Source organism: Desulfosporosinus meridiei DSM 13257 (assembly GCF_000231385.2).
Classification (GTDB): Bacteria; Bacillota; Desulfitobacteriia; order Desulfitobacteriales; family Desulfitobacteriaceae; genus Desulfosporosinus; species Desulfosporosinus meridiei.
The window spans coordinates 3,822,834-4,053,519 of the sequence record NC_018515.1; the positions used below are offsets into that span (position 1 = coordinate 3,822,834).

Annotated in this window: 220 protein-coding genes, 3 riboswitches and 1 other annotated feature (2 of these 224 only partly in view); of the genes, 19 read left to right on the forward strand and 201 right to left on the reverse strand. The window is 42.5% G+C overall.

Annotation, left to right across the window (positions count from 1 at the left end):
* The 9 genes from infB to kamA all read right to left on the reverse strand — a co-directional run.
* Positions 1 to 774 carry the start of a translation initiation factor IF-2 gene (gene infB, locus DESMER_RS17605; protein WP_014904413.1) on the reverse strand. It extends 2,124 nt beyond the left edge of the window, so the window shows 774 of its 2,898 coding nt (coding positions 1–774); its start codon is at positions 772 to 774; the stop codon falls past the left edge of the window.
* Between the two features lie 44 nt (positions 775 to 818).
* Entirely contained in the window at positions 819 to 1,115 is a 297-nt protein-coding gene (locus DESMER_RS17610; protein ID WP_014904414.1) for a L7Ae/L30e/S12e/Gadd45 family ribosomal protein, read from the reverse strand.
* The gene (gene rnpM / locus DESMER_RS17615; protein ID WP_014904415.1) at positions 1,112 to 1,375 is read right to left on the reverse strand and encodes an RNase P modulator RnpM; all 264 of its coding nucleotides are present in this window, start codon (positions 1,373 to 1,375) and stop codon (positions 1,112 to 1,114) included. Before rnpM ends, DESMER_RS17610 begins: the two co-directional genes overlap by 4 nt.
* A gap of 4 nt (positions 1,376 to 1,379) precedes the next feature.
* Positions 1,380 to 2,729 carry a transcription termination factor NusA gene (nusA, locus tag DESMER_RS17620; protein WP_014904416.1) on the reverse strand — a complete coding sequence of 450 codons (1,350 nt, stop codon included), beginning with the start codon at positions 2,727 to 2,729 and terminating at the stop codon, positions 1,380 to 1,382.
* 37 nt (positions 2,730 to 2,766) lie between these two features.
* A complete protein-coding gene (locus tag DESMER_RS17625; protein WP_014904417.1) occupies positions 2,767 to 3,225 on the reverse strand; it encodes a ribosome maturation factor RimP in 459 nt (152 codons plus the stop codon).
* Positions 3,226 to 3,481: 256 nt separating this feature from the next.
* Entirely contained in the window at positions 3,482 to 4,570 is a 1,089-nt protein-coding gene (locus DESMER_RS17630; RefSeq protein ID WP_014904418.1) for a GIY-YIG nuclease family protein, read from the reverse strand.
* A gap of 92 nt (positions 4,571 to 4,662) precedes the next feature.
* Complete coding sequence (locus DESMER_RS17635; protein WP_014904419.1) at positions 4,663 to 5,082, reverse strand: universal stress protein; 420 nt, start codon at positions 5,080 to 5,082, stop codon at positions 4,663 to 4,665.
* Positions 5,083 to 5,090: 8 nt separating this feature from the next.
* Positions 5,091 to 5,918 (reverse strand): putative beta-lysine N-acetyltransferase, encoded by an 828-nt coding sequence (gene ablB, locus DESMER_RS17640; protein ID WP_014904420.1) that lies wholly within the window; start codon positions 5,916 to 5,918, stop codon positions 5,091 to 5,093.
* Complete coding sequence (gene kamA / locus DESMER_RS17645; protein ID WP_014904421.1) at positions 5,911 to 7,188, reverse strand: lysine 2,3-aminomutase; 1,278 nt, start codon at positions 7,186 to 7,188, stop codon at positions 5,911 to 5,913. The genes ablB and kamA overlap by 8 nt, the downstream gene beginning before the upstream one ends.
* A gap of 354 nt (positions 7,189 to 7,542) precedes the next feature.
* Here kamA and DESMER_RS17650 point away from each other — a divergent pair, with 354 nt between their 5' ends.
* The 3 genes from DESMER_RS17650 (at position 7,543) to DESMER_RS17660 (ending at position 9,887) form a co-directional block, all read left to right on the forward strand.
* Positions 7,543 to 8,331, forward strand: coding sequence for an ABC transporter substrate-binding protein (locus DESMER_RS17650; protein ID WP_014904422.1), 789 nt, complete (start codon positions 7,543 to 7,545; stop codon positions 8,329 to 8,331).
* Between the two features lie 129 nt (positions 8,332 to 8,460).
* Complete coding sequence (locus tag DESMER_RS17655; protein WP_014904423.1) at positions 8,461 to 9,129, forward strand: amino acid ABC transporter permease; 669 nt, start codon at positions 8,461 to 8,463, stop codon at positions 9,127 to 9,129.
* Positions 9,130 to 9,161: 32 nt separating this feature from the next.
* The gene (locus DESMER_RS17660) at positions 9,162 to 9,887 is read left to right on the forward strand and encodes an amino acid ABC transporter ATP-binding protein (protein WP_042334723.1); all 726 of its coding nucleotides are present in this window, start codon (positions 9,162 to 9,164) and stop codon (positions 9,885 to 9,887) included.
* Positions 9,888 to 10,077: 190 nt separating this feature from the next.
* Here DESMER_RS17660 and DESMER_RS17665 read toward each other — a convergent pair whose 3' ends face one another.
* The 21 genes from DESMER_RS17665 to ku all read right to left on the reverse strand — a co-directional run bounded on the left by DESMER_RS17665 (position 10,078) and on the right by ku (position 33,784).
* Positions 10,078 to 11,457, reverse strand: coding sequence for an alanine/glycine:cation symporter family protein (locus tag DESMER_RS17665; protein ID WP_014904425.1), 1,380 nt, complete (start codon positions 11,455 to 11,457; stop codon positions 10,078 to 10,080).
* 158 nt (positions 11,458 to 11,615) lie between these two features.
* Positions 11,616 to 11,708, reverse strand: a riboswitch (glycine riboswitch).
* 287 nt (positions 11,709 to 11,995) lie between these two features.
* Positions 11,996 to 13,723, reverse strand: a complete 1,728-nt coding sequence (locus tag DESMER_RS17670) for a proline--tRNA ligase (RefSeq protein WP_014904426.1) — start codon at positions 13,721 to 13,723, stop codon at positions 11,996 to 11,998.
* Between the two features lie 67 nt (positions 13,724 to 13,790).
* Positions 13,791 to 14,873 (reverse strand): flavodoxin-dependent (E)-4-hydroxy-3-methylbut-2-enyl-diphosphate synthase, encoded by a 1,083-nt coding sequence (gene ispG, locus DESMER_RS17675; RefSeq protein WP_014904427.1) that lies wholly within the window; start codon positions 14,871 to 14,873, stop codon positions 13,791 to 13,793.
* 37 nt (positions 14,874 to 14,910) lie between these two features.
* On the reverse strand, positions 14,911 to 15,981 hold the full coding sequence (gene rseP, locus DESMER_RS17680; RefSeq protein WP_014904428.1) for an RIP metalloprotease RseP: 1,071 nt from the start codon (positions 15,979 to 15,981) through the stop codon (positions 14,911 to 14,913).
* Between the two features lie 141 nt (positions 15,982 to 16,122).
* The gene (locus tag DESMER_RS17685; protein WP_014904429.1) at positions 16,123 to 17,271 is read right to left on the reverse strand and encodes a 1-deoxy-D-xylulose-5-phosphate reductoisomerase; all 1,149 of its coding nucleotides are present in this window, start codon (positions 17,269 to 17,271) and stop codon (positions 16,123 to 16,125) included.
* 61 nt (positions 17,272 to 17,332) lie between these two features.
* Positions 17,333 to 18,436, reverse strand: coding sequence for a sporulation integral membrane protein YtvI (gene ytvI / locus DESMER_RS17690; RefSeq protein WP_014904430.1), 1,104 nt, complete (start codon positions 18,434 to 18,436; stop codon positions 17,333 to 17,335).
* Positions 18,437 to 18,446: 10 nt separating this feature from the next.
* Positions 18,447 to 19,229 (reverse strand): phosphatidate cytidylyltransferase, encoded by a 783-nt coding sequence (locus DESMER_RS17695; protein ID WP_014904431.1) that lies wholly within the window; start codon positions 19,227 to 19,229, stop codon positions 18,447 to 18,449.
* Positions 19,230 to 19,238: 9 nt separating this feature from the next.
* Positions 19,239 to 20,003, reverse strand: a complete 765-nt coding sequence (gene uppS, locus DESMER_RS17700) for an undecaprenyl pyrophosphate synthase (protein ID WP_042333946.1) — start codon at positions 20,001 to 20,003, stop codon at positions 19,239 to 19,241.
* A gap of 387 nt (positions 20,004 to 20,390) precedes the next feature.
* On the reverse strand, positions 20,391 to 20,948 hold the full coding sequence (gene frr / locus DESMER_RS17705) for a ribosome recycling factor (RefSeq protein WP_014904434.1): 558 nt from the start codon (positions 20,946 to 20,948) through the stop codon (positions 20,391 to 20,393).
* Entirely contained in the window at positions 20,945 to 21,670 is a 726-nt protein-coding gene (gene pyrH / locus DESMER_RS17710; protein ID WP_014904435.1) for a UMP kinase, read from the reverse strand. Before pyrH ends, frr begins: the two co-directional genes overlap by 4 nt.
* A 99-nt stretch (positions 21,671 to 21,769) precedes the next feature.
* A complete protein-coding gene (tsf, locus tag DESMER_RS17715; protein WP_014904436.1) occupies positions 21,770 to 22,423 on the reverse strand; it encodes a translation elongation factor Ts in 654 nt (217 codons plus the stop codon).
* 227 nt (positions 22,424 to 22,650) lie between these two features.
* A complete protein-coding gene (gene rpsB, locus DESMER_RS17720; protein ID WP_014904437.1) occupies positions 22,651 to 23,376 on the reverse strand; it encodes a 30S ribosomal protein S2 in 726 nt (241 codons plus the stop codon).
* A 186-nt stretch (positions 23,377 to 23,562) separates the two neighbouring features.
* Positions 23,563 to 24,030: a hypothetical protein gene (locus DESMER_RS17725; RefSeq protein WP_014904438.1), complete on the reverse strand. Its 468-nt coding sequence runs from the start codon at positions 24,028 to 24,030 to the stop codon at positions 23,563 to 23,565.
* 48 nt (positions 24,031 to 24,078) lie between these two features.
* Positions 24,079 to 24,873, reverse strand: a complete 795-nt coding sequence (gene codY / locus DESMER_RS17730) for a GTP-sensing pleiotropic transcriptional regulator CodY (RefSeq protein ID WP_014904439.1) — start codon at positions 24,871 to 24,873, stop codon at positions 24,079 to 24,081.
* A gap of 44 nt (positions 24,874 to 24,917) precedes the next feature.
* Positions 24,918 to 26,303: an ATP-dependent protease ATPase subunit HslU gene (gene hslU, locus DESMER_RS17735; RefSeq protein WP_014904440.1), complete on the reverse strand. Its 1,386-nt coding sequence runs from the start codon at positions 26,301 to 26,303 to the stop codon at positions 24,918 to 24,920.
* A gap of 11 nt (positions 26,304 to 26,314) precedes the next feature.
* Positions 26,315 to 26,845 carry an ATP-dependent protease subunit HslV gene (hslV, locus tag DESMER_RS17740; protein WP_014904441.1) on the reverse strand — a complete coding sequence of 177 codons (531 nt, stop codon included), beginning with the start codon at positions 26,843 to 26,845 and terminating at the stop codon, positions 26,315 to 26,317.
* Between the two features lie 89 nt (positions 26,846 to 26,934).
* The gene (gene xerC, locus DESMER_RS17745) at positions 26,935 to 27,846 is read right to left on the reverse strand and encodes a tyrosine recombinase XerC (RefSeq protein WP_014904442.1); all 912 of its coding nucleotides are present in this window, start codon (positions 27,844 to 27,846) and stop codon (positions 26,935 to 26,937) included.
* Positions 27,847 to 27,848: 2 nt separating this feature from the next.
* A complete protein-coding gene (gene trmFO, locus DESMER_RS17750; protein WP_014904443.1) occupies positions 27,849 to 29,168 on the reverse strand; it encodes a methylenetetrahydrofolate--tRNA-(uracil(54)-C(5))-methyltransferase (FADH(2)-oxidizing) TrmFO in 1,320 nt (439 codons plus the stop codon).
* A gap of 22 nt (positions 29,169 to 29,190) precedes the next feature.
* Positions 29,191 to 31,290, reverse strand: coding sequence for a type I DNA topoisomerase (gene topA, locus DESMER_RS17755; protein ID WP_014904444.1), 2,100 nt, complete (start codon positions 31,288 to 31,290; stop codon positions 29,191 to 29,193).
* A 206-nt stretch (positions 31,291 to 31,496) separates the two neighbouring features.
* A complete protein-coding gene (dprA, locus tag DESMER_RS17760) occupies positions 31,497 to 32,627 on the reverse strand; it encodes a DNA-processing protein DprA (RefSeq protein WP_014904445.1) in 1,131 nt (376 codons plus the stop codon).
* A 218-nt stretch (positions 32,628 to 32,845) separates the two neighbouring features.
* Positions 32,846 to 33,784: a non-homologous end joining protein Ku gene (gene ku, locus DESMER_RS17765; protein ID WP_014904446.1), complete on the reverse strand. Its 939-nt coding sequence runs from the start codon at positions 33,782 to 33,784 to the stop codon at positions 32,846 to 32,848.
* 125 nt (positions 33,785 to 33,909) lie between these two features.
* On the opposite strand from ku, the gene DESMER_RS17770 reads away from it, so the two are divergent.
* Positions 33,910 to 34,413, forward strand: coding sequence for a DinB family protein (locus DESMER_RS17770; protein WP_014904447.1), 504 nt, complete (start codon positions 33,910 to 33,912; stop codon positions 34,411 to 34,413).
* 95 nt (positions 34,414 to 34,508) lie between these two features.
* Here the strand turns inward: DESMER_RS17770 and DESMER_RS17775 are convergent, their stop codons facing one another.
* Together DESMER_RS17775 and DESMER_RS17780 are read right to left on the reverse strand one after the other, a co-directional pair.
* A complete protein-coding gene (locus DESMER_RS17775) occupies positions 34,509 to 35,114 on the reverse strand; it encodes a DUF3786 domain-containing protein (protein ID WP_014904448.1) in 606 nt (201 codons plus the stop codon).
* A 136-nt stretch (positions 35,115 to 35,250) separates the two neighbouring features.
* Entirely contained in the window at positions 35,251 to 36,078 is an 828-nt protein-coding gene (locus DESMER_RS17780) for a TIM barrel protein (protein ID WP_014904449.1), read from the reverse strand.
* 248 nt (positions 36,079 to 36,326) lie between these two features.
* Here DESMER_RS17780 and DESMER_RS17785 point away from each other — a divergent pair, with 248 nt between their 5' ends.
* On the forward strand, positions 36,327 to 36,512 hold the full coding sequence (locus DESMER_RS17785) for an alpha/beta-type small acid-soluble spore protein (protein WP_014904450.1): 186 nt from the start codon (positions 36,327 to 36,329) through the stop codon (positions 36,510 to 36,512).
* Between the two features lie 50 nt (positions 36,513 to 36,562).
* Here the strand turns inward: DESMER_RS17785 and DESMER_RS17790 are convergent, their stop codons facing one another.
* The 4 genes from DESMER_RS17790 to DESMER_RS17805 all read right to left on the reverse strand — a co-directional run bounded on the left by DESMER_RS17790 (position 36,563) and on the right by DESMER_RS17805 (position 42,369).
* Entirely contained in the window at positions 36,563 to 36,997 is a 435-nt protein-coding gene (locus DESMER_RS17790) for an Hsp20/alpha crystallin family protein (RefSeq protein ID WP_014904451.1), read from the reverse strand.
* 155 nt (positions 36,998 to 37,152) lie between these two features.
* Positions 37,153 to 37,578, reverse strand: coding sequence for a hypothetical protein (locus DESMER_RS17795; RefSeq protein ID WP_014904452.1), 426 nt, complete (start codon positions 37,576 to 37,578; stop codon positions 37,153 to 37,155).
* A 228-nt stretch (positions 37,579 to 37,806) separates the two neighbouring features.
* Positions 37,807 to 40,425 (reverse strand): PocR ligand-binding domain-containing protein, encoded by a 2,619-nt coding sequence (locus DESMER_RS17800; RefSeq protein WP_014904453.1) that lies wholly within the window; start codon positions 40,423 to 40,425, stop codon positions 37,807 to 37,809.
* Between the two features lie 384 nt (positions 40,426 to 40,809).
* The gene (locus DESMER_RS17805) at positions 40,810 to 42,369 is read right to left on the reverse strand and encodes a YifB family Mg chelatase-like AAA ATPase (RefSeq protein WP_014904454.1); all 1,560 of its coding nucleotides are present in this window, start codon (positions 42,367 to 42,369) and stop codon (positions 40,810 to 40,812) included.
* A gap of 319 nt (positions 42,370 to 42,688) precedes the next feature.
* Between DESMER_RS17805 and DESMER_RS17810 the strand changes: the two genes are divergently transcribed.
* A complete protein-coding gene (locus DESMER_RS17810; RefSeq protein ID WP_014904455.1) occupies positions 42,689 to 44,116 on the forward strand; it encodes an IS1182 family transposase in 1,428 nt (475 codons plus the stop codon).
* Between the two features lie 166 nt (positions 44,117 to 44,282).
* On the opposite strand, the gene DESMER_RS17815 is transcribed toward DESMER_RS17810, so the two are convergent.
* The 44 genes from DESMER_RS17815 to DESMER_RS18025 form a co-directional block, all read right to left on the reverse strand.
* Positions 44,283 to 46,100: a HAMP domain-containing sensor histidine kinase gene (locus DESMER_RS17815; protein ID WP_014904456.1), complete on the reverse strand. Its 1,818-nt coding sequence runs from the start codon at positions 46,098 to 46,100 to the stop codon at positions 44,283 to 44,285.
* Positions 46,101 to 46,790 (reverse strand): response regulator transcription factor, encoded by a 690-nt coding sequence (locus DESMER_RS17820; protein WP_014904457.1) that lies wholly within the window; start codon positions 46,788 to 46,790, stop codon positions 46,101 to 46,103. It lies immediately after the preceding gene.
* Positions 46,791 to 46,887: 97 nt separating this feature from the next.
* Positions 46,888 to 47,241 (reverse strand): YraN family protein, encoded by a 354-nt coding sequence (locus tag DESMER_RS17825; protein WP_014904458.1) that lies wholly within the window; start codon positions 47,239 to 47,241, stop codon positions 46,888 to 46,890.
* 215 nt (positions 47,242 to 47,456) lie between these two features.
* A complete protein-coding gene (locus tag DESMER_RS17830; RefSeq protein WP_014904459.1) occupies positions 47,457 to 48,893 on the reverse strand; it encodes an NADH-quinone oxidoreductase subunit N in 1,437 nt (478 codons plus the stop codon).
* Positions 48,893 to 50,440 carry a complex I subunit 4 family protein gene (locus DESMER_RS17835; protein ID WP_014904460.1) on the reverse strand — a complete coding sequence of 516 codons (1,548 nt, stop codon included), beginning with the start codon at positions 50,438 to 50,440 and terminating at the stop codon, positions 48,893 to 48,895. Before DESMER_RS17835 ends, DESMER_RS17830 begins: the two co-directional genes overlap by 1 nt.
* Positions 50,440 to 52,386: an NADH-quinone oxidoreductase subunit L gene (nuoL, locus tag DESMER_RS17840; RefSeq protein WP_014904461.1), complete on the reverse strand. Its 1,947-nt coding sequence runs from the start codon at positions 52,384 to 52,386 to the stop codon at positions 50,440 to 50,442. The genes DESMER_RS17835 and nuoL overlap by 1 nt, the downstream gene beginning before the upstream one ends.
* 21 nt (positions 52,387 to 52,407) lie before the next feature.
* Positions 52,408 to 52,749, reverse strand: a complete 342-nt coding sequence (nuoK, locus tag DESMER_RS17845) for an NADH-quinone oxidoreductase subunit NuoK (RefSeq protein WP_014904462.1) — start codon at positions 52,747 to 52,749, stop codon at positions 52,408 to 52,410.
* Positions 52,746 to 53,249: an NADH-quinone oxidoreductase subunit J family protein gene (locus DESMER_RS17850; protein WP_014904463.1), complete on the reverse strand. Its 504-nt coding sequence runs from the start codon at positions 53,247 to 53,249 to the stop codon at positions 52,746 to 52,748. Before DESMER_RS17850 ends, nuoK begins: the two co-directional genes overlap by 4 nt.
* A 2-nt stretch (positions 53,250 to 53,251) precedes the next feature.
* Positions 53,252 to 53,653 carry a NuoI/complex I 23 kDa subunit family protein gene (locus DESMER_RS17855; protein WP_014904464.1) on the reverse strand — a complete coding sequence of 134 codons (402 nt, stop codon included), beginning with the start codon at positions 53,651 to 53,653 and terminating at the stop codon, positions 53,252 to 53,254.
* A 4-nt stretch (positions 53,654 to 53,657) separates the two neighbouring features.
* The gene (gene nuoH / locus DESMER_RS17860) at positions 53,658 to 54,704 is read right to left on the reverse strand and encodes an NADH-quinone oxidoreductase subunit NuoH (RefSeq protein WP_427854287.1); all 1,047 of its coding nucleotides are present in this window, start codon (positions 54,702 to 54,704) and stop codon (positions 53,658 to 53,660) included.
* A 46-nt stretch (positions 54,705 to 54,750) separates the two neighbouring features.
* Positions 54,751 to 55,854, reverse strand: coding sequence for an NADH-quinone oxidoreductase subunit D (locus tag DESMER_RS17865; protein WP_014904466.1), 1,104 nt, complete (start codon positions 55,852 to 55,854; stop codon positions 54,751 to 54,753).
* Positions 55,855 to 55,865: 11 nt separating this feature from the next.
* Entirely contained in the window at positions 55,866 to 56,354 is a 489-nt protein-coding gene (locus DESMER_RS17870; RefSeq protein WP_014904467.1) for an NADH-quinone oxidoreductase subunit C, read from the reverse strand.
* On the reverse strand, positions 56,344 to 56,865 hold the full coding sequence (locus tag DESMER_RS17875; protein WP_014904468.1) for an NADH-quinone oxidoreductase subunit B: 522 nt from the start codon (positions 56,863 to 56,865) through the stop codon (positions 56,344 to 56,346). Before DESMER_RS17875 ends, DESMER_RS17870 begins: the two co-directional genes overlap by 11 nt.
* The gene (locus DESMER_RS17880; RefSeq protein WP_014904469.1) at positions 56,856 to 57,215 is read right to left on the reverse strand and encodes an NADH-quinone oxidoreductase subunit A; all 360 of its coding nucleotides are present in this window, start codon (positions 57,213 to 57,215) and stop codon (positions 56,856 to 56,858) included. The genes DESMER_RS17875 and DESMER_RS17880 overlap by 10 nt, the downstream gene beginning before the upstream one ends.
* A 192-nt stretch (positions 57,216 to 57,407) precedes the next feature.
* Positions 57,408 to 58,190 (reverse strand): ribonuclease HII, encoded by a 783-nt coding sequence (locus DESMER_RS17885; protein WP_014904470.1) that lies wholly within the window; start codon positions 58,188 to 58,190, stop codon positions 57,408 to 57,410.
* Between the two features lie 113 nt (positions 58,191 to 58,303).
* Positions 58,304 to 59,131 carry a ribosome biogenesis GTPase YlqF gene (gene ylqF, locus DESMER_RS17890; protein ID WP_014904471.1) on the reverse strand — a complete coding sequence of 276 codons (828 nt, stop codon included), beginning with the start codon at positions 59,129 to 59,131 and terminating at the stop codon, positions 58,304 to 58,306.
* A 43-nt stretch (positions 59,132 to 59,174) separates the two neighbouring features.
* A complete protein-coding gene (gene lepB / locus DESMER_RS17895; protein ID WP_014904472.1) occupies positions 59,175 to 59,699 on the reverse strand; it encodes a signal peptidase I in 525 nt (174 codons plus the stop codon).
* 313 nt (positions 59,700 to 60,012) lie between these two features.
* Entirely contained in the window at positions 60,013 to 60,360 is a 348-nt protein-coding gene (gene rplS / locus DESMER_RS17900; protein ID WP_014904473.1) for a 50S ribosomal protein L19, read from the reverse strand.
* Positions 60,361 to 60,492: 132 nt separating this feature from the next.
* Complete coding sequence (locus DESMER_RS17905) at positions 60,493 to 61,050, reverse strand: RNA methyltransferase (RefSeq protein WP_014904474.1); 558 nt, start codon at positions 61,048 to 61,050, stop codon at positions 60,493 to 60,495.
* A 50-nt stretch (positions 61,051 to 61,100) separates the two neighbouring features.
* Entirely contained in the window at positions 61,101 to 61,913 is an 813-nt protein-coding gene (trmD, locus tag DESMER_RS17910; RefSeq protein WP_014904475.1) for a tRNA (guanosine(37)-N1)-methyltransferase TrmD, read from the reverse strand.
* A gap of 67 nt (positions 61,914 to 61,980) precedes the next feature.
* Complete coding sequence (gene rimM, locus DESMER_RS17915) at positions 61,981 to 62,478, reverse strand: ribosome maturation factor RimM (RefSeq protein WP_042333955.1); 498 nt, start codon at positions 62,476 to 62,478, stop codon at positions 61,981 to 61,983.
* A gap of 67 nt (positions 62,479 to 62,545) precedes the next feature.
* The gene (locus DESMER_RS17920) at positions 62,546 to 62,776 is read right to left on the reverse strand and encodes a KH domain-containing protein (RefSeq protein ID WP_014904477.1); all 231 of its coding nucleotides are present in this window, start codon (positions 62,774 to 62,776) and stop codon (positions 62,546 to 62,548) included.
* 25 nt (positions 62,777 to 62,801) lie between these two features.
* Positions 62,802 to 63,068 carry a 30S ribosomal protein S16 gene (gene rpsP, locus DESMER_RS17925; protein WP_014904478.1) on the reverse strand — a complete coding sequence of 89 codons (267 nt, stop codon included), beginning with the start codon at positions 63,066 to 63,068 and terminating at the stop codon, positions 62,802 to 62,804.
* A 208-nt stretch (positions 63,069 to 63,276) separates the two neighbouring features.
* Positions 63,277 to 64,635 carry a signal recognition particle protein gene (gene ffh, locus DESMER_RS17930; protein WP_014904479.1) on the reverse strand — a complete coding sequence of 453 codons (1,359 nt, stop codon included), beginning with the start codon at positions 64,633 to 64,635 and terminating at the stop codon, positions 63,277 to 63,279.
* An 89-nt stretch (positions 64,636 to 64,724) separates the two neighbouring features.
* A complete protein-coding gene (locus DESMER_RS17935) occupies positions 64,725 to 65,093 on the reverse strand; it encodes a putative DNA-binding protein (RefSeq protein WP_014904480.1) in 369 nt (122 codons plus the stop codon).
* A gap of 72 nt (positions 65,094 to 65,165) precedes the next feature.
* A complete protein-coding gene (locus DESMER_RS17940) occupies positions 65,166 to 66,470 on the reverse strand; it encodes an amidohydrolase (RefSeq protein WP_014904481.1) in 1,305 nt (434 codons plus the stop codon).
* A gap of 68 nt (positions 66,471 to 66,538) precedes the next feature.
* Positions 66,539 to 67,576, reverse strand: a complete 1,038-nt coding sequence (gene mtnA / locus DESMER_RS17945; RefSeq protein WP_014904482.1) for an S-methyl-5-thioribose-1-phosphate isomerase — start codon at positions 67,574 to 67,576, stop codon at positions 66,539 to 66,541.
* 15 nt (positions 67,577 to 67,591) lie between these two features.
* Entirely contained in the window at positions 67,592 to 68,374 is a 783-nt protein-coding gene (mtnP, locus tag DESMER_RS17950; protein ID WP_042333958.1) for an S-methyl-5'-thioadenosine phosphorylase, read from the reverse strand.
* Entirely contained in the window at positions 68,374 to 69,309 is a 936-nt protein-coding gene (gene ftsY, locus DESMER_RS17955; protein ID WP_014904484.1) for a signal recognition particle-docking protein FtsY, read from the reverse strand. Before ftsY ends, mtnP begins: the two co-directional genes overlap by 1 nt.
* A gap of 607 nt (positions 69,310 to 69,916) precedes the next feature.
* The gene (gene smc / locus DESMER_RS17960) at positions 69,917 to 73,513 is read right to left on the reverse strand and encodes a chromosome segregation protein SMC (protein WP_014904485.1); all 3,597 of its coding nucleotides are present in this window, start codon (positions 73,511 to 73,513) and stop codon (positions 69,917 to 69,919) included.
* The gene (gene rnc / locus DESMER_RS17965) at positions 73,506 to 74,291 is read right to left on the reverse strand and encodes a ribonuclease III (RefSeq protein WP_014904486.1); all 786 of its coding nucleotides are present in this window, start codon (positions 74,289 to 74,291) and stop codon (positions 73,506 to 73,508) included. The genes smc and rnc overlap by 8 nt, the downstream gene beginning before the upstream one ends.
* Positions 74,292 to 74,293: 2 nt before the next feature.
* Positions 74,294 to 75,550, reverse strand: a complete 1,257-nt coding sequence (fabF, locus tag DESMER_RS17970) for a beta-ketoacyl-ACP synthase II (RefSeq protein ID WP_174278184.1) — start codon at positions 75,548 to 75,550, stop codon at positions 74,294 to 74,296.
* Positions 75,547 to 76,500 (reverse strand): NAD(P)H-dependent flavin oxidoreductase, encoded by a 954-nt coding sequence (locus tag DESMER_RS17975; protein WP_014904488.1) that lies wholly within the window; start codon positions 76,498 to 76,500, stop codon positions 75,547 to 75,549. The genes fabF and DESMER_RS17975 overlap by 4 nt, the downstream gene beginning before the upstream one ends.
* A gap of 299 nt (positions 76,501 to 76,799) precedes the next feature.
* The gene (acpP, locus tag DESMER_RS17980; RefSeq protein WP_014904489.1) at positions 76,800 to 77,027 is read right to left on the reverse strand and encodes an acyl carrier protein; all 228 of its coding nucleotides are present in this window, start codon (positions 77,025 to 77,027) and stop codon (positions 76,800 to 76,802) included.
* Between the two features lie 40 nt (positions 77,028 to 77,067).
* Positions 77,068 to 77,811 (reverse strand): 3-oxoacyl-[acyl-carrier-protein] reductase, encoded by a 744-nt coding sequence (gene fabG, locus DESMER_RS17985; protein WP_014904490.1) that lies wholly within the window; start codon positions 77,809 to 77,811, stop codon positions 77,068 to 77,070.
* A gap of 1 nt (position 77,812) precedes the next feature.
* Positions 77,813 to 78,751 carry an ACP S-malonyltransferase gene (gene fabD, locus DESMER_RS17990; protein WP_014904491.1) on the reverse strand — a complete coding sequence of 313 codons (939 nt, stop codon included), beginning with the start codon at positions 78,749 to 78,751 and terminating at the stop codon, positions 77,813 to 77,815.
* A gap of 3 nt (positions 78,752 to 78,754) precedes the next feature.
* Positions 78,755 to 79,711 carry an enoyl-[acyl-carrier-protein] reductase FabK gene (gene fabK / locus DESMER_RS17995; RefSeq protein WP_014904492.1) on the reverse strand — a complete coding sequence of 319 codons (957 nt, stop codon included), beginning with the start codon at positions 79,709 to 79,711 and terminating at the stop codon, positions 78,755 to 78,757.
* Complete coding sequence (locus tag DESMER_RS18000; RefSeq protein WP_014904493.1) at positions 79,708 to 80,709, reverse strand: beta-ketoacyl-ACP synthase III; 1,002 nt, start codon at positions 80,707 to 80,709, stop codon at positions 79,708 to 79,710. Before DESMER_RS18000 ends, fabK begins: the two co-directional genes overlap by 4 nt.
* Positions 80,710 to 80,746: 37 nt before the next feature.
* The gene (gene plsX / locus DESMER_RS18005; protein ID WP_014904494.1) at positions 80,747 to 81,730 is read right to left on the reverse strand and encodes a phosphate acyltransferase PlsX; all 984 of its coding nucleotides are present in this window, start codon (positions 81,728 to 81,730) and stop codon (positions 80,747 to 80,749) included.
* A complete protein-coding gene (gene fapR, locus DESMER_RS18010; RefSeq protein WP_014904495.1) occupies positions 81,731 to 82,315 on the reverse strand; it encodes a transcription factor FapR in 585 nt (194 codons plus the stop codon).
* A gap of 187 nt (positions 82,316 to 82,502) precedes the next feature.
* The gene (gene rpmF, locus DESMER_RS23250; protein WP_014904496.1) at positions 82,503 to 82,682 is read right to left on the reverse strand and encodes a 50S ribosomal protein L32; all 180 of its coding nucleotides are present in this window, start codon (positions 82,680 to 82,682) and stop codon (positions 82,503 to 82,505) included.
* Positions 82,683 to 82,714: 32 nt separating this feature from the next.
* Positions 82,715 to 83,224, reverse strand: a complete 510-nt coding sequence (locus tag DESMER_RS18015; protein WP_034598606.1) for a YceD family protein — start codon at positions 83,222 to 83,224, stop codon at positions 82,715 to 82,717.
* Positions 83,225 to 83,312: 88 nt separating this feature from the next.
* Positions 83,313 to 84,506, reverse strand: a complete 1,194-nt coding sequence (locus DESMER_RS18020; protein WP_014904498.1) for an acetate/propionate family kinase — start codon at positions 84,504 to 84,506, stop codon at positions 83,313 to 83,315.
* 167 nt (positions 84,507 to 84,673) lie between these two features.
* Positions 84,674 to 85,438: a patatin-like phospholipase family protein gene (locus tag DESMER_RS18025; protein ID WP_014904499.1), complete on the reverse strand. Its 765-nt coding sequence runs from the start codon at positions 85,436 to 85,438 to the stop codon at positions 84,674 to 84,676.
* Positions 85,439 to 85,509: 71 nt separating this feature from the next.
* Between DESMER_RS18025 and ylbJ the strand changes: the two genes are divergently transcribed.
* A complete protein-coding gene (ylbJ, locus tag DESMER_RS18030; protein WP_014904500.1) occupies positions 85,510 to 86,658 on the forward strand; it encodes a sporulation integral membrane protein YlbJ in 1,149 nt (382 codons plus the stop codon).
* A gap of 154 nt (positions 86,659 to 86,812) precedes the next feature.
* Here the strand turns inward: ylbJ and DESMER_RS18035 are convergent, their stop codons facing one another.
* Positions 86,813 to 87,307 carry an ATP synthase subunit B family protein gene (locus tag DESMER_RS18035; protein ID WP_042334736.1) on the reverse strand — a complete coding sequence of 165 codons (495 nt, stop codon included), beginning with the start codon at positions 87,305 to 87,307 and terminating at the stop codon, positions 86,813 to 86,815.
* Positions 87,308 to 87,323: 16 nt separating this feature from the next.
* Positions 87,324 to 87,875, reverse strand: coding sequence for a 16S rRNA (guanine(966)-N(2))-methyltransferase RsmD (gene rsmD / locus DESMER_RS18040; protein WP_014904502.1), 552 nt, complete (start codon positions 87,873 to 87,875; stop codon positions 87,324 to 87,326).
* Between the two features lie 341 nt (positions 87,876 to 88,216).
* Between rsmD and gpr the strand changes: the two genes are divergently transcribed.
* Entirely contained in the window at positions 88,217 to 89,203 is a 987-nt protein-coding gene (gene gpr / locus DESMER_RS18045) for a GPR endopeptidase (protein ID WP_014904503.1), read from the forward strand.
* 134 nt (positions 89,204 to 89,337) lie between these two features.
* Here gpr and DESMER_RS18050 read toward each other — a convergent pair whose 3' ends face one another.
* The 6 genes from DESMER_RS18050 to DESMER_RS18075 all read right to left on the reverse strand — a co-directional run bounded on the left by DESMER_RS18050 (position 89,338) and on the right by DESMER_RS18075 (position 96,060).
* Complete coding sequence (locus DESMER_RS18050; RefSeq protein WP_034598600.1) at positions 89,338 to 89,466, reverse strand: small, acid-soluble spore protein, alpha/beta type; 129 nt, start codon at positions 89,464 to 89,466, stop codon at positions 89,338 to 89,340.
* A 179-nt stretch (positions 89,467 to 89,645) separates the two neighbouring features.
* Positions 89,646 to 92,210, reverse strand: a complete 2,565-nt coding sequence (recG, locus tag DESMER_RS18055; protein WP_014904504.1) for an ATP-dependent DNA helicase RecG — start codon at positions 92,208 to 92,210, stop codon at positions 89,646 to 89,648.
* Positions 92,207 to 93,070, reverse strand: coding sequence for an L-serine ammonia-lyase, iron-sulfur-dependent, subunit alpha (sdaAA, locus tag DESMER_RS18060; protein WP_014904505.1), 864 nt, complete (start codon positions 93,068 to 93,070; stop codon positions 92,207 to 92,209). The genes recG and sdaAA overlap by 4 nt, the downstream gene beginning before the upstream one ends.
* Positions 93,071 to 93,180: 110 nt before the next feature.
* On the reverse strand, positions 93,181 to 93,849 hold the full coding sequence (gene sdaAB / locus DESMER_RS18065) for an L-serine ammonia-lyase, iron-sulfur-dependent subunit beta (protein WP_014904506.1): 669 nt from the start codon (positions 93,847 to 93,849) through the stop codon (positions 93,181 to 93,183).
* Between the two features lie 109 nt (positions 93,850 to 93,958).
* Positions 93,959 to 95,623 carry a DAK2 domain-containing protein gene (locus tag DESMER_RS18070; protein ID WP_042334738.1) on the reverse strand — a complete coding sequence of 555 codons (1,665 nt, stop codon included), beginning with the start codon at positions 95,621 to 95,623 and terminating at the stop codon, positions 93,959 to 93,961.
* An 80-nt stretch (positions 95,624 to 95,703) separates the two neighbouring features.
* Entirely contained in the window at positions 95,704 to 96,060 is a 357-nt protein-coding gene (locus tag DESMER_RS18075) for an Asp23/Gls24 family envelope stress response protein (RefSeq protein WP_014904508.1), read from the reverse strand.
* A 277-nt stretch (positions 96,061 to 96,337) separates the two neighbouring features.
* Here DESMER_RS18075 and rpmB point away from each other — a divergent pair, with 277 nt between their 5' ends.
* Entirely contained in the window at positions 96,338 to 96,526 is a 189-nt protein-coding gene (gene rpmB, locus DESMER_RS18080; protein ID WP_014904509.1) for a 50S ribosomal protein L28, read from the forward strand.
* Between the two features lie 549 nt (positions 96,527 to 97,075).
* Here rpmB and hslO read toward each other — a convergent pair.
* The 16 genes from hslO to priA all read right to left on the reverse strand — a co-directional run bounded on the left by hslO (position 97,076) and on the right by priA (position 114,358).
* The gene (gene hslO, locus DESMER_RS18085) at positions 97,076 to 97,951 is read right to left on the reverse strand and encodes an Hsp33 family molecular chaperone HslO (protein WP_014904510.1); all 876 of its coding nucleotides are present in this window, start codon (positions 97,949 to 97,951) and stop codon (positions 97,076 to 97,078) included.
* A gap of 619 nt (positions 97,952 to 98,570) precedes the next feature.
* Positions 98,571 to 99,218, reverse strand: coding sequence for a thiamine diphosphokinase (locus DESMER_RS18095; protein ID WP_042334740.1), 648 nt, complete (start codon positions 99,216 to 99,218; stop codon positions 98,571 to 98,573).
* A 10-nt stretch (positions 99,219 to 99,228) separates the two neighbouring features.
* On the reverse strand, positions 99,229 to 99,888 hold the full coding sequence (gene rpe / locus DESMER_RS18100; RefSeq protein WP_014904513.1) for a ribulose-phosphate 3-epimerase: 660 nt from the start codon (positions 99,886 to 99,888) through the stop codon (positions 99,229 to 99,231).
* A gap of 1 nt (position 99,889) precedes the next feature.
* Entirely contained in the window at positions 99,890 to 100,780 is an 891-nt protein-coding gene (gene rsgA, locus DESMER_RS18105; protein WP_014904514.1) for a ribosome small subunit-dependent GTPase A, read from the reverse strand.
* A gap of 2 nt (positions 100,781 to 100,782) precedes the next feature.
* Positions 100,783 to 102,567 carry a Stk1 family PASTA domain-containing Ser/Thr kinase gene (pknB, locus tag DESMER_RS18110; protein WP_014904515.1) on the reverse strand — a complete coding sequence of 595 codons (1,785 nt, stop codon included), beginning with the start codon at positions 102,565 to 102,567 and terminating at the stop codon, positions 100,783 to 100,785.
* Positions 102,564 to 104,003 carry a peptidoglycan D,D-transpeptidase FtsI family protein gene (locus DESMER_RS18115; RefSeq protein ID WP_014904516.1) on the reverse strand — a complete coding sequence of 480 codons (1,440 nt, stop codon included), beginning with the start codon at positions 104,001 to 104,003 and terminating at the stop codon, positions 102,564 to 102,566. The genes pknB and DESMER_RS18115 overlap by 4 nt, the downstream gene beginning before the upstream one ends.
* The gene (locus tag DESMER_RS18120; protein WP_014904517.1) at positions 104,003 to 105,286 is read right to left on the reverse strand and encodes an FtsW/RodA/SpoVE family cell cycle protein; all 1,284 of its coding nucleotides are present in this window, start codon (positions 105,284 to 105,286) and stop codon (positions 104,003 to 104,005) included. The genes DESMER_RS18115 and DESMER_RS18120 overlap by 1 nt, the downstream gene beginning before the upstream one ends.
* Positions 105,287 to 105,290: 4 nt before the next feature.
* Positions 105,291 to 106,010: a Stp1/IreP family PP2C-type Ser/Thr phosphatase gene (locus tag DESMER_RS18125; RefSeq protein WP_014904518.1), complete on the reverse strand. Its 720-nt coding sequence runs from the start codon at positions 106,008 to 106,010 to the stop codon at positions 105,291 to 105,293.
* A complete protein-coding gene (locus DESMER_RS18130; RefSeq protein ID WP_014904519.1) occupies positions 105,991 to 106,440 on the reverse strand; it encodes an FHA domain-containing protein in 450 nt (149 codons plus the stop codon). Before DESMER_RS18130 ends, DESMER_RS18125 begins: the two co-directional genes overlap by 20 nt.
* A 52-nt stretch (positions 106,441 to 106,492) precedes the next feature.
* Positions 106,493 to 107,311 carry an FHA domain-containing protein gene (locus DESMER_RS18135; protein ID WP_014904520.1) on the reverse strand — a complete coding sequence of 273 codons (819 nt, stop codon included), beginning with the start codon at positions 107,309 to 107,311 and terminating at the stop codon, positions 106,493 to 106,495.
* On the reverse strand, positions 107,308 to 108,381 hold the full coding sequence (gene rlmN, locus DESMER_RS18140) for a dual-specificity RNA methyltransferase RlmN (RefSeq protein WP_085931668.1): 1,074 nt from the start codon (positions 108,379 to 108,381) through the stop codon (positions 107,308 to 107,310). The genes DESMER_RS18135 and rlmN overlap by 4 nt, the downstream gene beginning before the upstream one ends.
* Positions 108,382 to 108,430: 49 nt before the next feature.
* On the reverse strand, positions 108,431 to 109,795 hold the full coding sequence (rsmB, locus tag DESMER_RS18145) for a 16S rRNA (cytosine(967)-C(5))-methyltransferase RsmB (protein WP_014904522.1): 1,365 nt from the start codon (positions 109,793 to 109,795) through the stop codon (positions 108,431 to 108,433).
* Positions 109,788 to 110,477, reverse strand: coding sequence for a zinc metallopeptidase (locus DESMER_RS18150; RefSeq protein ID WP_014904523.1), 690 nt, complete (start codon positions 110,475 to 110,477; stop codon positions 109,788 to 109,790). The genes rsmB and DESMER_RS18150 overlap by 8 nt, the downstream gene beginning before the upstream one ends.
* Positions 110,478 to 110,518: 41 nt before the next feature.
* Complete coding sequence (gene fmt / locus DESMER_RS18155; protein ID WP_014904524.1) at positions 110,519 to 111,490, reverse strand: methionyl-tRNA formyltransferase; 972 nt, start codon at positions 111,488 to 111,490, stop codon at positions 110,519 to 110,521.
* A 52-nt stretch (positions 111,491 to 111,542) separates the two neighbouring features.
* Entirely contained in the window at positions 111,543 to 111,995 is a 453-nt protein-coding gene (def, locus tag DESMER_RS18160; RefSeq protein WP_014904525.1) for a peptide deformylase, read from the reverse strand.
* 83 nt (positions 111,996 to 112,078) lie between these two features.
* Positions 112,079 to 114,358, reverse strand: a complete 2,280-nt coding sequence (gene priA / locus DESMER_RS18165) for a replication restart helicase PriA (RefSeq protein WP_014904526.1) — start codon at positions 114,356 to 114,358, stop codon at positions 112,079 to 112,081.
* Between the two features lie 343 nt (positions 114,359 to 114,701).
* Between priA and DESMER_RS18170 the strand changes: the two genes are divergently transcribed.
* Positions 114,702 to 115,931, forward strand: coding sequence for a solute carrier family 23 protein (locus tag DESMER_RS18170; protein WP_014904527.1), 1,230 nt, complete (start codon positions 114,702 to 114,704; stop codon positions 115,929 to 115,931).
* A gap of 108 nt (positions 115,932 to 116,039) precedes the next feature.
* Here DESMER_RS18170 and DESMER_RS18175 read toward each other — a convergent pair whose 3' ends face one another.
* Together DESMER_RS18175 and DESMER_RS18180 are read right to left on the reverse strand one after the other, a co-directional pair.
* Entirely contained in the window at positions 116,040 to 116,441 is a 402-nt protein-coding gene (locus DESMER_RS18175) for an amino acid-binding protein (protein WP_014904528.1), read from the reverse strand.
* Positions 116,441 to 117,736, reverse strand: a complete 1,296-nt coding sequence (locus tag DESMER_RS18180) for a phenylacetate--CoA ligase family protein (RefSeq protein ID WP_014904529.1) — start codon at positions 117,734 to 117,736, stop codon at positions 116,441 to 116,443. The genes DESMER_RS18175 and DESMER_RS18180 overlap by 1 nt, the downstream gene beginning before the upstream one ends.
* Before the next feature lie 237 nt (positions 117,737 to 117,973).
* Here DESMER_RS18180 and DESMER_RS18185 point away from each other — a divergent pair, with 237 nt between their 5' ends.
* Genes DESMER_RS18185 through DESMER_RS18200 form a run of 4 tightly spaced genes read left to right on the forward strand, consistent with a single transcriptional unit; the run spans position 117,974 to position 120,723 of the window.
* Complete coding sequence (locus DESMER_RS18185; protein ID WP_042334742.1) at positions 117,974 to 118,378, forward strand: GntR family transcriptional regulator; 405 nt, start codon at positions 117,974 to 117,976, stop codon at positions 118,376 to 118,378.
* Positions 118,375 to 119,277, forward strand: a complete 903-nt coding sequence (locus DESMER_RS18190) for an ATP-binding cassette domain-containing protein (protein ID WP_014904531.1) — start codon at positions 118,375 to 118,377, stop codon at positions 119,275 to 119,277. Before DESMER_RS18185 ends, DESMER_RS18190 begins: the two co-directional genes overlap by 4 nt.
* Positions 119,258 to 119,992: a hypothetical protein gene (locus tag DESMER_RS18195; RefSeq protein WP_014904532.1), complete on the forward strand. Its 735-nt coding sequence runs from the start codon at positions 119,258 to 119,260 to the stop codon at positions 119,990 to 119,992. The genes DESMER_RS18190 and DESMER_RS18195 overlap by 20 nt, the downstream gene beginning before the upstream one ends.
* On the forward strand, positions 119,989 to 120,723 hold the full coding sequence (locus DESMER_RS18200; protein ID WP_014904533.1) for a hypothetical protein: 735 nt from the start codon (positions 119,989 to 119,991) through the stop codon (positions 120,721 to 120,723). Before DESMER_RS18195 ends, DESMER_RS18200 begins: the two co-directional genes overlap by 4 nt.
* A gap of 125 nt (positions 120,724 to 120,848) precedes the next feature.
* On the opposite strand, the gene metK is transcribed toward DESMER_RS18200, so the two are convergent.
* From metK to atoS, 11 genes are all read right to left on the reverse strand, one after another.
* The gene (metK, locus tag DESMER_RS18205) at positions 120,849 to 122,042 is read right to left on the reverse strand and encodes a methionine adenosyltransferase (RefSeq protein WP_014904534.1); all 1,194 of its coding nucleotides are present in this window, start codon (positions 122,040 to 122,042) and stop codon (positions 120,849 to 120,851) included.
* A gap of 16 nt (positions 122,043 to 122,058) precedes the next feature.
* Positions 122,059 to 123,252: a bifunctional phosphopantothenoylcysteine decarboxylase/phosphopantothenate--cysteine ligase CoaBC gene (gene coaBC, locus DESMER_RS18210; RefSeq protein ID WP_014904535.1), complete on the reverse strand. Its 1,194-nt coding sequence runs from the start codon at positions 123,250 to 123,252 to the stop codon at positions 122,059 to 122,061.
* Positions 123,246 to 123,458, reverse strand: coding sequence for a DNA-directed RNA polymerase subunit omega (gene rpoZ / locus DESMER_RS18215; protein ID WP_014904536.1), 213 nt, complete (start codon positions 123,456 to 123,458; stop codon positions 123,246 to 123,248). Before rpoZ ends, coaBC begins: the two co-directional genes overlap by 7 nt.
* The gene (gmk, locus tag DESMER_RS18220) at positions 123,459 to 124,064 is read right to left on the reverse strand and encodes a guanylate kinase (protein WP_042333966.1); all 606 of its coding nucleotides are present in this window, start codon (positions 124,062 to 124,064) and stop codon (positions 123,459 to 123,461) included. It lies immediately after the preceding gene.
* A 10-nt stretch (positions 124,065 to 124,074) separates the two neighbouring features.
* Positions 124,075 to 124,350 (reverse strand): extracellular matrix/biofilm regulator RemA, encoded by a 276-nt coding sequence (gene remA, locus DESMER_RS18225; RefSeq protein ID WP_014904538.1) that lies wholly within the window; start codon positions 124,348 to 124,350, stop codon positions 124,075 to 124,077.
* A 13-nt stretch (positions 124,351 to 124,363) separates the two neighbouring features.
* On the reverse strand, positions 124,364 to 125,242 hold the full coding sequence (locus DESMER_RS18230; protein ID WP_014904539.1) for a YicC/YloC family endoribonuclease: 879 nt from the start codon (positions 125,240 to 125,242) through the stop codon (positions 124,364 to 124,366).
* A 271-nt stretch (positions 125,243 to 125,513) separates the two neighbouring features.
* A complete protein-coding gene (locus DESMER_RS18235) occupies positions 125,514 to 126,329 on the reverse strand; it encodes a TIGR02186 family protein (RefSeq protein WP_014904540.1) in 816 nt (271 codons plus the stop codon).
* On the reverse strand, positions 126,329 to 127,246 hold the full coding sequence (locus DESMER_RS18240) for a sulfite exporter TauE/SafE family protein (protein ID WP_014904541.1): 918 nt from the start codon (positions 127,244 to 127,246) through the stop codon (positions 126,329 to 126,331). Before DESMER_RS18240 ends, DESMER_RS18235 begins: the two co-directional genes overlap by 1 nt.
* Positions 127,246 to 127,632 (reverse strand): hypothetical protein, encoded by a 387-nt coding sequence (locus DESMER_RS18245; RefSeq protein WP_014904542.1) that lies wholly within the window; start codon positions 127,630 to 127,632, stop codon positions 127,246 to 127,248. The genes DESMER_RS18240 and DESMER_RS18245 overlap by 1 nt, the downstream gene beginning before the upstream one ends.
* A 347-nt stretch (positions 127,633 to 127,979) precedes the next feature.
* Positions 127,980 to 129,356, reverse strand: coding sequence for a sigma-54-dependent transcriptional regulator (locus DESMER_RS18250; RefSeq protein ID WP_014904543.1), 1,377 nt, complete (start codon positions 129,354 to 129,356; stop codon positions 127,980 to 127,982).
* A gap of 5 nt (positions 129,357 to 129,361) precedes the next feature.
* Complete coding sequence (gene atoS, locus DESMER_RS18255; RefSeq protein WP_014904544.1) at positions 129,362 to 131,185, reverse strand: two-component system sensor histidine kinase AtoS; 1,824 nt, start codon at positions 131,183 to 131,185, stop codon at positions 129,362 to 129,364.
* Positions 131,186 to 131,380: 195 nt separating this feature from the next.
* Here atoS and DESMER_RS18260 point away from each other — a divergent pair, with 195 nt between their 5' ends.
* Both DESMER_RS18260 and DESMER_RS18265 read left to right on the forward strand, forming a co-directional pair.
* A complete protein-coding gene (locus DESMER_RS18260; RefSeq protein WP_014904545.1) occupies positions 131,381 to 131,851 on the forward strand; it encodes a hypothetical protein in 471 nt (156 codons plus the stop codon).
* Between the two features lie 19 nt (positions 131,852 to 131,870).
* Entirely contained in the window at positions 131,871 to 132,476 is a 606-nt protein-coding gene (locus DESMER_RS18265; protein ID WP_014904546.1) for a CBS domain-containing protein, read from the forward strand.
* Positions 132,477 to 132,576: 100 nt separating this feature from the next.
* On the opposite strand, the gene dapF is transcribed toward DESMER_RS18265, so the two are convergent.
* Both dapF and DESMER_RS18275 read right to left on the reverse strand, forming a co-directional pair.
* On the reverse strand, positions 132,577 to 133,422 hold the full coding sequence (dapF, locus tag DESMER_RS18270; protein ID WP_014904547.1) for a diaminopimelate epimerase: 846 nt from the start codon (positions 133,420 to 133,422) through the stop codon (positions 132,577 to 132,579).
* A gap of 496 nt (positions 133,423 to 133,918) precedes the next feature.
* Positions 133,919 to 136,657 (reverse strand): calcium-transporting P-type ATPase, PMR1-type, encoded by a 2,739-nt coding sequence (locus tag DESMER_RS18275; RefSeq protein WP_014904548.1) that lies wholly within the window; start codon positions 136,655 to 136,657, stop codon positions 133,919 to 133,921.
* A 190-nt stretch (positions 136,658 to 136,847) separates the two neighbouring features.
* On the opposite strand from DESMER_RS18275, the gene DESMER_RS18280 reads away from it, so the two are divergent.
* On the forward strand, positions 136,848 to 138,683 hold the full coding sequence (locus tag DESMER_RS18280) for an Rqc2 family fibronectin-binding protein (RefSeq protein WP_014904549.1): 1,836 nt from the start codon (positions 136,848 to 136,850) through the stop codon (positions 138,681 to 138,683).
* Positions 138,684 to 138,841: 158 nt separating this feature from the next.
* On the opposite strand, the gene DESMER_RS18285 is transcribed toward DESMER_RS18280, so the two are convergent.
* From DESMER_RS18285 to DESMER_RS18465, 36 genes are all read right to left on the reverse strand, one after another.
* Entirely contained in the window at positions 138,842 to 139,525 is a 684-nt protein-coding gene (locus DESMER_RS18285; protein WP_014904550.1) for a DUF1287 domain-containing protein, read from the reverse strand.
* A gap of 259 nt (positions 139,526 to 139,784) precedes the next feature.
* Complete coding sequence (locus DESMER_RS18290) at positions 139,785 to 141,266, reverse strand: alkaline phosphatase family protein (protein WP_014904551.1); 1,482 nt, start codon at positions 141,264 to 141,266, stop codon at positions 139,785 to 139,787.
* Between the two features lie 443 nt (positions 141,267 to 141,709).
* Entirely contained in the window at positions 141,710 to 142,312 is a 603-nt protein-coding gene (gene pyrE, locus DESMER_RS18295; RefSeq protein ID WP_014904552.1) for an orotate phosphoribosyltransferase, read from the reverse strand.
* A 55-nt stretch (positions 142,313 to 142,367) separates the two neighbouring features.
* Positions 142,368 to 143,102, reverse strand: a complete 735-nt coding sequence (gene pyrF, locus DESMER_RS18300; RefSeq protein ID WP_014904553.1) for an orotidine-5'-phosphate decarboxylase — start codon at positions 143,100 to 143,102, stop codon at positions 142,368 to 142,370.
* Positions 143,103 to 143,118: 16 nt separating this feature from the next.
* Positions 143,119 to 144,036, reverse strand: coding sequence for a dihydroorotate dehydrogenase (locus DESMER_RS18305; protein ID WP_014904554.1), 918 nt, complete (start codon positions 144,034 to 144,036; stop codon positions 143,119 to 143,121).
* Positions 144,023 to 144,850 carry a dihydroorotate dehydrogenase electron transfer subunit gene (locus DESMER_RS18310; RefSeq protein WP_014904555.1) on the reverse strand — a complete coding sequence of 276 codons (828 nt, stop codon included), beginning with the start codon at positions 144,848 to 144,850 and terminating at the stop codon, positions 144,023 to 144,025. The genes DESMER_RS18305 and DESMER_RS18310 overlap by 14 nt, the downstream gene beginning before the upstream one ends.
* 130 nt (positions 144,851 to 144,980) lie before the next feature.
* Positions 144,981 to 148,154, reverse strand: coding sequence for a carbamoyl-phosphate synthase large subunit (gene carB, locus DESMER_RS18315; RefSeq protein ID WP_014904556.1), 3,174 nt, complete (start codon positions 148,152 to 148,154; stop codon positions 144,981 to 144,983).
* A gap of 2 nt (positions 148,155 to 148,156) precedes the next feature.
* Complete coding sequence (gene carA, locus DESMER_RS18320; RefSeq protein ID WP_014904557.1) at positions 148,157 to 149,263, reverse strand: glutamine-hydrolyzing carbamoyl-phosphate synthase small subunit; 1,107 nt, start codon at positions 149,261 to 149,263, stop codon at positions 148,157 to 148,159.
* A gap of 39 nt (positions 149,264 to 149,302) precedes the next feature.
* Positions 149,303 to 150,613: a dihydroorotase gene (locus DESMER_RS18325; protein WP_014904558.1), complete on the reverse strand. Its 1,311-nt coding sequence runs from the start codon at positions 150,611 to 150,613 to the stop codon at positions 149,303 to 149,305.
* Positions 150,600 to 151,535, reverse strand: a complete 936-nt coding sequence (locus DESMER_RS18330) for an aspartate carbamoyltransferase catalytic subunit (protein ID WP_014904559.1) — start codon at positions 151,533 to 151,535, stop codon at positions 150,600 to 150,602. The genes DESMER_RS18325 and DESMER_RS18330 overlap by 14 nt, the downstream gene beginning before the upstream one ends.
* A gap of 376 nt (positions 151,536 to 151,911) precedes the next feature.
* The gene (pyrR, locus tag DESMER_RS18340) at positions 151,912 to 152,475 is read right to left on the reverse strand and encodes a bifunctional pyr operon transcriptional regulator/uracil phosphoribosyltransferase PyrR (RefSeq protein ID WP_014904560.1); all 564 of its coding nucleotides are present in this window, start codon (positions 152,473 to 152,475) and stop codon (positions 151,912 to 151,914) included.
* 259 nt (positions 152,476 to 152,734) lie between these two features.
* Complete coding sequence (locus tag DESMER_RS18345; RefSeq protein WP_014904561.1) at positions 152,735 to 153,706, reverse strand: RluA family pseudouridine synthase; 972 nt, start codon at positions 153,704 to 153,706, stop codon at positions 152,735 to 152,737.
* 51 nt (positions 153,707 to 153,757) lie between these two features.
* Positions 153,758 to 154,231 (reverse strand): signal peptidase II, encoded by a 474-nt coding sequence (gene lspA / locus DESMER_RS18350; protein WP_014904562.1) that lies wholly within the window; start codon positions 154,229 to 154,231, stop codon positions 153,758 to 153,760.
* Between the two features lie 61 nt (positions 154,232 to 154,292).
* Positions 154,293 to 154,967: a TraR/DksA C4-type zinc finger protein gene (locus tag DESMER_RS18355; protein WP_014904563.1), complete on the reverse strand. Its 675-nt coding sequence runs from the start codon at positions 154,965 to 154,967 to the stop codon at positions 154,293 to 154,295.
* A gap of 24 nt (positions 154,968 to 154,991) precedes the next feature.
* Positions 154,992 to 155,342: a DUF5665 domain-containing protein gene (locus DESMER_RS18360; protein WP_014904564.1), complete on the reverse strand. Its 351-nt coding sequence runs from the start codon at positions 155,340 to 155,342 to the stop codon at positions 154,992 to 154,994.
* Between the two features lie 238 nt (positions 155,343 to 155,580).
* Entirely contained in the window at positions 155,581 to 156,159 is a 579-nt protein-coding gene (pduL, locus tag DESMER_RS18365) for a phosphate propanoyltransferase (RefSeq protein ID WP_014904565.1), read from the reverse strand.
* A gap of 207 nt (positions 156,160 to 156,366) precedes the next feature.
* The gene (locus DESMER_RS18370) at positions 156,367 to 157,098 is read right to left on the reverse strand and encodes a 2-phosphosulfolactate phosphatase (RefSeq protein WP_014904566.1); all 732 of its coding nucleotides are present in this window, start codon (positions 157,096 to 157,098) and stop codon (positions 156,367 to 156,369) included.
* 200 nt (positions 157,099 to 157,298) lie between these two features.
* Positions 157,299 to 158,762, reverse strand: a complete 1,464-nt coding sequence (gene gcvPB / locus DESMER_RS18375) for an aminomethyl-transferring glycine dehydrogenase subunit GcvPB (protein WP_014904567.1) — start codon at positions 158,760 to 158,762, stop codon at positions 157,299 to 157,301.
* A complete protein-coding gene (gene gcvPA / locus DESMER_RS18380; RefSeq protein ID WP_014904568.1) occupies positions 158,759 to 160,099 on the reverse strand; it encodes an aminomethyl-transferring glycine dehydrogenase subunit GcvPA in 1,341 nt (446 codons plus the stop codon). The genes gcvPB and gcvPA overlap by 4 nt, the downstream gene beginning before the upstream one ends.
* 1 nt (position 160,100) lies before the next feature.
* Positions 160,101 to 160,487, reverse strand: coding sequence for a glycine cleavage system protein GcvH (gcvH, locus tag DESMER_RS18385; RefSeq protein WP_014904569.1), 387 nt, complete (start codon positions 160,485 to 160,487; stop codon positions 160,101 to 160,103).
* Between the two features lie 178 nt (positions 160,488 to 160,665).
* Positions 160,666 to 161,778 carry a glycine cleavage system aminomethyltransferase GcvT gene (gene gcvT / locus DESMER_RS18390; RefSeq protein WP_014904570.1) on the reverse strand — a complete coding sequence of 371 codons (1,113 nt, stop codon included), beginning with the start codon at positions 161,776 to 161,778 and terminating at the stop codon, positions 160,666 to 160,668.
* A gap of 174 nt (positions 161,779 to 161,952) precedes the next feature.
* Positions 161,953 to 162,028, reverse strand: a riboswitch (glycine riboswitch).
* A 3-nt stretch (positions 162,029 to 162,031) separates the two neighbouring features.
* A riboswitch (glycine riboswitch) is annotated at positions 162,032 to 162,137 on the reverse strand.
* Between the two features lie 39 nt (positions 162,138 to 162,176).
* Positions 162,177 to 164,963 carry an isoleucine--tRNA ligase gene (ileS, locus tag DESMER_RS18395; RefSeq protein WP_014904571.1) on the reverse strand — a complete coding sequence of 929 codons (2,787 nt, stop codon included), beginning with the start codon at positions 164,961 to 164,963 and terminating at the stop codon, positions 162,177 to 162,179.
* A 112-nt stretch (positions 164,964 to 165,075) separates the two neighbouring features.
* Positions 165,076 to 165,279 (reverse strand) — a binding site (T-box leader).
* 39 nt (positions 165,280 to 165,318) lie between these two features.
* On the reverse strand, positions 165,319 to 165,792 hold the full coding sequence (locus DESMER_RS18400; RefSeq protein WP_014904572.1) for a hypothetical protein: 474 nt from the start codon (positions 165,790 to 165,792) through the stop codon (positions 165,319 to 165,321).
* An 86-nt stretch (positions 165,793 to 165,878) separates the two neighbouring features.
* Positions 165,879 to 166,340, reverse strand: a complete 462-nt coding sequence (locus DESMER_RS18405) for a DivIVA domain-containing protein (RefSeq protein WP_014904573.1) — start codon at positions 166,338 to 166,340, stop codon at positions 165,879 to 165,881.
* Positions 166,341 to 166,351: 11 nt separating this feature from the next.
* Positions 166,352 to 167,149, reverse strand: a complete 798-nt coding sequence (locus tag DESMER_RS18410; RefSeq protein ID WP_014904574.1) for a YlmH/Sll1252 family protein — start codon at positions 167,147 to 167,149, stop codon at positions 166,352 to 166,354.
* Position 167,150: 1 nt separating this feature from the next.
* Positions 167,151 to 167,387: a YggT family protein gene (locus DESMER_RS18415; protein WP_143015488.1), complete on the reverse strand. Its 237-nt coding sequence runs from the start codon at positions 167,385 to 167,387 to the stop codon at positions 167,151 to 167,153.
* Between the two features lie 31 nt (positions 167,388 to 167,418).
* On the reverse strand, positions 167,419 to 167,874 hold the full coding sequence (locus DESMER_RS18420; RefSeq protein ID WP_014904576.1) for a cell division protein SepF: 456 nt from the start codon (positions 167,872 to 167,874) through the stop codon (positions 167,419 to 167,421).
* 24 nt (positions 167,875 to 167,898) lie between these two features.
* Complete coding sequence (locus DESMER_RS18425; RefSeq protein ID WP_014904577.1) at positions 167,899 to 168,597, reverse strand: YggS family pyridoxal phosphate-dependent enzyme; 699 nt, start codon at positions 168,595 to 168,597, stop codon at positions 167,899 to 167,901.
* Positions 168,598 to 168,666: 69 nt separating this feature from the next.
* Positions 168,667 to 169,599: a biotin/lipoyl attachment domain-containing protein gene (locus DESMER_RS18430; protein ID WP_014904578.1), complete on the reverse strand. Its 933-nt coding sequence runs from the start codon at positions 169,597 to 169,599 to the stop codon at positions 168,667 to 168,669.
* Positions 169,600 to 169,645: 46 nt separating this feature from the next.
* On the reverse strand, positions 169,646 to 171,019 hold the full coding sequence (locus DESMER_RS18435) for a sensor histidine kinase (protein ID WP_014904579.1): 1,374 nt from the start codon (positions 171,017 to 171,019) through the stop codon (positions 169,646 to 169,648).
* Between the two features lie 7 nt (positions 171,020 to 171,026).
* A complete protein-coding gene (locus DESMER_RS18440) occupies positions 171,027 to 171,713 on the reverse strand; it encodes a response regulator transcription factor (protein WP_014904580.1) in 687 nt (228 codons plus the stop codon).
* A 35-nt stretch (positions 171,714 to 171,748) separates the two neighbouring features.
* Positions 171,749 to 172,564 carry a peptidoglycan editing factor PgeF gene (gene pgeF, locus DESMER_RS18445; protein ID WP_014904581.1) on the reverse strand — a complete coding sequence of 272 codons (816 nt, stop codon included), beginning with the start codon at positions 172,562 to 172,564 and terminating at the stop codon, positions 171,749 to 171,751.
* 203 nt (positions 172,565 to 172,767) lie between these two features.
* On the reverse strand, positions 172,768 to 173,043 hold the full coding sequence (locus DESMER_RS18450; RefSeq protein WP_014904582.1) for a YlmC/YmxH family sporulation protein: 276 nt from the start codon (positions 173,041 to 173,043) through the stop codon (positions 172,768 to 172,770).
* Between the two features lie 186 nt (positions 173,044 to 173,229).
* Positions 173,230 to 174,003: an RNA polymerase sporulation sigma factor SigG gene (gene sigG / locus DESMER_RS18455; protein ID WP_014904583.1), complete on the reverse strand. Its 774-nt coding sequence runs from the start codon at positions 174,001 to 174,003 to the stop codon at positions 173,230 to 173,232.
* Between the two features lie 57 nt (positions 174,004 to 174,060).
* Positions 174,061 to 174,738: an RNA polymerase sporulation sigma factor SigE gene (gene sigE / locus DESMER_RS18460; RefSeq protein ID WP_242831122.1), complete on the reverse strand. Its 678-nt coding sequence runs from the start codon at positions 174,736 to 174,738 to the stop codon at positions 174,061 to 174,063.
* 48 nt (positions 174,739 to 174,786) lie between these two features.
* On the reverse strand, positions 174,787 to 175,713 hold the full coding sequence (locus DESMER_RS18465) for a sigma-E processing peptidase SpoIIGA (RefSeq protein ID WP_014904585.1): 927 nt from the start codon (positions 175,711 to 175,713) through the stop codon (positions 174,787 to 174,789).
* Between the two features lie 509 nt (positions 175,714 to 176,222).
* On the opposite strand from DESMER_RS18465, the gene DESMER_RS18470 reads away from it, so the two are divergent.
* Entirely contained in the window at positions 176,223 to 177,842 is a 1,620-nt protein-coding gene (locus tag DESMER_RS18470) for a methyl-accepting chemotaxis protein (protein WP_014904586.1), read from the forward strand.
* Between the two features lie 71 nt (positions 177,843 to 177,913).
* Here the strand turns inward: DESMER_RS18470 and ftsZ are convergent, their stop codons facing one another.
* From ftsZ to DESMER_RS18640, 34 genes are all read right to left on the reverse strand, one after another.
* A complete protein-coding gene (gene ftsZ / locus DESMER_RS18475; RefSeq protein ID WP_014904587.1) occupies positions 177,914 to 178,975 on the reverse strand; it encodes a cell division protein FtsZ in 1,062 nt (353 codons plus the stop codon).
* A gap of 358 nt (positions 178,976 to 179,333) precedes the next feature.
* Entirely contained in the window at positions 179,334 to 179,663 is a 330-nt protein-coding gene (locus tag DESMER_RS18480; RefSeq protein WP_014904588.1) for a small basic family protein, read from the reverse strand.
* Positions 179,664 to 179,681: 18 nt separating this feature from the next.
* Entirely contained in the window at positions 179,682 to 180,407 is a 726-nt protein-coding gene (locus tag DESMER_RS18485; RefSeq protein WP_014904589.1) for a cell division protein FtsQ/DivIB, read from the reverse strand.
* 77 nt (positions 180,408 to 180,484) lie between these two features.
* Entirely contained in the window at positions 180,485 to 181,771 is a 1,287-nt protein-coding gene (gene murA, locus DESMER_RS18490) for a UDP-N-acetylglucosamine 1-carboxyvinyltransferase (RefSeq protein WP_042334757.1), read from the reverse strand.
* Between the two features lie 62 nt (positions 181,772 to 181,833).
* A complete protein-coding gene (murB, locus tag DESMER_RS18495) occupies positions 181,834 to 182,739 on the reverse strand; it encodes a UDP-N-acetylmuramate dehydrogenase (RefSeq protein ID WP_014904591.1) in 906 nt (301 codons plus the stop codon).
* Positions 182,687 to 183,526 (reverse strand): hypothetical protein, encoded by an 840-nt coding sequence (locus DESMER_RS18500; protein WP_014904592.1) that lies wholly within the window; start codon positions 183,524 to 183,526, stop codon positions 182,687 to 182,689. The genes murB and DESMER_RS18500 overlap by 53 nt, the downstream gene beginning before the upstream one ends.
* A gap of 460 nt (positions 183,527 to 183,986) precedes the next feature.
* On the reverse strand, positions 183,987 to 185,096 hold the full coding sequence (gene murG, locus DESMER_RS18505) for an undecaprenyldiphospho-muramoylpentapeptide beta-N-acetylglucosaminyltransferase (protein ID WP_042334762.1): 1,110 nt from the start codon (positions 185,094 to 185,096) through the stop codon (positions 183,987 to 183,989).
* Positions 185,097 to 185,274: 178 nt separating this feature from the next.
* Positions 185,275 to 186,369: a stage V sporulation protein E gene (gene spoVE / locus DESMER_RS18510; RefSeq protein WP_014904594.1), complete on the reverse strand. Its 1,095-nt coding sequence runs from the start codon at positions 186,367 to 186,369 to the stop codon at positions 185,275 to 185,277.
* 15 nt (positions 186,370 to 186,384) lie between these two features.
* Positions 186,385 to 187,761 (reverse strand): UDP-N-acetylmuramoyl-L-alanine--D-glutamate ligase, encoded by a 1,377-nt coding sequence (murD, locus tag DESMER_RS18515; protein WP_014904595.1) that lies wholly within the window; start codon positions 187,759 to 187,761, stop codon positions 186,385 to 186,387.
* A 31-nt stretch (positions 187,762 to 187,792) separates the two neighbouring features.
* A complete protein-coding gene (locus DESMER_RS18520; RefSeq protein WP_014904596.1) occupies positions 187,793 to 188,140 on the reverse strand; it encodes a PAS domain-containing protein in 348 nt (115 codons plus the stop codon).
* A gap of 143 nt (positions 188,141 to 188,283) precedes the next feature.
* Entirely contained in the window at positions 188,284 to 189,285 is a 1,002-nt protein-coding gene (gene mraY, locus DESMER_RS18525) for a phospho-N-acetylmuramoyl-pentapeptide-transferase (RefSeq protein WP_014904597.1), read from the reverse strand.
* Between the two features lie 21 nt (positions 189,286 to 189,306).
* A complete protein-coding gene (locus DESMER_RS18530; protein WP_014904598.1) occupies positions 189,307 to 190,719 on the reverse strand; it encodes a UDP-N-acetylmuramoyl-tripeptide--D-alanyl-D-alanine ligase in 1,413 nt (470 codons plus the stop codon).
* On the reverse strand, positions 190,712 to 192,190 hold the full coding sequence (locus DESMER_RS18535; RefSeq protein ID WP_014904599.1) for a UDP-N-acetylmuramoyl-L-alanyl-D-glutamate--2,6-diaminopimelate ligase: 1,479 nt from the start codon (positions 192,188 to 192,190) through the stop codon (positions 190,712 to 190,714). Before DESMER_RS18535 ends, DESMER_RS18530 begins: the two co-directional genes overlap by 8 nt.
* A 98-nt stretch (positions 192,191 to 192,288) precedes the next feature.
* Positions 192,289 to 194,343 (reverse strand): penicillin-binding transpeptidase domain-containing protein, encoded by a 2,055-nt coding sequence (locus tag DESMER_RS18540; RefSeq protein WP_014904600.1) that lies wholly within the window; start codon positions 194,341 to 194,343, stop codon positions 192,289 to 192,291.
* A gap of 52 nt (positions 194,344 to 194,395) precedes the next feature.
* The gene (locus DESMER_RS18545; RefSeq protein ID WP_014904601.1) at positions 194,396 to 194,875 is read right to left on the reverse strand and encodes a hypothetical protein; all 480 of its coding nucleotides are present in this window, start codon (positions 194,873 to 194,875) and stop codon (positions 194,396 to 194,398) included.
* A gap of 29 nt (positions 194,876 to 194,904) precedes the next feature.
* Positions 194,905 to 195,837, reverse strand: coding sequence for a 16S rRNA (cytosine(1402)-N(4))-methyltransferase RsmH (gene rsmH, locus DESMER_RS18550; protein WP_014904602.1), 933 nt, complete (start codon positions 195,835 to 195,837; stop codon positions 194,905 to 194,907).
* Positions 195,838 to 195,853: 16 nt separating this feature from the next.
* A complete protein-coding gene (gene mraZ, locus DESMER_RS18555; protein ID WP_174278167.1) occupies positions 195,854 to 196,285 on the reverse strand; it encodes a division/cell wall cluster transcriptional repressor MraZ in 432 nt (143 codons plus the stop codon).
* 393 nt (positions 196,286 to 196,678) lie between these two features.
* Positions 196,679 to 198,061: a dihydrolipoyl dehydrogenase gene (gene lpdA, locus DESMER_RS18560; RefSeq protein WP_014904604.1), complete on the reverse strand. Its 1,383-nt coding sequence runs from the start codon at positions 198,059 to 198,061 to the stop codon at positions 196,679 to 196,681.
* A gap of 256 nt (positions 198,062 to 198,317) precedes the next feature.
* On the reverse strand, positions 198,318 to 198,941 hold the full coding sequence (locus DESMER_RS23680; protein ID WP_014904605.1) for a LysM peptidoglycan-binding domain-containing protein: 624 nt from the start codon (positions 198,939 to 198,941) through the stop codon (positions 198,318 to 198,320).
* Positions 198,942 to 199,349: 408 nt separating this feature from the next.
* A complete protein-coding gene (locus tag DESMER_RS18575) occupies positions 199,350 to 199,547 on the reverse strand; it encodes a DUF1858 domain-containing protein (RefSeq protein ID WP_014904606.1) in 198 nt (65 codons plus the stop codon).
* 147 nt (positions 199,548 to 199,694) lie between these two features.
* Positions 199,695 to 200,771 carry a methionine synthase gene (locus tag DESMER_RS18580; RefSeq protein WP_014904607.1) on the reverse strand — a complete coding sequence of 359 codons (1,077 nt, stop codon included), beginning with the start codon at positions 200,769 to 200,771 and terminating at the stop codon, positions 199,695 to 199,697.
* A gap of 74 nt (positions 200,772 to 200,845) precedes the next feature.
* Positions 200,846 to 203,014, reverse strand: a complete 2,169-nt coding sequence (locus DESMER_RS18585) for a glycoside hydrolase family 2 protein (RefSeq protein ID WP_014904608.1) — start codon at positions 203,012 to 203,014, stop codon at positions 200,846 to 200,848.
* Between the two features lie 160 nt (positions 203,015 to 203,174).
* On the reverse strand, positions 203,175 to 203,603 hold the full coding sequence (locus DESMER_RS18590; RefSeq protein ID WP_014904609.1) for a Fur family transcriptional regulator: 429 nt from the start codon (positions 203,601 to 203,603) through the stop codon (positions 203,175 to 203,177).
* A gap of 285 nt (positions 203,604 to 203,888) precedes the next feature.
* Positions 203,889 to 204,059 (reverse strand): DUF362 domain-containing protein, encoded by a 171-nt coding sequence (locus DESMER_RS23255; RefSeq protein WP_007786544.1) that lies wholly within the window; start codon positions 204,057 to 204,059, stop codon positions 203,889 to 203,891.
* Between the two features lie 362 nt (positions 204,060 to 204,421).
* Positions 204,422 to 205,777: a vWA domain-containing protein gene (locus DESMER_RS18595; protein ID WP_014904611.1), complete on the reverse strand. Its 1,356-nt coding sequence runs from the start codon at positions 205,775 to 205,777 to the stop codon at positions 204,422 to 204,424.
* The gene (locus DESMER_RS18600) at positions 205,752 to 206,675 is read right to left on the reverse strand and encodes an AAA family ATPase (protein WP_014904612.1); all 924 of its coding nucleotides are present in this window, start codon (positions 206,673 to 206,675) and stop codon (positions 205,752 to 205,754) included. Before DESMER_RS18600 ends, DESMER_RS18595 begins: the two co-directional genes overlap by 26 nt.
* 143 nt (positions 206,676 to 206,818) lie before the next feature.
* Positions 206,819 to 207,952 (reverse strand): N-acetyl-alpha-D-glucosaminyl L-malate synthase BshA, encoded by a 1,134-nt coding sequence (gene bshA, locus DESMER_RS18605; protein WP_014904613.1) that lies wholly within the window; start codon positions 207,950 to 207,952, stop codon positions 206,819 to 206,821.
* A gap of 72 nt (positions 207,953 to 208,024) precedes the next feature.
* Positions 208,025 to 208,384 carry a YlbF/YmcA family competence regulator gene (locus DESMER_RS18610; RefSeq protein ID WP_014904614.1) on the reverse strand — a complete coding sequence of 120 codons (360 nt, stop codon included), beginning with the start codon at positions 208,382 to 208,384 and terminating at the stop codon, positions 208,025 to 208,027.
* Between the two features lie 194 nt (positions 208,385 to 208,578).
* Positions 208,579 to 209,268 carry a hypothetical protein gene (locus DESMER_RS18615; RefSeq protein ID WP_014904615.1) on the reverse strand — a complete coding sequence of 230 codons (690 nt, stop codon included), beginning with the start codon at positions 209,266 to 209,268 and terminating at the stop codon, positions 208,579 to 208,581.
* A 74-nt stretch (positions 209,269 to 209,342) separates the two neighbouring features.
* Positions 209,343 to 209,831 (reverse strand): hypothetical protein, encoded by a 489-nt coding sequence (locus tag DESMER_RS18620; RefSeq protein WP_014904616.1) that lies wholly within the window; start codon positions 209,829 to 209,831, stop codon positions 209,343 to 209,345.
* 16 nt (positions 209,832 to 209,847) lie between these two features.
* Positions 209,848 to 210,609, reverse strand: a complete 762-nt coding sequence (locus DESMER_RS18625; RefSeq protein WP_014904617.1) for a histidinol-phosphatase HisJ family protein — start codon at positions 210,607 to 210,609, stop codon at positions 209,848 to 209,850.
* Between the two features lie 20 nt (positions 210,610 to 210,629).
* Positions 210,630 to 211,949: a metallopeptidase TldD-related protein gene (locus DESMER_RS18630; RefSeq protein ID WP_014904618.1), complete on the reverse strand. Its 1,320-nt coding sequence runs from the start codon at positions 211,947 to 211,949 to the stop codon at positions 210,630 to 210,632.
* A complete protein-coding gene (locus tag DESMER_RS18635) occupies positions 211,946 to 213,439 on the reverse strand; it encodes a TldD/PmbA family protein (protein ID WP_014904619.1) in 1,494 nt (497 codons plus the stop codon). Before DESMER_RS18635 ends, DESMER_RS18630 begins: the two co-directional genes overlap by 4 nt.
* A 388-nt stretch (positions 213,440 to 213,827) precedes the next feature.
* Positions 213,828 to 214,325 (reverse strand): GNAT family N-acetyltransferase, encoded by a 498-nt coding sequence (locus DESMER_RS18640; RefSeq protein ID WP_014904620.1) that lies wholly within the window; start codon positions 214,323 to 214,325, stop codon positions 213,828 to 213,830.
* 240 nt (positions 214,326 to 214,565) lie between these two features.
* Between DESMER_RS18640 and DESMER_RS18645 the strand changes: the two genes are divergently transcribed.
* The gene (locus DESMER_RS18645) at positions 214,566 to 215,489 is read left to right on the forward strand and encodes a Na/Pi cotransporter family protein (protein ID WP_014904621.1); all 924 of its coding nucleotides are present in this window, start codon (positions 214,566 to 214,568) and stop codon (positions 215,487 to 215,489) included.
* A gap of 255 nt (positions 215,490 to 215,744) precedes the next feature.
* On the opposite strand, the gene mobB is transcribed toward DESMER_RS18645, so the two are convergent.
* From mobB to DESMER_RS18715, 12 genes are all read right to left on the reverse strand, one after another.
* On the reverse strand, positions 215,745 to 216,272 hold the full coding sequence (mobB, locus tag DESMER_RS18650) for a molybdopterin-guanine dinucleotide biosynthesis protein B (RefSeq protein ID WP_014904622.1): 528 nt from the start codon (positions 216,270 to 216,272) through the stop codon (positions 215,745 to 215,747).
* A gap of 13 nt (positions 216,273 to 216,285) precedes the next feature.
* Positions 216,286 to 217,491: a molybdopterin molybdotransferase MoeA gene (locus tag DESMER_RS18655; RefSeq protein WP_014904623.1), complete on the reverse strand. Its 1,206-nt coding sequence runs from the start codon at positions 217,489 to 217,491 to the stop codon at positions 216,286 to 216,288.
* Positions 217,492 to 217,655: 164 nt separating this feature from the next.
* Complete coding sequence (locus tag DESMER_RS18660) at positions 217,656 to 219,587, reverse strand: FapA family protein (protein WP_014904624.1); 1,932 nt, start codon at positions 219,585 to 219,587, stop codon at positions 217,656 to 217,658.
* Positions 219,588 to 219,767: 180 nt separating this feature from the next.
* The gene (locus DESMER_RS18665) at positions 219,768 to 220,799 is read right to left on the reverse strand and encodes an LCP family protein (protein WP_014904625.1); all 1,032 of its coding nucleotides are present in this window, start codon (positions 220,797 to 220,799) and stop codon (positions 219,768 to 219,770) included.
* Positions 220,800 to 220,968: 169 nt separating this feature from the next.
* A complete protein-coding gene (bshC, locus tag DESMER_RS18670) occupies positions 220,969 to 222,543 on the reverse strand; it encodes a bacillithiol biosynthesis cysteine-adding enzyme BshC (protein ID WP_014904626.1) in 1,575 nt (524 codons plus the stop codon).
* A gap of 41 nt (positions 222,544 to 222,584) precedes the next feature.
* Positions 222,585 to 223,667: a selenide, water dikinase SelD gene (selD, locus tag DESMER_RS18675; protein ID WP_083856513.1), complete on the reverse strand. Its 1,083-nt coding sequence runs from the start codon at positions 223,665 to 223,667 to the stop codon at positions 222,585 to 222,587.
* A 99-nt stretch (positions 223,668 to 223,766) separates the two neighbouring features.
* Complete coding sequence (gene selA, locus DESMER_RS18680; RefSeq protein ID WP_014904628.1) at positions 223,767 to 225,182, reverse strand: L-seryl-tRNA(Sec) selenium transferase; 1,416 nt, start codon at positions 225,180 to 225,182, stop codon at positions 223,767 to 223,769.
* A 577-nt stretch (positions 225,183 to 225,759) separates the two neighbouring features.
* Entirely contained in the window at positions 225,760 to 226,353 is a 594-nt protein-coding gene (locus DESMER_RS18685; RefSeq protein ID WP_014904629.1) for an adaptor protein MecA, read from the reverse strand.
* Between the two features lie 280 nt (positions 226,354 to 226,633).
* Entirely contained in the window at positions 226,634 to 227,080 is a 447-nt protein-coding gene (locus DESMER_RS18690) for a hypothetical protein (RefSeq protein ID WP_014904630.1), read from the reverse strand.
* 259 nt (positions 227,081 to 227,339) lie between these two features.
* Positions 227,340 to 229,625, reverse strand: a complete 2,286-nt coding sequence (locus DESMER_RS22660; protein ID WP_014904631.1) for an Ig-like domain-containing protein — start codon at positions 229,623 to 229,625, stop codon at positions 227,340 to 227,342.
* A gap of 217 nt (positions 229,626 to 229,842) precedes the next feature.
* A complete protein-coding gene (locus DESMER_RS18710) occupies positions 229,843 to 230,496 on the reverse strand; it encodes a lytic transglycosylase domain-containing protein (RefSeq protein ID WP_014904632.1) in 654 nt (217 codons plus the stop codon).
* Positions 230,497 to 230,623: 127 nt separating this feature from the next.
* A protein-coding gene (locus DESMER_RS18715) for a flagellar hook-basal body protein (protein ID WP_014904633.1) crosses the window boundary here: on the reverse strand, positions 230,624 to 230,686 show its end. The gene runs 675 nt beyond the window's last position; the window shows 63 of its 738 coding nt (coding positions 676–738); its start codon lies beyond the right edge, outside the window; the stop codon is at positions 230,624 to 230,626.

A 230,686-nucleotide genomic window follows, 5' to 3' on the forward strand; every position in this document is an offset into this window, starting at 1 on the left:
TGGACGAGGTCCTTGCTGCTGTCCTTGATATCCCGGACGAGGTCCTTGCGGTTGTCCCTGATACCCTGGACGGGGTCCTTGCTGCTGGCCTTGATATCCCGGACGAGGTCCTTGCGGCTGGCCTTGATATCCCGGACGAGGACCTTGCGGTTGTCCTTGATATCCCGGACGAGGACCTTGCGGCTGGCCTTGATATCCCGGACGAGGTCCTTGCGGCTGGCCTTGATATCCCGGACGAGGTCCTTGCGGTTGTCCTTGATATCCCGGACGAGGGCCTTGTGGTTGACCTTGGTACCCTGGTCGCGGACCTTGAGGTTGACCTTGGTACCCTGGTCGCGAACCTTGTGGCTGACCCTGACTCCCTGAACGTGGACCTTGTGGCTGACCTTGATATCCAGGTCGAGGACCTTGTGGCTGTCCTTGATTTCCTTGCCTTGGGGCTTGTGGACGCCCTTCGGCTCCCGGACGTCGTCCTCCCTCAATTTCTGGGCGAGCACTTTGAGGCTGCCTTTCCATTGCTGAACGGGGATCTTTCAGCTCTCCATCTTGTACTGATTCAGTTGTCATTGGTCTTGTTTCTTCAGTATTTTTGTGTTCAGAATGCTCCAAATTTGTCTCCTTTCCTTTCAGTTGGTTCCTTAAGCGATCTGCGTCTTTTTGATCGACCGTACTTAAATGATTTTTTACATCAGTTCCCATAGCCACGAGTCTTGTCATCACTTCTTTACTACTAAAATTTAATTCTTTTGCTAATTCATGAACACGAATACTCATTTAACCACCCCCACATAATCGGCTCCCACATTACGCTCCAAGCATCAGCTCCTTGCTAGTAATATAGCCTTAGCAAACCCTTGATCCAAAATAAGCACTGCTGAACGCGGCGAAAGTCCTATAGAACATCCCAGCTCTAATTTTGTACCAGTGATTAACACCGGTAGTCTTATATCTTTAGCCCATTGAGTATACTTTTTTTGTGCTCCGTGGGCATCTTCCGCAATAATTAAGAGAAACCCTTTTCGTTTTTTAAGCATGGCCTCAATTTGAGCGTCTCCGGAAGCGATTTTTCCAGCTCGTCGTGCAATTCCTACTAATGATTCTATACGTGTATTCAAGAGGATATTTTCCCTTCTAGATTCGCGAAAACTGCAGGGTCCACGTCGACTCCAAAAGCTTTACGAAAACGGCGCTCCTTAACAGCGGCTTGAAAACAGACTGAGTTTGGACAAAGGTAAGCACCACGGCCATTCCGTTTTCCGGTTGGATCTAATTCTACAACCCCCTCCGGAGTTCTCACGACTCGCAAAAGCTCTTTCTTAGGCTTCATTTCTTGGCACCCCAAGCACATCCGCATCGGGACTTTTCGTGTCTTCATTCCCTCACCCCTTCCCTTTGGGTTTTTCGAGAAGCTCATCTGGGTCAAGCAATGTATCCAGATCCTCGGGAAGATCTTCTAATACTAAAGAATCATCCTCATTTGAAAGAAGTTCTTCTTCATATGTTTCAACGTAATTGTCTTCATCTACTTTTGGCTTAGGATCCCTATTTATTATATCCTCTTGATACTCTTGTTCTTCCTGATATTCTTGATAATTATCGGAATCTACGTACTCATCATATTCTGAGTACTCTTCATATTCATCGAACTCGGCGTAAGTATCATACTCTTGCTGCCCTTGAGGAATGATATTGTGGGCAATTGCTTGTGACTCACTCTTTATATCAATTTTCCAACCAGTAAGCTTAGCCGCCAAACGTGCATTTTGCCCTTCTTTACCAATTGCTAATGAAAGCTGATAATCCGGGACTACTACAACAGCAACTTTTTCATTGAGTTTTGGATAGACTTGTAAAACTTTTGCGGGTGATAAGGCATTAGCCACAAATTCTTGAGGATCGATTGAGAAATTTACAATATCAATCTTTTCACCTTTCAATTCTGTGACAATGGTCTGCACACGTACTCCCTTAGGGCCAACACATGCCCCTACAGGATCAACATTTTGGTCACGTGAATGAACCGCGATTTTGGAACGCGCTCCAGCTTCACGTGAGACTCCTTTTATTTCAACAATTCCATCATGAATTTCTGGAACTTCAAGCTCAAACAGACGTTTTATCAACCCCGGATGTGTCCGTGAAAGCATTATTTGAGGTCCCTTTGTCGTTTTTTTCACCTCTACAACATAGGTTTTAATGCGCTCAAACGACTGATATTCCTCCCCAGGTATTTGTTCCTGAGCAGGAAGTACAGCTTCCACCTTTCCTAAATCAACAATGACGTTTTTTTGCTCATAGCGTTGGACAACTCCGGTAACAATATCCCCTTCACGATTGACAAATTCATCATAGATCATACCGCGTTCTGCTTCTCTTATGCGTTGAACGACGACCTGCTTCGCTGTTTGAGCTGCAATTCGGCCAAATTCACGAGGGGTTACTTCGTATTCAACAATGTCTTCTAGTTGGTAATTAGGATCGAGATTACGAGCCTCTGCCAAACCAACCTGAGTCCGAGGATCCTCCACGATATCTGTAACGGTTTTTCGGGCATAAACTTTAAACTCACCGGTTAAACGATCAATCAGAACTCGCACATTTTGCAATGATCCGAAATTCTTCTTGTATGCGGAAATCAGTGCCGCCTCAATTGCCTCAAATAGAATTTCTGCAGAAATTCCCCGTCCTTTTTCTAATTCATGAAGGGCCTCGATGAACTCCATATTCATTTTTAAATTTTCCTCCTTATTCTGTTGTGCTTAGAAATCAAAAATCCAGTGCCAAATGGGCTTTCTTAACTAAATTGTATGGAATGGCAATATGCTCATCATTGTATTCTAAAACGATCTCATCATTGATTAGTCCAATAAGATTTCCAGAAAACTTTTTAAACCCCTTAAAGGGTGATGTTGTATGAACCATAACCATACTTCCCCGAAAACGAACAAAGTCCTCTTCCTTTTTAAGAGGACGTTCCAGTCCAGGAGAAGACACTTCCAGCATATAGGCTTGAGGGATAGGATTCTTCTGATCAAGCATTTCACTCACAACGTGACTGATAGCTGAACAATCGTCCATGTCCACACCGCCTTCTTTATCTATATAAAGACGCAGATACCAATGCGCACCTTCTTTTAAGTATTCTACATCGACCAATTCCAGGCCCTTTTCTTTTATTAAAGGTTCAACCATAGACCCAATTTGTTTTTCTATTGCCTCACTCATATGAATTCTCTCCTTTAAACGCAACGTATGGACATTTTCCTATAGTCTTACGAAGATGTCCTTAAGTTATACCAACGTTACGAATTGGACAAACGAAGGAGCGGGTTTGAACCCACTCCTTACCATCAAGACTACAAATTTCCTTATATTAATATAGCATATTAGTCATGACTGTGCAACCTGCTGCTAAATTCGAATCATTTAAATTACCCTTTTTTTGCAAAAAAATACTATAAGATGTCCTTGAAACGGCAGCTTAATTTATTCTTTGAGTGATCTGGTCAATTATCTTCTGGACGGTGGTATCCAAAGCTTTTTCACTTTTCAATTTGGAAACTGGAATAGAAAATGTAAGAATTCGTTTCCTATTCTTTTTAAGATAAGAGAAAATTATTTGAGCCTCATGAATATCTCTATCAGTCAGTTTGCAATCTTCTTGGAGTTCTGTTGTAAGGTACCCCTTTCTGATTATTTGCACAAAGGATTGCATCATTTCTGCTTTATCTATTTGGGTACTAATAACTTTTCCGCTAAGAAGCAGGTACCCTTTAATCATAAATAATTTGACCTGTGATCTGTCCATAAACTCTATTGCTAAGATATTTCTATTCTTACTTGACTGGTTAACCAGGCGCTGCTTATTAATAACATGGCTAAGCCCTTTGTAATACTCTCTATATTCGGACGCTTTTTCAAATTTAAGATTCTCTATAGCAGTGTCGATCTTGTTCGCTAGATCCTGAATGGTTGTTTGATCCTTTCCGCTTAAAAGCTGCTGAATTCTTTCAATGTGCATCCAGTATTCTTCAGTTTTTACCTGCCCTGTGCAAACACCTAGGCACGAACCTAATTGCATAAAGAGGCAACCGTTATTTCTCTTGACTAATTTCGGGGTAAGACATTTTCTCAAGGGATAAAAGTCATTTAAATACGCTATTACATTCTCCACCCCGTGAGAACTGGTAAATGGACCATAGTATGATCCGCCATTATCCAGGATTTCGTTAGTTATTGTCACCTGAGGGTATTGTTCATCGGCAATTCTTAAGTAAATATACTTTTTGGTATTCTTCATCTGACTGTTATATAGGGGTTTGAGTTCTTTAATTAAACGACACTCTTCAATGAAGGCATCTAATTCCGTATCAGTAATTTGATAATGAAATGAATGAATGTGTTTTATCATATCAGCGACCTTCGGATCCCTATCCTTTTGGTCATAGAAATACTGAGACACCCTGCTTTTCAAATTTTTAGCCTTACCGACATAAATAATATTTCCCAATGAATCGTACATCATATAGACCCCTGGGCTTTGAGGAAGTTGCTTGAGTTTTTCTTTCAAAATAATTCTCTCCAAAGCTTATTTCCAATGTACTTGTAGTATATCACATGACTTTGGAGCATTAGTAATGATCATAACCTTTCTTGCTATGGTTATTTTACTACAAGAACTGGACAAGTCGCATATTTAATGACTGAATAGCTTATACTTCTAAATCCAGCTAACAGACAAAATAGTTTATTATCTATTACAATAAGATCTGCTCTTTCCTCTGCCGCCATTTTAATGATTAAAGTGGTCGGATCACCCGTTGCAGCTCTTTTATCAACAGCGTCAGGCGGAATACCCATACCCGCTATTATATCCTTTAGGATATCTAGGGCATTACTATTTTCTAAAGGTACATACTTTCTTAGAGGCCCTAACCCAAAATTCAAGTAAAGAGGAATGATGGGGTTTATATAAACAACAATGGGCCTAGAGCCAGTTTGTTGGGCTAACTTTATTGCATGGATTAAGGCATTTTTGGAATGTCCAGCGGAATCCACTGGAACTACAATTCTATAGTACATAATCTGCCCTATTTAATCCAAAGATTCATATCTTCAAAAGAACCAGCAATATCGCAGTTGTTTATTAAACGACCTTGAAATCTGTATCCTAGTTTGTGAAATACTCTGTTCATCCCATAAGACTGTGCTCGTGCAAGAGTAAATAGGTTTAACGTTTGATGCTTTAGTACCTCATTTTCTAAAATGCCCAATAAACGTTCTGTTAGGGAATTTCCTCTATACTCTTCTAACGTTGCGCAATCCGTCATCTCGCAACGATTGAATTCTTTGTCCGGATATGCAGCGGCAACACTTATTAGCTTCTTTTCAATAAACGCCCCAGCAAAAATATTACCATCTTTTATTAAGGCTCTAATATATTGAGGGTCTTCCACAGGAGAGGGATAACTTTCAAAAACCCGGGTTAATAGTTCAGATATTTGTTCTCCAAAGGATTGATTTAAGAGTTTCAACCTTATTCCTTCGGATAAACTTGACAGACGTCGAATAGGTTCAGTCCGAACACTATCAACAATATCGTTTTCGGTCTGTAATTTGTCGGAAACCGCCCTAGCAGGATTTACATAATAGGCCAAGCTAATAGCAAACTCCTCAAAGTTATCTCTGAAAAGACTTCCTTCCGTACGAAAGCCGAATCCTAGAAATTCCGGTACATCAGCTGGTAAGGCCCAAAGCCATATTTTTTCCAGCTTCTTATCGACCGCTAATTCAATCAGTTCTCTGCTGAAGAAAGCTGGTTTTATTCCTCGTAAATAGCCGTTAACAACCAGCCGTTTATTCCTTTCATCCACGATAATATGACTTGAGGAACTTACCAAGCTCATCATATTAAGCATTTGTGCCACCTCCACCGGAAACCTTTTTTCTTCTCTGCTCTCTGCTATTCTCTTGAGGCGTAAGGCTAATCCTTTCGCCCTTTAGAAGCTTAACCAAGCCAATCTTGTGATTTTTCTTACTGATACAGGAGTCAGCACACGTCTTGCAACGGCTTTCTTTGTCATCAGGTTCCTGGTATACACTAATGACCCCTTCATAATTGCGTAAAATCACTTTGTCATTGGATTGAGAAATCAAGTAGTTGGGCTGTAGGGGAATTTTTCCTCCACCTCCCGGTGCATCAACAACAAATGTTGGGACTGCGAAACCAGAGGTATGTCCCCTAAGCATTTCTATGATTTCTATGCCGGTACTGACAGAGGTACGGAAATGTTCGATACCACAAGATAAATCGCACTGATACAAATAATAAGGTCTAACTCGGTATTTGACCAGTTCATGAACCAGCTTTTTCATAACTACTGGACAATCGTTGATCCCCTTAAGTAAAACCGATTGGTTTCCAAGGGGTATACCAGAATTAGCTAGTTTGTTGAGAGCATTTCGTGCTTCAAGAGTAAGCTCTTGAGGGTGATTAAAGTGTGTGTTGATCCAAATCGGTTGGTATCTCTGCAAAACTTCGATGAGATGATCTGTAATGCGCATAGGAAGTACTACCGGAGTTCTCGTTCCAATCCTGATAATTTCAACATGGGGAATAGAACGAAGATTAGAAAGTATATAGTCTAAACGCTCATCCGACAATGTAAAGGGATCTCCTCCTGATATTAAAACATCTCGAATTTGTGTGTTGGAACGGATATATTCAAGGGCAAGCTTGAAGCGATTTAATGGTAAAGCCTTATCCGTTTGCCCTGCCATTCTTCTTCTGGTGCAATGTCTGCAGTACATTGAGCATTGATCTGTTACCAAGAGTAATACTCTGTCAGGATAACGGTGTGTCAATCCCGGTACAGGAGAATCGGCTTCTTCATGTAACGGGTCTTCTAAATCACAGGAGGACTTATTTAATTCAAGAATTGACGGAATTGCTTGTTTTCTGATAGGGCAGGTTGGGTTCTGTGGATTCATAAGTGAAAAGTAGTATGGAGTAATTGCCATACGAAAATTTTCCAGACACTTCCCAATTTGATCAGCCTCCTCTGCCGGAAGAGACATAGATTTAAGTAATTCTTTATGACTCGTAATTCGATTAGACATTTGCCAATTCCAATCATTCCATTGGCTGTCATTAATATTAGGCCATATCGTTTCCCGTTGCTTATTCATTCTTCTACCTCCTCGTCTGGTTACCTGAAAGTTAATACAGGATAGCGCAGGCTTCGGTTTACACAAAGAAATTGAGCGCCAAAAATACAAACAACTGACAACTTTCTATATAAGAATAAGTTGTTGGTAAATAATTGTCAACTAAAAGTTTTGTAGAATTATAGGTGCTTTAAAATATACAATTATTGGTCATAGTATGGTATACTATAACCACTAACAACTTAATATTTATTTACAAGTTGTTAGAATATCAACCTAAAATTTGCTCAGTCTTAATCGGAGGTGGTTCTATTGCTCTTATAGAAAGCGGGAATACATGATCCTTATCAAATAGGTATATAGGAGGTAGAAAGAATGAAAAAGTATAGAGGGCTTGTCCTTTTAACACTAGCATTGCTGGTGATCACTGGCTGTGGTACATCAAAAAGTAATTCTGAACCAACCCCTACAGCAACCTTAGATCGGATTAAGGCTGATGGAAAAATAACCTTTGCTATGAGCGGCCAGTATCCCCCTTTTAATTATTTTAATGAGCAAAATAAGCTTACAGGTTTTGATGTGGAAATAGGACAGGAGATTGCTAAAAGAATTAATGTAAATTCAGATCCCATCGCAACCGAATGGGATGGGATTATTGCCGGATTAACAACAAGCAAATTTGATATGATTTTGGGAAGTATGGCCATTACAGACGAGCGACTTGAGAAGGTAAATTTTAGCACACCTTATTACCGATCAGGTGCTCAAGTTATTGTGCCCTCGGACTCGAACATCAGTGGAGCCGCTGATCTCAAGGGCAAAAAGGTTGGGGTTGTGCTTGGTACTACATTTGAAACGAAAGCACGGGAATTGGGTGCCACTGTAAATACCTACAAAGGAGACCCAGACGCCTTTAACGATATGCTTAATGGTAGACTCGATGCCGTGATTACAGACAAAATTGTAGGTCTAAATGCGATTAAGAAAAATAATTATCCGTATAAACTGGTAGGAGATTTGTTATATGTTGAAAAAATGGGGATAGCGATTCGTAAAGATAGTCCAAAATTGCTTGAAGCCGTAAATAACGCCCTCACAGAAATGATGGATGATGGAACCTATAAACAGATTAGTGAAAAGTATTTCAATCAGGATATCCGTTAAAATACTTAGATCTTAAAGTGGTTTATATACTGGCACCAATTTTAAGTGATAACCACATATAAATAGAAGCCTGAGACTAGGCATATTCGGCAAAGGGGTGCGCATTGAGCATACTGGAGGTAATTGGTTATGAATCTCGATTTTAGTGTCATCATTAAATATCTTCCCTTTTTATTGCAAGGAGCAGGTTTAACTATAGAACTCGCAGTACTGGGAATTGCTTTCGGTATCTTTATTGGCATAATTGCAGCACTTTTAAAGATATCCCATACTCCTCTGCGATATGTTGCTCACTTTTACATTTGGTTGGTTCGAGGAACCCCTTTGCTGGTTCAGCTATTTCTCATTTATTTTGGTTTGCCGCAACTTGGAATTACCTTAAGTGCTTTTGCTTCTTCGGTATTAGGACTGGGAATTAACAGTGGAGCTTATCTAGCAGAGGTCTTTCGGGGTGGAATAGAAGCAATTCCTAAAGGACAAACTGAAGCTTCTTTATCACTTGGAATGGGAAAATTTTTGACTATGCGCAGAATTATCTTTCCACAAGCCTTGCGAATTTCAATTCCCTCATTAGGCAATCAGTTTATCATCTCTCTTAAAGATTCATCGCTATGTTCCGTAATCACTATGTCGGAACTTCTTCAAACTTCGCAACGTTTTGCCAGTGTTACTTTTGGTTCTTTGGAGTTCTACACTACCGCTGCTCTCCTCTATTTGTTGATGACAACTGTTATTTCAGCAGTATTACGCAGCCTAGAATGGAGATTATCTAAAGAAAATAGGACAAGGGCGTGTTGATAATGGAATTAACAAAAATAAATGAAAAGTCAATGATCAATGTAAACTGTTTAGTCAAAGACTTCGGTAATCATAGGGTTATTAACGGCATTAATGCTACAGTGTCTCCGGGTGAGGTTGTTGTACTGATCGGAGCAAGTGGTTCGGGAAAAAGTACTTTTCTGCGCTGTTTAAATGGGCTTGAGGCCTTAACTTCGGGTGAAATATTGATTGATAGCGTCCCGTTGGAGAGGAACTCCAAAAGTCTTAAGGAGATTCGGCGTCAAGTAGGAATGGTGTTCCAGCAGTTCAATCTGTTTCCCCACCTAACGGTCTTGGAAAATATCATTGAAGCACCTATTCATGTACTTAATCGACCAAAGAGCAAAGCAATCAAAGATGCCCAGGAGTTACTTTCTAAGGTCGGACTTTTCGATAAACAGAACTGTTACCCTGGGACATTGTCTGGTGGCCAGGGTCAAAGAGTTGCCATTGCGCGAGCACTAGCAATGCAGCCAAAAATAATGCTTTTTGATGAGCCTACCTCAGCCCTTGATCCTGAGTTGGTGGGGGAAGTTCTTTCTGTTATGAAGCAGTTAGCCGAAGATGGAATGACTATGGTTGTCGTAACCCACGAAATGGGGTTTGCCAAAGAAGTCGCGGACAGGGTAATTTTCATTGACGAAGGCCGGATCGTAGAGGAAGGCTCACCTACTCAGATTTTCGGAAACCCTCAAGAAACACGCACTCAAACTTTCCTTGGTAGGTTGAGTCATTAACTACTCGACCTGTTTTATACTACAACATATCAAGTGGTTGCAACATTAGTCGACTACCTGATTTAATAGTATCTGTAGCTACTCCCCCTTGTGTGAGGGCTTTTCTAAATATATTGCTCTAAGTGCACCAATTCAAAAAACGACCTTTCAGGTCGTTTTTTGAAAAATATTTTAAGTTTCCTAAAGTATGCTATTTTTTTATAACCGGAATGGGATCCTTTGAAACCTCGTCTAAATTATCCTCCCACAGATACTTTTTTGTTTCTGAGACGATAACTCCACTTAAGAGCAACAGGGAAACGAGGTTTGGTATAGCCATTAATGCGTTCATAGCATCTGCCATATCCCAGACCAGTTGAAGAGTCATTATGGACCCCAGGAATACAGCAAGTACCCAGACCCCGCGGTATGGCATAATTGCAGCTTTTCCGAACAAGTATTCAATCGCTCTTTCTCCATAATATGACCACCCGAGAATGGTTGAAAACACGAAAGTTAAAAGTCCAACTGTTAAGACAATGGGGCCAACTACGGGTATTTGAGCAAAGGCAATTTTCGTTAGCGCGGCACCTTTTAATCCTTCTGTAGCAGCAGGATTGCTCATAATGCTGCTCACTACAACGATACCAGTCATTGCACAGACCACAACAGTATCCCAGAAGGTTCCGGTTGCTGAGACCAAAGCTTGGCGAACTGGATTTCTAGTTTGAGCCGCTGCTGCCACAATGGGGGCAGACCCTAATCCTGACTCATTGGAGAACAGCCCTCGGGCAATACCGTAGCGTGCTGCCATCATAATCGACGCTCCAATAAAGCCACCGCCCGCTGCTTGAGGAGTGAAGGCGGATTTAAAAATCAGGCTGATTGCTGGTATTACGAATGAAGAATTTAGAACTAAAATAATAATACAACCAATTACATAGAATATTGCCATGAATGGCACGAGCATTTCACACACTCGGGCAATGGACTTAACCCCCCCAATAATAACAAAGCCGGTGAGAGCAGCCATTACACCACCAGTGATATATGGCGAAATATTAAAGCTCTCATTAACCATAGCGGCAATGGAATTAGCTTGGACCGTATTTCCAATTCCAAAAGCCGCGATGGCTGTAAAAATACAAAATAAGACCGCCAGCCACTTTTGACCCAAACCATTTTCCAAAGCATACATAGGTCCACCAAGCATTGTCCCATCTGAGGTCTTAACTCTATACTTTACCGATAACAGAGCCTCAGAGTACTTAGTAGCAATACCAAAGACTCCCGTTAGCCAGCACCATAGAACAGCGCCTGGGCCTCCCAGAGCTACGGCAGTAGAAACCCCTACGATATTACCCGTACCTATTGTTGCTGCTAATGCTGTGGTGAGTGCCCCGAACTGGCTTACATCTCCCTCAGAAGACGTATCTTTCGTTAAGGAAAGCTTAATGGCTTTAATAATGTGTTTTTGGATGAAGCGAGTACGAAAGGTTAGAAATAAGTGCGTACCGAAAAGTAAGATGAGCATTGGGGGACCCCAGAGGTAATCGTTTAGCCAGATGATAGCGTTGTGAAATGATTCCATGTCGTTTTTCCTCCTCCGTTAATATAATACCTTTGTGGATTGCTGCTAATGCGCTCCATCTATATATAAAAAGAGCCAAATCTTGCGATTTGACTCTGGATTTAAGTAGTAAATAGTACAAGTTTATGGAGAGATCACAAATGTGTCTGACCATTAAACTTCAATACTCTGTCCTTTTGCCTGAGAGATTAGCAAAGCATTTTGCGTTGCCCCTTCGGCGCCCATTAATGGATCTCTCCAGAGTCCTGTCAATTTGCGGTCCTGCTTAAATTTAAGCTCCTGAAAGTACAACCTCTTCGGCAGGCAAATTTGCCTATCTCCCGTAAATATCATCCAGTAATTATTTAGTTAAGTTTTTAGTGAGCTAACTTATATTATAATTTTAATTTAGAAATTATTCAATGATTTGCCAAAAAATTTATAAGGATTTAGCAAGTCAATCTACCCTGACTATAACGCATCTTAAATAGGGCAGATTAACTTAATTTAAAAGTTTTTCTAACTTCTATGCTTCACACACGGGATGCTCCCGTAAGCTTTAGTTATATTGTAGAGCTTTTTCAATTCTTGTTTTTACCTGTTGTGAGAGATCCTCAACCCGCACGAGGTGAGTATCACCAGATTTTCGTTCTTTGAGTTCAACTTGACCATTGGCCAAGGTTTTACTTCCTAAAGTTACCCTTATTGGATAACCTACTAAATCTGCATCCTTAAATTTCACGCCGGCACGTTCATCTCGATCATCCAGAATGACTTCGACTCTTAAATCTTTTAACTCTTGATAAAGTTTCTCAGCAGTTTCAACAACCAAGGAATCCTTATTACTGGTTGGTATAATTATACAATGGTATGGAGCAATTGGCATTGGCCAAATAATTCCGTTTTCGTCGTGGTTTTGTTCAATGGCTGCGGCAATTGTTCTGCTTACCCCAACGCCGTAACAACCCATCACACAGCTTTTTTCGACTCCGTTCTCATCTAAAAAGTTCGCACCAAGTGCTTTGCTGTATTTGGTTCCAAGCTTGAATACTTGACCAACTTCAATTCCTCTGGCCTCTTTAAGTGGAGCTCCACATTTAAGACAGGCTTCACCCTGTTCCACCATTCTTAAATCAAGAACCTCGTCTATACGGATATCTTTGCCGGGTACAACATCTACATAGTGATGATCCGGTTTATTCGCTCCACAGACCCCTTTCTTCATCAGGGGAACTTCTTGATCAGCAACTACCAAAAGTCCATCAGGTGCTCCGACTGGCCCTACAGACCCAGGTTCACACCCCAAAGTCTGCTGAACTAACTCAGATGAGGCAAGTTGAAGGGACACAAATCCACCTAAAGCGTTATTCAGTTTTATTTCATTGAGCGTGCGATCCCCACGTATTAACACCAAAAAGATTCTATCATCCCCTTGGTAGAGCAACGACTTTATGGTGGAACTCTTCGGTACTGCCAAAAACTCACTGAGGTCTTCAATGGTCTTTACTCCCGGTGTAGACACTAACTTACTCTTTCCTTCCGGAAATGCATCGTCAATTACCTGAGGGCGACACTCAGATTTCTCCATATTAGCTGCATAATCACACCCTGAACAATGAACGACGGCATTCTCTCCGGAATCAGCAAGAACCATAAATTCATGGGTTCCCCCTGTACCTCCAATGGCACCAGCATCTGCTTCAACAGGACGGAAAGTTAAACCACAGCGGGAAAAAATTCTACAATAAGCGTCATACATTTTTTTATAACTTTCATGGAGTCCAGCCTCGTCACGGTCAAAGGAATAGAGGTCTTTCATAACAAATTCACGGCCACGCATTAATCCAAAGCGAGGACGCCGCTCGTCCCGATATTTATTTTGTATTTGATAAAGAAGCATTGGGAGCTGTTTATAAGACCGAATTTCCCCCCGAACTAGGTCTGTGATAATTTCTTCGTGGGTTGGACCTAGACAGAACTCACGATTATGACGATCTTTTAGCCGAAATAACTCTGCACCATAAACATCCCAACGACCACTTTCTTTCCATAGTTCAGCCGGTTGCATAATTGGCATAAGGACTTCCTGTCCGCCTTTGGCATCCATTTCCTCTCTGACAATAGCTTCAATCTTTTTTAAGACTTTTAATCCTAAAGGCAAATAAGTGTAAAATCCGGAGGCCGACTTGCGAATTAAGCCTGCCCGGAGCATTAACTGATGGCTGATAACTTCTGCTTCAGCAGGTACTTCCCGAAGTGTAGGATTTAATAATTGACTGACGAGCATTGTGTCCATTCCCTTCTATATCATCTATTTATTTTTGTAAGTAAGTATGATAGCTAATTCACTGAGGCTATCGTTTCTGGTGTTCTTTAACATACTCTTCAATTTCGTGAAGCAAGGCTGCCAGTAACTCATGTTCTGGAAGGCGAGCAACTATCTCCCCCTTGCGAAATAAAAGCCCCATACCCTTTCCACCGGCAATCCCGTAATCGGCTTCACGAGCCTCGCCAGGCCCGTTGACTGCGCACCCCATAACCGCTACCTTTAACGGCTTGTCCAGGGGGGGAAGTTGAGCTAGCCGTTCCTCGACTTGCTCTGCCAATCCGGCCAGATCAACTTGAGTTCGACCACAGGTTGGGCAACTGATTAACTCTACACTACGCTGCCGCAAGCCTAAGGTATGTAAGATTTCTAAAGCCACGGGGATTTCTCGTACGGGATCACCGGTTAATGATACCCGAATGGTATCCCCTATGCCTTCGGCTAAAAGAGTACCAATTCCTATTGCCGATTTCACTACCCCGGAACTTACCGTCCCGGCTTCTGTAACCCCTAAATGCAAAGGATACTCGGTAACTTCGTGGATCTTTCGATAGGCTTCAAGCATTAAAGGAACAGAGGATGCTTTTAGAGAGACCTTAATTTTATCATATCCCTCGTCTTCCAGAAGACGAATATGTCCTAAAGCACTTTCGACCATTCCCTCGGCAGTAGGCCCCCCGTACTTTTCCAGGAGTTCCTTTTCTAACGAGCCGGCGTTAACTCCGATCCGAATAGGGATTTGCCGTTCCTTAACTGCCCTAACAACCTCTTGCACCTTCCAGCGGGCTCCAATATTCCCCGGATTCAACCTTAGGCCATGAACCCCTTGCTCAACTGCTTGAATAGCCAAACGGTAATCGAAATGTATGTCAGCGATTACAGGGAGTGAGCTATCAACTGCAATTATCTTTAAGGCCTCACCCGCATCCTGATCTAGAACTGCCAGTCGCACAATCTCACACCCAGCTTTCGCTAAAGAATGAATCTGGGCAAGTGTGCTGACAGTGTCTCTGGTATCCGTATTAGTCATAGATTGTATAACGATCGGAGCCCCTCCGCCTACTTTTATAGATCCAACCTGCACAGCTTTGGTGCTTTTTCTGTGAATCATGAATTCCGTTCCCCCTGTATATCAATCAAGGCAAGATCTAACCTGCTTTAACAAACAAGCGCAAAACATCTTTATAAGTTACAGCCAGCATTAAACCCATAAGCAAGACAAAGCCCACCAAATGGATCATATTTTCCTTTTCAGGATTAAGAGGTTTGCCTCTCAAACCTTCAATTAAAAGAAAAACCAGTCTGCTTCCATCAAGTGCCGGTATAGGAAAAAGGTTAATGAGACCTAGTTGAATACTCAAAACACCTGTTAACCCTAATAAATTAGAGAAACCTTCTTTAGCACCCTCTCCAATAACCTGGGCTATCATCACCGGGCCACCCACGTCTGCAGGAATTTTTCCAGTGATCATTTGTACTAAGGTTACAACGATCAGCTTAGTAAAATCAACGGATCGTTCAATTCCGACTCTTGTTGCCTCGATGATTGAGGCGTGAACATAAGTAACTTCAGGTGCGATCCCTATCATTCCGTGCCCTGTCTGAGCATCCTTTTCGGTCTTTACAGAAACAGTATGACGTTGCTGATCGGCACCTCTCTGGATAGTAAGGTTTATCACTTGCTCTGGTTTAGAATGAATTACTTCAGTTAAACGTGTCCAGTCTGGCGTTGGGTCTTGATTGACAGCAATAATTCTATCCCCAGCAAGGAGGCCAGATGCTGCAGCCGGCTTATCTTTGAGTAATGAGCCAATCGTGTTAGTATTGCTCTGAGCCGGAATCCCCATGTAAGCAAAAACACTGACAAACATAACAATTGCCAATACAAAATTCATAATAGGACCGGCAGCTATTACCGCCATGCGTTGCCATATAGGCTTGTTCATGAAACTTCTGGCGTCTTTGTTTGAGGCAATTACTGCTTGACCATTATCATTGATTTCCGGATCCATACCATGAAGTTTGACAAACCCCCCAAGAGGAACAATCCGTAGAGAATAAAGTGTTTCTTTCCCCTGATAACCCACGATTTTCGGACCAAAACCAAAGCTAAACTCAATTACCTTAACTCCAATCCACTTTGCGACAATATAGTGTCCAAATTCGTGAATCATGACCATGCTTCCAAAGACAAAAACAATGGCTAGTGTCGTTAACACTTTAACCCCCCCTTATCGATATTCGCGGCTCCATATCAGAACCTGGTTCGTAATTCGTGGATCGAAAGGTTTATAATTTGCTTCCACTGAATGATATTTATGTGCCAAGATTTAATTTAGAAATTGTGTGTTGTTAATCTTTTAGAACCCAGAAATTAATTCTTCGGCCCGTTGACGAGCCCAATTATCTGCATCGAGTATACTTCCCAGATCCAGATTATCTAAAACATAATGTTCCGAGCAGACTTTTTTAACGATATTTATAATTGCCGGATAAGAAACCTTCTTTTGGAGAAATGCTAAAACTACAACCTCATTAGCCGCATTCATTACAGCTGGGAGAGTTCCCCCTCGTCGACCAACTTGATACGCTAAAGCCAGGGCCGGAAAGGCTTCAAAATCCGGCTCATGGAATGTCAAGGTTTTCCCCCGAAGATTAAGTCGCTCAAAGGGATTTTTCCATCGTGTTGGGTAACTTAAAGCATATTGAATTGGCAATCGCATATCCGGCCTGCCTAACTGAGCTAGTACGGAACCATCCTGATATTCGACCATAGAGTGGATTACACTCTGTGGATGAATGAGAACTTCTATTGCATCATACTCCAAGGCAAACAAATGATGGGCCTCAATGACTTCCAATCCTTTATTCATCATTGTTGAAGAATCAATAGTAATTTTTGCACCCATTTCCCAGTTTGGATGGCAAAGTGCTTTCTCCAAAGTAACAGTGTCTAACTTTTCCTTTGTCCACCCAAAGAAAGGACCTCCCGAAGCCGTCAAAATAATTTTTTCGATTGTTTCAGGACTTTCTTCTAAACACTGAAATATGGCTGAATGCTCACTGTCCACAGGTAGTATTTTACAGCCGTTTTTTTCAGCCGCGGACATTACCAAATCTCCGCCGGCCACTAAGGTCTCTTTATTGGCAAGGGCAATAGTTTTTCCTGCTGCAATTGCAGATAGCGTAGGTTCCAACCCTACTCTGCCTGATAGGGCGGTAACAACTATATCGACTTTCTCAGCAACAACAGAATTAATTATTCCTTCCATTCCTTGAGCCACTTTGATTGGTAAATCTCTCAACCGACCGCGTAGATCACTGGCAGCAGGTTCATCCATCATTACTACAACTTCAGGTTGAAACAGCCGAGCCTGTTCTTCCATAAGCCGGACATTTTTATCGGCTGCCAAGGCGTAAATTTTAAGGCGTCCTTCGGCATGACTGACAACATCTAATGTTTGCCGCCCTATCGACCCTGTAGACCCTAAGATTGTCAGTGTTTTCAAGACGAATCATCTCTTCCTGCTTATAGCTTATTATATTAATAGAAATTATATCTACAAACTTTTAGTTTTTTGGAGGCCCGAACACACCAACTCTTCGCACAGCTTCATAACATATTACAAAAGCAGGCCCAACAATAAGACCAAACCCTCCTATCAATTGAAGCCCTACATACATTGAAATAAGCGTGGGTAAGGGGTGAATCCCAATTCCTTTAGATAAAATCTTTGGTTCTAAAAATTGTCGTATAGTGACTGTTACAATCCACATAACTAAGAGCTTTACCCCTTCTCCCAAAGATCCCATAATAAATAGTCCAATTATCCAGGGGACGAAGAGGATTCCTGTACCCACAACAGGCACAATGTCCAAAATGCCAGCAGTTACCCCTAAAGTTACTGCATAACGATTTCCCATGATTAGTAGTCCTGCAATTGTAGAGAGGGCCGTTACCGAAACTAAAATTGCCTGCGACCTTAAATATCCCACAACAGCGGCTCCCAGATCAGTGCTAATTGCTTGAGCACTTACATGCCATCGTCGTGGAAACAAGTTAGATATAAATCTTCTTACTTCCGGATAACTTGAGCTGATTAGTAATGTGGCAACAATAGAGACCACTAATATTATGAATACTCTAGGCAATGCAGTTAAAAACGACAACAAAAGTGAACTGGCAGACTTTGCCCAAGCCTGTAGTGTAGAAGCTAACGATTGAGTCGCTGAAAACAAAGTATCTTGTATTTGAGGATTAACCTCTACAAACCTTTCAGCTGTCTCCACTTGCTTGGAGACCAAATCTACCAGATAGCCATAATTAGGTAAACTGATAGCTAACTCAGACAACTCTGTATAGAGGCGTGCAACAATTATAAAAACAAAAAGACTTAATCCTGCAACTGCAATAAGTAAAGAAAGTATTGCTGCATAAGGTCTTCTAATTCTTACTGCCCTCATTAACCTAACTAGAAGGGGTTCAAGTAAAAAAGCAATGATCAGGGCAATAATGAAGGGTAGAAATGCGCTAAATAACTCGCTAACAACTCCAAAAAAAATCGGTAAGAAATCATGGAAAAAGTATGTAAAAAGTTTTAGGAGGACAAGCAGACTTGTTACTATTGCCAACCTATTGATATTTGCCCATAGAGGGTGTTTTTGAATACTCATTACTTTCACCTCATGACAGCAGTATTATTCCATAGTATACCAACGGTAAGGCAAATATAAGACTATCAAAACGATCTAAAATCCCCCCATGCCCAGGTATAAGGTTCCCTGAATCTTTAACTCCTGCACTGCGTTTTAATGCTGATTCAAATAGATCTCCAATTTGAGCACTAATTCCAATTATTACGCCTATGACAATATAGTTATGCCAAGGTGCTCCTCCGATTATGTGCCAGCTGACAAGGGCTATTATGATACTGAAGACTAAGCCTCCGATGGAACCTTCTATAGTCTTCTTAGGACTTACATTAGGAGCTAAAAGATGCTGACCAAATTGTCTCCCTATAAGATATGCACCGGTATCTGTAGCCCATACCAAAAAAATCGTAAGCATTGTCCACTCGATTCCTCGCGGAAGTTGCCGAAGTAAGTAGAGGTGAGACAGCATGACTACTGCATAAAGAACAGCTAATAAATTAAAATTTGCTTCCGTGAGCTGCGTCTTAGGATATGTTAAGGCAAGGCGTCCCAGGCAAATAAGAAACCAAAATATAAGGGCCGCCATTATCCATTCTTCCCTACCAATGAATAAACTAGTCAGCCACACAGCAGTGGCTGTAGAAGTTTGTATATACCAAGGGGCTACTCCCATCTGAACACCAATTTGTAAAAATTCTCGCAAGGCCAGGAATGTCAATACAGCTATCAAAAATGCTGTATAAGATCCCCCCAAATATATTAAACCCAGTAATAGTGGCGCACCGATAAGTGCACTCATGGTTCGTTTAAACATGTGTTTTCCTCAATCTGTATGTATTCCACCAAAGCGGCGATCCCGTTGTTGGTACGCTTTAATTGCATTAAGTAATGACTTTTCCCCGAAATCGGGCCAAAGCTCCTCGGTAACTACAATTTCAGTATACGCTAACTGCCAGAGCAAGAAATTGCTTAGCCTCATCTCTCCTGAAGTCCGAATCATTAAATCAGGATCAGGCAAACCCTTTGTAAAAAGTGCATCACTAATGCATTTTTCATTAATGTCTTCTATTTTCTGTTTCTGATTTAAAACTTCGTTGCTTATTTTTTTGACAGCATCTATGATTTCTGATCGTCCACCATAGTTTAAGGCAATATTAAGTATAAGGCCCGTATTATTTTGAGTACGTTTAATTGAGTTTTCTAACTCCTTCTGCGCTTCCGAAGGCAGAGCTGAAATACCCCCTATAGCCCGAATAACAACATTATTATGATGAAGTTCTTGCAGTTCTTTTCTTAAGTATTCTGTAAGAAGAGTCATAAGAACACCAACTTCATCCTTTGGCCTACTCCAATTTTCCGTAGAAAATGCATAGACGGTCAAAACCTTAATTCCTAAGTTGGAACAGGTCTTCACAATCTTTCGTAAAGCCTCGACTCCCGCCCGATGTCCCATTGACCGGGGAAGCCCACGCTTTTTAGCCCACCGCCCATTCCCATCCATGATTATGGCAACATGGCGAGGAAGACGTTCGAGCGCAATCTGATCGAGAGAATTCTCTTTATTTTGTTTCCAAGCCTTGAGCCACATCATTTACACCCCTATTTCGATATTCGTTGTTAGTGGTTCGATGTTTGTGTCATATTTGTCCTCTTAAAGCGATTCATTTTGTATGCCCTTAGTACTCACATCGACACATAGTTCTTGGGCCGTTCTTCGAAGCCACTCGAACTACAAACCCGTATTAAGAGTAAGACCCCCTTAAATCTTAGGGGGTCAATGTCTGTCTGATCGAGAAATTTTCATGTGCTAATACGAAATCCAAATGGTCACAAAACTCTCTGACCCGAACAACTCGGTAGATTCCCCACGATTCTATATTACCATGGGGACGTGTGATTTGGAAAGCGTAAGGTTTAGATAAGCGCTCAATTTCGGGTTTAACCTCATTCCAATCTCGACCGAGCCAAGTCTGACTCATACTTCTACGATTTCACTTTCTTTTGTTTCCATGACTCGATCTATCTCTTTAATAATTTTATCGGTTATTTTCTGCACTTCATCCTGTGCGCGTTTAACCTCATCTTCAGAGACTTCATGATCCTTCTCTAACTTTTTCAACTGATCATTAACATCCCTGCGCACATTCCGTACTGCAACCCGCGCTTCTTCCGCCTTCTTTTTAACGGTCTTGACTAATTCCGTTCTCCTCTCGGCAGTCAGTTGAGGTATCATAAGGCGTATAACATTTCCATCGCTGGACGGATTAAGGCCCAAGTCTGATTTCATAATTCCCTTTTCAATTGCCGGTAAAACCGTTCTGTCCCACGGCTGAATCAGAAGCATTCTTGCTTCAGGAGTTGAAATATTGGCAAGTTGATTAATCGGTGTAGGGGCACCATAATATTCGACCATTACCTTATCCAAGACACTTGGGTTGGCCCGACCTGCTCGTATTGTTGTGTATTCCCTGCGCAATGCATCAACTCCCTTGTGCATTCGCTCGTTAGCGTCTTTAATGACCTCAGAAATCATTGACTATCCCTCCCAACATATGTTCCAATCGATTCACCCATCAGAACTCGACGAATATTACCTTGTTTGGTTAGGTCAAAAACAATTACCGGTATATTATTATCCATGCATAATGATGTAGCCGTGGAATCCATTACCCCAAGACCTCTACTAAGTACATCTAAATAGCTCAATTTATCAAATCTTTGAGCATTTGGATTTGTCATCGGATCAGAATCATAAACTCCATCAACTCGTTTAGCCATTAAGATTACTTCAGCTTCAATCTCCGCAGCTCTTAAGGCTGCAGTAGTATCCGTTGAGAAGTAAGGGTTACCAGTCCCAGCTGCAAAAATCACAATCCGCCCTTTTTCCAGATGTCGGATGGCTCGCCGGCGAATATATGGTTCAGCGACTTGTCGCATTTCTATAGCGGATAGAACCCGGGTATCTGATCCTGCTTTTTCCAGAGCGTCCTGTAAAGCCAAGGCGTTCATCACTGTTGCCAGCATACCCATGTAATCAGCTTGAGAGCGATCCATTCCTTGTGCGCTACCCGTAATACCACGCCATAAGTTTCCTCCACCAACAACTAGGCTGACTTCAACCCCCATGTCTCGGATTTCAGCGACTTGCTCCGCTACGGAAACCAGCATATCATGTTGAAGGCCAAATCCTTGATTCCCTGCCAGCGCTTCCCCGCTTATCTTAAGGACAACTCGTTTATACCGTGGTTTTTCCATGGATTAACCTCCACCATTCTATTTCTATTCTTTTGTATGCATTTTGGATATTTCAAAAAGAGAACACCAGGGTGTTCTCTAGATTGCTGATTATGTCAATTATCGATTTAACTCTTTCATTACCTCAGCTGCGAAGTCATCTTGTCGTTTTTCGATACCTGCACCCAACTCGTAACGAGTGAAGCGACGAATGACAATACGCTCACCGATCTTAGCTGTCTTATCTAGAACCAGATCCTTAATGCTCTTATCTGGATCTTTGACAAAAGCTTGTTCTAATAAACATACTTCTTTATAGAACTTTTCAATTCGGCCTTCTACCATTTTTTCAATAATTTTTTCCGGTTTACCTTCATTAAGAGCTTGGGCCTTCAAAATATCTCTTTCATGTTGGAGTACATCTGCCGGAACTTCTTCCTTGTTTAGATATTGTGGGTTTGCAGCTGCAATATGCATGCCTATATCACGAACCAAGGTCTTAAATTCGTCCCCGCGAGCCACAAAATCCGTCTCACAGTTCACTTCTAACAGTACACCGATCCGTCCGCCACCATGAATATAGGCTTCAATTAATCCTTCTGCCGCAACACGTGCACCCTTCTTCGCTGCTGCAGCAAGTCCTTTTTCACGGAGATAATCACAAGCCTTCTCCAATTCACAACCACATTCTATCAGTGCCTTTTTACAATCCATCATGCCTGCACCGGTACGTTCTCTGAGTTCTTTAACTAGAGCTGCAGTTACTTCCGCCATTGTTTTAACCTCCTATTTTCGAGGCGTAAAACGCGAGATGCGAGGGACGATCATCGATTTCATCTCGACACTCGATGTTTAACGCCAACTATATTATATGTGTTTTCTACAAACCAAACGTTTTAAGTATTTATGGTATATCAAATAAAGTTGTAAGTAATATCAAACATGCGAGGTTCGAACTTCGAACTTCGAACTTCGAACCTCGCATTTCAATAATACTTGACTTACGCCTCAGCAGCTTCCCCAGCTTCTTCAGCTTCTTCTTCATTACCTTGTTGTCCTTCAATAATAGCATCAGCCATTTTAGCTGTTAACAGCTTGACTGCACGAATTGCATCATCATTTGCTGGAATAACAACATCAATCTCATCCGGGTCACAGTTGGTATCAACTATTGCTACAATAGGAATATTCAAACGGCGTGCTTCTGCAACAGCAATACGCTCTTTACGAGGATCTACAATAAACAGAGCATCCGGGAGTTTTTTCATGTTTTTGATTCCACCCAAGAAGCGCTCCAATTTTTCCATCTCGTGACGCAGTGCTGAAACTTCCTTTTTCGTAAGCACTTCAAAAACACCTTCTGCCTCCATACGCTCTAAAACACGCAAACGATCTACACGTTTTTGAATAGTTTGGAAGTTAGTCAGCATTCCACCGAGCCATCGCTCATTAACAAAGTACATTCCACAACGAGCAGCTTCTTCTTTAACTGACTCTTGTGCTTGTTTCTTGGTACCTACAAACAGCATGGTACCGCCTTCAGTGGCAAGATTCCGTACAAAGTTATAAGCCTCATCAACTTTTTTTACTGTCTTTTGCAGGTCAATAATGTAGATTCCATTGCGCTCAGTAAAAATATAACGTGCCATCTTCGGATTCCAGCGACGAGTTTGGTGTCCAAAGTGAACACCCGCTTCCAGTAATTGTTTCATTGAAATTACAGCCATTTTAAATACCTACTCTCTTTTTGTTTTGTCCACCGCAGGTTCATCTCAAAGTACCCCTTGCCTCCCGACAAGGAACTGATACTTTCATCCCACTGCGTGTGTCATTAAATCACACTGCTACTAGCTTAACATATTCCCTTTTCCATTGCAACGAAATATCTATATAATGTTTTGGTGTTGTCTAAGTTAGCAGGCAGCATGTCTGGAAAGATTTGACCGGATATCATATTTCTGAATAAAGATCTCCAAATCACTCATAAGTTCAGGAAAGGGGAAATAGAATTCGCTCACATAATATAAGTCCTGGCCTGTCCGTATCTGAGCGATTTCTTGACCTTTATCATCAAAATAAAAGGCAACTCGTCTAATATCTTGTGGCTCCAAAACACGTTCTCCAAGTAAGGATTGAAAGATAATTTGCCCCTTATCAATAATAACATGTTTACTCTTTCCAAATACCCACAAGGTTATAATAACGAGTACTGCAACAGCATAGATTCCAATCAGCACTCGAAGCTCTAAAGGAGGCAACTTACTAAAAGCGTGTATACCCCCAATAATCAAGGGATATAGAATAAGAAACACAAGGCCCGGTACAATAAGGGGCTTCAGTTGGTAAACATAATCATGTTGTTCCTCATCATGTTCTTCCATCGTAACACCTCCTAAACAATACTGGCTGGTGTAGATTGCTGTGGAACTTTACTTCATGTGCTTAGTGTGTTTTTCCAATTCATCAAGTAAGTAATCGTTAAGAACGCGAATATAAGTTCCTTTCATCCCTAAAGATTTTGACTCGATGACCCCGGCAGACTCAAATTTTCTCAGAGCGTTAACAATTACGGAACGAGTGATTCCTACACGATCAGCAATTTTGCTGGCAACCAAAAGACCTTCTCCGCCTCCTAATTCGGCAAAGATATGCTCAACTGCTTCTAGTTCAGAGTACGACAAGGTTCCTACTGCGATTTGGACAGCAGCTTTTTTACGCGCCTCTTCTTCAGCACGTTCTGCCTTCACACGTAAAATTTCCATACCGACGACAGTTGCTCCATATTCAGCAAGCACTAAATCATCTTCATTAAACTCCACATCATACTTAGCAAGTACTAGGGTTCCAACTCGCTCTCCTCCACCTAAAATAGGTACAGTGGTGGTCAATTTATTAGTGAAACCGCAGGATTCAGTGCTATTAAAAATACAGCCATTAGCAACTTGAGTAGTATTTGTCGTAGTTCCGGTAATCTTCATTAACCCTTCATTGTAACTTTCCGGAAATCGCTCGCTGTGAACAACAATGTCTTCCATGATTCCGCAAGCAAAACCATCCATAAAGCTGTAACCAAGGATCTTTCCGCGTCGCCCTACAATGTAACAGTTCGCCGTTACAGCCTGCCTTAATACTTTGGCCATTTCCTCAAAATCTACAGGATTACCAGCTGCCCTCTGAATTAATTTATTTATAGTTCTTGTTTTTTCTAATAATGTCGTTTCCATGTTAATAAATCCCCCTTTAACTTTAAGTTCTCCGTTTGTCAAATTTACAAAATATAACGGGCTAGGTCTTGGTTTTTAATGACATCGCCTAAGCGATGTTCCACATACTCCTTGTTGATAGTTACCGTATAATCTTCAGGGAGTTCCGAAGCCTCAAAGGATAATTCTTCCAGAACTTTTTCGACAATCGTATGGAGTCGTCGAGCCCCAATATTTTCTGTGGTTGAATTAACTTTGTAGGCAACTTCTGCTAATTCATCAATAGCATTCTCTGTAAAATCAACGTTTATCCCTTCAGTTCTCAATAAAGCACTGTATTGCTTAATAAGTGATGATTGAGGCTCTGTAAGAATTCTTTTGAAATCTGCTACACTTAAGGATTCAAGTTCCACCCGAATCGGAAATCTCCCTTGCAGCTCAGGAATTAAATCTGAAGGCTTACTTACATGAAAGGCCCCTGCAGCAATAAACAAGATGTGGTCTGTCTTAACCGGACCATATTTTGAGACAACAGTCGATCCTTCAACGATTGGGAGAATGTCACGTTGAACTCCGCCTCTAGAAACATCTGCTCCACTTGTACCTTCACGTCCGGCAATTTTATCGATCTCATCTAAGAACACAATTCCTTCTTGTTCAGTTCTACGAATTGCTTCCTGCACAGCTTCATCTTGATCAATTAAATTTTGGGCTTCTTCCTGAATCAAAATCTTTCGCGCTTCGCGAACGTTAACTTTTCTTTTCTTATGACGCTTGGGGAGCATCCCGGACATCATATCCTGGATATTGAGCCCCATCTCCATCATGTTATTGTTGCCTAACATATCCGACAGAGGCGTACTTTCCTCAACCGTAATATCAATAACTTTCTCTTCAAGCTCCCCACGCAGTAAGTGTTCTTTAACAAGCTTCCGTTCTTTTTCAATTTCAGGAGTCACTTGAGGTTCCTTTTCCTGGTTCGATGCCTGACCAAATAACATTTGAAAGGGGTTGCTGGATGTACTCTCGGCGCGTTTTTCCGGAACAAGTAATTCGAGCAAGCGTTTTTCGGCATTAACCGCTGCCTGAGCCTGTACTTGTTCCATTCGCTCGGCCTTGACCATGCGTAAGGATATTTCAACTAAATCTCTGATGATTGATTCAACATCCCGGCCCACATAGCCAACTTCGGTAAATTTTGTTGCCTCAATTTTTATAAAGGGGGCTCTGACGAGCCTAGCTAACCGTCTGGCTATCTCTGTTTTACCAACGCCTGTTGGACCAATCATCAAAATGTTTTTGGGTATAACTTCTTCTTGCAAATCTTCCGGCAAACAAGAGCGTCGGTAACGATTCCGCAAAGCAACGGCAACAGCTCGTTTTGCTGCATTCTGTCCGATAATATACTGATCCAATTCTAAGACAATTTGACGCGGAGTCAAGTGTTCCATAGTCACACCCCCTATAACTCTTCGACGATTATTTGATCATTGGTATAAACACATATTGACGCAGCTACTAGCATTGCTTCTTTTACAATAACAGATGTTGGTAGATCCGAATGTTTAGCTAAGGCACGCGCCGCTGCCAGCGCATAGTTTCCACCTGACCCAATAGCTGCGATTCCATCATCTGGTTCAATCACTTCACCTGAACCGGATACAATTAAAAGATTTTGGGAATCGGCAACAAGTAATAAGGCTTCAAGATTCCTCAGCATTTTATCCATTCGCCATTCCTTCGCTAACTCTACAGCTGATCGCTGTAGGTTTCCATGATACTCTTCGAGTTTTTGCTCAAACTTATCAAAAAGAGTAAACGCATCCGCAACGGATCCGGCAAACCCTGCAATGACTTTCCCATGAAATAAGCGACGAACTTTGCGGGCCGTATGTTTCATAATGGTCGCTTGCCCCATAGTTACTTGACCATCACCCGCTATAGCTACTTGTTCCCCTTTCTTCACAGCGACAATAGTTGTTGCATGAAACATAATCAACCCCCCTTAAATCAAGTTTACTAGGGCAATTTCAGCATGTCAAGTTGAATTGTAGGTAATTTACATTTTTTTGAGAAAACTTATCATTTCTCGTCGTTTATAGAGAGTTTTGCTCGAGGATGAGCTTGACTAAAAACCTCTTTAAGCCGTTCCCGAGTTAGATGAGTATATATTTGAGTGGAAGAAAGCTTCTTATGTCCTAATAGCTCTTGGACACTTCTTAAATCCGCTCCTCCATCTAACAAATGAGTAGCAAAAGAATGACGCAGCATATGAGGGTGGACATGTTGTTCAAGGCTAATCTTAGCAACCAGTTTATCTAAAATCCTACGAACCGATCTCTCTGAAAGACGCGTTCCTTGATAATTCAGCAACAGTGCTTTATTGTGATCTGCACGCATCTTCAGATAGGCTCTTATGGCTTGAATAGCGTAGTTTGTAACCGGCACCACCCGCTCCTTATTCCCCTTGCCAAGCACTCGTATCAGGCCGCTGTCCAAATCCAAACTGTCTCGATCAAGACTAATCAACTCACTCACTCTAAGCCCTGAACCGTAAAGAAGCTCAAGAATCACTTTATCTCGACAGCCTAAAAGATTCGACTCATCCGGAGCCCCAAGCAGCCCTCCAATCTGATCTGTATATAGGAAATGCGGGAGTTTTCGTCCGAGCTTCGGACTTGCCACCCGCCGTACCGGATTATCTTTTAGGATGCCCTTGTAGCATAAAAATTTAAAGAATGACCGCAGAGCTGCCAGTTTTCGAGCCATGCTCTTTCTTGCTAATCCATGTTCTGACAGGATACCAAGAAAACTACGAACAGTATAGATATCGATCTGATCCACGGTGAGTGCTTCAGGTTCTTGTCCCAAGTCAGACGCCGCAAAATTGAAGAACTGGTTTAAATCGGTCTGATAAGCAACAATCGTATGCTCTGAACGATTTTGAGAGTTTTGGTAGCCTATAAACAAACTTAATGCTTGATCGATAAGCATTCCTACCTCCCCATATCCTCTCTAAGGCAAAATTCCTCTATGGCAGCCAGGGCTCGTTCAGCAATCCTAGTATTCTTTTCCCGCTTATCTCTTATCCTCTGAGACAAAGGCGGGAGTAAGCCGAAATTTATGTTCATCGGTTGAAAACTTTGACTCGGGGATCCTTCTAAATGGCGGGCTAATCCCCCTATAGCCGTTTCAGGAGGAAAAACCAAGGTCTCCATCCCATTGAGCCTCCTCCATACATTAAGTCCTGCCAGAAGCCCGCTGGCTGCAGATTCGACATACCCTTCGACTCCTGTCATTTGACCGGCAAAGAAGAGCTCGGGGTTAAGACGTAAGCTAAAGTCAGCCTTTAGAACTTTCGGAGCATTCAAGAATGTATTACGGTGCATTACTCCATAACGTACAAACTCGGCCTTTTCTAAGCCTGGAATTAAAGCAAATACTCGCTTTTGTTCTCCCCATTTTAGATGAGTTTGAAACCCTACCAAATTAAATAAAGTTCCCGCCTGATTTTCTTTACGAAGTTGCACTACAGCATATGATCTTTTTCCGGTTCTCTTGTCGACCAAACCTACTGGCTTTAAGGGACCAAATGTAAGTGTCTGTGGTCCACGCTTGGCCATCACCTCAATAGGCAGACAACCTTCAAAGACCTTGCCTTGTTCAAATCCCTTAACTTCCGACATCTCAGCTTCAACTAAGGCCTGATAAAAGGACTCATACTCCTCCTTACTCATTGGACAATTCAAGTAATCTGCTTCTCCTTTATCATACCGGGAAGCATAAAAGGCTTTCTCTAGATCAATCGATTCCAAGGTAACTATTGGAGCAGCCGCATCATAGAAGGATAATGCATTCTCACCGGTTGTCCTTAATATATCCTCTGCTAAATCATCTGAGGTTAATGGACCGCTAGCGACTATTGTAATTCCTGTTAACGGTAGCTTATGCACTTCTCTACGATGAATACTCACATTGGGATGTTGTTCTAATCTTTTTGTAACTTCACTTGAAAACAGTTCCCGATCGACAGCTAAGGCACCGCCAGCGGGAACCGCATTATGATCTGCCGCACTCATGATCAAAGATCCTAAACGGCGCATTTCTTCTTTTAATAATCCGACGGCATTCTCAATAGCAGCGCCTCTAAGGGAATTGCTGCAAACAAGCTCAGCAAACCCACCTGTTTGATGAGCAGGTGGCATTTTAGTCGGACGCATTTCAAACAATTCAACCTGAACACCGCGCTCGGCAAGCTGCCAAGCAGCCTCTGAACCTGCTAGACCTGCTCCGATAACAGTTATTGACTTTTGCATGTAATTTATTCGCTCCTAAAGTTTAATTAGATTCACTTTCCTCAATTACTTTTGTGTGTCGACATTCCGGATTTGTACAAACGTGCTTCTTTTGTCGTTTTGTTGATTTTATAACCATCAGTTGCTGACACTCTGGGCAAGGGTCAGGAGCAGGCATTTCCCAAGAAACAAAGTCACATTCCGGATAGCCGAGACACCCGTAAAACTTACGCCCCTTCTTGGAACGGCGAACCACAAGAGGTTTGGAACAAGTGGGACAGTTGGCCCCCACCTCTTCGAACAGAGGTTTAGTATTCCGGCAGTCAGGAAAGCCTGGGCAAGCTAAGAATTTACCATAACGCCCCATTTTTATGACCATATTGCGGCCACAGCTTTCACATATTTCTTCTGAAACCTGATCCTCAATCTTTACCTTGCCAATTTTCTCATCTGCCTCGGCCAGGGTTATCGAAAAAGGAACATAATAGTCTTGAACCACAGCCTTCCATGAGGCCTTGCCTTCTTCGATAAGATCAAGCCGCTCTTCTAAATTCGCTGTAAACTCCAGATTCAAGATGTCTGGGAAATGCTCTTTGAGTAAAGTAATGACGATATCACCCAGTTCTGTAAGCAGCAGCTGTTTTTCCTCTTTAAGAACATAGCCCCTTGTTTGAATGGTCTCAATGGTTGGGGCATAGGTACTTGGTCTTCCGATCCCCTCTTCCTCCATCTTTCGAACAAGAGATGCCTCAGTGTATCGTGGAGGTGGTTCGGTAAAATGCTGTTTCTCTTGAAGTTTAATGACCTGCAATTTTTCTCCTGGCGTAACTAAAAGAGTCAAAGCGCTTTGTTCGTCCTCTGTCGATTCAGCATCATCATTGCCTTCTTCATAGATCGCTAAAAAACCCGGGAATCGAACACTGGAGGCATTTGCTCTAAATAAATAATCATCCACTTGGGATTCCACAGTCAAGGTATCAATAATGGCCACACTCATCTGACTTGCCATAAAGCGCTCCCAGATTAAACGATACAATCTCAATTGATCACGGGACAAAATCCCCTTTAACAAATCAGGAGTTCGCAAAGGGAGAGTCGGTCTGATTGCCTCATGGGCTTCTTGAGACCTCCCTTTATTAGCAAACTGACGTGGTTCCGGCGGATAATACTCATTACCGTAGTTAGCCAGAACCCATTCCTTAGCCTCCTCCTGAGCAACTTCTGCAATCTTAACTGAGTCTGTACGCATGTATGTAATTAAACCGACGGTACCTTCTTTGCCGAGATCAAGCCCCTCATACAACTGTTGAGCCAACATCATGGTGCGCTTTGGTGAAAACCCTAATTTCCGGTGAGCTTCCTGCTGCAAACTACTTGTAGTAAAGGGTGGCGCAGGAAGTCTCTTTTTCTCTTTAGTACGCACATCAGAAACTTCAAACACTTTTCCAGCTAAATCTGCTAAAACAGTGTCCATTTCTGTTCTGCTGGAAATAGTTATTTTCTTGCCGGATTTTTTCATAAGTTTAGCGAAGAATTTTCCTCCGGCAGATTGAAGGTTCGCATTTAAACTCCAATACTCTTCCGATACAAATGCTTGTATTTCTTCTTCTCGGTCATCAATTAAACGGACTGCGACAGATTGAACCCGTCCGGCACTTAGTCCTTTCTTAATTTTCCGCCAGAGTAATGGACTTAGTTGATATCCCACCAAACGGTCTAATACCCGTCGCGCTTGTTGAGCATCCACTCGATCCTGATCAATTTGACGGGAATGTTTGATAGCAGATTGAATAGCTTGTTTAGTAATTTCGTGGAATTCAATCCGATTTTTATCCTCTTTGTTAAGTCCTAGTAAATGGGATAAATGCCAGGCTATTGCTTCTCCTTCTCGATCCGGGTCAGAGGCTAAAAAAACCTTGTCCGCTCCTTTAGCAGCGGCACGTAATTCCTTAATCAGATCTCCTCGTCCGCGAATGGCAATGTATTTTGGTTCAAAATCATTTTCTAAATCCACACCTAATTGACTTTTCGGCAAGTCTCGTAAATGTCCCATTGAAGCTTTAACTGTATACCTGCTTCCTAGAAATTTGCTGATGGACTTTGCCTTAGCGGGAGACTCCACTATTACAAGCGTTTTTGACATTATTTCACCTCTATAACATAAAGAAAACTCTTTGGAGGTTCGAATTCCGATACACCGAGAATCGAACTTGAATGTTTTCTTTCAGAAAACAGTAATAACCTAATTGCTTTCTTATATACACTTATATCCAGAATAGTTTATTCTCAGTACTTAAGAATAAAAATCATAAAACTAAGCCCTATCTTAACGCCTTTTTGGTAGTATGTCTAGCGTTCTCTAGCTAATACATAATGTTGTCCCGGTAATTGAGTCACTTTTCCCCCTAATTGTAGTTCTAATAAGGCCAAAGAGATCGCCGATACCGTGAGGCTAGAATTCATAGTAAGTTGGTCAATATGTATTGGTACATCACTTAATTGACTTAAAAGAGACTCATAATCTAATTCCTCTTTTGCAAGACCAGAGCCCTCTTTACTTGTGCCTGAAGGCCCTCTAAGCAACGAACTATATCCTTCATGGTTTGACCATATAGGCAGTTCGTTGCAAATATCATCAATACCTTCAACAATTTTGGCTCCTTGACGAAGCAAATGATGAGACCCCCGACTTACCTCGCTAAAAATCGGTCCCGGAACCGCAAATACTTCTCGCCCTTGTTCTAGGGCAAAATCAACGGTTATTAAGGCACCGCTTTTTTCCGCTGCCTCTACAACCACAACTCCTCGAGAAGAACCACTGATCAAGCGATTACGGGCAGGAAAATGTACAGCATTAGGTGGGGAGCCCGGTACAAATTCACTAATTAATGCTCCATTTTTCAGTATTTCATCAGCAAGTCCTTTGTTTTCTTGAGGATATATTTTGTCAAGGCCACAACCGAGGAAGGCCCAGGTTACTCCATCCGCTTGCAGGCTCCCTTGGTGGGCAGCAGTATCAATTCCTCGTGCGAGGCCGCTGATAACAATGATTCCTTTGGCAGCAGCATCCCGAGCAAGCATCTTAGCAACTGCTTTTCCATAAGGAGTTGCCTTTCGAGAGCCTACAATGGCCAGCCCATCCCCATCCCCTTTTAATTGCCCACGATAATACAATAGAGGAGGCGCATCCGATAACTCAGCTAACAAAGAAGGGTATTCCTTCTCATCTGGAGTTATTATCTTGATTCCCTGTCTTATCAGCGCATCCCCTACCTTTTGAGGATCAATTATTTGTCTGGCTTTTAGTAATTCCTTAATCCACTTTTCCTGATTAAATATATGAAGATATTCCTGCGTGGAAGCTTCCCAAGCTTTGACTGCACTGCCAAAGCAGGCAATAAGCTGACGTAAGTGCTGGCTTCCCAGACCCTTAACTGTCCGAAATGCCGCCCTAACTATTTTTTCTCGTTCCATCCCCATACCCGCGCCTCCTCCTTAGCCTCCTCTTCGGGACAATAGGCTACTTCTCCTGCGCAGAATATTGTTGCATTTTCAGCTTTTATGCAAAATAGCGTAAGATCTCGGGGAAATCATTGGTTTTAGTCATAATTAAACTTAATCCTCATTTTTTTCAACATATATGAAAGTGATCTACCGTTAGGGGTTGAAACGGCAACCCTATTAATTGAAACCATTCCCTATGCTTCCTTTGCTCGTCGCGAAGTTCTTTTTCGAGGCGTCAATGTGGATTTTGGTTTGTTTATAATTTTATCTTGTGAATTGTCTGCATGTCTTTTCTCAAGGCCATCACCATCGTTAACTGAATTAATTAAATTTATTGTTTCATTGGGTTTTATTGGCTGTGATTGGCTTTTTTCGCTTTCGGTTAAAGCAATGCTAGCTTTGAGAGCTTCCATTAAATCGACAACTTTTCCACCTTTGCTAGGGGTTTCTACTTGATAAGTTTCACCAGTGACCTTGCTTTCTATTAAGCTAACCATTTGCTCATGTAATTCGTCATGATATTTTTCGGGGTCAAAGGGGCGAGCCAGATTCTCTATCAATTGCCTAGCCATAGTTAGTTCTGCTTCAGTTGGAACCACACGATCCCAAACTACATCCATGTGACGAATTTCTTGCGGGTAATACATGGTTTCCATTACCAGGCCGTTTTCAAACACACGCAAACAAGCTAGATGTTGTTTAGAGCGCATTGTTACCCTCGCTAAGGCAACTTTTCCACTTTCCTCCATGGATTGACACAGCAACCGATAAGCTTTTAAAGCAGTTTCTTCGGGGGAAAGATAATATGATTTTTGATAATATATCGGATCAATCTCCGGAAGATTAATAAAATCAAGAATGTCAATGGATCTGCTCATAGGTTGTTCTAAAGAAGTAAGCTCCTCGTCGTCTAACACAACATATCGATCTTTTTCATATTCAAATCCCTTAACTAAGTCGTCTGACCCAACCTCTAAATCACAAACAGGACATTTTTTGATTTGACGAATGCGGTTTTTACACTCTTTATGCAGATAATTAAACTTAAGATCTCGTGCTTCCGTGGCAGCATGCATTTTCACTGGGACATTAACTAAGCCAAAACTAATGGAGCCTTTCCATAATGTATGCATTTAACATTCCTCCCTGTTTTATTGTGATCTGTAAAGGAGGTAATAATGCATTGTGTTAGATTGACCTGGCAGGTGATCAGCTGGTAATATTAAGATTAATTTAAAGTTCTAGGAGGACTATGCATATGTTTACTTCTTTAGCAACATTTATTCTCAGCTGGGAAAAGGAATCGGAATCTACCCAAAAACTATTAGACTGTTTAACTGACAAATCCCTTGGACAATCTATAACAGTTAATGATCGCACTTTAGGTCGCATTGCTTGGCATATTGTAACAACAATTCCTGAGATGCTCGCAAAGACCGGTTTGGAATTTGAGGGTATTCAAGAAGATGCCCCCGTGCCAAAGGATGCAAAAACAATTGCTCAAACGTACACTGACGTTAATAAGACAATGCTTGCTGAAATAAAAAGACGTTGGAATGATCAAACTCTTTCAGAAAAGCGAGATATGTATGGAGAATCCTGGACAATCGGTACCACATTAAGTGTCCTTATTAATCACCAAATCCATCATCGTGGGCAGATGACTGTTCTTATGCGTCAGGCAGGAATCAAAGTTCCCGGGATTATGGGCCCGTCTCGTGAAGAGTGGTCTCAATTCGGTATGGAGCCTCCTTCGGTATAAATAGTCGAAAAATCTTTGCTCTTATATTAAGGCCCAAGCAAATTGAAGTTTGCCTGGGCCTTAATATACAAGCTCTTGTAACACGAAATTATCCTTTATAACCTTGCCTTGATCCGCTTAAAGCCAAAGACAACCGTACTGGCTAAGACTGCAAAATCCTCAGTTGGCAAAACAGTTGGTGCAGACGCATCAAAAAGGATGTTTCCTGAGGCAGGAAATTCCTCATCTGCTCTCCAAAGGATCAACGCTATCGGAACGCGGGGAAATACCTTATATGTAATTCCTACGTCTCCCAATCCATTGGCTTGCCCTCCTAAGTACTTCGCTACTGCAAGGAGGCCCTCCGGGTCAGACCCAAAAATTCTTACCAGTGGGTCTATAGCCCTTCCGGTAAATGGTTTAATATAAATAGCTCCTCCGGGTAATTCCTTGTAAGAAATAAATGAACCTACTTCAAAGGGTTCACTAAGATTAGAAACGTAGTGCAGAATTAATATTTGAGTTGCTATCGGAAGTTCTCCGTCTGAAACCTGTATCGGCTTAAAAGTACCCTTCGGATAGTCTAATTCAAAATGCTGGCCTAAAAAATCTATCAGTAAAGAATTGTCTTTTATTGGATAGCCTGAACAGCGGGACATTTCTTCCAAAGAACAAGACTGAAACTTATTTAGGGCTACCTCATGAGCTGCAGAGTAATTCATTCAATCTCCTCCTACTCGTTCCTCTTTAAACCAAGATATCATTTTCTTTTCTTTAAATTGTAGTGACTAATCAGCTAAAGCTGAACATCCTCTCTATAGATACTGAGGGGTTCTATCAAATACATTTTTCTGATTTCTATTGTGCCGTGTATACCTTTTGTAATAAGAGTGCATCCTCCTCCAAATTGGGGCTTTCGCAGATTGCCAACCCATCCACACCAAAGCTATGACAGGCTTTGATAAGTTCCTCATACCGGCAATCAGATTCCCTTAGGGGAAGATGGCGTTTTTCACCCTTTAATCCATATTCAATCCCGGAAATGTGAAAATGAACATTCTTCACCCACCGATCCCCTAAACTCTCGGCGGTTACATCCAAGATCTCACAAAATTCGTCGTAGGAATTGTACCGGCCATTTGTCCGGGCATGAAGATGTCCAAAGTCAATACAAGGTAAAACTCCAGGTACTTCTTGAGCTATCAAAATACTTTCTTGCAGATCCCCAAATTGCGTCCCTTTTCCTGTAGTTTCTGGACGAAGGATGACCTCATTACCCTCTGCATCAAGGGTTTCTCGCACGAGAGATAGTTCACGAACTACTCGCGCTAAGACTATCTCAGATGAATTATCGTGATTGAAAGCAGGATGAAATACTACACTACGCACACCTAAAATTTTTGCAATTCGTCCAGTTTGTAAAATACGATCTCGGCTTGCCGAAATTTTCTCAGGTTCGCGAGAGTTTAGATTAATATAGTAAGGAGCATGACAACTTAAAGCAATATTGTTTTCTTGGGCAATCATACCAACTTTTCTTGCTTTCTCTTCCCCCATTCGTACTCCCTGGACAAACTCTAACTCTAAGGCGTCGAGATTTAACTCTCGTATGCGACGCACCCCTCCTTCACTGGAACGATCTTTCGAAGAGAGCGGGACACCTGCTGTTCCAAATAATAATGGCAAAAAGGTTCACTCCATTACTGTTTTTTCTAAACATTATATCCTTTTTCTTCTAAAAAGCCAATGAACCTAAGAAGAGTACCTATTGTTCAAGCCCAATTATTTTAAATTTCAATCCCCTAATTATTGCTCAATTTCCAATAATAGTTGATATGTTAACTACATACTGTTTTGAAATATTGTTATACTAATAGTACTTTCATCATAAATGTTGAAAGAAACTGACCCCACTTTGAAAGGAGGATTCCCTTATGTCAAGACGTCGTAGCAGTATTATGTCTGATGCTTTAAAAGAACAGATTTCTCAAGAGTTAGGTTTTGCGGGAACCCTTCACCAAGAAGGATTTGGCGGTGTTTCTTCAAGGGATTGCGGCAATATGGTGAAGATGGCTATTGAAATGGCAGAACGTAATCTGCCCGGAAAAAGCATGACGTAATATTTTTAGAGCCGAGCAATTTAATGCTCGGCTCTAACTCTGAACCTAGACTAATGAAAATCTACTTCTATGTTACGTGCTGCCGGGTGAGCATCTTTTAAAAAACTCAGTTTTAATACTCCGTTTTTATAACTGGCATGAGCACCATCAGTTTTAACCATAGCGGGAAGTGTCAACAATCTTGAAAATTTTCCAAAATGCCTTTCCGAATGTCGAGAAATACTTTCTTCATCGCCATCATAAGTAGATTTTCTAACCTCTCCCTGAATTGTTAATCGATTTTCATCTAACGTAATATTAAGATCCTCCGGTTTTTCAATTCCAGGAATTTCTGCAACTACAATAACTTTATGTTGGGTTTCTTCAACATCTATGCGATACAAACCTTCTGTAAATAGTTCCTTTCCTTGCTTCAAAAATCGATCCATCTCATTCCAAAAAGGATCCGACAAACTAAATGGTTCGTTGGGAATCAACGACGACATATCACTCACCTCTTGTTTTTAGCCTTAGGATACACTTTTTTAACCCTGATTATCCTTGCCAGATAGAGAGATTTATGATAACTGTTACCTTCATAAATTATAAAAGGTGAAGCAACCTACTTAAAAAGCAGTTTGCAACACCTCCTCTTCTTTACTTAACTGATGACTTTCCCTGAAATATTAGCTGGCCCAATAAGTGTTATTGTCCCTTGAGAAGTCTGCAGGTTACGAGCGAATAGTTGATAGACATGATGCCCTGCAGCAACATTAGTTAGGACGGCTTGAAATGTGCTTAAATTCTCCAGAGGCGTATCTGCTCCATCTTCTATTGATTCCTGATTGATTGAGGCAACGACTAGACCATCTTGTAGAATGGTAAGAGCAATTATTGGCTGATCTGGTTCCAGGGGATTGACATTAGTGACGATCCAACCAACCGATGTCAGCAGTTCGACAAAATTTGTGGATTGCGAGACAAATAGTCCAAACTGTAAAATTAATTGGTCAAATCCGTCGAGTACGACCGCAGAAGTATAAGCTTCATTCGTTAGAATACTTCTGTTGTAATTTAAGAGGGCCATTTCTATAATCCTCCCTAAATATATTTATAGAGAATTTTTGTTAGTTCGCTTATTCTCTATTCAATGGTAATATATGTAATTTAGAGAAGGTTGGACATTATTATAATTAATTTTGATGAATTTCCCGCTTATTTTCGTATCGTACACCATTCAAGCAAATAGCAACAAAACATAAAGATATCTATCCAAGAAATAAGTTTCTAAGAATAGATACCTTTTGATCATCGTTTAACGTAATTTCATGGCAAATATTTGGGCTAGTTCAGGATCAAACTGTGTCCCCGAATTTTTAAGTATCTCTTGTAAGGCTGCTTCCTCACTTAAAGCTATTCGGTAGGGGCGTTCACTTACCATTGCATCATAACTGTCGGCCAGAGCAATGATTCTTGATACTTTAGGAATTTCTTCACCTTTTAACCCTTTCGGATAACCCTTACCATCCCACCGCTCATGATGAGCCAAAATACCTTCGGCTAATTCTAACATTTCATAGGATGTACTCAATATTCTAAAACCGATATCAGGATGCCTCTTAATTTGTTCCCACTCATTCTTAGTAAGCTTTTCGGGTTTATTGAGGATATGTTCTTCAATGGCGATTTTCCCTATATCATGTAATAAGCCTATAACTTTTAGACCACTTACTTCGATTTCAGGTAATCCTATTGCTTTTCCAATATCTTGACATATTTGACTTACTCTTTTTGAGTGTTGTTCCTCCCGAGGGTTCTTTTCATGTAAGGTATTAATGATGGTATTAATCGTATTTCCTCTCATGCCTTCATTCTCAATAATTTTATTTTTGTACATCGAATCTTCAGCACTCTTAAGAACTTTAATTATACTCTCATCCGATTTTGTTTTTGTATCCCATCCAAATGAAATACTGACACGTATTGAGTTTACTTGTACATTGGCATATTTTTCTCTTATTCTCGTTACAACTCTTTCCGCGTCTTCCATCGTTGTTTTTGGCAAAAGGATAACAAATTCGTCTCCACCCCAGCGGGCGACAATATCATCTGCTCTGCACGCCCGCTGAATAGCCTTAGCTGCTTTTACCAGAAGTTCATCCCCTTTATCGTGTCCAAATGCATCATTTAAGATCTTAAGTCCATTCACATCCCCTACAATTATTGAAATTGGAATGTTACGCTCTGTATCTAAACGTTTAATTTCTTCTTCATAGAATCTTCGATTATAAAGACCAGTCAAAGGATCATGATAGCTCAAATAGCGGTTTTCATCTTCCTTTTTCTTGCGATCTGTGATATCTCTCACGATACTGAGAAGAACTCTTTTTTCTCCTAAGTAGGTACCTTGTGAACTTACTTCAACATTAATCGGAGTTCCATCTTTTAAGTAATGAATTGCGTCAAAAATAATTCCCTCGCTATCCGCCAAAGCCATTTGATCAACAATATTTGAGGCATCAATACGCCTTAAATCAAATATTTTTAAGTTCAGGAGTTCGGAATATGTATAGCCATAGATCCTAACCGCGGCATCATTAGCTTCGAGAATATTTCCTTCCTTATCGATAAACAGCATTGCATCATTAGCCTTTTCGGCTAAAACCTGATACTTTTTAACTCTCTCATTTAACTGCTTCCACTCTGTAGTATCAATTCCTATTCCTGCAAAATATTGTTTGCCATTGATAACTACAGTACTTGCTGTAAAGTACATAGGAATTTTTATACCGTCCTTTGTTTGTAAGTTGGCTTCAGCGGTTCCAAAGCCATTCTTCGAAACCATTCCGATTCCCTTTAAAACAGCACTCTTGCTCTTCTCGTCTCCTTCGTACCAATCTAATAAACTCTTATGAGCTAACTCTGCAGAGGTATACCCCGTCATCTCCTCATGCTTCTTATTCCATCGAATTAGCCTTTGATTATCATCGTAAAGAAAAATCATTCCTTGAGCACTGTCAAATAAGGCATCGGTGAAAACTCTTTCTTGATTCAATTCATTTTCAGCTCTTATCTTCTCAATTATCTCCTCTTCAAGCATTGCATTGATATCCTGCAGTTGGTTTGTTCGCTCAATCACCTTGTTTTCAAGGTCTTCATTTAATAGCCTAATTTCCAGTTCAGCCCTTTGCCGTTTAGCGATTTCTTCTTCAAGCATTGCATTAATCTCTTCAAGTTCGGCATTTGTTTCTTCTAATACAGCATTTGTTTCTTCCAGCATAGCATTGCTGTCTTGCAACTCTATATTAAGCTCTTCGAGCCGTGTAGTTCTTCTTTTTACTTTTAGTTCAAGTTCCGTATTCAACTCTTTCATTTCTAATTCTGTATTAATTTTACTGGCGATTTCATGCTCTAAGGAAACTCCTTTGAGAGCATATTTGGAAAGCATTTGAGCATTTAGGTACAGGTAATTACAAATATTTACAAACTGGGATTTGCTCATACGCTTTACTTTCCCTAATTCTTTTTCATAAACATCTCGCTTAATTCCTATTAAATCTGCATAATTATTTTGGTTTATATTAAACTCGTCATCAACGATTTGACCGATCAGCCAGTTAGCAATGTGTTTACCACCAACAATGATACTTGCTCCTCCATCAAGCAATCCTCCGCTTAAACATCGTTTGATATTCGGCCCTTCCTCATTAGGACTTCCAATGATCGAATCCGAGATAAGGCAATTTCTAAAACCTATTTCAGTCTTTCTTATTTCGTTACATAAACCACAAAAGCCACTGGGTTCGGTAATGGGGGTTCCATCAGGTTCCGTTATGAGTGAAGCTACACCCATCGCATCCGAAAAAAGATCCTGCAGTTTCTGAATTTCAGATAGATCGAAGAAGTCTGTGAATTTGTATTCCATGGTTTTCATTCATTTCACCAACCTTGCAAATAAAATGCCACTAGCGTTTGACAAATCACCTTCGCCTGGGCTCAGGATCTTTGGTCATTCCTCTTAGAAATTATTATAATTTAACATTGGCATGATAAGTTATACTTTCTAATAAAGACTTTCATTTTGTAATTTAATTATTTAATTAGTTCAACAAATCTGTCTTTTTTCCTCTTATCTTTGACAACATATTTCTACAATAATTCGTTGTATACATTAAAATTTCGACAATTATTCACTAGTATTGTAAATCAAAGTGTCAGACGCTTGTTAATATGCACGAACATAAAGAGGACGCAGTTCAAAACTCTACAACGTCCTCTTTGATCTTTCTACCAATTTATCCATAACAATTTCTAATGACTATGACATTCGTTTATCCAAAGAACGCAATTGTATTGACTCAGCTAAATGCTCTGGAAGAATCTCTCTCATGCCAGCTAGGTCAGCAATCGTACGCGCAACTTTTAAAATCCTGTCATGTGCGCGACCACTAAGATGTTGAGCATCAAAAATCCTCTGCAAAAGTGACTCACCAATCAAAGTTAGTTGAGTGTGATCTTTAGTCTCTTTGCCCGTCATTTCTGCATTGGTTTTTACCGATCCGAGGCGACTCCATTGAAGCTGGCGGGCTGCCATTACTCGCTTCCTGACCACTTGAGAAGATTCTTTGTTATTGCTAGTTCTCAACTCCGAAAAACTAAGTCTGGGAACTTCAATATGTATGTCAAATCGATCTAAAAGCGGTCCTGAAATTCTACCTCTATAGTTTTGTATTTGAAAAGGCGTACACTGGCAGACTTTCCCCTGATCGCCATAATAACCACACGGACAAGGATTCATGCTGGCTATAACACTTACATGAGCTGGATAGGTAATACTTCCTGATTGCCGAGTAATTGTTAATTCCCGATCTTCCAAAGGTTGCCGGAGGCACTCTAAAACTTCACGTGAGAACTCCGGTAGTTCATCTAAAAACAATACGCCATGATTTGCCAAGCTAAGCTCACCGGGGCGTAACTTGCGACCTCCTCCAATCATACCAGCTTTGGTAACTGTATGATGAGGATTCCTAAATGGTCGTTTTCGCACTAGTGAACCATTAGTATTTAACAACCCACAAACACTGTAAAGCTGTGTAACCTCAATACTCTCTTGCTCATTTAATTGGGGAAGTATCCCTGAGTAAGCTTTTGCCAATAGAGTCTTGCCTGATCCTGGTGGTCCAATGAGAATTGTATTATGACCACCCGCCGCAGCTATCTCCAAGGCACGTTTAACATGGTGTTGTCCATGAATATCAGACCAATCTATTTGTTTGTCGGTATATCCTTCAGTTTGATTCAACTGACCAACTGGTTCATCGTCGAAGTTGCTCTTGTTTTCAAGAGCCATAACTATTTTCGACAGTGTGGAAGAGCTATGTGTTTTGATTGCACTTACCAGACGTGCTTCAGCTAAATTATCGGGGGGAATTATTAATGCTAACCCTTCTGAAATCCTCACTTCATCAGATTCTGACTGGGAATTCTCTTGATTTAGAGTAATGGCCATAGTCAAGACACCGGGTACAGGACGGAGAGTTCCTTCTAAGGATAATTCGCCGGAAAAAACATAATGATTTACTGAAGGACATAAGCACTGTTGGGTTGCAGCTAGAATTCCAATCGCTATCGGGAGATCGAGTCCTGAGCCTTCTTTTCGTAAATCGGCAGGAGCCAAATTGACGGTTACCCGCTGAAATGGAAATTGATAGCCTGAGTTACGGATAGCAGACCGAACTCGATCTCTAGCCTCTCTAACAGCTGTATTTGGCAGACCCACAATATCAAAACACGGAAGACCATTCGCTACGTCAACTTCAACACGTATTAAATGAGCTTGTAAACCAAGAACCGTCATCCCATAAACAGCAGCAAACATACGGAATTCCTCCTTGTATAAATAAATTCGTGATTATTCTGTTTTTTCCTTCCATACTCAATTATTAGTTATGTAATGAACTTCAAACAACGATATAGAATACTATAAAAAATATAGCTATCTAATAATGAGAGTCCTCAGACATGCATTATTAGATAGCTATATTTTTATGAACAGTAGCAATTGGACACTGATAGAGGCTTAATTATAGGAACATATAAACCTCATCCAGAGCATGTCAAAATCGTAAACGTGGGTCTGTTGACAAAGTAAACAGTATTACCCACCGAAATGGTATAATGTAGTAGGGTGATGTTTGATGATGACTGAGCAAAAGAAAAAGCAAAACCGGATGCTTTGCGTACTTATGGAAGACCTTGTCCCGAAAGGGCATTTTCTAAGGAAACTGGACGCGGCGATCGATTTCAGTTTTGTCTATGAAATCATGAGGCCGTTGTACAGCGATCTTGGAAGACCGTCAATTGATCCGGTCGTTTTGGTGAAGATGCTTTTAATTGGCTACTTGTACGGGATAGATTCCGAACGGAAGCTTGAGGAAGAAGTCACAGTTAACAACGCCTATCGCTGGTTTCTTGGCCTTGACTTAGAGGATAAAGTTCCGGATCACTCCATCTTCTCCCAGAACCGCCGACGTAGATTCAAAGACTCAGAGGTGTTTCAGGAGATATTTCATAAGGTCGTTAAAGAATGTGCCGAGGCAGGACTCATAGGCGGTGAATGTGTGGTCATGGATTCCACTCATATCAAGGCCAACGCCGCTAACGGCAACTCTGAAACGATGCTTCTCATGGAAGGGCCGGATGACTACTGGCAAAAGCTCAATGACGAACATGGTCAAAAGATCCGGCAAAAAAGAGAAGACGCCGACATGAGCGTAAAAATAAAAAAAAAGTCCGTCTCCGATCCTGAAGCCGGATGGATGCATAGACACCCCAAGCCAGCAGGCTTTCACTATTTATGCCATCAAAGCTCGGACATCCAGTATGGTATCGTAACCGACGTGCATGTCACCCCTGGTGATGTGACAGACGCGCCCTATTGTGTTAAACGGATAGCATCTCAGAAGCAAAAACTAAAGATTGCCTACCGCTTTGCCGGATTGGACAGCGGCTATGATACAGTAGCAGTCCATCACGAGTTACATGAGCTTGGTATGAGGGGGTATATCCATCTGAATACCGGCCATAATGCCAATTGGCGCAAAGAAAGAGGGCTGTTTAGTATTGACGACTTCAACTATGATGCAATAAATGACCGTTATATCTGTCCAAACGGCTGCACGCTGCGTTATATCGGCGTGAGAAAAGTACGATATAGAGTCGGCAAAAACTACGTATCCCAGTCAAAAGACTGTAAATGCTGTGCCAAGAAAAGCCGCTGTATTACCGGAAAAGCCGGTTACAAGGAAGTCCGACGTGATTTTTATCAAGAGGATCAGGAACGTAACCACGCTTTAATCGGTACTGCCCTATACCGCTATGTGATGCGAAAGCGGCAGGTGATCTGTGAAGGGAATTTTGCTCTTCAAAAGCGATGTCACAATCTAAGGTTCACTCGCAAGCGAGGCATTGAGAAAGTTCGAGAGCAATGCCTCTTTTCGGCGATGGCACTGAACCTGAAACGATTGGTGAAATACGGGACAGCGCCGTTAAGGCCGGCTGTCTCGTCTCTATTTTATAGTCTGAATTATGCTCTGCAAATGAATCTCCCGTTAAGAACTTGTTGATAGGTATATAGATTTAAATTTATCCCAGTTTGTCAACAGACCCACGTTTCCGATTTTGGGATATGCTTAATTGCCTTTAGACGGGCAGTTCTCGGACAGCTCTGTCTTTTTCGTGAATGTCCTAGAACATTATCATAAGACTGCACCTTTTAACCGATACATTCAATCATAACCGCGGAAGAGAAATCCAAAAGGCAGTCCCTTTTCCCATGTCACTTTCCACGCGGACGTTTCCCCCATGGGCTTCAACGATTTGGCGAACGATAGCCAAACCTAACCCCATACCTCCATCCTTTCTAGTCCTGGCTTTATTGACCCTAAAGAAACGATCGAAAATGTAGGGCAAAGCTTCTTTAGGGATCCCTTCCCCTTCATCTTGGACTACCAAGCGCACTTCATTTTGCTCTTCCACCATAAAAACTCTAACCGTTTTCCCGCAGGGGGTATGACTTAATGCATTATCTAAAAGATTGATAAAAACTTGTAAGAGACGATCCTGATCTGCATACAGTTCTCCAAATCCTTTGGAAACTTTTAGTTTGACACCCAATTCTTGTGCTCTGCCTTGAAAACGATGATCCAGTTCTAACATAAAGTTCTCCATGTTTATGGCCGTCGGCTGCATAACCTGTCCCCGTTCAAGCCAGTTAATTTCTTGTAACTCCTGGACTAAACGAGCCAATCGTTTAGCTTCTTCAAGAACGAGGTCAATATATTCTTCACTTTGATCTTTTGGGATCACTTCGTCTTGGATCGCTTCCAAATAACCTTGAATTAAATGCAGCGGTGTCCTTAGTTCATGTGTAACGCTAGCTAAAAACTCGCGCCGGTTTTTTTCTGCCCTTAGGGAAGCTGTGACATCTCTAAGCACTGCAACATGCCCCCGAATTCCTTCATTTTCGGACATCGGAGCCATTACAATCTGCAGCACTTGAATTCCTATTGTAACTACTTCGAAATTTTCAGTTTGATTCTCACGTACAGCCATAGCCTGAAGAATGGTTACGATCTGAGTTTTGCGTTCCTGAACTACTATCTCATTTTCTTGCCATAAAGCCTTAGCTGAATCATTCGCATAGAGTATTGAGCCGTCTATACTCAACATTACGACAGCATCACTAATACTTTCCACGATTCCCTGAAGTAAGTTCTTCTCTTGTGAAAGCCATGCCATATGATTTTTTAGGCTCTCTCCCATCCAATTCAAGGCCTCTGCTAGCTCCCCGATTTCATCTTTACTCGTCACACCTTGAATAGGCAAAAAATCCCCTTTAGCCATTCTAGACGCTCCTCGCTGCATTAAACCGAGGGGACGTGTAACATGCTGAGCAAAAATCAAACTAACCACAGTAGCTAAGAATACAGCTATTAAGGACGCATAGAGAATTAAGCGTCTAAAAGTTGCAATGCTCTCTTGAATGGGGATGGGAGAACTCCCCAATAGTACGACTCCTTTAACGGGGTTTAGGCCTACAGGGGTGGCAGCTAGCAACATAGCTTGGGCACCACCATTGATAGGCAAAGCCTTGATCGAGATTGTTTGACCGGACAGCACCTGGGCTAAGTTGTCCTCGGTAAAGAAATCTGACGGTCGTAAATCTCTAGACAACCCATTCAGAGATCCTCCCAACAAACTCTTAGGATACCATTCTATAGTGTTTTGTGAACCTTTCTGGGAAATTGATCCTGCCAACACGATAATATTTCCTTGAGGGTCAAGGAGAACTAATTGAGTCCCGGATGTTAGCTTAAGAGATTCTAACAGATTAAGCCTGCCACTCCAGTTTGGGACGGAAGCCAGCTGTGCTGATATTTCTACAGCTTCTGAGCGCAGGGAATTTAACTTTTGCTGAAGATAAAAATCTCCAAATAACCAAGTGAGGGTGAACCCTAATCCACCTAATACAGCTAAAATTAATAGCGTCATAGCAAACCACAGTTTTATGGAAATCGACCATGAATGGTGCCTTCTCGTAATCATCATTTAATGAACCTGATCAGGATCAAATTTATATCCTACACCCCATACAGTCACTATCATCCTTTTAACACTTGGATGGTTAAGTTTCTCTCTAAGTTTTTTGACATGTGTATCAACGGTTCGGGCATCCCCATAAAAATCATATCCCCAGACTGTCTCCATAAGCTGCTCCCGGGAGAAAACCCGACCTTTATTCTTGGCTAAGAAATATAGCAAGTCAAATTCTAAAGGGGTCAAATTAATAACCTCCTCACCAATGGACACACGATGCCTCTCTTTGTCGATGCAAAGTAAACCTGCAGTTATCTCCGAGGACACAGGCTGGAGTTGTCCCCTAGAACGTCGTAAGAGAGCCTTGACTCTGGCCACTAATTCCTTAGTACTAAAAGGCTTGACAAGATAATCATCCGCCCCAAGTTCAAGACCAAGAACTCTGTCAAATTCTTCTCCTCTCGCTGTCAACATAATAATGGGAAGTGCAGAGCTTTCTCGAACCTCACGACAAACACGCCATCCGTCTATATCAGGCATCATAAGGTCTACGATCAAAAGTGAATAATGACCCGCCCGAAATTTTTCCAGCGCAATCCGGCCGTCCTCCGCTTCATCGACGGTAAAACCTTCGCGCTCAAGATATAACCTAACTAAGCTTCTAATTTTTTCTTCATCATCTACGATTAAAATCGGATCCAATTTGCTACTCCCCTTTGGTTTAACCGATTGTAGTTCATTACCCTACTTGAATCAAGTTTAACATGTATCCGTGAATTTTGTGTGATAAAACTATGTATTATATCGATTTAATCCAATTAATCGCTGGCTTATCTCCAATCCAACGAATAGCAATCACATCGAATCTTATAGATGGCCAGTTAGGGTAGCCTTGCTGAAGCAAATAGTAAGATGCTACAGTCTGTAAGCGTTGAACTTTTCCTGGAGTAATACTCTCTTCACCCCACCCTCGAAACGACGATCGGCGAGTTCGAACTTCTATAAATACTAGTACTTCTCCATCACGGGCAATTATATCCATCTCCCCTTTTGGACATCGATAATTTCGAGCAAGTATACTTAAGCCAGATTCGATCACGAAACGAGAAGCAAACTCTTCGCCGGATTTCCCTAGAGATTGTTTACTTTCCACCAAGAAAAGCTCCTTTCCCAACGCCTGCGGCTCATTAGATCCAACATTTGGTAGTTTCGCTTGAAAATATCAGATAGGTCATTTTACGAATTGGCCTATTTGATATTTCCCCTTTCTGCCATCATGTTAGCTGTAAAGGTATACCTAATCGCTTGCAAAAGAGATTCTCAGTATAATACTGAGAATCTCTTTTGTGTTTAGAATAATTTCTTTAATTAGAATAGGCTTTGAGCTGCAGCAATTGCCATTTTAGCAAGAGGAGTAGGGTAAAGACCGATGGCAATTGTTATCAGCATAGTGAAGACCATCGTAAACTTCATCGCTCCATGCACTGGAACATCCGGCAAGCCGTCCCCTTCAGCAAGGAACATTACTTTGACAACCGAGAGATAATAGTACACAGAGATCATGCTCATAACGAAGCCGATATATGCAATGGCTACATTCCCTTGATCCATAGCAGCTGAGAAGAGGTAGAATTTCCCTACGAAGCCGGCAAGAGGTGGAATCCCCGCTAAGGATAGCAGGGAGGCTGTCATGACAACAGTTGCCAATGGAGAACGATGCCAGAAACCAGCCAAATCCTTGATCTCACTGCTGCCTTGTTTCTCAGCCACAAGAGTTGCTACTGCAAAGGCACCCATATTGGCAAAGACATAAATCATCGCATAGAATATAACACCTTTGATTCCTGAGACTCCGCCAGCAATAATACCAACCATCAGATAACCAGCCTGGGCAATACTGGAAAAGGCTAGTAAGCGTTTGATGTTGGTTTGAGGAATAGCAATTAAGTTACCAACAATCATTGTAATTGCAGCCAGAACGAATATAAGTGTTTGTCCAGTGGCGGAAAAGGTTTGACTGTTCATTGTTAGCAGGTAGACACGAATCAGCACTGCAAAAGCGGCTGCTTTCGAGGCAATAGCCAGGAAGGCTGTGACTGGTGTCGGGGCACCTTCATAAATATCCGGCGACCATAGGTGGAAGGGAACAAGAGAGATTTTGAAGCCCAAACCTGCTAATATGAAAACCGTAGCCAAGAGAGAAGCAGGGGTTAGGTTTCCACTAAGCTTACTGGCAATCTCCGACAGTTCCGTGGATCCCGTTAAACCATAAATGAGACTGATCCCGTAGAGCAGTATCGCTGATGAAGTTGCACCGAGAATGAGGTACTTGACACCAGCTTCGGAGGAACGTGCATCCTCCGCCAAATATGCCACGAGGATGTAGAAGGAAATGGTCATTAGCTCTAGACCTACATACATGGTAATCAGTTCCCCTGCTCCGGCCATGAGCATCATGCCTAAAGTCGCCATCAAAAGCAAGGAATAGAATTCACCACGATGTTTGGGTAATTTCTGCACATACCCTCCTGAAGAGAGTACCACGAGAAGTGCAGCAGCTAAGAAGAGGATTTTGAAGTAGACAGCGAACTGATCGTGCATATAAAGCCCGCCTAAAAACGCTGCTTCCGGTCCATAGAAGAAGTCATACAGGGTATAGCCAAGTACCCCCATTAAGGAGAAGACAGTAAGGGGCATCATGCCTTTACGGGCGCCGGCAGGAATCAGCAGTCCAATGGCCAACAAACTCAAAGATAGCACGGCCAGCGCAATTTCAGGCGTAAGCACTGTAGTAATATCGAACATTAGAACAACCCTCCAATCTTCGCCTGACTCACCGTCTCAAGTACCTTGGCAAGGCCTGAAGAGGTAACTCCGCTATCGATCATACCCAGTAGAACATTCGGGAATATTCCAGCAAAGAAGATCACGAACCCGAATATTACTAGCGGAACTAGTTCCGGGCCTCGAATGTCTGTCAAATGATCCCACTCCGCACGGCGTGGCCCAAAGAGTACGTTAGCAATCGTACGTAAGATGTATACGGCGGTAAAGATAATCCCTGCAATACCCAGGATAGCGTGTACGGGTAGAACGTTAATAGCTCCCATGAAAATTGTAAACTCTGTAATGAAATTTACAGTTCCCGGTAATCCCAGGGAGGCCATACCAGCAATCATGAACCCAATTGCTAAGCGTGGCATCTGATGAGCAAGCCCACCCAGATCTGCAATATTACGAGTATGCGTCTTCTCGTAGATGAACCCAATCATAGAAAAGAACAGTGCTGCCATAACACCATGGGCAAACATCATGCCCACTGCTCCTGTTGCTGCTGTGGGGTTCAAGGCTGCAACAGCGATGATAACGTATCCCATATGGCTCACGGATGAATATCCGACAACATACTTGAGATCCTTTTGAGCTAAAGCAATGAAGGCCGCATACAGTACGCTGATTACAGCCAAGGTTGCAATATAAGGTGCCCAAAAGCTTGCTCCGACAGGAAGGACATAAATCCCTAAACGGATTAAACCATAGCCCCCAATTTTCTTCAGAACGCCAGCGTGAATCATACTGACAGCAGTAGGTGCTCCGGCATAACCGTCAGGTGACCAGGAGTGAAAAGGAAACATGGAGATTAGTGATCCAAAACCAACAATCATTAAAGCAAAAGCAACTTTTTGGAAAGCCGGACTGTAGAGGTCTTGCCTAGCTGACAGTAGATCAAACATAAAGGTTGGATTACCGTTAGCCCCAGCTGCCAGGTAAAGAGCCACCATTCCCACAAGCAGAAAGGCGGATCCAATTAACAAGTAAATGGTTAACTTCATGGCAGCGTATTCCTTAGTAACCCGCTTCGTACTTCCCCAAATGATAACCATGATATAAATTGGGATAACCACGATTTCATAGAAAAGGAAGAAGATAAACAGGTCGCGGGCAATGAAAGTTCCCATTACTCCGGCAATAAGAATAAGCAACAGCACGAAAAATTCTTTAACACGCTTATCGATATTCCAAGAAGCGTAGATGGAAGCGAAACCAATGAGGTTGGTTAAAAGAAGCATAGGCAAGCTTAAACCGTCAACCCCTAAGGCCAAGTTCACACCTAGATCCGGAACCCAGGGAATGGTTAGGGTGTACTGCATTCCACCCGGCTCCCATTGATAGTTTAAGAAAGCGTAAAGAGAGAGGACTAAGGATACTAGCATGCCCATGGCCGCAATAATTTTGATCGTCTTTGTTTCTTCCTTGGGTAGGAAAACAATCAACAGCATTGCCGCTAATGGAGCTAGCAGAGTGAAGGGCAGAAGCATTGACATCGAACTCACTGTTGGTAAAGCAGTCATTATTTCACACCTCCTAGCGTCGCTAAGGGGTTAAGCGCCGACAGTTGACCTTCCCCAAAGGCGAAGACCATGAATATGATTACTACTGCAAAGAAGAACACCATAGCGTAGGTTTGTAGTTGTCCGGTATTTGTCCGACGAAGGACTTTACCACTGCCGCGGGTAATTAGGGCAAGTCCATTAACAACTCCATCAACGATATAGATATCAAACCAGTACAGGATCTTAGCCAGACCATCCATGATGTGATGAATCAACCAGAGATATAACTCATCGACATAATATTTGTTTTTAAGCAATTTATAGATTCCAGAGTACTGAGCAGCCACTTTCTCAGCCGAAATAGCCTTTTTGACATAGGTTGCATAAGCTAAGCCGATCCCGAGAAACCCTGCGATAACAGAAATTCCAGCTAAGCCCCAAGCTATTGCCTCATGCTCGAATTCACCATAATGGATATAGTATCCGAAGTTATGCTCCGGTAAAGCCACAAATCCACCAAAAACGCTGAAGAATGCGAGAATCATCAGAGGAATCGTCATGCTCCAAGGGGATTCGTGAGGATGATTTTCTTTCTTCTCCGGCCCCATAAAGACCACAAAGAATAATCTGCTCATATAAAAAGCGGTTAAGAAAGCTGTGAACAGACCTACTCCATAGATAATCGGATGACCATTATGCAGTGCATGAGCCAAAATTTCATCCTTGGACCAGAATCCTGCAAAAGGTGGGACTCCAGAAATAGCTAAAACCCCTATGAAAAAGGTCGTACCAGTGATAGGCATCTTTTTCCAAAGTCCGCCCATTTCCCAAATATCCTGTTTGTGGTGCATAGCATAAATAACGGAACCGGCACCTAAGAACATTAAGGCCTTAAAGAAGGCATGGGTCATCAGGTGAAACATAGATGCTGTCAGGGAACCTACACCCAAGGCAAACATCATATAGCCCAGCTGACTTAAGGTTGAATAGGCTAATATGCGTTTAATGTCATCTTGAGCAATTGCAATCGATGCGGCAAAAATCGCCGTGAAAGCACCCAAACCTGCTATGAACTGCAAAGCCATAGGGTCTGCATGATCAAAGAGGAAAAACATCCGTGCTACTAAATAAACACCCGCAACAACCATGGTTGCAGCATGGATCAAGGCACTAACCGGTGTCGGGCCTTCCATAGCATCGGGAAGCCAAACATGAAGGGGGAATTGTCCTGACTTCCCAACCGGACCCATAAAGACTAGAAAAGCCATGACAGTTACATACCCGGCTGTTCCAATGACTGCAACATCTTGGATATTTGTGTTCATCGCTACCGAAAGTGCAACAAAATCAAGGGTGCCAAACTTTACATAGAGGAAAAGCATCCCTAAAAGCAAACCGAAATCTCCAACCCGGGTTGTAATGAAGGCCTTTTTTGCGGCTTCCCGTGCGGAAACTTTAAAGAACCAGAAACCTATCAGCAAGTAGGAACAGAGTCCCACTAGTTCCCAGAAAATAAAGAGCTGCAAGAGATTGGTGGCCAGCACCATTCCCAGCATAGAGGATGCAAACAAGGATTGGTATGCATAGTAACGTGAAAAGCCTTCATCTCCATGCATATAACCCAGTGAATAGATCTGAACCATAGATGCTACCAAGGTTACAACAAACAACATCATGGCGCTTAGAGGATCGACGATAGTTCCAAAATCGATCTGTAACCCCACAATATTTAGCCAATTCACATTTACGATCGCAGGATGTTCCACAATTTTCTCACCCAACTGAATCACACCTAGGCCAATAGCAACGGCCAGGCTCAATGAGGAGAGAATAGCGAGAATTGATATTGTGGAAGATAGTCTTTTGGATCGTTTCGTGACAAAGGCGATGATTAGGAACGACAAGAAGGGCAAAAAAGGAATTAACCACGCCCACTGAAAGAGATCATGCATTTCCTTGAACACCTACCTTCTCCATAGTCTCTCTTACCACTTCAACCAGTTCAAATCGTCTACGTCAGTCGATTGCCGGTTGCGATAAATAGTAATAATCAATGCCAATCCTACGGCAACTTCAGCAGCTGCAACAACAATTACAAATAGTGCTGCTACGTGTCCTGTCAGCAAATAGTTAACACCAATCTTTTCGTTCCAAATAAATCGATTGAAGGCAATAAAATTGATATTAACAGCATTTAGCATCAGCTCAATGGACATGAGAACAGCAATAATATTTCTCTTGGCAAATACTCCGTACAGTCCGATACAAAAGAGCATAGCCCCAACCAAGAGGTAGGTCGAAAGCCCAACACTAAAATTTCCTATCATTTGCTCTCGTTCACTCCCTTCGCCAAGATCACAGCACCCACTAAAGCTACTGTAAGCAGTACGGCGGCTGCTTCAAAAGGAATCATATACCGAGTGAGCAAGAGGAGTGAAAAGTCCTCAGCGGATCCGCCGCTGGTCCAGGGTGCGGCCAAAACTCTCCAATCCGCATTCGTAAAAACTACTAACCCAATAACAACAAAGAGCAAGCCAGAAACCAAAGCTCCTGCAAACCAACTCTTGTTTTCAGTATTGCTCTCACAGATATCTCCACGTAAAGTCAACATCACTGCGAAGATGACCATCAAAGATACTGCTGCTGTGTAGATCAACAACTGAACAGCTGCCAGAAAATCAGCATTCATCAGGATATAAAGCACAGCTACTCCAGAAAAAGATAGAGCAAGATAAAGCGCGCTGTGCACTATGTTCTTGGAGGTGACAACCATCCAAGCCGCTGCAATCGATAGGATTGCAAAGATAAAGAAAACGATAGTGCCCATGCTCACTCCACCTTTCCTTTTCGCTCGGCGCGCTTAATCATATCCCATTGCATCTCTTCCGGCTCATATATTGCGTTTTCAAATTCTTGAGTCACTTTTAAAGCCTTAGTCGGACAAACTTCAGCACACATACCACAGAACAAGCAACGACCTACGTCCATATGATAGGTCTTAAGAACTTTCTTATTGGCTTCATTCTTCTCGCTGGTCAATTTGATAACTGAGTTAGGGCAAGCCATAGCGCACATATTGCAGGAAATGCACTTATCCTTTTCAAGCCCCATGGAACTACGCACCCGAATCGGAAGATTAGGCTTTTCCTCCGGGTAGAACTCAGTGATATTCGGACCGACCATGCGTTTGAAGGTGATGCCTAAACCTTGTAGTAAACCTTTACCAAACACTGTGTCACCCTCCCATCACGAATCGATAGATGTAAATCCCCAGACCCGTTAACAAAATGTTTACTATTGAAAGCGGTAACAAAACCTTCCAAGCTAAATGCATCAAATGGTCAATACGAATTCTTGGGAAGGTCCAGCGAACCCACATCATGATGAAAATCATAACTCCAACTTTCATAAAGAACCAAACATAACCGGGTAAGAAACCGGGACCTTGCCAACCGCCTAAAAAGACTGTCGCAGCAAGTGCTGACATGGCTGTCATGTTTCCGTATTCACCAAGGAAGAATAATCCCCAACGGAGTCCGGTGTACTCAGTAAATGGACCGGCAACTACCTCCTGATCCGCTTCTACCAGGTCAAAGGGTGCTCTATTGAGCTCCGCCAAGCCAGCTATCATAAAAATAACAAAGGCTATAGGTTGAAGGACAATAAAAGGAATCGTACCCTGTGCTTCTACGATAACCCCTAAATTAAAGGACTGAGTGATCATAACGACCCCTAGTAAAGAGAAAAGCAAAGGGATTTCATAACTGATCATTTGAGCTACTGCCCTCATACCCCCTAATAAGGAGTATTTGTTGTTGGAGCCCCAACCAGCCATTAAGAAACATAGGGTTGAAATGGAGGAGATAGCTACAAAATAGAAAATTCCTAAATCAATATCGATTGGCGCCATTCCTCTTCCATAAGGTATAACTGCCAGGGTCATCATCGGGAGGCAAAAGATAATCATTGGTGCAATCTTAAAGATAAACTTATCGGCCCCTGCCGGGGTAACATCTTCTTTACCCATGAGTTTTAATGCATCAGCTATAGTTTGAAACCATCCCCGCGGACCGAGACGATTGGGCCCTGGCCTTTGTGAAGTCCAACCTGCTACTTTACGTTCAAGTAAAATCAAAATTAAAGCAGCTAAGACAACAATAATAACCACAATGATAAAATTAATTACATTCATGGTTAAATTAGCCCAAACTGAGTGGGGATCCGCAAAAAGACCACGGATGAACTCCGCAATAATCAAAAACAGATTATTTAGAGTCTCCATCAGGTATTTTAGAGTCTCCATCTTATTCTCCCCTCATCGCAATTTACTACTTATCAACTTCACCCAATACAGCATCCAGGGTGGCAAAAATAGCGACAACATCTTGAATTTTCCATCCTTTAGCTACTATCGGGAGCATCTGTAAGTTAATGAATGTAGCGGGTCTGATACGAAGTCGTGAAGGTTTGGTCGTTCCATCACTGACGATATAGAATCCTAGTTCCCCTTTAGGGTTTTCTACACGATGATATACTTCCCCAACAGGAGGTTTGATAACCTTAGGAACCTTGGCCATGATTGGACCGCCTGGGATATCACGCACTGCTTGCTTAATAATTTTTATACTTTCCACTATCTCATCCATCCGAATTATGGTACGATCATAACTATCGCACCCTGTCCGAACCGGAACCTTAAAGTCAAACCGATCATAGATACTGTAAGGTTCTGCTTTTCGCACATCAAAATCAACACCCGAGGCTCGTAATACCGGACCGGTAATTGAAAGGTTTTCAGCCATTTCCTTCGTCAAGATACCAACATTCTTTAAGCGCCCCATGGCAATTTCATTCCCGAAAAAGATGCCATAGTATTCTTCCAGCATTTCTGGGGAGTCATCCAGGAAAGATTGTAGCGCAGGCCAAAATTCTTCCGGTGGCTCTGCACTCATTCCACCAATTCGCATAATATTGACGGTCAAGCGACTTCCGGCAGTCATTTCGTACATATCACAAATTCGTTCACGATCACGGAAAGCATAAGACCAAGCCGACCAACCCGCCATGTCAAGTGCAGTACTCGCAATACATACTTGATGGCTGGCGATTCTGGCAAGTTCACCAAAGATAATTCGCAGGTATTCCGCTCGTTCCGGAATTTCAACCCCCATGAGCTTTTCAACAGCTTGTACGTAAGCCCAGTTATTATGTGGAGAGGCCAAGTAATCCAAGCGATCCGTATATGGAATAAACTGAGAATAGGTACGACTTTCAGCTAGTTTTTCCATTCCCCGATGCAAATACCCGAGTTTCGGATCAATATGAGTTACGGTTTCTCCTTCTAAATGGACCACCATGCGGAACAAACCGTGCATACTCGGGTGCTGGGGGCCCATGTTTAATACAAGTTCTTGTGTTTTATCAATGGACATGACCTTACCCCCTATTCCCCTTCTATTCGTGTACGCACTATATTTCGAACCTCAATTGGTTCAGTCACGTAGTCTTTACGCAGAGGATATCCTTCGAAATCATCCCACATATAAATTCGTTTTAAATTGGGATGACCTTTGAACTTTATGCCAAACATGTCATAAGCTTCTCGTTCCAGATAATTGGCCCCCTCCCAAACACGAGTTGCAGAATCAATCACTGGATTTTCACGATCCACTATCGCCTTTACGCGTAAGAGCTGTGGACCATGGAGACTTGATAACTGGTAGACAACTTCAAAATGATCGCCACAGTCAACTCCACATAAGTCGTGCAGAAAATCACATGGAACAAAGGGGAATTCTTTAGCCCCCTTTAATACTTCAATGATATAGGGCGCTTGGACTTTTAACACAAGTACCCCAAGACTTTCTTCGACCACACCATTAACCCGAGCGGCAAGTTCGTCTACATATCGGTTTAATTTTTTATTTTCCATGTCTCATTAACCTCACCTTAGCGGGATTTGAAACTTTATATTGAAGTTGCAAAAGCCCATAAATTAAGGATTCCGGCCTCGGAGGGCACCCGGGAATGTAAACATCTACCGGTAAAAACTTATCAACGCCTGCCAACATTGAGTAGGAATCTACAAAAGGTCCCCCTGCATTTGCACAGCTTCCCATAGCAATGACCCATTTTGGCTCAGGCATCTGATCATAGATTCGTCTTAATAGTGGAGCCATCTTGCGCGTACAGGTTCCCGCTACAATCATAAGATCCGCTTGACGTGGTGAAGCACGGAAAACCTCATATCCAAAGCGTGAAATATCATACCGAGGTCCGCCAGTTGCCATCATTTCAATAGCACAGCAAGCCAAGCCCAAAGTAACCGGCCAGAAGGAATGGCCTCTTGCCCAGTTCAAGGCCTTGTCTATAGTTGTAACTAATACGTTTTTTTCCATTAATGTTTCTTCTTCACGAAGACGTTTCTCAGAGACTACATCCACTCTAGAGCACCTTCCTTCCATGCATACCAGAAACCAACTAAGAGGATTACAATAAAGATGAACATTTCTACAAAGGCAAATGTCCCCAGTTTTTGGAATGTTAAGGCCCAAGGATATAAGAAAATCGTTTCTACACTAAAAGCTGCAAAAACTAAGGCGTACATAAAATAATTGCTCTTAAACCCGAGCCACGTTTTTCCGATGGTCTCATTACCACATTCATAAGTCGTTAACTTTTCTTTATGTGGTTTATTAGGTGCCAGCAGTTTCGGCATAATCATCATAATTATCGAAACTGCAATCGCTCCTACCAGAAACACACCTACCCCAGCGAAATTATTATCAGGCATTTACTTCCCTCCCTTCATAAAAATTTCCGATTGCATGCTTCTATTAGCTAAGGATATTGTGCCACAACCATGGAATTAGGTCAATTTAACAGTATTTTCTTTTCTTTCATTAATTTCTTTAATTTCTTTTGTTTCTTTTCTTTCTTTTCCATTTTTTTAGTTTCTTTTCTTAACTTTCCTAACTTTCTTTTCTTAGCTAATAGAAGTTTCCTGTTTCACCGGAGCAAAGCTTTTGCGGTGAAGCGGACAGGGCCCCAAGCGCTTTAGAACCTGCATGTGGTCGCTGGTGCCATATCCTTTGTTTTTTGAAAAGGAGTATTCTGGATAGAGAGAATGGAGTTGAACCATTAACCGATCACGCGTCACTTTCGCTAAGATTGAAGCCGCGGCAATTGAAGCACTTATGCGGTCTCCACCTATGAGCGGAAGCTGGGGAATTTGCACGTCTGTAAGGTTCAATGCATCTATTAGTAAATGATGAGGGCGAATTGTTAAACCTTCGATAGAGCGTTTCATCGCTAATTTTGTTGCCTGTAATATGTTTAAAGCGTCAATCTCAGCTGGTTCAGCGCTTCCGACAGCATAATCAATCGCCTGTTTTTGAATTTGAATAAAGAGCTTTTCACGTTTACTTTCTGTTAGCATTTTGGAGTCATTCAGTCCGGGCAGTTCAAACTTTGCCGGGAGTATACAAGCTCCGGCAACAACCGGGCCGGCGAGGGGCCCACGGCCAGCCTCATCCACACCTGCTAACAACAAATAACCTTGCTTCCATAGTTTTTTCTCTTCAACGAGCAATTGCTGTATACGAGCTTGTTCTAGTTCTTGAACTTGCTGGAACTTAAGTAGTTTTTCAGCAAGCTTTTGAACCCCTTGACGCGGGTCGTTCTTACAAGCACATATCATACGAGGGGAAGGATCCTTATAGAGTGCTTCTTGAACTTCCCGAATATTCATTTGGGATAACGGTTCCACACTTTTCTCCTCTTCTCTCCCTAAAAATTCAGTTCGACATGCAGAGACATTTCCCTTTATTTAGGTATCAGTCTTCAATATACACATAATAATCTGAATATTTTGCAATAGTACTAATTCAGATGATCCATGGTTATTGATCCCAGTTGTCCCATACGTAGATCTCTTAAAAAAATTCGGGCAGCCTTAAGAGTATCGACACGCCCACCATGAATCAAGCATCCGCGTTTACGTCCTATACTTTCTAACGTAACCTCCGGTTCTGAGATTTTGTACCGGGCTAATGAATCAGGGGAATATTGATTGAACCACTCAATAACCCAAGTTGATAATTCCTCAATATCAAACACATCATCTTTTATTGCTCCGAGAGCGGCCAGTTTTCGGCCCACCTCCAGATCGTCAAATTTTGGCCAGAGCATTCCCGGTGTGTCTAATAACTCTACTCGTTCGTGAATCCTTACCCATTGGTTTCCTCTTGTAACACCGGGTTTATTACCAACTTTTGCTTGAGCTCCACCTGTCAACTGATTAATTAAAGATGACTTTCCAATATTAGGAATTCCGACAATCATTACTCGTATCATCTGTTGACGAATACCCTTTTCAGCTTGTCTTGCTTGCTTAGCAAGAACCATCCGTTCTAATTCCGGTACAATCTGTTTGATACCGACCCCCGAGGTTGCACTCACAGCATAAACCGGGCCTGATTCTTTTAAGTACTTAACCCATTTCGATGTCCAATTAGGATTTGCTAAATCAGCTTTATTCAATAGTAAGAGTCTCGCTTTACTGCCAAGCAATTTATGCAGCATCGGGTTACGACTACTTACCGGTATTCGAGCGTCGGCTAGTTCTAAAACAACATCCACCCACTTTAGCTGTTCAGTCAAAAGCCGTCTCGTTTTAGCCATATGTCCTGGAAACCATTGAATACTCATTTAAATCCTCTTCATTCCTCTACAAACTTTATAGTCTATTTAATTAAATCGCTTTAGATATAAATCTAAAACGATTTAATGGATAGTATACTAACCAAGCCTTACCCAAAAGATATTCTTTAGGAAGGAGGCCCCATTCTCTTGAATCTTCACTCTCCCGACGATTATCTCCCAAGACAAAGACTTTACCCTCTGGCACTACCTCTGGGCCATAGGGTGGATAATCCCCTGGCTTAACATATGGCTCAGGAATATCTTTCCCATTTACAAAAACTTTATTATCTCGTAGTTCTACCGTTTCGCCTTCTGCAGCAATAACCCTTTTAACAAAGGTTCTCTTTATATCCTTAGGAAAAGCAAAGACAACAACATCTCCACGAGTTGGTGCCCAAAAACGATATGACAAACGATTAACTAGGATATGATCCCCCGGGGCCATACCCGGCTCCATGGAAGGGGATGGAATTAAATATGGTTGAAATACCCACAAACGAAGTCCCCCACCGATTAAAACTAGTGCGCCAATGATTCCTAGCAGCCATTTTGCATTTGATCTTTTATTTTCCATTTTAACGCTCCCCTCTTGAACTACTCTTTAGTATTAACAAGATTCTTCGGAGCATACACAATGAAAGATAAAAATCGTTTATAACCTGTTCCCGGGCAGATACTATAAGCTCTAGCGCTAGAAAGAACTATATGTAATGGGAATTATATTAGTATTAGAAAACTTGGCAGGCACCCACGAATACATTGTATTCGCACGTATTAGCCTTTCTTGCAGACACGGTCTTCGCACGGGTTAAACCTTCTTGCAGTATATAGCGAAAGTTTCTGCCCTGAAAAAAAAAAGAGCCAGATTGCTCCAGCTCATTTTTTCCCTAGCCGATACGACGGTCGCGAATCCGAGCCGCCTTACCTGAAAGACCACGTAGATAGTTAAGCTTAGCCCGGCGAACAATACCTCGTCGAGCCACCTCGATTTTTTCCAAGCGAGGTGAATGCAAAGGGAAAGTTCGTTCTACCCCGACTCCAGCGAAGACACGTCGAACTGTAAAAGTTTCACGAATGCCGCCATTTTTCATTGCAATGACAACCCCTTCGAAAACCTGGATACGTTCACGAGTTCCCTCAACAATACGGACATGTACACGAACTGTATCACCCGGCCGGAAGTTAGGAAGATCCTTTTTCATTTGTTCTTCTTCAATCATGCGAATATAATCCATTAAAAACCCCCCCTTCCTTGCCTAGATGTTCATACACTGATTTTCAGCCAGCGGACCATCTATTATCAGACCTATTTATTTTATCACAACAAATTATGATATGCAATAAATTTCGATTCGATAGTGTTGTTTTCAATGACCGCGTAACCGATCTAAGATAATTGAAACTGCAGAACGTACGGATAAGTGATTGTAATCTGTCGGTCCATAAATCGGCTCCAAGATACGATCCATCTTTTCAACATCCTCTTTAAGCAGTCCCCAACCCGTTCCAAATAATAGCAGAATGGGAGTCTCGTTATTCTCTATGTCCTCTCGAAGCTCAGAATAAGCAATAGTATTGGCATATTTTCTAGCATCCGTTGCAACCTTTATGGGCCCAACTCCATGTTCTGCTTCGATCTCTTCATAGACTTGAGCCAGATCAACTGCAATCTTCACTCGAGAGAATGCTTCCTGACGATCGGGATTGTACTCTGCTCCATATCCTTCTTGCCAGAAACCCATAATACGTTTGGCTAAAGCACGCTGAGCTTCTGCAGGATGAACTACATAATATCGTTTTATACCATAAGTCGTTGAGCATCTGGCTATATCATGTAAATCTAAATTAGTAATTGATGTAGCAACTGTCTCCATGTTTTTATTGTAGACAGGATAATGGACTAAAGCCAAGTAGACATCTGACATATATAAAAAATCACTCCTAACGAACTACTGAAACAGAGAAAAACTCTCGTCTATTTGTTCCTATTTGAAGATCGCCTCTGTCGCTTTGGTGGAGGGGAAAGGTGCTGCCATTTCGTACGCCATCTGGCAAATTCCTCGTGTTCCAGGGTAAGTTCCTCTAATAATGAATAATCTTCCAGGCTAAACTCCAGGTTCTTGATTAGATCTGGGCGTCTTAAAAACGTTCGCCTGAGTGACTCTTTTCTCCTCCAGCGCATTATCTGGGCATGATGGCCGGACAACAAAATCTCCGGCACCTTACGTCCTTCAAAGTCCGCCGGACGAGTATACTGAGGGTATTCCAACAACCCTATACTGTGCGAATCTTCCTCAGCAGATACCTCTTCTCCTAGAACACCAGGAATGAGCCTCACTACGGCATCAATCATTACCATGGCAGCTAGCTCTCCTCCTGTTAAAACATAGTCCCCTAAGGACACTTCCTCATCCGCTAACTCTCGAATGCGTTCATCAAATCCTTCGTAATGCCCACACATAAATACAAGCTCTTGATGTGCAGACCACTCTTCAGCTTTCTTTTGATGAAACACATGTCCCTGAGGAGACATAAGAATTAACTTCCGATCATGACTAACCTGAGGCAAATCTCTTATAGCTGCAAAAATCGGTTCAGGCTTTAAGAGCATTCCCGCTCCCCCTCCATAGGGAACATCATCAACATTTTTATGCTTACTAACTGCATAATCACGAAAGTTAACCAAGTTAATCTCTACTAAACCAGCTTCTTGAGCGCGTTTTAGAATACTTTCATTTAAAGGAACAAACATTTCGGGAAATAGGGTTAAAATTGTTATTTTAATCATATGTAGGATATCCTCCAGCAAAGTCATGGCTCAATATGTCGTTTGCAATTCTTGCGATTCGAACTCCTTAATCTCGAAGCCCTGGTGGAAGAATAACATCCATGCGCCGTCCAGAGACGTCAACATTCTTTACAACACTTTTAAGAGCTGGAATGCATAGTTCTCCTTTAACCCCTTTAACAACATAAACATCGTTTGCACCAGTTTCCAAAACTTGGCTGAGCGTTCCCAGCAATATATCTTCTTCATAAACCTGCATTCCCTCAAGCTCAAAATAATACCATCCCTCTTTAAGAGGAAGTACTTCTGAGCGATCAATACGAACTTCCCATCCTCGGTATTTTTCCGCTTGATCCGCAGTAGCTATTCCCTCAACCGCCAGCAATACAAACTCCATTTGTAAACGGGCTTCGATAACTTTAAAGCGTTGATTGGTCGTACCGCTCCGCAAAATAACTTCCTGCAGTTTAAGAAATCGTTTAGCGTTATTAGTCAACGGATAGACCCTCAACTCCCCGCTAATTCCATGCGGACGCAACACTTCCCCAATCAGTACTTCATCCATAATCCCAGCCCCTTTCAGGTGATAGATAGGTTTAAAACGTTGAGAAGGGCACAAGCCCTTCTCAACGTTATTGATCAATGTCCATATGAACTCGGCGCCCATCTTTAACGGCAGCCGCTTTAACCAGCGTACGAATAGCGTTCGCGATCTTCCCTTGTTTCCCAATCACTTTCCCCATGTCATCAGGTGCGACTGTGAGCTGTAAATGCACACTCTTTTCAGTCTCCGTTTGAACGACGAGAACTTGATCTGTCTGATCCACCAACGCTTTCGCGAGGATTTCTACAAGTTCCTTCACAGGAACCACCCCCCAAACTCTACACTTAGTTCTTGGACTCGTGGAATTTGGTTAAGATACCAGCTTGACTCAGCAAAGACTTTGCAGTATTTGAAGGCTGAGCTCCAGTTGATAACCATTTCATAGCCTTTTCCTCATCAATGTTCAGAACTACAGGGCTTTTTGTTGGATCGTAATATCCAATTTGTTCAATGAAACGACCATCACGGGGAGCTTTAGCATCAGCAATTACCATACGGTAGAAAGGATTCTTTTTAGCACCCATGCGGCACAGACGAATTTTTGTAGCCATGTTTTTCACCTCCTCCAGTTCGAGGTTCGAAGTTCGAAGTTCGAGGTTCGAATGTTTGTCATTCTATATCTCACATCGCCCATTTACCCCTAGATTAGTTAACTAGACTTTAAGACAGAGTATTTAACTCGATTAAAGTAAGTTTATTATATAAACAACGCTAGATTATAGCGTGTGTCCATCGAATTTGAGGTCCGAAGGCCCCCCCTTATACCGTCGGAAACGGAAATTTCGGTTTCTTACCCTTCTTGCCCTTTTTTCCGCCCCCAAGCATACCCATGCCGCCACCTGAGAATTGCTTCATCATCTTTTGCATTTGTTCAAACTGCTTTAAGAGACGTCCTACGTCTTGAACTGAAGTTCCGCTTCCTTTAGCGATTCTTTTTTTACGTGAATCTTTTATAATGGCTGGCTTCCGACGTTCTTCTGTCGTCATCGACCGGATAATAGCTTCAATATGTGCAGTGTCTTTTTCATCTATATTAACATCTTTTAACTGTTTCCCTACTCCGGGAATCATTTCTAAGATTGAGGAAAGAGGGCCCATTTTTTTCATCTGCTGCATCTGATCAAGAAAATCGTCAAGGGTAAATTCCTGTTTGCGCAGCTTTTGTTCCATTTCTTTGGCCTTTTTCTCATCAAAAGATTCCTGAGCCTTCTCAATTAAAGTAAGAACATCGCCCATTCCCAGAATTCTAGAAGCCATACGATCAGGATGGAAAGCTTCAAGGGCATCCATCTTTTCCCCGAGGCCAATAAATTTAATGGTACACCCAGTCACTGCTTTGATCGAAAGAGCTGCGCCCCCACGAGTATCTCCATCTAACTTTGTGAGAATTACACCATCAAGCCCTAAGTCTCCGTGGAAGGACTCCGCGACATTAACCGCATCTTGTCCTGTCATAGCATCTACAACCAGCAAGATTTCGTGAGGTTTGACAGACCCTTTAATATCCCGCAGCTCGCCCATCAATTCCTCGTTAATGTGCAAACGTCCGGCTGTATCAATTATGACCACATCTTGTCCATTCTGATTGGCATGGGTAATACTTGCTTTAGCAATATCTCTCGGATTTTCCTCTCCCATAGAAAAAACCGGCACATTCAGTTGAGCTCCTAGAACCTGCAACTGTTTGATCGCGGCTGGACGGTAGATATCACATGCAACAAGCAGAGGATGTTTCCCTTGTTTCTTAAGCATGTTGGCCAACTTAGCAGCGTGAGTGGTTTTTCCCGCTCCTTGAAGACCAACCAACATAATCACTGTAGGAGGCTTTGAGGCAATCAAGATTTTACCGGATGCCCCTCCCATAAGGTCGATCATTTCTTCATGAACAACTTTAATAACATGTTGTGCCGGTGAAAGAGATTCTAGGACTTCTTGACCAATTGATCGTTCCTTTACTTTGGCAACAAAGTCCTTAACAACTTTAAAGTTAACATCCGCCTCCAATAAGGCAACGCGAACTTCACGCATAGCCTCGTTGACATCTGCTTCCTTTAACTTGCCCTTTCCTTTAAGCCTCTTAAATGTTTCTTGGAGTTTTTCGCTTAGTCCTTGAAACATGCCTGTCCTCGCTTTCGATTTGATCCACTTACAAATATCTCTACATAGCCTGTGTTTAATTATAAGGCTTTGTCTTTTAGCTTCTGCTATTAGATCGCTGAGATCTTGACAAAAACATCTTCAATCATCATCCGGATTTTAAGGTGTCGCTCATAGGCTTCCTGACAGGAAAAATCCTGTTCTTTTAGCTCTTCCAAAACACTCTGAACTTCAAGGAGCTTCTCCCGTTCAGTCCAAAACCTCTGGACGAGCCCTAGTTTATCCTCGTATTCTGTGAGGATCCTTTCAGTACGTTTGAGCAAATCATGTATAGCCTGACGGCTTATATTTTCAACTTCAGCAATCTCAGTCAACGAAAGGTCTTGCTGATAGTGAAGGTCCCAGACATTTCTTTGCTTATCTGTTAGCAACGGGCCATAAAAATCAACTAAGAGAGCCCTTTTGGCGAGTTTCTCCATGGCAACCCCCTGTAAAGCGTTTTTACTTTACAACGGAATATTAGACTAAATTCTTTTCTTTGTCAAGTGTTATTACTTAACATTCAATTCCAGCTCTATTCGCTTTGCTCTCATCTCTGCTTCTTGACAAATTTTACTTAAATCCAAGGTTAATAGTTTACGCTCTTCCATCAGTAACTTTCCATCTACCATCACCGTTCGGACATCACCGGCATGGGCCGAATAAACTAAGTGGGCGGGAATCGAAAAACGCGGATAAAAATGCGCTTGATCCATATCGATTGTGATCAAATCCGCCTTAAATCCCGGAGCTAATACTCCAACATTTTCAAATCCTAAAGTTTGCGCACCACCAACTGTTGCCATTTCCAGAACCTCATAAGCGGGAAGTGCCGTTGGATTAACCTTAAGTTTTTGCTGGAAGGATGCTGAGCGCATTTCTCCAAATAGATCAAGATTGTTATTACTTGATGCACCGTCCGTCCCAAGACCTACGACAACTCCCTGGGATCGCAGTTCAGTAATAGGTGCTGTTCCACTGCTCAACTTCATATTACTTTCCGCATTATGAGCTACGCAGACGTTTTGGCGATGAAGTATTTCAATATCTTGTTGAGTTAAATGCACACAATGGGCGGCCACGACGTGCCCACCAAATAACCCAAGTTCATCCAGCCATTGGACGGGGGTTTTCCCATATTGTTCTTTCAGTATGTTAACTTCATCTTGAGTCTCTGCTACATGAATATGAATCCCTACATTTAATCGGTCGGCTTCCGCTTTAACCTTCTTCAGATACTCTGCCGAGCAAGTATATGGGGCATGAGGCCCAAACATGATGCTCAGTCTGCCATTACCAGTTCCGTGATATTGGCGAACCAGTTCGATATTTTCTTGTAAGGCATTCTCCCCGTTGGGCCCATTACCGATTAGTCCTCGCGAAAGAACAGCACGAGTTCCCGCCTGAAGGACTGCCTCTGCAACTTTATCCATTGAGGCATACATATCCAGCATCGTCGTAGTTCCGGAGCGGATCATTTCACAAAGCGCCAATAAAGTACCCCAGTAAATGTCCTCATCCGTCAACTTATCCTCGAAAGGCCACACCTTCTCATTTAACCAAGGCATTAGCGGCAGGTCATCTGCATAGCCCCTGAGTAGCGTCATGGCGGCATGAGTATGTGTGTTAATTAAGCCGGGCATAACCACGTCATTTGGCAGCTCCAAAATCCGATCAGGTACAAACCCCTCTGGAGATGAGCCTTTCTCACCTACTGAAACTATTAGATCATCTTCTATACAAATCTCTCCTTGAGGAAAGAAGGTGTCCGCTCCGGTCATGGGTAAGATCATAGCACGAATTAGAATTTTAGACATTATCTTCCGTCCCCTTACAGCCATATTTAAAGATTAACGGCGTAGACTAAGGGATTACTCCCATTAATTTAAGATCGAACCATTAATTTAAGGAGATTAACTGAATAAGGCGCTGTTACCATTCCCTTTTCGGTAATTATTCCTGTAATGTATTTCGCAGGAGTAACATCGAAGGCTGGATTAAAGACTTTCACTTCTTCAGGTGCTACCGATACCCCAAAACACTCTCTAACTTCATTTGCCGGCCGTTCTTCAATGGGAATTTCCTGACCATTGGCTACTTTCAAATCTATCGTAGATGTTGGTGCTGCCACATAAAAAGGTATTCCATGAGCATTTGCCAAAACAGCTACAGAATAAGTACCAATCTTGTTTGCTGTGTCCCCGTTAGCAGCAATTCGGTCAGCACCTACAATCACAAGGTCAATCTTCCCCTGTTGCATCAAATAGCCTGCCATATTATCCGTAATAAGTGTTACAGGAATTTTTTCTTCTAAGAGTTCTAAGGCAGTTAAACGCGCTCCTTGCAAGAGAGGTCGTGTTTCGTCTGCATAAACATGAATCATTTTACCCGCCAGATGCGCACTTCGGATGACCCCCAGAGCAGTTCCATACTCTACGGTAGCCAAAGCTCCAGCATTACAATGAGTGAGGATATTTGCTTTATCAGGTACTATCTCATTACCGACTTCCCCTATCAGTCGATTCATTCGACGATCATCTTCAGCTATTCGGTTAGCTTCTTCTGTAAGAACTCGGCGCACATCGTCTAAGTCATCCATATCCCAACATTCACGCAATCTATCTTCCATTCGCCTTAGTGCCCAAAATAGGTTAACCGCCGTCGGACGAGTTTCTGCCAATCTGGACTGTACCTTTTCCATAAAGCTAGGCAAACCATCTCTATCTCCTTGGTACTCTAACGCTCCTAATACAAAACCATACGCAACAGCAGCCCCAATTGCCGGCGCACCACGTACTTCCATATTTTCAATAGCTTCAGCTACACTCTCATAAGACACTGCATCCCGATAAAGGATTTCTACTGGAAGCTTGCTTTGATCTAATATGCGCAAAGCATTCCCTAGCCATTCAATCGATTTCAACGTCCCACCACCTCTCTAAAATTTACCGACTTCGGCATTTGCCGAGGCACATAGACATTTCTGACTAGGTGTCAATAACTCAAAGGTTGCTTGAATGAGCTGTGCAACATCTATCTCTAATTTCTTAATACTCTCCATAACCTCAGAATGGCTTAAGGGATGATCAGCAATCCCTGCTGCTTCATTGGTAACCATTCCAATGGAGGCGTAACACATCCCAAGTTCCCGAGCTAAAACAACTTCAGGAACACTTGTCATTCCGACAAGGTCAGCTCCAAGATATTGAAACATCCGAATCTCGGCTGGAGTCTCAAAACGGGGGCCTTCTGTACAAACATAACATGCTCCGTTCTTAACCACAAGTCCCAGATGTTCTGAAGCATTAATAATTATTTGCCGAACAGCGGCGCAATAGGGGTCGGTCATATCCACATGGAGAACACCGTCTGTTCCTCCTTCGTAGAAGGTCTGGGGGCGACTCTTTGTGAAATCAAGAAACTGATCCAGCAAAACCAAATCGCCCAAACGATAATTAGAAGACAGGGAACCTACTGCAGCAGTTGCTATTATTTTACGTACTCCAAGCTCTCGCAGGGCCCAAATATTACCTCTATAATTCACAAGGTGAGGAGGTGTTGCATGATTTTGCCCATGGCGACTCATAAAAACTAACTCACGATTAGTATCTTTTCCGATAGTAGCTTCTACCGTTCCGTAGGGAGTTTTGACAGAGATAACACGTTGTTCCTTCAAGGCAAAGTGGTCAAGCCCTGTTCCCCCAATAAGAGCAAAATCTATCAGAATCTCTCCCCCTCATCATTTTTTCCAAAAAGTGCAGCAGCAAAATCCTCAGGATCAAAGGGACGCAAATCTTCCATTCCTTCCCCAATTCCAATCCATTTCACAGGAATACGAGTTTCCCCTTGAATTCCTAACACTACTCCCCCTTTCGCAGTCCCATCTAGCTTAGTCAGGACTATTCCCGTAACTCCCGCTACTTCCTGAAATAGCTTTGCTTGCTGCAAAGCGTTTTGTCCTGTCGTGGCATCCAATACTAATAACACCTCATGCGGAGCCCCAGGAATTTCTCGTTCCATAACCCTTTTGACCTTCCGCAATTCTTCCATCAAGTTCACTTTATTATGAAGACGTCCAGCAGTATCTACAATTACAACATCAACACTGCGGGACTTAGCTGCTTGTACAGCGTCATAAGCAACTGCCGCAGGATCAGCACCTTCACGTTGCTTGATAATCTCTACTCCGGCTCTCTCGCCCCAAACCTCCAATTGATCAATGGCAGCTGCCCGAAAAGTATCCCCAGCGGCCAACAAAACACGCTTGCCATCCTGTTTTAACCAATTAGCAAGCTTACCGATTGTGGTAGTTTTGCCAACCCCATTGACCCCAACAACAAGAATAATACTTGGCCCTTGCTTAGCGAAAGTAATGCTTGATTTCTCTCCCAATAATTCCGAGATTAATTCTTGAAGCACAGCAGTCAGCTCATTAGGATCTGAAATTTTACGCTGTTTAACTTCCTTACGTAACCGTTCGACCAATTCGAAAGAAGTGTTAACACCCACATCTGAGCGAATTAACACCTCTTCCAGTTCTTCATATAACTCTTCATCAATTTTCTTACGCCCAGTGAAAACCTCTTCAACCTTTTCCACGAAATTCTGTCTTGTTTTAGTAAGACCTTCTTTAAGCTTTGCAAAAAAACCTGCCATGGTTTAATCCTCCCTGTGGTTGGTGATTCGATAATTCGAACGTGATTGTAGGGCATTCATTAGGTCGTCCAGCGTTTAGCATTCCTCGTATTTATATTCTCATTATAACCAGAGTAATACAAGCACAATGTTACAATAAGTTTACCCACTATTCAAATTGCCACCCTAATATGTAAATGAACATGCATTTAGACGTAATTGAAAGGTACACCGGATTTCCGTGAAAACTATCTTCTGACTCATACATGCCACCCAGACCCCAAGGGAAGGCGCACATGAAATGTGCCTTCTCCCCAGCAAACGTCCCCCCGTTCCTAGACCCAGGACGCAGTGTCACACGAGCGCGACGTCTTTACGTAAGCAGCTAAGCAACCTTCCGTTCAATCGACCCCAGACACGGGGCAGTGTACAAGGATGTACACTGCCCCCAGCGAGCCAAGGATGGCTCATCTGGGACGATAGTCTCCGGTGGAGATTATCGCCGTAGGCGGTTTCTCCGAAACAATCGCTATCGTCGAAGGATGAACCCCGCTCCCCAAAGCCAAGAGCTTGAACGGTTAGTTTGCTCTGCGTCGTAAGCACCGAGCGCTGTGTCACACAAGTCCGGCTATGCGCTCTCCGGCCTCTCTCCTCGTCCATCAAGCTTAACAGAAAGTAACTTCGAAACCCCAGATTCCTCCATGGTTATCCCGTATAAGACATCCGCCGATTCCATAGTTCCTTTACGGTGTGATACAACAATAAACTGAGTTGAATGTGATAGCCGGTGAATATATTGGGCAAATCTCTGAACATTAGCATCGTCCAGTGAAGCTTCAATCTCATCTAGAATACAAAAAGGACTGGGTTTTACTCTTAGAAGAGCAAATAGAATTGCGATTGCAGTTAAGGCCCTCTCTCCCCCCGATAACAGGGACAGAAGCTGCGGCTTTTTACCCGGAGGCTGAGCGATAATCTCAACACCTGTTTCCAGGATAAGTTCCGGATCTACTAATTGAAGTTCGGCATGACCGCCGTCGAAGAGTTCCTTAAACACCTCTTGGAAGGCCTCATTCACAGCCTTAAAGCTTTCAGTAAAGCGTTCACTCATAGTTTTATCAAGCTCAGAAATTAATTGCCGTAATGTTTGATTGGCTTCTATTAAGTCTTCTTGCTGAGCCAACATAAATTCTCTCCGTTTAAGGATTTTAGGGTATTCTTCAATAGCAGCCTGATTTATCGGGCCTAATTCCTCAATTTGTCGTTTTATTTCCTGAACCCTTTTCCATAAAACCGTCCTATCTTCATCTGTTTGATACAGCATTCCCTCTTCCCAAGTCAGAGAAAATTCCTCGGATAAGCGATTTAGAGCAGATTCGCATTCAGTTTCCCAACGAACGACTCGGATTTCATGGGCGTGAAGACGCTGTTCAAGAGTGCGGGCCTCTTGCCGAATACTATGAAGCTCCTGATCCAATTCTAGGACTCTGCTCGACAACCCTTCTCTGGCCTGTCTGGATTGCATTAGCTCATACTGCTGAGTCTCCTGGGCTTTAGTATGGTCAACCAGTTGTTGGCTGAGGGATTCTAACTCCTGCTCAACACTCCGACGAGTTTGCTCGATATCGGCTTTTCTCTGTTTTTTCTCTGCCAGGTTCAGCTCACTTTCACGAACCCCTTTACGTTCTTGGGAAAGCTGATCCATACATTGGGTCAGCTCTTGCTCCCATTTAGCCAGCTGGACCTTTTCTTGGGTAAGCTTCTCGGCATAGGTTTCAATCTCTTCTGCTACGATCTTAGCTTCAGATTCTCTGCGGTTATATGCCTCGCGCAAATCAGCCGAAGTTCTTTCCGCAGTCTCCATGCTTTCGGTTAAACTGTTTAAGCGTATGGTTAGTTCATCCTTCTGGGTTAGAGCTTCCTTGTGTCGCTGCCTTAATCCCAATAAATCCCCGGCTAATCGACGTAATTGACTTAACACGTTTTCGTGCTGGGCCCTAAGCTTCACCTGCAGTTCTTGTTCATTCCTAAGTTTCAGGCCCAAGGACTCCAGAATCTCCTGTTGTTCCCTCAGGCGCTGATCATTAGCAAGACATTCACGCTCTTTCTGAGTTAAGTCTTTCTCCATTTTCCCCAGAGATATGCGCAGAGTCTCAATTTCCCTAGAGCGGCCGAGCAAATTTCCACCTTTACGCTGAATACTTCCCCCACTCAGAGAACCACCAGGATATACCTGATCTCCCTCAACGGTCACTATCCGAAGTTTATAGCCAGAGGCTCGTGCAATCCTAGTTGCTGCCTCCATATCTGTTACGACAACAATCCGTCCAAGCAGGAACTCCATGGCTGGCAGGTATGAATTGTTATACGTAATTAAATCTACTGCGAGACCGATATACCCCTCGTCCTGGGCAACAACCTTACTCACAGACATCCGATTTCCTTGAATGACATCAAGAGGAAGAAAGGTCACTCGTCCCAATTGATGGGCTTTTAAATAGGCAATAGCTCTTTTTGCAGACTGTTCATTCTCAGCGATAACATTTTGCATCCCTGCTCCGAGAGCAGTTTCTACAGCAAGTTCATATTTCTCCTCAACAGTGATCAGGTCAGCAACCGTCCCGCATAGACCCTGGCAATCCTTTAATCCCTTTTTCTTGGCTAGCATCACCTCACGGACCCCTCTCTGATAGCCTTCAAGGGAATCCTCTAAGGATTGCAAGGCATGCAGTCTGGCCTTAGCTTGATCACTAAGAGTTCTCTGTTTCTGTAGATCTTTTGCTCTTTCAATACCTAAAGCTTTAAGCCTATTTAATTCCGCCCTATGCTCTGCCTCTTCTTTTCCAGTAGCTCGAGCTTGGATTATAAGTTGATTGAGTTCTCTTTCCTGGTCAGCGCTTGTTGCAAGCAGAGCTTCATTTTCTTGGTTCTTTAACTCTTGCTCTTGTTCTATGCGATAAATATCCTGCTCCAGTGAAGCAAGTGTATGGCGAGTCCCTGTCAATTCATTTGAACAATTCGCTTGCTCAGTTAAAGCTTGGAAGAGGTCTGCTTTTAATCCTTCGATATCCTTGGCTAAGGTATTTTCTCTAATACCTGATAACTTCTGTTCCTGATCTACTACTTTGCGCTGAGTTTCTTCAACAGTATGATTTAACACGGCTTGTTTCGCAACTAGTGTTTTAATCCGTTCCTGTAAAAGCTTAACCCTTTCTTCATCCCCACGGATCTCTTGAGTCAACCTATCTGTTTGCTCGTCAAAATAATTAAACCGCTCTTTGCGGAGGTTCTGGTCATATTTTAGAGAATTCAAGGCTTGTTCTGACTGAAAAACTCGCTCTTGCTTTTGCTGAAGTAGAGTGTCTAAGCCTTGCAGTTCATCCTTGAGTTGTAAACTTTGAGCTTCTTTCAGACCTACTGTTGCTTGGGCTTCCAAAGCACTGGCCTGAAGATTGCCAAAATCTTGACTAGCTTTTAATAGTTTCTGTTTGACCTCAGAGATGTCTTGAACAACCCCAAGAATTTCAAGACGTTTTTGCTCTTGCATCAAGGCAAGGCTCTGTTCGGCCACTTGGGCTTGGGCAGCCAGAGGAGTCAGTTGTCCCTCAATTTCTTGTACGATATCATTAATACGTTCGAGGTTCAAGGTCGTTGCATCCAGACGCTTTAAAGCCTCACGTTTTCGCGAACGATACTTAGTAATCCCCGCCGCCTCTTCGATTAATGATCGACGTTCTTCTGATTTGAGGGTTAAGATTTCCTCAACCCGCCCCTGCCCAATGATCGAAAACCCTTCTTTTCCGGCTCCCGTATCCATAAAGAGTTCTTGGATATCTTTAAGACGACAAATAGCCTTATTAATAAGATATTGCCCTTCTCCATCACGATAGACTCTGCGGGTAATTGTTACCTCTCGAAAGTCCAACGGAAATATTCCAGTCGTATTATCAAAAATCAGGGATACCTCTGCCATTCCAACTGGTCGGCGCTGCGTACTTCCTGAAAAAATAACATCTTCCATTTTTGATCCGCGCAGGCTTTTGGCACTTTGTTCCCCTAAAACCCAACGAACTGCATCTGCAACATTACTTTTTCCGCTCCCGTTTGGACCGACGATAACGCTTAATCCCTGACCGAGCTCTAATTTAACAGCATCAGCGAACGACTTAAATCCCTGAATATGAATCCCCTTTAAGAAAACAGGGAAATTCTCAGGTTTAGTCATCGTTCTCACTCCCCCAAAGGTCTAAGACTTGCTTCGCGGCATGTTGTTCCGCTTCCTTTTTCGTCCGGCCTGTACCTTTCCCCATTAAATCCCCTTCCACAAAAACACCCGCTGTAAAGCACTTATTATGATCCGGCCCTTCTTCCAAAAGAATCTGATAGCTGACCTCTTTTTCGTCCCGTTGAGCTTTTTCCTGCAACACGGTTTTGTAGTCTCCATAATTTCCTTTGGCCACTTCTTCAATAGCCGGTTTAAGTAACTCTAGAATTACTCTCCTAGCTTCCTGAAAACCGTATTGAAGATAAATTGCTCCAATCACCGCTTCCCAAGCATCTGCTAAAATTGATGGCCGTTCTCGCCCACCTGAAACCAGTTCTCCCTTACCTAATAACAACTCTTGCCCTAACTCAATCTCATGTGCCTTGCGTGCTAAGGTGGTTTCATTAACCACAGCAGCCCTCATTTTCGTAAGCTCTCCTTCTGGACGATCCGGATAACTTAAGTATAAGTACTCTGCTATGATAAAATCTAAGATAGCGTCTCCTAAAAACTCAAGGCGCTGATTGTTTTCTCTGCCAAACTGCGGATTTTCAAATACATAGGAAGGATAAGTTAAAGCAGTGGTAAACAACCGATTAGGAGGAATACCTAATTCTAAGCGTTTAGCTAACTTAACTCCAGGTTCAAGCTTAAGAGATGTCAAGGCGAATTTTTTTCGCCCTGACCTCCCTCCTGCTTTCTTTGAATTATCTCCTATGCTTGATTTCTTTTCAACCATGCTTAGATCTCCTTGTCTTTAGGCAATTTCTGGAGAACGATGGTGGCATTATGTCCACCAAAACCTAATGAATTGGACATCGCTACATTTACATCATGCTGACGGGAACAATTAGGAACATAATCCAAGTCACATTCGAGATCAGGTTCACCGTAGTTCGTTGTAGGCGGAATTGCTCCTCGTTCAATGGCCAATGCACATATGACCGCTTCAATAGCACCTGCAGCCCCCATTAAGTGCCCAGTCATAGATTTTGTCGAGCTAATAGCTAGTTTTCTGGCATGCTCTCCAAAAAGACTTTTAATGGCAACAGTTTCCGTTACATCATTTGGCCCGGTACCCGTTCCATGAGCATTAATATAATCGACTTCTTCTGTACTTATTCCTGCATCTTTTAACGCTGAACCCATAGAACGAATAGCTCCGCCGCCGCCGGGAACCGGGGTTGTAATATGATACGCATCCGAAGTACTGGAATATCCCGCTAATTCAGCATAGATATGAGCTCCCCGTGCTTTAGCATGCTCTAAGGATTCAAGTACTAATACACCTGCCCCTTCACCCATGACAAAACCGCTCCGACGTTTATCGAAAGGACGGCAAGCTTGATCGAAAAACTCCGTTTCAGTCGACATTGCCTTCATTGAGCAAAAACCGGCAAAAGCCAATTTAGTAATCGGTGCCTCCGTCCCTCCACAAAGCACAACATCAGCTTCCCCACGTTGGATTAACCTCAAAGCTTCGCCAATTGCATTTGTAGCAGATGCACAAGCCGTAACAATCGTCAAACTAGAGCCTTGCAAGCCAAACTCAATCGATATATGCCCTGCAGCCATATTGCCAATAAGCATTGGGACAAAAAACGGGCTGACCCGACTACTTCCTTTGCTCATCAACACCTCTTTTTGATCTTCAAAGGATGTTACCCCACCTATTCCGCAGCCCATAACTGTTCCTATGCGTTCTTTGTCTTCCTTGTCCAAATCCAGTTTAGCATCTTGAATAGCCATCTTTGCAGCCGCTATGGCAAATTGGGCAAAGCGATCCATATGACGACTTTCCTTTTTACTAACCCAATCAGTCGGCTCGAAGTCTTTGACCTCCGCGGCGACCTTCGTTGGTAAATCCGATGTATCAAAACGTGTCAATAGGCCAATTCCGGATTTCCCGTCCATCAAATTGTTCCAAAATTTATCCAATTCATTTCCTAAAGGAGAGATTACACCCATTCCCGTAATAACTGCACGCTGCACACTTATACCTCCTTAAAAGTGAGTATTCCTTTTTTTATATCTTCGAAAATCTCGTGTACAGACAAAACCTCATTAATTTTGTGGACTCTAGCGCCCGAAAAGATAAGGCCCTGCTGAACATCTCCCTGTTGTGCCATAATTAAGCGATCCATAATACAAAAGTTCCCTTCACAACTCTTGAGACAACCTTTGCAGTCTGTTGGAGCAACATCCACATCACTGTCAAGGGCCAAAGTAAAGGGATTTTTAATTCCCCGCCCAGGCAGCCCTACAGGGCTGTGAATAAATACAATATCCTTTTGAGTTGCCTTTAGCATTTCTGATTTCCAAGCCAGCGCCGCACTGCTCTCTTCACTGAGTGCAAAACGGGTTCCCATTTGTACCCCGGCCGCCCCCTTCTTTAACATTTCCGCTACACCTTGCCCATCGATAACGCCCCCTGCGCCAATAACAGGAATATCCACCGCCTCAATGACTTCCGGAAGAATGTCATGGATGGAACGGTCTGTTCCCAGATGTCCACCAGCCTCTACACCTTCTACAACAACAGCTGCAGCCCCTAGCTTTTGAGATAACTTAGCAAGTTTTGCTGAGGACACAATAGGCACAACCGGAATGCCTTTTTCTTTACCCCAAGTAAACATATCCCGGGAAAAACCTGCTCCCGAAACCAATAAATCTATTTTTTCTTCAAAGGAAGCCTGGACTAATTGGGCAAATTCACGAACTGCAAACATAATGTTTACTCCGATTATTCCCTTCGTGCGTTTCCTTGCTTCACGTATTTCCGCCTTAAGCTCCTCTACAGACAGACCACTGCCTGCAATTATCCCTATCCCTCCCTCTTCAGCTACCGCTGCAGCGAGAGGAGCCATTGATATTTTCACGGCCATTCCTCCTTGGATAACAGGAATCTTAGCCACTAAATTTCCAATACGAAGATCGGGTATTTTCACAATCTTTCCCCCTGTTCAAGTTCTACCCTAAGTAAACGATTTCTTTTGAGCAACAAAATTTTAATTATATATTTAAACCCCCGACTCGATATTCGATATTCGCGGTTCGAAGTACGAATATTAAAGTTTGAATATCTAGACCAAGTATTACTCCTAAAGAAGTTTTAACAATATAGGATTTATAAAAATAATTGGATAAGCCTATTATTCAAAACGTCTTCATTGGCTTAAATTCTTGGTAAAGGAGAGAGAAATATCTTAAAAGAAAGTCCCGCATTGAATACGGGACCTTTTTGTGTTTATTTGTTTTCCGTGATGTAGTTAACTGCATCTCCAACTGTACGGATTTTTTCGGCTTCCTCATCCGGAATATCCATGTCGAATGCCTCTTCTAAAGCCATAATCAATTCAACGATGTCCAAAGAATCTGCATTTAGCTCTTCAAAGGAGGTTTCCGGGGTAATAGTTGCTTCATCTACCCCCAGTTGATCTACGACGATGGCTTTCACTTTTTCGAAAACTCCCATGCTGCTTCTTCACCTCCTCTCAAAAAAACTACAAAAACCATTACATTTCCATTCCTCCATCAACACTCAAGGTCTGTCCAGTAATGTAGGAGGCTTCTGGGGACACAAGGAACCGAACTACGTTAGCAACATCTTCAGGACTCCCTATACGGCCAAGTGGTATTCCTTTCAAAATGTCTGCCTGAGTCCCTTCTGGTAATGTCCCCGTCATATCAGTTGAAATATACCCCGGTGCAACCACATTAACGCGAATTCCACGCGAGGCAAATTCTTTAGCGACAGACTTAGTAAAGCCAATGATTCCTGCTTTAGCTGCCGCATAATTAGCTTGTCCTGGATTTCCGGAAAGACCCACTATCGAAGATATATTTACAATAACTCCTGAACGTTGTTTAAGCATTCCCTTGCTCACAGCCTTAGTACAGAGAAAGACTCCTTTTAAATTCGTTTCCAAGACTGCATCCCAATCTGCCTCTTTCATTCGCAGGAGAAGTGTATCCCGGGTAATCCCAGCATTATTGACAAGAATATCGATTTTACCATAATTTTCTATAGCTGTTTTTAGTAAGCGGTCTACATCAGCCTGTTGGCTGACATCAGCTTGTACCGCCACCGCTTCCCCGCCGGCAGCCCTAATTAACTCGACGGTTTCCTCGGCTTTGTCAGCACGCCCGGCATAATTGACAACCACTTTAACCCCTGCAGCTGCCAAATTCACAGCTATGGCTCGCCCAATTCCTCGCCCGCTTCCTGTAACAATACCCACGCTATCTTTCAGCATCATTTTAACGACTCTCCTTCAAATATGCAAGTGACTTTTCTAAGGACGCATTATCTTCCACCCGCAGGAGTTGAACAGTTGGGGCAATTTTTTTAATCAAACCTGTTAGAACCTTCCCCGGCCCACACTCGATAAAGGTATCAACTCCCAGTTCAAGAAGATGACGAACGGATTGTTCCCATAGTACAGCTCCGCTAACTTGTTTGACCAAAGTATTAACTATTTGATCTGGGGAATTAACCACTTGTCCGTCAACATTCGCAATTACAGGGCAACGTGGAGTTTGCCAGGTTATTCCCTCTAAAACTAGGCGTAGTTCATTTCCCATTCCCTCCATGAGACGAGAATGAAATGGCCCACTCACATTGAGAGGTAAGGCTCGTTTAGCTCCTAGATCTTTAGCAATCTCAATAGCATGAGTAACAGCTTGTTTTTCCCCTGAAATAACAACTTGACCCGGACAATTATAGTTGGCTGGGGCTACTACTCCATGGCCAGAAGCCAAGCTACAAGCTTGCTCTACTTGATCGGTTGAGAGCCCAAGAATTGCCGCCATCCCTCCCTCACCCTTTGGAACAGCCCCTTGCATAAGCTCTCCGCGGGATCTTACCACGCGCAAAGCTTCATCAAAACTAAGACTGCCGGCAGCCACATGGGCTGAATACTCACCTAGGCTATGCCCTGCTACGTAGTCAGGTTTGATTCCCTCATCGTGGAGCAGCTGCCAAGCCATAACACTAACCAACAATATGGCAGGCTGGGTATTTACAGTTAGCTGAAGTTCATCTTCCGGCCCCTCTTCGATCAAAGAGATAAACTTATCTCCTAGGATTTCACGTGCTTTCCCAAGAATAATCCCGCCAGTAGAAGTGCTAAAAAGCTCTTTACCCATTCCAACATATTGGGATCCTTGTCCCGGAAAAACAAAGGCAAGTTTACCCAAAATTTAGGACCTCCTATCTCCAAACCGCGCAGTAAGACGTTCATACTCTTGTTCAGCGGTTCGCATAATATCTTGAATAATCTGGGCTGCCGGTTCAATACATCTTACTGCCCCTGCAACTTGTCCTGCCATGATTGAACCATTTTCTGTATCCCCTTCTACCATGGCCAGTCGTAGTTTTCCAACCCCTAGCTTCTCAAGTTCTGAAGCCAGCATACCTTCTCGCTCATATTGATCCATTTCACGAGTAAACCTGTTATCTAAACAGCGAACCGGGTGACCGGTTGAACGTCCGGTAATCACAGTAGACCGATCTTTAGCTTTAAGAATTCTGTCTTTGACAAGCTGAGAAATCGTACATTCTTCGGCACACATAAAGCGTGTTCCCATTTGTACCCCTTCAGCCCCTAGTGCTAAAGCCGCAACCAAACCTCTCCCATCCACGATTCCTCCAGCTGCTATAACCGGGATCGAAACAGCATCTACTACTTGAGGAACTAGTGGCATTGTTCCTATCTCTCCGATATGTCCACCTGACTCCATGCCTTCTGCAATCAGCGCATCTACCCCAGCCTTTTCCAAGCGCTTGGCTAGAGCAACTGAAGCCACTACAGGAATCACCTTTGTTCCGACTTCTTTAAGCATGGGTACATATTTTCCCGGATTCCCTGCCCCCGTGGTAATGACAGGCACACGTTCTTCCAAAATAACCTGCATAACCTCATCCACGAAGGGAGACATAAGCATGACATTGACACCGTAGGGTTTTTTTGTAATCGATTTAACCTTATGAATTTCTTGACGCAACCAATCTGCCGGAGCCTGACCAGAGCCAATAATTCCTAATCCTCCGCCTTCAGAAACAGCCGCAACCAGTTCGCCTGTCGAAACCCAGGCCATTCCACCTTGAAAAATGGGGTATTCGATTCCGATGAGTTCACATAATCTTGTTTTTATCATACTTTCAAGCCTACTTTCGTCCATTTCAAAACACATGCGCCCCATGTAAGTCCCGTCCCAAAACCAACCATCACGATAATATCCCCCTCATGAATACGCCCCGCTTTGAATGTCTCATCTAAGGCAACCGGAATAGAAGCCGCTGACATATTTCCATACTTATCTAAATTTATAACCATTTTATCGGGAGAAATACCTAAACGCTTAACTGCAGCATCAACAATTCGAATATTGGCTTGATGGGGGATAAGAAGATCCACATCTTCCTTAGCTAATCCGGCATTTTCCAAAACCTTTACTGACACATCCCCCATAATTCGGACAGCAAATTTGTAAACTTCTTTGCCCTCCATTTGAAGAGTGTGTAAGTTCTTCTCTACAGTTTCCAGGCTAGCAGGATATTTTGACCCACCCGCCGGTTGACTGAGTAGCGAACCGCCAGAGCCATCTGAACCTAATTCAAAGCTCAAAAACCCAAATCCGTCTTTTACAGGCTGCAAAACCGCCGCACCGGCACCATCGCCAAAAAGGATACAAGTCGATCGATCTTGCCAATTGAGCACTTTGCTTAAGGTTTCCCCGCCAATGACCAGCACTGTTTTATACATTCCTGTAGCGACAAACTGGCTGCCGGTAACAACTCCATAGATAAACCCACTACATCCGGCTTCCAAATCAAAGCCTGCAGCATTTTTCGCTCCCAGTCGATCTGCTACCAGACAGGCGGTGGCCGGAAATGCATAATCCGGAGTTATCGTTGCTACGATAACTAAGTCAACCTCTTCAGGCGCAATCTGAGCATCCTCTAAGGCCTTTAACCCTGCTTGGTAACACAATTCCGAAACAGGCATGTCCTTCGGAGCAATATGCCGTTGTCTAATCCCTGTACGCGAAATAATCCATTCGTCATTGGTGTCTAAAAACTGTTCAAAGTCTTTGTTTGTTACAATATTTTCAGGAACATATGACCCTATCCCAACAATTCCAACGCTACGCATCGCAGTCCTCTTTTCTCGTTAACTAGTTAAATCAAACTCATTTAGGGAGGTCGTCGCGAATTTGTTCGATCAAACGCACTTGCACACATTCTTGAGCTACCCGAATGGCATTAGTGATCGCCTTGGCTTTAGAACTTCCGTGACAAATAATGCTGATACCATTGACTCCAAGTAGTGGCGCTCCACCATATTCAGCATAATCCATCATTTGGGCAATCTCTTTTAACCCGGGTTTGACAGCTAAGGCACCAAGCTTACGTACCATGTTCGAAGTAATCTTCTCCTTTATCTGCTGAAACAATACTCCGGCAAGACCTTCTGCTGTTTTCAGGAGGATATTGCCAGTAAATCCTTCACAAACAACTACATCTGCCCGTCCGTAGGGAACATCCCGCCCCTCAACATTGCCGATAAAATTAATAGGACTAGCCTTTAACAGCTGGTAGGCCTTTTGGGCTAAATCATTTCCTTTCCCTTCTTCGCCGCCTACATTAAGCAGTCCAACCCGAGGATTAGAAATCCCTAAAATCTTTGCAGCATAGATGCTGCCCATTAATCCATATTGACAAAGCTGTTCTGGAGTGGCATCCATATTTGCTCCCACATCGAGAATTAGCTTTCCACCTTCAGGAGTTGGCAGGATAGTAGCAATAGCCGGTCGTTCAATTCCTTTAATACGCCCCAAGCCTAAAAGGGCAGCAGCCATTTGGGCACCTGTACTTCCAGCACTTACGACGGCATCTGCTTCACCTTGTTTAACTAACCGTGTAGCGACAACTATAGAAGAATCCTTTTTCTTCCGCACTGCATTGGCCGGATGCTCATCCATTGCTATAACTTCCGATGCTTCATACTGAGATATATTTTTTGGCAGCGAGCCTGATAAAAACTTTTGCATATGTTCTTTTTGCCCGACTAATATAATTTGAACATCAGGACTTGCTTCGGCAGCAATTATGGCTCCTTTAATAATCTCTTCAGGAGCATAATCCCCACCCATGGCATCCACTGCAATTTTCATCTACTCCATCTCCCCCCTTATACCTGCCGTATCCTCTATAGCAAAAAGTACCCAGTTTCCACGAAGTACATCCTCCGCTCCAACACTTAACCTTATTTCAACCCAATATTTATTAAGCTTGCGCTTAAGGACTACGCCTTTTGCTAGAACAACTTCCCCTAACTGGACGGGCCTAATAAATTTTAATTCAACACTACCTGTCAAAGCCATTTTGGCGTCCACTAAAGCAATGGCCAGTGAATTAGCTTGAGCAAATAAATAATGGCCTCTTGCTACTCTAGCTTTAGTGAGTACCATACTCTCATCAACGACAAGCTTTGAACAAGCTCTTTCTCCAATTACAAGTTCCAGCAATTCCCCGATTAGTTCCTGATCATCTAAGGACTTTAAGCTAGAATACGCTTCCTGAGCGACTGCTCGAGTCCGCTCCCGAACCTCAGGAATCCGGAGTTCTCCGCGGTCTAATCGAATTGTCGAAACACTGACTTTAAATCGATTCGAAAGAGCCTCATCTGTAAAAAACGGATTCTCCGCAAGAGCCTCTTTTAAAAGCTTTCGGCGTTCCTCTTTGCTATACCGGGTCATCTATATCACCAATTTCTTGCTGTGTTTAGTAGGATTAAATTAGTACCTGGTCACAATTATAAACTATATAATCTCTCTTATCAAGAATTTAACCTGTCGAATCATGAAATGAGTCCGCATAACTTGTTGGACATGCAAAAAACCAAGAGCCCCTCTCAAAAGAGCTCTTGGTTTCATGTGCCATACCTTATGATTCCACTGTAATAACAGCCTTAGAATTATAATACCCACAGCTAGGGCAAATATAATGCGGCATTTTTGGTTTATGGCATTGGGGGCATTCGATGTGGTTTGGTGCGGTTATTTTCCACATAGCCCGACGTTTACGAACCCTTGATTTTGATTGTCGATGTTGCGGAACACCCATAATTACACCCCCTTTATGTTTTCTGAAATTAATCAGTCATTGGATTGCCACTTGGCCAGTGCTGCTAACCGGGGGTCAACTGTACCTTCCTCGCAATTACATGGAGTTAGATTTCTATTTACACCACAGGTTGGGCAGAGCCCATGACATTCTGCTGAACAAATAAACTTCATCGGTAAAGCTAACACAATTTGTTCAAAAATTCGATCCTTTATATCGATCTCATCTTTGTCTAAAAGGAGTGCTGTCTCAAGGAGATCTTCTGTTGCTAACGCCCGAAATGCCCACTCATCTTCATAAAGAAGTTCTACAGGATAAATGAACGATTCTAAACAGCGTCCACAGGTTGCTTTAAGCTCTGTGTGAATAGTTCCTTTTACTAACATAGCTCTACTGGTGTTGTTCACCTGAAGTTGGACGTGTACCGGTGCTTGAAAAGAGATTGATTCCATTCCCAAATCGAGAGCAGAAAAATCCTCCACTAAGTCATAATGGACAGTTTCTCCACCATTTAAACGAACCTGGGCTACGTTCACTTTCATAATACCACCCCAATACACATTCATTATTATAGTTGGCACAATTTTCTTTGTCAAGGAAAACTCTTTACATAGCTACTATGCACTAAAACTATTGAATTAAGTCATGAGTTTCTAAAGCAATCATTAATTCCTCATTAGTCGGAATCACCAAGGTGCGACAACGAGCGTTTGGTTTCGAAACATCTACTTCCTCGCTTCTGACCTTGTTTTTCTCAGCATCCAGATCTACTCCAATGTAATCGAGGTTTTTACAAATAGCTTCCCGCATAGGTCCAGAGTTCTCTCCAACCCCTGCAGTAAATATAATTGCATCGACACCACCCAGTACAGCAGCATACGCACCTATGAATTGTCTGACATCATGTTCAAAAATATCTAAAGCAAGTCGTGCACGTTCGTGCCCTTGGCCAGCCGCTACTTCAATATCCCTGAAATCTGAGCTTACTCCCGAAACCCCTAAGGCACCACACTTAGTATTTAAAAAATCATTCATTTGGTCAACGGTAAAGTTTTCTCTGCACATGATATAGGTTACAATTGCCGGATCTAAAGCACCTGAACGAGTACCCATCATAAGGCCGTCTAAAGGCGTAAAGCCCATAGAAGTTTCTATTGATTTCCCCCCGCGAATAGCACAAATTGAAGCGCCGTTACCTAAGTGACAGCTAATTAGTTTCAGATCACTTAAAGGCTTTTGAAGAAGAACTGCAGCTCTTTGACTGACATATTTATGAGATGTTCCGTGGAAACCATATTTCCGAATTCCATATTTCTTATAATAATCATACGGCAATCCATAAATATAACTGTTAGGTCTCATGGTTTGATGAAAAGCCGTGTCAAACACAGCTACTTGCGGAACCCCCGGCATCATTTTTTGGCAAGCCATAATTCCAGCAATATTGGGAGGATTGTGCAAAGGAGCCAACTCTACACATTCTTTAAGGGCTTTCATGACCCCTTCATCAATAACTACAGACTTAGAAAACTTTTCCCCTCCATGAACTACTCGATGCCCTATCCCACAGATTTCTTTTAGATCTTTAATAACACCATAGAGAGGGGATACTAATGCTTCCAAGACAAGTTTAATAGCCACAGTATGATTTGTAATCTCAGCCGTGATAACTTCCTTATCGCCAGATCCAGTGCGATGAGTAAGCACCGATCCCGGAAGTCCTATTCGTTCAACCAGACCCTTTCCTATGGCATTTTTTGTCGCCATATCTATAACCTGATATTTTAGCGAAGAGCTTCCACAATTAATAACTAGAATCTTCATTTTCTATACCCCTTTATTATCCAAGCTAAAAATAATATAAATAAGATTTAATAAAATATAGTCTTCCCCGAAAAAAGAAATTTCCATTTAGATAATAACGCCATTTCTTTCCACACAGGTTGTTTCATTTATAAAGTGTAGCATAAAAACCAAGCTTTTTTAACCCCTTACGCCATTATTCTCTTAATCTCAGAACATTTCGTCAACGCAATATTTCGTCCCAGCCTAATGCCTTCTTCGGCTCGATCAAACTGGAAACTTCCGATATGTCCAATATCAGGTTGTAATAGCAGATCAGCTCCATGACATTGCACCCGAAATACTTCATCCTCTAAAATCTCGATGGATTGCAGCAAGATGTCCATAGCACTGTTGAGTTTATTCATCAACCCTTTTTTAACATCGACAGCTAAAACTTTTTCTGCTCCCATTTCCCGGGCAACATGAATGGGTAATCGATTTTTAACAGCCCCGTCAACCAAAAGCCGACCTTGATAACGGTAAGGTTTAAAAAAGCCAGGAATCGAAATGCTGGCCCGAACTGCTTGAGCTACACTCCCTTCTTTAAATATAACAAGTTCCCCTGTTTCAAGATCTGTCGCCACAATAGCTAAGGGAAGTTTAAGATCAGCAAAGGTCATATCTCTGGTTAAAAGACGCAGAACTTCTAGTATCCTATCCCCTTTGATTAATCCTTCTTTGGAAACGGCTGGATCTAATACTTTTTTGGCAAACCCCGGGTAGGTCAACAGACGCTCAACGCGATAGAGATCCATACCAGCGCACCATAAGGCACCGAATATAGCCCCAGCACTACACCCGACTACGAGATCCATACTTATCTTTTCTTCCTGAAGCACTTGCAAAAAACCTAAATGAGCAAACCCCCGTGCACCTCCGGCACCTAAAACAAGCCCCTTTATTGGATTCACAGATTTTCCCTCCCCAAGACTTCTAGGGACAGCCATTCTTCCATATAAATTATGAAGGAAGGTGGGTTTTCATGTCCAATCTCATTCGTGTCCTGGCTTTAAGTCTTCTTGCCCTGGGAATGTTTATATATCCACAGGAAGTCCTCCGCTCAGCCGGTGAAGGCCTAACTCTCTGGTGGCACTTCGTCCTCCCTGCATTACTCCCGTTCTTTGTTCTTTCAGAACTTTTGATGGCCTCTGGTTTCGTCCACTTTTTAGGAGTTCTTCTGGAGTCTTTTATGCGTCCAGTTTTTCGCCTTCCCGGCAAAGCGGCCTTTGTTGTGGCCATGGGATATACTTCAGGATTTCCTATGGGGGCAGTACTTACTGCTAAGCTGCGCAACGACAAAGAAATAACCCGCGAAGAAGGGGAACGTCTCTTAGCATTTACTAACAATCCCAGTCCGGGCTTTATGTTCGGGGCAGTCGCTTCCGGTATGCTCGGTGAACCGACACTAGGGATAGTTTTAGCAGGTTCTGTGTATCTTTCAAATTTGATTGTTGGATTTCTCTTTCGATTCTATAAGGCAGCTCCTATATCCCAGCAAAGTTCTTCAATCCCTTCATTTAGAAGAGCTTGGCAGGAGATGAAACATGCCCAAAACAGAGAAAACCGCTCATTTGGGCAAATCCTAAGTGATTCAGTTAAGCAAAGTACAAACACAGTCCTTATGGTAGCAGGTTTTATGGCAATTTTTTCAGTAATCCTTCGTCTATTAAATCTTTGGCACGTTCCTTTATTATTAGCTACCCTCAGCCACAGGATTATCCAAATTTTAGAAATTCCCGTTCTACAGGCTTTTTTTAACGGACTCTTTGAAATGACCCTAGGATGTCAAGAAGCAATTCAAGCTCTTTCGACACTCAATCAGCAAGTTGCCATGCTCGCCCTTATTATGGGCTGGGGTGGACTTTCAGTATTTGCCCAAATTGCCGGTTTGATTAGTAGCACCGACTTACGCTTTTCCTCATTTTTAATAGCCAGAGTTCTTCATGGGTTCATCGCTCTTGGGCTTAGTCAGATTTTCCTTTCAGTTGCAAAGGTTCCCACCTCAGGCCTACCAGTTCGAATTGTTGACCCGTCGACCCTTTTCTGGAATAGTTGGCAGATAAGTGCTCTGGTATTCTTAGGTTGCATGTCTATTCTTTCCATTCTCGCTATTGTTCGCTTTCGCAACTAGGCGATAGGAATCTACTATATAACAAATAAGTCATATTTTCAAATCAAGTAATGAAACTGAGGTCCTAAGTCCCCAGCAAGACGCTGCTTCAGTTCTTACACTTCTGAAAGCTACGACCTTATACTATAAAGCACAAGGAAAAAGAGTGAGTACTTTACTCACTCTCCTCCACTTCAGACCGACCGGTTCGCTCTTCTTTTGCTAACCCCTTCAGCTCTTCTCTGTTCTGACGTAAGGCCTGCAGGGTTTCATACAGGCTTTTCTCAACATGTTTAAGCATTTCATCAGCATATTGAACAGCGCCAGTTTTTACTTCCCTGGCAAATGTTTGGGCCTGTTTAACAATGTTTTCCCCATAGTCCTGAGCTTGTTTAACCACTTCATTTTCTAAAGCCATCTTATCAACATAGGTTTTTCCTTGTTCAATAAGTTTTTGTGCTTCTGTCTGTGCTTCATCTAAAATACGCTGTCTCTCTTTTAAAACCCATTTGGCATTGGTGATTTCTTCTGGCAAAGCTGCCCGCACACGATCCAGCAATTCAAAGATTACAGCATCATCAACCAAAACCTTACCTGTCATAGGAATCTTAGTCCCATGATCTACAATTTCCTCGACTTCATTGATTAAACTTTGAATATCAGTTTCCATTATATCCTCTCCCTCGTCATACATCCATTCTCTGTAGATACCATATTTTCGTATCTCCATATTCCCCTGTTTTGCGAATTTCGAAGGGATAAATAACTCCTGTTAAATCTTCATCTTTGGCAGTCTCAGCGACAATCACTCCGTCAGGTGTTAAGTAGGCAAAATCCTTTATAGATTGGATTACTCTGGGAATAAGTTCCTGCCGATAGGGGGGATCCAAAAAGATGAGGTTAAAAACTTCATTTGGATATCTATCAATGAACTTAAAAGCATCCATCAAATGTAATTTTGTTTTACCAGCTACTCCAAGAAGACTCAGATTTCTCTGAATAACTTGATACGCGTCATAATTTTTTTCTACCAAAACTGCTTCACGAGAGCCTCTGGAAAGGGCTTCGATAGCCAAGTTCCCCGTTCCTGCAAAAAGATCTAATACCCGAGAATTTATGACCTTTTCTCCAAGTACGCTAAAAATCGCGCCTTTTACTTTGTCCGAGGTTGGGCGAGTATGTATTCCTTCAACTGCCTTAAGTTGTCGACCACGCATTTCTCCAGCAATAATCCGCATAAATCCTCCAAGATACATTATAGCAGTAATAATTTAACAGCTACAAGGGCTTGTCCTATTTAAGTTTTTTTTAATATTTTTAAATTTAAGACTCAATATATATTGTTTTCTATAAAATTAGTATACCACAGGCAAGGACTAAATTCCTTGTATTAAGTATATCGTTTTACATTTTATCACATACTAGACTTGGCTAATGATGAAACCATATAACTCATCGAATGCCTTCCCCCATCCAGCTCTTCCTTCGTTTTTCCTCTGTTCACTGGGTGCTTAAACAGCCCCAGTGACTTTTTTACAATTGCCATTATTATATTCTAAAGAATAAAGGAGTTTAAACCATGAAAAAATCAGAACTTTATCAACATCTTAACGTAAAACTTGATCTGGCAGTTGAAGCACACCAGATGTTACGTGGAGAAAGTGGGGAAGAAATACCGGGCGTCTTGATGAATGAACAACAACTTGAACACGCTAAAGTTACTATTATCACGGTTGAAACTGATGAAGGTGTAGAAGCTATAGGCAAGCCAAAAGGGCAATACATAACCATTGATGCTCCTGAAATACGAACAAACAATTATATAGTTCATGAAGATATTACACATGTTCTTGCTGATAGATTAATTGAGTTGATGAATCTCAAGGAAGACGCCAGTATACTAATCGTCGGCTTGGGTAATTGGAATGCAACTCCCGATGCTCTAGGCCCTCAAGTTATCGACAAAACGATGGTGACACGTCATCTGTTTAAACTATCTCCCGATGAGTTAAAAGGACAGTTGCGAAAAATAAGCGCTATTGCCCCAGGAGTCCTAGGTCTTACCGGTATTGAAACCGCCGAAATAATTAAGGGACTTGTAGAACATGTCAAACCGGATTTAGTTATTGCCATTGATGCCTTGGCCGCTAGCTCCCTGGAACGAGTTGGTACAAGCATACAGCTATCAGATACCGGAATTCACCCTGGTTCAGGCGTCGGTAATAGAAGAGCTGGGATCACTGAAGAAACAATCGGTTGCAAAGTAATTGCAATTGGGCTTCCGACGGTTGTTAATGCAGGTATCATTGCCCACGATGCAGTGGAAGGTGTATTTAAAGAATTCGTAACCAGTCCTCAGCTCTACAAACTCTATAAGGGAATAAAACCCGAAGTATTTAGTCAAATCATCGACGATGTTCTATCTCCATTTCAAGGCAATCTAATGGTGACACCTAAAGAGATCGACTCTCTCATTAAAATTGTTGCTAAGATTATTGCCGGCTCTTTAGCTATCAGCTTACATCCCGGAATTGATCGGGAAGACTATGAGCGGTATTTGCAATAGCGAAGAACAAATTTGTTTTTGGGCTGTTTAACGTTGGTTTTTAACAATTTTAGCTATTCTCGGGATATGAGCAATGGTAGTTGTTTAAAAATTTATGAAAGGGTCAGGATAAAACCTGACCCTTTCACATTATTCTATTCCTGTGGCGAATTCGGGAAACTTTTGTGTTTTCGATTAGCTATTCCAATCTCTTGAGCAACCTCGTACTTGAACCTCTCTAACTCGGGTGTCAACGGAATCATTGGTTTAGTCGATTTAGCCAAAAGTTTCCCCTCCTTAGATTTTTTAGAACAGCAGACCTACTTCGCTACTGTCTGCTTATTAAATTCTTTTTAAGATTTGCTCTTATTATTAGACATTATGATTAAGTTCATACTCGGCAATTCCTCCCAAAAAAGAGAGTAAAATAACAATGGTCAGTTACTTATATTTAACAATTTGCCTAATGTACCCCGATATCCTCCGGAGGAAACCTTAATTGTACTTCTTTAAGAAGCAAATCATACCTCTCAGGACTTTGCAAAATCTTTTGGGCCATCTGATAAGCTTTTTCAACAAGGTGTCCATCTCGAGAAAGATCAGCAAGACGCAATTCAGCTAATCCATGCTGTCTAATCCCTAATAACTCCCCGGTTCCTCTTAGACGCATATCCTCTTCAGCAATTTTAAAGCCATCTTCAGTCTGACAAAGGATATCTAAGCGTTGACTTCCCTTGCCTCCCGACATTAAAAAACAATAAGACTGTTCACTCCCCCGACCAACTCGTCCTCTTAGTTGGTGTAATTGGGCAAGGCCAAACCGCTCAGCTGATTCAATAACCATAACTGAGGCATTGGGTACATTTACTCCCACTTCCACTACTGTAGTAGCTACCAGTATATCAATATTTCCAGCATTAAAGGCCGCCATAATTTCTTCCTTTTCCAACCCCTTCATTTTGCCATGTAAAAGGGAGATGCGGTGATCAGGAAACCTCTCCCGAAGTTCTGTCACTTTCTGGGTTGCTGAAATAATATCCAGAGTTTCGGATTCTTCTACCAATGGACAAACCACGTAAATTTGCCTGCCTAGATTAATTTGCTCATCTAGGAATTTTTCCATTTTCGGACGTGCTCGTTCTGTCAACTTTCTAGTAATTATAGATTTTCGCCCCACAGGCATCTCATCAAGGATTGAAAGCTGCAAATCCCCATAAAGTGTCAAGGCTAAGGTTCTCGGTATTGGAGTGGCGGTAAGCACTAAAACATGAGGACTTTCTCCTTTGCTTTGTAACAAAGAGCGCTGTCTCACACCAAAGCGATGTTGTTCATCGGTGACAGCAAGTCCGAGGGCTTTAAACACAACTGTCTCTTGGATAAGCGCATGGGTTCCAACGGCAACATGGGCCTTGCCGCTGGCAATCATCTCCAATATACTCTCTCGAGAACTCTTACTCTGACTTCCTAGCAAACAAACCACACAAATGCCCAAAGGGGTGAATACTTTCTCAAGAGCGTTAAAATGTTGTATCGCCAAAATTTCTGTTGGTGCCATCATGGCCCCTTGATACCCCGAACCCACCGCACGCAATAATGCTGCCATAGCAACTGCGGTCTTACCAGATCCCACATCTCCTTGAACCAAGCGAGCCATTCCTTGCGATCTAGATAAATCATTGAATATCTCTTGAATTACACGCTGCTGAGCCAAAGTTAGTTCAAAAGGCAAGCCTTTGTAAAAACTCTGAAGCAATTCTTCTCCACCAGTAAGAGAGGGACTTCCAGTCCGAATAATTCCTTGGCGCAACCCAGCGACTGCTAATTGCAAAAAAAGAACCTCTTCCCAAACCAATCGTTCCCTTGCCTGGGATAGGCTGGTATAAGTCTTGGGAAAATGAATCTCTCGGTGAGCGAGAGAACGTTCCATCCAATCTCCTGATACCTCAGAGGGTAAGATCTCAGGAAACTCTCGCTCTACATTCTTTAGCACTCCTTGCATTAAGCTCCGGATCACTTTAGAAGATAGGCGGGCTGTCTCCGGATAGACTGGTAAAATCGTTTGTCCTTGGTTAGAGTTATCCGACGAACTATTAACATTCACCTTTTCGATATCTGTCGCCAATAACTCCGGTGTCTGTTGCTGCCAATTCACTTTCCCTGTCACTATAACTTGAGTCCCCACCGGGTATTGTTTGAGAATAAATGGTTGATTAAACCAAGTTGCCTGAAGTAAGCGGCCAGATTGCTCGATACTTAACTTTACCACTTTCAGCTTGCCACTAAGCACATTCCCCGCGACTACTTTTCCCTCAACGGTTGCTAATTCTCCGTCTTTCAGCTCGCTAATCATCCGCTTACGACGATCCTCATACCTTCGCGGATAATATTCCAGCAAATCTTTTATAGTATGTATCCCAAGCTGTCCCAGCAACTTGGCCCTTTCCGGACCAACCCCTTTGAGAAATTGTAAGGGGTTATCTTTTTGGGCTATAGTCTTACTCTTAGAACTTTTTTGATCCTCCAAAGACGAATTTGTAAATTGACGTCCCTGGCTTGTATTAAGCTTACCATGATCTTGTAGATTCTCCGTTTTTCTCGGCATTTGTCTAAAAGACCCATACTCATTAACGTCAAAATTCCGCTTTTCCTCGAGAGACATTAGAGGATTATCCCTTTTAGGTATCCCATTTTCCGAAAATCCTTTCTTACTAGAGGTACGTTCATTTTCAGCTAAAACACTGTCTGTAGCGGTCTGCTCTACTTCACCTGTTATTTCTGTCATAAACCTTCGAAGTTCGGAAAAGGCTTCTCTACGTCGAAGAGGACTTAAACTCGAATAGTTTTGCGCCAGCTTACTCAGTAACTCCAGATCCTTACCGGGGAATAGTTTTTCCAGTCTGGGAATAATCCCCTTCAAAAAAGCATTAAATCCCCCTAATACCCCCGCATTGGTGAAACCTTGTCTTTCCTCGGCAACCAATGCCCTTTGAAAATTGCTTAAAACTAATTGAACCTGTGCAAGTTTCATAGAAAATCAGCCTGAATTCGTCGTCCTGTCGGCGTCACTGCTAAGCCACCCTGGGCAGTTTCCTTTAAAGCACAAGGCATTTGTTTACCTACCCGGCCCATTGTATCTATTACCTCATCAATTGGAATTGCACTCCTCACTCCGGAAAGTGCCATTTCTGCAGCGGCTAAAGCAATAGTAGCACCTGTAGCATTCCTTTTAACACAGGGTACCTCTACTAACCCTCCTACTGGGTCACAAACTAAACCCAGCATTGATTTCATCGCAATTGCTGCAGCATCGGCAGTCTGTCGTGGAGACCCTCCCGCTAATTCAACCGCAGCCGCTGCGGCCATAGCAGCTGCCGAGCCAATTTCAGCCTGACACCCACCTTCTGCGCCTGAAACGCTGGCACGTTCAGTAAGAACCATCCCTAATCCAGCCGCGGTGAAAAGGGCTAGGATAATATCTCTATCCGAAGACTGGCATACCTCCTCAACCGTCAACAAGACTGCTGGAAGGACTCCACAAGACCCTGCGGTGGGTGCTGCAACGATCTTACCCATACAAGCATTAATTTCTGCTACTGCAAGGGCTTTAGCAATAGCACCGCTTATTTCCATCCCCACTAAGCTATTGCCTTTTTTCCTGTGTTCTTCAACTTTGGCAGCGTCTCCTCCCACCAGGCCTGACACAGAGCGCCGTGTCCCACTTAACCCTGCTTCTACGGATCCCCTCATAACCTTTAGGTTATTATTCATTCGTTCGAAAAGGGTTTCTTCCGTTTGCTCCAATTCTGCCATTTGATCTTCAAGTATAACTTCACTAAGTTTTTTTCCTTTAGATTCAGCCTCAATTACCCAATCTTCATAGGCTCGCATCTTGATTTCCTCCTATAATAACTTGGCTAACGCCAAGCCATAGGCTCAGGCGACAACCGTAGTTGTACTGATATTCGGTAAGCAGTGCTTTCTGCCCATAATTGCCATTATTATAAAGGCTCGATTGCCATTGCTTGTTCAATTTTAGGTAATTTCCTCATTAATTCAAGAACAGCTTTATCAATCGTCTGATCAGTCTCTAAGATCATCAGTGCTTGAGCTCCCTTTTTTTCTCGTGCAACACGCATACTTGCTATGTTAATTTGAGCAGTTGCTAAAAGAAGAGTCACTTGGGCAACTACGCCTGGGTGATCCTGATGTAAAACTACAAGTGTGGGATAGTCCCCTCGAATATCTACTTCATATTCATTAATTTTGCCAATGACTATAGTGCCACCGCCAATTGATGAACCGATTACCTGAAGATGAACACCTGTTTTTCCCTTTAAATCAAACTTCACCGTGTTCGGATGAACGTCCCCAAGATCTATGACTTCATACTTTACACTCAGACCCTGTTCCTGAGCGAGTTTCGATGCATCCGGTATCCGTTCATCATCAGGTAGCATACCCAGCAAACCAGCCAGTAATGCCAAATCGGTGCCATGCCCTTTACCGGTCTTGGCAAAGGAACCATGCAGAAAAATCGTTCCTTCAACAGGTTCTTCCCCTAAGATCTTTCGAGCCATTCCACCTAAGCGGACTGCTCCCGCTGTATGCGAACTGGATGGACCGACCATGATTGGCCCAAGCAGATCAAAAACATTACTCTTTGCCACAACGATTCCCTCCCGTATGTAGAAAACTTGGCAGACGCCAAGTCTAAAAACCACAACCTTAGTTTACACTTATATAAAAGAACCTCCGGAATAAATTCCGGAGGTTAACCTATTCCACACCAAAGATATAATAGTAGAGCGGTTGCCTACCGGGATGAATCTCAACTTCAATGTTCGAATTCTCTTCTCGGAGCCAATCTTGGAGTCGTTCAACATCTTCAAGTTTTGTGTCTTCTCCATAAAATATTGTAACCAAGTCATGAGTTTTCCATTCCATCTTATCGAGTGTGGCTTTTGCCACTTCATTTATGGATTTTCCAGTAGTCACTATAACATCTTCAACTAAGCCTAAAATATCACCGTCTAAAATCGTTAACTCTCCGTATTGAGAGTCCCGAACAGCATAAGTTACCTCTCCCGAACGAACACTGCTTAGTCCCCGCTCCATATTTTTAAGATTCGTCTCGGCGTCACCCTCGCCATTAAAGCTTAGTAGCGCAGAAATCCCTTGAGGTATAGACTTACTTGAGATTACATGGACTTGTTGCTCTTGTACAACATCTTTAACCTGACGAGCAGCCATAATGATATTTCCATTATTAGGAAGAATAAAAACTTGTTTTGCCTGAACCTTTCGGACTGCTTCGGAAAGGTCTTCCGTACTTGGGTTCATGGTTTGCCCACCATACACAACTTCATCAACTCCGAGGCTCATAAAAACCTCAGCAATTCCCTCACCCATTGCAACGGCTACTACTCCAAATTCTTTAAGAACCTTTTCTTCGTCTTTGGTTTCCCTTATAATCTCTTCCCCATTTTTATCTGTGTCTTCTTTCATAGAGTGAGCCATATTTTCATTCTGTTCTAACATATTGTGAATTTGCACCTGGTGCAATGTACCCCATTGAATAGCGTAATCTAAGATCTTGCCCGGATTTTTAACATGCACATGAATTTTTACAACTTCAGGTGTTCCTACTACTAGCAGACAATCTCCTCGATCTAATAAATCATGCTTTATTTGCTCAACACGTAAATCCGTTCCCTTTACCAAGAATTCAGTACAATAGGGATAGTCTAAGTTCTCAATTTGCAGGAACTCATGTTTAGCTTCGGTAGACCCGGCATCACCTATTTTTGAAGAACTATCTACTTCGTTGAAAGTTTCTACGATTAGAGTTTCTACGATTAGAGTTTCTCCGGTTAATACTCCAATCCATCCACCTAAAATAACTAGGAATCCCTGCCCCCCGGCATCTACTACCCCCGCCTGCTTAAGTACGGGCAGCATTTCCGGAGTTTTGGCCAAACTTTTAAAGCCCTGTTTCTGGGCCTCCTGAAGAGTCTCTAGTATGGTACCACCATTTTTGGCTATAGCTAAAGCAGCTCTTGCAGTCTCCTTCGAAACTGTAAGAATTGTACCTTCCACAGGTTTCATGACTGCCTTATAGGCTGTGTCAACTCCCGATTGAAGAGCCTGCGCAATTTGAAGAGCATTTGCAGTATTTAGCCCTTCTAAGCCTTTCGCGATACCCCTTAATAGCTGAGACAGTATAACTCCTGAATTTCCACGAGCACCCATTAAAGAGCCCATCGACGCTGCAGATGCAACTTCGCCGATAGACGGGCTATTATTTTTCTCGGCATCCTTCGCCGCAGACTGAATAGTCAAGAACATATTTGTTCCCGTGTCTCCATCCGGTACAGGAAACACATTCAGAGCATCAACATCGTGCTTTTTTAGTTCTAGGGCTTTCGCGCCGGACACCATCATTTGTTTCCATAGTTGTCCGTCAAGAACACTTATTATCTTTGTAGCTGCTGGTCTCAAAACCGTATCCCCCTAATCTTTGCCTACTCTAAAACGCGAACACCTTTTACGTTCACATTCACTTGGGACACGTTTAATCCCGTGAGCTTTTCAGTGGTATAACGAACGCGCTCCATAACACTGGCGGCAACTTCAGAAATCTTAACACCATATCCAACAATGATATAGAGGTCAATAACAACTTCATTGTCTTTAACCGTAACCACCACTCCGCGGGCTAAATTCTCTCGCCCCAACATATCAGCCACACCATCCGTAATTTTACGTGAGGCCATACCGACTAAGCCGTAACACTCAACTGCTGTGGCACCCGCAATCGTGGAAATGACTTCTTCAGAGATTTCAATTTTACCCAAATTATTAATAATTTCTTTTCCCATAAAGGACCCTCCCCTTCCGGTATCGTCCACGTTGAACTTATTCTACCAAGGAAATGAAAAATGTTCAAAGAAAAAGTAAAAAAAAATTTTCACATCCCAGAATTTTTCAAAAAAATTATTTACTTACATCGAAAACAGTACCTTGGTTCAAATTAATAAGCCTTAAAGAATTATTATCCCATGATAACCTGAAATTTCTCCCGGGAAAGCTTGCCAATACGAAGGACTTTTGATAGAATGTATAAGTGTCATTTCGGCTGCAAAGGAGGTTTAGCGCATGGCTAATGTTTGTGCTGTATGCGCCAAAGGAGTAGTCACTGGATTTCAAGTCAGCCACTCTCATATAAGAACAAAGCGAACTTGGAAACCAAACTTGCAAAATGTTCGTGCTATTGTGAACGGCACTCCTGCCCGGATCAAAGTTTGCACCAGATGCTTACGTTCCGGAAAAGTACAACGCGCTTAATGAATCAAAAGCCCGACATTTTGCTCGGGCTTTTTTCATTTTGCCCTCAATCCCAAAAACATAATCTAAAGCCTTTACGTCCTCCAAGGAAATCTTCGGAGGACTTTCTTTCTTCCCCCGACCCCACGTCACATGCTCCCCGTCGACCTCAGCCCAGAGGGCATGATTTTGCGCAGTGAACCCTTTTGGCAGAGTCGCGTCAATCGCGCTTAGATTTCGAAGCGCCAGCGTGGCATGGGTTCACATGCAGTAAAGCCCAGAGGTTTGCCAACGCTCGCTTCGGAATCAAGGGCGATAGCGACGGTGCCATGGGTGAGCGGAGCAACATCATGCCCTCCCCCGACCTCACGCCCCACGCTCCCCGTCGTCTCCAAGCCCAGAGGGCATGATGTTGCGCAACGAACCCTTTTGGCAGAGTCGCGTCAATCGCGCTCAGATTTCGAAGTGCCGGCGTGGCACGGGTTCACATGCAGGTAAGCCTGAGGTTTGCCAACGCTCGCTTCGGAATCGAGCGCGATAGCGACGGCGCCATGGGTGAGCGGAGCAACATCATGCCCTCTCCCAAATCTCCTGCAGCTCATCCACATCAAAATGATAATGCTCGTTGCAAAAATGGCATACCATCTCGGCTTTCTCATCCGAGATTAGGTCTGCTATTTCTTTTTTCCCCAAGGACACCAAGGTACCACTCAACCGTTCTTTTGAACATGTACAGGTAAAGCCGATAGGACGCCGTTCAAGGACATGGTACGAAAGCTGCCCCATCAAACGACTCAATAGCTGATCCATAGTTTCACTCTGAGCTACTAGCTCACTAATGCCCGTCTCTAATTGACCCAAGAGATTTTCTATCGTCTGAATAACCTCTTCCGATGCTCCCGGCAATAACTGGATCAAAAACCCACCTGCCCCCGCAACGTGATAATCTTTCTCCACTAAAACCCCCAGCAACAAAGCCGAAGGAATTTGTTCAGAGTTCAACAGATAATGCACTAAGTCTTCAGCGATCTCCCCGCTAACCAAAGGAACCATCCCTGTATAAACCTCGCCATTCTGTAAGCTTCTGCTAACGGACAACTCGCCACGACCAACCGCAGCACCTACATCAAGTTTGCCGGAAGCCTTAAGAGGCAGATCAACCAATGGCTCACGCACATAGCCTCTCACTTGCCCTTGCGCATTCCCCACAGCAACAACCCCTTGCAAAGGACCATCACCTAATAAACGTAAAGTAATACTCTCATCCCCTTTGAGAGAGCTGGCTAATATAAGAGCCCCAGTCATTAATCTCCCTAAAGCCGCTGTAGCAACTGGAGACATACCATGACGTCTGCGAGCCTCCTCTGCAGTATCCGTCGACTTCACTAAAACCCATCGAGCATTTCCTTCAAGCATAGTTCCAATCCATAATTCATCTTGTTGCATAATCGTCAAATCCTTTATAAAAATCTAGTCAAATATATTAACAAAAGCACCAGGCACATAACCTTAGCCTATCCCTATAATGCAATCATTACACCTATATAAGTGAAAGCAAATCAGAACCACCCAGAAACCTGCAGTCCTCTCTTAACATTAAACCACTCGCCCCCGACATCCCAAACCCCAGTCGTCCCCTGCCCAGAGGGTATGATTTTGCGCAGCGAACCCTTTGGCAGAGTTGCGTTTATCGCCCTTATATTTCGAAGCGCCAGCGTAGCACTGGTTCACATGCAGATTCACCCAGAGGTTTGCCAAAGCTCGCTTCGGAATCAAGGGCGATAGCGACGGCGCCACGGGTGAGCGGAGCAACTTCATGCACTCCCCAAACCAAGTCCCCCGACCCCACGTCCCAAGCTCCCCATCGTCCCCAGCCCAGAGGGCATGATTTTGCGCAGCGAACCCTTTGGCAGAGTCGTGTCTATCGCCCTTATATTTCGAAGCGCCAGCGTGGCACTGGTTCACATGCAGATTCGCCCAGAGGTTTGCCAAAGCTCGCTTCGGAATCAAGGGCGATAGCGACGGCGCCACGGGTGAGAGGAGCAACTTCATGCCCTCCCCAACTTCATGCCCTCCCCCTGGGCAAAACCGCTATAACCCAACCCTCATTAACCTCAACTACAGCCTTCTCACCTATAAAAACGTTACTAATACCCCTAGGACGCTCCTGTAGTAGAACACCTTTATGCAAGGGATAATACAACCCCTCTGTCGTAACCACGGCCTTCTCCGAAAGAGCTATCAGGGAAATTTCCTGTCCAGGGGCCCCCTTCATCTCTTCCCGCCCTTGAACAATCCATAACTCTTGTTCCGGATCAATTACGCGCAATCGATATCCCTTCCGAGCATAAGCAAGCATCAGTGCTACATTCCCTAGGAAATGATCAATTCGCTTTCCTGTTGCCCCATACAGCCATATGTCCTGTTCGCCAAGCAGGTCAGCCTTTTCCTCAGCGCGCAAAAGGGCTAACTCTAGATCCGTCTCATCCTTTTCACAGGGGTAACGTTCTATGACACATCCGGAATCTTTACATCGACTTAAGTTCTCTGGGGAAATGGAATCTAAGTCCCCAATTACCTGATCTGGCATACGCAAAGATAGGGCAGCATTGTTCGCTCCCCCATCTGCACAAATTAAAAAATGAACGTCTTTAAGAGCTTGCCTACCCCATTCATGATCCCAAGCTCCATTTGCTAAAACGGCAATTTTAATCTTACTCACCTTACTTCAAGCTAGCTGCCTGGCGAATATCTTTCACAGCCTGTTGGGGATCAGGTTGAGAGAACACAGCTGCACCAGCAACCAAAATATGGGCCCCAGCTTTGCCAACCACCGGTGCCGTTTCTAGGTTAATGCCGCCATCCACTTCTATCTGACAAGCAGATCGGGTTTGAGTAAGATGGTGGTGAAGCACCTGAATTTTGGGCACAACATTAGTGATAAATTTTTGTCCACCAAACCCGGGGTTGACTGTCATCAAAAGCACCATATCTAAATCTTCTAGAATATACTTTAGTCCGTCAAGGGGAGTGGAGGGGTTAAGGGCAACTCCAGCAGTCATTCCATGTTCCTTAATCTGCTGGATTACACGGTGAACATGAGGAGTCGTCTCCAAATGAAAGGTGATATGGTCGGCACCGGCAGCTGCAAAATCTCCTATGAATTTTTCAGGCTCATTAACCATTAAATGGACGTCAAAACGCATCTGTGATTGAGCCCTGATGGATTTCACTAAGGCCGGCCCAAAGGTTAGGTTAGGTACAAAGTGTCCATCCATGATATCGATATGCAAGACCTCAGCGCCTGCTTCTTCAACCAAATTCACCTGTTCTCCCAGACGAGAAAAATCCGCGGATAATATAGAAGGTGCCATTTGAATCACATTAATACTTCCTCTCTGCTTCGATTACTTCTTTTAAGAATATAAGGTAATGGTCGTAACGTATAGGAGAAATTTCTCCTGTCTCTAAAGCAGCCTTAATGGCACAATTGGGTTCTTTATCATGTAGACAGCTGTTAAATCGGCATTGGTTGCGGCGAATTGCGAATTCAGGGAAACAATCGGCTAATTCCGCCCGCTTCATCTCTGGCAAAAAGAGCGATGAAAAGCCGGGAGTGTCGGCTACTAACCCTCCTGAACAAACCATTAATTCAACATGGCGTGTAGTATGGCGGCCACGCTTTGATTTGTTGCTAATTTCCCCTGTTTTCAACTGAATCCCAGGAGACAGAGCATTAAAAAGGCTGGACTTCCCTGCTCCTGAAGGACCTGCCAGCACACTGATTTTATTAGTCAAACGTACAGCAATGTCGGCAATCCCTTGACCGGTTTTACTGGAAACTTCGAATACTGTGTATCCAATGTTTCGGTAAACATCCGTTATCTTAAGACCCTCTTTAGGGGCAGTTCCAGACTCCTCCTTATACTTATCTAATTTCGTAAAAACTATTATGGGCTCAATCTCTGCATCTGTCACTTGAATTAATAGGCGATCTAAAAGATTAAGATCAGGCTTAGGCGAGGTCATAGCAAAAACCAAAATTGCTTGATCTACGTTAGCTATCGTTGGTCGGGACAAGACATTCCGCCTAGTTATTACCGACTCAATAGTCGCCTTATCCTCCTGTTCCGGCAGGATATTCACCCGGTCACCTGGGATAAAATCCTGATCTTTAACACGAAAGCGACCGCGCAGGGAACATTCCCATACTCGGCCCTCCGCGTAAACATAATAGAAGCCCCCATATCCTTTGAGTAAAACTCCATCGATCATTTCTATTCCTCACTGACCATTGAGTTGGGGATGATAACATTGAAAAATCTTGATAAAGACTGAGCCAACATTACCTTGCTGTTGCTAGCTTGATCAAACATTCCTTGAGCCAATGGACCCGGCCCACTCGAGACAACCACATTGACCTCCGAACCCTGTTGAATACTTTCCCCCGGGTTAGGTGTCGTTCTTATCACAACATCTACTGGGTAGGTATTAGATCCTTCAGTCTCAATCTTCAAAATCAGCCTATTCTGATCCTGAAGTATGGTTTTCGCTTCAGCAGATGACCGACCTATAACATTGGGCATATTGATGGTCTGCCATTGGGGGCCCACGCTGATAGTTAAAGTAATATTACCATTTTTAGGCCAAGAAGCTTTGGGCATCGGATTCTGATCAATGACTGCATCTTTTGGCAGATTAGCATCCGGCACAGGCACAAATGTTATTTCGCCGGTAAAACCGGCATTTTGAATGAGATTTAAAGCATGTTCCTTTGACATATTTCCTGTTTTTACATCAGGAAATTGCCCCATATCGATCCCTTTACTAACAGTAAGTTTTATAGCCCTGCCAACCTTAACTAAGGATTCCGCTTCAGGATCCTGGGAAATGATTCGATCCTTTTCAACTTTATCATTAAACTCATAGGTAATCTCCGGATCACGAACTAATTCGGCCTGTTTTAAATAATCCTCGGCAACAGGAACAGTTTTACCTGCTAAGTCCGGAACCTTTGTAGACTCCACCGAAATAAAATTTTTTAACCAAAGCCCTCCGCCAACTAAGACAAAGAGAAGTACAAGGCCGCCAATAATCCAAAACTTACGTTTATTATTAAGATTATCGTTGGGCTTATTCGCTGCAGAGTCCTTTACATCAATTGATGCCAGAGCCCTGCCCATCCCTTGATGAGTCCTTGTTGCTTCCGGATCATCCTCTGGAAAAAGTCCAAACCACTCAATGGGCTGCCCAGCTTGAATACGGTTTAGATCTTCAAGTAATTCTTTAGCTGACAAATACCTTTTCTCTGGCATCTTGGCAATCGCCCGCATAATGACCGCTTCGAAGTCTTTTGTGATCCGAGGGTTAAGCTTACTCGGGGGAAGGGGCTCCTGTTGTAAGTGCTTTAACGCTATAGCGATAGGAGTTTCACCATCATAGGGCACTTTACCCGTTAAAAGTTCATAGAGCACGATTCCCAGAGAATATATGTCAGATTGTTCATTGCTTTGAATTCCTTTAGCTTGTTCCGGTGACAAATAATGAACTGAACCAACAATATCTCCAGTATGCGTAACAGTAGCTGAAGATACGGCTCGAGCAATACCGAAATCCGTTACTTTAGCATGTCCGTCCGCGGTGACTAATATGTTGTGGGGCTTAATATCCCGATGAATAATATGATTTTCATGAGCATTTTGAATAGCACCTGTTATTTGACGGGCAAGATTAATAGATTGCTCTGTGGAAAGAGGCGCATATTCACGAATAATCTCTTTAAGATTACGACCTTCCACAAATTCCATGACAATGTATTCTGTATCTCCGTCTTTACCCACATCATATATTGACACAATGTTGGGGTGAGACAAGCTAGCAGCAGACTGAGCTTCCCTCCGAAAACGACGAATAAAGTCTTCATCTGTTACAAACTGCTCTCGGAGAACCTTGATAGTCACAACGCGGTTAAGTAAAAGATCCTTAGCCTTGTAAACAATCGCCATTCCACCGGCTCCAATTCTCTCTAAAACCTCGTATCGTCCCCCGAAGATTTTACTCATTTTTTGTCACCCACTTTCTGATTCAGTGCTTCCTGCATAATCTGTCGTGCAATAGGAGCTGCGTTCCCGCCTCCGGTTCCTCCATTTTCTACAATTACAGCTACTGCAATCTGAGGATCGTCTGCCGGAGCAAAGGAAATATACCAAGCATGGGTTAATACATCCCCTCCAGGTTCTGCCGATCCTGTCTTTCCTGCAACCTGAACATTAGGCAAGGCCCCCGGCGCGGCTGTTCCGTCTGTTACCGCAGTGACCATAGCACTGGTAATCTTATCTGCCTCCTCTTTAGAAAGGGCAGTCAGCCACGGTTCAGGCTTCTGTTCAAATAATACATCTTGTGATGAATTAAGAACTCTCTCAACAATATGCGGTGTCATAATAACACCGTGGTTGGCAATACCCGCTGTCATTAGGGCCATATGAAAAGGACTTACTAAAACCTCACCTTGTCCAAAAGTACTGGCAGCCAGCAGGTTTGTATTTAAAGTTGTAGGATTCATAGACTCCTTTGTAATTGAACTTCTGGGTACGTTTAGTTCGAAAGGAATCTTTTGACCAAATCCAAAACCTTTGACAACGGAAAGGAAGGTCTTATCCCCGGCCTGAACTCCGAAGGTCGCAAAATACGTATTACAGGATTCAGCCAAAGCCATATTATAATTAACCCAGCCATGGGCTTTATCATTTTGCTCAGGAATCACTTGTCCATTAATGATTGTCGATCCCTGACATTGATATAAATCGGTTGTATTCACTCCACTCCGAAATAACGCTGCAGAGGTAACAACCTTCATAGTCGATCCTGGTGGAAAGAGGGAAAAATATCGATGCTCTAAGGGTCTTTGCTTTTCAGCCAGAGACCTCTTTTCCTCTTGGCTAATTAATTCACTCCATCTTTGATCGAGATTAGTAGGATTAAAGCTGGGTTGGCTTACCATGGCCAATACTTCCCCTGTTCGAGGATCTATAGCCACCGCAGCTCCCTTTTTTCCTTTTAGGGCATTATAAGCTATATTCTGCAAACGTGAATCCAAAGTAAGAACCACATCATTCCCTTGCCGCGGCAAGGCAAAAAGCTGCTGAACTGCTTGGGTCGGAGTTGCATTCTTAATTCCTAATAACCAGTCAGCCAGACTTCCCTCCAGTCCCGCTGAACCGAGCTTTACCGATGAATAACCCAGGACCGGTTCAAACATTTCACCTTTAGGGTAAGTTCTGACCTTCTTTCCCTCAACAGTTTGAGTTTGGGCTATTATTTCGCCGTTGCGATCAAAAATTCCTCCCCTTGTCACACGGCTTTCCATAAGAATCAATCTTCGATTCGCGGGATTCTGAAGTAACGTATCTGCTTGAACAACCTGCCAATACACTAACCCCAGACTTAAAACAAAAAAACTAAAAGCCATGCCTAATGCTACTTGACGTACCCCTCGCATTATGTTGCATACTCCCTTCCGCGATTCTTGCTGCTGTGTGAACTAACCGCAGTTGCGTTAGAAATATTGAGTAAAACCCCCAATAAAATAAAATGAACTATCAGGGAACTACCGCCATAACTTACCCAAGGAAGAGGAATTCCCGTCAAAGGAAGCAACTTTGTTACCCCGGCAAGAATTATTAGGGTTTCGGTACCGAGAAGAATTCCAATCCCTGCCGCCAAAATTTGCCCAAAACGATCTTTAGCCCTAAGACTTATAGAGAAGGCTCTCATAACTACAATCAGAAAAAGCACTAGTACAGCCATTGCTCCGGCAAATCCCAGCTCCTCGGCAATGACAGAAAAAATAAAATCGCTTATTGCTACAGGCACTGTCGAGGCACCAATCCCATTCCCCAAACCTGTGCCCAAAACTTTCCCACCGCCGATAGCGAACAATGATTGGGCTATCTGGTACCCCATGCCGTTGGGATCTTGCCAGGGGTTCAACCACACGGATACTCTAACCCGAACATGTCTAAAAAGCATATATCCAACAGTGCCAGTTAACAGAAAAATGGGCAACGAAATTCCTAAATACAACTTCCGCTCTGTTACAACATAAAGCATGAGGACAAAAAGCATATAAAACACTAAGGCTGTTCCTAGGCTTTTCTGGGCAGCCAGAATCCCTAGGACAAAAGCAACCATAATCATAAACGGTCTTAAGGTTCGCCAATCAGGCAAGGAGATTTTTCCCCATTGAACTGTCCCAACTCGGAGTAATTCTTCATTTTCTTCTAAATATGAAGCCATAAATAAAAGCAAGACCAGCTTAACAAACTCTTCCGGCTGAATTCCAATCCCTGCGATCTTAAATGAACTTGTTGCCCCACCTTGCTCCGAGCCAAACAAAAGGGTAACTAACAATAGGCCTACCGCTAAGAGTCCCCATATATATCTAAACCTGCCAAAATAGCGATAATCTCTGATTGACCATAACACAACATAGAAAATTAACTGACCAATATTAGCCCACCAAAACTGATGTAAAGCTACATCCGGATTAATTCTCACGACAAAAATCAGCCCAATTGCCATAATAGCCTGGACTACAGGAAGAATATAGGGATCTCCTTGAAAATGGAAAAGGTGCTCCAAGATGCTGCCAATAAGAACAATGCCCGTAAAAATTAATGCTTGCCAAAGAAGCCTGCTTGAATCAGCATCTAAATTCAGCAAACCCAGTCCTATCCACATCATTCCTAAAATCAATACTCGTAAGATTAAACGCAGAATCATAGTATTACTCCATAATACAGCATAAGGCTGTAAAATTATCTGGGGCTCCTCTTTCCAGCGTCAGATTTCTTAATTTTTCAAACCGTTCTTCCCAGGAGCTGGGTTCAAGAAATTCTTCCGTTAGTTCCTGGTCGCTGATCATATTTGAAAAGCCATCTGTGCATAGGAGGAATACATCTTTCGCTTGCAAACCAATGCTCCTACAATCTACTTCAATGGTGGGATCTGCTCCAATTGCACGCATTAAGACATTGCGTTGAGGGTGTTTTTTAGCTTCATCGAGTGAGATCTGGCCTAATCTAACAAGTTCGCCAACTAAGGAATGATCCATAGTTAAAGGTGTCAGCATCTCATTGCGCCATAGATACGCTCGACTATCACCAACATGGGCAATAACTACTTTCTCATCCCGGATCAACAATACCGTCAATGTTGTCCCCATACCCGCATTTTCCGGTTCAGTCAATGACGATTCATTTACCACCCGATTTGCTTGAATAAAGGCTTCAGTTATTCCATTTTCCAAGGCCAGGTCTTCCAGCCCCTCCAGGCGAGGAATCCACATCTCCAGCTCATGCAAGGCCACGGAAGAAGCCACTTCACCTGCTCGGTGTCCTCCCATACCATCCGCAACAGCATAAAGACCTTGGTCTGATAATACCAAAAAAGAATCCTCATTATTTTTTCGAATACAACCTTTTTCACTAAAGCTTAGAACTCTCATTTTGCCACCTCGAGTATTGGAAGGTAATGCTTCCAATTTTCACATAGTCTCCAGCTACCATTTGAACCGGAGAATGGATTTGCTCTCCATTAACCCAGGTTCCATTCGTACTTCCCAAGTCTTCTAATATAGTTTGTCCTTTTTGCAACCGAAAAACAGCGTGATCAATGGATGCAAAATGATCCGGCAAAACAATATCGTTATGCTTGCCTCTTCCTACACGCAGCCCCTTCCCATCTACTTTAAAGACGCGCCCTCGTGAAAGGGTTTCTCCGCCGGTAAGAACCTCTAAACGCCCACATTCATTCGATGAGCGTTGAAAAACTCCCTTCATTTGGAGATCCGCCAAAAGAGCTGTAAAAATGCGAAATATAAAAAGGTAGATCAGGGCAACAAAAGCAAGCCGTCCTATCACTAAAACAAATTGCATACAATCCTCCCAGTCGAAAATAGAGGTTGAACACCACTAATTCTCCATAACATCACGGCAGAGGGGATCTTTGTATAACCAATGTACTTTGTCCGATGGTTATACGATCTCCGGGGGCGGTTGTATGATGGGTGATTCTTTGACCATTGACAAATGTTCCATTCGTACTTCCTAAGTCATCAAGCCACCAACCGTTATCTCCTCCCGGGGCAATCTTTAGGTGTCTTCTGGAAATTTCTGGATCATGAAGCACCAAATTACATTGGCTATGACGACCAACAATAGCTTCTTCATCCTGAAGTGAAAACCTCTGCCCCATATCCGGCCCTTCTATAATTTCTATATAGTAATTTGAATTCCTGCCGGCTATTCCCTCGACTGACAAGTTATTCTTGATACTATCTCTAAAGATTGTCGTGCTTTCTCGCCAGTTCGATTGATTAAGTTGAAGTTGTTCGTTATCTTTGGCTGTCTCCTGATCATCCTCTCCCCAGTCAACGACAATTGAGTCATCAAAATCTACTTCAATAGCCATTTGCCGGGGACTAACAGTCTCATCAGAATGCAACTCTATAGCAGGCTTAGTTAGGAATGTATAACCATTACGTTCTGCCTCTGCAAACAAGTATTTTGATAACTCAATGAGAAAAGCATCTCCAAAACTTGCTATTGGCCCCCAATCCTTGGAATGGAGGTATACCCGGTAAATGTTGGGTACATATACTTGAGAGATGCTTACCTGCTTATTTTTAAGCATTGCCTTCACAAGTTCCTTGGCGATTTCTACTGGTTGAAGGCGGGAGGCACTTTTTTTAAATGCTTCAGTAAAGAGAAACTCGGCCATCCCTTCAAATCGGGCCAATAGGCTCATACTAACTTACCCTCCCACTGTCGGCGAAGTTGACCGCAAGCTGCATCAATATCTGTACCCCGTTCTTCACGGGAAGAAACAGAAATCCCCGCATCTTCTAACACCTGGGCAAACTTCACAATTTTCTCTTGACTAGGACGCTCCATACCAGTTCCAACTACTGGATTGACCGGAATCAGATTAACATGTCCTAACTGACCCTTTAATAATCGAGCAAGAGCTTCAGCTTCAGCTGGCTTCGAATTATCAGCAGTCAAAGCAACTTCAAAGGTAATCCGGCGATGAGTTATTCTGCTATACTCCCTACATGCTTCCATTAGTTCGCTCAAAGGATAGCGGCGATTCATAGGAATTAATTTATCTCGCGTGCTATCGTCTGCTGCATGAAGGGATACTGCAAGACCCACTTGAGAATTATCCTTAGCCAACTGAATAATTTTTGGTACAACTCCAGACGTAGAAATTGTCATCCTCCTCATACCAATATTCAATCCCTGAGCTTGATTCAAAACCCGGATTGATTTAAGAACCTGATCATAATTGAGCATGGGTTCTCCCATTCCCATAAATACTATATTCGTTACTTGAAAATCGGGATCCTCTTGCTGAATATCTTGAGAAATATCTAATACTTGACTAATAATTTCGGCAGCACTCAAGTTGCGTTTAAAACCTTCTAAGCCTGTAGCACAAAACGCACACCCCACAGGACATCCAACTTGAGTTGACACACAAATAGTATGTCTATCCCGAGCTTTTAATCTGGCATAATCCATCAAGACACACTCAATCGTCTCACCATCTTCAAGACGAAACAAATACTTTCGCGTACCGTCCTTAGAGCGTTGCTCACGAACCTTATTTAAGACAGAAAAATGCAAGTGATTGCTTAATGTTTCCAGGTCACTTTTACTTATGTTTTTTATATCAGCCCAGGAACGCACAGCTTTTTGTTGCACCCATTGAAACAACTGGATTGCCCGAAATCTTTTTAACCCTATTTTCTGACAGATCTCAATCAGTTCATTTTCTGAACAACCGCGCAGCTCAATTTTTTCCATAATAGTTATTATTCACCCAATTCATTCCAGTTAAACTTCCTAATTAATAAAAATTGATTTATTCTTGCGGATTAGTACGCCGAAATTTTGCTAAAAAGAATCCATCCGTCCCATGACGATGAGGCATAAGCTGTAACATCCCTTTGTATGCTTGTTGAATATCTCGCTTCTCCTCAAGTTTAAAGGGGAGATCTTCAACCAGATTAACCGGTTCAAATTCCGGATGGGCAATCCGAAACTTCTTAACAAGTTCGAAGTTTTCCTCAGGCTCGATTGTACAAGTTGAATAAACGAGAGTTCCACCATCTTTGACACAAGATGCAGCCCGTTCTAAAATTGCAAATTGCAAAGAAGGTAATTCCAGAAGACCTTGTTCTTCTTTCTGCCAGCGCAGATCGGCTCTGCGTCGAAGAACTCCCAATCCGGAACAGGGAACGTCAACAAGAACTCGATCTTGGGATTCCAACCTTATCCCAGGCAAATCTCGCGCATCGCCGAACTGAGGCTGAATAATTGTTATACCAAGTTTCGTCGCTAACTGCCCAATAAGTTCTAACTTGTGATTATGGATATCAAAGGCTTGGATCTCACCTTTGTTTTGCATTAGCTGAGCCAGATGTGTGGATTTTCCACCCGGAGCACTACAAGTATCTAATACAGACTGTCCTGGTTTCGGATCAACCACATGGGCAACCAACTGGGAACTTTCATCTTGAACGGTAAACAGCCCCTCCTGAAAGCTTGCCAGTTGTTCTAAAGCACCAAAATCTTGAATCTTTAAGCTCTCAGGCACTAAGAGCCCTAATTCCACGCTAATTCCCTCACTAATTAGACGCTCTTTCAAAGCCTCTCGTGAAATTTTCAAGGTATTTGTTCTAATCCAAGTTTGAGCTGGCTCATTATTAACTTTGCATAAAGCTTCAGTTTCCTGAGCTCCCCAGCGTTTCAACCAACGTAGAATTAACCATTCGGGATGTGAATAGCGTACTGAGAGATAACGAGCCGGTTCACGTTTCAGATCCGGCCAAGGAATATCCCATCCCTTTTCCATAACCTTACGTAAGACTACATTTACTAACCCAGGAAATTTGGGATAGTTTTTGGCTAATTCGACACTTTCATTAATTGCTGCCGCAGGGGGAACTTTGTCCACATAAAGAATTTGGAAAGCCCCAATTCGTAAAATTGCCCTGACTTCGTGAGGAAGTGACGACATTGGTTTGCTCAAATGCTTTCTTAGAGCGTAATCTAGGGTTAATCTATGCTTTAGCACACCATTTACCAGAAGTGTTACAAATTGTCGATCTCTAGAATCTGTCAACCTGGAGATGTTTTTTTGCAAAAGGAGGTTAGCATAGGCACCTTCTACTTCCACACGTGTCAGCAGATTGACAGCCATTCCACGAGCTGTCTCTTTAATCATCACTTCTACCCCGAGCTATCAGCATGAATCTCAGTAATTGGAGGATCGCTGCCAAAGCGGCTGCAACATAAGTTAAAGCAGCTGCATTTAACACGGAACGTGCTCCGCCGATTTCCTCGCTCCCCAGCATTCGCCCTTCTTGTAAAAGAGATAAAGCTCTACTGCTGGCATTATATTCTACTGGAAGAGTAATCACTTGAAAGAGTACAGCAAAGGCAAAAGCAAAGATCCCGAGTTCCAGGAGCCACCCATAGGTCGGCATAAAAAGACCAATCATAATTAAAATCGGACCTGCCCCACTGCCAATATTGGCAACAGGTACAAATGATGATCTGAGCTGCATGGGAAAATACCCCGAGGCATGCTGTAATGCGTGCCCTGTTTCATGGGCCGCTACAGCGATAGAAGAAAGTGAGCTGCCATAAAAAACGTCCTCACTAAGTCGGATAATCCTGGTTCGCGGATCGTAATGATCAGAAAGTCGTCCTCCAACCGGTTCCACGCGCACATCGTAAAGACCATTACTATTCAAGATACCTCGGGCCACCTGCGCTCCCGTAAGTCCTGACTGGGCACGAACTTTCGAGTAACGATTATAAGCAGAAGATATCTTAAATTGAGCATATAATGAAAGTAATATCGCCGGAATTAGAAGCACCATCGTCGGATCCCAAAAAAACATAAGCTAACCTCCTTTTATAGTTAATAATCAGCTTAACGGATTTACTCAAAAACTTCTCCAACCTGACCATGGCGGCCGTTCAAAAAATCCCGAGCCGGCATGGAGCGTTTTCCTGCCGGTTGAACCTCAATCACTCGCAGAATTCCCTCACCGGTCTGAACAAGTAAGCTGTCTCCCAGCACTTGAATAATCTGACCAGGGCGATAGACCGCCGCCTTGGATTCTGGATGTTCAATTTCCGTTCCTACAACCTCATCTGGTGGAAAAAAGGGTAAGCTTTGCCAGACTTTGAGGTTTTCTCCCCGAAACATGGCAAACGCACCAGGCCAAGGGTTTAATCCACGAATTTGATCATGTAAATCAACCGCCCTACGAGACCAATCTAATCCTTCATGCTCTCGTTTTAGAAGAGGTGCATAATTGGACTCCCCTGTTTGAGGCGTCGGTATGACTCTTCCTACTTCAATCAGGTTTAAAGTATCAACTAGAAGCTCTGCACCTATAGTCGCCAACTCATCGTGAATTTCTCCCGTCGTTGATTCAGGTGTAATGATAGTTTCCCGTTTTAGGAGCATATCCCCTGTATCTAGCCCTTCATCCATCAGCATAGTGGTTACTCCCGTAACGGTTTCTCCCTTCATAACCGCCCAATGGATTGGGGCTGCTCCGCGATAAGCCGGAAGCAGGGAAGCGTGGACATTGATACATCCATGTTTAGGCAATTTAAGGATCTCTTTAGGGAGAATCTGCCCGTATGCCACCACAATAATACTCTCGGGAGCTAGATCCTTTAGTTGTTGAATCCAGTCCTGGTTTTTGATTGAGATAGGTTGATAAATAGATAGCCCTAATTCTTCAGCAGCAACTTTTACGGGACTGGGTTTTAGGTTCTTCCCACGGCCGGCCGGTCGATCAGGTTGAGTGAAAACTCCTACTATATCATGACCACTCTCTGCCAAGGCTTTTAATGTAGGTACAGCAAAATCAGGGGTACCCATAAAAACAACACGCATATTAATCCCCCTATCGTAGTTCGATGTTCCTGGTTAGATTAGGCACAGAACGTTAAGCTCGATAGGTTTTCTTCGCAACATCTACAAAGAGTATTCCTTCAAGATGATCGATCTCATGCTGTAACGCCCGAGCTAATAATTTCTCCGCTCGAATATCAACCATCTCTCCTTTTCGGTTTAACCCTTGAACCCGAACTTTCGCAGCCCTTACCACGTCTCCAGTCATATTGGGAATACTTAAACACCCTTCTTCAGCGCTGTTAGCTCCTTCCTTTTCCAAAATTACCGGATTAATCAGCTCTACCAGCACATCGTCCACTTGAACGACAATCACTCTCTTGGAAACCCCAATTTGCGGGGCCGCCAACCCTACTCCCTCTGCGGCATGCATTGTATCCACCATATTATCCAAAAGCTTAATGATCGATTCGTTAACTTCTTTAACCTCTTTAGCCTTTTCACGCAGAACATCTGCACCAATTTCTACAATTTGATAAACAGCCATTTTCTGATTACTCCTTTCATAATAAAACCCTTACAAAGTATCTAAGAATTAAAACTAAATAAAATTTTTGGGTTCCCACACCATTAACTTGAGAGTGGGTCAACCTCAATGTTTAACATAATTCCATTACTGGCCGAACTTCTAAAAAATCTCTGTACTCCCTGATGTAAAAACTCCCTAAGTAAATCCTGCCGTTTTCCTTTGACAGAAATTTGCCATCTCCACTGGTTCCTGAGTCTAACTAAGACGGCCGGCGCGGGGCCAAGAATATCCAAGTCAGTATTTCCAAATTTAGGTTCCAACATTCCTTGTTGTAAGCAAGCGCCTAATTCATTAGCTCCTTTAATAACGCGATCCTCTTTCTCATGCAACAGTAACACTCTTATGATATGTGTATAGGGTGGATATTTTCGTTCTTTGCGATAACGAATCTCCTCCCAAAAAAAGCCTTCAAAATCATGGTGTGAGGCTCTTACTACAGCACTATCATGGGGGGAGTAGGTTTGTATTACCACCTCACCAGGTTTTGTACTCCGGCCCGCTCGCCCGGCAACCTGAGTCAAAAGCTGAAACGTACGCTCCCGGGCTCGAAAATCTGGCATGTTAAGAGTCTGATCCGCAGCAATAACCCCAACTAAAGTAACATTAGGAAAGTCTAAGCCTTTGGCCATCATTTGCGTTCCTACAAGTATTGAAGCTTCCTGGTGCCTGAATTTGTTCAAGATTATGTTATGTGCTTCAGCAGACCTGGTTGTATCAAAATCCAAACGTAAGATAGAAACCTCTGGCAAGAGACCTTGGAGTTCCTCCTCCACACGTTGAGTTCCCTGCCCAAAAAACCGAATATATCTACTTTTACAATTGGGACAAGTATGGGGCGGCAATTCTTGATGGTCGCAATAATGACATCGCATCGCCTGCCCTTGAGTATGATAAGTTAAGGCAATCTCACAATTGGAACAACTGACTACATACCCACAATCACGACAAATGACAAAGGTTGAATACCCTCTCCGATTCAAGAAAAGCATGGCTTGTTCGCCGCGAACCAGCCTTTCCTGTAATTTTTGCTGTAAGGTCAGAGAGAATATACTTCGGTTACCCTGGCGAAGTTCCTCTCGCATATCCACGATTTCAACAGTCGGCAGTACACTCTTTCCGATCCTCGAAGTCATAGTTAACATACGTATTTTACCTGATTGCGCCGCCGCATAGGCTTCTAATGATGGTGTTGCACTTCCAAGCAGAACCACACCTTTGAGTTGATCCATCCTTTTACGAGCAACATCCCGCGCATGGTATTTCGGGTTTTCATCCTGTTTATAGGCCCCATCGTGTTCCTCATCCAAAATAATCAGGCGCAAATTGGGCAAAGGAGCAAACACTGCGGAACGTGCACCAATCACAATTCGTTTGTTCCCTGACACAATGTCCGCCCAGGCCTTCATCTTATCCCGCTGACGTATACCCGAGTGCAAGATAATAACTTGCTCTCCGAATTGACTCTCGAAATAACGTGCAACTTGTGATGTTAAAGATATCTCAGGCACCAGAAGAATTGCATCCCCACCTTGTGCCAAAACCTGAGCAATCAATTCTCGATAGACAGCTGTCTTTCCGCTTCCGGTTACACCATGTAATAATACTGTTTGAGACGCACCTGCTTCTAGCGAACTCAACACACCCTGCACAGCTGATGACTGCTCCCTAGTCAACTCGTAGGTTCTATCCCTCGAAGTTTCCAAATTTTTTGTCTCGTTTTTTTGCCCTGCAGCAGTTGACTGCTTAAGAGAAGAATCTTCTCTCGTCGTAAGAAAGCGAACCTCTTTTTTTACCCATCCTTGTTTGAGTAGTTTCTCAAGCATCCCCTGGGTGACATCCGCTCGCTTTAAGAAAGTTTTCAGAGGAATAGCCTTCTTTCTTGCCCGGTTAAGAACAATTAGGGCCCTAAAAGCCTCAGAATCCAGCCATTGCAGAGCCTGAATATCTGTATCCTCCATTGTTGCCAATGGAACAATCCACTCTTCCACCTTCCCTTTTAGGAGCGGCCAGACTGTATGTAGGCTTTGAGCTACAGAACAGACTGTTGTTTGCGCCAACCATTGGGAAAGTTCAATTAAATCTTCAGGAACCAGACTATCCCTCTCGGCAATTTCTAACACGGGTTTTAGATTGATACTATCTAATCCCTCTGGCAGATCATTAAGCAAATTGACTACAAGCCCTTGAACCTTTCGATTTTGAAGCGGGATCAGCACTCTCATTCCAGACTTTATACAAAGATGCTCTGGAATACTATAATGATAGCTCTGATCCAGACGCCGATTTGCTACATCAACCAATACTTCAGCATAGCGAAACATGATGCGGCCTCCTTCATTAAACGATGTTAAACAACAGCGCTAATGTCAATATTGGTCAAAATACATTATATCAAATCTTAGCTTTGTATTACAATTTAAAACACTATAAGTGACTATAAATCAACATTATTAAGATTAATTTCACAATCTTTCATAACAAAAAACAAATTTCTCTTGTCAAAGTAGAATAACTTATGATATGCTTTAGAACAGTTAAATCCTTTGCCTTTAAATTAGTCCCGTGAGACTAAGAAGGGAATGGCGAACCATGATTTTAACATGGACACCTCTTTCTTGCTTGCGGGCGGGGAAGAGGTTTTTTGTTAGAAAGAGGAGGTTAATTATGTCGACAGAAGTTCAAATTCACGAGAAGCTCCCCCTTGCCCAAGCGATTCCCCTCGGTTTACAGCATGTCTTTGCCATGTTTGGCGCAACAGTCTTAGTTCCTTTTTTGACCGGTCTGAGTCCTTCAGTAGCTCTCCTTTCTTCAGGAATCGGTACTATTATATTCTTATTACTAACCAAAAGCAGAGTTCCTGCCTATCTTGGTTCCTCATTTGCTTACATTGCCGCTTTAACCACCTTCGTTCAATCCGGTAACACTTCCGGAGCTATGGGCGGAGTTTTGGCAGTTGGTGTCGTATACATCGTCCTGTATCTGCTGATGGCTGCTTTTGGAACCCAATGGATTCATACCATTGTCCCCCCTATTGTAGCAGGTCCCGTGGTTGCCATTATCGGTTTAAGCCTGACTCCGGTAGCTGCGAATATGGCCTCCGGCAATTGGTATATCGCCGCTTTCACCTTAGCCGTTGCAGCTCTACTCTCCGTTTATGCTAAAGGATTTTTTAAGATTATCCCTATCTTGGTCGCAATCATTATTGGTTATATCGTTGCAGCGGGCGTAGGACTGGTTGACTTCACACCTATTTTAGCTACCCTTACACTGGACAAATTTTTCCTCTTCCCGGTTCAATTAGGAAGTAATTTTCAACTCCCCAGCATAGACAAAGCAGCCATCTTAGTAATGGCTCCCCTAGCTATGGTGACCATTATTGAGGATTTAGGGCACATGATAGTTCTGGGCAACATCACTCATTCCGATCCTATTAAAAATCCCGGATTTCATAGAGTTCTCTTGGGTAACGGATTAGCTACTGCCGTAGCCAGCTTTATCGGCGGCCCTCCTGTCACTACTTATGGTGAAAACATTGGAGTCTTAGCAGTGACAAGAGTATACAGCACCTTTAATATCTGGATTGCCGCCTTCCTGGCCATCGCCTTTAGTATGATTAACCCTTTACAAGCCGCCATCATGTCTATTCCTACAGCGGTAATGGGCGGGGTTTGTATACTTCTTTTCGGAATGATCGGCGCAGCGGGCTTACGAACACTTATCGAAGCTAAAATAGATTTCTCCGAAACAAAAAACCTTATTATCGCCTCCGTTATCTTTGCTCTTGGAATAGGACTTCCGGAACACAGCGTAGCCTGGGCAACCGTTGTCGGAATAACCTTAAACCTTGTTTTGAGAGGTCACTCAGAAAACGCCAGTGCTAAACTTAATAAGTAAACCATGGTTAAAGGACGCGTAAGCGTCCTTTTTCTTTTGATTAAGAACACAAAAACCGGGGGCACCATCACTAAAAGTTGGTGTCCCCGGTTGTATAAAAATTCATCTTTAAAGTACAGGGAAATTAAGTGTCTTCATCGCCTTTTCCATAATAGCCTTATCTTGCACTCTAAGCACAACTAAGGCCTGCTCGTTCTCTTTCTCAACAAAGGCATACATGTATTCTACCACTACATCCTGTTGGACAAGCTGGTTTAACACCTCAGCAAGCCCGCCAGTACGGTCAGGAACCTTGAGCACCCAGACAGGAGTCAAAGAAACCACAACTTTTCGTTCACGCAATTTCACGGCAGTTCCTTCAGGATCATCTACGATGATTCTAAGCACTCCATAATCTTTGGTATCAGCCAATGACAAAGCCCGTAAATTAACCTTGCATTCAGCGAGAAGACTTATGACCTCCGCTAATCGTCCTTTGGCATTCTCTAAAAAAATCGATAATTGAAGCATTATTTTACCTCCTTATTTCGTTTATCGACAACCCTTACTGCTTTTCCCTCACTACGAGGAATACTTTTAGGTTCAACAAGACGAATACGAACAGAAATCCCTAGGACGTCTTCAATTCTCTTATGAAGGCGTTGTTGGCGAGCTTCTAACTCTCGGACTTCGTCAAAAAAGCTGGTTTCGTTGACTTCTACTTGAACTTCTAACTGATCCAGATTGCCAACTCGGTACACTACCAGCAAATAATGCGGTTCAAAGCCCTCAAGGAGAATCGCCTCTTCAATTTGACTTGGGAAGACATTAACTCCACGGATAATCAGCATATCGTCCACACGAGCTGAGACACGATCCATCGTCCAACCTACTTGGCCACAGGAACAGGTGCCATAATGCAAGGTAGTTAAATCTTTGGTTCGATAGCGCAGAACGGGAAAACCTTTTTTGTCTAAGCTAGTAATAACTAATTCTCCTCGTTCTCCAACAGGCAGCGGTTTTCCTTCTTCATTAAGGATTTCCGGATAAAAATGTTCATCAATATGTAACCCTTTATGGGCAGGGCATTCCATTGCAACACCAGGTCCCATAGTTTCACTAAGACCGTAAATATCGTAAGCTTTGATTCCGAGCCGTTGTTCGATTTCTTCCCGCATGCCTTCAGTCCAAGGCTCAGCGCCAAAGACCCCAATTCTTAACTTCAGCTCATCCCGGGAAATCCCTGATTCTTCGAGGCTTTCTGCTAAATACAAGGCATAGGAAGGTGTGCAGGCTAAAACAGTTGTGCCAAAATCTCGCATGAGCATAAGCTGGCGCGCCGTGTTTCCACCTGAGATCGGAACAACAATTGCTCCTAATTCTTCGCATCCATAGTGAAGACCCATTCCCCCAGTGAACAAACCATATCCATAGGCAATTTGGACAACGTCCTTTTTAGTTACGCCGGCTCTTTTAAGACTATTAGCGACAATTCTAGCCCAGAGTGTAATGTCCTCGCGAGTATAACCCACAACTGTCGGCTTACCCGTTGTTCCAGAAGAGGCATGCAGACGAACAATATTCTCCATAGCTTCTGCAAAAAGCCCAAAAGGATAATTTTTGCGCAAATCCTCTTTGGTAGTTAGAGGCAGTCTCTGAAAATCCTTAATTGATTTAATATCTTCTGGACTTTTTATCCCTATTGCGCCATAGCTTTCTTGATAGTGCTGTATAGGTAGAACCATTCCAACGGTTTTTCGAAGTCCCTTCAGCCATTGTTCCTCTGTACATTCTAATCCCTGTGCTTGATTAGTTTCTAAGTCCATAACCCCATCCCCTACTTCAATTTCTTAAATCTAATTCAGTTTCCTATAACAGATGTCATACAAAACGCAATTATATGATCTAATATACTACAGTTACGATTAACATACCACTTATTTCTCTGCTTTGCCAAGCTGCTTTTAAAGGATTGAATTGCTGTTTACAAAATTAACCTTAACTAATATAATAGGTTCAGTTCAGTGCATTACAACACTAATGCACTGGTCTCCTTGAAATACATGGAGGGAAATAAATTGATTCTAAATGCCGATAATATGAAACCAATCTATATCCAGATTGCTGAATGGCTTGAGGTAGAAATACTTAATAACAATCTTCAAGCAGATGAACGTATTTATTCTCAATATCAACTTGCAGATATGTTTACTATCAACCCTGCAACGGCTGCCAAAGGATTGAACCTTTTGGCTGATGAAGATATTGTTTATAAAAAACGCGGTCTTGGCATGTTTGTCTCGCCGAATGCCAAGCAGTTTATTTTAACTAAGCGGAGAAAGCAGGTATTGGAGCAGATGATTAAAGAGCTTGTCATAGAGTCCAAAAGGCTAGGGGTTAGTGAAAATGAACTTATTAAAATGATTCTAGCCTTTAAACCAGTTGGTAAGGAGGAGGAAGAGCTTTGAAAGTTATACAATCTCGCAATCTAACGAAATTTTACGGCAAAACAGCGGCATTAAATGACTTAACCTTTGAAATAGAAGAAAACACCATAACAGGCCTTATTGGTAGAAATGGAGCCGGAAAAACAACCCTTTTAAAGATAATGGCCGGGCATATCCAACCAACTCAAGGTGAGCTTCTGGTCTATTCACAAAAGCCCTTTAATAATTTAGAAAGATCTGCTAGTACCATACTTATCGATGACAGTATGACGTATCCTGATTCATTTAGACTCGTGGATATACTATCTGAAGTCGCACCCTTTTATGGTAATTGGAACGGCAGCCTTGCCAATGGGCTACTTAAGTATTTTTCCTTTAATCCCAACCAGCCTCATAGCAATTTGTCAAAAGGATCTAAAAGCACCTTTAATAGTATTATCGGGATTGCTTCACGCTGCCCCCTCACACTATTTGACGAACCGACAACAGGTATGGACTCCGCTATCAGGAAGGACTTTTACAAGGCATTGCTCAAGGATTATTTAGAATATCCCAGAACCATCATTCTTTCGAGTCATCTATTAAATGAACTTGAAGAAATACTAGAGGAGATTCTCTTGATCAAGCAAGGATCCAAGTTCCTTCATCTTCCAGTCATGGAATTAAAAGAACTTGCAGTAGGTATAAGAGGAAATGCAAAAACTTTACAGCCCTTTGTTGAAGGCAAAGAATTGATCTATAAGGAGGAGTTTGCCAAGGACAACTTGTACGTTGTACTTCGAAAAGAGTTACTACAACAAGAAGTCGAAGTAATAAAACAGAAGGGACTGGAAGTGTTTCCTATATCGACAGACGATTTGTGCGTCCATTTAACAGCTTCCAACCGAGGAGGTATTGACAATGTCTTTAAAAAAGATTGATCCCCTATCCATATCTCTCAGATTATATTTTTACAAACTTAAAGGGTATTCAGTTTTGTTGTATGGACTTATTCTCGCTCAAATTATAGCCCTGCTGTTCTCTCTAAATGGAATAAGTTATATGTCTTCTAATAATGGAGAATTATCGGTCTCCGTTAATACTTATTCCGCCAGTTTAGTTATAGTGTTTTCGCTTTTTTGGATCTTCTACACTGCAATTCAGTTAACTACAAAGCGATATAAAAGAATTGAGATACCCCTGGTAGCCAACAACATCACAGGACATCTATCAGATATGGGCTTTTTGATGACCGCTTCTCTTTTTGGAGGCTTAACTTCCTCACTTACCGGTGTGCTCCTAAGAGTTATCATGTACTTCACCTTTAAAAGATCCCAATTAATTGTTGACCAATTTTTCTTACCCTTTACGGATCTATTACTGGGTACAGCTGTTGCAGCTTTATACATGGTTTTAATCTCAGCGATAGGTTACCTGATCGGCGTATTGACTAAGGTAAGCATGGCTTTTGTAATTGTAATTCCTGCAATGATTTTCGGATTATTGAGAGTTTATACGGATTTTATTCAAACTCTTGTTGCTTTCTTCACGAGGGAGACTTCATTTCCCATATTTGTTCTAAAGGTCCTTATTACATCCATGCTGCTGTTTGGCTTTAGTTTTTTATTGTCAAATAGAAGGGAGGCCGTCCAATGAATGCGATGATATCTCTTTTACTAATATTTTTAATAGGGATTGTAATAGTATTCTTCCTTACGGCAGTAAGAGCTAAGCTTTTTACGCTTCTTTCCTGGAAAGTAACGTTACCGCTAGCTGGGCTGTATCTTGGAATTTTAATGATGCTTGTTCCCATATTATATATGTTGCCGGAAAATGGCTTAATAAAAAATAATGAGACTAAAAATCAAGTTGTGGCAACCTCACAAAATCTTATAAGTGACTTGTATAATAAACGTGTTCCTTCTGAAAGAGATTTGAGTAAACTCGAAGGAATCTATAAGAATAGTAGCAATACCTTTAATGCAGATTCAAATCACTTATTCGTTAACATACAAGCGAATACCGGAAGTCGCCATGTTTTCATTGAGCGAAAAGCTGTTGATGATGGAAAAATCGATGTTTCTTCATACGCTACAGCTCAATATGCCGGCAACGTTAATTTTACAAAGCTCATATCCCCTCCAACTTTCACACTTCAAAATGGAACATTGTCTTTAATACCACCGGGGCATCAGATCCTGAATTTCAAACAGCTTAATGCGGACTTTACAATAAATCAATTTAGTAATCGAAACTATGCTATTCATGAGATGTCCACAAATTTTGGAGAGCAGATTGTTTATATCCGCGTTCCCCAAAGCCTAGTAATCAATAATGGGCAGTACACAGATCAAATTCAAATGGTTGACCCCGTCGTTGAGTTTTAGCTGAAGGAGTTCACTCTTTCTGACAGAACGATAAAGGCAGGTGGATTAATTACCACCTGCCTTTATCGTTCTATATTTATTAATTCATTTTCCTTCAGCAGCAAAGCTATACAAGCTTACAATTATTACTCCAAACCCGCAAGCTTTCTCAAGGCTTCCACTTTATCTGTTCTTTCCCAAGGAAGATCCAGATCAGTTCGGCCGAAATGACCGTAAGCAGCTGTTTGACGATAGATGGGGCGTCGAAGGTCTAAGACTTTAATGATTCCTGCTGGTCTAAGGTCGAATGTTTGTTGTACAAACTCAACAATTTTTTCATCAGCTATTTTTCCTGTGCCAAAGGTCTCAACAGAGACTGATACAGGTCGAGCTACCCCGATTGCATAGGCAATTTGGATTTCACAACGATCGGCTAGGCCTGCAGCAACTACGTTCTTCGCGACGTAACGAGCTGCATAAGCTGCGGAACGGTCAACTTTTGTGGGATCCTTACCAGAGAAAGCGCCCCCGCCATGACGGGCCATTCCACCATAAGTGTCCACAATAATTTTCCGCCCGGTTAGTCCACAGTCCCCTTGAGGACCGCCAATTACAAAACGTCCCGTTGGATTGATGAAATACTTGGTGTCTTCATTTAACAGCTCTTTAGGAACCGTTGGATATACAACATATTGAAGCAAGTCTCTGCGAATTTGCTCATTCGTAACATCCGGATGATGCTGAGTAGAGATAACAATTGTATCTACTCTAACAGGCTTATTATCCTCATATTCGACAGTAACTTGAGTTTTTCCGTCAGGGCGCAGGTAAGTTAAATGATTTGATTTTCTCATTTCACTTAGTCTTCTCGCAAGGCGATGAGCCAAATCTATAGGAAGAGGCATAAGGCTTTCGGTTTCATTAGTGGCATAACCGAACATCATGCCTTGGTCACCGGCTCCTATAGAATCAATATCAGTCTCTGTCATTTCGCCAGTCTTTGCTTCTAAAGCTTTATCCACACCCATGGCAATATCTGCAGATTGTTCTCCAATCGAGGTCAATACGGCACAAGTATCCGCATCAAAACCGTATTTAGCACGTGTATAACCAACTTCTCGAACTGTCTCGCGTACAACATGTGGAATATCGACATAACAAGAAGTCGTGATTTCTCCACTAACAAGAACTAACCCCGTTGTAACTGTGGTTTCACAAGCTACCCGAGCATTGGGGTCTAAGGTATAAATGGCATCTAAGATGGCATCGGAAATCTGATCACAAATCTTATCAGGATGCCCCTCTGTTACAGATTCTGACGTAAATAATTTTTTAGCCAATTACTTCACTCCTTTGTTAACCGAGGAGATTGACAATCTCTTCAACAAGATTACGTGCAATCTCTAATTTGCTCATTTGAGGAAAATCTATTCTTCTTCCATCCGGAAAGAGAAAGCTGACAATATTTGTTGGACTGCCGAAGCCGGCACCAGGTTTTGTGACATCATTAGCTACAAGCAGGTCGACATTCTTCCTGTGCATTTTTTCCTGGGCATAAGCAAGAAGATTCTCAGTTTCAGCGGCAAATCCAATTAGAACCTGAGACGTCTTCCTGCGCCCAAGTTCGGCCAATATATCTGGATTAGGAACCAGCTCGATGGTGCGATTAGTTCCATCTTTTTTAATTTTCTGCTCCGCATTAGTAGCCGGTCGGTAATCTGCAACCGCTGCTGCTTTAACTATAACATCCATGTCCGAAAAATTGTTTAGAACAACGTCGTGCATTTCAAGAGCTGTCTGCACGGAAATACGCTTAACCCCATTTGGCACCGGCAAATCCGTTGGGGCACTGACAAGAATAGTCTCAGCGCCAGCTTCCTGCATTGCTTGAGCTATGGCATATCCCATCCGTCCGGAACTACGGTTACCCAGAAAACGAACCGGATCCAGGGGTTCTTGAGTCCCACCGGCTGTGACAAGGACTTTCTTGCCTTTTAAGCAATCAGACTTCGAAAAAAAGTTTGTGACAGCTTCAACAATTTCAACCGGTTCACTCATCCGACCAACACCTTCCGTGCCACAGGCTTGAAACCCGGTGCCGGGACCAATAACCTTGATCCCGCGGTCTTTGAGTCGCACAAGATTATCTTGGGTCGCTGGATGATAATACATCGCGTGGTTCATTGCCGGGGCAACGAAAATCGGAGAACGGGTTGCTACGAGTACAGTCGAAAGAAAATCATCAGCCAGCCCCATCGCCATTTTCGCGAGAATATTAGCGGTTGCAGGGGCAACGATGACTGTATCAACATGCTCGGCCAAGGCGATATGCTCGACGTTCCATAATTTTGGTTCGTCAAACATCTCCACATACACAGGATTTGTTGAGAGGCTGCGAAGGGTAAGAGGCGCCACAAATTGAGTGGCTGACTTAGTCATAGCAACATGGACTTCAGCGTTCAACTTGCGTAGACGGCTAACCACTTCTGCCGCTTTGTAAGCTGCAATTCCACCAGAAATTCCAACGAGGATTTTCTTTCCTGTTAACATTGCACACTCGGTTCAGGATTACATTCGTAGTTGAGTTTACTTTGAGAAATCTCCTCTAAAGAAATACTGACTGGTTTTACACCCTTGGCTAAATCCTCGTGCTTCGCTTCTTCCATTATCTGACGCGCCCGTTTAGCGACTACAATAACTAATGTATACTTGCTATCTACTTTACTCATCAGAATATCGAGTGAAGGTTGTTTCACTTAAATTCCTCCTTCAAAAACAAAGGGTTTTCGTTTTACCCGGCATTTTTCAGCAACCAAAATACTTTTCAATTTATCAACAGCTTCGGGAACTTCATCATTAACGACAACATAATCATATTCACTCACATACTCAAGTTCATGTATGGCTGTGGCTAAGCGCTTTTGAATAACTTCCTCACTCTCAGTTCCCCGTTTGTGAATTCTCTCAGAAAGAGCATCCATTGACGGTGGAACAATAAATGTAAAAACCCCTTGAGGAAAACGCTTCTTAACTTGTAATGCTCCTTGGATCTCAATTTCCAAAATAACATCCTGCCCTGCTTGGATTGCTTGTTCAACTGCAAAACGCGGTGTTCCGTAGTAATTATCACAAAACTGGGCCCATTCCAACAGCTCATCTCTTTCAATCAGAGCTTCAAATTCTTCCTTCTGACGAAAGAAATAATGGATTCCATCAATTTCACCAGGACGCGAATTACGTGTAGTCATAGAGACAGAATACTTTAGGTCTGGGAGCTGACGGAGCAATTCTTGGCAAAGGGTTCCCTTTCCTGCCCCTGAAGGCCCAGAAAGGATAATTAATAATCCATGACTTTGTTCCACTACTCCACCCCTAATCCGACGGGTCTTCGACATGGCTGCTCGACTCTTTAGCCGTAAGACGATGAGCCACTGTTTCAGGCTGAACTGCAGACAGAATTACATGATGGCTGTCACAGATAATCACTGCCCGGGTACGCCGACCATAAGTAGCATCAATGAGCATGCCCGCATCACGAGCTTCTTGAATAATTCGTTTGATTGGGGCGGATTCTGGACTAACAATCGAAATAATCCGATTGGCAGATACAATGTTACCAAACCCGATGTTTATGAGCTTAATGTCCAAGATGAATCCTCCATTACTCTAAATTTTGAACTTGCTCGCGTACTTTTTCCAGTTCGCTTTTTACTTTAATCACTCTTTGACCAATCATTAAGTCATTGGCCTTTGATCCTATCGTATTAATTTCTCGGTTCATTTCTTGAACTAAAAAATCAAGTTTTCGTCCTACCGGCTCCTCACTTCTCAAAGCCTCTCTGCTTTGGGCTAGATGGCTGTCAAATCGAACCAACTCTTCTGTGATTGACCCTCGATCTGCGAAGTAGACAACTTCGTTTGCCAATCGAACACCATCTAACTCAACTTCACCTAAGAGGGTCTGAAGCCGTTCCTGTAAGCGTTCTTGGTAGTCTGTTACAACATATGGTGCGCGCTCAGCTATCGTGCGTAAATTTTCAGCAATAAGGTCTAACCTTTGCAAAAGATCTAACGTTAGTTTATCTCCTTCAGAACGCCGCATTTGTTCAAATCCATCAACCGCCTTAGACAGTGCCTCGGAACATGTCTGCCATAAAGCAGCGAGGTCAATTTCAGGCTCTATCACCATAAGAACTTCAGGAAAACTAACTAAACGATAAATATCTGTTTCGTACTCCGTATGTAGCGCAAAGGAGAGATCTTTCAATGTCTTATCATACGACAGTGCCAAATCATTGTCAACCTTCACCAATCTCTTTCGTTCTTCTGTTTCCACCATATTAACATGCACTTCAATCCGACCCCGCTGGAATTTATCTTGTAATACTTTACGGATTCGTTCCTCAAAACTATTATAGTTTCGAGGTATCCTTACAACAATCTCTAAAAAACGATGATTAACCGATTTTAGCTCAATTGATACTTGATAACCACTTCCACATGCTTCTCCCCGGCCAAATCCTGTCATGCTGTTTGACATAAGCCATTACTTCCTCTCTTATATTAATCAGTACTCCCACTTTGTTTCCTAGTTATATTGTTACCAAAAATCCTCTACCAGCTACGCCTATATGTAAAGATGATATCACAAAATAGAGTGTACCTAATATAAAAGTACAGCAGGGTCATTGCCTGCTGCACTCTTATTATATCACATGACCATTTATCCAAGAAATGTTTTCAGTAATCTATTAGAAATAGTTTAATACCACTCCGGATTGTTTTCTCATATACCTTTAATTCTTGTGCATTTATGAACATGCCTTTGCATAAAGACGTGCCTTTTTCCTATTATCAATGAAGATAAACAGAAAAGCAATGACTGAACCCACTACCAAAGCGATCATAACTGACATAAAGCCATAGAAAGGCCCTTCATAAATTGCCATGTTATTTAACCACTTGACAATCCCTACCGTCTCAACATTAAAAGTCTTACTACAAGTTCCAATAATCTTCCCATCTTTAATGAAATAGACTGTTACATCGCACTCCTCTTGGGGAATATTAGCGGGTAGTTCTAAGCTTGTCTCAAATCTATCATCTTTAACCTTAACCGCACTTTCGTTTAGGCTGTACAACCCGCCCTTCTTAAATATACTTATCATTGAACTTACAAAATCTTTTGCTTCAAACTTTTCCAGTCTAATCGACCCGCTATCAGTATGCTTCGTAACCTCCGCTGTTTGATACACTGTTGAGAAATCTTGATCAATACCTAAGACCTTTTTTTGATCTACAGTTAAGTCACCTAAGGGTCTGGATGAAAGAATCTGATACAATTTTGGCACCTTGGTAACAGATACATTTTCAACATTCATCCAAAACAAACTTACTTTCCCTTTTTTGCTCAAATCCAGAATTGCGTCATTAGGGGAAATTACTTTAATATAAACTCCTGCATCGTCGGGAACAATCCCTGAGATATTGAGGGTTGTTCCTTGGAATCGCAGACCAACTTCCACTTTTTCCGGTGAAACTGTTAATTGGGTTTCATCAGCCATTACTTGACTCGTAAAGGAAAGAATCAACATTAGTCCTAAAAAAATTGAAGTCAATCGTTTCATTAGTGGCCACCTCCTAAGGAAATTAATGAGGACGGCGGTAAAACTAAATCAAAGAACATTTTCAACATTACTGCTAAGACTATTATGGAAAAAATTACTCTTAGCTGCTCAGCCGGAAGCCTTTTACCAATTTTTGCTCCAAATTGGGCCCCAATGGATGACCCAATCAACAAAACAATTGCCAAGATAACATCGACAGTGTGATTTAAAGTGCTTTGGGCCAGTGTCACATTGATGGCTGTAAAAATAATTACAAAAACACTAGTTCCCACAGCCTTGATGGTGGGAATCCCCAACAAGTAAATCATAACGGGCAACATAATAAAGCCACCACCAACACCCATAAGTGCAGCAAGTATCCCTATGAGTAAACCAAGCAAAAAAAGCGAAATGACTGAACAATCGATACCCGACACCTCAAAATGTATTTTTATCGGCAGCTTGTTCATAAAACTCATTGCTTTGGATTCTTTAGGTACTTCTGAATCATTCTGCCCTTTTTTTCTTAAGGTATTGACACTTTCTATGAACATAAAGCCACCTACGAATAGCAGCATGACCACGTAAGTGGATTTTAGCACAAAGTCGAAGTTGCCAAGGGATCGTAACACTTTTACTAGAGCAGTCCCAAAACTTCCCCCAACCAAACTACCCACCAAAATTATAAATCCAAGCTTAAAATCTACATTTTTATTTCTGCTGTGAGCAATGGTACCGGAAACAGAAGCCGCAACGATTTGGTTAGTATCAGAGGCCACAGCTACTGCAGGTGGTATCCCCATCCACATTAAGAGGGGGGTTAATAAGAATCCCCCTCCAACTCCAAACAGTCCTGAGAGCAACCCAACCAGACCACCCATACCCAAAATCGCGAAAATCGAAATTGGCATTCTGGCGATAGGGAAGAAAACATCCATTATTCTCCCCCCTTATTATATTGAAAATTAATTGTTTCATATTTCGGTATCAACGTCTTCGTATAGACTCTGATACCTACCTTTTGAAAAGCAATTCCTAAGAGCATAGTAAGCAGCAATAGTCCAGTGGAGCCCCAAGTGAAGTTCGCGACTTGTGGATCTTCAGGAGTATAAACATTGCCCCGAGCATCTTTCCAAGAGTACAGTTCTTTGGTATCTTGGTTTTGACTTACAATAACATGTTTATTCGGATTGTAATAATGAGTAAAAACTTCTGACTCGAGTAAGTTTAGACCAACCCAGAAGAAAAGGACCGAAAGCATCAATACCGCGCAACTTAACTTAATACTAAACTTGCCTAATTTTTTTTTGCTTATCTCTGTCATGTTTTATTCCTCCCTAACGTATCTTCGGACAAATTGTTGAAATAGTTATTTCCTATACTATTGATAAAATCCAAGTAACTTTATGCAGGGTTTTTGACAATTACGCCGAACAATAGAATTGGAATATTTCGTATTTTTCCTAATTTAACAGGACACCACCTCCGAGAATGAAGGATTTATTATTCTCTATTTGCTTTACGTATAAGTAATATAAGCAAAATCAATGCCACATTTTTGTTTTATATGATATCCTAGTTTTATGGGCAAAAACAAAGCCGACAACTTTAGTTGTTGTCGGCTTTGGGAATTATTCTTCCCATTCAACGGGCATATTTTGCTCGTTAGTTTTATAAGAGATCATATTCTTTCATCTTTGCATAGAGAGATCGTCTATTTAGCCCTAAGGTGTTAGCAGTCTCCTGTCTATTCCAGTTGTGATCTCTTAAAGTTCTTATAATTACTTCCTTTTCTACCTCTGCCAGAATGTCTCTGAGTGGCCTTTTTAGTCTCAGGGCTAGATCTAACTCCAAATTCGAGTCTCGCAAAGACTTTCGATTCCCTTCAAATATGCCTAGCTCATCTGGTAGAATGACTGAGCCCCTGGTCAAAACAACGGCTTGTTCACAAATATTTTTTAGTTCCCTTACATTTCCCGGCCAATTATAATTAGTTAAAAGGTTTAGTGCTTCTTTTGAAATACACGTTATTTTTTTAGCGTGCTTTGATGCAAATTGATTAATAAAATAGTCAACTAAGGGTAAAATATCTTCTTTTCTTTCTTTAAGAGGAGGAAGCTTAATATTAACTACGTTCAGTCTATAAAACAAATCTTCTCTGAATTTCCCTTCTTCTACAAGCCTTTGGAGGTCTTTATTAGTGGCTGCCAATATTCGAATGTCCACCTTAATGTTATTGATTCCACCTACACGTTCAAACTCTCTTTCTTGCAGTACGCGAAGAAGCTTAGTTTGGGCTTGGTGAGTTAACTCCCCAATCTCATCCAGAAAAATCGTACCACTGTGAGCAAGTTCAAATTTACCTAACTTTTGGCTAATAGCACCAGTGAACGATCCTTTTTCATGTCCAAACAATTCACTTTCCATAAGATTTTCGGGAATAGTAGCACAATTAATTTTAATATAAGGGCAATGATTACGCTTACTATTTTTATGAATAGACCTAGCTACAACTTCTTTACCAGTCCCACTCTCTCCTTGAATCAAGACTGTTATATCACTATCTGAAATCCTTCCGATTATTTTAGATATTTCCTGCATTATCCTCGATTTTCCTATGAACGGATCTGTTGGATTCATTTCATCTTCTAATTTTTTTCTTAGGGTTGCAACCTCTGACACTAGGTTTTTCATCCTTACAGCCTTCTGGACTGAAAGTATAAGTTCATCCAGATTTAAAGGTTTATTTAAATAATCATGGGCTCCTTCCTTCATAGCCTGGATTGCTATCTCGGTTGTACCAAAAGCGGTCATTAAGATTATGGGTACTGCTACATTTATACCTTTAATTCTTTGCATTACTTTAATACCGTCACCATCCGGCAATTTAATGTCCAGCAATATAGCATCAGGGTTATAACTATTTAGAGCATCAATTCCCTCCGACGCCGTATAGGTCACAAAGACCTCATATCCCGCGTTTTCGAGAACATCTCGTAGAAGCTCACATACGCCCTCTTCATCATCAATCACTAGGACTTTAGCCATTACTTTCACCCCTTTTCAGCTATTGGAAGTAAGATTGTAAAAACTGTACCGACATTTACTGTACTTTCTACCTCATACAAGCCTTTGTGAGATTCTATAATTTCGCGAGCTATTGCCAGCCCCAAACCAGTTCCTTTTGATTTAGTAGTAAAAAACGGTTCAAATATCTTTCTTAAGCTTACTGCCGGAATACCACACCCGTTATCCTTTATTGATACTCCTATCATATTTTTCGTTTCATCATAAAAAGTTGATACCTCCAAATTGCCTTTCTCTTGTGTCGCTTGAAAAGCGTTATACATAATATTCGAAAGTACCTTCTCAATCTGATGCTCATCAATCATAACTGCTGGTAAATCCTCTTCAACCTTAGCCTCCAACTCAATCTTATCCCCATGAACATCTCCAAAAAATTGGACAAGTCGCTTAACTAAGCTATTAATATTGCAGCGCACAAAAGTAGCCCGAGATGGTCTGGCAAACTGTAATAATTCATCGGTTATATTAGCTAGACGATTCATTTCTCTGTTAACAATATTTAAGGATTTTTGTGAAGGTACATGCCCCTGATTCCAAAACTGTATGTACCCAGTTATTGAAGTTAACGGACTTCTTATTTCATGGGCTACCCCAGCAATAATTTTCCCCAGTGAAGCGAATCTCTCCTGTCGGTTAATATCTTCACGGAGGCGTACCAGTTCTGTTATGTCGCGAAAGTGCAAGAGCGCTCCTACCAAATCCTGACGTACATTTACCATTAAAGATGTACTTATCAGCAAATGTCTATGGCTACCCGGTAAATCCTCGTAGATAATCTGTACATCCTTTACGGGTTTATTCTTCATTAGAGTATTATTTAAGCAATCTAAAAAGGGACTATCCTCTGGAAAAATATCCTTCATGTCTAATCCAAGATAATCCTTACTAAGACTTAGCATTTGACATGCAGCGAGATTCACACTCACAACCTTTTGGTCTTTGTTAACAGTAATTATTCCGTCGTCAATACTAGTAAGTATTTCTTGGTTGTAGTTTTGAACATCAATTAACTTATTGTACATTTGATTAATTCCATCTGTAATCTCTCCCAGTTCTCCTGGGGCCCTGGGTATTATAAAGGTCGGATCATTAGATATGATAGTCAGATTATTCTTAACTTCATTGACACTTCCAGCAAACTTTCTAATGAGGCTAAATGTGCCACCAATCGCTAGCAAAATTCCCAAAGAGATAATTCCATAGACTATGTGTTTCAGATTATCAATTTTCTGGGATATCGGTTCAATATCTGAACTGGCCCAGACAGCACCGATAATTTTTTCGTCTCTAATGATGGGCCGATAGGCTTCCAACTGACCATTTTCTGCTATCCCCCCAAAAACTTGAAATACCGTATTCTTATTCTCAAGGGCGTCATCAAAGTTATGTTTTCTTCTTGTGGAAAAATTTTCACGCAAGTGAACATTATTTCCATCTAAAATCACATCATAATCCTTCCAATAATAACCTAAGTCCAAATTAGGGTATTCCTTCTTAGCTTCAATTATAATAGGTTGTAATGCTTTATTAAGAGCTTTAGCCTGATCTCTCTGAGTTAGATTTTCAGTTGTAACATCCTTTATAATTTCGTTAAAAGTCCCATTAAGATTATCATCTAGGTGCGTCATGGCCATTTCCATATCCTTACGCTGGGTATCGATCAAACCGTTTTCAGTTGAGTGTACCAAATAATAGAGATAACCGGCTAAACCTAGGGGAATTAACAAAAGGATAGCGATAATCTTTAGTAAATGATCAATAAACCCATCATGAACAATTTTAATTCTCATAAAGCCCCTCCGAAATAAAACCTCAGATTTTATTATACATCTAATCACCAAAGAAATGGGAATATTCTTTCACATTCTATGAGTATTTTTTGCCCATCCGAGGTTTTCTCTCTGAGAATAAACTCTTTTAAATGTGGCATAAATCTTGCTACTACTAAATGGTATTATGAACGCTTAGAAAAGAGGCTCTACTCTATGAAAACTACCCTTAGTCAAATAATGATTCCTTTGGATCATTATCCTATGGTTTCTGAAGAAGAGTCCCTCGAAAACACTCTAAATATATTGTCTGAAGAATTTAAGCTCAGAGATCATCGCTGGCATAATTATGAAGCAATTTTAACAACTAACTCTCATGGAGAGGTGACAGGGATGCTTACTCTGCGTTCTGCTTTGATTATTACAAGGAAAATTAACTTCCCGAACCTCTTTCATCGGTTGTTGGATCTGTCAAAAAGTCAAACCACTAACTTGAGTACCCTTAAAGTAAAGCAGTTTATCAATCCCTCAAAGAACAGATTGATAGACATATCTGCCGAGGTGGATGAAGCTATTTCTTTTGTTTTAAAACACAATTTGAATTCCCTTCTGGTCTCAAACAACCAAATGATTGTAGGGGTAATTCGAACTATAGATTTGTTCTGGTATATTGAAGATGTTTTATAAAAGACGGAGGTGATGTCATATGACTCTACCCTACCAGTTAAATGATTTAATGATTCCTATCAATGATCTGCTAACAATAAACGAGTATGACTCAGTCCGTAAGGCATTAAAACTAATGAGAGAATCTTTTCATCAAGAATCAGCCTGGCAAGGGCCCCACGTATTAGTTGCAATAGATAATCACCAAAAGCCTGTAGGGCTTTTGACTTTGAAAACTTTACTAAGGTCAACGACGGTAAAAAAATCCCTTCAGGACCCAGACTTTAAATCCGCATATGTTAGCTGGTATTATATTAAAAAATGCCATGAAAAGGGGATTTCCGTAAGGGAAGTAATGCGGCCAATTAGTGTATTTTCTTTTAATTATCATAACTTTGACATTAATACTGCTGCTGAAATATTCATCCGCAACGGCATAAACTATATTCCTGTTCTTGATAATGACGTGCTGGTTGGCATAGTTGACAAATCCAAGATCTTCTATAAACTACACTCATTAAGCAACTCCTTGCCAAAGTGTAATACTAGCTTTTCACTAACAAGAAATTTCAAAAACTTTAAATGTAGTATGTCTATTCTTTTTTCCAGCATCCTTCAGTATGATTCGAAAAAGGCTTCTAGATAAAGGCCTTATAATTTGATAATTTTACATTTGGCACACGACGAAAAACCGTTCGCATTATTAATGCAGAACGGTTTTGCAATTGAGTCAAGTCTTTTAGTCATTAAAGGCCTAACCATTCACCTTTAAAAACATAATTTCCCGGCCCCGTCATATAGACACGATTATCAAGGCCCCACTCAATCAATAGATCTCCGCCAGGCAAATGAACCGTAACGATACGCTCAGTCTTATTATTAAGGATGGCGGCCACAACAGAGGCGCAAGCCCCAGTGCCGCAGGCTAGTGTTGGTCCGGCACCACGTTCCCATACCTTCATCGTTATTTCTTGAGGCGAGTTGATTTGAATAAATTCAACATTGGTTTTACGCGGAAAGAGTGAATGCTTTTCAATGGCAGGGCCAACTCTGTCAAAATCCAAGGCTGAAAAATCCTCCACAAAAATTACACAATGAGGGTTTCCCATGGAAACAGCTGTAAATAAGTATTTTTGACCTAATACTTCAATTGACTGCCCAACTACAGGCTCTCCTTCTCCCAAAACCGGAATAAGATCAGCCCGCAAAATTGGTTCCCCCATATCTACCTGAACTCCCTGAACCTGGCCCTCTTTAATAAAAAGCTTAAGCTTTAGGACACCAGCACCAGTTTCAACGAGCATCGGGTCTGAGATTATTAACCCTTGATCATAGATATATCGTGCAAAACAACGTATTCCATTACCACACATCTCCGGTTCCGAACCGTCAGAATTAAAGATCCGCATTCTGGCGTCCGCGACCTTCGAAGGTAGTACCACTATTAAGCCGTCCCCTCCTATCCCAAATTGACGGTGACAAAGTTTCCTGGCCAATTCAGGATAATCTTCTGTCCCATCTTCATCTGAAACAGAGAAGCGATCAAGGAAAATAAAATCATTTCCCAGACCCTGCATTTTAATAAACTCCATTTCGTCCCCTCCCTAATTGGTGTTCATTCATTATACGAAACATATTAAATATCAGTCATCTTCCCCTGAATATGTTGTTTAATTCCCATCTGGAAATTGAAGAATAACCTTAGGACGTAGGAGCCGTTATCTCATCCTCACCGCAAAAGTTGTTCTGTGTAGTTTGCGGTTCGTCGAAAGCAACCTGCGCCGTTATGCTTTCCTTTGGTGCAGACGGCTTGGGCGAAACCCTCACCCGGGTTTCGTCACTGGATGCTTTCGTTCTTATAGAAGATGGGAGTCTTACGGCTGGTAGTCATCGGATAAACTTATATATTACGTAATTCTCCCTAAAAGAATACTACGCCAACTGAAGTGGGTCAACCGCGTAAACCGGTTGACCCAAAATATAATTATCATATCATCTACATCAAAGGAATCTCATTTTATTACAAAGAAGTATCCTTACTCCTTGGTTGAGGAAAAACCTCTTGGGGGGAGTATTCCTTTAGCTTTATTATCCTTTCGCAATGACCGTTTTTCCCTGCCAACTATTTTTTAACAATCTGGCAAAACCGATCAAAACAGAAGGTCCGCCGGCTACACACAGAATAAGAATCCATTGCCAACTGACTAAAGGTGTGGTTTTAAAGATCACCTGTAAAGGAGCGACATAAATTACGCTAAGCTGCATGATCGTGGAAATACAGACAGCTCCAACAAGATAGAGATTGGTAAAGACACCCACTTCAAAGATTCCTCGTTCTTCAGATCGACAATCAAAGACATGGAACAATTGAGAAAATACCAAAGTCGTAAAGGCCATTGTGCGGGCACCTAACATATTAACGCCCATAAAAAGAGCAACTACGAAGACAAAAAGCGTTCCTAAACCAATAAATGTCCCTCTTACTGCAATTTTCGAAGCCAAGCCTCGGGCAAAAATACTTTCACCGGGTTTTCTCGGCGGTCGATTCATGATGCCTGGTTCAGAGCCGTCGACACCTAAAGCCATAGCAGGCAGACCGTCAGTGACAAGATTTACCCACAAAATCTGAATCGGAAGCAAGGGTAGGGGTAATCCTACTAGTGTAGCCAAGAACATGGTCAGGACTTCTCCTAAGTTACAAGAAAGTAAGTAACGAATAAACTTTCGGATGTTATCATAAATACCACGACCCTCTTCCACAGCAGCAACAATGGTTGCGAAGTTATCATCTCCTAAGACCATAGAGGAAGCTTCCTTGGTGACATCTGTCCCCGTCTTCCCCATAGCTACCCCAATATCCGCTTCCTTAACTGCCGGAGCATCATTGACTCCATCTCCCGTCATGGCAACGACTTGACCTCGTTTTTTATAAGCACGGACAATTCTAAGTTTATCCTTCGGGGTCACTCTAGCAAACACTGAGATGTCCATTATGCGTTCACTCAATTCTTGATCAGATGTTCTCTCAAGTTCTGCCCCCGAAACTACGCCTCCATTTTCACCCCGCAAGATTCCTAATTCATGTGCAACAGCTTCAGCAGTTAAACGATGATCCCCTGTAATCATGACTGGCTTTATCCCTGCCTGTCGACAGACTCTGATGGCTTTAACGGCACTGACACGGGGCGGATCAATCATTCCCAGTAATCCAACAAATGTCAACCCTTGTTCTACACCTTCATCAAGTGGTTCAGCGTCCGCCAACGGTTTTTCAGCAACGGCAAGAACGCGAAGGGCATGCCTGGCCATCTCATCATTGGCTCTCATGATGCTTCTCTTCCGTTCATTGGAGAGTTCTACGATCCCTTGACGAGTTAGTTCTTGCTGACAAAGTCGCAATACCATATCCGGTGCTCCTTTGACATAGGCTTTGCGTCCTTGTTTAGTCTCGTAGACTACACTCATACGCTTTCGATCCGAGTCAAAGGGCAGCTCGCCAATTCTCTTTTGTTTTCGCTCCAGAACTTCACGCCAAATTCCCGCTTTGGCAGCAGCCACCAAAATGGCACCTTCTGTGGGATCACCCTCAATCCCCCAGGGAGCATCCTTACCCTTAGAACGAAAGAGTCCGGCAACTTGCACACCTTTCTTGGTGAGGGTAGCATTATTGCATAGTGCTGCAATTTTTAAAGCAGTGTTAAGGGGATCCCGTTCTTTTTCCGGATCAGCTCCCTGGAACTCCCCTTTAGGGTCATACCCTTCCCCAGAAACAGAGATCCGTCGTCCATCGGAATAGATCTGGCGCACTGTCATTTCGTTCTGAGTTAAAGTCCCTGTTTTATCCGAACAAATTACTGTTGCACACCCCAAGGTTTCAACTGCAGGAAGTTTGCGAATAATTGCCTGTCGTTTAACCATGCGCTGTACTCCCACAGCTAAGGCCACTGTGACAATAGCCGGCAAACCTTCCGGTATAGCTGCCACTGCTAGAGAGACTCCCGTAAAGAACATCTTATAGAAATCCTCACCTCTTAAAATCCCCGTTACCACTACAGCTACACAGACTAGAAAACTGATCAGCACCAACCATTTTCCAAGTTCCGCCAAACGTTTTTGCAAAGGGGTTTCTTCGTCTTCCACACTTTGGATCATTCCAGCAATAACACCCATTTCGGTGTCCATTCCGGTAGCAACAACAACCCCCGCTCCGCGGCCATTAACAAGGGCCGTCCCCATATAGCCCATATTTTGACGGTCAGCCATAGGGGTGAATTCATCATGAAGGGGGGAAATACTTTTTGTCACTGGATGTGATTCACCAGTCAGGGCAGACTCCTCCACTTGCATATTGACAGCTTGAATCCAGCGCACATCTGCAGGAATGCGATCCCCCGTATCAACAAGCACAATATCTCCTGGTACAACATCCGTTGCAGGAATTCTTTGTTCCATGCCTTCCCGTAGTACCCTGGCCTCGGGAGCAGTAAGTGAGCGGAGTGATTCCATTGACCGTTCGGCGCGAAACTCTTGTACGAACCCCAAAATGGCATTAATTATGAGAATTGCCAAGATCGTAATTGCATCCGCGATCTCGCCCAAAAGTCCGGAGACTACTGTGGCCGCAAGTAAAACCAACACCATAAAGTCTTTAAACTGCCCAAGGAATAAAAACACAGGATGAGTCCCTTTTTTTACAGCCAGAACGTTTTTCCCGACCTCTTGTAACCGACGCCGAACCTCTTTCAAATTTAACCCTTTAGCTGGATGTACATCCAACGCCTTAGCCACGTCCAGCCAAGGCAATACATGCCATGCCTGTTGCCGCATGCCCTTTTCCTCCTTTTGCTTTATAAACACCGATTAGAAGGAATTTTAGCCTCAAATTATCGGTTAAGTAACAACTGAGAGGCTTTGTCCCTTTTATAGTACATGCTTATTCCTAAAGGTATAGAAAAATGCCTCGTCCCAACAAGTGTGTTATACTAAAAAGTGATTTGACCTGAAAGGATGTATTCATATGGCGTTAGACGGCGTGACCCTCGCCTATTTAGTTAAAGAGCTTGCTCCTTCACTTGTCGGAGCACGTATTGATAAAATATTTCAACCCGAAAAAGATGAAATACATATCCAATTAAGACAGCAAGGATCTAGGCGGCTCCTGCTTAATACAAGTGCCACCTCTCCGCGCTTTCACTTCACCCAAGAAATTAAAAAGAATCCCTCTTCTCCCCCTATGTTTTGTATGATTTTGCGTAAGCATTTAGAGGGTGGCAAACTCATAAGGTTGCATCAAAATGAGCTAGAGCGTGTTATCACCTTTGAATTTCAGAACTATAATGATCGAGGAGATTTAGTCTCTTTGCATCTTTACTTAGAAATCATGGGCAAGCATAGTAATCTCATTCTCGTTGATCCTCAGACCAATACCATTCTTGATGGACTGAAACGTTATTCTCATGCCCTTAGCCAATATCGTGAGGTGTTGCCGGGACGGGCTTATTTGGCCCCTCCCTCTCAGGGAAAACAGCCCCCTCTGGAGGACGAGGAGTTTTGGCGAGCTACTCTTTATAAAGAAGAATTAGAGCATCCGATTACAAGTATCCTCCTAGCCCGTTTTGCCGGGATCAGCCCGGAATTAGCACGAGAAATCGTTATCCAAGCCGGATTAAATGCTGAAATCCGCCTCCATCAGTGTGGAGAGATTGACCTTTCTCGACTTTTTCAAGCATACCGCAGACTCTCCAATCCGGAGGGTATCTCCAATATTCAACCTTGCCTATACTATAAACTCACACCTCGCCCACAACTCTTTGCCTTCAGCTTTCTCCCATTCCAACAGTACCAAGATTTAAAAGTTGAATATGTTCCATCTTTAAATGATGCTATTCAAATTTTCTATCAGTCAAAATCCAATAACAACACCCTTGAATCCAAGCGTGGCTCTTTAAAGAAGATTGTCCAAGAACAATACTCTCATATGAGCAAAAAACTGAAAATATATAGCGAAGCAGAAGAAAGTGCTCAAAAAGGCCTGGCCTATCAAAGATGGGGCGAGCTTCTTACGGCAAACCTCTATCGAATTCCACCTGGATCCTCAGAAGCTTTCGTAGAAGATTACTATGATCCTTCAGGCTCTACCGTTACCATTCCTCTTAACCCTCATATAAGTGCCATTGACAATGCTCAACGCTATTACAAGCTCTATAATAAAGCCAAAGCAACTTTGCTTAAAACAAAGGAACTCAAAGAAGCCTCCCTGGAAGAAATCAGTTACCTAGAGTCCTTACAATATACCTTAAATCAAGCTGCGACTATAACGGAACTAAATGAAATTCATCTCGAACTTGTAGGGCAAGGATATGTAGCCGGAAAAAATATCAAAGAGAATCTCCCATTTAAAAAAGGCCGTTCCAAATCGTCCTCCAAATCTAAGTCTAAAACTCCTAAAGAGATCCCCCAGCCCCGAGTTTATCGTTCCAGTCAAGGGAGAATTATTCTTGTCGGGAAAAATAATGCTCAAAATGATTGGCTTTCCCTACGTAAAGGAAAGCCAACAGATCTTTGGCTCCACACTAAAGTAATTCCAGGTTCCCACGTCCTCGTTCCTCTGGAAGACGGCGAAGAATTCCCTGATGACAAAACCCTCGAAGAAGCAGCTGCCCTGGCAATTTACTTTAGCCAGGCACGGGGTTCTTCTCAAGTTGCTGTGGATTACACCCATGTTAAACAACTAAAAAAGCCAAACTCAGCAAAGCCCGGAATGGTCATCTACGATCAGAACTGGACCTTATACCTCACGCCTAAACAGGAGATACTGGAGCAATTGATAGCCAGCGAAGAGGTTACGGACTGAACGAAACCCCAATCTTAATCACAGGACTTAATCACTATTACAGACAAAGAGCCATTAACTATTAATAGTAGTAAAAGCTTAATAACCAGGGAGCAGCAAATCGGGGGAAGATTTCTGCTCCCTGGTTATTAAGCTTCTATAATCCTTGTCGTTGGTTCCTAAAACTTCGGAAATCGAAAGTGCCCCGTCATTTTGGACGGCCAGCTCTCTAATTGATCTGACTCCTTTGGTATGGGTCCGGAATTGTGGAGAATATACGGCACGCCATCAGGTCTGCGTTTGTCCGAGACAATCGCAATATGCTCATGAGGCACATCATACGTCACAATGTCCCCTGGCTGCCATTGTGTTAAATTTTCTATATCTCCAGGTTTAATCTCTTGAGTTAAGTCCAGAGCATTTCTCCGAAAAAAGACGATTAGATTCGGCACTCTTCGAAAATCTATATTAGGATCAGGCTTGCCTTCAATACGGTAATATTTACCTAGGTTAGCAAGAATATCTTGGTCAACTAATCCCTTTAAGTCGTAGCCTGCATCTCGAAATGCTCGCCACACGACATCAGTGCAGACCCCCTCATTTTCAGGAGGATACCCCTTCTGATAATATGCGCTACGATATTGGGGTTTCCTCTCGACCTCGGCTTTTGCGCCCTCTACAATGTCTTTCAGATCATCTAAACCATCCCCATCTTTATCCGTTGGACAAACGATGGCAGGAACCTTTAGTGATGGCAAAAAGGGTATAAAGCTTTTAGACTGAGGTCTTCCCATAACAAAAGTTCCGATAACTGCACATGCTATTAATAAAATTGATGAGCCCCAGACAAACCATTTGCGCAAAATTTCACCTCCAATGTCTATCCCTTCAAAAATTTGTATCAAGAGTATATTACTACCTTACCAAATTTATCAAAGCTTTTTAAGACCTTGGAAAAATTATTTAGATACTATTTGTAAATTTTGATAATGTTTTTATTCTTGGAGCCTATAGACAAAAGTCTTTAGAGAATTGGGCTAACTCGTTTTTGATACATTAAAGGATGGTAACTCCTTAAAAGAGCCGCCACCCCTATGTATTATAGCCACTTTATGAAGTTTCCTATAGTCCAAAATGTCGCAAAATCATAGGATATAAATCAATGATTCGTAAATGTTCTTGATCAATAGGTATACCTGCTACAATCATGGGAACCGTCGAATCTTCTTCTTCCAGAGAGCCATGGCTTCCTCCCCCCGGATGGATAGGAGCTCCAACTGAGAAATATTCATACCCTGAGGCGGCAGAAACAGCAATTCGTCTTCCACCACGTGCTTCAAGTGCCGTTATTAAACGATTAAAGGCATCCGGAAATTTGCCAAACTCTATAAATTGTGTGTCTGTCACTTTGGCATCAACTACGGACAAATCTCCTTCATAGAACCAGCTTTGACCGTATACGTCTTGGTAGGAACCTCTACGAGAAAAGAACAGTTGTTTTTCCGTCCCCCCTTGAACAATACAATATCTATTATCTGAGACTTTCCAAGTGATTTGAGCATTGCGAGGATCTTTGGCCAATATGCCCACGACTTCAGGCAAAATCTCTTCCTCCCTCTGGAGAATGTAAATAAAGGCCATCCGCTCATTTGGACATATGGCAATTTCATGATGCTCTTGATCATTGGCTTCTTCAGTAAACTTAATTCTTTTAAAAGACTTCAATGAATGATCTAAATTGATCAAATACTCTTTACCTAATCCAACCGTTGACTGGGCGTGATCTCCGGTAATAATAACCACATTTTCTTCCAGTGCTTTTTCCCAACTTCCAAACTCATCTAGGATTGAAGATACTTGTTTATCAGCATTTTCAATGGAAAAGCCTGAGCGCAAGGGCCCATGTTGGTGGGAATATTTATCATTATCAGGAAAATAAACAACCATAAAATCTGGCTGTTGTCCTTCTCGGACTAGTTGTACTGCGATTCTCCCAGAAAAAGTATCATTAAACCCAAAACGGTGCAAAGGCCCTCTTGGATAGGCTGAACTCCGTCCAGTGAATGGTGGATGAACAAGTTGACCTAGAGTTAAGCTTTTTGGCCCGGAGACAGTTTCATTATTGAGACAGAAACCTGTCCCTAAAGCAAGGGGAAAGGGGACTTTTGCTTGATAATTATTTGCAGCTCGATGCATGAAAAAGTTGATATTACCTGTACTATAGCCCCCTGCCTCTAACACCTCATATAATGTCGGCGTTAGTAGACTGAGATGCTCTTCATTAAGTCTTTGTAGCAAGTTGCGCAGAACCTTCTCCAGTCCTACTTTCAAAATACTTTGCCAGGTCGCTCCATAATCTACAACTTTTTTAATTTGCTGATTGTACCAAATAAAGCCTGGAACTCCATGGCGGTCCGGCCAAGTTCCTGTGATCATAGAACTCGTAGCAACCGGAGTCATGGTTGGAAAAGAAGAGACTACCCGATCAATATAGGTTCCGTGTTTAACTAAAAAACGAAACGCCGGGGCATTCCCTTCTGAAAGTATCCTGCCTAAAACAGCGGGATGAAGGGAGTCTACCACAAATAAGATTACCTTTTTCATGATTGACTCCCTTCCCTAATTTAATATAAAAATAAGTATATCAAACTTTTCGCTCTTTTGTCACGATTAAGAATCACTATTTTGCCTTAATTCAGCATCTACTATTTGGGATAAGTACATCGGCTATTTTAAAATACATCTCTAGTTATAGTACATACCAACAAGCATCAATTACAAGAGGTTCTAGCCAAACAAGAAGATAACACCGCTTTGCTCAGATCCAAGAGACTGCCCGGTTCTCTGTTGACACCCATTAATGGTATGGTATTAGAGAACACAAGCTTGTCCTAAAACGGTGATAAAAAGGAACCGTAGGATTTAAAATGAATCTTACGGGTTCCTTTTTATTTGCATATAGCTAATACGTTGGTTTCAAAAACTAATTCGCTTCAAGTAGAGAGGCTATTGAGAGGATCAAAACTAAGACTTATCCGTTCCTCTGTCTAGATTTTCCGGCTTCCGGGTTTGATAGCAGGAATTCCTTGAGCACAAAGTGGGCAATCCTTAGCTTCATAAGCTTGGATATTTAACTGAATGATTGAAGATTGAGGCAAGCCAAAATCTACCATGCCGCCTGAGCGATCGACCAGTACTCCCACGCCCAAAGCCGTAGCTCCGAACTCTTGAACTACAGTCAGTACTTCTCGAACTGAACCACCGGTCGTTATGACGTCTTCTACCACCAATACTCGTTCTCCCGGAGATAGTGAAAACCCTCTGCGCAAGCGCATTATCCCATTTTCTCTCTCTGTAAATAAAGACCTGACTCCTAAGACTTTGGCAACCTCATGGGCTACTAAAATCCCCCCTGTTGCGGGGCCGATCACTGTTTGAACGTCCATATCCCGAAATTGTGATGCCAACCCCTCTGCCAAAATCCCAGCTTGATCTGGATATTGAAGGACTTGAGCACACTGCATGTATTGAGCACTGTGTTTGCCTGAGGTTAAAAGGAAATGCCCCTCCAACAAAGCTTCACTTTTTCTAAACAGGTTCATATATTCTTCAGTTGTAAGCGGCATCTTATTATTAAGAGTTTTATCCATTAAGTTGATCTCTCCTTTTTCTATAACCTCTATCTTATCTATACTTCAATAAGAACTAGGTCCAAAGCCGTTCTAAAGCTTGGCGAGGATCTTCCGAGCGGGTTATCGGCCTACCGATGACCAGGTACGAACTGCCCGCATCTAAAGCCTCAGAAGGAGTAAGAACCCTTGCTTGATCCTGAGCTTCACTCCAGGCTGGACGAATTCCTGGCGTCACAATTAAGAAATCAGCTTTTGTGCTTTTTCGAATATCTGTTGCTTCCTTAGCAGATGCAACGACTCCGTCAAGTCCTGCCTGTTCCGCTAGCACCGCCAATTCTACAACGTGCTCTCCCAGGTTCCGTTGGACTCCCATCTCTTGTCTGAATTGAGTTTCTGACATACTTGTCAGGACTGTAACTCCAATCACTTTAGGGATGCTTTTTAGCTTACTTCCTTCTTCGCGCACTGCATTCCCTGCCCTAGCCATCATATCATACCCGCCGCTGCAATGGACATTGATCATATCAGCCCCACACTGCACGAATCCTCGAATTGCTCGTTCCACTGTTGTAGGTATATCATGAAGCTTCAAATCAAGAAAAATGGGAAAACCTAAAGCTTTTAGCTCCTGAATCATCATGGGGCCGGTATACGAGTAAAGTTCTAAGCCTACTTTTAGCCAACACCCACTGCCTTGAAGGGCTTTGGCTAAAACTAAAGCTTCCTCTCGACTTTGAACGTCTAAGGCTACCATCACTCGCTGATTATTTAATCTTACATCCAACGATATCCCCCCAGTTTTTAACATTTCGGGATTCCTATAATCAATGATGCGCTAATCCTACTAAATCCTTCACGGAAGCCAGTCCATGTTCCTCACAGTACTCTTTGATTCCCTGTAAAATCTCTAAAGGTGCCTGAGGATTAACGAAATTACCTGTGCCTATACTCACTGCCGTTGCGCCCGCTAACATAAATTCTATGGCATCTTGCCAGGTAGTGATCCCGCCCATTCCAATAATCGGCAAATCGACTGCTTGAAAAACCTGCCAAACCATTCGCACGGCAACCGGCCGAATCGCTGGACCTGATAGTCCTCCAAATGTATTGGCTAAAACAGGCCGTTGTTGATAAATATCAATATGCATTCCTAAAAGAGTATTAATTAGAGATATAGCATCCGCCCCTCCAAGCTGAACTGCCCGCGCCATGCCCACAATATCTGTTACATTGGGAGAAAGCTTGGCAATAACTGGCAGATCGGTTTCAGCCTTTACCGCGGCAATTACTTCTTGGGCACTTTGAGGATCTGTACCAAAATGCATTCCACCATGTTTAACATTGGGGCAAGAAATATTCACCTCAAGTGCCGCTAAACCGGAATCCTTTTGCAGTGCTCGCGCCAGCTGAACATAGTCTTCAAGGGAAAAACCGGAAATATTGGCGATTGCTGCAGTAGGTAGCTTTCTTATCTTTGGCAGATAGGATTGAATAAATTCTTCAACCCCTGGATTTTCTAAACCGACAGCATTCAGCAACCCTGCCGGAGTTTCAGCTAACCTGGGGACAGGGTTGCCCAGTCGAGGTAAGGGGGTAATCCCTTTAAGGGTTATTCCTCCTAAGGCTTCCAGGGGACAATAGCTGGTATACTCCTCTCCAAATCCGTAGGTACCCGAACAAGTAATCAGTGGATTTCTTAAGGTTATTCCAGCAAACTGGGTCAATAAATTAACAGGATTCATCCCATACAACCTCCTCTCCCCGGAAGACTGGCCCATCCTGACATACTTTTTTATGAATATATGCTCCTGTTTCATCGATTAAAGTGCACACACAACCCAAGCAGGCTCCAACTGCACACCCCATTCTTTCTTCCAGAGAAACCTCTATAGGTACTTTAACGTTTTTACAAATCTCCGTAACGGCCTGCATCATCTTCTTTGGACCACAAGCCGCTACCCAGATTTGGCTACTGCTTAAAGACATTTTTCCTAACTGATTATTTATTTGTTCAGTCACAAGACCCTTTTCCCCTAGACTTCCATCAAGTGTACTCAGATAAAGCGGAATTTCTAATTTCTCCCAGGAGGAAAGACCGGCACTCTCCAGAAACGATTGGTTTTCTCCTCCCCAAAACAATCGAACGGTTAACCCCTTACTCAGCGCACTAATTGCTAAGGGATATAACGGAAAAATTCCGATTCCTCCGGCTACCAACCATAATTCTCCTGCTTCCGGCAGAGAAAAGCCATGTCCCAAAGGGCCCATAATACTAAGGACTTCTCCATCCTTCGCTCGTGCCAGAATTTCTGTTCCTCGCCCCTGAACTCGATAGAGCAAAGTAATTTCGTCATTCTCTGAAGAGATATAGGCTAAACTAATCGGCCGCCTTAACAAGGGATCAAATGACGAGATTGATGAGTCCTGGACTTGGATTGCAACGAATTGTCCCGCCTGGGCATTTCTTGCAATCGGTCCTTTCAGCACTAACCTTCTAAGCTTATGCTTCTCTTCTCCCATGGATTCATGAACTACCACTTGTCCTTTGGTAAGCATGGCAACCTCCTTATCGTGGTTCGAAATTCGTAGTTCGTGGTACGCAATTAATTTGAGGATAGGCATCCTGTTCCTAATCAAAACACCCTTTCAGATTAGGAACAGAAATATTAAACAAGGAATTTCATCACTATAGAGGCAAGAGCCCCGGAGAAATGCTTTCCAAAACTTGAAGCAACGCTGCCGCAGTATCTAAACTTGTGAAGCAAGGGATTCCATGTTCTACAGCTGCTCTACGGATCGCAAAGCCATCACTTTCTTGGACTCGACCATGAGTTGTTGTATTGACAACGTATTGAATCTTTTGTTTGCGAATACCATCGATGATTTCGTTAGAACCATCATGCAGCTTGGCAATTGTTTCTACCCTTAATCCCTGAGTCTTTAAATAGCGGGTAGTCCCCTCAGTAGCTAAGATACGGAAACCAATTTCTGCGAAACGTCTTGCCAGCTCCAACCCTTCCGCTTTATCCCGATCTGCCAAGGTTATTAACACAGACCCATAAGTCGTAAAGGACAATCCCGCTCCCAGCAACGCCTTGTAGAGAGCCTTTTCATAGGTTTTGTCCATGCCCATAACTTCACCCGTAGATTTCATCTCAGGGCCTAACGACGGTTCGACTCTTTGCAGCTTAGAGAAGGAAAAAACAGGTGCTTTGACAGCAACTCTATCACTGACAGGCCAGAGGCCGTGTGGGATACCTATTTCTTCCCATTTTCTGCCCAGGATAACTTTGGAAGCCCAATCAACAATTGGAACCCCGGTAACTTTACTTAGAAAGGGAACTGTACGGCTTGATCGCGGATTAACCTCTAGAACATAGAGTTCTTGGTGGTAAATGACATATTGTATATTAAGCAAACCTTTTATCTTCAAGGATCGTGCTAAGGATTTTGTCAAAGCAATAATACGTTCTTTCATGTTTAAGTCGAGAGTTTGAGGCGGATAGACTGCTATAGAATCTCCGGAATGAACTCCGGCCCTCTCCAAATGTTCCATAATCCCGGGGATAAAAACATTCTCCCCATCTGAGATAGCATCAACCTCAACCTCTGTACCAAGGAGATATTGATCCATCCAGATCTCCTGGTCTGAGGATGCGGAAAAAGCTCGCTTAATAACCGGTTCTAATTCCTTCTCTTCATAAACGATGTCCATAGCCCGGCCACCGAGAACATAAGACGGTCGCACAACTAACGGAAATCCAATCTCCAGTGCCACTCGCTGCACCTGCTCCATATTCCTGGCACCGCCCCCGCGAGGCCGCTGAGCACCTAGCTCTTGCAGTACCCGGTCGAAATTCCCTCTCTCTTCCGCACGATCGATATCTTCTACCGTCGTGCCCAAAATCTTATACCCACGTCTTGCTAGGCCGCTTGCTAAACCTATTGCCGTCTGCCCACCGAACTGAACGACTACTCCATCAGGTTGTTCTTTATCTAAAATCTCGGAAACATCCTCCAAGGTTAATGGTTCAAAATAAAGACGATCAGCCGTGTCAAAATCCGTCGACACTGTTTCCGGATTGTTATTGATTATAATGCTTTCATAACCCGCTTTTCTCAGGGCCAGTACAGCATGTACTGAACAATAATCAAATTCTATACCCTGTCCTATGCGAATTGAGCCTGAACCCAGAACGACAACTTTAGGCCGTTTATGAACATCCCCTTCATCTTCCAGATCATAACTGGAATAAAAGTAAGGTGTTGTCGCTTCAAATTCTGCGGCGCAGGTATCCACCATTTTAAAAATAGGTTGTATTTTTTGCTCTTTTCTAAATTGATGTACTTTGTCCTCAGTAGTTTTCCAGAGAGATGCAATCTCCAAGTCAGAAAACCCTAGCCGTTTTACTCGAAGCAAACTTGCCTCATCCCAAGGAGTCTGTTCCACTAATATTGTCTCATCAACAAGACGTTTTAGTATATTCAAATAGTATCGATTCCAACCGGTTTCTTGAACCAACCAATCTACTGTCCAACCGCGTCTCAAACCTTCAGCAAAAACAAACAACTGGCGATCATCGGGTTTTAAACAAGCGTCTTTAAGTTCCGCGTCTGAAAGTCCCTCAAGCTCCGCCAGGCGAACCCCATAAACTTTTATATCAAGAGAACGGATGGCTTTGAGCAGGGCGGATTCCAAGTTCCGACCTATCCCCATTACTTCCCCCGTTGCCTTCATCTGAGTCCCTAAATGACGATCTGCCTCTGTAAATTTATCAAAGGGCCAGCGCGGAAACTTCACAACCACATAGTCCAGGGCCGGCTCAAAACAAGCGGAGGTCTTTCCCGTCACAGCATTCTTGAGTTCTGTTAGAGCATAACCTAAGGCTATCTTAGCAGCGACTTTAGCAATAGGATATCCCGTAGCCTTTGAGGCCAAAGCACTTGAGCGACTTAAGCGAGGATTGACCTCGATCACAACATATTCCATTTGGGAAGGATGGAGAGCAAATTGGACGTTACACCCACCTTCAATCCCTAGACCATTAACAATTCTTAAAGAGGCACTGCGCAGGGTTTGAACCTCTCGGTCAGTTAATGTTTGACAAGGTGCTACAACAATACTGTCACCTGTATGTATTCCTACGGGATCCATATTTTCCATGTGACATATGGTAATACAGTTGCCTGCTCCATCCCGTAAAACCTCAAACTCGACTTCCTTCCAACCGGCTACACTTCTCTCTACAAGAATCTGACCAATCAGACTTGCCTGAAGGCCACTTTCTGCAATCTGTTGAAGTTCAGTTTTGTTTTGAACAATTCCTCCTCCGGTTCCACCCAAGGTAAAGGCCGGCCGAACAATAAGTGGATAACCGGTAACATCCGCAAATTTCAGGGCATCGTCAACCTGGGAAACAATCATGCTTTCCGGAATCGGCTCGCCAAGTTCTTTCATTAGAGCCCTAAAGCTCTCTCGATCTTCAGCTTGGTCAATGCTTTTCAGCGAGGTTCCCATTAGAGTGACCTCACAGCGCTCCAAAACCCCTCTTTTAGCAAGCTGATACGCTAAGTTTAAGCCTGTTTGTCCACCCATCGTAGGTATCAACCCGTCAGGCCTCTCCCGTTCAATGATCCGTTCCATAGATTCCACAGTTAAAGGCTCTATATAAACCCGATCTGCTGTTTCACGATCCGTCATGATTGTGGCAGGATTGGAATTTACAAGAATGACCTCAATCCCTTCCTCGCGAAGAGCTCGGCAAGCTTGTGTGCCGGCATAGTCAAATTCTGCCGCCTGTCCAATTACGATGGGGCCTGAGCCAATTACCAAAACCTTTTTCCACTCTTTTTTGGGCATTCTTATCCTCTCCCCTTTCGAGCTGATCTGTCTAAAACAATAGACTTGAAACGGTCGAAAATTCCATCATTCTCCTCAGGCCCCGGAGCCCCTTCCGGATGAAATTGCACCGATAAAATTGGATAAGAAGTATGCTCCATTCCTTCTACAGTTCCATCATTGAGATTCAGCAAGGTAACCTCAAAGCCCGAACCCTTCAAAGAGTCTTCCTGTACAGCGTAGCCATGGTTTTGGGATGTCATTGTCGCTTTTCCAGAGCGGATGTCGATCACCGGATGATTCCCGCCCCGATGTCCATAAAGTAATTTGTAGGTTCTTCCACCTGCAGCCAAGGCTAAAAGCTGATGTCCCAGACATATCCCTAAGATCGGCAGCTTATCATATAACTTCCGTACTGTAGCAATTTCTTCTGGTAACTCTTCAGGATCGCCAGGGCCATTGCTCAGAACAATCCCACTGGGGCGATTCTTAAGTATTTCTTCAGCCTTAGTCCTAGCTGGGAAAACCATAATCCGAAACCCTCTTTTCTGAAGGTTACGAATGATATTTCGTTTTACGCCAAAATCTATGACTGCAATTAATGGACCCGATCCGGGAATTTCAAATGACTCTTTGACCGTCGAACGATAGACCCAATGCTCACTATTTTCCTTTATTTTTTTCTTCGAATTCCTCCAATACTCCTGCCCAATCTCTTTAGTGCGAACAAGTACTCCTGGCAAGGTTCCAAATTGCCGCAAATATCTGGTCAGCGCTCGTGTATCAACTCCCTTTAGGCCTTGTACACCATGCTGATAACAATAATCCTCCAGAGACCCCTCACCATGCTGACTCCCCTCTCCCCCGGAAAGTTCGCGAAGGATGAGCCCTTGCAGGCGTGTTTTATCCGCTTCATTTTCTTCGTGATGCCATCCATAGTTTCCAATCAGGGGTTGAGTAAGGACAAGTATCTGACCTGCATAGGATAAATCTGTAACCATCTCCTGATAGCCACTCATTGAGGTATTGAAAACGACTTCTTGCTCTTCTACCTGGGTGAAACTCTTTTCCCATCCCCCAAACTCTTCTCCCTCAAAGGTCGTCCCATCTTCAAAAATAAGATAAGCCACCTCGACACTTCCTCTCCTCCATACTTTCAAATGCTTTATCTATCTAACAACTCTATCCCTCTGCACTAACTTACCTTCAACCCAAACCATCACCGGGAACCCTTCCATGATCTTTCCTAAAAACGGAGTATTACGAGCTTTAGAAACTAAGTTCGTCGAATCGATCATCTCTGAGAAGTTCGGATCAAAAAGCACCATATCCGCTATTGCCCCAGGCTTGAGGGTTCCCCCGTTCAAACCAAACCGTTGTGCCGGAGCCATACTCCAGGCCTCAATCACACGATCCGGGGACAATCGCCCGGGTAATACCAAGTAATTCCACACAGCACTCAAGGCAGTCTCGAGACTAGCAATTCCAAAAGGAGCTTCTGCAAAAGGTCGCGCTTTTTCTGCCTGAGTGTGTGGGGCATGATCAGTTGCTATCATATCAATAGTTCCATCACGCAGCCCTTCAATTAAGGCTTCCCGATCCTCTTTCGAACCCAGGGGAGGATTTACCTTAAGCACTGTATCTGTAATGCCTATCTCTTCATCACAAAAGATGAGATGATGGGGATTGACCTCTGCCGTTACATTGACACCTCGTGCTTTAGCTTTTCGAATCAGCTCTACGCTATCAGCAGTTGAAATATGGGCCAGATGAAGCTTCCCACCAGTTTCCTCGGCTAGAATTAAATCCCTGGCCACTATTACACTCTCGGCACTGGCCGGAATTCCTCTTAATCCCATCCTCCCTGAGGCCACGCCTCTTCGCATAAGGCCATCTCCGGCTAAATCTTTATCCTCACAGTGACTGATAATCGGAAAGCCCGTAAGTTTGGCATATTCTAGAGCAAGCCTCATCATTTCTGCGTTCTGAATGTTTTTACCATCATCCGAAAAAGCTACTGCTCCTCCTGCTTTCATATCCGCCATCTCTACCAGTTCACTGCCCTGCATACCTTTAGTGACTGTCCCTATGGGAAAGACATGGGCATATCCGGCACGTTCACCTTGTCTACGTACAAACTCGACCAAAGCTCGATTATCTATGGGAGGTTGTGTGTTAGCCATGGCCAGAATTGTTGTAAATCCACCCCGTACTGCAGCACGTGCTCCACTTAAAATATCTTCTTTATCCTCTTGACCTGGTTCACGCAGGTGAGTGTGTACATCAATAAGTCCTGGAAATAGATATTTACCTTTCCCATTGATTGTTTCCACAGATTTGCCCTGCGCTTTTACGATAACTTCCTCTTCGGTCATCGCCGAGGAAATTTCTAATACTGTTTTATCCTTAATGAGAACATCCTGGGGAGCAGATATTTTTTGACTAGGATCTATAACCATAACGTCTTTAAGCCACCACATTGCCGGACCCTCCTATCAGTAAATAAATCAATGCCATACGGATTGCTACACCATTCGTGACTTGACGCTCAATCAAGGCGTCGACCCCATTAGCAACATCATCGGAAATTTCAACCCCTCTATTCATCGGGCCGGGGTGCAACACGATGCTTTGTTTGCCTGTTTTCTTGAGACGCTCTGTGGTCAAGCCATACAGGTGGCTATATTCACGGAGACTGGGAAAGAGTCCGCTTTTCTGTCTTTCAAGTTGGAGGCGAAGGGCCATAACGATATCCGCTCCGGGTAAAGCACTGTCTAGATCATGAGTCATGTTAACTCCCAATCCTTCCATTTCAGCGGGAACAAGCGTCGGAGGTCCGGCCAAAGTCACATTTACCCCCATCTTTTGCAGACACCAAGCATTACTTCTAGCAACCCTAGAATGTAAAACATCCCCCACAATGACCACGTTCTTACCTTCTAGCTCTCCCAAATGTTCCTGCATCGTAAATATATCCAGTAATGCTTGGGTTGGGTGGGCATGCTGCCCATCACCTGCATTAATGACTGCCGGGTCTAAGATATCTGCTAAAAACTTCGCTGAACCTGAACTAGGATGCCTCAGTATCACGACATCAGCTCTCATTGCCTGAATCGTCTTTGCTGTATCATATAAGCTCTCTCCTTTACTTACACTGCTCTGAGCAACTGCAATACTTGTTGTATCAGCCCCTAAAACCTTCGCAGCCATTTCAAAGGAGGTTCGAGTCCTTGTACTTGCTTCATAGAAAAGATTAACTACTGATTTTCCTTTTAATGTAGGCAATTTTTTTATTGGACGCATTAAAATCTCTTTCATCACTTTTGCAGTATGCAAAATATGACGGATTTCCTCCACACTCATATCCTCAATCGCTAGAATATCTTTACGCTGCCACTTCATGAAGAAACCTCCCTAATTTTTTCCATTCTTATTATTTCTAAACAGTTTGTGATTATTCTCTTTGAAAGTAAGGGGAATTGCACGTTCACACACGTTCCATTCACTCGCTCGCTGGATACTGAAGCTATTACGCCAACCTCCGGGTAGTTCAGGATGTGAACCTCGGCGTAATATTTGCTTCAGTATCAGCACTCGCTTTACAGTGAACTCCACTAAAGTGTTCACTTAGCAATATCCCCTTAGTTTCTGGAAGACCGGGTAAAAATGTAAAAATCCTCGTCCCAAAAGGGAGAGGATTTAAAAATAGGCATAGCCTACTATATCCAACTCACCCCTTGGTTATCTCTCTGGATAACATTTAAAGGGAACCGGTTGATTAAATTTTATTAATATCATCATCTCTTTCGAGCAAGAGCACGTCTTCGTCCCCATCCACTTCTTTAAGTCGAACAGCAACAATTTCTCGACGAGAGGTGGGAAGGTTCTTACCAACAAAATCTGCTCGGATAGGCAACTCTCTATGTCCCCGGTCGACCAGCACGGCCAACTGAATTCGTTCAGGTCTTCCTATATCCATTGTTGCGTCTAAAGCTGCACGAGCCGTTCGGCCTGTGTAAAGTACATCATCAATTAAAATAACCGCTTTACCTTCAATACTTACCGGAATGTCTGTTTCATGAACGACAGGGTGAATGTCAATGGTACTGAGATCGTCTCGGTAAAGAGTAATATCCAGGATTCCCAATGGAACCTTTACTCCCTCGAATTCTTCGATGTACTGCTGGATTCGTTCCGCAAGAGGCACTCCTCTTCTACGAATCCCTACTAGGACAAGTTTATCAGTACCTTTATTCTTTTCGACAATTTCATGAGCAATACGAGTTACTGCCCGGCGAATTCCATCCGGATCTAAAATCTTACTCTTTATTGTTCCTTCCAAGGCTTCTAACTCCTTTCTTCCCAGGGAATCTTTATCCTTAGATCTTTCCGTCCTAATTGGTAATTGGTTGCTCGGATACTTTCTGAGTAGTACAAAAAAACTGTCCTAAAAGCAGACAGTTTTCCATGTATCCGTCTGCCTTCCCAAGCCTCTCGGGACTTCATTAAAGGCCATAATTCTTGTTCCCTAGTTTACTTTAGCTTTGCTTAAAAGTCAATGCACTAATTCAAATGCCGGAATTTATTGAGTAGTCTCTCAACTAGCGCATTTTTTCAAGCAGAGCGGCAAACTTATTCGGCAGAGGCGACCCGAAACTCATCCATGACCCATTGCGCGGATGCTCAAAACCTAAATGAGCTGCATGAAGCATTTGACCTTGTATTCCAAATTGATTCTTCTTAGGACCGTATACCGGATCCCCTATAATCGGGTGTTTTATATAAGCCATATGTACGCGTATCTGATGGGTTCGCCCTGTCTCTAAGCAAACTTCCAAATATGAAGTATCACCGAAACGTTCAACAACGGTATAATGTGTCACAGCCTGTTTCGAATTCTGCATAACCACCGCCATGCGTTTTCGATCAGAAGGATCACGGCCAATTGGGGCATCGACGGTTCCTGATGGCTCCGTCATGACCCCGTGAACCAGGGCCAAGTATTTTCTCTCCATGGAATGTGCTTTAAGCTGTGCCGCAAGACCTTGGTGTGAAAAGTCGTTCTTGGCCACCACCAAAATCCCCGATGTATCCTTGTCTATGCGGTGTACAATCCCCGGTCGCAACACTCCATTGATTCCGGAAAGGTTATCACAGTGGTATAGTAAAGCATTAACCATCGTTCCCGTCCAAGCCCCGGGAGCCGGATGAACTACCATTCCTTGAGGTTTATTGACAACTAAAACATCCTCATCCTGGTAAATAATCTCCAGGGGAATATTTTCCGGTGTAGCCGAAGATTCTCTTGGAGCCGGAATAGTGACTTTTACTAGATCCCCTTGGCGTATTTTGTAATTCGATTTTCTAGCTAACCCATTAACAAGTACCCATTCTTTTGTGATTAGACCCTGAACGAAAGAACGGCTTTTTTCTAAAACTTCAGTTACTCCAAGATCTAAGCGAACTCCTTCAGGAAGTTCAAACACTTGCTCGCAAGAAGGTATATGTTCATCTTCATCCAATCCGCAATCGGAGCAATCTAATCCTGAATTATTTGTTGAATCAATTAACACTCTTCATACCCCAATACCTAGTTTTTCACGGTGAGAGCTAAATGCAGTTCACTACTCATCATTTACATCAAGTTCAGATCTCCTTGAGGCTCTCTCATCCCGATAAATAGCCAGCAACAGTAATCCTACCCCTACAACAATCATACTATCAGCGAAGTTAAACACATACGGCCAAATCTGAAAATCAAGATAGTCTACAACCCGTCCTATAACCAGCCTATCGTACAAATTCCCCAGTGCTCCGCCTCCAATTATCCCTAATGCCAGTCTAGTAATCCTCTCATGGCGCGGTATACGATATTGCCCATAAACCACACCTCCAACAACCAGAACCGCTGTAAGGATAAAAATCCAAGTTCGGCCCGCCATCAGACCAAAAGCTGCACCTGGATTCAAGACATAGGTCAAATGGAATATCCCGGGGAAAACTTTTAGCGTTTCGCCCGGAATAAAGTATGTTTGAATTAAAACCTTTAGAAAACGATCAATACCCCAAACCCCAATTATTGCAAGCCAAACTAACAACAGATTCCCTCCCACTATTCTTTCCCTCATCTTAACATAGGGTTTTAAGTGGGGCAAATAATTATGTTTGTCCGTGCTCTTTACTATAATGAATGGTGTTTAAGCGCCCTTCCGGTTCCCGTTGAGTTTCTATGGTTTCAATAAATTGGACTGAGCCAATAGTCTCGTCCGAATCTTCATATAGATTATTAGGATCGGAAATATTCCGGTTAGTTCCCAAGTCCTGAAGAGTATCTGCAGTCCCATAGCGTGCCACTGCCTGCCATGAATCCTCACCATCAAACATTACCCGATCGGTACCATCATTAAAAGTCCTGGAAAAAGGACGATTTAAAATTTCATTTTCCACTGGTTCTCGATGCAGGGAGTGTTGCTCTTCCTTTTCTTCCTCACGGCTGCATTTAGCACATACTGTCGTATAAGGCAAAACCTCAAGACGTTCATAGGGAATTTGTTGGCCACAATGCTCACATTTAGCATAGTTTCCTTTTTCAAACCTTTCCAGAGCATTGTCAATAGCTCCAATTCTATGACTTAGGCGATCATGTTCGGCAATATCACGTGACCGCTGGTACAATTCGCTTCCAACATCTGCAGGATGATTATCCACGAGGGATAATTCTCCTAATGAATCTTTCATACTTCCTTCAAATAATTCAGCGGCAGTTTCCATAACTTCACTTCGTTCTTCATGTAATGTATTGATCAATTTATCATATCGCTTTTGATCTTTCAATTATCTTCGCCTCCTACTCCAAATTTAGGGTTGATTAACATATCTGCTTAATTCCGCAATCAATCCTCCTATTACTGGCAGGTTCAGAACTACTATCCGTTTTAAAATAAAATAGGCAAATCCAGCCAGCAAACCTGCTCCCAGGGCAGTTCCCAATCCTCGCAAAAGACCAACCCCAAAATTAATCCATAGCATTCTTCCCGGCCGATTTAAATAAGAAATATAATCAGCTAGTCTCATTTTTTCCAGAGTTTCTGCCAACAAAGCAACTTGATGGTTCAATCCCGCTAACTTCTGAGCATTAATAGAATCCGTTTCATCGTTACTTATCGAGAGTTCCATGGTCGGTTTATTCTCTTCTTTCGAAACGGCCACGTTATCACCTCACGTTAAACATCTTTTTTATTGTTCCCACAGCTTTGTAATTTACACTGATTCATTTAAAATATAATAATCTTAAAAAATTCAGTAATTAAGCTAATTATGGCTTCTAATTCAAATAAAAGGGTTGTAATTAACCTTTAGAAGTTAATTACAACCCTTTTAAAAAACATGCACTACTTATAGCCTAAGAGCTTCCCACATAGATAAAAACAAGGTTTATATTCTTCCACTAGGGAAGACATACCTCAAGCAATTGTCCGTTTACTAAACTAAAAGCATTCCCTTCGTCAGTGTCTACATGCAAGTCAAGAGCGTAATCAGGGCTTACCCGAACTAATACTTGATCAAGAATTCCGCCCCGAGAACCAGGGACAATAGCTCGGATATATTGCCCATCGTCGAGTTTATACTTCTCAGCATCTTGCGGACTCATATGAAGATGTCGGGCAGCAATAATAACACCTTTATTCATGTGAATCCTTCCCTTTGGACCTTCAACATCAATGCCGGGCGTTTCTTCAATCTTTCCAGAATCGCGGACTGGCGGTTTTACCCCAAGTTTAAAAGTATCTGTAGCAGTAAGTTCAACTTGAGAAGCTTTTCGGGCAGGCCCCAAAACCCGAACTCCCGCAATTGCACCTTTGGGTCCAATGAGCGTAACAGTTTCTTCACTGGCAAATTGACCAGGTTGACTAAGATCTTTCATCTTTGTTAAAGAGTATCCCTCACCAAAAAGAGCCTCAATATGATCATGCGACAGATGGATGTGGCGATTAGATATTCCGACGGGAACTTTAAAGGTTTCCATAAGTTCATCTCCCTCCTATCAAATAGTAATGCCACCGTGCGAAATAGAATATATCAAGTTTTTAAGCATCGGCAGAAGTTCTAAAATACCTTACACTTATTATACCTATTTCGATACGTTACGACAAATTACTATTTATTCAGTTGATTTCGGCAAGTAGATGAATTACGAAATTACATAAAAATTTGATATCAGGTACAAGAATTCTTACTCTCCTGTCAACCAAACTATTTCTCCCTCTTGAACCACCGGAACAATTGGTAAAATATTTGGAGTTGAGCAATACTCTATGTCTCGTTCAAAGCCCAAGGATATAAGTTTTTTCCCATGAACTGAGTTCCGAATCCTATCTGTAAGATGATCTTCAGAGCTTCGATATAACAGGCGTGCAGCTTCACCTAAATCGTTTAGCAAAATCTTTGATCCCAAAGAATCAATTAACATCCCGGCGCAAAGAGTATCCGGCAAGTCAAAACGTTCTTCTGTACCTGCACAAAACACTACTATTCCTTTTAACCTATTTCGATTCTCAAATTCTCTGTGTACAGCTAAAACAATACTATGCATATTGATAAACGAAGCCATCCAAATCATTGGGGCAGCAATAGAATCTCGTATAGCTCGAGTGCCATTCGATGTAGTCAAAATTACTCTTCTGCCTCCTACTTTTTCGGGAACATAGTCAAAAGGAGAGTTTCCTAAATCAAAGCCCTCAATGATCAGCGAATCACGCTCACCCCCTAATAATGAGCCGGGGAGCGTTAAACGTTTCTCTAAGGCTTCCTCTGAGGTAAGCACCGGGACAATGGCTTGGCAGCCATTGGCTAGTGCCGTCACAATGGTACTTGTTGCTCTCAAAACATCAATCACGATGACTAATCTATCTTCTAAATAGGGAATTCGTGGAGACCCTGTACTCGGCAATACTTCGATTTGCATGCGATCACCCCATTCCTTTATTATTATATAACTTTATGGACAATCCTTTTATAATTCAACTTTTTCTGACTTAATTCCTGCATAATTTCTTTAAAATCCTTAATTTCCGATTTCTTTTAATAACATGCTTTTATAAAGCTTTTTGTATTGAAAAGAATAGACACAGAATACATAAGCATTCTGTGTCTAAAAATGATTTATTAAGACTCTTTACGCCAACGTAAGTTTGGTTTTCTGACGGCACTTACTTCATCCAAACGGGTTACAAATGTGGTATAGGGGGCGTTCTTTACCAGATCCGAATCATTCCGAGCTTCTTCAGCAATCTTAATTAGAACTTCAGCAAACTTATCTAGTGTTTCAATGCTTTCAGTTTCTGTAGGCTCTATCATCATAGCCTCTTCAACAATTATCGGGAAATAAATAGTTGGAGGGTGATAGCCATAGTCTAACAAACGTTTTGCAATATCTAAGGTGTGTACTCCCGTTGACTTAAGGTTCTTAGGGGTAATAATAAATTCATGCATGCAGACGCGTTCAAAGGGGAGATAATAATGGTCTTTAAGAATACTCATAAGATAATTGGCATTCAAAACTGCATTTTCTGAAGCTGACCTTAATCCCGCCCCGCCAAGGCTACGAATGTAGGCATAGGCCCTTACAAGTACTGAAAAATTTGCATAAAAAGAGCGTACACGTCCTATAGATAAAGGCATATCATTTTTAAGTGTAAAGACTCCATCTTCGGACCGTACAACCAGTGGTTTAGGAAGATAAGGAATCAGAAATTCCTTAACCCCAACCGGTCCAGACCCCGGCCCTCCGCCCCCATGGGGTGTTGAAAAGGTTTTGTGCAAATTTAGATGGACAACATCAAAGCCCATATCCCCCGGACGGGCAATACCCATTACAGCATTTGTATTCGCTCCATCGTAGTATAATAACCCGCCCACATCATGAACCAACTTGGTTATTTCTAAAATATTTTCATCAAATAGACCCACAGTGTTAGGATTTGTCAGCATCAGAGCCGCAACCTCGTCATTTAGAACCTCTTTCAAAGCTTCAAGATCCACCCCACCACGTTCATTGGAGGGAATTTGAATTATTTCGTACCCGGCCATTGCAGCTGTAGCGGGATTTGTTCCATGAGCCGAATCTGGAACTACGACCTTTGAACGTTTGGTGTCTTGGCGATGATCGTGATAGGCTTTGATAATTAGTATCCCTGTCATTTCTCCGTGGGCTCCGGCGGCTGGTTGAAGTGTAAACCCATCCATTCCGGTTAATTCACAAAGATCCTCCTGTAACTCTGCCATAAGCTGTAAAGCTCCTTGAGTCAGCGACTCCGGCTGATAGGGATGCAGAGCAGTAAAACCTGGAAGGCGGGACAACATTTCATTAACCTTTGGATTATACTTCATCGTACAAGACCCTAGAGGATAAAACCCAGTATCAACACCATGATTGAAGGTAGACAGGTGAGTAAAGTGACGGACAGCGTCTACTTCAGAGACTTCCGGAAGCAACGGTTCTTGCTTACGCAATAAACTCTCAGGTATGAGATTTTCAATAGGAACTTCCGCTACATCACAGGCAGGTAGACTTACTGCAGTTCGTCCATCGGCACTTAGATCAAAAATTAGCGGTTCTAAAACTTTCACTGGATTTCCCCCAATCTGGCCACTAGCCGATCAATATCTGCTTTTGATTTCGTTTCTGTTACACAGAAGAGGAGATGGTGATCGAGTTCCGGATAGAAACGAGCCAGATCAAGCCCACCAATAATTTTATTTTCTAAGAGTACTTTATTAATTTTCGCAGGTTCAATTTCAGTCTTAATCACAAATTCATGGAAAAACGGCCCAGAAAAAAACAAGCTCATCCCAGGTAGTTTAGAAATTTCTCGAGCAGCATAGTGGGCATTTTGCAGATTTAGATAGGCCATTTGTTTTAGTCCTATTTTACCTAAGGCACTTAAATGCATTGTAAAAGCAAGGGCGCAAAGCGCTTCATTCGAGCATATGTTTGAAGTCGCTTTTTCCCGTCGAATATGTTGTTCACGTGCCTGAAGAGTTAAAACATATCCTCGCTTTCCAGATTTATCAGTTGTAGCCCCAACTATTCGCCCAGGCATACGACGGACAAACTTATCTCGGCATGACAAGAACCCCAAGTATGGCCCACCATAATTCAGCGGGTTTCCGAAAGGCTGACCTTCACCTACTACAATATCAACCCCACACTCACCCGGAGACTTAACCAGTCCTAATGAAACTGGGTTAACAGAGACAACCACTAAGGCACCCTTGGCATGAGCCATCTGGACAACTTGTTCCACATTTTCTAGACCGCCAAAAAAGTTGGGAGTTTGAACAAGTACGCCTGCAATATCTTCTTGCAATACAGCATCTAAAGCCGCCTGATCCATTACACCTTCTTTGAAAGGAACTTCAATTATTTCTACACCCCGAGGCGGCAAATATGTTTTCAAGACTTCACGATATTCCGGATGCACCGTAGTCAAAACTAACACTTTATTTCGCCGTGTAGCATCACAGCTCATAAGAGCTGCTTCTGCTAGTGCCGAAGCTCCATCGTACATGGAAGCATTCGTGACATCCATTCCCGTCAATTCACAAACCAAGGTTTGATATTCATAAATTGCTTGAAGGGTTCCCTGACTAATCTCAGGTTGATAAGGTGTATAGGCTGTGTAGAACTCTGAGCGCAACAATAATTGGTCAATGAAGCTGGGAATGTAATGTTCATAAGCTCCAGCTCCCAAAAATGAACTATACTCTTCGACAGTTTTATTTAAAGCCGCCAAACCTTTGACCTGTTTGACTAATTCTTGCTCCGACATCCCTCCAGGAATAGCCAGCGCACGCTGCAAACGGACTTCCTGGGGAATATCTGCAAAAAGATCATCAAGTGACTTAGCCCCGATACGGGCTAAGAGCCGTTCTTTTTGGCTGTCCGTATTCGGTACGAAGTTCATTCTAATGTTCCTCCTGTGCTAAAAATGTCTCATATTCCTCAACGGACATCATACTTTCCAGCGGAGCTAAATCTTCAGCCTCAACCTTAATCAACCAGCCCTCTCCATAGGGGTCAGAATTTAATAAATCAGGTGTATCCATAACTGAAGTGTTCACTTCTACAACTTTTCCACTCACAGAAGCAGAGATGTCAGATACAGCTTTAACTGATTCAACTGTACCGTAAGATTTTCCGGCGGTTACCGTTGTTCCTACATCCGGGAGCTCGACAAACACTACGTCTCCAAGGCTTTTTTGGGCGTGGTCTGTTATACCAAAAGTTATAATGTTTCCTTCAACCTTTGCGTATTCATGCTCTTTGTTATACTTTACATCAACTGGATTCATTTAAATCATCCTCCTCAAATTTTAATTATTTTGTCCAAAGGGGATTAGCAACATCCATTAGTAATACTAAATGTGTATGGCTAGATGAATTTTATTTAAGCAATTAGCACGAGTAAAACTACTAGATTATTTTTAGCTATGCGATACTGGATAATACTTTATCAGATACTACACCAGATTACTTGGGTTTTGATTGATCCTCACGTTTATAAAACAAGGAGGGAACAATTCTTGCTTTAACTGCTTTTCCACGGATCATTACATCAAGAATCTGACCCTGAATCGCTAAATCGGCCTTGACTAATCCTAAAGCAATGTTTTTGTTTAGAGTTGGTGAAAATGAGCCAGATGTAACAAATCCAATCTCTTGCCCATCTTTTTGTAAGGGATAGTGGGAACGGGCTATTCCACGTTCAATCATTTCTAATCCTACTAACTTTCGCGGTACACCTTGTTCTTTTTGAGCGAGAATTACCTCCTTGCCAATAAAATTCACCTTATCTAGCTTAACAAAAATTCCAAGCCCAGCTTCAAGAGGAGAAATCTCCGCTCCTAATTCATTCCCATATAACGGAAGACGAGCTTCAAAGCGCAATGTGTCACGTGCACCCAGCCCAATCGGCTGTACACCCTCTAGAGCACCAACTTCCAATATTTTTCTCCACAGTTGCCGACTATGTTCAGGAGTAACATAAATCTCAAATCCGTCTTCTCCTGTATAGCCCGTCCGGGAAACCAGACAACTAATCCCGTCAATATTCCCGTGAGTGAAACTATAGTATTTAATCTGTGAAAGATTAAGTTCTGTAATACGCTGTAAGACAGTTTCCGCTAGAGGACCTTGTAAGGCAAGCTGAGCATATTGGTCAGAGACATTCCCTAAGTTCACATTAAAACTGTCTGCTTGTTTTAATATCCAAGCATAGTCCTTATCGGTATTGGAGGCATTTACAACAATCAGAAAATGTTGAGAATTATATCGATAAACCAACAAGTCATCCACAATTCCACCGCTTGGATAGCACATAGGAGAGTATAGAATTCTGCCATCTTCCAGCTTACTGACATCATTCGTGATCAGCATTTGAATAAACTCTAAAGCATCTTGACCACGAACCTCTATCTCACCCATATGAGACACATCGAAAAGGCCGGCCTTAGTCCGAACGGCATGATGTTCATCTATAACACCAACATATTGAACAGGCATTTCCCATCCGCCAAAATCAATAAGTTTTGCCTTATGAGCCAAATGCTCTTCGTAAAGTGGAGTGCGTTTTAATTCATTCATAAGAAACCTCCTTATTTTAGACTAGAAACTAGTTTTTCATAGTAGACATTTCGCGCATCAGATTTCTTCAATAGTGTTCCATATAGCAGGACATCACACCCAGAAAAAACCTTCCAAAACACCCTTGTAATTTCTGTAAATTAAAAGGACAGAGAAAATGCGTAGTCGCATTTTCTCTGTCCTTTAACCTGAGAGATTCGCCGTATCTCGGCTTCCCCTTTGGTGTTCTTTTACAAGAAACTCTCCAGAGTCCCGTCTTCTAGCAGTACTTTTGCCTGAGAGCTTCCCTCCTTGAAAAGCGTATTTCAAGGAATTTCTCCTTCGGCGTCTGTATTTCAGATCTCTCCTGCCAGCTTCATCCGGTATAAACTATTTACTTACTTATATAATATGCTTTTTCAGTCAATAAGTCTACTGGAATTTTCTGAAATCACGTTCCTACATCGAGGGCAAATCGTCGGAAACTCTTCATTCTTGCCAACTTCCTCATGGAACATCCAACAGCGCTCGCATTTTCTTCCTCCGGCTGGTTGAACATGAATTCCTAATCCCTTATTAACTTCCGCTGCCTGTACCCCTTCAGGTCTTTCTTCATCAGGTAGATGCATAACCAACTGGGAAACAATAAAGATTTCTGCCAAATTCGGAACTTGTTTAAGAGATTTGTACTGTTCTTCTGTCGGATACAAATCAACTTGTGCAGTTAAAGGATGACTAATAAGTTTGTCCTGTCGCGCAATTTCCAATATTTTTGAGACATCTGTGCGTAAAGCAAGAATCTGATCCCATCGGTTAGCCAGTTCTTCGTCCATCCACTCAGAATTCACTTTAGGCATTTCTGCTATTTGAACATTTGCCGCACTCTTTTCTCCAGGGATATACGGCCAGATTTCTTCAGTCATGAAGGACAAGATTGGAGTTAAAAGACGTACCAGCGCATCAAGAACTTCATACAAAACTGTCTGAGCCGAGCGCCGAAGAAGAGATGTTTTCCCTTCTACATAAAGCCGGTCTTTGACAATATCCAGATAAACGGCACTTAATTCTATGGTACAGAAGTTATGAATGGTATGGTAAGTCCAGTGGAATTCATAGGATTCATATCCCAGAAGTACTCGTTCAACTACTTTGGAAAGCTTAAGCAGAGCCCAACGGTCAATTTCTTGAAGGTCTTTATAAGCAACTTTATCCTTAGCTGGATCAAAATCATTGAGATTGCTAAGCAAGAAACGCAAAGTATTGCGAATTTTACGGTAGGCTTCAGACATTTGTTTCATAATTCGCGGAGAAGCGGCAACATCATTTTTATAGTCTACAGAACTCACCCAAAGCCTTAAAATATCCGCCCCTAATTCCTGAACAACTTTAAGAGGGTCAACCCCATTGCCCAAGGATTTTGACATCTTGCGCCCCTGCTCATCCACAACAAAACCATGGGTTAATACATTGCGGTAAGGAGCCTGACCAAAAGCAGCCACAGAAGTGGACAGCGAGGAATTAAACCAGCCACGGTGTTGATCCGAACCTTCCAAGTAGAGATCCGCTGGCCAAGACAGTTCTGGTCGCTGCTTCAGGACACCGGCATGGCTAGTTCCAGAATCAAACCATACATCCATGATATCTGTCTCTTTACTGAAGTTTGTCCCTCCGCACTCACAAGCAGTTCCCGCCGGCAACAATTCCAAGGCAGAATGAGCAAACCAAGCATCAGAACCTTCCTGCCGGAAGAATTCTTGAACCCTGGCAATAGTTTGATCGTTAACTAACACTTTCCCACAATCCTGACAATAGAAGATCGGGATAGGTACTCCCCAAGTCCGCTGCCGAGAAATACACCAATCTCCCCTGTCGGCTATCATGTTAAAGATCCGGTCTTTTCCCCAAGCAGGTATCCAGCGAACCTTCTCTATCTCATCTAAAGCAGCTTGTCGGAAACCATTAATCGAAGCAAACCACTGTTCAGTTGCCCGAAAGATAATCGGGCTTTTACAGCGCCAACAGTGAGGATAACTGTGTTCGATGATTTCCTCAAGTACAAGATCTCCGGAATTCTTTAGATCCTCCACAATTACAGGATTTGCCTTTCCGGTCTTTAGTCCCGCATATGCGCCACCTTCTGAGGTAAATTTCCCTTGGTGGTCAACGGGACATAAAACGGTTAAGTCATACTTCTTGCTAACATAGAAATCATCTTCACCATGGGCAGGGGCTGTATGAACACACCCTGTACCGGCTTCTAAGGTAACATGTTCCCCACAGATTACTAACGAGTCTCGATTCATAAGGGGATTTTTGCATATAACCCCTTCAAGTTCCTTTCCTGAAAGTATCTTTACTACAGGAAGTTCCAGCTTCCAGAGGGAACGTAGGGATTCTAACATCCCTTCAGCAACAACCCAATGTTCTTGGTTCGCCTTTACAACGGCATACTTAAACTCAGGATGTACACTAATTGCTTGATTTGCCGGCAGTGTCCATGGAGTTGTCGTCCAAATAACGACAAATGTGTTATCTTCAGTAAGAACACTTAGTCCATCACGTACCGCAAATTTCACATAAATTGCAGTAGCTGGCTTATCGGCATATTCAATTTCAGCCTCAGCAAGTGCAGTTTCACAGGAAGGGCACCAATAAACAGGCTTTAACCCTTTATAGATATACCCTTTCTTAGTCATATCCCCAAAAACTCCTATTTGAGCAGCTTCATACTCCTTTTGCAGAGTCAGATAAGGGTTTTCCCAATCCCCCCTTACTCCAAGCCGTCTGAATTCTTCCCGTTGAATCCCTACATACTTCTCTGCATAATCCTTGCATTTCTCTCTAAATTCAAGGGCGGAAACCGAATGACGGTTTACTCCTAATTTTTTAATAACTTGTTGTTCAATCGGAAGTCCATGGGTATCCCAACCAGGAACATAAGGAGCATCAAAACCCATCATGGTCTTATATTTGACGATGATATCTTTAAGTACTTTATTAATAGCATGTCCCAGATGAATATCGCCGTTCGCGTAGGGGGGGCCGTCATGGAGAATGAATTTCGGGCACCCTTCCCGAGCCTTTTGCACTTTCTCATAAAGATTCTCTTCTTCCCATGCTTTGAGAATTTCCGGTTCTCTTTTGGGAAGATTCCCCCGCATTGGGAAATCCGTTTCGGGTAGGTTTAATGTATTACGATAGTCCATTAAAAGATATCCTCCTTTGGTTCAAGCATATTATCCTTGCCGAATTTCAATGTTTTTATCACCTTACCAACTGCTATTTCGTCCGAATGGAGCAACTAAAAATCCCGCCCCTAATAGGGACGAGATTACTCGCGGTACCACCCATGTTGCTCTAAAGCCACTCGGAAGTCTTTTAACGGGGACAAACCGAACAAAGCTTACTTAACCTTTCAGCCTTTCACTCCAAGGGGATCTCTTTGCACTTTCTCACGGGCTCACACCAACCCCGCTCGCTGTTTAGTCAGTTAACAAAGACTGTCCTTTTCAACGTGTTTAAGATTTATACTATCAAATTACTACAAATGCAATAAAAGCACTAGTCTTTTAAAATAACTTTACGCAGTATGGTAATGAGTTTCGCTTGCCCTTCCGAATCAATCGGCTCCATCATCCAAAGACAAAGAAATGATAGCTTCCGGCTTTTCCAGTCTTGAACAAAAGGATCCATCTGCTCTTTGGATACGTATAAGTGCTTAGAGTCTGGAGGGGGAGTCAAACTTACAACGACACCACGTTGTTCCATTTCATCCATTGCCCTAAAGGCACGATCTAGCAAATCATCACTTCCGGTCATCAAAACATCTCCGGAACGAAAATGGTGATCTGCTTCAGCAAACCCAACACAAAAAATCTTTATATCTTTTTCATCTGAATTTAAGTTATCAATGGAAGCTAAAAGCTGAACCTCTTGGCCGCCAACTTTGCCAACATAAATCTCATTCTCATCCTGGTGTAAGGCAAACCCTTGAATGAGAAAGTCCGGAGATATCTCACTAATTATTCTATACATTGATGAAACCCTTCTCCTTCAAAGTCATCTGTAAAACATTTTACCACGAAACCAGAGAGATTCGCAACATTTTCCAGCTGATCTCGTTAAGCGATGCCTTCATTTTTCTCTTGTAAGGTTTCTAAATCTAGATGGGCTATTAAAAAAGACTTAAGTTGCGTACGCAATAAATCGCGTTTCCTGGCAAGACCTTGGATCTCTTCTTGAATTTCTTCCCACTTCTTCTGTGCTTCAGCAACCTTTATTGTCTTAGCATGTTCTGCCTCTCGCAGAATAATTGCCGCCTCCTGACGCGCAGACTCCTTGACTTCTTCAGCAGTTTGTTGAGCCAACACCAAAGTCTGTTGTAAGGTATTCTCTATTTGCCGATAATGTCCGATTTCCGTTTCTAACGCTTTCGTCTTTTCACGGAGTTCGAAATTCTCTGTATATGCTAATTCAAATTCTTGGCTGACATTCTCGAGGAATTTCTCCACTTCCTCACATTGATAGCCGCGAATCCCTTTGCGAAAAGCTTTATTTCGTATATCAAGTGGAGTCATTTCCATTTTGATCCCTCCTAATGCCGTTGTGACCGAAAAAGTAGGATTTGCCAAGCTATTTTGTCTTTTCGGGTATTGGAGCACTCCAATAGCTTAACGCGCCCATGCCCTCGACAAGATACTAAGTCATTAGGTTGTACTTCTGTTTCTACTTTGGTCACCCCAAGACCTGACTTTTTAACCTTACCTTGAGTTATCCATTCTTGAGCCATACTTCTTGATACCCCAAAGGCATTAGCAATTACCGCATCTAGGCGTGATGAATTTACAGTTATACGCCGCTCTTCACCCAGTCCAGGCAGAAGATCCGGTATTCCTTCTGATATTGAAACATTAATTTTTTCCCGCCCGGCTTCAGTCCATTGATTTAACAAAACTGGGACGATTTCCAGCGTAGTTGCAACATAGAAGCCACTCTGGCCAGCTTGAATATCTCCAAATAAATCTCTTCGTAAGCCTAATCCCATAAGAGATCCAAGTATCTGATGATGCTCTAGTTTAGCACGCAGATTAGTGGCTCGAACTGACAACAGGGAAATCTCTGCCTGCTCCGGTTTCATGATGTCTCCCTTTGCACCCATAATAATGCGAACCCGTTCAGCATCAGGGAGTCCGCCCTCTGCCAGATAGGCAAGATGTTCTTTACGTAAAACGGATTCAATCCAATCCCGCATAGCAAAACTCAAAAATGGAGTTACCTGTTGGAACTCTTTACTAAGGACTAAATTTACTTGATCCAATAAATGAGCTGCTTCTAAACGTGCTTCTTTATCAACCCAATATTTTAAGACGCTTCGATCAATTAAATGCCTCATTCTAGAAGATTTGCCATAACAGCCATTGTGCAACGTTCAAGGCAAGGATTGCAAAGATTGGCGAGAAGTCCATTCGCATTGCAGCATTGCCAAATTGAAAACGCTGGAATGGTTTGAGGATCGGATCGGTTACATCATAGAGAACCGCAACTAATTTGTTGTTTGAGGGGTAAAACTTAGGCCCAAACCAGGACAAAATAACTCTTACAAAAATGGCGTATATCAGAATAGATATCACTTTACTTACTATTTGAACAACGAATAGAATACTAATCCCTCCCTAACTTAGAACTCTGCCAAAACATTCCCTTGTCTTTAAGCTCGTCTCTCATCTCCCCAGATATGTCGACGTTATTCGGAACAAACAAGAATATACCATTTCCGACTTTCTGCATGTTTCCATTTAACGCATAAGTTGTCCCACTAATAAAATCAACGATACGTTTAGCTAAAACCTTCTCAGCGTTTTCCAGGTTAACAATTACAGGCCGACGGGTCTTAAGCTGGTCGGCAATGTTTTGAGCTTCTTCGAAAGAATTTGGTTCCATCACTACAACTCGCATCTGTTTCTGAGTATGTATACTTACTACCTGAGCGTTTTTACGGCTGGTACGAACTTCTTCCTGAACACTTTTCTCACGTTCGTTCTCCTCAAGAATATCCTCTTCAGTTTCCTCGTCTGCGAAACCCATAATTCCAATAACCTTATCAAATAATTTGGCCATTATCTTTCCTCCTCTTTCAGGTCTCTATTCACGGTCGCCGAAAATCTGACGGCCTACACGTACAAGGGTTGCCCCTTCTTCTATAGCCAGTTCAAAATCTTGACTCATTCCCATTGAAAGCTCGTCCAAATCGGCTCCAGGCCACTTTCGAGATTGCAGAGTGTCCCGCAATTCTCGAAGTTGGCGAAAAAAACCCTGAGTTTCAGTCATGCTTGCTTCCAATGCCCCAATGGTCATCAACCCTTGTATTCTAACAAAAGGAAAATCACCAACTGAGCTCAGAAAGTCCGCCACTTCCTCTGGCATGAGTCCAGCTTTGGCAGGATCCCGCGCAATATTAACCTGAACCAACGTTGTCCAAACAATGCTGCGTCGTTCTCCTTGGATATTTAGTGCTTCCAACAATGGAAGCCTGTCCAACGAATGAATCATTGCAATTTTATCATCTAAATATTTTACTTTGTTCGTCTGAAGCCTCCCCACCAGATGCCACTGGCAATCATTCGGAAGATTAGGAGCCTTTTCCAACCATTCTTGAACTCGATTCTCAGCAAAGACTCTTTGTCCAGCCCGATAAGCCTCCTCTAAACTTGAAACCGGCTGATTCTTAGAGACGGCCAATAATCGGATAGTACTCGGATCTCTCTTACTTCGTTCTGCGGCTTGGTTAATACGCCGACGAACCTCATTTAAGCGCTGTTCTATCCCCGCTTTTGCCAACATCAGACTATCTCCTTCGAAAATAATGAATTCTACGCTGTTTCATAGGTTTCCTGCTAAATAAATCACTCTCTAGATATTTTTTACGTTGGCAACTAATCCTTCGAGTCCATCTCGAGGGGTTATTACAACAGGAATACCACTTGGGAGATTCTCGATGCAAACCATGCTGTCATCTTCATCAAGGACTTTCACCTTTCTGAACTGCACAATCCCCTCACTCCAGAGAAAAACCCCCAGTTCCTCTCCTTTTGTCCATAAAGCGGATTTCGGAATAAGCACTCCATTAGTGGGCGGACGGAAAACCCAAGACACATCCTGCCTTCTTTGCACCGCTGAGCCGTCAATATAGTATGGAAATTGAACGATTACTCCTTTTGGCTGATCAGACTTACGCAAAATTTTAGCACTAATAGTCTGTTTACCCATAGTAACACGCATAGTTTTGCCAACTGTGAGCTCGTCTATATCCGAAATCTCCAAAAAGGCCATTGTTGGAATAAGGTTATTCACGATTTTCCCTATAACCTCACCAGTTTGAAAGGTATCTCCAGTTGTTTTGGCCACAGGGGTCTGGGTTAACAGCTTATTCAGATCCATTGAGATAAGGTTTTCACTGGTAAGAATGGATTCCAGACCATCACTTTGCTGAAAAAACAACCCCCCCTTAGCTGCAGTTATCAACTGATTTATTCCGCTAGTCTTAGTACCTGGTGCAGCCCCCTCAGGTTTTATAGTTGCCACCTGTTCCCCACGCCTAATACGTTGCCCATCTCCTCCAAGGTATTCAACTTTACCGGAAATTGGAGCGAGTACAGACAATTCTTCGTTAGCAAAAGTTGCAACCACAATCCGTTCATGATTAATGGTTCCTGTTTCAGCAGTTGCAAACTTTATTGTTCCTGCAATGAACGATGAGCGATAGCACCATCCAATTCCGCCTACTAACATAATGAATATTAGACCCCAAAACCAAAAATAGGATTTTCTTCTTCTCCCCTCCATTTTACCCTCCCTGGAATTTCGAGTTTCCGTGTACGAACTAGGTGTTTCATTTCAATTTAGCTCTTGGTAAATAACACGTAAAAACCGTTCCTACTCCCACCTTAGAATTCACACTGATATTTCCGCCTAATCCCTCTACCATGTGCTTCACAATACTAAGTCCAAGCCCTGTTCCCCCTTGTTCACGTGAACGGGCCTTATCTACTCTATAAAACCGCTCAAAAATTCTCGGCAATGTTTCCTCAGGTATGCCACAACCGGTATCTCCAAATTCCAAGCGAAGAAACTCCGGTCCAACTTGTGCATTTAACCAAACCCTTCCTTCAGCCGTATATTTTACGGCATTTTCCAATAAATTTAAAAGAAGTTGACTTAATAAATTCTCTCCTATGTTTAGGGGAGGCAAATTGTCAGGCAAATCAACTTCTAATTGAATTTCTTTTGCTTGGGCGAAACTTTGAATTACGGGTTTTATTATTTCAAATGCATTCTGGACGTAACTTATTTTAACAGAGCTTATAGCATGATTTTGCTGACCTTCGAGGCGTGCCAGAGTCATTAAGTCTTCAATGAGTCTTTGTAAGCGCAAGGTCTCTCCCTGGATTATTCCCAGAAAACGATTTCGTAAAGAGGGATCCTCCGCAGCTCCATCAAGAAGGGTTTCTACGAATCCTTTGATGGATGTTAGAGGGGTTCTTAATTCATGAGAGACATTGGCAACAAACTCTGTCCGAATTTTTTCAAGCCTTCGTAGTTCAGTTACATCATGAAATACTATAACTGCGCCACGAGACTGACCTTGTCCGCTTAAAATAGGATTAATTTTACTTTGCACAATCCTTTGGGCAATATTTATTTCTCTCGAAGCTGAAGGTTGGCCTGAAAGGACTTTACGAGTAAGTTGCTCTAGTTCAGTATCATAGGTCAGCTCTAACAGATATTCTAGTTCCCGAACTGTTTTTTGCCGTTCAAAAATTCTCTCTGCCGCAGCATTCACTAAGACAACCCGCCCTACATGATCAACCGCCACGACACCCTCTTGCATCCCCGCTAGAATTGCTTCCATCTTCTGTGCCTCTTGGGTTCCATTTTGGACTATCATCTCAACGTGTCGTGAGAGGTTATTAAGCTCAATGGTAAATTGTCCAATTTCGTCACTGGAATCCGACAAATGAATATGTTCAAAATCTCCCCTGGCAATGCGCTGGGTTGCGAAATGCAATTTCTCCATTCGTCGAATAAGTTGACTCGTGTAGAAATAAACAATTCCTGCCGGAAGAAGCAACGCAAGAAGTACAACTCCTAAATCAATTTGCTGGCGACCGGAAATCAACCTCGCACTTTCTCCTACCCAAAAAAGAAGCAGTGAAAGGGCAGTCATACCTAAAAAGAGGCCAGTTATTCGCCATTTAATACTCATAGTTTAACTATCCTTTAAATCGATAACCAATTCCACGTAATGTTTCGATATAATCCGGATTGGAGGGATCCTTTTCAATTTTCAAGCGCAGATGTCGAACATGGACATCAACGGTACGTGTGTCGCCATCATATTCGTATCCCCAAATTCTTTCCAATAAGTCATCTCGAGAATAAACTCTACCCGGATGTGCGACCAGTACTCGTAGCAATTCGAACTCTTTGGGCGTTAATTCAGTCTCGACACCCCGCACGTAGACCCTAAACCCTTTCACATCAATTCTTAGCTCTCCTCTAACAACTTGAGAATCTACCTCATCAGGCAGATTAATACGACGGAGACGGGCTTTGATTCTGGCTAACAATTCACGCGGACTAAAAGGTTTAGTCATATAATCATCCGCACCCAGCTCGAGCCCTAATACCTTATCAATTACCTCTCCCTTGGCTGTTAACATAATAATGGGTAGGTGCTGGTACTTGGGAATCAAACGTATTCTGCGGCAAACCTCTAGGCCATCCATCCCAGGCAACATAAGATCCAGTACTACAAGATCAGGATGTTCAGTTTCCACAATATCCAATGCTTCCTGCCCATCCTTAGCAACAGAAACAAGATAACCTTCCTTCTCTAAGTTAAACCTTAAGAGTTCTAGGATCGGTTCCTCATCATCAACCACTAAGATTGTCGCCACCTAAATCCTCCTTACTCTACGTTCGATATTCCTTCTCACTTGGTGTGTCGCATTCTGATCCATCCCGCCATTCGCCCCGTTCGGGCACCATCTCGCCGATGAGAGAAAAACCATTCAGGATTGCTCGCAGTGCAGACTGCTGCAATATCAATATTTTCTGGGTGTACTCCTTTTGCTAAGCACAACATTTTGTTCGCTTCCCATAGATTAAGCAAGTAGTGTCCATCCTCTTGAGGATAGAGAAAGGTCGTCTTATCATAATTCAGACGAAACTCCTCAGCTACCCGTTCATCGACTAGGTAACAACTGGGACCGATACTCGGGCCGATTGCCACCCAAGCACTTTCAGTTTGTCCGCCGGCTTTTTCAAAGTACTCTAAAGCCTTCAGACCAATTTTATTCACAGTACCTTTCCAACCGGCATGCACAATCCCTACGGCCTCAAGATTGGGGTAGTAGAAATAGAGCGGAACACAGTCCGCAAAAAAAGCCATTAACCCCAAAGTACTCTGGGTCAGCAACCCGTCAACACTTGGAATAGCAGTTTCTAATTCATTAGCTCCTCGACCGCCATCCTCTTCTGTAACCCAAATAACATTTGTACCATGAACCTGTTCTCCTACTGCAACTCTATCAGAAGGAACCCCCCAGTGGTTAAACCAGCATTTCCGATTTTCCAAAACCACCTTAGGATCATCCCCAACATGTAGCCCTAAATTGAAAGAGTTGTAGGGTACTTTACTCATCCCACCCACTCGAGTTGAAAACCCTAAGTCAATACCCGCAGCTTGCCACTTGGGTATGGTGAGATAGTTTAAGCCTCCACTACTTTTTTGTCGCTTCCAGCTCATCCCTCTAACTCCTTTGTTTACATTAAATATACCATCTATTAACCTTTTGGACAAACCTCCAAAAGTCCTAGTCTAATAGTACTTTCAGCAAAAAAAAAGTACTTCTAACAACTTTCTCCGTTAAAAAGTATAATAATATACAAAATAAGCATAAGCCTTTGCCTATTATGACAAAAGGTTTATGCTTTTTCGTTTTTCGCGGATTATCGACGATCATCATTTTCAGTATTAAATTCAGGTAAATCGTTAACATCCACTAGAATAACGTCTACCCCTATCTTTTTGACATGATCCCAAGGGACAAAAAAATCTTCAGTCTTTCCGCTACCAAAAAGTCCCCAACTGCGCGAAGGTCCGGGTACGATAACCCCTTTGACAACACCTCGTTCTAAATCAAGATCTAGATCTTTAATCGGCCCTAACCTTCGCCCGTCTTTAACATTCACAATATCTAACAATCTTAAGTCTGATACTCGCATTCTTTCCCCCCCTTTATCGAGGTTCGGGGTTTGAAGTTCAGAAATGAACATCATGCACCAGCCCCGAGCTAAGTCCAACGATGAAATGATATCGTCATACTTTTATATATCTCATCATATGAGGGGGTCTGAAAAAATAGCCTAACGTTTCTTAAATTTCAAATTTGAATATTCCTTATTATTGCATCACACAAACTTACGCATATGCTGCATGGCTGCCTTCTCAAGACGGGAAACCTGTGCTTGAGAAATCCCAATCTCATCAGCAACCTCCATTTGTGTCTTTCCCTGAAAAAATCGCAAGGACAAGATGAGTTTTTCTCGTTCGCTGAGTCGACGTAACGCCTCTCGTACGGCAAGTCCTTCAACCCATCCATTGTCTGACTGCTTGTCATCTCCTATCTGATCCATCACGAAGATCGGGTCGCCGCCATCATGGTAAATCGGCTCGAATAAAGAAATTGGTTCCTGGATAGCATCTAAGGCAAAAACAACATCTTCCCGAGGCAGCGAGAGTTTCTTGGCGATTTCAGCAACAGTTGGCTCACAGGACCGTTCACTCACTAACTGGTCCCTTACTTGCAAAGCCTTATAAGCGATATCCCTTAAGGATCTGCTAACTCTAATTGGATTGTTATCCCTTAAATAACGACGTATTTCCCCAATTATCATAGGAACTGCATATGTAGAAAACTTTACATTCTGACCAAGATCAAAATTGTCAATCGCTTTCATTAGTCCGATACAGCCAACTTGAAAGAGGTCATCCACATATTCTCCACGATTCGTAAACCGTTGAATCACACTCAGAACAAGGCGGAGATTCCCATGGATTAGTTTATCTCGAGCACTGCGATTTCCAGCTTGATAAATTACGAAGAGTTCTTTCATTTTTGCGCTAGATAATACAGGCAATTTTGAGGTATTTACTCCACAAATCTCAACTTTATTCAATGCCAATCTACGAGCACCTCCCCAGCAAATTCTGTTGGGAAGTATGCCCTAACATAGATTAGGTTATTCCAATCGACAAAATTCTTTCCGTAATCTGCGAATAATTCTTTTCTCTAACCGTGAAATATAGGACTGGGAAATCCCTAAACGATCTGCTACCTCTTTCTGAGTTTTCTCTACTCCATCGTCAAGCCCGAACCTTAATTCCATGATAACCTTTTCTCTATTTGTTAACCTTCCCATTGCCAGATGCAAAAGTTGACGGTCTACTTGCTCCTCAATAGGCTTAGAGATAATGTCATTTTCCGTACCTAAAACATCTGATAACAAAAGCTCATTCCCGTCCCAGTCAATATTTAAAGGTTCATCAAAGGAAACCTCAGACCGGGTTTTATTGTTACGTCTAAGATACATCAAAATTTCATTTTCAATGCAACGAGAAGCATAGGTAGCCAGTTTAATTTTTTTCTGAGGATCAAAAGTATTGACAGCTTTAATTAAGCCAATCGTTCCTATGGAAACAAGATCTTCAATTCCAATCCCGGTGTTTTCGAACTTTCTAGCAATATAGACCACTAGGCGAAGGTTTCGTTCTATCAAAATATCTCGAATAGAACCGTCACCCATTTCCAAACGCTCTAGTAGAACCCCTTCTTCGTCTGAGTTAAGTGGTGGGGGTAGGGCTTCACTGCTTCCAACGTAATAGATTCCACTAACTCCAAAAATTCTTTGAAGCAGCATGGCCCATAGGCCTCTGGCCTTACCATGAACATTACTCCACCACTTCATTCATCCATCTCCACCTTTCTGAACATGTTCTGGGTGTAGTAACGCTTGGTATTCACCCTCTGAGCTTAATACTTGTCTTACAAGCGCCACCGTAGCATGAATTTGTTGAGTTCCTCCGGCGCCGAAACACGTTACACTATCCGGTCTTATTCCTAGAAGCCAACTCTTATTATCAATTGTTTGAAAAGGGATGAAAACAAGACGTTTTACCAGATCGGGATTGACATTCCACAATAATGGCCAGGGGTCTGCATAATCCTTCCAAGGGATATCCAAGAACCCTTTGATATTCTCCGGCATAGCCCTCGCAGCAACCTCCTCTTCCAGCAGAATTACAGGATAGCCTGTCAATGGATCCCGCAAATGATTGCCGGTATCTAGTAAAGCCTTGATTTGAATAACCCCTTGCTCATCTCCACCAAAATTGATCTCCAGATCGAAAATGTTTTGTCCTATAAAGGACTTTTTTTCTTGCCATCGTTGCCAAAGGCGCTGTAAGGGCCACCACATTAGAGCACCTAAAGGAAGAATCCAAACTCTGTTTATAACCAGAATTAATCGTTCTTTATTGACTCCCCCATCAAATTGCGCCCATCCCCATGAAGCGTAGACAAATCCGCCTAAGCCTGCAGAAAGGAGCCAAAAGCCAACAATTTCTTTAAGAAACGCATTTAATCTTGTAGTTGGAAAAGCGACGAAGACCATAAGAAAAGGAATCAGCCATTTAATGAGTACAGTCCACGCTGGTAGTGAAGAATAAGCAACCACAACGGGGATTTCGCCAAGTAAAACTGCCATAGAGATCCGGCTTAGACGAATTGGTAGTTTGAGTAGGCGACCAAGAAGGACAAGCAGGATAGTGTCCATTCCTCCATTAATGAGAATAGCCAGATCAAGATAGGTCTGTGCAATGCTAATTTGGTACACCCTTTCTATGCGCTTCTCTAAAAATTATACTTGAAAGACAAAGTAAAACCTGTCGCATTCAGCGGGGCATAAATGGATATTTAAGGTAAATTAGTACGAGTGGTGTAGTTTTTTATCTATGAACCCTATTGGTCGACAGTATCTGTTAGCTTTAGCACGAGATTATTTGATAACAACATATTTAGTCGATTAACTCATCTTTCTCAAGGGAAGTTTGGCTTAATAAGACTTATCAAAAAGAAGAGAATCCCCATCAATGTCCAGTCTGTCATCAGACATTTTAGTTGGCGCTGGTTTGAACCTTTGCTTTGACAAACTATTACATTAAACCGAATTTTACGGTTATTTCTTCAAAATTAATCATTTATATTCAAATTTTATTGAAATATTGATAAGTCCGTGTTATTGTAAATTAAAATTTAGAATTTTTACATATCTCCATGTGCTTTATTACACTTAACTTCTCGATGCCATTTGAACAATCAACAATTAAAGGCGGTAGATAATTAATGGCAAAAAATCTAAACGTTAACTTAAGTGAGAAAAAAAACGGTTTGAAAACTATCGTTCAGATTGCAAAAGAGATAGAATGTATTTTGGAGAAATCGAAGGATTTTGAAAGTGCCCGTCGACCTCTGAGGGAAGCGATAGACCGTAACCTTAAGAACAATGAGTTCTTACTGCTTTGCGACTTAAAAGGGTTAGCCTTAATCCACTCAAATCGCTTACGAGAAGGTATGGTCTTTAATAATGAAATTGAACTAAAGGCAGCTCAATGTAATCAACCGATTACACAACTATATCATCGTAATACTGGAGAAGTTTTGCTAGACGCGGCAAGCCCTGTTTTTGTCAAAGGGGCTCATACCTACGCCCTGCGTCTGGGTATACCACTTCAAAAAAATCTTCTTAGCAAACAAATGCTCTCAGGTATACTACCGGTTCTTCTACTCGGTGGGACATGGATTATTTTAAGTTCCTTTTCTCCGGCTTCGCTTATCTATTCAACCATTGCCTTGGGCGCTCAACTAATCTATAGTTTTTGGCTTAAGAATAAAGTTTCACTGGCGCTACAGGAGGCTTTTAAAGTAACAAAAGCCATTGCTAAAGGGAATCTAAAAGTTCTAGCCAAGGCCAATTCCAATGATGAATTGGGAAGCTTATCATTCGAAGTAAATAAAGTATCCCTTGGCATGAAGTCGATCATCACGGATCTGGCTTCCTTTTCTGAGCGAGCTCAAAATATGAGCCAAACTCAAGCATCCCATGCGCAACTATTCGCAGAAAATCAAGAAACCTTGGCAGCTACTCTGGAGGAATTTAGTGCAGGAGCAACTGATCAAATTCAAGGCATGCAAATGTCACAAAAGCAAGTTGACGAGATCCAATCAGCTTCCCAAAGCATTTTAATCAGCACCCAGGATGTTCTTTCCTTAACAAGATCCGCTAAATCAACAAGCCAAGAAGGAACCTTAGCGGTTAATGAGGCAATTCGTGAGATGGGCCTTATCTATCAATCAACGGAACAGGCTAATCAATCCATACACGGATTAGCTGAACAGGCCCAAAAAATCGGAGATATTATTTCTGTAATTAATGGTATTTCCGATCAAACAAATCTACTGGCCTTAAATGCAGCTATTGAAGCTGCTCGAGCAGGAGAACATGGTAGGGGCTTTGCTGTTGTTGCAGAAGAAGTCAGAAAACTGGCAGACAGTTCAGCTTACTCTTCTCATCAGATTATGGAACTCATTTCGAATGTTCAAAGAATGGTTAACTCAACTGTCGACAAGATAAGCCAAGGAATGAACGAGGTAAACCGAGGTAAGGCAGTCATTGAAAAAGCCGGCGATGCCATTGCCTCCCTTGACGAAGTGATCAATGAAACCTCAATAAAAGTGGAAACCAACCTGCAAAATGCTGATCACTTGTTAAATCAGAGTGAATTATTAGCTCAAACTCAGCGGCAAGCAACCACAATTGCAACTCAATTTGCCGAAGGAGCCACTCAAGCAGCAACAACTGTAGAACAACAAATGGTTTCTACTAAAGAAATCGCCTCCATATCTTCTGAACTAGCAAAAACCTCCGCTCACTTGAACCAAGTTATCCAACGATTCGAAGTCTAAATACACCAATAAAAAACCAGGTCATACCACTAGAGGTATGACCTGGTTTTTTAGCTAACAATTAATTGAACTTACCGTCTGCGCCTTAGAAACTCAGGAATGTCCACATCCCCTTCTTTAGCTACAGTCTTAATTATATTGTCTTGAACCTTACCGGGTGGGGTACCGAAACCAGCCCATTGCTGGTCGAATCCGGTAGCGATGACTGTGACTCTGAGCTCTTCCTTCAGATCCTCATCGATAACCGCTCCAAATATTATATTCGCCTCAGGATCTGCTGCTTCCGAAATAATTCCTGCCGCTTCGTTCACTTCAAAGAGGGTTAGATTTATTCCTCCGGTAATATTCAGCAGCACACCTTTTGCTCCTTCAATAGAGGTTTCCAGCAGAGGGCTGGAAATTGCCTTTCTTGCCGCATCAGCTGCCCGATTTTCCCCTGTTGCCTGACCGATACCCATTAATGCTGAGCCGGTATTTGACATAATAGTCTTAACATCTGCAAAATCTAAGTTGATTAAACCAGGAACTGCAATTAGATCTGAAATGCCTTGAACCCCTTGACGCAAGACATCATCCGCAATGCGAAAAGCCTCATGGATTGTTGTATGCTTGTCTACTACCTGTAGCAAACGATCATTGGGAATTGTAATAAGGGTATCTACTTTGCTTTTTAACTCGGCAATGCCTTTTTCAGCTTGCATAGCCCTCTTACGTCCTTCAAAGGTGAATGGTCTTGTAACTACCCCTACTGTTAGCGCCCCCATTTCTTTGGCGACTTCTGCAACAATAGGTGCAGCTCCAGTACCGGTTCCTCCCCCCATTCCCGCTGTAACAAAGACCATATCCGCGCCTTTTAAAACCTTAGCCAGTTCTTCACGACTTTCTTCCGCCGCTTTAGCACCAATCTCAGGATTTGCGCCCGCTCCCAGCCCTTTGGTTAATTTAATTCCTATTTGAACTTTTTCTCCCGCACGTGAGAGTTGTAAAGCCTGGGAATCAGTATTAACTGTTACGAAATCTACCCCTTGTAAACCAGCGGTAATCATACGATTAACCGCATTGTTTCCACCGCCGCCAACACCAATGACCTTAATTTCTGCAAATTGGTTCAAGTCTGTATCAAATTCTAGCATTTAGGCGTTAACCCCCTCGCTCATTCTTACCTGCAATAATTTATTAACAATGCAGGTTATTTCTATAGTTTTTTTCTGTGCTTCCATATGTTCATGTGTAACCTTCTCGCCGAATAACGGCTAAATTTTAAATATTAGTCTCTAGAATACTCCTATAAGAGTATCAGCCATCCCAACGACTTATTGGCTGATCAATTTTGTTATACACACAACATTACAAATTCTATATTCTTAACCAATAACCCTTTTTTTGAATAAATTTTTCTCTAAAAAGGAACAAAAAAATCTCAAAAACTTCCGGGATTACTTTCCGGACAATTCCCTTAAAGTGTCAAAGATATTCTTAAGTGATATTTTCCTATTTTTTGAGGAGATGACGACGGATGCTCCCCAAATTTTGGAATATGCGCACACCGAAAGCAACCACCGCTGCTAAATAAAGGTCAACACCAATCCGGTCACCGACATAGGCTAACAGAGCTGCAAGGAGCATATTGCTGAAAAAGCCTGTTAGAAATACCGTGCTATCGAAATGGTCTTCCTGAGCAGAGCGAATCCCCCCTAAAACAGAGTCTAAAGCTGCGAGAATTCCTACCGATAAGTATTTTGCATATTCGATTGGAACTGAAAAAGGACTTACATACCCAATTGCTAGTCCTAAAACTAAGCCTAATAAGGGTAACCACATTTTAAAAATCCTCCTGACTTAGCGACCAATTACCGGTTTTGCCGCTGTAAAATCAATATATCGAACCCCTTGTTGTATTGAAGTATACCCATCGTCGCTTAAAAGTTGATAAAGTGCCATCAATTTATCTTTCCACTCATTGGCTTGTCCAAGTCGTACTTCGACCCCACTTGTCAAAAATAAAGTGATTTGTTCGATAGCATTAACATGCAACTCTCCAATCTGAGCAACTAATTCCGGCGGAGCTTGTTTAAGCAAGTTCAGACCTGCTTTAAGGAGAGAATTTTCTAGGTTCTGACCCGGCCCAACTGTATCAGGAAGCTCAATTCCACTAATCACGGGATAATCATTTTTTGGCCAACTCTCTAGACGGCGCAAAAAAGTCCCTTCGGAATCTACCTCTATAATCCCTTTGGGGACTACAACTAAAGCAACAGGGGTTCGTTCAGTAACCTGAACAACTAGAGTTTGAGGGAGATTCCTTTGGAATTGAACGTCTTTTATCAAGGGATGTAAAGATATCTTATATTGAAGAGCTTTCCGATCAAAAAGTAATAGGTTTTGCCCTTGAATTCCGTCAGTTAACTTTAGGATTTCGCTTTCTGAAATTATACTTAATCCTTGTACACTAACATGTTGGATAGCAAAAGCATTGGAGCGCAAAAAAAGCGCCAAACCCAAGGAAAGCAGAATGGTCAATACTGCGATATAGAGAAAGGACGTATTCATTTTCTTGGGTTCCATAGTGGTATTTTCCTCCTTGTCCCAAGTATAACGAATACCGTCCTATTCTGCTATACAAAATTTAGTGATCTTCAAAATTAATTCATAGAAATCTCACTTTTAGCTTTTTTTGAAACGCGCAAGAGCTTTGCTCCTAAACGGCAGTATTTTTCTTCAAGTTTTTCATATCCTCGATCAATATAGTCTACCTTTTCCAGCACAGTTGCCTCCTCTGCCGCTAATGCCGTTAAGAAGAGAGCTGCTCCGGCGCGAAGATCTGTGGCCTCGACAAAAGCTCCTTCAAGGGATTTAACCCCCCGAATAATTGCTGTTCTACCCTCAACCGTAATTTGGGCCCCCATTCTACGCAGCTCATCCACATGTTGAAAACGATTCTCGAAGATTGTTTCAGTGATTATGCTGGTTCCTTCCGCACTAGACAACATAGCCATAAACTGAGGCTGCATGTCGGTCGGAAATCCTGGATAAGGCATTGTTTTAAGATCTACCCCTCGTATCCCGCCCAACTGTTTCACCCGGACTGAATCATCCAGAAGAGTTATAGAGGCCCCGGCCTGCCGTAATTTAGCAATCACTGGTTCCAGATGTTCAGGTACGACATTTTCGATGACTACATCTCCTCTGGTCATGACAGCAGCTATCATATGGGTACCCGCTTCAATGCGATCAGGAATAACAGTATGCTCTGCAGGACGGAGGGAATCAACTCCATCAATTCTTAAAACATCCATCCCTGCTCCGCGCACTTTCCCACCCATCTTGTTGAGGAAATTTTGCAGATCTACTATTTCCGGCTCACGTGCTGCATTTCTTATGACTGTAGTCCCTTTTGCCAGAACAGCAGCCATCATAATGTTTTCTGTAGCTCCAACGCTAGGGACATCTAAATAGACATCCGCACCTTGGAGATGATCTGTCCAAGCTTCAATATATCCATGCCTTTCCTTAACCTTTACTCCTAACAACTCCAAACCTTTTATATGCTGATCCATCGGACGGGAACCAATAGCGCAACCTCCCGGTCTGGATATTTTAACTCGCCCATATCGCGCTAACAACGGACCTAAAATTAGATTGGATGCTCTCATTTGCCTCATTAAAGCTTCATCAACCTCGCAGGACTCTAGTCGCCCAGCATCAATAAGCATAGCCTCATTTTGCCGTAGGACTTTACAACCAAGCCCTTCTAGGACTTCGATCATATGTTTAATATCGGCTAGTTCCGGTATCTCAAGTAAACTAGATGTCCCTTCTGCCAGTAACGATGCAGCTAATAAGGGAAGGGACGAATTCTTTGCCCCACTAACTCGGATACTTCCTTCTAACCTTTGTTTACCTGTGATAACATAGCGATCCATCACTATAATCCACTCCCCTTTTAAACAATTCAATCCGGTTGATCTTCTATCAAACTGAGGGGCTTCCTCTAAACATCTCTTCTTCGGTTGACTCGTGCCGTTAAAATACTTTCTATTTCCGTTTGTAAGCTAATATCATATTTCAATTGAATATCCGTCTTAATGGCTTCTATCAAGGCAAGGACATCACTAGACGTAGCAAGGCCTGTGTTGACAATAAAATTTGCATGCTTCTCAGATACTTTCGCACCACCTATACTTCTTCCTTTCCAACCGGCTGCCTCAATCAATCGTCCGGCAGAATGCCCCGGTGGATTTCGAAAGACACTCCCCGCATTAGGTAGCTCAAGTGGCTGATTTGCTGTACGTTTTGTTAAGTATTCTCGCATATCTTGCAAGATTTGTTCCCGTTCACCTGCCTTAAATTTAAGGTGAGCTTCTAAAACCCAGGCGTGCCCCCGTAAAGAACAGAATCTATAGGCAAACTCGAATTCATCACGCTTTAATTTCTTAATGCTACCATCCGCCCACAGTGTTGAAACACTAAGTACACAGGAAGAAATTTCACCGCCATGGGCACCGGCATTCATCATAATGGCCCCTCCAATCGAGCCCGGAATCCCTCGTGCAAACTCCAAGCCACTCCATCCCAGTTCGCCTGCCTCTTGAGCCAAACGAGCTAATGTATATCCGGCCTCAACCCTGACCGAATGATCCCCCCAGCTAATTCCTCGTAGTGATGTTGAAACTAACGTGATTCCAGAAAGTCCTTCATCCGGAAAGAGAACATTCGATCCACGCCCAATTAAGCGCACGGGAATTTCCCTCGCTTGGGCCCGCTGCCAGACTTTTAGTAAGTCCTCAATTGTTTCAGGCCAATATACGGTCTCAGCCGGCCCGCCAATCCTCCATGTACTCAGTTTATGGAGCGGATAATTCTTCTCTACACGCCCCGACATTCCATCCAAAATCATTAATTTTCCACCTCAAGTTATCTGCCATTCTTTCGTTCTTCCAAATAGAACTAAGAGCCAGCCTTATATCCAGCCAGGAAACTCCCAGATCTATGCATATAGCTATGTTTTGAACAGCTGCTTCTTCCTCGGATAGTTTGGGCCAACGCGGCAAATGTCCTACAAACTTCTTTCTATCTTGTGAGCGGTAAAAGTCAATCTGATTTTCTCGGATCTCCCAAGCCGCTTGTGCATTTCCTCTGTCATTACTAATTCTTCTTCCCAACGAATTTTTTTCCATTAGCCCCTCTAACCAGGACTCTGATATAAGCCAATGCACTCCCTCTTTACGTTCGCATTGCCACTTTCCATCAGGAGTTGCCCAAAGTGCGGTCGGTTCAAAACCAGCCTGATTTAAGATATGCAATAGCAAAGGACGATCATCAATTAGGACTGCCGGCTCTGAAATCCAAATAATTAAGTTATCTTCTAAAAGATTATGTATAAACGATTCAACTGATTGAACTTTAATCCCCTTCGCAAAAGCCTTTTCTCTTAGAGAATTCTCCTCTTGCAGATTAGGCCAGAAAACCAATTCTGTTACAGGGCTAAAAGTTTCCGGAACTTGAACAGCATTGCCATCAAAAGGCTTATCTAGCCAGTTCTCTCGAAATTCTCGGCTTAAATCCTCCTGAGTCGGTTCAACCATAGAATAATCAAGCTGGATTTCTTCTAAAACAGCCCTAACCCCACTGATTCCTGGAACTGCAGAAGAAGCAGCCAGTTGTATCTTTCGCCTCGGCCACACCGTGCTCACTCCTTTCATTGTTCACTGCCATATGCTATGCATCGGAGTAAAAAGGTGTGAGCAAAGTGTAATGGGGACGGTCCTTTTAACACACATTTATGCAACTTAAAAAGCTAAGTCGAAAACCCTAAGCCTGCATCCTTTGCTCTTGCGAAAATTGCTAGGCGATACTCCTAACAGAAGTTACCGTTACCAAAAGACTGTGGAACACCAACTTTAGAAGGGTATTCCAGCATTTTAAATTAACTTGTATCCTGGACTCACTCCTTTGGAAATGAGCCCAGGATACAAGTCGAGAACCACCCCTAACTTGTATTATCACACACGGCCTCACAGTTTAGAACTTGCTACTGGATATCTAAGTTGAACCTCCCAATCTGGGCTACTACGTTATCACTAAAGCTTTATTAAGCCAGAAGTAATTATCTTATGTCATTGACTTTCGAACTGCGAACCACGATCAGCGCCAAGCAGTAGCTAAGCAAAGATCTACAATCTTATCTAAGGCCTTAGGCTGAGCTAAAGTTCGGGAAGCCTCTCCCATTTTTGCTAAAAGGGATGGCTGAGAGATTAGTAGATTAATTTCATTCCACAGTTTTTCCCCATCACATTCAGAGTCCAAGATTACTTGGGCAGCCCCTGCTTGAACTAGAGCCTGGGCGTTATGTTCCTGATGATTCTCCGCCGCAAAAGGGAAGGGAATTAAAATTCCAGGTATCCCTGCAACCATCAGCTCAGCCAGTGATGCCGCCCCAGCCCTACCGATATACAAATCTGTACAAGCTAAGGCTTCCGGCATATCTTTCAAATATTCCACAACTCGCCATTGAGGACTCTCCCAAGGAATCTCTCTTTGTTTTAATTCTGCAATAGTTTCTGCATAGGTAACACTTCCGGTCGCCCAAATGACTTGAATTTCCGGTCGCTGGGCCAGATATTCCAAGACCTTGACCATGGCATGATTTAAAGTGCGAGCACCTCTGCTTCCACCGGTTACAAGCAAGGTCAACCGATCCGAACGAAGTCCAAAATGCTTTGCCCCAATTTCACGAGAATACCGACCGATTTCCTGACGAACCGGAAGTCCAACCAGTTCCATTTTATTCTTAACCCCAAAATGGGCAATGCTCTCGGGGAATGTCACCATAACTTTCTTCACTACTCTTGCCAAAATCCGATTAGTAATACCGGGCCAGGCATTTTGCTCATGAAGTAAGGTCGGAATATTAAAAAGGGCAGCAGTCAACACGACCGGCCCAGATACATATCCACCTGTCCCGATAACCAAATCCGGATGGAACTCACGTAAAACCTTCTTTGTTTCCCATAAGGCTTTAAAACTTTTACCAATAACCTTTATTGTATCCAGACTTAACTTACGAGGAAGCCCTTTTCCGGAGATACCTTTAAAGGCTATCCCTGCTTCCGGTACTAAACGCGCTTCCATTCCATCCTGGATTCCTACATAGAGAATTTGTGTATCAGCATCACGTGCCAGCAAACCTTTGGCAATTGCTAATGCCGGATAAATATGCCCACCTGTTCCACCACCGGTCAAAATAACACGCACCATCCATACCCCTTTCTCCACTTCTAAGATATCCACTTTCAAAGCCCAGAAGCACTCATGCTTCCGAACACCCCTTAGCCGTTAAGTCATTGGATAACCAGCGGCCTCGGCGATAATCATCCTATGCGCAAAAGTGTTCATCAGTGCTCTCAGCCTCCAACGTCGTGCCTCGAGTTCACTACCTTACTTCCCTAGAAATATTCAACAGCACCCCAACACCCAACATAGTGAAAACTAAAGAAGTTCCTCCATAGCTTATAAATGGTAAGGTGATTCCCGTAACAGGCAATACCCCACTTACGACACCCATGTTGATCATTGCTTGAATAGATACCATAGCAGTTAATCCAACCGCCAGGAAACCCATGAATGGATCAGGAGCCCTCATTGCCACCCGAAAGCCTCGCCAGGCAAAAAGGAAGAAAATCAAAACAACTAAGGAAGCTCCCACAAAACCGAGTTCTTCACCGATCATAGCGAAGATAAAGTCCGTATGATTTTCCGGCAGATAAAGAAACTTTTGACGGCTCTGGCCTAATCCTAAGCCAAACAGTCCACCGGGTCCTAAGGCTAACAGCGCCTGAATGGTTTGATATCCATTTCCTAAGGGATCTGCCCATGGATCCAAAAACGCAAAAATACGTCTCATTCGGTAGGGTGCCGCTGCAATGGCAGCAACCACCAATCCTAAACCTGTTCCAGCCAAAGCCATAATGTGACTTGTCTTCGCTCCAGCAGCAATTAACATAAAAAAGGTGGTGGCCGCTATTACTAGTGTCGTCCCTAAATCAGGCTGAAGCATAATCAATCCGGCAATTACTCCCATTAGACCAAGGATGGGCAAAACTCCTTTGCGGAAGGACTCAATCTTATGAGGATTAAGCGCCAAAACATGAGACATTATCAAGACCATGGAAAGCTTGATTACTTCTGAAGGCTGAATAGACAATGGCCCTAGTCCTATCCATCGATCCGCTCCATTAACCCTTCGCCCAATTCCCGGGATCTTAACCGCAATCAGCAGGACAATTGCCATGATAAGAGCAGGCTTAGCATATCTTCGCACCCAGCGCAAGTCTATAACCATGCTAACAAACATTGCGCCTAGCCCCATCGTAACCCAGAGTATCTCCATCTTAAGATAGTGATAAGGATCGTCATACTGAATATAGCCTCTAACCGCACTCGAACTATAAACCATAATGAAACCTATCGCTAACAGAGCTAAAATCGCCCCTAACAAGACTAAATCCGGTCGATGGTACTTTCGCATTTATAGATCCCCCTTTTATTTTTGAATGGGTTCCCTATAATGCCTACGCACTAACTCCTTAAACAATTCCCCTCTTTGCTCATAATTCTTAAACATATCCCAACTTGTACAAGCAGGAGATAACAATACAACATCTCCAGGCACTGCTTCAGAGATGGCTTTCTCTACCCCTTCCTCGAAAGTAGCAACCCTAATAATCCTCTCAACCCCTTCATCCTTAGCCGCCTGTTCCATCTCCCCAGCCGCTTGTCCCAGCAAAACTAAACTTTTGACCCTTTTTCGGACAACCTTCATAAATTCGTGGAAATCAAGTCCTTTGTTTTTTCCTCCGGCAATTAACACCAATGGCTCGTCGAAGGCCAGCAAGGCTTTAGTTGCCGCATCCGTATTTGTGCCCTTAGAATCATTCACAAAAAGCACCCCTGCAAAGGAACCTACAACTTCTTGGCGATGTTCAACTCCTTTGAACCGAGCAAGACCTTCTGAAATCTCAGTCCAGGAAAGACCGAATGCTCTGGCAGCGGCGGCTGCTGCCATAACATTTTCCAAATTGTGAGATCCGCGTAATTGGAGATTCTTTCGCGAAATAATTGGAATCATCGTTCTTTTTTCCTTAACCGCATAGACAATATCATCATGCCATAGACTGATTCCATCTTGCAGAAAAGTAGTTGGACTGAAATAGATCACTTGGCTTTTTAACTTTGATCCTAAGTCTCGTACTAATGGGTCATCCCAATTTAAGATCGCTAAATCCATAGGAGTTTGGTTTTTAAAAATCTGAGCCTTAGCCTCTAGGTAGTTTTCCAGGGTTCCATGTCTGTCCAAATGATCAGGGGTAAGATTGAGCAAGACTCCTATATGTACATGAAGCTTATCCACAAATTCCAATTGAAAACTAGATAGTTCAGCCACAACAATACTGTCGTCCCCTAAGCTGTTTACTTGCCCGCTCAAAGCAACGCCAATATTTCCCGCTACAACTGTAGGCTTACCCGTTAACTTAGCCAATTCTCCTATTAGGGTTGTGGTCGTCGTTTTACCATTCGTACCGGTTACCCCAACACAAAGTGCGGGACAGTCATGCATAGCCAGTTCTACTTCACTCCACAAAGTCACATTGCGAGAAAGTCCTTCTTGAACCAAAGGGAGCTTAGGGGAAACCCCCGGTGACAAAACAATCAGCTCAGGATTAATCTCAGCAAATTCCGGCATTCCTCCTAAAAGCAAATGTTTTGTACCGAGTCTGATATCCTCTATACCCGCAAGCTGTTCTGCTGACTTACTATCTGTCAAGAAAACCTCTGCTCCCAGCTTCTGAAGTTTTCGAACCGCCGCCTGTCCACTTAAACCTGCCCCAATTATCAGAGCACGTTTGTTCAACCAATCCACAATATATACCCTCCGTTTCAGGTTCTAGTTGTTATTTTTGCATATTCATCTCGAACCTCTCAAAATAGCCGATCATATCTCCTTTTTCATCCCTTACAGGTACAATATTAACCCTCTCATTCCGGTAATTAACGTGCAAAAAGACCTCATTAGCGTGGTTCCTAAGTTTTTCAACAGTGGATTTTATCATTTCCACAGATTTAGGGTTTTGATGGCAATCAAAGAGAGACTTCCCAATCAGATCTCGGTAGCCACGTTCTTGATAGTAATGATATTCTGCTCTTTTGTTAAGATATCTAATAATATGCTCGCAATCGACAAAAACAATTGGGTATGGGTATGAATCCAAGATAAAAGACAGCATTTCTTCTCTATCCACAAAAGTTCCTCCTAAGTGAGTTTAGATCAACTGGGTCTGTGAAAGTAAGAGTACATCATTCATAGACAAGTCCCTAATTCGTCTCCTAACCCCAGTCGACCTCTAAAGTGGAGGATGTAAGACTGGGCTAAGAAACTTCCTCCCTACCCCAGGGTCGGCATATAGCCAATAATCCCAAGAACGGCACAAATCAATGCGACAGACCAAAAAACAATAACTACTTTCCATTCACTCCAACCAACAAGTTCGAAATGATGATGCAGGGGACTCATACGAAAAATCCGTTTTCCTGTCGTTTGAAAAGAAGCAACTTGAAGAATTACAGAGAGCGCCTCAACCGCAAACAAACCACCAATCACTATCAAGACTAACTCACTCTTAGTAAGCACTGCCAAACTTGCTAAAGCACCTCCTAGTGCTAAGGATCCGGTATCCCCCATAAAGATCCTCGCAGGGTAGGTATTAAAGCGCAAAAAGCCCAGGGTTCCACCCACTAATGCCGCAGCAAATACTGCCATATCCGTCTCATGGGCCAAAACAGCCACCCCGTGAATAGCAGCTAGTAAAGCAATCACCACATAAGCGGCACCTGCAAACATTGTACTTCCGGCAGCTAATCCATCTAATCCATCGGTAAGATTTACTGCATTGGTCATTAGCACAATAAGCAGAGAAATCAATACATAGTAAAACCAGTTTAGTTCTAGGTGAACTGATGTGAAGGGAATAGCCACGTCTGTTCCTCGCCCTAGCCATTTGACAGAAACCCACATTAGCATAAATGCTAAGCCAAACTGTCCAATGAGTTTTTGGTAGGCTCTAAGCCCTAAAGAACGATGCATTACAACTTTAATGAAATCATCAATGAAACCAATTAATCCAAAACCGAGTGTGATTCCGACTAAAGTCACCATTTCCAAAGAAGTGGGTTGTTCTGCCGAAACTAGAGCACTGACAATAATACCTACTAGAAAAATAATCCCACCCATTGTAGGGGTTCCTGCCTTTTTCAGGTGTCTTTTAGGGCCATCATCGCGTACATTTTGACCGAACTTAAGAACCCTTAAGACCGGTATCAAAAAAGGGCTCAGGACCAACGTGATAATTAGGGCTAATCCTGCTGCCAAGACCAAACGCTCAGACATGTGCTATTCCATCCTTTACTCTCATCTTTCAAGTTCTGCCGTAATCTCTTCCATTCGCATACCTCGCGAACCTTTAATCAGAACCCAAGTCCCCCGTCCCAACGCCAGCAGCCTTAGGGCCTCTTTGATAGCCTTTTCACGAGAATAGGTCACTGTTATATGATTCTCCGGAAAACCGGCCAATCGCGCCCCTTGAGCAATCTCTTCAGCCAATTTCCCCACTGTAATCAATTCACTGATTCCTAAATCTGAGAGAGCTCGCCCAACCTCTCGATGGCCTGATTCCGCAGAACTCCCCAATTCATACATTTCACCTAATATTGCCAGAGTTCTATTCCCACCCGCTCGCTCCTTGAGGACTTGCAAAGAGGCCTGCATAGAAACGGGATTGGCATTATAGACATCATTAATTATGAGACTTTCTGAAACTCCTCTTCGAATTTCCAACCTCATCCTAGATAATTCCAGCTCACGAAGCCCAGTGCACCCTTTGTCCAAAGAAACTCCTAACACTGTCCCAACCGTTAAGGCAGCCAAGGCATCCAATACATTATGAGTACCTGGCAAAGGGAGATTGGCTGTTACTCTCTGATCCTTATAAAGCACGTCGAAGGCCGTTCCCAGGTCTCCCCAATGCTGAAGCTTTACTCCTTTAATAATTGGCTCAGCAAAAGCTCCTTCAATACCATAATAACTAATTTGGTGCTTCAGATCCTTGCGGGCCTTTTCTACCGAAAACTGATCCTCGGCATTGATAATTGCAACTCCACCCTCTGGCAAGGCATCAATTAACTCCCATTTTGCCTGGGCAATTCGCTCCTGAGTAAGAAGCAATTCCAAATGAGTAGTCCCAATATTCGTTATTACCCCAATATCCGGCTTTCCGATATCGCATAGGGCTTTAATCTCGCCCAAACCACGCATACCCATTTCAAGAATTAATACCTCTGTATCAAGGGGCGCGTTTAAGATGGTCATTGGAAGTCCTAATTCGTTGTTATGATTTTCTTTATTCCGGTAAACTCGGAACTCTTGAGACAGGACTGCATAAATCATGTCCTTTGTAGTCGTCTTACCATTACTCCCTGTAACACCTACTACCTTAGCTTTAAGCTCCACACGCCAATACTGAGCAAGTTCTTGGAGCGTCTTAAAAACAGACTCTACTAACAAAAGCGCTTTGCTTTCCGGCACTCTAGGCTCCCCTGCTCCCCGAAACCGGGCTTCATCTGCGACAACCAGCACTGCTCCATTATTCCAAGCAGCGTCTATATAATCATGCCCATCTACTCGCTCTCCCGGCAGTGCAAAAAACATTTCTCCACCTTGAGCTTGACGACTATCAAGGATACACCCATGAACTTTCTGATCCGGGTCTCCCAGCAAATTTCCTTTAACAAAGCCAGCGACGGCTCCAGTTGTCCATTTACGCATAGCCGAGCCCCCTTAATGCTTCACGTGCTACCTCACGGTCATCAAAGGGATGAACCTCTTTGCCAAAGATCTGATAGGTTTCATGCCCTTTACCGGCAATCAAAATTGTATCACCCGTCTTTGCTTGACGACAGGCACTCCAAATTGCTTCCCGACGGTCTGCTAGAGCAACATGCTCCACTCCTGAAACACCGGTCAGAATCTCTTGGATAATTTGATCCGGATCTTCCGTTCGGGGATTATCTGAAGTTACAATCAAAAAGTCACTCCCCTTTGAAGCAACCTCTCCCATCAAAGGGCGTTTTGTCCTATCGCGATCCCCTCCGCAACCGAAGACGGTAAAAAGTCTACCTTTGGTAAAGCTCTTAGCGGTTCTTACTACATTCTCCAAGCCATCGGGGGTATGGGCATAATCCACGATAACCTGAAACGGCTGACCTTGACGAACGCTTTCAAAGCGACCGGGAACTCCGGCTATTTCGGAAAGGGCCTCAGCAACAGTTGCTGGGGGATAGCCCCGCTCTACTCCCCAGACAAAGGCTGCTAAAGCATTGTAAACACTAAAATATCCGGGGGTTGCATACCAAACATCTTGTACTACTCCCTTAAATTGAACCTGGAAGCGTACCCCTTCCGGGGTTACTTCTACATTCTCTGCCCGATAATCAACCTTATTATTGATTCCATAACTCACAACTGAAGCAATTGAAGCTTGGCTTAATTCCTTAAATACCGGATCATCCCCGTTTAGAATACTAATCTTCTTTAGTTGCTTAGTCCCTTTCAGATTGGAAAACAGGAGAGATTTCGCCGCCAGATAGTCCTCCATTGTTTTATGATAATCCAGATGATCTTGTGTCAAATTTGTAAAAATTCCTGCATCAAATTCACACCCGGCCACCCGTCCTAATACCAAAGCGTGAGATGATACTTCCATTACAGCCAAGTTCACATCTTCAGCAACCATTTCCGCCAAAAGCTTCTGAACCTCTATAGCCTCAGGAGTTGTTCTCTCCCCGGGAATAGCCCGCCCATTTATTCGAGCACCTAATGTTCCTATCAAGCCAACTTTCTTGCCAAGCTTTATCCCGATTTTCTCAATAAGATAAGTAATGGTAGTTTTGCCGTTTGTGCCGGTTACACCGACTAGCTCAAGCTGCTCACTCGGATGATCATAGATTATAGCTGCCAGCGCTCCCATAACTTGACGCACACTTAAAACTCGAATCTGGGGGACATCCAGTGGTAAAAACCTTTCCACAACTAAAGCCACAGCCCCGGAGGCAACTGCACCAGCCGCAAAATCATGACCATCTACCTGAAGGCCTGGTACACAAGCATATAAATCCCCTGACTGCACGTGCCTCGAATCCATTGACATTCCGCGGACGATGACTCCACAATCCCCTAACGATTCCAGAATCTCTATACCACTGAATATGTCTAATAACGATTTATTCGCTCTAGGCATTCATCATCTTTCCTTTCGAATGCTTTGTAAAACTAGATTATAACTTCCTTAAATTATTATAGACAAATAAGCCTTGCGACAGACCTAAACTTAAACGATTACTGCCCTAATGGGCTGGCCGAAATAGGCAAACGACCCGTTAGACTGCGAATAGCCTCAATGTCTTCATCTTCATCTTCCCACCAGAGATTAAGTGTAGGCGTCGATGCCTCTGCTCCCAGATAGAGGAGAATATTTGATTCCGCTTCAACCTGTGAGTCACCGTGAGGAATCTGATCTAACACAATCTCACCTTTACCCTCTGTCATTATCTTAAACCCAGCCTTAGTCAAAATATCTTGTGCCTCTCCTAATGGAAGGCCTAAGACAGAAGGAACCGTTGCAGCTTTTTTAATAGGTGAAAACTCTAGCCCGGGCATAGGTTTGCCAGGAGTTAAGGGTGCCTTAGGATCAGGTTTAACTCCCAGATATCTCAACGAATCGAGCATGACCGTCTGTACAACAGGAGATGCTACAACCCCACCATAAAAGGGCACACCATCAATAACACATAAAATTGCCAGACGGGGTGCATCAGCAGGGGCAAATGCTATAAAAGACGCAATATATTCCCCTTGGATATAGCCACCGTTCTGCACTTTTTGTGCTGTTCCTGTTTTTCCTGCTACACGATATCCCGGCAGGAAGGAACGTCGTCCGGTTCCATTTGTTACGACAGATTCTAAGACCTCACGTTCGATTTTAGAAGTATCCTCACTTATAATACGCCGGATCTCTTCTTTTTTGAAGGGGGTTACAACCCTGCCACTTGGACCGACAATCTCTTTTACTAATTGTGGCTTCATCAACGTCCCACCATTAGCAACTGCGGAAACCGCCGTTAGTAATTGAATAGGGGTAACGTTATTTGTCTGACCAATTGACATGGTCGCTAAATCTAAGGCTGTGGCCTTTTTCTTATTTGCTAAAATTCCTAAGGCTTCTCCGGACATCTCAATACCGGTTTTCTTTCCAAAGCCAAAATCCCGCAAATACTTGTAAAAAGTATCCATTCCCAATCGTTGTCCCATTTCGATAAAACCCGGATTACAGGAATTTTCAGCCACTTCCGTAAAAGTTTGATCACCATGTCCGCCCGCTTTCCAGCAACGAACATTTTTACCCAAAACCGTATAGGCACCCTTGTCAAAAAAATGCTCGCCAAGCTTAATTTTCTTTTCTTCCAAAGCAGCTGCGAGAGTAATGATTTTAAAGGTAGACCCTGGCTCATAACCATTCTGAATAGCAATATTACGCCGCGTGCTGGGATCCGCTTCCTGATATCGATTAGGGTCAAAGGTTGGTGCAGAAGCAAGGGCCAGCATCTCTCCTGTATTAGGTTCCATTACCAGAATTGATGCGTTCTTAGGCACTTGCCCATTCATATTAACCCCCTGACCGGTCATTAACTTTTGCAATTCCCGTTCCGCAAAGGCCTGAATGTTTTTGTCAATGGTCAACCTTACAGTATTTCCCTGTTTGGGAGCCAGGTACTGATGTTCCGCTTGAGGCAAGGGAATGCCATTAGCCCCAAATTCTTGGAGAATACTTCCCGGTATCCCCTTCAGCTCCGATTCCCTTGTCAACTCTATTCCTTCAAGACCCTGATTGTCAATTCCAGCATATCCGATTATATGGGCCGCAAGACTTCCATTGGGATAATATCGCTGACTATCCTCCGTAGTTCCTATTCCAGGAAGCTCTAACGCCCGTATTTGTGCTGCAACCTCAGGGCTTACACGCTTTTGTACGTATTCCAACGCAGAACGTTTTGTAATCCGCCCTTCAATTTCTTGAGCTGACTTTCCAAGCAGCGGAGCCAAGGTAGCGGCCATCTCTTTAGCACGGCCCGATTGGCGAACTTCCGCCGGAACTGCATACACTGTTTCTGTACTGACACTCATTGCTAGAACATTTCCTTGGCGATCCTCAATATTTCCACGTTTAGGGGCTACTGGGACACCACGAAAATGAGAATCATCTGCCTTTTTTCGCAAATCGGCTCCCTGACTTAGTTGAACGAAGCCTAAACGAACAATTAACACTACTAAAAAGGCACAGACACACAAAAAAAGAAAAGCGATTCGTTTACGCATGACGACATAAGGACTCATAAGCCCTCACCCCACCTTTCTGGGGTCTCCGCGTACCCAAAGCGCCTTTCTCTTAACGTTGTGTAGAAGCAAAAAAGCTTGTAAATTTTCGTGAGAATTGTTGAAGTGCAGTGGGTTTAGACTCTGCTTGAGTTACCGCTTGGGTCGGCGGAGCCCCCTGTTCATTTTTAGCCGCAGGCACTACACCTGCCATATACACTTTCCCCGTAGGTTTTTCCATACCCATAGATAAGGCAACACTCTCAATCCGTCCTACTGAACGAAGTTTATCGGCCTCCATCTGAAGCAGATCGTTCTTCGTTTTGATTGCAGAAATTTCATTTTCTAAGGCACGTATCTCAGCTCCTTGGACTACTGTCAGATGAATGGTTTCCGCACCTATGGCACCCGTTACTCCAACAACTAATGCCAAAACCACAATACTTTTAATCTTCGAGTATCCTTTCCCTTTTCTCACAAGTTGAGGATTTTTCTCGGCATGTGTTTGGGTCAAAACCTCCTGCCACTCAACCTTTTCTTGCGCCACTACCATGGGTATTCCTCCTCCTATTGCTTTAGACATTATATTTTTTCGGCAACCCGTAATTTTGCACTTCTTGACCTAGGATTTTGCTCCACTTCTTCTTGGCTGGGAAGAAGTGGCTTTTTGGTTATTACCTTAGCTTTGGCTTTTGCATTGCACCGACAGATCGGTAACTCCGGCGGACACGTGCACCTTCCCAGCCAGGATTTCATTCTCTCTTTGACGATGCGGTCTTCAAGGGAATGAAAGGTTATTACCCCTACTCTGCCACCCTGACCCAGACAGTTCAGCGCCTGATCTAACGCACGATCCAAGACTCCCAGTTCATCATTGACTACGATTCGTATTGCCTGAAAGGTACGTTTTGCCGGATGAGGTCCACTTCGTCGAACTGCAGCCGGAACCGCAGCTTTAATTGCCTGCACCAGATCTCCCGTGGTTTCAAGAGGCTTTTCTCTGCGCGCTTGGGTTATAAACTGGGCTATACGTTTTGCCCATTTTTCCTCTCCATAGTCCCAAATGAGTTGAGCTAAGTCCTCTTCAGTCCATAAATTCACTATTTCCCGAGCACTTAATTGACCTGAAGAATCCATACGCATATCTAAGGGGGCATCTTGCATATAACTAAACCCCCGTTCAGCTTCATCGAGTTGGGGTGACGAAACTCCTAAATCAAAGATGATTCCATCAACCGGAAGCAAGTCCAATTCTCCTAAAGTTTCCTCTAACGACTCAAAGTTCCGATTGATTAAAGTAACCCGTTCATCCTTACCAAGGATATCTTCAGCATGGCGAATAGCCTGTATGTCCTGATCAAAACAGATCAATTTCCCGGACTCTCCCAGCTTTGATAAAATTTTTTTACTATGTCCAGCACCTCCTAAGGTGCAATCAACATATCTACCCGAGGGATTTGAAACGACAAAATTCACGGTTTCTTCTAATAACACTGTAACATGATGAAAATCCAAGTTAATCCGTTCCTTTCTATATTCCGAGCTGGACTAGAGATTCAGCAGCGCTGGCATAGGCACTTTCTGCTTGCTGACTGTATTCTGTCCAAAGTTTCTGGCTCCAAATCTCGACTCGACTTGACACTCCCACCAGAACCAGATCTTTCTCTAATTGCGCATAATCACGCAGATTAGCTGGTAATAGAATTCTTCCTTGCTTATCAAGTTCACATTCTGTTGCCCCAGAAAAAAAGAAACGGACGAAAGCTCGTACATCAGGTTGAGTAAATGGCAACTCACGCAGCTTTTTCTCCAGGGTTTCCCACTCTGAACGAGGGTAAACAAACAAACAGTGATCTAAACCTTTGGTCACAATAAATTGTTCACCTAAGGCTTCACGAAACTTGACAGGTATAATCAACCGTCCTTTTCCGTCAATCGTATGAATGTATTCCCCCATAAACATAGTGCTCACCCCACTGCAGTGGTTTTCTACCCCACTTTACCCCACTTCATCCCACTATTCTCCATTCGTAAAGATAATCCTGCTAAAGAATTACCTTTTTATAATAAAAAATAGTAAAACAGGAGGAAGGTCCTAGGTTATTTAGGATAAATAGATCTCTAAAAGCAGTAAAAAAAACAAAAGCCTTTTTAATACTTTAATAGAGCATTAAAAAGACTTAAATCTAAGAGCTTAATATTTAACTGGATATAGCTAAAAGCAACTCTCAAAAGTCGTTAAACAGATCAATTCCGAGACTTCTACCTTCTTCAATCGGGTTCCTTATTCTACTTCGACACAGTTTAAACTCCACTGAAGTCTCGATGTTCAGCTTCAGCTGAACTAGTTGGCACTTTAAGCAAGATGCAGTGGTTTTCCGAGTATTCCGTGGGCTGCTTCCATTACTGCTTCAGGCAATGTAGGGTGGGCATGGACTGTTCGTGCTATATCCTCTGCCAGAAGCCCTTTTTCAACAGCTATTACTAATTCAGAGATCAACGTGCTCGCCTGCGGCCCCATGATACTGGCCCCAATAACAACTCCCTCATGATTTGCCAAGATTTTAACGAGCCCAATACTTTCCCCTAAGGCTAAGGCCTTACCATTTGCCGAAAAAGGAAATTTACTTACTCGATACTCAGTTCCCAATGCTTTAAGCTCCTGCTCAGTAAATCCAACTGTCGCAATTTCAGGATGTGTAAAGATTACACTCGGTATTGCTCGATAACTCATTTCCCCTGAACGTCCTGCAATCTGTTCCACTGCAATTATTCCTTCTGCAGAGGCAACATGGGCTAACATTATTCCACCTACCACATCTCCGATTCCATAAACATTGGGAAGATTGGTTTGCATTTTAGAGTTCACCTTAATGGCTCCCTTTTCAATCTCTAAGCCTAAATTTTGTAAATCTATTCCTCTCAAATTTGGCCTGCGACCAGTTGATAATAGGACACATTCAGTAGCAATTTCTTTGACTCCTTTAGCATCTTCAATCTGAACCAGGAGAGTTTCACCTTGTTGGCTAATCTGCTTGACTGCTGTCTTCGTAAAAATATCAATCCCATTACGCTTTAGTAGTGGAGTTAATCGCTTTGGAATCTCCTCATCAATTGTTGGCAAGAGACTCGGAAGCATTTCCACAACACTTACTTTCACCCCAAATGCCTGATAGATTGAAGCAAATTCTAAGCCAATGACCCCTCCTCCGATAATAACAAGGCTCTTAGGCAAGTCAGTAAGGTCGAGAATCTCATCACTGGTCACAACACCTGGGAGGTCAGCCCCTGGAATTGGGACTCGTACGGGTATAGATCCCGTTGCCAGCACGACATTCTCTACCTCTAAATCCTCTACACCATTCTCTGTCTTCACAGAAATATGTCCTAATTGTTTAAATTCGCCCCATCCTTTTATAACACGGATATTCGCGGCTTTCATCAATTTCTCTACACCACCAACAAGAGAGTTGACTACTTGTCCCTTCCGAGCAACTACAGCCGGATAATCGACTCTTTTGTCACCAACATGCAAACCAAATTCTTGGGCATGTCCAATTTCACGCCACAAATCGGCACTCTTAACTAAAGCCTTTGTGGGAATACATCCACGGTTCAAACATGTACCACCTAATTGTTCACCCTCAATAAGCACTACTGATAAACCTAATTGAGCAGCTCTTAGCGCACATACATATCCTCCAGGGCCTCCTCCAAGGATACCAACTTTATAATTCACATCTTTCCTCTCCCTTCCCAATAGTTCTCAACTAATTCTATTTCATTGGACGTTTCACCTGCAAAGATGGTCAGTGTAAAGATGAACGGAATCTGTAACAATATGTCCAGCTCAATTTGATCGTATGCGCAGAGACACTGTTCAGTTCCGAATGTCCTAGGTTCCTCTGTCCATAGACTATATACAAGGAAAGGACCTAAACCCCGAGTACAGCTCAGGATTTAGATCCTTAAAATTGTTCTCTACCTCTTACAGTTTAACCGAAAAACTCTCCTGAAGTAACAGGTATTATTAGAATTTGCCCAGGAAAGATAAGATCGGGATTACGGAGATTATTAGCTAGTATAATAGCCTGCATTGTTGTGCCATAGCGTTGAGCGATCTTCCAGACTGAATCACCTTTTTTGACTACATATATTTCATTTGAAGGGGTAGGTGTAGGCATTGGTGGGCAAGGACGCTTAGGATGATGATGATGATATTCTTCTTGGTGTTGATAATGTTCCATCACAGGTGTTCCACAAGGTGAGCATGGTCTTGGTCCGTCAATATCAATGGAAACAAAGCCCGGATCTAAATCAACATCTAGATTTACAAAGCCTCCTGGGGGATACATGCCAGGAGCACCCTGCACCATACCTGGCATGCCTTGCATTCCTCCCATGCCTTGCATTCCTCCCATGCCTTGCATTCCTCCCATACCTTGCATTCCTCCCATACCTTGCATTCCTCCCATACCTTGCATTCCTCCCATACCTTGCATTCCTCCCATACCTTGCATTCCTCCCATACCTTGCATCTCTCCCATGCCTTGCATCTCTCCCATACCTTGCATTCCCGGTGTAAGAGTTGGGTTATAAGCAACGGAACGTAATTCCATATTATTTTCCTCCTTTATCGTTAACCAATTTGCTTCTCAACAATTGATTCTTGCCTTTAACTAATAACAATATATGTCATTTATTCCATAATGTGTTTGTACCTTACTAAAGTATTTGTTTTTTTGATATCATATAATTTTAAACCCAAGCCTTAATAGTGCCCGAATCAAATTCTAACTTTACGACTATTTTAGATCAAAAACTTGTACTTAAAATACAAGTTAATAGTAGCTTGAAGAATAAACTACCTCAAACGATGTTCTTGAACTCAAAGTTTTGTATTTTAATGGGTTAAATACCTTTATCAATCTTCTACTCTATTTATAAAGGGGCTGATGCTTACGAACCTTTAGTTCGTTTTGCACAGCCCCAACATAACTAACAATATAAGTATAAAATTTTATTTTCTATACCTCAGTAATCGCCTTATTAAGCTTATCAATTAAATCATCTGGATTTTTCCCATGAGTTAATGCCGCACCTTCGATGCTCTCCATTGTTGAAGAAGGACATCCTAAACAGTGCATCCCAAGTTCTAAAAATACTTGAACGGTTTGAGGATATTGGCGAAGAACTTGGCCTACTGTCATCTCTTTAGTTAACAATTAAATTCCTCCTTTGTATTTCTTATGGAAATACTCGGTTTTATTATACAGTATTTTTGTCGGATATACAATAAGTAAAAATACAAAGCACACAACTCCTATTTTTACCATGTCTACTTTCTATACCGAGTCGTGATTACCAAGTATTTACACCGTCCCCCTCATAGCACTTCCAACTTCCGACAAAAGCTGATAAATGTGTTCCGAAAGATCTTTCTCAAGAGTACCAGTCCCACAACTTGGCGTTAGCATACTTTGCTGGCGCAAGAGGTTTTCATCAACGCCACGTTCTACAAGTGCTGCAATATTATTTTCCAAACGATGTATTAGGCTATGAGCAGTTTCTTCCCACGCCTCTTGATTTGTAGGGACAATTCCCCAAGAAAGGATGCCGCCACGTAATAAAAATTGGTTAAGATGCTCAGCTAAAACCATCATACTCTGTAAATATGCATAGGCATCAAAATTCACAATTTGGGCCTTAGAGTCAAAAAGAAGTGTCCAATCCATACCTGCACAAACATGTACGCCGGGGATCCCTTTTTGCCGTATAATTCCCTCAAAAATTGAGTTTAACTCTGTTATCAATTCCTCTCTGTTTAGGGTTATATAGGAGGAGGCACCAACACCATAGAGCCCGGGATCATCGACCATCATAATTACTGGTAATTCGAACTTGCTCAGTCGCTTTGTCTGCCACTCGGCATGTAAAGTAAGAGTCTTAACCAATATATCTCGAAGAGTTTCATCATAATAGCTGGATCTTCTATTTCTATCCGTAATTTGCATACCTAACGTAAGCGGCCCACTTAGTTGTCCTTTTAAAAATATAGCTTCCCTTGTTCCATGATTTTTGAGATTAAGGCAGAAAGCTTCAAACCCTTCTCCTCCTTGGAGACTAAAGCCAAAGCGACTTAAAGCCTTATCGGATCCCTCAATTCCCTCTAAATACAGCGAGTAAAACTCGGTCATTCGCTCTACCCAGTCCGTTTCTTCAACTAAAAACTTTGGATTTTTAATATCACCAATAATTCCTGATTCAATTAAAACATTGAGGTATTGCCCAATAAATGAGCTTTCTGCTCCGGAATTAGGAAGTTGAGGCCAATGAGGAGCCAGAGGGACTTTTCTCCATATCAAATCTAAGGCTTCTTCACTATTTGTTTGAGGAACACTTCCAACTCCTGTGGTTAAAAAATGAGGTTTGAAATTATTTCTGTTCATATCTTAACCTCCCCATCTAGCTTGATTTAATACAACCTCGAATTTTAAAGTTTATATGGCATTTAAGAATATTGTCATTTTATCAGCTCATGTAATTGTTGAACTATAGTATGAGTAAGCGGTTGGAACATGTTCCAAATAAAAACCCAATCTGATATGTAAAACGATCCCCACACGAAAACTGCTCCAACAATAATTCCGGGAACCCATAAAAAGGGTAAATACCTCCCCCCAATCCGGTGAATATCATGTGCCCGAATAGGAAAAAACAGAAATCCCAACAGAATATAACCAACTATAGGTACATAAAATGGAACTCCCCAAGGGATCAAAGCCCAAGCAATGGCAATAAATACTGCCCAGCGATAACGCCTTTCTAACCAAAAAATAAGGCCCGCTTCATTGGGTTTCTCCGGTAAATGAGGAACAACAACTCCAATTTGGAGCAGTCGAATGAGGATTAACAGCCCTACAAGTACTGCCCATATTAACCAAGGGGATTGAGCCTGCAACAACTGAATACTAGGCCATAAGTGAGAAAACCAGGGGTTTAAATTAAGAGGAATCCGAAATAATCCAGAAGTAAACAACCCTGCGACCATAGAAAGACGAGCGAAAACGAAGAGCCCATTCCAGAACCAAGCATTGCGTAAACGACGCTTGGGCTTACTATTTCCTATCTCTTTATAGCGCCAGGTTACAGATCGAATATTCATCCACCCCAAAAAAACCATCAGCAAGGCCCAGCATCCGGCAAAGATTTGTTCCTTTTCCCATTGCACACCTGCAGTCAAAGGAGTTTCAATATCTACAGATCCCCACATTCCTTGAATGGAAGCACCTTGGATAGAAATCATTTGCTCCGCTGACAGTCCTGGAGGAAGGTTGGGTAATAATGTAAACGCAAATGCCAAACTAGGCTGTACTTCTTGCTCAGCTTGCTGCAAGTACATTTTAGCCGAGTCACTAGAGTCTAAACCCTTCCCTACTGTCCATGCCCAAAGTGAAGGATGAAGCCTCTTCTCTGAGATTAGACTTCGGAAATCATCTGCTTGAGGAAGTCTCTTAGAGGGAACCAATTCAACGGGTAATTCAGCCCATATCCCGATACCTACTTTGTCTGCAGTTTGCAGCCAAAGTTCATCTGGAATTTGTCCAATAAAGTAAACAAGGTTTTTTCCTTCTAGACGTTTAGAAATTAACCATGACTCTATCTCTCCAGAATTCCGAAGACGGCTTTCCTCCTGAGGAGTTAATGCTTCTCCCGAAATTATGAGTTCTTGACCATTTAACTTCCAATACCCAGATTCAAAGGTAACCGCGTTCAGACCTAAGAATAAGGACAAATCGTCAACGTCACCTTTACTGTTCGTAACCTTTAGATGAAGTTGGTAGAGAAAAGGGTCTTCCAGCGTCCAGCGTCGGGCATCAGGCAGCTGAAATGTTAAGGTCACCGGTTGACGATCCGGACTTTCTTGAGATTCCACAACAAGTGTTTGCTCTGCTAACCCGGCTGATCCATCAGAAATAACCCCATAGACTGTCCATGGTCCTTCTTGAGAAAAACCTCGGTGCAATAAATCTGTTGCCACTGTTATTTGAGCAGTAGACTCTAGCCATCCGACCCTTACTTGCGGCGACATTATGGTGGTTTCCACAACGGCATCCAAACGAATATCGCCTTTGATATACCCTGATTTCGGCCAAGAGGAACCTAATAAACTGGCACGCTGCCCGGCACTTCCTGTTAGCTCAACTAGGAGAACATTGTCTTCCCCATAACGAAAGGCTTTAGGTAAAATCTCTAACTCATTACTACCTCCACTGCCTTCAAATTCACCAATTTTTTCACTACTAGAAATTCCATTTAAGTAAACATTGGCATGCCCCTGTACTCCATTAAAGGTAAGCACCATTGTCCGCGAACTCCACTCTCCTGGGATTTGCAGTCGTTTAGTTACAACGGAAAATCTCGCACTCGACGGAAGAACTAAGGGACGCCCTTTCGTTAGAAAGAATTTACTGTATTTACCCTCAGAAGGCTCTGATTCTGTAGTCCAAGCCTGACGTAAAGAGGAAAACTGATTCCAACTCCCATTTAAATTCTGAGTATAACGTGAAGCACTAATCCCACTCTGGCTAGAATAAAGAGTCATCCCAAGTGAGCTCTGCCAATTCCACCATAGAGCTCCTAAGGTTAATACCCATAAAATCACAAAAACTATGAAGCGACGATTAAACATAAAACTAGCCCCTTCTTGCAGCACTTCAATCCGATGATAATTGACTTATTCGTGAAAGATCACATAAAACCCTTGCGAACAATAAAAAAAACTCATTTAGTAAACCAGTCCAACCAAAGGACTAATTTCCATAAATGAGTTTCCCAAAATTAAAATGACTTTAATTCATCTGCTCATTATTCCGGCATTCCGGGCAGACACCATAAAACTCCATGCGGTGTCCTAATATTAAAAATCCGGATTTTTCCATTACTTCTTGTTCCATATTAATGAGTGGCCCATGAAAATCAGCTACCTTACCACATTTTGAACACACAATGTGATAATGATTATTGGGGTTGCCATCGAAACGACTGGCCATATCCCCATAAGATAACTCCAGTAGGTGTCCATGCTCTTTTAACATGTTTAAAGTATTATAAATTGTGCCTAAGCTTACTCCAGGAAATTTAGCCTTGACATGATGGTAAATTTCATCGGCCGTGGGATGGGACCGAGTTTCAAGCAAGAACTCCAAAATTGCCTGTCTCTGCGGTGTAAAACGGACACCTTTATCTTTTAATTGTTTAAGAATTCCGATTGCATTCATGTCCCTATCCTCTTTCCTCAGTATTTGAAATCATTTCTAATTAGATTTTAAGTTAATATAATAAATTTGTCAACTATCAAGTTGCTTAATAAATTTTCCGTTTCAAAAATGCTTTCTCTCAAGTTTTCGTATAATGCTAATTCGATTAAGAGAATACTTAGTCTTTAAAAATGCGTGTCAGGTTTTCGGCAGTACTCGAATCTCCCATACTTGCTCAGCCTTTTTTACGTTAAAAAAAGAGAGTTAACTAACTCTCTTTTTTTATACCACTAAACTATTAAATTTTTAAGCAGGATTTGGTGCTTCAACTGGACAGACAGTGGCGCAAGAACCGCAATCGATGCAAAGCTCTGCATTGATAACGTATTGACCGTCACCTTCGCTGATAGCAGATACTGTACATTCTCCTTCACAAGCACCGCAACTTATGCATTCCGAGCTAATAACGTATGCCATACCCAACATCCCCTCTTCTCCGAACTTCAGAATCAATATACCAAAGCCATGGAGAAAAGGCAAGCTAAAAACTATTAGGTTATCTCATAAAAAGTAAAATTATTCATCGTTAGTTATAGATCACGCCCCGGTCTGTATGGTACTTGATAAAGTCTCCTTAGACAATGGGAACAATAAGGGAGAACCCTGTTACTTACATGATTTCTTCGAAAAAGAATATGTCCCAGATCTTCATGTTCAAATCCACAAGCACGACACTTTTCCAACATAAAATTTTTTACCTCCTCACACACGATTGTGCGTTTCTGTACAAGTAATTTAGTTATAGTATGCTCCGTTTTTTAAAAAAATAAACAAGCAAATTAGAATTGCTTGTTTAAGATTTGAGTCAGATGCCCCAGAGTGTAACACTCGTACATTTGGCAGAAAGGAAGAAATGCTTTTACAAAAGGAGTTTCTGACCAACGCCGCTCCGGAAGAGTATTTAACCATAGAACTTTACGAACCTGTCTATTAGCCCTACTCAATAACTGTGCTGCCTTTTCCCCTTCAAGCGTCTGAGCATCACTCACAATCAGAAGCAGGGTTTGTTTTGAAAACACATCCGAATTATGCCTGTGCAGAGCTTCTAAAGCATTAGCCAAATTAGTCCCTCCTCCCCATTCCTTCCCGGACATGGAGAGAGCTTCTTTCACCATTGTTTCAAATGTTTGGCCCTTTTTAAACTTTTGGTTTAAGGGTACTAACATTTCCCCAAAGGCAAATGTTTTAATTCCGTTAACAACAGTCGAAAGACCATAAACAAATTGCCAGATAAACTCACTATATTTCAACATAGACCCAGAAATGTCACAGAGTAACACAATTTTCAGGCGTCCCTTACGGCGACTCCGATAACTACGGTCAATTAATACCCCGCCATACCTTAAATTCTTGCGCAGAGTCAAGCGCATATCCAGGCCTCCCCGGCGACGGGCGGCCCGATAGCGACGAGTCACTTGATCGGCAAGTCGTTGGCTAAGACGCCTAATTAAGCGAACAACCTCCGGCCATTCTTCAGGAGAGATCTTCTTTAAATCCCGACTTATGACCTCAACCTCGCGATCACGTAGTGCTCTTTCCACCTCAGAGAGAATTCCATTAGTGGACCCCGGAGAAAGTATTGGCTCATCTTCATTTAATTTCCTGCGCCAATATTCTAAAGATCCGCGGAGAACCCGTTCTACCATAGGCTGATAAGAATGATCCAAAGGCATTCCACCACGAGTTCCATTCGAGGATTTTTCCAAGAAATCTCTCAAGCGTTGTTTATCATCTTCAGACATACTTGCATACACTGCTCGCTGCTCTTCAGTAATATCTAATTCATTGTCTTGAAAACGCAGATCTTGGTAAGTACTTTCGATCTGTTCGTTCCATTGGTCAGCCTTTTGAGCAGCCGCTTTATTCCAAGCCTCTTTTTGTTCTAAAGTAGCAAAATAAGCCCGAAAGGTTTCTCTGAACGCGGAGATATGCTTAACATCCTTAACCATAGTCGCTTGTAAAACGCTCTCAACTCTATCTCGGTCTACCAAACCGATAAGGGATAACCCTTCTGCCGCATCAAATATTTCAGAAGGGCTTATTTTAATCCCTACCGTTCTTAATAACTGTGCAAACTCCACTAGGTGCTTATCTAGTTCACTGACCTTTCTATCGCTGTTGATGTCCATGTGCATTCCGTTCTCCTTGTGCCATTTTACCTGACTCAAAAAGGAGGCCTTCCGCTCCCATCTCTCGATAGAATAGCTCTACATCATCCTGACTCTTAAGCAGCAAGGTTAATGTAGCTTCAACCCAGGCCGGATCCAGTCCCGTCTTACCCATTACGAGCAAAGCTTTTGCCCAGTCCATTGTTTCTGATACCGAAGGGGTCTTATTGAAAGAAAGTCGTTCCCGCAGCACATTAACAGCTCGTGCTACTTCTAGTGCTAATCGTTCCGGCAAATCCGGGACTTTTGCCCTAAGAATTCGAACCTCTTTGTTAACTGAAGGCGGCTCTATATGAAGGAAAATGCATCGTCGCTTCAAGCCATCAGAAAGCTCTCTTTCTCCATTTGAAGTTAATACCACCATAGGACGTTCCTTGGCTTTAATAGTTCCCATTTCAGGTATTGTCACTTGGAACTCTCCTAGGAGCTCGAAGAGAAAGGCCTCAAATTCAGAATCGGTCTTATCAATTTCATCAATAAGGAGTACACATCGTTTTTCACTTAAAAGTGCCTGCAGTAACGGGCGAGGAAGCAGATAATCTGCAGAGAAGAGGTCGGCTTCTTGAAGATGTTCCCGACCCAGCTGTATCTTTAAAAGCTGTCGCTGATAATTCCATTCGTAAAGTGCTTTTGTCTCATCTAGACCTTCATAACATTGAAGTCGAATCAAAGGAGCTTCTAATACTTGGCTTAACACTTTAGCAATTTCCGTTTTTCCTACTCCAGCAGGTCCGGAAATTAAAAGTGGTTTTCCAAGCTCAGTCGCTAAAAAGGCAGTAAGCGCGATTCTATCATCCCGTTCGGTAATATAGCCGATAGCATCTAACTCTTTCTCAAATAGATCTAAAGTCCTTCGCTCCGTCATTTTACCCCACCCCCATATAGTATTTCGATATTCGTTGTTCGTAGTTCGAAACTCTAGCTGGAATTACTTTCAAGTGAACTTGCTTCATTTGTACTAAAAATCCAACCCTAAACTCAAAGGGATCCGCAGATTAAATAAGTGGTTTAGTAATAACCTTGAACAACACTTTCATAAACTGACTCATACCTTCTCACTGCTCGGTCAATGGGAAAGGCTTCTCTTGCCCAATTTGCTGCTTGCTCAGAAAAAATCTTATATCTTGAGCAATCAGTTAATAGTTTAAGAACGGCCTCACTCATTCCATAAATATCTCCTACATCAGCGAGATAACCGGTTTCACCATCTTTTATGACTTCAGGTAAGCCTCCTACCCTGCTAGCAACCACCGGAACACCACAGGCCATCGCCTCTAAGGCTACCAGTCCAAAACTCTCCTGTTCTGAGGGGAGAATGAATACATCGGTCATCTGCAAAATATCCTGAACAGTTTCTTGTTTGCCGAGGAACTGTACTTTTTTCTCAAGTCCCCGTTTAGTGACTTCCCGTTCTACCTTAACCATTTCAGGCCCATCTCCAACAAGTAAGAGCCGACAAGGAACAGCCTTTTCAACCAGATCAAATATTTTAACCACATCTACAACCCTTTTAACTTCTCTAAAATTTGAGATATGGGTTAAAATCTTTTCTCCAAAGGGAGCAAAGTGCTCTTTGCATTTTGACATTAATCCCCCTTTGGGTAGGTACATCGATGGATCGATAAAATTTGGAATAAACTCTATTTCCTGATCCAGCGACTCAAAGGCAGCTGCGGTTTCTCTTGCCAACGAATTTGATACTGCTGTAATACGGTCACTAACCTTAAGCGCTAAGCAGGTTAACAGCTTAAACTCTTCATAGGCACCTACTAAGGTAACATCTGTTCCATGTAGTGTTGTAACTAACGGAATAGGCTTAGTCATCATTTGTTTAGCCAAATATGCGCTAATACTATGAGGAATAGCATAATGAGCATGGATTAAATCCAACCCGACATAATTAGCTACTTCTACGATTTTATTAGCAAGTAACAAAGTATAGGGCGGATATTTGAACACAGGGTAGCTTACATCTGTCACCTCATGATAAAAGAGCTTCTCATGAAAACGACGCAAACGAAAGGGGCGAGCTGAAGAAATAAAATGAACTTCATGCCCTCGTTCGCCCAGTGCATACCCGAGTTCAGTTGCAACAACACCGCTTCCCCCATAGCTTGGGTAACATACCATTCCGATTTTCACCAATTGCACCTCTTTTAATTAACCTATATAAAAGACCTGTAATGCCGAAGAGTGCTCTGAAATTCCCAAAATTCAGGAATTCATTTCCTCAAAACCTATCGGCAGTGCATCTTGAATGGCCTCCCCTATAATTTTCTGAATATCATTCACCATACAAGACACTTCAAACTCAGCTTCTAAATACTCTCTTGCGGTTGGGCTTATGCTTACCAAACTGTATAAGCGCTCTAGTTCTTGCTGTTTTTCCTCGCTGATTTCTTGCTCTAACATTTGGGCTTCACGGATCTCCCATTGTTTCAATTGAAATTCTCGAACCATCTTATGGTTATTTGCATCACTCATAACCTTTTCCTTTGATTTAAGAAAGTGCTTGAATTGATCCGACTCTTTTAGAGTACGAGCTAATTCGTGTGCCAAATCAGTAGTAGCCATATCCCTTCCCACTCCTCTGTAACAAGCTTCTATGTAGTAATATGATTAGTTTGTCAAAACCGCTTAGCCCAAACTTTAATATCTCATTATATATAATTTTTCCACAACAGACAAATATAGTCTTGCCAGACACTGACTGGAGTCCGTCCAGAATGAATAATTACTTGTACTATAGATTGTTACATAAGTTGTACTTATTGATTCTTATTCACAGTCCCCTCCAATATTTCAAACGCCTGCAAGCGACTGAATGACAATAAGTCTGTCCATTGTACTTTGGAAATAATCCATGGACAATGGGCCGCCATTCGGCTGGCAAATCCTATTGGACTCCCTCCATACATTTTTTCCAATCTACGTTGGGCAAGACTTACTATGCCGGGGGAATGTGCATTACAGGCTATCGGTTCCAAGCAAAGTATTGGTTCATCTTCATAGGTGACTAACAAGCCGAACTTATAAAGCTGTTTAACACCTACTTTTTCACGACAAATTGATCCCACTAAGGGGACAGGATCCGGTCGGATAACCCCACCAAGCTTACGCCAATAACTTTTTTCGGATAAATCCGAATTGGCGACACAGATCCCTAACGCTCCCATTTGTAAAGCAAACCGAACAACAAACCGTGCAAAGTCAGATTCTACATTTCCATTCAATGATAGTCCCCTTATAATGACAAGCCGCTCAGTACTGCTAATAGTCAGATCTTCAATTCCTGTCACTCCCAATCGAACGACATTATAGCCTGGCAACATACGAATTTGTGGATCTGGCTCAGTCCCTCTCTCATTAAGGAAGGCCCCAAGGGCTAATGCCCAATCCTTAAGACCGTCTTCATTCCATTCTGAGTGGGGAGAAAGGGCAATTTCTATCCAAGGCATTTTTCTCGACTCCTTCACAAACCGGCTTAACCCTATACTTAGTGTTGCACCGGAATGTGAAGTCTATCCAGTTATCAGCGCAATTGTTTTAGCAAAGTCCATCGTCTCTCTACAAAGTCATAGAACAGTAGCCAAATGTACTGAAAATCTGAAGGAGGCACAATAATTTCGGGCCGATATACCTTGAAATTACACATGTGAAAAAGTGGCGAAACCACCCTAATTAAGAGTGCTAAAGGATAATCATGATTGTATCCTTTAGCCTTCTCGCTCTTTTGTTGTAACAAAGCATTTAGCCTTCGCACATACCCTTCAAGGTATTCGGGAGCCGGAGGATTATGCCGTTCGTTAGATCGTCCGAAAACATAACGAGCTTCATCTGAATCATAGAACAAGTGGGTAACCTCTACTCCAAGACGTGTCCCATCTATTTGATTTTCGATGATAATATCCGGCCGATCCGTATGATCAAAGATTTTATAGTCCTTGCCATACTTATTATTTAATATTTCCACTAAAGCTTGGGCAGCAGTCTCCTCAATAAACCATTTCTCATCTAGCATATTTACCAATTCCCCCCTAATCCAGGGAGTAGCTTACTTTATCTAGTCTGGAAAACCCAACAAGGGATTTCACGCCGACCTCATGTAGTAGCTGACTTGCTTCAGATAGATCTCGCCCTACATTTCCAGCACAATGCGCATCTGAACCTAAAGTAAACTCAATCCCCCGCCGGTGAATATCCTCGATGAGGCGTCTTTCCGGGTAAAACTCCTGAACTGGTTTATACCTTCCATTTGTATTAACTTCCAATACTAACCCCTGCTCAGCGACCACTGTTAAGGTTTCATCAGCCAGTGCCAAAATATCCTTGGAGGGCCTTGCTCCAAATATTTTTATGAGGTCAAAGTGTCCAATCGTTGTAAATAATCCACTCTTAGCGGCAAGTGTCACAATCTCAAAATATCTGCTATAAAACTGATCAATATCTTTCTTCCAATGCATGGGTTCTTCTTCAGGAATATCAAAAACCCAGCCATCAAATTCATGCACAGACCCGATAATAAAATCAAAAGGAAACTGCTCTATTAAGTTCTTAATCCTTCCTTCTTCATGGGGACGATATTCAGCTTCCAATCCAATTCTGACCGCCAAATGAGGGTAGTCCTCAGCAACCTCACGGATCATGGGGAAGTTCATTTGATCCCAATAATAATCATGATCCGCAAACCCAATCTCCTTCAATCCTCGCCGTGTGGCTTCATCTAAAAAAGCCGCAATGGTTTCCCGGCTAGCCTCTCGGTCATTATGCCCGAGAAGATGCACATGCAAATCTAACATTGCTAACTCCCCTCTATCTCTTACAGATTCTGTACTCCGGTTCTGATCATTAAATACGGATAATTATCAAGTTCCGACAATGCCGTCTTTGTGGTTGCAGCAGCCAAATCAGCCAAAAAGTTACCTGATAGTTTAACATCTGTTTTTCCTACGATTCGACCCTTTAAAATTCTTAAGCTATGCGGTGCACTTAAGGAATATGAACCAGAAACTGAATCCTGCGTATGTAAGCCAAGAACTGATAGAATGAGAACTCCATCCTCAATCCCTTGTAACAATTCCAGCCAAGGAGCCTCGCTCTTATGCTTAATATAGAGGCCAGCCGTCCCCTGTGGAAGGCCAGTGGGTTTCGCACCCCAGCGAACAGCATCTTTCACTCTCAGGTAAGGAGTCTTTAATTGCCCATCCTGAACCAAGACTGTTCGAGATGCCGGAATCCCTTCAGGAGTAACTAAATAAGATCCCAATTCTAAAGGCCGGAATGGATCAATCATCAAGGAAAGCTGTTCGTGAAAAACTGGCTTGTTATCCAGAAAACTCTCCTTCGAAAAGGCCCCCTGCCCTTCAATCACTCGATCTCCCGAAAAATTAGGTAGTATAAATTGCCTCACCATGTCTTCAGTCATGCCGGGTGCAAGGATTACCTGAGTATTGGCACCAACCGGAGATGCCTCCTTTTGCATCCATTGATACTGATTTACTGTTTGGAGCCATAATTTCTCCTGTTCTTCAGGTCGAATTAGTCTACGTTTAGCAAATCCGGCTCCAATTAAACTGTCAAAAGAAAATCCTGAGACAAATTGAGATTGTTGATAAGTCACTGCAAGCCCTGTTGAGGTTCGAACATGCCTATAACCCCAAGCAGCTTGAATACTCCCCTGCATCTTTACATTTTTGGGTATGTCCTTTAACCAACGATCGGCCTGCTCAAATAGAATTTTGTCATCCCCAGTAATAATTGATTTAATCGACCGATCTTCAACCGCTACAAGGGGTAAAGATTCAGGAGCAGGTATATGTACGGCATCCGGGTCTTCATAGGATGCTTGCTTCCATTGTTCTAATGCTCTTGGCCAATAATCCGGGTCGCTGGAAAACGGAAGCTGAACCATAGTCTGACTGCATGTCCCATCCGACCAGACTAAAAAAACGTCTCCACTCTCCCCTTGACGATAACTTGGCGGAGTATAGACACTGCCTGGGGAATTATCTTTTATTCCCAAGGCAACCACCTCTGACTCATGAACCACAATTCTCCAAGCTGAGAGTCTAAGCTCTTCACTCTTTGGAGCCCGCTGAGCCTTGTAGAGCAGATCCTCTAATTGAGCTACAAGTTTCATGCCTGTTCTCCTCCTAAGCTTACTTGTTGATCGACATCCATCAGCAAATAGCGATGACTTCCACCGCTTGAGGCCACGGATTGACCACCCTTTCCACATGTACCAATTGCATCATAACAGCCTTCACCAAGGCCGCCACGAATAGCCTCTAAAGCTGAAAGGATTTTTCCACTAAAAATAGAAGGCTGATAAATCGGGAGATCAGGATCAGCAACATCTATGATACCATCACATTGAAAAACAAAATCCCCTGTTTTAGGATTAACTTGGCCGCCTCTATACCCTAACAAAAGCAGATTCTTCTCCCCAGCAAGCATTTCTCCATGTTTCAAGAGGGTCTCGCGTACAGCTTTAACCTCATCCATCAAATGCTCTTCCGGGATTAAAGGCAGCATAGGCTCAACCAGCAACCGAATATTACTCATTCGGGGCAGCGGAACATGTGCATAACTCTCTGCACGACCTGCCCCGGTGACAGGCATCCCTGCTTCCTCTGCTGAAAAAACATCTCCCAATCCTGCCTCTAAAACCCCATCTCTCACAATAGTTACAGTCTGCCTAGGCAGACCATTAGCTGAAAATGGCTGATTCGCCCAGTCCCCGATTAAGGGGCCATCGATAATACTTACACCAGGCCTGGCAACCCGAAGACCTTTGCGCAATTTCCCATTTTCGCCAAGTACGGATTCATTCATATGATCAGATTCTACTGCATGCCCAAAGGCCTCGTGGGCCAGTCCTTTGGCTAAACCGTAATCAATAATTAAGGGATAATGACCACTGGGCAATTGGGGGGCAGCACACACTGCTAAGGCAAATTCAGCTCTGTCGATTGCCTTCTTTTCCAGAATACTGTCTGCCAGCTCTTCTATTAGCAGAGTTGCATCCATTCCGCTGCGGTGAATCAATGTACTTTGAGCCTTGTCGTTATTACGTACCGTCCCTTGATGCATCAGTACCGCTCTTGGAATCACAAAAGACACTAGTGTACCATCACTTCGTCCAATACACCATACTTCTTCGACTTGACGATAGCTGGATTGCCAAACCCCTTTAGGGAAAGAACTACTCAGACGAGAATGAAGGGTCATCACCATCTTTTCGAGCTCCACTAAAGGAATCTCTGCAAATCCTTTTTGAGCAGTATTAGCTACTTCTTCCTGAACAGGAGGTACCATCCAGATTTGGCGATTCGCCTTTGAGCCGATACCTTCGTTTCTCCGTGCCAATTGAATAGCCTTTTCGACAAGTTTGCGCCCAGTCTCTTTCTCTAAGACATCTGAATTAGCAAAGCCTGAGGCCCCCTTCTCAGTGAAAGCTTGGACTCCGATTCCACTATCTTCGCCGGTGGCTACTCTTTCAAAACGTCCGTTACTTAACCGCATACTCCATTCTCTACGAGACTGAGCACGTACTACAAAATATCCTTCTATCCCCTTAGTTTCTTCCAAAACGGATTGAACCAATGCCTTTATTTCTAATTGCTCCAAAAAATAACCCCCTATATAACCATCTGATACAATTATGCTTAAAAACCAGCCTAGCTACTCATTATGGTTATTATACCACGTAAGATATTTGGAAACTCTTTAAAGAGAGTTCTAAGATGTCAAATTCTACAAACAGTTTATCTCAATCTCACTATCATTTAGTTATTCTAAAGGCTAATTTTTGATCTTAATCTTATAATTGAACTTCGAACCACGAACCTCGAACTTCTCATAGCCCCTATGGATTCCTCGGAAAAAAATATCCCGAGGCAAGTATAAATACTAATGCCACAGGACATGATTTTAACAGTCTCACTTTTTATTTTTTATCCCCACTCCTCTCTTTACTTCACTTGCGACAGTTAATCCGTCGCAAGCTTTTTTTGTTTTAATTTAATTGCTTAACTAACAACTTTCGTTCCTCCGCAAAACCGTAACTCTCGTATAACCTGAGAGCTTTGACATTATGACTGCTAACCGCAAGACCCAGGTAAGAAATTCCCTGTTCGCGACAATGATCTTCTGCTGCCTTGAGCAAAACTTTCCCCGCACCCTTGCCCCTCCACTCCGGTAGAACCACAATATCCATAATCCACCCTTGAGTAAGTCCCGTCAGCTCTTCTCTGGCTGAGTCATGCAGAACCAAATAACCTAGCGGATGTACACTTTGAGCCTCCTCCGCTTCCTGTTTTAGCTCTTCCACGATAAAAACTTTAGCTTCAGATTGCTGAATCCAGGTCCAAAATCCTCTAAGAAATTCCTCTCGGTATTTAAGCGTCACCTCCATTGGCTGCTTGCGCCATGGAGAAATACTCTCAGGAATACCAATTTTCCCAAGAGCATACATGAAAGGCCAATCACGAACATTTCCTTGACGAACTTGCATATAATCACCCCTTAAGTAATTTATGCAATCATCGTTGCTGTCGCTTTAACCTCATAAAGATAATTAATGAGGGCAATCCCTTCCATAAGGCTCCATTATTAAGTCATTGCCAAAAGAAACTTTATGTTTGGGAAAAAAAGTTCTTGATACTTTTATTAGTCAATATATTTAAATTAGCTTAAGAATTAAATATCTGCGACTTTCAACCGTCAAGTCTAAAAACCAAGCTTAACTAAAGAGGTGAGATATCTGTACTTAGCAATCCTGGTGCTGGGCCTTTGTCTTTTACTCTGGGGGATGAAAATTCTTCGGCAAGGACTCCAATCATTTGCCGGTCATCGTCTGCACGTTGCCCTTCTTTGGATGACAGCGACTCCCTGGCGTGGATTCTGGAGCGGCTCAGTTTCTACGGCAATTCTCCAATCAAGCACCGCCTTAACCGTTATGGCTGTATCCTTCGTTGATGCCGGTCTTCTCCCTTTTGCCAACGCTTTTGCTCTGATCCTCGGCAGTAACATAGGAACTACTTTAACCCCCCAACTGCTTGCTTTTCCTCTCGATCAGATAACTCCTTACGTTATGGTTTTTGGTTCCCTAGGTTTTCTTTTCATCCCATCTCACTGGCGTTATCTATCCCAGTCAGTTTTCGGTTTAGGTGTACTCTTCTTCGCTTTAGGATTGCTTGAAGTCGGGATGGCACCACTTGTCAATTTGCCTCAGATTCAAGATTTCCTTCGCCAACTTGGCGACAATCATATTCAAGGAGTCATCGCAGGTACGGTAATATCCGCTTTACTTCATTCCTCTAATGCAACCACCGGTATCATTATGCTCCTCACGGCAGACGGATGGATTACCCTCCCTACAGCCCTAGCCTTTATCTTCGGAGCAAATATCGGCACGTGCTTCACAGCCGTAATTGCTGCGCTTGCTTCATCGCGAGCAGCACAACGTGTGGCACTATTCCATGTTTTACTTAATGTATTTGGAGTACTGGTCTTTTTCCCCTTTGTCGAGCCCTTGGCTTATGGCCTGACCCTCATGGGGGGCAGCCTCTCTAGACAAGTTGCTAATGCTCATACTATTTTTAATATGCTCTCGTCACTATTTGCCTATCCTTTGCTGCCTCTGGCAGCCAAATATTTAAAGAAAATATTGCCCTGACTTTATATCTCACTCATTCCAGTAAAAGGTTATAAACATCAAAGGTCGTCTCATAATGAATGTCTGAGGACACTCATTATAAGACGGCCCTTCTTTTTTGCACTTCTAAAGCTGATAGTACAAAAAAGGAAACATTGAATTAATAAAATGTACGTTATTAAAACATCTCAGGACATTAATAACCTTCTAGGAGACATGCTTAATTGTCTTTAGCTGGAATACCCCGAACAAATCTGTTTAAATGCCAAATGAACTTCATTCCACGCTCCCTTTAACATAAAATTTTTCTGCTATCAAATCACAAATTCCCTGGGCATCATCTAAGTCAAAACAAGGTATCCCGTTATCAAATTTGACATCACTAACAATAGCAATAAGATCTTCAAGTTGAGAGTAAAGTTCTTGATGCACACCAGATCGAAACACTTCAATCTTTGGCTTATCGGCAGATTTATACCCTTCGGTAAAGATCAGATCCACGCCTCGAATTCGTTCTAATACCTCATCCAGGGGCTGATCCTCAGAGACACGTTCTAAGATCGCAATTCTCTGAGGAGAACTTATTGCCACAATATCCGCACCTGCACGGTCATGACGCCAAGTATCTTTGCCGGGTTGATCCATCTCAAACCCATGAACATCATGTTTCAAGGTTGCCACCCGCCAGCCTCGGCGTTTAGCCTCACCTATGAGTTTTTCTAGGAGGGTTGTTTTTCCCGAGTTAGACTTTCCACCAACAATTGAGATAACAGGAATTCGAAAAGGCGTTAAGCTTATATTCATTTTCTTACTCTCCTCAGTCAACAATCCAGCGTGCCGCTAAAAGTTCACCGACTTTTACAGAACCATGATTTGCCGGTACATCCACCAATAAATGACTTCCAATCATCGAGCGAAGTATTCCTGACCCCTGTGCGGAAGCCAGATCCGCCCAGATTACTCCGTCTTTAAAAACCGCCTGGGCCCGTAAGAAGCGCCGTTGTTTGCCACTCTTTTCAAAGCTGTTGGCCATTCTTACCTGGAATTCCTTCGCCTTATAGGCGGCATGTCCTGCCAACTTAAAAAGTATTGGACGAACCAAGAGTTCAAAGGTTACCATTGCAGCGGCCGGATTTCCTGAAAGAGAAAAAAAGAATTGCTTTCCTTTTTGCCCCACTGAAGCTGGGGTTCCCGGTTTTAAGTTCAATTTCCAAAATAACATCTCACACCCAAACTGGGTAAGAGCCTGCCGCATAATATCGTATTCTCCTACAGAGGCTCCACCGGTTGTTATGACGACATCTGCTTCAGTAAGCTTCTCTAAGGCTGCGAGGGTATCCTCTATCTGATCTGAAACAGTGGGGATAACTTCAACCTCAAACCCTGCCTGTCGGAGCATTCCGCGCAAGGTATAACTATTACTATTATAAATTTTTCCCGGATTCAAAGATTCGCCCACATCCATCAGCTCGGAGCCTGTGGACAGTAAGCCAACCCGAGGACGGCGAAACACTTCAACTTGATTTACACCAACAGCAGCAATCAAGCCAATTGCCGGAGGAGTCAGACAAAAACCTCGTTCTAGCAGAATATCCCCTTCCTTAATTTCTTCCCCTTTTGGGACAATATTTGAGCCCGGCCGAACAGGACGAAAAATCGTCACTTGATTACCTTCCTGCTCAGTGTCTTCCATACGTACTACACAATTGGCTCCCGGCGGAATCGGAGCACCGGTAAATATCTTGGAGGCCTCATCCACGCCGATGATCTGTTTCGAGGGAAACCCTGCTGGAATTTCATTAATTACCTTAAGATTAAGTGCTTTGGAGGCAGCCTCTGTTGCCCGATATGTATACCCATCCAGGGGAGAACGTGCAAAGGGCGGCATATCAATTTTTGAGCGCACATCCTGGGCTAAGACACGGCCATAGGCATCAGCAATAGAAACGGACTCAGTTTCGACTAACTGAATATTTGCGAGAACCATCTCTAGAGCTTCTTCTAATTCGATCATTGTTTTCATACTATTGATTCCTTCCGTTACAAGTTGTTAACGGTTCCACAATTTCTTTATCCCTATTTTTCAATGAACTTGAACTCATTACTAGAATAAGTGTATCGGTAATTCCCAAGGTTGTCAAAAAGAACCTGCCAAAGTTGACAGGTTCTTCTTCTCTGAAGTTAAGCTTAATGATTAGCACGTATCTTCTCGATTTGTACTCTACCCGCTTCACGATATATATCTAAACTCTTATAGGCTTCTTCTATTTGAATGATTTCTTTACCAACAGCAATTACCACATTTGCGTGGCAGTATTCTACATGTAGACGACCCGTGGGACTTATCTGAACAAAGGTAGAACTTACTTCCGATCCCCCTAGTTCCCGAATCTGAACATTGCCCCCAGCTAGTATTTTCCCGCCCCGACATACACCTTGTATGGTAACGTCTCCTTCTACTCGAATGTGGGAATTGTAGGTTCCCTTTAGACACTCAAAAGAGCCTCCGCACTCAACGCTAGCCCCCTGTAGATAGTTAACACTAAAACTTAGCTTGTCCGGGAGTTCGACGGTTAAGTTTTCGATGAATTGTCCTAGGGCCTGATTTACACGCTGCAAGAATGGTGTTGACTGGAGTTCTAATGGTCCTAGCCCTGATAAGAAGTGTTTTGCTGTTCGGATAGATACAATAAGCCCTTCAGTAATAATTTCGTCATGCTTATTTTCTAACACAAATTTCTCCACTTTTTGTGCTAGTTTGGGCAGTTCGAAGAATTGTCTTTCTATAATCATCTTTAAACATTGCCCGGGTTTAAGATTAATTGCGTCGGGATAATTACCGAAATCTGCAGAACGTTGTAGACAAAGGGTAAGTTGAGCCTCTAATTCAGAAACCAGACGGAGCAGCTCTGAACGAATAACATATTTTTCTCCGATAATAACCTTTCCGCCGATAAGATTTTGATAAATCTTAGCACCTTTTTCCGCTCTTATCTCAGCATGTGACACTGATCCTTTAACTTCCAGTTTTCCTCCAACAAAAACTCGAAGCCCATCTTGAACATTACCATTTATAAACACATCCCCCGGAAATTCAATACTTCCGGAAGCCAGATCCACATCACTATTTTGAACTAAGATATTCTCTACCATGTAGGTTCTTTCATCGATCCGAATAGGTTGTCCGGAACAGGCAGCTATTACTTCAAGTTGATCCGGGGATAGACAAACATTCTTTTTTAGCCGAAACTGAAAATCCTTGACCCCCGCTGCCGGGAGATCTCTCCCTAAGACGTCCTTACCTGGGATACCGGGCCTGCCGGGGATTTTACGAGCTAGAACATCCCCTTCCTTAACAACATGTAACTTAGAAGCAAAAAAGTCGATTTTTTTATTTTCCGAAGTATTTTGTTCTTGAGAACTTCCTACAAAATCTTCTAAACGAGCATGTTCGGGGGGAACAGGCAGGGTTCCTTGAGCGATTACAAGCTCTTTATAGCCTTTAACTCTCAATATTTCCTCCCAAATCCCCTGCCTTATGCCATAAACGATCTTTAACCTTTCTAAGTCTGAGGTCAACTTTGCCTCATTCCACATCTCATCCTGATCCAGTGAGTTCTCCCATAAGGCATGGGTAGCTAAATTAATTTCTTCTGCCCCCGGGAGACTCTCAGGTAATATATAATGCCCTGCAGGCTCATGCTTTACTTTAGCCATAACTGACAAACCCTGAAAACGTATATCCAGTTCCCAGTTCAAATGGCCCTTCTGAACAACCGGCTGGAACTCAACTTGATCACCAGGTTTAACTATGAAAGGCCTAACTTGGAGAACCCCGTTAAACCATACTTCGCCAACCTGTCCGGATGGTATGAAGAGTCTCGATCCTTCACCAAGAACTATAATATACTTTGAACCATCCTTTTTTACAAGACTAGGTTCCAAAGCCGGAGTTTGACTCACCTCAGCCCAAATAACCTTCACCTTCCACAAACGGGATAATATACTAGGTTTATCGATCACTTCAAAGGTGATCTGTTCCGGCAAAATATTAAGTTTAAGCGCCCATTCTTTTTTTAGCTCTTCAAGGTTTGGAGACTGAACAACTATTTCAGGCATAATACCACCTGCTTTCAACGAGTTGCTATTCTTTTTATAATATCATAATTTCCCTTCAGCCCTATAGGCCTTTAGTCCCAAATAATCTGAAATCTCAGGGAGATAATGATACTTGAGGGGATGATTCTTAACATTTATTGTGTAAAAGAATCATCCCCTCAATATGAACTCATACTCTAATTACATCTGATAGCCCGGTGATTTTCTTCCATTAGGATCTTGGCTGTTACCCGGAACCTGTGGAAGTGGCTTTGAAGGCGAAGGAATTACTGGCTTTAGCAAATCTACAGGTTCCTGACCAATGATTTTTTCGGTTGTCTTCCCTTGAAATAAATTCTTAACGACTTGTTTCACTTCAAGAGGATCAACTTTCCAATAGCTTATCCCCTCTAAATCCAGAAAAGACCCGGGTAGAGTTTGAGCCACTACATTTGAACTATCGAATCCAACCGCTACTCTAGCTAAGGTAAAAATATCTTTAGAGGATAAACTAGTGTTCACTGCATCCATAATTTGGGGAACAAGAAAGGGAAGTTTGGGAATAGTGCTTAACTGGAACATTTCTTTAGCTACAGCTTTAAGTACGACTTGTTGTCTTGCGGTTCGTGAAATATCTGCTAAAGCATCATGCCGGAAACGAGCATATTGTAAAGCTTTAGAACCATTTAAGATTTGTTCCCCTTTATGAAGATTTATGTAGCCATCCTCATCATCACCAGTCTCATAGTACATGTTTTTCTCGACATTGACCGTGATCCCGCCTAAAGTATCGATAATCTTTTTAAATCCTTGAAAGTTAGTTTGGACATATCCCGCTATCTTTTCCCCTGTTAACTCTTCCACGGTTTTCTCAAGAGTATCTAAATCTGTCAATGAAACAATCTCATTAATTTTCTTGTAGCCGTGCCCTTTAAGTAGGACTCTCGTATCCCGGGGAATAGAGAGTAAGCTTGTCCGCTTAGTTTTTGGATCCACGCTGGCTAGGATTATCGTATCCGTGCTAAATTTCTTTTGTTCCGGACGTTGATCTGCTCCGATGAGCAATACACTAACCCGATCTTTAATTCCTTCATCTATAGAATCTGATAAATTATTATTATCCCAGCTTGTTTCCTTACCTGAATCAAAAAATACCATATATCCAACTGCCCCAGCCGCTATAACCACAGTAAAGGTCACAACCATCAAGATTATCTTAATCGCACGAAGCACAGCACCAACTCCATTAAGTAACTTCCTTTATACTATTATACCCAACTTTATCGTTTAAGAAAGAAAACTCACAAAATCTTCAAGAAAGCAGAAAAGATATTTGATAGTGAACTTGTTCCCTTAACGCTGAACATTGAGCCTTCAAGTGAGAATTCTGTCACACCTAGATTTACATGAGTATCGGATATTCGTCAAAATCACCCAGAGGGATTTCCGAAACTCTATCCACAAAGCTATGTCCATACCTCATCACAAAAGTTAAGGGATTCAAAACCCGTTCTTGCCTGGAATTGTTAGGAGTAATCCCATCTTCAAGCTGTTGCAAGCGGCTTAACTGATCCTTACAACGTTTTCGCTGGGCCTGCCAAATCTTTCTTTCCAAATACTCTAACTGATATTTTACCTTTGCCTCATTTCGTTCCAGCCATTTATTTACATTTACATCGATATCCTCCAGTGGTTTAAGCTCAGCATAGCTCTTCCTTATCTGATTGCGTAAACGCTGAAAACGTTCATCAATATTTAGCATATCTTGTTCTCGGATACAACGGTTTCGATGTTCCTGCAAACCGCTGTACACATCTTCAAGCTTTAGTCCCTGCCTTTTTAAATATTTTTGCCAAGAAGCCGTTAAAACTACTGCAGAGAGCCTTGGATAAAGGATCGGCATTATAAAACCTAACTTCGCAAAAACTTCTCCAAGTTGCGCCCAATAATTCAATTCTCCCGGTCCGGGCACATAAGCCAAGGTAGGCAACAGATATTCCTGAACGATAGGACGGGTCACCACATTAGGAGAAAAACTATCAGGATTTCCAGTCAGCAGCTGGTTAAGGGCATCCAAACTCCATGTTTTCTTTTGTCCACGCAGATAAAACGATTCCTCCCTGAAGAGAATTGCTCGTCGTTCCGGTACAGAAAGAAATAAATTCACCTCTCCGCCGGTTGGCTTTATTTGAGGCTTAAATCCCAAGTCGACCCATTCTTTTGTACGTTCGGCCAAGGCATCCCGTACATTTCCGTGCATTTTTAAGATCTGCTCGTACATCGGCGACGCCAGTTGCTTAAATTGCGGAATCATTGGATCGAAAAAAATTAGCCCCCATTTCTGTACAAGCCACTGCAATGTTAAAGCAAACCATTGAGTCAAGTTCTCAGCTTGTTCGGTTATCTGCCGACACTTCGTAATAACGGAAGACCTAAATTCGCTCTCCGGCATGTCTAATAGTTGTGTTTCAATCGTTTCCCACGAGGGTACTTTTTGGTGACCAATAGATTTTCCGCCCCCGTCACCCGGCAGTAGACAAGGAACAATATTTCCCTGAGAATTTAACAGGTAGGTCTCACGAATCTCTTGCCAGTCATGATCTTCCCCGGCAATCCAAAAAACTGGAACAACCGGACGTCCGAGTTTTTCACGCTGTTCTTTAGCCAGTAGTATTGCAGTCATGGCTTTATATAGGGTATATAAAGGTCCTGTCAAAATTCCCGCTTGTTGCCCAGTGATCACCGCAAGAGTTTCTTTATTTCTTAGTTCTTCAATCATCTTAAGGGTTTCTGAACTAGACCCTAAATTGAGATGATACTCTCGCAAGGTATCTGCCAGAAGCTCTCTGGAATAAGTTCTGGAGTCCAAATAGACTGCTCTTTTTTCAAAGCTTGCTTGTGCTTTTGGATCCCCACCGGGAAAAAATAAAGCTACTTGTTCAAAACAAGTAGCTATGGTTTGCACTAGATCTCTCATCTCTATCCCTCCGCTACCTTACCAGTTACAGCGGTATTTTATCATGCACGACTGGAAACCGCAATTCTGCCTCCCTCACCTTGATTAACTCGTCCGATTACGGCAGCAGCAGGAGCGTTATTGGCCTGTAGTTCCTTAATTAGTAACTCAACGCGATCTTCAGGAACAGAGATTAGCAACCCGCCAGAGGTAATCGCATCAAAAAAGACAATTCTAAGTTCTTCTGAAACCTCCGCTTCAAAATCCACCTTATTCTCAAGATGACGTCGATTAGCCTGAGTCCCTCCCGGGATGGCTTTTTGTTGGATACAATTCCAAACACTATCTAAAACCGGGACAGCCTCTGCATAGATATCAGCACTGCAGCCACTTGCCTCCAGCATTTCATGCAGATGGCCTAGCAGCCCGAAGCCTGTAACATCCGTAACAGCATGTACCCCGACGGATATTGCCGCTTCAGCAGCTCCTTTATTTAGAGTTGCCATAACTTTAATGACTTCGGCTTCCGCTTCTGGTGACACGATGCCACGTTTTATCCCGGTAGTAATAATTCCAACCCCCAAAGGCTTGGTAAATACCAAAATATCCCCTGGCTTAGCTTTAGCATTAGACAAAACATGGTCTGGGTGCACAATCCCCGTAACCGACAGTCCGTATTTGGGTTCAGGATCATCAATAGAGTGTCCACCTACAAGAATCGCTCCTGATTCCCGAATTTTATCACTGCCGCCTTGCAAAATCTTTGCTAAAACTTCCATATTTAGTTTCTTCACCGGGAAAGAAACTAAGTTCATAGCAGTTAGAGGCTTAGCCCCCATTGCATAAATATCACTCAGGGCATTTGCGGCAGCTATCTGACCGAAGGCATAAGGATCATCTACAACAGGAGTGAAGAAATCAACACTTTGTACAATGGCTTGTTCTGCATTAATCCGATAAACCCCAGCATCATCAGAAGTCTCCATACCTACTAATAGGTTAGCATCCTCTTGATTAGGCGGTAAATAGCGCAATACTTGCGCTAGGTCCGAAGGACCTATCTTGCATCCTCAGCCGGCCTTGGTAGACAACTGCGTCAACCTAACCTTATCCGTTGTTTCATTCTGGAAGATATTCAGATCCATCTTCAACACCACCTTAGTATATTAATTATCCTAAACTATCACGCTTTCAGTATAACTTGTAATAATGCTACTTCAACCTATCCAATCCAACTTACATTTTTATTGATCCCACTCCGCTAACCGCCTAACAACTTCCTCTCTATCACCCTTCAGAAAAGTTCTAACATCGATTACTATCCAATTCTTATGAATTCTTGACAGAATGGCTACTGAACCTAAGCGCAAAAACTTCTCTAATTCAATAACGCTTCCCTGTCTTGGTCGAATCGTACATACCCAGGTAGGAAGCTCAACCGTTGGCCATGCTCCTCCACCTACCTGAGAGACATCTTCTTGCAACTTAACTTCAATTTTTTGGTTCGGCTGAAGTGTTGTAAATAATTCAAACGCAGCTTCATATAGTTTATCCAAAGGAGCGGAGAGCATCCTCCAAACGGGAATTTCATTGAATTCACCCTTGTCATATAAGCGAAGAGTTCCTTCTAATGCCGCTAAAGTTAATTTATCAACTCTTAATGCTCGAGTTAATTGATTGGTCCTTAATTGTTGGACAAAACTCTTTTTGCCAACAATAATGCCCGCCTGTGGCCCGCCAAGCAATTTATCTCCACTGAAGGTAACAAGGGAGATACCTGCTTTAACAGTTTGTTTAATAGTTGGCTCTGGAGGAAAGCCTAAATTAGCCCCATCGAAGAAACTCCCGCTTCCTAAGTCCTCCATCACAGGCAGACCCTTATCTTCTCCGAGTTTTACAAGTTCCGCTCCTGAGACAGTATGAGTAAATCCTTCAACCCTGTAATTGCTTGTATGAACTTTCAATAGCATTGCTGTTTCCGAACTAATAGCAGCTTCATAGTCCTTTAGCCAAGTCTTATTGGTTGCTCCAACTTCTACTAATTTTGCTCCGCCAGCTTTTAGAACCTCAGGAATTCTAAATGAGCCTCCAACTTCCACTAATTCCCCCCGGGAAACGATGACCTCTTTCCCTTGGGCAAAGGTATTCATCATCAACAAAACCGCCGCAGCATTATTATTGACTACCATCGCTGCTTCTGCACCAGTCAACTTACAAAGCAGCTCCTCCACATGAACGTAGCGTGACCCCCGCTCTCCAGTCTGAATATTCAACTCAAGGTTACTGTATCGTTCTGCCTGTTCTGAAATAAAACGGGCTACTTCCGGTGCCAGGAGGGCTCTTCCGCAATTTGTATGTAAAACAACTCCAGTGGCATTAATTACCCGCCGCAAACTAGTTTCACCCTTGATCAACTTTTTAAAAAGGTCTTTTTTTATGGCGGGCCATAGAGCAGCTTCAAATTCTTCAAAAGGATTAGCGTAATTTCGGTTAATATCTTCCCTAATACTTTGTAGAACCTGTCGAACATACAGAGTCACGCGAGGCGTCCAACCCTCATTCGCCATAAATGGACTGAATTCTATTTCATCTTCTAAGCGAGAGAGCACTTCATGAACAGCCGGAAGAGCCCTTAAGCGCCTAAGAATCTCTTGTTCCACTGATTATCAACTCCTTAGAGGGGAACTATTTTATCGACCAAATTCCCTGAATCCAGCCCGCAAGCTTTTTAGGATTTCGACAGCAGAATTAGCATATGATAAAGGAAACTTAACACACTTGCTGAAGCAATAGTCATCAGGCCTCCTTTGCCTTTGACCTTTGACTTCTGATTTCGAGGAGGTATTCCATGTCTAATATTAGCCCTGACTTAACTTGCGCAATCAAACAGCCATCTCACCAAGCTGTAATCCTTCCCTTCAAGGCACGCCCACAATCAAGAGAGCAATTCTCCCCTTGCATCTTTTGCGGTAAGACTATGAGAATACATAAATTCAAAGGCAAAACTGTCTGCATCAATTGTTTACGTCAAATACCTGCTATTTTCTCTTGTGGCTAATGGTCAAAGGGCTTTCATACTTCTATTTATGTATTTTGTAACTCCTGATCAAAAGATACTAGAATTATCTCAAATTAGTTGTAAAGGGTGGCTTACGTAAATTCCTCAGGTTCAGGCTGATGAGTGAGGATTTTAAGCCTAGTATAAGAAAGGGAAGCATATTGCTTCCCTTTTTGAGTCTAGTTTTCTGTCGGCTTATTGAAAGCTGCATTCAATGTCTGCACGGCTTTTTCTCGAATTATTTCTTTTCCGTGTTCTGTGAGGAAAGACTTTGTTATACCTACAATTTCACCGTATTCATCAAGGATTGCTTCTGCCAAATACCTTTTCTTGCCTGTACCCATTCGATTGAGTACAAGATAGTATTCATTTTCGAATTCATACAACCCCGAACGAAGCTGAGCGAATTCCGGTAGCCTTCCTATTGCCGAGATTACATCTTCAAAGTCGTTAAAGACATAGACTAATTCCGTAATTCGGCCTCTGGATACTTTTCGGCCAGCTTTCTCTTTAACAGAACCCTCAATTTGATCTTCTTGCTTCATAATTGTAATTACAAACTCATCATTAGTCGCCACTGTAGCCTGGATCCAGAAAGGTTGATCTAAGTTAAATTCAACCTCTTCCCTTGCTTGCGCGATAAGTTCCCAGAACAATTGCTCCGTCTTAGCTGACCGCTGAAATAGATCAGCCATCGTAATATCCCTGTCAGTTAATTCTGTTAAAGAGATAAAGATGCGGATGGTATGCTCATTAACTTTCTGGACACGCATATTCCCACTCTCCTTTCCGCATCGCTTCTTACTTTAGAATATACATATTCTATCATATTCACATTATAGCATATTACGCCAAGACTTTTTCTGTGAAATCCAATAAGATTGCACTTTGTTCATACCCCTGCGTATTAAAACATCATGTCCGAACTATCCACCTTATTATAGAAAGTTTAGATTTAGGGCACATGGGTATAGTCTTTCCCATTTTTAGACTTTGCCAACCGTCAGTACCCCCCTGCATTGAAGATTCTCCAACCAGATTCAGCCAACATACTTACAGCAAGCTGCTAACTATTTCACAGCGTATGACTTCACGCCTTATAGGCAAATACATTAGCTTAACGTGATCATCAATATTTAATCGTTGATAAACAAAAAAATCTATAAACAATTTCGTTTGATCAGTACCACTACGTATATCCACACTATATATGTTTGAAGCTGTGTCAAAGCTCTTTCCTTGAACGGTACCTTCAATCAGGCCAGGCTTAGCGAACCAATCCGGCTGGGAAAATAATAATAATTGAGTATATACACCTAATACTCCAACCCAAATTACCATTTTCAGCGACAAGAGCAAGAACCCCCAGACATGGCGGGCATTACGCCATGTAGTGACAAATTTCCAAACTAATCTGGAGAGTATAACTCCGATTATCAAAAAGAGTACGCCTAAATTGGGCCAAGTCGTACTCCATAGATAGCCATAATAGTCTGCCATTTCCTACCCCTTTACAGAATCGACTAAAGTACCGTGATTTATCTAAACATCCTATAATTCTTTCGCTTTTAACTATAAAATTCGCTAAAGAGTCATAATCTCCTTCTCTTTTACAGAAATTTTATGCCCCCATGACATGCCGATACTAAGGCAGTATAAGCAGACGACAAAAACAGGGACACTTGGACTTTTAGTAGCTAAAAAACGAATGAGGAACGGTATTTCACGCTCCCCACTATAACAATTATCACTATAAACATTAATTAATCACGGTTACTATACAAGATGCTCTTCTACCACCATCTACAGTAGTTGCTGTAATAACAGCTCGCCCTAACTTTAATGCTTCGATATTTCCATTTTCATCTACTGTTACAATAGCTGAGTTACTTGATTTCCAGGTAATGTTTGCATTAGTAGCATTGGTTGGATTGATAGTGGCTAGCAACTGATCGTTGTTTCCAATACTAAGCTTTACCTGAGATTTGTTCAGCTCGACTTTAATTGCTCCAGTTTGAACTATAACATCAAATGTTGCAGAATAATTGCCATCAACACTTGTAGCAGTGATCGTTGCTTCGCCCTCACTTACTCCTAGAATTTTTCCATTAACATCTACTGATGCAACGGATGGATTACTTGTTTTCCAGTTTATCTTTTTAGTCGTAGCATTTGATGGATTGATTATTGGCTTTAAAAAAGTACTGCCTTTTATATTGATAGTCACAGTGGTTTTTGCAAAACTTATGCCGGTTACTTCTGTTGGCACAGTAACACTGCAACTTGCCATTTTTTTACCATTTTCAGAAGTTGCAGTAATAACAGAGCTTCCTGCCTTTAATGCTTCAATATTCCCATTTTCATCAACCGTTACAATTGACGAATTACTTGACTTCCAAATTATGTTGTCATTAGTTGCATTTGATGGGTTAATTGTAGCAATTAATTTTACACTGCTTCCAACACCCAGTGTTGTCTTTGTTTTGTTCAGAGCAATTTTAGTAACTCCTGTTTGGACTATTACCTCCATTGTTGCAGAACGACTTCCATCAATACTTGTAGCAGTAATCGTTGCTACGCCTTCACTTAATCCTTTAACTCTACCACTAAGATCAACCGAGGCAACCGTTGGGGCACTAGATTGCCAATTTACTTTTTTATTTGTAGCATTCATCGGAGTTATTACTGGTTTTAAAATAATACTATCGTTTATATTAATCGTAACACTGGTTTTTGCTAAGCTAATACCTGTTACCTCCGTCGGTACTGTAACAATACAAGTTGCCTTTTTATTTCCATCTTCAGAGGTAACAGTGATTACAGCTCTACCTGACTTTAATGCTTCAATCTTCCCATTTTCGTCAACCGTAACTATAGACGAGTTACTTGATTTCCAAGTGACATTGCTATTAACGGCATTCAATGGAGCAATAGTCGATATTAGTTCATCACTATATCCAATACTAAGCGTTGTTGTTGTTTTATTTAGACTTATTTTTGCTACACCCGTTTGAACTATTACCTCAAATGATCCAGAAAAATCTCCATCTGCGGTTCTAGCAGTTATTGTAGTTCTTCCTTCCTTCACTCCAATTATTTTTCCATTGACATCTACTTTCGCAATTGCAGGGTCAGCGGATTGCCATGTAACCTTTTTATTAGTAGCATTGGATGGAGTTATTACTGGTTTTATAGAAGTACTAGCTTTAACATTAATTGCTACCGTAGGTTCGTTGAAACTAATACCCGTTACTACATTGGGGGCTATAGTATTCGCTTGAGGGAATGTGACTTTATCCCACGTAAAGCCGTGGTTAGTCATATAGTTGTCTGTTTTATTATAATATATAGTTTTGTCCGCATTCGCATCATTGTTAGTGGAATCAACATGGTACCACTTCCCATCAAGTTTAACTAGATTCCAAGCGTGATATTCGCTACCTATGTATCCTGTAACAATCCTATTCTCAATTCCTACAGCACTTAACAGCTTTAGCATAAGCATTGAATATCCCTGACAAACTGTCTTTCCTGAGGTTAGAGCCGTATAGGCTGTGCGTTGAAGTAATTCATCATCATAGTTAACGTTTGCAAGAATCCAATCATGAACAGCTTTCTCTTTCTGAAAATCATTCATTTCAGAGTGGGTAATCGATGAAGCGATTTGTAGGACTCTTACATCGACTTCATCCTCTTGAACTTTCGTAGTAAAATACTCAATAGTAAAGTTGAATTGAGTATCTCCTGGTTCGCCAGTGATAACATGGTTAATTTCTTTCCAAGATAAACTTAAATAATCATCACTTTTTTCAGCTTTTGTTACAACCTCATCTAATTGATTAATAAGTTCATCAGCATCGCCAGTATAATTTATTGTAAATTCAGTTTCTCGATTATTCATGTTATCAGCAACTGCTTGCTGAAATAATGGAATTGTATTGACAGTTTCTCCATTCGCTAATACGTCAAAAGGCTTAGCTATTAAAAGAATTATTGCAAAGAACAACATTATTGCAAAATTCATAACTCTCTTATGGATAATCATTCTTATCAATCCTCTCCACCTTGATCCCTCTTTTGAAATATGTAATCTCTAATTCTCACCAAGCAACTCACTTTCATTTAGAAGATACCTGCAAAGTCCTTACAGTTCGTTAGCTTAGCGATCATCAGCTCGTAGATTTTAGTCCTTGGCTTTTGCCAAATTGCCCTTTGTCGTTAGTAACATAACATTCTTGACTTCTAGTTATCGGGAGTCAATTCTATGCTTTCCAATCATTATTCAATCCTGCCATGATCTTCTGTACATAGGCCCGAGTTTCCTTGTATGGTGGAACTCCATTATATTTTTCTACTGCACCTGATCCAGCATTATATGCTGCCAAAGTCAGAGGAATATTACCCTCAAAGCGATTCAGCAAATCTTTTAGAAAATGCGTTCCCCCATCTAAATTTTGCGTAGGGTCATAGGCATTATTTACACCATAAGAAGCTGCCGTCCCCGGCATTAGCTGCATTAAGCCCATAGCCCCTGCTGGTGAGGTAGCCTTTGGATTAAACCCCGACTCCGCTTTGACAACTTCCTGAATCAGATTAGGGTCTACTCCATATTTTTGAGCCATAGAATAAATCAGATGATCCAGAGAACTTGAGTTACTTCCTTTAACCTCTGGAGTTCGAGCATTGTTGTAACTATCTTGGGCAACTCTTGATGAAGATTGAAATAAATTGTTAAACCCTTGAGATGCATCCCCCACTCCTCCTAGAGCTGCCTTTAGTAAAGTCGCAAATAAAAGCGGCGCTGTACTATTGCTGTCACTTGAACCGGACAGATCCATCCTATCAGTTTGAGCAGACTGCCAAGAAGAATTCATTTCTTGAAGTTGATATAAAAGGAGCATTTGGGCAATGTTCACTGAGTAACCTCCAATCTAGAAGTAATAGGGGAATTATACTCTTTGGGCAACTAGGAAACTATCGGTTTAACCCTTATACCTCATTGTTCTCCAGAATTTGTTCAGGAATTAGTTTAATGATTATCAACTATATCTTTCCAACCTCATTAACCGCTTTTCCTAACAGTTCATCCTGAGTTTGAATTACTTT

Excerpts from the sequence above, each read along its gene's own strand:
- pyrH (WP_014904435.1), bottom strand. The coding sequence starts at position 21,670 with ATGGAAAAACCACGGTATAAACGAGTTGTCCTTAAGATAAGCGGGGAA.
- DESMER_RS17935 (WP_014904480.1), bottom strand. The coding sequence starts at position 65,093 with ATGGAGAAACTCGCCAAAAGGGCTCTCTTAGTTGATTTTTATGGCCCG.
- ftsY (WP_014904484.1), bottom strand. The coding sequence starts at position 69,309 with ATGGCAGGTTTTTTTGCAAAGCTTAAAGAAGGTCTTACTAAAACAAGA.
- DESMER_RS17725 (WP_014904438.1), bottom strand. The coding sequence starts at position 24,030 with ATGGAAGAACATGATGAGGAACAACATGATTATGTTTACCAACTGAAG.
- nuoK (WP_014904462.1), bottom strand. The coding sequence starts at position 52,749 with ATGATAGGAAATTTTAGTGTTGGGCTTTCGACCTACCTCTTGGTTGGG.
- DESMER_RS18405 (WP_014904573.1), bottom strand. The coding sequence starts at position 166,340 with ATGGAAATGACTCCACTTGATATACGAAATAAAGCTTTTCGCAAAGGG.
- DESMER_RS18530 (WP_014904598.1), bottom strand. The coding sequence starts at position 190,719 with ATGCGTAAATGGACAACTGGAGCCGTCGCTGGCTTTGTTAAAGGAAAT.
- DESMER_RS18470 (WP_014904586.1), top strand. The coding sequence starts at position 176,223 with ATGGCAAAAAATCTAAACGTTAACTTAAGTGAGAAAAAAAACGGTTTG.
- ftsZ (WP_014904587.1), bottom strand. The coding sequence starts at position 178,975 with ATGCTAGAATTTGATACAGACTTGAACCAATTTGCAGAAATTAAGGTC.
- trmD (WP_014904475.1), bottom strand. The coding sequence starts at position 61,913 with ATGATTAAAATAACAATTTTAACCCTATTTCCCGAAATGTTTGTTCCT.
- recG (WP_014904504.1), bottom strand. The coding sequence starts at position 92,210 with ATGAAACTTGCACAGGTTCAATTAGTTTTAAGCAATTTTCAAAGGGCA.
- lepB (WP_014904472.1), bottom strand. The coding sequence starts at position 59,699 with ATGGAAAATAAAAGATCAAATGCAAAATGGCTGCTAGGAATCATTGGC.
- DESMER_RS23255 (WP_007786544.1), bottom strand. The coding sequence starts at position 204,059 with ATGGCATACGTTATTAGCTCGGAATGCATAAGTTGCGGTGCTTGTGAA.
- DESMER_RS17800 (WP_014904453.1), bottom strand. The coding sequence starts at position 40,425 with ATGAAAACCATGGAATACAAATTCACAGACTTCTTCGATCTATCTGAA.
- DESMER_RS18115 (WP_014904516.1), bottom strand. The coding sequence starts at position 104,003 with ATGCGAGGGGTACGTCAAGTAGCATTAGGCATGGCTTTTAGTTTTTTT.
- DESMER_RS17660 (WP_042334723.1), top strand. The coding sequence starts at position 9,162 with ATGATCAATGTAAACTGTTTAGTCAAAGACTTCGGTAATCATAGGGTT.
- fabG (WP_014904490.1), bottom strand. The coding sequence starts at position 77,811 with ATGATGCTGAAAGATAGCGTGGGTATTGTTACAGGAAGCGGGCGAGGA.
- ylbJ (WP_014904500.1), top strand. The coding sequence starts at position 85,510 with ATGTCCAATCTCATTCGTGTCCTGGCTTTAAGTCTTCTTGCCCTGGGA.
- DESMER_RS18545 (WP_014904601.1), bottom strand. The coding sequence starts at position 194,875 with ATGGTAGTGGCGCAAGAAAAGGTTGAGTGGCAGGAGGTTTTGACCCAA.
- ylqF (WP_014904471.1), bottom strand. The coding sequence starts at position 59,131 with ATGAGTATTCAATGGTTTCCAGGACATATGGCTAAAACGAGACGGCTT.
- fabK (WP_014904492.1), bottom strand. The coding sequence starts at position 79,711 with ATGATAAAAACAAGATTATGTGAACTCATCGGAATCGAATACCCCATT.
- DESMER_RS17870 (WP_014904467.1), bottom strand. The coding sequence starts at position 56,354 with ATGGAAAATAAAAAATTAAACCGATATGTAGACGAACTTGCCGCTCGG.
- def (WP_014904525.1), bottom strand. The coding sequence starts at position 111,995 with ATGGCTGTTTATCAAATTGTAGAAATTGGTGCAGATGTTCTGCGTGAA.
- DESMER_RS18135 (WP_014904520.1), bottom strand. The coding sequence starts at position 107,311 with ATGAGCCTATTGGCCCGATTTGAAGGGATGGCCGAGTTTCTCTTTACT.
- DESMER_RS18235 (WP_014904540.1), bottom strand. The coding sequence starts at position 126,329 with ATGAAACGATTGACTTCAATTTTTTTAGGACTAATGTTGATTCTTTCC.
- ytvI (WP_014904430.1), bottom strand. The coding sequence starts at position 18,436 with ATGAGTATTCAAAAACACCCTCTATGGGCAAATATCAATAGGTTGGCA.
- DESMER_RS18435 (WP_014904579.1), bottom strand. The coding sequence starts at position 171,019 with ATGAGTATTAAATGGCGAATAACTGGCCTCTTTTTAGGTATGACTGCC.
- DESMER_RS18655 (WP_014904623.1), bottom strand. The coding sequence starts at position 217,491 with ATGAAAACAATGATCGAATTAGAAGAAGCTCTAGAGATGGTTCTCGCA.
- sdaAA (WP_014904505.1), bottom strand. The coding sequence starts at position 93,070 with ATGCGAGCCTATGAAGATTGGGTAATTGAGGCTGAATCTAAAGGAAAA.
- gcvH (WP_014904569.1), bottom strand. The coding sequence starts at position 160,487 with ATGAATCCAGTTGATGTAAAGTATAACAAAGAGCATGAATACGCAAAG.
- DESMER_RS18330 (WP_014904559.1), bottom strand. The coding sequence starts at position 151,535 with ATGAAGTGGCAGCGTAAAGATATTCTAGCGATTGAGGATATGAGTGTG.
- DESMER_RS18585 (WP_014904608.1), bottom strand. The coding sequence starts at position 203,014 with ATGTTTAATCGTCGCTTCATAGTTTTTGTGATTTTATGGGTATTAACC.
- DESMER_RS18180 (WP_014904529.1), bottom strand. The coding sequence starts at position 117,736 with ATGGACTTAGAAACTAATCAAGCACAGGGATTAGAATGTACAGAGGAA.
- priA (WP_014904526.1), bottom strand. The coding sequence starts at position 114,358 with ATGTTTCGCTATGCTGAAGTATTGGTTGATGTAGCAAATCGGCGTCTG.
- DESMER_RS18290 (WP_014904551.1), bottom strand. The coding sequence starts at position 141,266 with ATGAAAAAGGTAATCTTATTTGTGGTAGACTCCCTTCATCCCGCTGTT.
- frr (WP_014904434.1), bottom strand. The coding sequence starts at position 20,948 with ATGATTTCTGAGGTCATTAAAGACGCTAACGAGCGAATGCACAAGGGA.
- DESMER_RS18425 (WP_014904577.1), bottom strand. The coding sequence starts at position 168,597 with ATGTTGGCAAAAGCGGGGATAGAACAGCGCTTAAATGAGGTTCGTCGG.
- DESMER_RS17635 (WP_014904419.1), bottom strand. The coding sequence starts at position 5,082 with ATGTACTATAGAATTGTAGTTCCAGTGGATTCCGCTGGACATTCCAAA.
- DESMER_RS17650 (WP_014904422.1), top strand. The coding sequence starts at position 7,543 with ATGAAAAAGTATAGAGGGCTTGTCCTTTTAACACTAGCATTGCTGGTG.
- dapF (WP_014904547.1), bottom strand. The coding sequence starts at position 133,422 with ATGGAGTTTATTAAAATGCAGGGTCTGGGAAATGATTTTATTTTCCTT.
- DESMER_RS18150 (WP_014904523.1), bottom strand. The coding sequence starts at position 110,477 with ATGTTTTTTTGGGATCCGACGATGGTGCTTCTAATTCCGGCGATATTA.
- DESMER_RS18600 (WP_014904612.1), bottom strand. The coding sequence starts at position 206,675 with ATGACGGAGCGAAGGACTTTAGATCTATTTGAGAAAGAGTTAGATGCT.
- DESMER_RS18075 (WP_014904508.1), bottom strand. The coding sequence starts at position 96,060 with ATGGGAAAAGAAATTATTAATAATTTGGGTAAAATTGAAATCTCTGAA.
- DESMER_RS18310 (WP_014904555.1), bottom strand. The coding sequence starts at position 144,850 with ATGCTTACCAAAGGACAAGTGGTAGTTCATGAATCCATGGGAGAAGAG.
- DESMER_RS18250 (WP_014904543.1), bottom strand. The coding sequence starts at position 129,356 with ATGGCTAAAGTCCTAGTGATTGATGATGAAGAGGGCGTATGTGAGCTT.
- DESMER_RS18580 (WP_014904607.1), bottom strand. The coding sequence starts at position 200,771 with ATGAACAGAAATAATTTCAAACCTCATTTTTTAACCACAGGAGTTGGA.
- DESMER_RS18640 (WP_014904620.1), bottom strand. The coding sequence starts at position 214,325 with ATGCAAGTTCGTCAAGGAAATGTTCGTGATTGGCCTTTCATGTATGCT.
- rimM (WP_042333955.1), bottom strand. The coding sequence starts at position 62,478 with ATGGATGAAGTACTGATTGGGGAAGTGTTGCGTCCGCATGGAATTAGC.
- DESMER_RS18480 (WP_014904588.1), bottom strand. The coding sequence starts at position 179,663 with ATGTGGTTACCCTTATTAGGCTTAGTTTTAGGACTAGCAATTGGGTAT.
- plsX (WP_014904494.1), bottom strand. The coding sequence starts at position 81,730 with ATGAAAATTGCAGTGGATGCCATGGGTGGGGATTATGCTCCTGAAGAG.
- xerC (WP_014904442.1), bottom strand. The coding sequence starts at position 27,846 with ATGCTTATCGATCAAGCATTAAGTTTGTTTATAGGCTACCAAAACTCT.
- DESMER_RS18120 (WP_014904517.1), bottom strand. The coding sequence starts at position 105,286 with ATGATTCTGCGTTTAATCTTACGAGTATTGATTTTAGGAATGATGTGG.
- DESMER_RS18540 (WP_014904600.1), bottom strand. The coding sequence starts at position 194,343 with ATGAGTCCTTATGTCGTCATGCGTAAACGAATCGCTTTTCTTTTTTTG.
- gcvPA (WP_014904568.1), bottom strand. The coding sequence starts at position 160,099 with ATGAACTTCGTACCGAATACGGACAGCCAAAAAGAACGGCTCTTAGCC.
- hslV (WP_014904441.1), bottom strand. The coding sequence starts at position 26,845 with ATGTTTCATGCAACAACTATTGTCGCTGTGAAGAAAGGGGAACAAGTA.
- DESMER_RS18370 (WP_014904566.1), bottom strand. The coding sequence starts at position 157,098 with ATGCAAATCGAAGTATTGCCGAGTACAGGGTCTCCACGAATTCCCTAT.
- trmFO (WP_014904443.1), bottom strand. The coding sequence starts at position 29,168 with ATGCAAAAGTCAATAACTGTTATCGGAGCAGGTCTAGCAGGTTCAGAG.
- DESMER_RS18305 (WP_014904554.1), bottom strand. The coding sequence starts at position 144,036 with ATGAATCCTGTTAATTTATTGACCCAGTTTGCTGGAATAACCTTAAGA.
- DESMER_RS18485 (WP_014904589.1), bottom strand. The coding sequence starts at position 180,407 with ATGGAACCCAAGAAAATGAATACGTCCTTTCTCTATATCGCAGTATTG.
- DESMER_RS18660 (WP_014904624.1), bottom strand. The coding sequence starts at position 219,587 with ATGCCTGAAATAGTTGTTCAGTCTCCAAACCTTGAAGAGCTAAAAAAA.
- DESMER_RS17865 (WP_014904466.1), bottom strand. The coding sequence starts at position 55,854 with ATGTCCATTGATAAAACACAAGAACTTGTATTAAACATGGGCCCCCAG.
- rsgA (WP_014904514.1), bottom strand. The coding sequence starts at position 100,780 with ATGATCGATGGAGTTTTACTCAAAGGATATGGGGGCTTCTATTATGTT.
- DESMER_RS18450 (WP_014904582.1), bottom strand. The coding sequence starts at position 173,043 with ATGCGAGTATCAGACTTAAGATTGTTAGATATTGTGAATGTTAAAGAC.
- kamA (WP_014904421.1), bottom strand. The coding sequence starts at position 7,188 with ATGAATAAGCAACGGGAAACGATATGGCCTAATATTAATGACAGCCAA.
- DESMER_RS18400 (WP_014904572.1), bottom strand. The coding sequence starts at position 165,792 with ATGTATAGAATAATTAGTGAGATATCTCCGGACTTTCTCATTCAAGGG.
- mraY (WP_014904597.1), bottom strand. The coding sequence starts at position 189,285 with ATGTCTGAGCGTTTGGTCTTGGCAGCAGGATTAGCCCTAATTATCACG.
- DESMER_RS18245 (WP_014904542.1), bottom strand. The coding sequence starts at position 127,632 with ATGACAGAGATAAGCAAAAAAAAATTAGGCAAGTTTAGTATTAAGTTA.
- rsmD (WP_014904502.1), bottom strand. The coding sequence starts at position 87,875 with ATGCGGATTATTGCTGGAGAAATGCGTGGTCGACAACTTAAGGCAGTT.
- DESMER_RS18610 (WP_014904614.1), bottom strand. The coding sequence starts at position 208,384 with ATGGCTACTACTGATTTGGCACACGAATTAGCTCGTACTCTAAAAGAG.
- DESMER_RS18130 (WP_014904519.1), bottom strand. The coding sequence starts at position 106,440 with ATGCAATTTGTTTTAGTGATAGGACGGCTTGCTTTTGTTGCCCTGATC.
- DESMER_RS17665 (WP_014904425.1), bottom strand. The coding sequence starts at position 11,457 with ATGGAATCATTTCACAACGCTATCATCTGGCTAAACGATTACCTCTGG.
- rsmB (WP_014904522.1), bottom strand. The coding sequence starts at position 109,795 with ATGATTAAAGAGACAGCTCGTGGAATGGCTGTCAATCTGCTGACACGT.
- DESMER_RS17805 (WP_014904454.1), bottom strand. The coding sequence starts at position 42,369 with ATGTTTGCTGCTGTTTATGGGATGACGGTTCTTGGTTTACAAGCTCAT.
- rplS (WP_014904473.1), bottom strand. The coding sequence starts at position 60,360 with ATGGATTATATTCGCATGATTGAAGAAGAACAAATGAAAAAGGATCTT.
- DESMER_RS17815 (WP_014904456.1), bottom strand. The coding sequence starts at position 46,100 with ATGATGATTACGAGAAGGCACCATTCATGGTCGATTTCCATAAAACTG.
- DESMER_RS18195 (WP_014904532.1), top strand. The coding sequence starts at position 119,258 with ATGTCTTTAAAAAAGATTGATCCCCTATCCATATCTCTCAGATTATAT.
- smc (WP_014904485.1), bottom strand. The coding sequence starts at position 73,513 with ATGACTAAACCTGAGAATTTCCCTGTTTTCTTAAAGGGGATTCATATT.
- uppS (WP_042333946.1), bottom strand. The coding sequence starts at position 20,003 with ATGTGGCTCAAGGCTTGGAAACAAAATAAAGAGAATTCTCTCGATCAG.
- DESMER_RS17670 (WP_014904426.1), bottom strand. The coding sequence starts at position 13,723 with ATGCTCGTCAGTCAATTATTAAATCCTACACTTCGGGAAGTACCTGCT.
- ffh (WP_014904479.1), bottom strand. The coding sequence starts at position 64,635 with ATGTTTCAAGGACTAAGCGAAAAACTCCAAGAAACATTTAAGAGGCTT.
- DESMER_RS18070 (WP_042334738.1), bottom strand. The coding sequence starts at position 95,623 with ATGATGGTGTCCGGCGCGAAAGCCCTAGAACTAAAAAAGCACGATGTT.
- DESMER_RS17775 (WP_014904448.1), bottom strand. The coding sequence starts at position 35,114 with ATGAATTACTCTGCAGCTCATGAGGTAGCCCTAAATAAGTTTCAGTCT.
- ku (WP_014904446.1), bottom strand. The coding sequence starts at position 33,784 with ATGCATACATTATGGAAAGGCTCCATTAGTTTTGGCTTAGTTAATGTC.
- DESMER_RS18615 (WP_014904615.1), bottom strand. The coding sequence starts at position 209,268 with ATGCCTTGGATAGAAATTGCCCTTTCTCCCCACTCAGAATGGAATGAA.
- pgeF (WP_014904581.1), bottom strand. The coding sequence starts at position 172,564 with ATGAGCTGGAAGCGACAAAAAAGTAGTGGAGGCTTAAACTATCTCACC.
- hslO (WP_014904510.1), bottom strand. The coding sequence starts at position 97,951 with ATGCAACAAGATGAATTATGGATTGGAACTATGCTTGAAGGAAATGCT.
- DESMER_RS18170 (WP_014904527.1), top strand. The coding sequence starts at position 114,702 with ATGTCGACAGAAGTTCAAATTCACGAGAAGCTCCCCCTTGCCCAAGCG.
- DESMER_RS18125 (WP_014904518.1), bottom strand. The coding sequence starts at position 106,010 with ATGAGAGTTCTAAGCTTTAGTGAAAAAGGTTGTATTCGAAAAAATAAT.
- DESMER_RS22660 (WP_014904631.1), bottom strand. The coding sequence starts at position 229,625 with ATGATTATCCATAAGAGAGTTATGAATTTTGCAATAATGTTGTTCTTT.
- DESMER_RS18230 (WP_014904539.1), bottom strand. The coding sequence starts at position 125,242 with ATGTCAAACAGCATGACAGGATTTGGCCGGGGAGAAGCATGTGGAAGT.
- DESMER_RS17795 (WP_014904452.1), bottom strand. The coding sequence starts at position 37,578 with ATGGCCCTCTTAAATTACAACAGAAGTATTCTAACGAATGAAGCTTAT.
- DESMER_RS18420 (WP_014904576.1), bottom strand. The coding sequence starts at position 167,874 with ATGGCCAAATTATTTGATAAGGTTATTGGAATTATGGGTTTCGCAGAC.
- DESMER_RS17695 (WP_014904431.1), bottom strand. The coding sequence starts at position 19,229 with ATGTTTAAACGAACCATGAGTGCACTTATCGGTGCGCCACTATTACTG.
- DESMER_RS17940 (WP_014904481.1), bottom strand. The coding sequence starts at position 66,470 with ATGTCTAAAATTCTAATTCGTGCTATGATCTTACCCATGACCGGAGCG.
- DESMER_RS18590 (WP_014904609.1), bottom strand. The coding sequence starts at position 203,603 with ATGAATGCAATCGGAATTCTTAAACAATTAAAAGATAAAGGTGTCCGT.
- mobB (WP_014904622.1), bottom strand. The coding sequence starts at position 216,272 with ATGAATATAAGCTTAACGCCTTTTCGAATTCCTGTTATCTCAATTGTT.
- murB (WP_014904591.1), bottom strand. The coding sequence starts at position 182,739 with ATGATTTTGGATGGAATGTCGGGGCGTGTAGAGAAGAATTATCCGCTC.
- nuoH (WP_427854287.1), bottom strand. The coding sequence starts at position 54,704 with ATGGAGACTCTAAATAATCTGTTTTTGATTATTGCGGAGTTCATCCGT.
- rnc (WP_014904486.1), bottom strand. The coding sequence starts at position 74,291 with ATGGTTGAAAAGAAATCAAGCATAGGAGATAATTCAAAGAAAGCAGGA.
- ileS (WP_014904571.1), bottom strand. The coding sequence starts at position 164,963 with ATGGACTATCGTAATACATTAAACCTACCCGAAACGGATTTCCCAATG.
- DESMER_RS18035 (WP_042334736.1), bottom strand. The coding sequence starts at position 87,307 with ATGGAAACTGATATTCAAAGTTTAATCAATGAAGTCGAGGAAATTGTA.
- mraZ (WP_174278167.1), bottom strand. The coding sequence starts at position 196,285 with ATGTTTATGGGGGAATACATTCATACGATTGACGGAAAAGGACGGTTG.
- gpr (WP_014904503.1), top strand. The coding sequence starts at position 88,217 with ATGAAAAAATCAGAACTTTATCAACATCTTAACGTAAAACTTGATCTG.
- pyrE (WP_014904552.1), bottom strand. The coding sequence starts at position 142,312 with ATGGATAAAACTCTTAATAATAAGATGCCGCTTACAACTGAAGAATAT.
- DESMER_RS18595 (WP_014904611.1), bottom strand. The coding sequence starts at position 205,777 with ATGCACATGGACATCAACAGCGATAGAAAGGTCAGTGAACTAGATAAG.
- nusA (WP_014904416.1), bottom strand. The coding sequence starts at position 2,729 with ATGAATATGGAGTTCATCGAGGCCCTTCATGAATTAGAAAAAGGACGG.
- DESMER_RS17905 (WP_014904474.1), bottom strand. The coding sequence starts at position 61,050 with ATGTCAGATGTCTACTTGGCTTTAGTCCATTATCCTGTCTACAATAAA.
- DESMER_RS18175 (WP_014904528.1), bottom strand. The coding sequence starts at position 116,441 with ATGCTTCAATTATCGATTTTTTTAGAGAATGCCAAAGGACGATTAGCG.
- DESMER_RS17810 (WP_014904455.1), top strand. The coding sequence starts at position 42,689 with ATGATGACTGAGCAAAAGAAAAAGCAAAACCGGATGCTTTGCGTACTT.
- hslU (WP_014904440.1), bottom strand. The coding sequence starts at position 26,303 with ATGGAACACTTGACTCCGCGTCAAATTGTCTTAGAATTGGATCAGTAT.
- ablB (WP_014904420.1), bottom strand. The coding sequence starts at position 5,918 with ATGCTTAATATGATGAGCTTGGTAAGTTCCTCAAGTCATATTATCGTG.
- DESMER_RS17785 (WP_014904450.1), top strand. The coding sequence starts at position 36,327 with ATGTCAAGACGTCGTAGCAGTATTATGTCTGATGCTTTAAAAGAACAG.
- topA (WP_014904444.1), bottom strand. The coding sequence starts at position 31,290 with ATGTCAAAAACGCTTGTAATAGTGGAGTCTCCCGCTAAGGCAAAGTCC.
- DESMER_RS18015 (WP_034598606.1), bottom strand. The coding sequence starts at position 83,224 with ATGAAAGTGAACGTAGCCCAGGTTCGTTTAAATGGTGGAGAAACTGTC.
- gcvT (WP_014904570.1), bottom strand. The coding sequence starts at position 161,778 with ATGAATGAATTAAAACGCACTCCACTTTACGAAGAGCATTTGGCTCAT.
- pyrF (WP_014904553.1), bottom strand. The coding sequence starts at position 143,102 with ATGTTAAAAACTGGGGGGATATCGTTGGATGTAAGATTAAATAATCAG.
- rpsB (WP_014904437.1), bottom strand. The coding sequence starts at position 23,376 with ATGGCTGTAATTTCAATGAAACAATTACTGGAAGCGGGTGTTCACTTT.
- DESMER_RS18535 (WP_014904599.1), bottom strand. The coding sequence starts at position 192,190 with ATGCCTAGAGCGAATAAATCGTTATTAGACATATTCAGTGGTATAGAG.
- DESMER_RS18020 (WP_014904498.1), bottom strand. The coding sequence starts at position 84,506 with ATGAAGATTCTAGTTATTAATTGTGGAAGCTCTTCGCTAAAATATCAG.
- DESMER_RS17880 (WP_014904469.1), bottom strand. The coding sequence starts at position 57,215 with ATGCCTGATAATAATTTCGCTGGGGTAGGTGTGTTTCTGGTAGGAGCG.
- pknB (WP_014904515.1), bottom strand. The coding sequence starts at position 102,567 with ATGAGTAAAATCTTCGGGGGACGATACGAGGTTTTAGAGAGAATTGGA.
- DESMER_RS18430 (WP_014904578.1), bottom strand. The coding sequence starts at position 169,599 with ATGGAGGGGAGAAGAAGAAAATCCTATTTTTGGTTTTGGGGTCTAATA.
- ispG (WP_014904427.1), bottom strand. The coding sequence starts at position 14,873 with ATGATTCACAGAAAAAGCACCAAAGCTGTGCAGGTTGGATCTATAAAA.
- carB (WP_014904556.1), bottom strand. The coding sequence starts at position 148,154 with ATGCCCAAAAAAGAGTGGAAAAAGGTTTTGGTAATTGGCTCAGGCCCC.
- dprA (WP_014904445.1), bottom strand. The coding sequence starts at position 32,627 with ATGGGGATGGAACGAGAAAAAATAGTTAGGGCGGCATTTCGGACAGTT.
- DESMER_RS18630 (WP_014904618.1), bottom strand. The coding sequence starts at position 211,949 with ATGAAACTTGTAGCTCAATTAGAGGATCTGCTCTACAAGGCTCAGCGG.
- DESMER_RS17830 (WP_014904459.1), bottom strand. The coding sequence starts at position 48,893 with ATGTTCGATATTACTACAGTGCTTACGCCTGAAATTGCGCTGGCCGTG.
- DESMER_RS18200 (WP_014904533.1), top strand. The coding sequence starts at position 119,989 with ATGAATGCGATGATATCTCTTTTACTAATATTTTTAATAGGGATTGTA.
- rpsP (WP_014904478.1), bottom strand. The coding sequence starts at position 63,068 with ATGGCTACAAAAATTCGTCTGTGCCGCATGGGTGCTAAAAAGAATCCT.
- atoS (WP_014904544.1), bottom strand. The coding sequence starts at position 131,185 with ATGAGAATTAAAATTGTTCATGATGGGTTTATTGATCATTTACTAAAG.
- DESMER_RS17625 (WP_014904417.1), bottom strand. The coding sequence starts at position 3,225 with ATGAGTGAGGCAATAGAAAAACAAATTGGGTCTATGGTTGAACCTTTA.
- rpmF (WP_014904496.1), bottom strand. The coding sequence starts at position 82,682 with ATGGGTGTTCCGCAACATCGACAATCAAAATCAAGGGTTCGTAAACGT.
- DESMER_RS23680 (WP_014904605.1), bottom strand. The coding sequence starts at position 198,941 with ATGGAATTACGTTCCGTTGCTTATAACCCAACTCTTACACCGGGAATG.
- DESMER_RS18625 (WP_014904617.1), bottom strand. The coding sequence starts at position 210,609 with ATGTTAGATTTGCATGTGCATCTTCTCGGGCATAATGACCGAGAGGCT.
- coaBC (WP_014904535.1), bottom strand. The coding sequence starts at position 123,252 with ATGTTAACAGGAAAGAAAATCCTCGTTGGAATTTCTGGTGGAATTGCA.
- DESMER_RS17850 (WP_014904463.1), bottom strand. The coding sequence starts at position 53,249 with ATGGGCACTATCGTTTTCTTTATCTTTGCAATCCTATCGATTGCAGCG.
- rpmB (WP_014904509.1), top strand. The coding sequence starts at position 96,338 with ATGGCTAATGTTTGTGCTGTATGCGCCAAAGGAGTAGTCACTGGATTT.
- DESMER_RS18685 (WP_014904629.1), bottom strand. The coding sequence starts at position 226,353 with ATGCGTGTCCAGAAAGTTAATGAGCATACCATCCGCATCTTTATCTCT.
- spoVE (WP_014904594.1), bottom strand. The coding sequence starts at position 186,369 with ATGCGAAAGTACCATCGACCGGATTTAGTCTTGTTAGGGGCGATTTTA.
- DESMER_RS18620 (WP_014904616.1), bottom strand. The coding sequence starts at position 209,831 with ATGCTAGATGAGAAATGGTTTATTGAGGAGACTGCTGCCCAAGCTTTA.
- pduL (WP_014904565.1), bottom strand. The coding sequence starts at position 156,159 with ATGGAAACCTTTAAAGTTCCCGTCGGAATATCTAATCGCCACATCCAT.
- DESMER_RS18280 (WP_014904549.1), top strand. The coding sequence starts at position 136,848 with ATGGCGTTAGACGGCGTGACCCTCGCCTATTTAGTTAAAGAGCTTGCT.
- acpP (WP_014904489.1), bottom strand. The coding sequence starts at position 77,027 with ATGGGAGTTTTCGAAAAAGTGAAAGCCATCGTCGTAGATCAACTGGGG.
- DESMER_RS18185 (WP_042334742.1), top strand. The coding sequence starts at position 117,974 with ATGGAGGGAAATAAATTGATTCTAAATGCCGATAATATGAAACCAATC.
- DESMER_RS18690 (WP_014904630.1), bottom strand. The coding sequence starts at position 227,080 with ATGGCAGACTATTATGGCTATCTATGGAGTACGACTTGGCCCAATTTA.
- DESMER_RS18260 (WP_014904545.1), top strand. The coding sequence starts at position 131,381 with ATGAAAACTACCCTTAGTCAAATAATGATTCCTTTGGATCATTATCCT.
- DESMER_RS17790 (WP_014904451.1), bottom strand. The coding sequence starts at position 36,997 with ATGTCGTCGTTGATTCCCAACGAACCATTTAGTTTGTCGGATCCTTTT.
- DESMER_RS18240 (WP_014904541.1), bottom strand. The coding sequence starts at position 127,246 with ATGGATGTTTTCTTCCCTATCGCCAGAATGCCAATTTCGATTTTCGCG.
- DESMER_RS18275 (WP_014904548.1), bottom strand. The coding sequence starts at position 136,657 with ATGCGGCAACAGGCATGGCATGTATTGCCTTGGCTGGACGTGGCTAAG.
- sigE (WP_242831122.1), bottom strand. The coding sequence starts at position 174,738 with ATGCTGCTTCAAAGAATTTTTGGAGTTAGTGGAATCTATTACGTTGGA.
- bshC (WP_014904626.1), bottom strand. The coding sequence starts at position 222,543 with ATGAGAGATCTAGTGCAAACCATAGCTACTTGTTTTGAACAAGTAGCT.
- DESMER_RS18410 (WP_014904574.1), bottom strand. The coding sequence starts at position 167,149 with ATGAGGCATTTAATTGATCGAAGCGTCTTAAAATATTGGGTTGATAAA.
- DESMER_RS17835 (WP_014904460.1), bottom strand. The coding sequence starts at position 50,440 with ATGACTGCTTTACCAACAGTGAGTTCGATGTCAATGCTTCTGCCCTTC.
- DESMER_RS17770 (WP_014904447.1), top strand. The coding sequence starts at position 33,910 with ATGTTTACTTCTTTAGCAACATTTATTCTCAGCTGGGAAAAGGAATCG.
- fapR (WP_014904495.1), bottom strand. The coding sequence starts at position 82,315 with ATGACCCGGTATAGCAAAGAGGAACGCCGAAAGCTTTTAAAAGAGGCT.
- fmt (WP_014904524.1), bottom strand. The coding sequence starts at position 111,490 with ATGCGTGTTGTTTTTATGGGTACCCCTGATTTTGCTGTACCTACATTA.
- DESMER_RS18265 (WP_014904546.1), top strand. The coding sequence starts at position 131,871 with ATGACTCTACCCTACCAGTTAAATGATTTAATGATTCCTATCAATGAT.
- DESMER_RS17655 (WP_014904423.1), top strand. The coding sequence starts at position 8,461 with ATGAATCTCGATTTTAGTGTCATCATTAAATATCTTCCCTTTTTATTG.
- codY (WP_014904439.1), bottom strand. The coding sequence starts at position 24,873 with ATGGAAACGACATTATTAGAAAAAACAAGAACTATAAATAAATTAATT.
- rnpM (WP_014904415.1), bottom strand. The coding sequence starts at position 1,375 with ATGAAGACACGAAAAGTCCCGATGCGGATGTGCTTGGGGTGCCAAGAA.
- tsf (WP_014904436.1), bottom strand. The coding sequence starts at position 22,423 with ATGGCGGAAGTAACTGCAGCTCTAGTTAAAGAACTCAGAGAACGTACC.
- DESMER_RS18000 (WP_014904493.1), bottom strand. The coding sequence starts at position 80,709 with ATGCGTAGCGTTGGAATTGTTGGGATAGGGTCATATGTTCCTGAAAAT.
- DESMER_RS18325 (WP_014904558.1), bottom strand. The coding sequence starts at position 150,613 with ATGTGGTGGCTTAAAGACGTTATGGTTATAGATCCTAGTCAAAAAATA.